Raw genomic sequence first — 224,076 nt, 5'->3', positions numbered from 1 at the left:
TGTCGGCGAAGGTGGAGCGCAGGTCTGCGATCTGGGAGGAGAGGTCGAGTTCGATCATGTCGGCATCCAGCCTACCGGCCCCGCCCGATCGGCGGTCGGCGTGCGTTCTCCGAGAAGTTGTACGGTGTTAACGATATGACTTCCGACGAGCGCCCCTTCAGCTTCCGCTCCGTCGCACTCGCGGCCTTCCTACCGACCCTGCTCTTCTCCATCGGCGAAGGCGCGATCATCCCCATCATCCCCGTCGCCGCCGGGAACCTCGGCGCGAGCCTCGCGATGGCCGGCTTCATCGCGTCGATGGTGATGCTCGGCGAACTCGCCGGCGACATCCCGAGCGGGTGGGTCGTCTCCCGCGTCGGAGAGCGCACGTCGATGATCGGCGCGGCGGTCGTCGCGATCGGCGGGGTCGTGATCTGCCTGCTCGCGCCGAATTACTGGGTGCTGATGGGCGGCATCTTCCTGGTCGGGATCGCGACCGCCGTGTTCGCGCTGGCGCGGCACGCCTTCATGACCTCGTATGTTCCGGCGAAGTACCGGGCTCGGGCGCTGTCCACCCTCGGCGGGATCTTCCGCGGCGGCTGGTTCATCGGGCCGCTGATCGCGTCAGCCGTGATCGCCGCGACGGGATCGACGCAGTCGGTGTTCTGGATCTTCATCATCAGCTGCCTCGGGTCCGTGATCGTGCTGCTGGCTCTTCCCGACCCCGAGAAGATGTTCGGGCCGTCGGAGCGGGTCACCGACGACTCGGGGGTGCGGGTGACGACGGGCGAGGAGGACGCCGAGGAGCGCACGCACGGGCTGTTCCGTACGATCTGGTCGTTTCGCGAGGTGCTCGTGCGTATGGGCGCCGGGGTCTCGCTGGTGGCCGCCATCCGCTCCGCCCGTACCGTGCTGATGCCGCTGTGGGCGATCTCGATCGGGTTGAGCGAGTCGAACACCGCTCTCATCATCGGCATCGCGGGCGCGGTCGACTTCGCGTTGTTCTGCGCGAGCGGTCAGATCATGGACCGATTCGGCCGGATGTGGAGCGCCATCCCCTCGATGATCGGGCTGGGCCTGGGCTTCGTGGCCCTGTCGTTCTCGCATGATCTGCCCGCGCGGGTCGCCTGGTACATCGGCGTCTCCCTGTTCCTGTCGGTCGCCAACGGCATCGGTTCGGGAATCGTGATGACGCTCGGCGCCGACCTCGCGCCGAAGAACCGCCCGGCGCCGTTCCTGGGAGCCTGGCGGTTCTCCGCGGACGCCGGCCAGGCGGCCGCACCCCTGTTCGTGTCGCTGCTGACGGCACTCGTGTCGATCTCGTTCGCGAGCGGAGTCATGGGCGTGCTCGGGCTCGCGGGCGCGGCGATGCTCGCCCGCTACATCCCGCGCTACGTGCCCCGGAGGCCCCGCCCGGCCTGAACGCGGAATACCCTCGTGACCGACGGCGGTTGCATCCATGCAGACGCATGAATCGAGGGATGAGATGACCGGCAGGCTTCAACTGGGGATCGACACATTCGGGGACGTCACCCGGGATGCGGACGGTGCGCCGCTTCCGCAGGCGCAGGTGCTCCGCAACGTCGTCGCGGAAGGGGTGCAGGCCGACCGCGTCGGCCTCGACTTCTTCGGCGTCGGCGAGCACCACCGCGAGGACTTCGCCGTCTCCGCGCCCGAAGTGGTACTGGCCGCGATCGCCGGGCAGACCGAGCGCATCCACCTCGGGTCCGCGGTGACCGTGCTGAGCTCGGACGACCCGGTCCGGGTCTTCCAGCGGTTCGCGACGCTCGACGGCATCTCGGGCGGACGGGCGGAGGTCATCTTGGGGCGCGGGTCGTTCACCGAGTCGTTCCCGCTGTTCGGCTACGACCTCGCCAAATACGAGGAGCTGTTCGAAGAGAAGCTGAACCTGTTCGCCGAGCTTCGCAAGCAGGAGCCGGTGACGTGGACCGGGAACCTGCGGGCGTCCCTCACCGGGCAGTCCGTCTACCCGCACGTCGAGCACGGGCAGCTGAAGACGTGGATCGGCGTCGGCGGCAGTCCGGAGTCGGTGGTCCGTGCAGCGCACTACGGTTTCCCGTTGGTGCTCGCCATCATCGGCGGCGGGCCGATGCGGTTCCAGCCCCTCGCCGAGCTGTACCGGAAGGCGCTCGAGCAGTTCGGGCAGGACGAGACCCTCCCGATCGGCGTGCACTCCCCCGGATTCATCGCCGAGACCGATCAGGAGGCCAAGGACACCCTGTGGCCGCACTACGAGGTGATGACCAACCGGATCGGCCGCGAGCGCGGCTGGCCGCCCGCGTCGCGCGCCCGGTTCGAGCACGAGGCGGGCCCGGATGGCGCGCTCGTCGTGGGCTCTCCGGAGACCGTCGCGCAGAAGATCGCGTACGCGGCGAAGGGGCTCGGCGCCTCCCGGTTCGACATCAAGATGAGCAACGGGACGCTGCCGCACGAGGACCTCATGCGCTCGATCGAGCTGTACGGCACGGAGGTCGCACCGCGCGTGCATGAGCTAATGTCGTAGCCGCGCGACGCGCACCGCGGGAGTGGTGAAATTGGCAGACACGCAGGATTTAGGTTCCTGTGCTTCACAGCGTGAGGGTTCGAGTCCCTTCTCCCGCACTTCGCACTTTTCACAGGCTTCGTACTGCCGGACTACGACCGCAGGATGATCTTTGTTGGGCAGGCCCGAATTCGCACGCTTCGTGCAGCTTCGCACATCCCGCCGACGCTAAACTCGGGCTCAGCTTTCCCACCGAATCCCCATGGAGAACTGTGATCCATCACGCCGGCCTGATCCCGTGGCTCGACCCGAACACCATCATCCATTCGGCGGGCCCCTGGGCGCTGCTGGTGGTGTGCGGAATCGTGTTCGCCGAGACCGGCCTGCTGATCGGCTTCCTGCTGCCCGGCGACACGCTGCTCATCATCTCCGGGCTGCTGACCCACACATCCCTCGTTTTCGGCGTCGACATCTGGTGGGTGGCGCTGGCCATCGCGTTCGGCGCGTTCCTCGGTGGTGAGGTCGGCTATCTGATCGGCCACAAGGCCGGCCCGCGGATCTTCGAACGCAAGGAGTCCGGCCTGTTCTCGATGGAGAATGTCCGGCGCACCAATGCGTTCTTCGAGCGCTTCGGCGCGCTCGCGATCATCGTCGCGCGCTTCGTGCCGATCGTCCGCACCTTCGCGCCGGTCGCCGCGGGCGTCGGGCACATGAACTACAAGAAGTATTCGCTGTACAACGCCATGGGCGCGCTCCTCTGGGGCGCGGGCCTGACGTACTTCGGATTCCTGATCGGCTACATCCCGCCGGTAGCCAACTTCGTCTCCAGCTACATCGACGTCATCCTCATCGGGGCCGTCGTCATCACCCTGGTGCCGACGCTGTTCCACTACTTCCAGTCGGTGCGGAAGGCCAAGCGCAACAAGACCCAGCAGGATGCCACGCCGCCGTCGGCGCCGTCGGTCGACGAGCCGGCCAGCACCCGCCCCGAGGCCTGAGCCCCCAGATCCCACCCGCCAGGTGCCTATCGACGGAGATCGTTCGCCGATTCTCCTTCGATTGGCAGTAGTGAAGGAGACTCGGGCTTCGGAGGTGCGAATCTCCGTCTGTCCGCCAGGCGAGCGGGCGCGGTGCTCAGCGGTGGAATTCGTCCTCGTGGGCGGCGTGCTCCGCCGGCTCCAGCTGGAAGGTCGAGTGCTCCACGTCGAAGTGCTTGGTGAGGCAGCCGGAGAGTTCGTCGAGGAGGGCGCCGGTGCGTCCCGTCCGGAACACCGACGGCTCGCAGACCACGTGGGCGCTGAAGACCGGCGCACCGGAGGTGATCGCCCACACGTGAACGTCGTGCACCGCGACGACGCCCGGCGTCCCGAGGATGTGGTCCCGGATCTCGGCGACGTCGGTGTCCGCGGGCGCCGACTCGCTCAGCACGCGCACCACATCCCGCAGCAGCGAGAACGCCCGCGGAACGATGAGCACGGCGATGAGCAGCGACGCGATCGCGTCGGCGGGCATGAATCCGGTCGTCAGGATGACGACGGCGGCCACGATGACCGTCGCCGAGCCGACGAGATCGCCGAGCACCTCGAGGTACGCGCCACGCATGTTGATCGAGTGACCGGATGCCGGCCGAAGCAGCAGCAGGGCGCCGAAGTTCGCGATGAGTCCGATGACGGCGACGATCAGCATCGGGATGCTGTGCACCTCGGTCTCGCCGCCGACGAGACGCCCGATGGCGCCGATGGTGACGGTCACCGCGACGACCACCAGGATCAGCCCGTTGATGAGCGCCCCGAAGACCTCGGCCCGCTGGAACCCGAACGTCTGCCGGTCGGTGGCGGGCCGCGCGGCGACGATCGTCGCCATGAGCGCGATGATCAGCCCGGCGAGGTCGCTCAGCATGTGGCCTGCGTCCGCGAGCAGCGAGAGCGAGCCGCTCAGCCACGCACCGACGACCTCCACCACGAGCACCGTCGCCACGATGGCGATGCCGGCGAGGAGGCGGTTGCGGTTGGCGCCGTGGCCGTGGTCGTGAGTCATGTCAGTTCTACGGTAGATAGAAGTGCGCTCGACCGCCAGAGCCCGGCCCTAGATGGGAATGAAAGCCGTTCTCAGCGGCCCGCCGTCAGCCCAATTCCCGCAGAGCCGGGACGATGGCGGACAGGGCCCGCGCGCGGTGACTCTCCGCATTCTTGGCCGCAGGCTCCAGCTCGGCGGCCGTGCCGTCGTGACCGTCCGGCACGAAGATCGGGTCATAGCCGTGTCCGTGCTCACCGCGCGGTTCGCGCGCGATCGAGCCGGGCCAGACACCCTGCACGACCGTCGGCTCGCCGCCCGGGACGACCAGCGCCAGCGTCGCGGTGAAGTGCGCTGCGCGCTCGGTGTCGGGGATGTCGGCCAGCTGATCCAGCAGCAGCCGCAGGTTCGCGGCGGCGTCGCCGTGCGACCCCGCCCACCGGGCGGAGAAGATGCCGGGGGCGCCGCCCATCACATCCACGCAGATCCCGGAATCGTCGGCGAGCGCAGGGAGTCCGGTGTGCTCGACGGCCGCGCGGGCCTTGATGAGCGCGTTCTCTTCGAAGCTGACGCCGTCCTCCACGGGTTCCGGACCGTCGTAGGCGACGATCTCCAGCCCCGGCACCTCGCGGCCGAGGATCTGCTGGAACTCCCGCGCCTTGTGCGCATTGTGCGTGGCGAGCACGACGCGCACCACGCTCAGGCCCCCGTCTCGACGGAAGCCGGCGCGTCCGCCGGTGCAAGGGCGGCCGACTGGATGCCCGTGAGCTCGGTCGTGCCGGCGAGCGCCAGGTCGAGCAGCTCGTTCAGCTCGCGGCGGTCGAACGGCGCACCCTCGGCAGTGCCCTGCACCTCCACGAAGAGGCCCCGCCCGGTCACGACGACGTTCATGTCGGTCTCGGCCCGCACATCCTCCACGTAGGCCAGGTCGAGCATCGGAGTCCCGTCGATGATGCCGACCGAGACGGCCGAGACGGAGTCGATGAGCGGTGTCGCCTTCTGGCCGATGAAGCGGTGCTCGCGGCCCCACTCCAGCGCCTCGGCGAGCGCCACGTACGCGCCGGTGATGGCCGCCGTGCGCGTCCCGCCGTCGGCCTGAAGCACATCGCAGTCGAGCACGATGGTGTTCTCGCCGAGCGCCTTCATGTCGACGACGGCCCGCAGGCTCCGGCCGACGAGACGGCTGATCTCGTGGGTGCGGCCGCCGACGCGTCCCTTCACCGACTCCCGGTCCATCCGCTCGTTGGTGGAGCGTGGCAGCATGGCGTACTCGGCGGTCACCCAGCCGCGGCCCTTGCCCGACATCCACCGCGGCACGCCGTTGGTGAAGGATGCGGTGCACAGCACACGGGTGTTGCCGAACGAGATCAGCGCGGAGCCCTCTGCCTGGCGGCTCCAGCCGCGTTCGATCGTGACCGGTCGCAGCTGGTCCGGTGTGCGCCCGTCGGCGCGGGTGATGTCGGTCACAAGGATCTCCTCGGTGGGTGTGGTGGGGGTGACGGTGGGGATGTTCAGAGCGGCAGGTCGATCACGCCGGTCTGCACCAGGTCGACCCGGGAGACCTCCGGGCCGATGAAGCGGTGAGCCAGGCGCAGGAACTGGTCGGCGTCGGAGCCGGTTGCCTCGTAGCGGATGGTCGGCGGCAGCGGCGAGTGCCGCTCCAGCCCCTGGCCGACGAGGGTGCGGTACACGTCCTTCGCGGTCTCGGTGTCGCTGGAGACCAGGGAGACGCCCTCCCCCATGACGTACGACAGCGCGCCCTTCAGGAAGGGGTAGTGCGTGCAGCCGAGAACGAGCGTGTCGACGTCGGCCTCGCGCAGCGGCTGCAGGTACTCGGCGGTGACGCGCAGCACCTCCTCGCCGCTGGTGATCCCGGCCTCGACGAACTCGACGAAACGCGGGCAGGCCTGCGTGAACAGCTGGAGGGTGGGGGCGGCGGCGAACGCGTCCTCGTAGGCGCGGGATGCAATGGTGCCGACAGTCCCGATCACGCCGACGCGGCCAGTGCGGGTGGCGGCGACGGCCCGCCGGACGGCGGGCTGGATGACCTCGATGACGGGCACGTCGTAGCGCTCGCGGGCATCCCGCAGCATGGCGGAGGACGCCGTGTTGCAGGCGATCACCAGCAGCTTCACGCCCTGATCCACCAGGAAGTCGAGGACTTCCAGCGAATAGCGGCGGACGTCGGCGATCGATTTCGGCCCGTACGGAGAGTGCGCGGTGTCGCCCACATACAGAAGGGACTCGTTCGGCAACTGGTCGCGGATCGCCCGGGCCACGGTGAGCCCACCCACTCCCGAGTCGAAGATCCCAATCGGCGCATCCGTCACAGCACTCCAGCCTACCCGTCCGCCGCCGCGGGGCGCCCGGTCACAACCGCCGTGCGCGGACGCGCGTGAGTAGGCTGGCGACGTGACCGAGAGACCAGCGTCCTCCGCGCTCCTGACCGACCGCTACGAGCTGACGATGCTCGATGCCGCGCTCCTCGCCGGAACGCACGACCGCGAGTGCGTCTTCGAGGCGTTCACCCGCCGCCTTCCGGCTGGGCGCCGCTACGGCGTGCTCGTCGGGACGGGCCGCCTGCTCGAGCTGATCGAGCAGTTCCGGTTCCAGGATGCCGAGCTGCAGTTCCTGCGGGAGAACCGGATCGTCCGCGACGAGACCATCGACTGGCTCGCCGACTACCGCTTCTCCGGCACGATCCGCGGCTACCAGGAGGGCGAGCTGTTCTTTCCGGGGTCGCCGTTCTTCATCGTGGATGCGCCCTTCGCCGAGGGCGTCATCCTGGAGACCCTGCTCCTGAGCGTCTTCAACTACGACTCCGCCGTCGCGTCCGCCGCCGCCCGCATGGTCGCCGCGGCCGACGGGCGGCCGCTGGCCGAGATGGGCTCACGCCGCGCGAACGAGCGCTCGGCTGTCGCCGCCGCCCGCGCCGCCTTCATCGCCGGATTCTCGGCCACCTCGAACCTCGAAGCCGGCCGAACCTGGGGCGTGCCGACGATGGGGACGGCGGCCCACGCCTTCACGCTGCTGCACGACTCCGAGGAGGCTGCCTTCCGGGCCCAGGTGGATGCGCTCGGCCCCGGCACGACGCTGCTGGTCGACACGTTCGACGTCGAGAAGGCGATCGAGACGGCTGTACGGGTCGCCGGTCCGGAGCTCGGGGCTGTTCGGCTCGACTCGGGCGATCTGCCGAAGCTCGTGAGGCAGGTGCGCGACCAGCTGGACTCGCTGGGCGCCACGAAGACCCGGATCACCGTGACCAACGACCTCGACGAGTTCACCATCGCGGCGCTGTCCGCCTCCCCCGTCGACTCGTACGGCGTGGGCACGTCGGTGGTCACCGGGTCGGGAAACCCGGCCTCCGGGATGGTCTACAAACTGGTGGCCCACCGGAGCGACAGTGCACACGGCGAATGGATCTCGGTCGCCAAGAAGTCGGACGGCAAGGCCAGCATCGGCGGGCGCAAGCACCCGGTGCGGCGATTGGATGCGTCGGGCACCGCGGTCGCCGAGGTTGTCCACATCGTCGAAAAGGGCGACATCCCGGACGACACCGGCCGCGACCTTCTCGTGCCGCTGATCACCGACGGCCAGGTGCACACCGAGCACCTCGGCGCCGAGGGGACGCGACGGGCGCGGGAGCACCGTGCGATGGCGATGGACGAACTGCCCGACGAGGCCTTCCGCCTCGGTCGCGGCGACCCCGTGCTGCCGACGATCTTCGAGTGAGCCGGCCGGGAGGCCTGCGAGTCAGCCCTGCGGGCTACTCCCCCTGCAGACCCTCGTAGATCTCGCGGCAGGTCGGGCACACGGGGAACTTCTCGGGGTCGCGGTTCGGCGTCCACATCTTCCCGCAGAGCGCCTTCACGGGCTTCCCAGTCATGGCCGACTCGAGGATCTGCTCCTTCTTCACGTAGTGCGAGAAGCGCTCGTGGTCGCCCGGCTCCTGGTTCTGCAGGAGCTCCTCGAGTTCGCGGTCGAGCGTGGTCGCACCGCCGCCGGACGGCGCTCCGCCGGGCTCGGAGATGCTCGCTTCGTTCATCCCACCAGTGTAAACGCTCGGGGCGGTGGGCTTCCCGGGTCAGTCGTTGCGGTTCGCGAAGGCCATGAGCTCCGGGCCCCGCTTGTCGAACGCGCGACCGCCCAGCCAGAGACCGAAGAACAGCGTCGCGAACCCGATCAAGACGGCCGCCACCGGGGCGATGCCCAGCCAGAACGCGTTCACGGTCAGCCCGAGCACCAGGAACACCAGCACCGGCGAAGCGAGGAACAGGATGGCGAAGAAGCTGAGCGACTGCACCAGAGCAGCCGATGCGCCCGAAGTCTGCGGCTGCGTGAACGCGCTGTCGCCGGGCTTCGTCGCAGGATACGGGAACAGCGCCGACGAGATGCTGGAGAGCCCGAGGCCGATGACGAGGATCGCCCCGCTGAGGGCGGCGACCGACGGCAGCACCGCCCAGTCGCCGAACACGATGGTCGTGGCGATCGAGCCGACCACCAGGATCGGGATGCCGACGACGATCGGCGGGAACATCCGGCCCGCGCGATCCGCCAGGCCCCGGGTCCCCGAGACGACGTGCAGCCAGATCGCCGTGCTGTCGTAGGCCAGGTCGTTGTGGATACTCCAGCCGAGGAACAGGCAGACCAGCGGCAGCGGCACCAGCGCGATGAAGTGCGAGGGCAGGCCGGCGAGCGCGAGGGCGACGACGACGAAGACCGGGATCACGGGTACGAGCACGATGGACACCCAATAGCGGGCATCCCGACCCCAGTAAGTCATGGAGCGCGCCGCGATGGCCGCAGTCGGGCCGCCCGGCAGCCGGTCGAACCAGCCGAGGCCGTGGTACGCCTTCGACCGGGCCTCCCGCTCGGGAGCCGCCACGACGTGCGCGATCAGGCCGATCCACCCGAGCCAGAGGAGACCCAGGGTGGCGAGCGCGATGAGCAGCTGCAGCACCGCGGCGCCCCAGTCGCCCTGCGCCGCGGCGCCGGGGGCGGACCACGCGGCGCCGAGCGGGGTCCACGAAAGCCACCCGGCGAAGCTTCCGAGAGTCCCGAGGCCGTCACGCCCCCAGTCGACGGTGACCAGGAGCAGCAGGACCGGGGCGATGAGGACGAGGAGCAGGATGCCGACGACGCCGCCCGCTTCACGCGAGCGCCGGGTGGACAGCATCGAGTGCGCGATGGCGGTGGTCACGCGCGAGGCGAGCACGCAGGTGAGGACGACGACCGCGGCCGAGATCAGCGCGACGAGCGCGGTGCCGGCGTTCTGCGACCACGTCACGACCGTCGCGCCGGCGCACACGATGAGCACGAACGAGGGAACGCCGATCAGCCCCGCGAGCAGCAGCCCCGTCGCGAGCACGCGATCCGGGATGCCGAACAGCGAGAACTCCTTGGGGTCGAGCGTGTCGTCGACACCGAACAGGAGCGGCAACAGCGCGAAGCCGGCGACCACCACCGAGCCGATCACGACGACGACGCTGTGGGTGGCGGCCACGTCGGAGACGACGCGGGCCGCGACCAGCGAACCCACGACCACAACCGTGATGAACCCTCCGTAGAGCAGCCCGATCACCAGGCCGAAGACCTGCCACGGGCTCCGCCGGAAGGCGTTGCCCATGATCCGCAGCTTCAGTCCGAGAAACTGTGCAACCACTCCATACCTTCCGCTGCCTTGCGACCGCCGGCCAGGTCGACGAAGCGCTCCTCGAGCGTCTGCTCGCCGCGCACCTCGTCGATGGTGCCGGAGGCGAGCACCTGCCCGCGGACGATGATCGCGACGCTGTCGCAGACGCGCTGGATCATGTCCATGCCGTGGCTGGAGACGACGACCGTCCCGCCCGCTGCGGTGTAGCGCTGCAGGATGTCGATGATGTTCGCCGCCGACACGGGATCGACCGACTCGAACGGCTCGTCGAGGACGAGTAGGCGGGGCGAGTGGATCATCGCCGCCGCGAGGGCGATCTTCTTCGTCATGCCGGCCGAATAGTCCGCGACGAGGCGGTCGAGCGCATCCTCGATCCCGAAGGCGGCGGCCAGGTCGGTCGTCCGCGCACGGACCGTCTTGGCGCTGAGCCCGCGCAGGGTTCCGGCATAGCGCAGGAACTGCGCGCCGGTCAGTCGGTCGAACAGGCGCAGCTTGTCGGGGAGGACGCCGATGATGTGCTTCGCGCGCACAGGCTCGGTCCAAACGTCGACGCCGTGGACCACGACGCGGCCCTCATCGGGACGGAGCAGCCCCGTGACTATCGAGAGGGTCGTGGTCTTGCCTGCACCGTTCGGCCCGACGATGCCGTAGAACGAGCCCTCGCGGATGTCGAGGGTCACGCCGTCGACCGCCACCGTGTCGCCGTACCGCTTGTTCAGGCCGCTGACGGCGAGCACGGTCGGCCGCGTGTCCACGGGCGCCGGCGCTTCGATGGTGATCGTCTCGGCGGCCACGGCCTCGGTCGCAACCGCCTCGGACTTGGCGCGGGCGGTCTGCCTCGGCTTCGCCGTGGTCGTCGTGGTGCGCTTCCGCGGAGCGCGCGTGCTCGAGCCTGCGGCGGCCGCCGCGGTCGTCGGCGCGCGCTTCGGCGCTGGATTCGATTCGGCGGCCTCCGCCATGGTCTCCCCCCTCTGTGAGACCCCGGACGCGCCGTCCGCGGCATCCCGGGCCCGGTCCTCCGCGGGCTCAGTGCTCTGGGGACGCGCGTGCTCGGAACTCACCCCGCTAACGTACCAATACAAGCCTTCATGCGAACCCTTCATGACCCTGCGCGGCGGCTCCGGCCGCCTCCGAAAGTCCTGTGAGGAACATAACGACCCAACAACGACCTGCGTCAACCCCTGCCCCCGACCGAGGGCCCCCGGTACGCTGGCGGAGGCATGAAGGGGTGTCGATACGCATAAGCGCGGATGAAACCTGGGTGAACCTCGGGCCACGCGTGGAACCCAAGGAGATGATTGTGACGACCCAGGTAGTGATTCTCGCGGCCGGCATGGGCAGCCGGCTCGGACGGAGCCTTCCCAAGCCGCTCACAGAGCTCAGCGACGGCCGCACCATCATGCAGCAGCAGTTCGACAACATCCACGCGGCGTTCGGCAAGGACGCACAGGTGACGATCGTCGTCGGCTACAAGCTGGAGCACATCATCGAGGCGTTCCCCGACGCCCAGTTCGTCTACAACGAGCAGTACGACCAGACGAACACCTCCAAGAGCCTCATGCGCGCCCTGCAGGCCTCGGGCCCCGGCGGTGTGCTGTGGATGAACGGCGACGTCGTGTTCGACCCTGCCGTCCTCGTCCGCGCTGCCGCGACGGTCGCCCGCGACCAGACCTTCGTCACGGTCAACACCTCGTCAGTCGCCGACGAAGAGGTCAAGTACACGACCGGCTCCGAGGGCTACATCCAGGAGCTGTCGAAGACCGTCAAGAACGGCCTCGGCGAAGCGGTCGGCATCAACTACATCTCCTCGGCCGACAAGGCCACCCTGCTGCGCCAGCTGCAGCGCGTCGGAGACCAGGACTACTTCGAGCGCGGCATCGAGCTCGCCATCGAGCAGGACCGCATCCTCGTCGAGCCGGTCGACATCTCCGACCTGTACGCGGTCGAGGTCGACTTCCAGGAGGACCTGGAGCGCGCGAACCTTTTCGTATAGTCGGTAGGTGCTGCGTGAGCCTTCATGCAGCTTCTCTGAATACGATGGGTTCTCGTGACCAGCTTCCCGACTGAGGTGCGCCCTGCGCAGCGCTCACCCTTCAGCCGCTACCGGCAGTCCCTCTGGTTGCTGACCAGGCGCGACCTCCGGGTCCGCTATTCCACGAGCGTCCTCGGCTACCTGTGGTCGATCCTCGACCCGCTGGTGATGAGCGCGATCTACTGGTTCGTGTTCACGGTCATCTTCAAGCGTGACGTCGGCGAGAACCCGTACATCGTTTTCCTGCTCGCAGCCCTGCTGCCGTGGATGTGGTTCAACGGCGCCGTCTCGGACAGCACCCGCGCGTACATCCGCGAGGCGAAGCTGATCCGTTCGACCAAGATCCCGCGGACCATCTGGGTCAACCGGATCGTCGCGTCGAAGGGCATCGAGTTCCTGCTGTCGCTGCCGGTGCTGGCGTTCTTCGCGATCATCTCCGGGGCACGGCTCAACGTCGACGTGCTGCTGTTCCCGGTGGCCATCCTCATCCAGACCGTGCTCACCGTCGGCGTCGGGCTCATCGTCGCACCGCTGGTCGTGTTCTTCCGCGACCTGGAGCGGGCGGTGAAGCTGGCTCTGCGCTTCCTGTTCTACGCGTCCCCCATCATCTACAGCGCCCGCGACCTGCCCGGCGGCTGCGGCGCGGGCGTTGCCGCCCGGCACTGCGCGGCGTACCTCACCGCGCACCCCGGAGCGCAGACCGACGTGCTGTTCTCGCTGCACTTCTGGTCGGCGTTCAATCCGCTGACCGGAATCTTCAGCCTCTACCGCTCCGCGTTCTTCCCGGAGGAGCTGGACTGGTTCCTGGTGGGCGTCAGCGCCGCCATGTCGCTGGTCCTGCTCGGGATCGGCTGGGCCGTTTTCCGGCATTTCGAGCGCGACGTGCTGAAGGAGATCTGAAGTGACCCCCGTCATCTCCGTCGACGGTCTCGGAGTCCGTTTCCGCCGCAACCGGGGCGCCCGTCGTTCGTTCAAGGACCTCTTCTCGAACCGTGAGCGGCGGGTCCGTCCTGACGACTTCTGGGCGCTGCGCAACATCAGCTTCCGGGTGCAGCCGGGCGAGGCCATCGGCGTGGTCGGCCGGAACGGCCAGGGCAAGTCGACCCTCCTGAAGCTCGTCGCGGGCGTGCTTCTGCCGGATGAGGGCACCGTGAAGGTGACGGATGGTGTCGCTCCCCTGATCGAGATCACCGGCGGTTTCGTCGACGACCTGACGGTGCGCGACAACGTGTACCTGACGGCCGGCCTGCACGGGATGTCGCGGGCCCAGATCGACGAGCGATTCGGCGAGATCATCGATTTCGCCGAGATCGGCGACTTCGTCGACACGCCCTACAAGCACCTCTCCAGCGGCATGAAGGTGCGCATAGCGTTCTCCGTCATCTCGCAGCTGGAGGAGCCTGTGCTGCTCGTGGACGAGGTGCTCGCCGTCGGCGACCGCGGCTTCCGCGAGAAGTGCTACCGGCGGATCGAGGAGCTTCTGGCGGGCGGTCGCACGCTCTTCTTCGTCTCGCACAACGAGAAGGATCTGCGCCGCTTCTGCGAGCGGGGCCTGTATCTGGACAAGGGCGCGCTGGTGCTCGACGGCCCGATCGCGGACGTGCTGGAGCTGTACAACGCCGACTACGGCACCTGAGAAGAAATCGTCCCCAGAAATAATTTCGGCGGGTTGTCCCCGGAAGTGGTGTTCGTGCCCGATTACGGGCCATCGAGCGTCGGAGGGGCTGGTTAGCGTCAACGCATGAATCGTCTCCGGTTTCTTCGCAGTCCCTCCCCGAGTCCTCGTCCTCGCCGTCACGCCTACCCCGTGCCGTGGCACGTCGATCGCACTACGGCGCCCCACTACCGGCTCGTCAATGCCGGCCGCGAGACGCTCAGCGGTGTCACCGTGAGCATCGCCGGCAGCGCGCACCTGCGCGTGAGCGCGCCGAGCGCGGTCGCCCCGGGCGAAGCCGTGCGCGCGAGCGTCTCCGGCCGCGACCCGGCCCGCGACAGCGTCCTGGTCGTCCGCTGGTTCCCGCCGGACGGTCGCGAGTACCTCTGGCAGATAAGCCTCTGAGCGCCGCGCCCTCGGGCCGCTGATCCGGCCCGAGGGCGCTCTGCCAAATGCCTACATCAACAGCATTTTCGGCATGAATGACGTGAGGTCCACCGATCGGGGTGCAGGTGCTCTGGAGTCGGTCGGTGCTCCGGCCGTTCACTGGAGAGCATGAAGAACCCAGTCGCCCCTGCTGCACAAATGCTCGGCGAACGCATCCGCCGGGCGCGCATCCACCTCGGTCTCAGTCAGGAGGCCATCGCGGGCCTCGCGTCGATGCACGTCACCAACTACGGCAAGATCGAGCGCGGCGACGCCAACCCGAGCCTGCTCACCATCGTGCGAATCGCGGCGGTGCTCGGGACGAGCGTCGCCGCTCTCACCGAGGAGATCACGAGGGAGCACCTGCCGAGCGGGATGCGCGTGCTTCCTGCCCGGGAGTACCTCATCGAGCGAGAACGTCGCCTGCGCCGGTCGCGCTGACAGGGATCCGGCCTACACTCTCTGGAGATGGCCAAGAAGCAGCAACCGATCGTCTCCGTCACCGGCGGCCCGCCACGGGGTGGCGACACACCCCGAGCGCTGAACACGACCCTGGACCGTTTTCTCGGCATCCAGCGGCCGGTGGTCGTCGCGCATCTCCGCAGTCTCCGGCGGCGGCATCCCGACGCCTCCGCCGACGAACTGGCGCGCATCCTCGAACGGCGGTATCTCGCGGCAGTGACGAGCGGCGGCGCCGCGGTCGGTGCGACGGCGGTGATCCCCGCGATCGGCACCGGTGTGACGCTCGCGCTCTCGGGCCTTGAGACCGCCGGCTTCCTCGAGGCCACGGCGCTGTACGCCCAGTCCATGAGCGAGCTGCACGGCATCGCGATCGATGACCCGGAGCGGGCGCGGGCGCTCGTGCTCACCATGATGCTCGGACGTGAAGGCTCCGACCTGGTGCGCCAGCTGGCCGGCCAGTTCGCCGGCGGCGGCGTCACGCGCACCGCCTACTGGGGCGAACTCGTCACCTCCAGCCTGCCGTCCATCGTCGTCGGGCCGCTCGTCGATCGGCTCAAGAGCGCCTTCATCCGGCAGTTCGCCCTACGGGGCGGCGCGAGCATCCTGGCGCGCGCCATCCCCTTCGGGATCGGCGCCGTCATCGGCGGCACCGGCAACAACATCCTGGGCCGCCGCGTGGTGCAGAACGCCCGCCTCGCCTTCGGGCCGCCCCCGCTCGTGATCCCCGAGGTCCTGACACCGATCGAAGGTCCTGGCGCGGTCCGCCGCCTCGGGTCGGCGACGGGAGCCGGCGTCGTCCGGATGTCGGCCGCCACAGGAGCGGGAGTAGTGCGGGCGAGTTCCGCGACCGGTGCCGGGGTGATCCGTGTCGGCACGGTCCTCCGGGGCGCGCTCCCACGACGACGAAAGAACACGTCAGGCGATACGGAGGAGCCGCTCGCTTTGGAGGGTCTCCCCCAGCCCGCCCCGGACTCGGCGGGCGGCGGCGACGAGGGCGACGACGACAGGCCTCGCGAAAGCGCGGCGGGCTGACCTAGACGATCGGGGGCCGGCCGGCGGCCGTCATGCGAGCGACGGTCCGCCAGCGCAGCGGACGCCTCTCCCCCGGGTCCGTACGCCATCCCTCGCCCCACCCGGCGAACCACGCCCGCAGCACGGCCGGCTTCCGGAACCAGCGGAGCAGCTGGATGCCGGTCCACGAACCGACGTAGAGCGGGACGAGCACAGCAGGGAGGTTGCGCCGAGCCAGCCACACCCTGTTGCGGGCGTTCAGCCGGTAGTAGTACGAGTGCCGGGTCGGCGACACCGACGGGTGCTCGGCGACGAGGTCTCCGGCGTACCAGACGCGTTTGCCCTGGTCCCAGACCTTCCAGGCGAGGTCGATGCCCTCGTGGGCGTAGAAGAACGGGTCGGCCCAGCCTCCGGCGCGCTCGAACACGTCCCGCGGAAGCACGATGACGGCTTCCAGCACCGCGAACACGTTGCTGGAGCGTTCGGGGTCGCCCTTGCGGATGCGCGGGATCCAGCGGCGGGGAGCCGGCCCGCCGTCCGGCACGCGAAGCCGCGGCTGCAGCATCCCGATGCTGGGGTCGGCCCGCAGCTTTCCCACCGCGTCCGCGAGGAAGGTCCGTGACGGGATGTCGGCGTCGTCGTCGAGGAAGAACAGCCACTCGCCGTCGACCACCGGAACGCCGGCGTTGCGTCCGGCCGGGATGCCCACGTTCTCCGGCAGCGCGAGCGTCCGCACGCCCTCGGGGAGGGCCGGGTCGGCCGTGGCCGGATCCCAGCCGTTGCCGACCACGACGATGTCGGTGGTCACACCCTCCTGGGCGAGCACCGACTCCACGCCGCGTCGCAGTTCGACCGGTCGCGCGCCCTGCGTGAGCACCACGACCGCGACCCGCGGCTGCTCAACCACGGACCCGCCGCGACGCCATGATGGTCACGAAGTGGCCCACGGCAGCCAGGATCGAGAGGGGCACGAGCGCGACCAGCAGGATGCGGTCGGCGAGCGTCGCCCCGATGAAGAGCCCGACGATCGAGAAGACGAAGATCAGGATGGTCAGCTCGACCGAGTGGTAGAGCCGGTGGAAGGGCAGGAACCGAGCGGCCCGGCGCAACGTCGCCACGAGGCCGTGGGTGGGCGCATACTCCGATTGCGTGTCGGCCAGCTTCGGCAGGCCCGCGTTGGCGCGCGCCACCCGGACCATGTCGTTGAGCGCCTTGTTGAGCACGATGACGAGGGCGAGGAGCGTGCCGAGGTTCGTCCAGAGGAAGTCCTGCGGCGCCTCGAACGGGTACCCCGCCGCGCGGATACCGAGCACGATGGCGATGAGCGTCTCGGTCGTGTAGTGCCCGACGTTGTCGAGGAAGATGCCGGCCGGCGATGACGTGCCTCGCCAGCGCGCGACCTCACCGTCGCAGCAGTCGACCAGCATCTGCAGCTGACCGAGCACGAGTGCGAAGGCGGCGCCTGCGATACCCGGGATCAATAGGGATGCGGCGGTCGCCCATCCGGTCAGGATCATCAGACCGGTCACCCCGTTGGCGGAGATCGAGGTCTTCAGCAGGAACCAAGTGAGGTACGGCGACAGGTTCCGCAGGTACAGCGACGCCGTCCAGTGCTCGGCGTTGCGGCGGCCCCGCACTTCTGGGGGCTGTGCGACGGCCCTCAGCTCGGCGATCGAGGACGGACGGGCGCCGTGCGCTGCTCCGGGTGCGGTCATGCCTACCTTCCGGTGTGGGCGGTGATGTTGCGGGTGAGGGACAGGTATCCGAGGATGAAGCCGACCCCCCAGCTGAAGTGGATGCAGGGCAAGACTACGAGAAACCAGAGGAACGGGCGAAGGCCGTCGCGCCGGCCCCACACGAGCGCCGACACGATGACGATCGCTGCGTACACGGCGGGGACGGCGAAGCCCCAGAGCAGCCACGGCACCGCTCCGAGCACCGCCTGGACGATCCCGACGAGGCCGAGCAGCGTGCCGACGGCGACACCGACCACCATGACCGGGGGTGCGAAGTACCGCAGCCCGTTCGATGCCGGGAAGCGGCGCGCGAGTTCACCGCGCCAGATGCCGGTGGAGAAGAACTGCCGGGCGAGCCGGTACAGGTTGGGCCGCGGCCGGTAGGTCACCTTCAGCCGCGGCGTGAACCACACCGTTCCGCCGGAGGTGCGGAGCCGGCGATTCAGCTCCCAGTCCTGGCCCCGCTTGATCTCCTCGTCGAAGAGCCCGACCTCGAGGAGCCGGTCGCGCCGGAAGACGCCGAGGTAGACGGTCTCGGCAGGCCCGGCTTCTCCTCCGACGTGCAGCTTCGTGCCGCCGAGGCCGACGCGGCTGCCGTACGCGCGCGCGACGGCGCGTTCGAAGTCCGTCGTGCCCTGCGCATCCATCAGTCCGCCGACGTTGTCGGCGCCGGTCTCGAGGATCGTCTCGACGGCGATCCGTGCGTAATCCGGCGGCAGGACACTGTGCGCATCCACCCGGACGACGATGGGGTACCGCGACGCGCGGATGGCCAGGTTGAGTCCGGCAGGCGTGGACCCGACCGCGTTGTCGAGCACCCGGATGCGCGGGTCGACCGCCGCGAGCTCCGCGACGAGCTCCGTGGTGCCGTCGATGCTCGGACCGAGCGCGATGGCGACCTCGAACGGGCCGGCGTAATCCTGCGCGAGCAGACTGTCGACGGCGGCGCGCACGTGGGTGACCTCGTTGAGCACGGGCATCACGTACGAGACACCGGGGAGGGTGTTCACGGAGTCGTCCGGCATCTGATCCTTCGGTCTAACGGGTCGGCGTCGAGCCTACCAGCCGGCCCCTGCGACCAGCCCGGGAGCAGGCCGCGCGCTTCCGCGCGGACAACGGCGGAGGGCCGCCCCGCGGTGCGGGACGGCCCTCGTGCGTGGGTGCCAGGTCACTCGGCGGGGAGCGTCCCCAGCGTCACCGTGGCGGTCTTCGTCTGACCGTCGCGGATGTAGGTGACATCCACCTTCGAGCCTGCGGCCTGGGCCCGCACCTGAGCGGTGAGGTCCGTCGCGTCGGTGATCGGGGTGCCGTCGAAGTTCACCACGACGTCGCCGGCCTTGAGGCCTGCACCGGCGGCGGCGCCGCCCGAGCTGACACTCTTGACCAGCGCGCCGACCGTGGTGGCCTTCGCGTCGCTGCTGGCATCGGACACCGAAGCGCCCAGGAGGCCGTGCGTCGCCGATCCGTTCTTGATGATCTCGTCGGAGACGCGCTTGGCGAGGTCGGACGGGATGGCGAAGCCGACGCCGATGCTGCCGGACTGCGAGCCGTCGGTGCTGGAGCCTCCGGCGCTGGCGATGGCGACGTTCACGCCGATCAGTTCGCCCTTGGAGTTCAGGAGGGCGCCGCCCGAGTTGCCGGGGTTGATGGAGGCGTCGGTCTGGATGACCGGCAGCGAGATGGTCCCGGTGCTGCTCTGCTGCTGTTGCTGCTGTCCGCCCTGGTCGGGGAAGTCGAAGTTGAACGGGTTCTGGCTTCCGCCGCCGCTGTTGGAGTCGTCCTTGGGAGCCGCGGACGAGGCGATGCTGATGCTGCGGTTGAGCGCGCTTACGATGCCGTCGGTGACGGTGCCGGAGAGGCCGAGCGGTGCGCCGATGGCGACGGTCGTGCTTCCGACGTTGAGCTTGCTCGAGTCGCCCCAGGTCATCGGGGTGAGGCCGGAGGCCTTGTCGAGCTTGATAACGGCGAGGTCGGTGGTCGGGTCGGTGCCGACGATCTTGGCGGTGTAGATCTTGCCGTCGTTGTCGGTGACCGTGACGTTCACGTCGGACGCCTGGCCGTCGAGGGTGACGACGTGGGTGTTCGTGAGCACGTAGCCGTCGGAGGTCAGGACGATGCCGGAGCCCGTCCCGCCGGAGCTGGACGCGCTCACCGAGATCGTGACGACGCTCGGCGAGGCCTTCGCGGCGACAGCGGTGATGATGCTGGCGTTGTTGGCGTCGTTGACGGTGATGTTCTGCGGGCCGGAGACGGTCTTGATCGTCGCATTACCGGAGTCGGTCGCCGCGTAGATGCCGACGCCGGCGCCTGCACCGGCGACGCCGCCGATCAGCGCGCCGATGGCGAGCGTTGCGATGATGAGGCCGGTGCCTGCGCGCTTCGCGGGCTTCGGGGCGGTGGCCGTGGCCGCTCCGGGCGCAGCGGCGTAGGCCTGCTGGTGCCCGTTCGGCGCGTAGGGCTGCTGGCCGTAGCCGGCCGGCTGGCCGAAGGAGCCGTTCCCGTAGTGCGCCTGCTGCGGCTGCTGGCCGTACGGCTGACCGTAGGGTTGCTGCGGCGGGACCGGCTGGGTCGGCTGGGTCGGGTGGGCAGTTGGCTGCTGCGCCGTCGGCTGCTGCGCCGTCGGCTGCTGCTCCGTCGGCTGCTGCGCCGTCGGCTGCTGCGCCGTCGGCTGCTCCGCGGTGGGCTGGGGCGCGGCCGGGGCGACGCTCGGCTGCTCGGTGCCGGCAGCATCCACGACCGCAGCGGTGTCGGCGTCGTGCTCGGGCTTCGCGGGCTCCGGGGTGTTCGGGGTGTCGGTCATGGTGTTGCTCCTTCCAAGCACAATCAGCTTGGGATGCGAACCTGGACGTTTTATTTGCCGATGCTGTGGACGGCCTTCTGCCTGTCGATGACTCTCCCCAACGTATCCGATGGGTTGGTTGCGAGTAAGGCCGTACCGTGGACTCATGACGATTCCCGGAGCGTGGCGACGAGCCGCAGACGGCGCGGGCCTCCTCGGGGCCGATGGCGCCGTGCGTCCGACGATCTTCGCCGAGATGAGCGCCCTCGCTGTGAGTACGGGCGCCATCAATCTCGGCCAGGGGTTCCCGGACGAGGACGGGCCGGCCGAGGTGCTGGATGCGGCGGTCGCCGCCATCCGCGACGGCGAGAACCAGTACCCGCCCGGGCGGGGCATCCCGGACCTCAGGCTCGCCGTCGCGGAGCACCAGCGGCGCTTCTACGGCCTCGAGCTCGATCCGGACACCGAGGTGCTGATCACCGCGGGTGCGACCGAGGCGATCGCCGCGACTCTCCTTGCGCTGCTCGAGCCGGGCGACGAGGTGGTCACCTTCGAGCCGTACTACGACGAATACGGGGCGGTCATCGCCCTCGCGGGCGGCGTGCACCGCACGGTGCCCCTGGACCCGCCGGCGTTCCTCCCGGACCTCGCCCGGCTGCGCGAGACGGTTTCGGACCGGACGCGCGTCATCCTCGTCAACACGCCGCACAACCCCACGGGGACCGCACTCGACCGCGAGACACTGAGCGCCATCGTGGAGCTGGCCGAACAGCACGACGCGATCATCGTCACCGACTCCGTGTACGAGCACCTGACGTTCGGGCCAGAGCACATCCCGATCGAGACGCTCCCGGGGGCACGCGAGAGGACGGTCGCGATCTCCTCCGGAGGGAAGACGTTCAACACGACCGGATGGAAGGTGGGCTGGCTGACCGCTCCCCCGGAACTCGTCACCGCGGTTCTCGCGGTCAAGCAGTACCTCACCTACGTGAACGGTGCTCCGTTCCAGCCGGCCATCGCTGCGGGCCTCCGCCTGCCGAACACCTACTTCGCCGCGATCGGGCGGGCGCTCGCGCACAAGCGCGACGTGCTCTCCGACGGCCTCCGCGCTGCCGGCTTCGACGTGTACGCCTCCGACGGCACGTACTTCGTCGTCGCCGACGCCGCACCGCTCGGCTTCGCGGATGCCACGGACCTGTGCCGCCGCCTGCCGGAGCTCGCAGGGGTGGTCGCCGTGCCGCTCGGCGCGTTCAGCCGCGGAGAGTATGCAGCACGCACCGCATCCCTCGTCCGCTTCGCGTTCTGCAAACGCATCGAGGTGCTCGAGGAGGCGGCGGCGCGACTCGCCGCGCTACCCCACTGAACCCTCCCCGTCGACGGCTCAGGGCAGCGGAGTGATGCCGTAGCGCCGGAGCAGCAGCGCGGGGTTGCGCTCGCGCACCTCCCGCACGCGCGCGGTCGACACCTCCGCGACGGCGACGCCGGTGGTCTCGGCGAGAGCCGCGAGCGTCACGCCCATCGGGTCGAGGACGGCGCTCAGGCCGACGCCGATTCCGGGTGGATGGTCGGCAGCGGCCACATACAGCGTGTTCTCGATCGCACGTGCGGCCAGCAGAGTCGACCAGTGGAACTCCTTGAGCGGACCGCGCACCCATTCGGCGGGCACCGCGACCAGCTGCGCGCCGGCGTCCGCCAGGCGGCGCGTCACCTCCGGGAAGCGCAGGTCGTAGCAGGTCTGCAGCCCGACCCTCACGCCGTCCACCTCGAAAGTCTGCGGGTCGTCGAGCGCACCCGGCACGACCCACTCCGATTCGCGAGCGCCGAACGCGTCGTACAGGTGCTGCTTGCGATACGTCGCGACCACGTCGCCGGACGGCGCGACAGCGACCAGCGTGTTGGAGAACTTGCGCGACTCCTCGGTGCGCTCGACCAGCCCCGCCACGATGAAGAGGTCGTTCTCGCGCGCGGCTGCCGAGAGCGCCCCGACGAAATCGCCGTCCAGCGACTCCGCATTGCGGGCGAACGACGGTCCCAGCGGATCGGTGAAGTACGACGAATACTCCGGGAGGATCACCAGACGCGCGCCACGCGACGCGGCGACCGCGATCAGCCCGGCCACCACATCCCGATTGTGGACGCGGTCGTCGCCCGGCGCGAACTGCGCCACCGCGACGGCGACCGTGCGGTCGTCGATCGTCAGTTCCGCCGGCCGGTCGGTCACGGCGCGACCTCCGCGTGCGGGATTGCCTCGGTCACCGGCCGCGGCGTCTCCACCGGCAGGACGATGCTGATGGAGGTGCCGACGCCCTCTTCGCTGGCGATGTCGAGGCGGCCGCCATGGGCGGTGACGATCGCTTTGGTGATCGTCAGCCCGAGGCCCACACCCGGCACCGCGTTGCGGGTTGCGGTGGAGGCGCGGAAGAACCGCTGCGACAGCTGGCTCAGCTCGACGGCGGGGATGCCGATACCCGTGTCGGTCACGGCGATCACCGCGTGTTCGCCGTCCCGGCGCAGCGACACCGTGACGGTCCCGCCGGAGGAGGTGAACTTGAGCGCGTTCGAGACGAGGTTGTCGACCGCTTGGCCGAGGCGCAGCGTGTCGCCCCGCACATCGAGCGGCTGATCCGGCACCTCGCGGACCAGGGTGACCCCGGCGTTCGCCGCGACGGGTCGCGCCGACTCCACCGAGGCCGACACGACGGCACCGAGCTCCACGTCCTTGATGTCGAGCGGGAAGCGGCCCGACTCCACCTGCGCCGTGAAGAGCAGGTCGCCCACCAACCGGAGCAACCGGTGCGCGTTGCGTTCGGCGACGGCCAGGTACTGCAACTGCTCCTCCGAGAGCGGCGCATCCTCGTCGTCGCGCATGAGTTCCAGGTAGCCGAGGATGGAGCTGAGCGGCGTGCGCAGCTCGTGCGAGATCAGGCCGACGAACTCGTCCTTCAGCCGCGCGAACTCCCGCGCCTGCGTCATGTCGGTCGCGACGAAGATGAAGCCGACGCGGTGGCCGTTCTCGTCCAGGCGCGGGGTCGCCGCCACCTGGACGGCGACGCGCTTGCCGTCCGGACGGAGGTAGGTCCAGTCCCGCACATCCGCGGATCCTGCGCGGACGGTGTCCACCAGAGCGGAGAACGTGTCCATGCTCGACACGGTGGTGAAGCGCGCGTCCATGTCCTGCAGCCGTTGCTCGATCTCCTCCTGCAGGTGGAAGTCGATGACGTGGTGCTTCCCGTCGACGACCTGCTTCTCGGTGAGGCCGAGCATCTTCTCCGCGCCCGGGTTCCACACGTCGATGAGGCCGTCGAGGTCGGTGCCGATCACGGACTGCTCGGTGACGGCGTTCCAGATGCTCTGGATGAGACGGTTCGCCGTCTTGAGGCGCGCCTCGTTCAGCACCAGCTCATCCTGCGTCGAGACCGCCTGGGCGAGCAGCTGCTCCTGCTGCTGGCGCGCCGCATGCGCGGCCTCCAGCTGTATCCGCATCCTGTGCGCGAGCTCGTTGATGACGACGGCGACGATGAAGTAGATGATCGGCGAGAAGAAGGCGCGCACGACGTCCCCCGCGCTGCGAGCGTTTCCGTCGACCAGCAGCGGCGCGAGCAGCACCACGAACGTGGCGAGGGAGGCGATGAGGATGTTGATGCGCCCCTCCTCGGAGGCGATCCATACGAACGGCAGCAACGTCAGCACGACATACGGCGAGGCCGACGAGCCGGTGCCCAGCCGAAGCAGTCCGACGGCGAGCAGCGACAGCGTCGGGACGATGATCGCCCACTCCGGGTGCAGGCGCCGCCACGGGACCACGACGGACAGGATCGACGCGACGGCCACGAGCGCGAGGCTGACGAGGAACTCCATCGCGTTCGTGATCGGCACACCGTTCGGCACGGCGGCGATGAGAGCAGCGATGGCGAAGCCGAGGATGGTCGGCACCTGCTTCATGAAGGCCGACGGCGAGTCGATCGGTATGCGGCTGAGCCACCGCTCTACGGTCATGCGGGTTCCCCCAGCTGCAGCATCTCGCGGATGCGCGTCGAGAGCAGTCGTGGGCTGAACGGCTTCACGATGAAGCTGTCCGAGCGGTCCGCCACGATGCCGTGATCGGTGAGCAACTGCACCGACGCCGACACCATGAGGATCAGCGTCGACTGGGTCGCGGCGTCCGAACGGATCGCCTCGGCCACTTCGATGCCGTTGAGCCCGGGCATCGAGATGTCCAGCACGGCCAGGTCGATGTCGCCCGACTGCACCGCCGTGAGGGCGGAGCGACCGTTGTCGACAGCTGCGACGATCTGCACACCCGCGCGCTTCGCCGCGATGGTCATCAGTCCGCGGATGTCGTCGTCGTCGTCCGCGATCACGATCCGCCGGACGCGCTCGGCCGTTCCGGCGTCAGACATGTAGGAACACCACACGCACGACGACGATCGCCGCGCAGACCACCAGGGCGATGCCGCCGTAGACGGGCAGCCGGTACTCCCAGCGCCGGTTGCGCTCCAGTTCGTCTTGGATGCGCTCGCGCAGCTCGGCCGGGGGTTCGACGGGGCTCATCGTGCTTCTTCCGTTTCGGTTCCGGCTCGGGCGGCCGCAGCGTCCAGCAGGGCGGGCACGCGTTCGTACCGCCCGACGTCGGCGGCGACGTGGCTGTCCGTCGAAGCAACAATACGCGCGCCCGAGTCCAGGAGCGCGGCGATCGCGTCCGGCCCCGGGCAATTCCACTTCTCGTTGACCTCCACGATGGTGCCGGTCGCCGCGGCGGCGTCCGCCCACGCGAGCAGACGTTCGGCGCCGAGCTGCGACTCGTCGAGCCCGACCTTCGGCAGGATCGAGAACCAGTGCGCGAGCTGCGCGTGCGGCGTCCGCTCCATGGCGCGGATGCTCGCCTCGATCAGCAGGTCGAGCGCGTCGTCGTCCGAGAGCCCCGCATCCAGCCGTTCCCGGGTGGCGCTGGGCGACCAGGGGCCGTCGGTGCCGGGGAACTGGTGGTCGCCGATGACGACCGCATTCACACCGCCCGGTCCGACCCCCAGGCCGCTCGGGGTGTCGACCGTTCCGCTCGCATCCAGGAGCTTCGCCTCCACCCCGGTCAGCACCGTCAGGCCGTCCGGGACGCGCTCGGCCGCCACCGCGGCGAGGAACTCGGGCACCCAGGTCGTCGAGGCCCGCACATGGTCGGTGAGGCGCAGCGTGCGGAGTCCCGCCGCCGACGCCGCCGCGATGTTCTCGGCGAGCGTGCTTCGGGCGTCGTCCGAGAAGGTGGAGTGCACATGGAAATCGCCGCCGAGGAGGGCGGGCAGCCGACCGGCCTCCGTCTCCTTCACTCCTCGAGACCCTCGGTGTGCGCGGCGTTGTCGGAGACCAGCACGTCGGCGGGGCTGAGGAAGACATCCTCCAGGAAGCGCACGTTCGCGAGCTCCTCGAAGTCGACGGCCGACGGCACCGGGCGCCCCAGTACCAGGTCGAGCAGGAGGGACGGCATGTCGACGCCCGCCGCGATCGTCAGCGGCATGGCGCCCGGGAACCGCGGGTTGACCTCCAGCAGCGCAGGAACCCCGTCGGAGCTGTAGCGCAGCTGCACATTGGCCACGCCGGTCAGCCCGATCGCCTGCGCGACCGCGGCGGCGGTCTCCGAGAGTTCCGGGCGGCGGACCGTGCGGCCCGCGATCGAGACGCCCGAGTCGACGCGCTCCCGCGACCGCGGAACGGCGGCGATGACGGAGCCGTCGAGAGCAGCGAGCACATCCACCGAGAACTCCTCGCCGGGCAGGTTCTCCTGGATGATGATGCTGTCGTCGGTGCCGAGCGCTTCGAGCGCGGCGCGGTCCGGGATCAGCCGGACACCGCGTGAGCCGGCGCCGCTCCGCGGCTTGATGATCACCGGGAAGATCCAGTCGGCGGCGACGCCGTCCGTGTTCAGGAGGCGCGTCACGGGCACCCGCGCCTGATCGCCGACCCGCTGGACGAGTGCGAACTTGTCGAGGCACGTCACCAGGGTGTCGTGCGAGGGCGCGGCCAGCTTCGTGCCGACGGCCTCCAGCTCGTCACGACGGGCCGCAAGCCCGGGGAGCTCGACATCGACCGTGGAGAAGAGGACGTCGATGCCGTCCTCCCGGCTCATCGCGATCAGCGCATCCACGAACCCGTCGGACCGGCCGGCGGGCACGATGCGGCGCCGGTCCTCCTCGACGAGGTAGAGGCCGCTCGCCCAGCCGTCCATGTCGGCAGCGAACACCTCCACGTCGTCCCGTGCGAGAAGCGAGCGGATCACGGCGACGCCGGCGGGGCCGCCCGCGCCCGTGACCAGGACGCGGATCGGAGGAGTGTCGGTCATTCAGCGGTCCTGTTCAGTCGGTAACCGGCGGCGCGAGCCTCGGTGTGGATGGCGGAGGCGGGCACCGAGATGTCCGCGGTGTCGCGCATCACCTCCAGCGGCTCGCAGTTCTTTCCCCCGCCGAAGCGCGACCAGTAGCGGGCGGTCGCGAGCACGAAGTCCGGCTCCAGGTACGCACGCACGTCCGCCTGCGACCGGAAGCAGTCGATGAGCTGGAGCTTGGTCTCGGTGAACCCATCGATGGGCACGAAACGGGTCGGGCGGAAGTCGATGGTCGCGGACGGGCTCTGGTAGCAGCACACGGTACGCACCGCCCGGGTGGCGACGTTCGTGGCCGCGTGCACCGCGCGGTGATCCTGGTGCCGGTCGTGCGAGGAGTGCGTGTAGACGATGTCCGGCTGCACCTCGGCGACGACGCGCTCGATGATGCCGACCGTCGGATCCGCGGCCGAGATGTGCGTGTCCTCCAGGTCTTCGAGGAACAGCCGCGCGCCGAGCAGCTCCGCCGACGCGAGCGACTCGTGCTGCCGGTCGTTGGCGTCGCCGCCGCGCGCTCCCCGCGACATCGTCAGGATGACGACCTCATTACCCGCGTCGCGGTGTGCGGCGAGGATGCCGCCCACGCCGATCTCCACGTCGTCGGGATGCGCTCCCACGGCGAGCACCACCTGCCGCCGCTGGGCCGCCCGCTTGACGCGGCCCTCCGCGGCGAGCCGGTTGACGATCGCGACGAGCTCGGCCGAGGCAACAGGCTTGGTGAGGAACTCGTCCGCCTGCGCGCGCAGCGCCGAGACGGCGTAGTCGACCGACACGTGCGCGGTCATGACGACCACGGGCATCCCCGGGTACTGGCTGCGCAGCTCCTTGAGGAGGTCGAGACCCGAGATGCCGGGCATCTCGATGTCGGTGATGACGAGGTCCGGCTCGAATGCGGCGATCTGCTCCAGAGCAACCGACGGGTCGGTGACCGCCAGGGCCACCGCGTCCGCTCGCTTCTCCAGAATGGTCTTCATGAAGAAGGCCACATCCGGATCGTCTTCGACCACCACGACCCGGTACTTCGTCACGACACTCGCCATCGCATCCCCTATCTCGGAACGACTCTAGTAGGACGACCGGTCCACACGACGGGACGCGCCCGTCACGTGTTCGCGATTTCACGCGCCCCGAATCCCGTGCTAGAGTTTCATCTTGTGCCGCGGGGTGGAGCAGCTCGGTAGCTCGCTGGGCTCATAACCCAGAGGTCGTAGGTTCAAATCCTGCCCCCGCAACAAAAAAGGCCCCCTGACCGGGGAATAACCGGTCAGGGGGCCTTACTTTTTTGGCATCGACGTGCTGTTAGGACGGGCTGATGGTCCCGGCGTCGATCTGGCTGGGCTCGAAGCGGCGAGCGATGATGCGCTCGACGGCGGCCTGCTGACGACGCACCGCCACGGCCCGGAGCCCGGTATCCACCGTCTCCAGATTGGATGCGGCGTTGGTGGCCTCTTCGGCCTGAGCCGGTTCGTCCTGGTTCATGTGATTGACGCTATGGCTGCCAGCTCTTATCGGCTCAGTGACGGGCCGATGCTGTCGAGGATGAGCGAGGGAACGTATCCCGGGTTCTCGTAGAGGCGCTGCAGGGCGGTTCTTTCGATGGCGGCGAGGTCCGTAGCCGCGAACGCGGTGTCGCCACCGGCTGCGGTCCAGGCGCTCTGCCAGATCATCGCCAAGGTGAGGGCGCCGTCGGCCAGGAGCCCGATCGTTTCAGTGCCGAAACGGTTCCAGAGCGCATCCGTCACTGCTACGGAGTCGTCGTCCGGTTTCTTCGCCACCTTCGCGTACTCCGTCACCAGGGTCAGTGGGTCGACCGCGTTCGCGGACCGGTCCATGAGCTGCACGACGGCCGCCGCCGCGCCTGCTCCCGATTCGACGGCTGCGGGCGGTGCGGTGGTCGTCAGAGCATCGGCGATCCCGCTGTCGATCTCGTCCTGGTGCCGGTCGATCATCGTCGTCTCGTAGGCCGAATGGACGCCCTTGCCGGTCCCATCCGCCAGACCGTCCGCCATGAAGGAGCCGTGCAGGGGCTGGCACGCGTCGCCGACGTAGTGCGCGACGAGGCCGGCCGCAGCGACGAAGCGGACCGGGTCCTTCGCCGCGATGGCGGCCACCAGCTCGTCGAAGAACTGCCAGACCCGGAACGGCAGAAGTCCCCTGTCGTCCGGCGCGGTGTGGCCGAGGCGTGTGTAGTAGTCCTGCCAAACCGGCACGGAGACGTTCGCCGGATCCGCGACGCAGCGCTGGCGCAGGGTGACGCCGTCGAGCGGTTGATCGATGTCCGCATAGTGGTTCGGATGCTCGGGGCCGGTGCGGAACGCCGTGTCGCGGCCGCCCTTCACCGCACTCGGAAGGTTCTTCCAGACCAGGTCCGGCACGTCGGCGAGCGGGACGAATCCCTTGTCCTTCGCCCTCGTGGTGGTCTGGATCTGCGGGCCGACGCTGACCCGGTCGCGGTTCGCCGTCATCAGCGCGTTCAGGTTCGCCGGCTTCACCTGTTCGCAGGCGACCGATGCGATCGTGTAGTGGCCGGTCTTTCCCCACGACGGCTGGGGCCTCGGCGGGCCACCGTGATTGGTCGGTGGAATCTCCATCGCGCTCCCCTGCTCCCGCATCCCCACGACGACGCGTCAGGGGTCACGGTAGCGCGGCCGGGTGAACGGTAGGGTCGGGAACGTGACAGAGGAGCACGGAAAGGCGACGCAGTCCGCCGTCCGCGAGCGGAACCTGACGACCGCTCTTCAGCTCGTGCTGTCCGGCAACGGCACGGCGACCCGCGCGGGCATCGCTCGGCGAACGGGTCTCACCAGCGCCACCGTCTCCTCCCTCCTCGCCGGGCTCATCGCCGACGGCCTGGTGATCGAAGGCCAGCTCGCCGAGAGCACCGGAGGCAAACGCGCCACCACGCTGCGCATCGCCGCCGAGAACCACGTGGTGCTCGCCCTGGTCGTCCAGCCCGGGCTGGTGCGCGGCGCTGTCGTCGATCTCCTCGGGGACGAGGTGGCCACCGCGACGCAGCGGCCGGCGACGCCCGGCTCGATCGAGGATGTGCGCTCGGTCGTGCGCAAGCTGGTGGCGGCCACCTCCGCCCGGATCGTCGCCGTCGGCGTCCAGGTGCCCGGCATCGCCGACGGGAACCTCATCCGCGAGTCGGTGCAGCTGGGATGGACGGATATAGACCTCGCCCGTGAGCTGAGCGGGATCGTGGATGCGCCCATCCACCTGATCAATGACGCCGACGCCGAGGCAATCGCCGACTCCACGGTCACCGACGATTTCGGTGCCAATCAGCTCTTCGTCTCGCTCAGCACCGGCGTGGGCGCGGCCGTCATCATCGACGGCGCGGTCGTCGGCGGAGCTGCGCACCGGGCCGGAGAGATCGGCCACGTGCCCGTGCTGTTCGGGCCGGAGGCTCCGCTGTGCGCGTGCGGTAACCGGGGCTGCCTCGAGGAGATCGTGTCGGTGACGAGCCTGCTCGGGCTGCCCCACGGCACGGATCTGGAGGCGCTCGACCTCGCCGCCCTCGCGGCCACGCAGGAGTCGCGACAGAGGATCGCCGAGGGCGCCCGGGTGCTCGCCCGCGCGCTGCTGCTCGTCGGGGCGGCGCTCGATGTGCCCAATATCGTCCTGGGCGGGGCGGCACCGCGGCTCGGGCCCGAGTTCATCGGGCACCTGCGCGCAGAGGCAGCACGGCATCCCGTGAAGGCGGCGATGCCGCTCGGGTTCCGGTACGCGCGTGCCGCACACGAGCATCCCTACCGGGGCGCGGCGCAGCACGCGTTGAAGTCGACGCTCGGCGTGACATGGACGCTGTGATCTCCTGAATACAGGAGGTCAGCCGCCGGTCAGCAACGCGAGGAGGGCGGCGCCGTGCTGGCGGTCGCACCCATACGTCGCGACGTCGGCATAGGAGGGCTCGGGGCGCGAACCCATGTCGACGACCAGGACCGACAGGCAGGTGGCGCGCACCGCATCCACCACCTGGCGCGCCCAGCGCGTGGCGGCGATGTCCGCGCCCACGACGACCACCGGGGTCGCGGTGGCCAGGACCAGCTCGGGGTCGTCCGTAGGCCCGACGTCGACGACCGGGTTGCGTGACCAGCGGGAGGCCGTAACGCTCCCCGGTGCCGCCCAGGCCTCCTGCAGCGTGTACCAGCGCGGGACGCCGAGAGCATCGTTGTCCACGCTGGCCAGCCGGACCACCGTGCAGCGGCCCCGGAAGCGCGCCAGTCCGTCCCGCATGCTCGGAGCGAACCGGAACCCGCTCGCCGCATCTTCCTGCAGCGGGACCGCCTCAGCCAGCAACGTCATCAGGACACCCCCAGTTGCGCGGACAGCACCATGACGACGCAGCCGCGCAGCACGATGTCGCGGCCCAGACCGGTCATCCGGACGGTGACGCCCGAGTGGAAACCCGCCATCGTGCGGTTCCGTAGCGTCTGGCGCAGAGCGTCCAGCAGCACGCCGTCGATCAGGTCCTCCGGGCCCGCCAGGACGACCTCCGACAGGTTGAGCGCACCGACAATGGGCGCAAGCGCGACACCGAGTCGCTGGCCCGCCTCGCGGAGCACCGGCTCGACCGGTTCCCCGGACGCCTCGGCAGCCTCCACGCGGGCTGCCAGCCGGGGCACCGCCAGCCAGGCCTCCAGGCACCGCTCGCGGTCGTAGGGGGCTTCGGGACCGGCGTCGGTCCCGACCATCACCTGGCCGATCTCGCCGGCGGCGAAGCGACTGCCGAACACGAGTGCGCCGGCCACCAGCAGGCCCGAGCCGACGCCGTGCCCGACCTTGACGAGCATCATGTCGCCCTGGGCGTCCGCGAAGCCGTGCTCGGCGAGGACAGCCACGTTCGCATCGTTGGCGACGAAGGCGGGGAGGCCGGTCCGGTCGGCGATGAGCCGTTGCAGCGGTTCGTCGACCCAGCCGAGGTTGGGGGCTGCGGCGACGACCCCCTCAGCCTCGACGATGCCCGGTGAGCCGATCCCGATTCCGAGCACCGGCGCCGTCGTCAGCTCGACCAGGCGATCGACCAGCGCCAACGCTTTCGCGGTCGCTTCGGACCCACGGCTTCCGGCCAGCTCGACTTCTGCGGTCTGCAGGATCCGGCCGTCCATGTCGAGGACCGCGCCGCGGAAGACTGCGTGCTCGCTCAGATCGACGCCGATGATCTGAGTCGCGGAACGATCGACATCCAGCAGCACCGCCGGCTTGCCCGGGCGGGCGTCGTCGCGCTGACCGAGCTCTACGACCAGTCCCTCGGCGATCAGCTCCCCCACCAGGTCCGAGATGGTCACCCGGGTGAGGCCGGTGGTGCGGGCCAGGTCGGCGCGGCTCACGCGGCCCGAGCGGTACAGCGACTGCAGCACCAGGGAGCGGTTGTGCCCGCGGGCATGCTCGGGAAGCACCTTGGTGCGGGGGCGGAGAGCCCGTCCGGGGACCAGCCCGTGGTCCGCGGGCGCGCCGCGCTCAGAGGCGGTGATGCGCTTGCCCACGTCGATCGACATGTTTGTTAGTAAAGCTGACAATCAAAGTCTGAGCAAGAGTTTTCCGCACATTCATCTACGGATGTAGGAATCGGCGCCGCTGAACCGCCGCACGGGGCGTGGGGCGGCGCGACTTCGTACGGTGCCCGAGCATTGCGATGGCCCGCCCGGAGAACCGGGCGGGCCATCGTTCACGGATGTGACCCGACTACTTCGCGGCCGGCTGCCCCTCCGCCGCGACAGCGTCCGAGATCGCCTGCTGAAGGCGCTCCTGAGCCTCGCCGTAGGCGTTCCAGTCTCCCGACTTCAACGCGGCCTGGCTGTCCGAGAGCGCCTGGTTGGCTCGCTGCAGCGCCTGCTGCAGCGCGGCATTGCCCGCGGAGGAACCGCCACCGGTCGACCCTCCGCCGGTCTGCTCGCCACCCGTGCCTCCGCCGGTCTGGCCTCCCGTACCGCCACCAGTGGCGGGGACGTTGTTATCGCCCGCCGCGGCGCCGGAGTCACCACCGAACAGCGCATCCAGAGCTTGGTCGAGGGTGTCCTCGAACTCGATCTTGTCGCCGAACGCCACGAGGACCTTCTGCAGCAGCGGGTAGCTGGTCTCACCCGAGGATCGGACGTAGACCGGCTGCACGTACAGCAGTCCGCCGCCGACGGGCAATGTCAGCAGGTTTCCGTTGATCACCTCGGACTTGCCCTGACGCAGCAGGTTCAGCTGCTGCGAGACGGCTGGGTCGGAGTCGAACTGGTTCTGCATCTGGCCGGGGCCGGGGATGCTATCCCCCGATGGCAATTGCAGGAGGCGCATCTTGCCGTAGCCGGACGATATCTTGCCCTTCTCGTTTCCGGCATCGGCATCCACCGAGAGGTATCCCTTGAGGACCGACCTGCTGGACTCGCTCGTGCCCTGCGGGATGAAGGTTGAGTACAGGGAGAACGCGGGGGCGTCCTGCCCGGGCACCTTCATCGTCAGGTAGTACGGCGGCTGCAGCGCCGGGTTGCTCGACGGCGAAGTCGGGTCGTTCGGCGTGGTCCACGCGTCCTCACGCGAGTAGAACGACCCAGGGTCGGTCACGTGGTACTGGCCGAGCACCGACCGCTGCACCTTGAACAGGTCGGACGGGTAGCGCACGTGGCTCATCAGCTGCGCACTCATGTCGCTGACCGGCTTCACGGTCGAGGGGAACACCTTCTGCCAGGTCTTCAGCACCGGATCCGTGGTGTCCCACGCGTAGAGCGTGACCGAGCCGTCGTAGGCATCCACGGTCGCCTTGACAGAGTTGCGGATGTAGTTGATGTCGTCGAACGCGTAGGCCGGCTTCGGTGTGTCCTTGTCGGCGGTCGCCTCACTGAGGCTGCCGACGTGCGAGTACGGGAACTGGTCGCTCGTCGTGTAGCCGTCGATGATCCACTTGACCCGGCCGTCGACGACCGCGGGGTAGGCCTGCGAGTCGAGCGTCAGGTACGGAGCAACCTTCTGCACGCGCTTGATCGGGTCGCGGTCGTAAAGGATCTGCGAGTTGTTATTGACCGCGTCCGAGAGGACGATCTGCTCGTCCTGGAACTTCAGCGCGTAGACCAGGCGCTTGAAGATGTTGTCGAGCTTCGGACCACCGTTGCCGCTGAACGTCGTGTACGTCTGCTGGGCGCCGTCGTCTCCGGCGGGGTAGTCGAGCTCGACCGCCTTATTGCCTTTGGGTGCGCCGACGATCGAGTAGGTCGGCGACTGCTCCCCGAAGTAGATGCGCGGCTGGTAGGTGCCCAGCGTGCCCTGGGTGGGGATGCCCGACTCCATAAACACCGGCTGGCCGTCGCTCGAACGCTGGTTGCCGTACGCCGCCACGAGGCCGTAGCCGTGGGTGTAGACGATGGTGTCGTTGAACCAGTTGCGGGCGGTGCCGAGGCCCGACTGCTGCAGCTCGCGTACAGCGACGACCGCATCCTGCAACGTGCCGTTGAGGTCGTAGCGGTCGACGTTCAGCTTCTCGGGGAACGCGTAGTACTGCCGGAACTGCTGCAACTGGCGGAATGAGGGGCTGACGACGGCAGGGTCGAGGATGCGGATCTGCGCCGTGGTCTGCGCGTCCTGCCGCAGAGCGCCCTGCTCGGCAGTCGTCTTCGCGTTGTACGGGATGGTCTCGATGTCGCTCAGCTGATAGGCCTCGCGTGTGTAGTCGATGCCCCTCTCCACGAAGGGCGCCTCCAGCGTCTTCTGGCTGGGGTCGACCTGGAATCGCTGGACGACCCACGGCACGATCGCACCGACGACGAGCGCCGCCACGATCAGGAGCGCCGTGCCCACCATCGGGAAACGCCAGCGACCGACGAACGCCGTCGCGACGAACAGCAGCGCGACGAACACAGCGGCGCCTGCGAGCACGGCGCGGCCGGGGATGGTCGCGTTCACGTCGGTGTACGAAGCGCCGTTGATCATGTCGTTGACGTTGGAGTCGGTGACGGTCGCGTAGCGGTCGAGCCAGATGCTGATGCCCTGGAGCAGCAGGTAGAGCGCGGCGACGATCGAGATCTGCACCCGCGCCGCGCGCGAGATGCGCACCTCGCGGCCGCTCACCCGGATGGAGCCGTACAGATAGCACGTCGCCAGCGTGGCGAGCAGCGAGATCAGCACGACAGCGGACGCGTACCCGACCGCGCTGCGGTAGAACGGCAGCGCGAACAGGTAGAAGCCGATGTCGAGGTGGAACAGCGGGTCGGTCTTGCCGTACGAGGTGCCGTTCAGCCACATGGCCGCGGTCTGCCACCGGCTCGCGGTCGAGACCCCGGCGAAGATGCCGAAGACGATCGGGATGCCGTACATCGCGAGGCGCCGCAGCGGCTCGATCACCTGCTGGTACCGGTCGAGCTGGGAGTTCAGCTTGGCGTAGACGGGCCGCAGGCGGTATGCCAGCTGGATGCACAACCAGAGCGGCAGCGCCATGCCGAGGAATCCGATGAAGAACATCGCGATGCCCGCGAACCACTGCGTGGTCAGCACGTTGAGATAGCCGATCTGGTCGTACCAGAGGATGTCGGCGTACAGTCCGGCGAAGACGAAGAACAGGATCACCACCGCGACGATCACCCCGAGGGTGATCCAGACGGCCGCGCGTCGGCGGCCTGCGGGTCGAGCTGCTGCTGTTGAACTCACGTATGGCCCTCTTGGTCTCGCGTGGCGGGGATGAGGACCATCCTAGGCAGCGGACGCTTGGAGAAAGCTGCGGTGTGGATAAGTCCCCAGCCCGCTGGGTCAGCGGGCAGGACAGGTGGGGAGCCCGGAAGTGCTCGATCCGTCACGGACCGCCTTCAGCACTTTCAAAGAGTCGGCCAGCGTTTTCACGGCGAACACATGGAGTCCTGAGGGGATGTGGCCAGTTACCTCGTCGCAGTTCGACGCGGGCGCGAGGAAGTAGCTGGCGTCGCCGGTGTCGCGGGCGGCGTACATCTTCTGCCGGATACCGCCGATGGGCCCGATCTCGCCCGCGTTGTCGATCGTTCCCGTCCCCGCGATGCGATTCCCGCCGGTGAGGGTGTCGGGGGTCAGCTTGTCCATGATCCCGAGCGCGAACATCTGGCCCGCACTCGGACCGCCCACGTTGTTCAGCTGGATCTTCACGTCGAACGGGAAGGTGTAGTCCATCCCGGCGCCGATGCCGAGCACGACCTGCCCCTGCGACTCGATCGGCGTGATGGAGACGGTCGAGGCCGCGCCGTCGCGGACGATGCCGAGCTCCGCCGGCTTTCCCGTCCCGTTCTTCTTCACCGCTTCGCGCAGCGCATCGATGCTGGTGATCGCCTCGCCGTTGACCGTGGTGATCTCGTCGCCCACCTTGAGAACGGAGGACGCCGGGGTGTCCTTGATCAGCTGCTTCACGGCGACGTTCTCAGGGAAGGTGTAGCCGAGCTGGTTGAGCGCCGCGGCGATCGCATCCTGCTGGCTGTCCACCATGAGGGCCGCGTTCTGGGCGTTCGATTGCTCGGTCGTCGTGCCGGGCGGGAAGACCGTCTCCAGGGGCAGCACGGCCTTGCTCGGCTGGAACCAGGCGCCGGCGATCTCCAGCCACGACGGGCGCTGCTCCGGGTTGCCGACCACGGAGACGGTGAGGAGGTCGAGCGAGCCGGAGGTCGGATACGTCTTCTTGCCCGAGATGCTGATCAGCTCTTTGGCGTCGCCGCTCGCCTTCGCTCCGACCTGCTCGTCGGTGCCCAGCGTGTTGAACACCGGCCCCGGCTGCTCGATGACGAACGGCGCAGGCACGAGCGCCAGGACGAGCGCGAGCACGATGGCGACCCCGATGGCCACCCAGCCGATGACGACCCGGCGGGGCGGCGCGATCCTCGCCCGCTCGTGCTCCTGCAGCGTCGGGTCGTCGTCGCTGTACAGGGTCACAGGGCCGTCCTCTCGATCTGTGTGCCGTCGGCGGCGGATGGCTCCCGGTCGTGTTCGCCACGGGCGCACGGCCCGGATGCGAGCATAGGCCAATTCTCACCCGCCACCCCGGCACCAGCGGCTAGCGTAGATCACAAGCCTGGAGCCGAGCCCGACGGCAGCTTCACCGGACGGCCGGCCCACTTCGAGAAGTAGGGACGCGACGATGGCCGACGACCAGAACGAGGAGCGGGACGACGACGAGTTCCGCGACATGCTGAACCAGTTCCTGTCGGGAAACGGCGCGTCGATCGACCCGAGCCGCCTCGCCGGCGCGGCGGGACTGCCGAACGACCCCGCCAGCATCCAGGCGCTGCTCGGTCAGCTGCAGAACGCCCTGATGAACCCTGGCGGTGGCATCAACTGGGATATCGCCGGGCAGCAGGCCCGCCAACTCGCCTCCGACGGCGCGCACGCGGTTACGCCTGCGGAGCGCGCAACGCTCGACCAGGCGTTCCACGTCGCCTCCCTCTGGCTCGACCAGGCGACCGGTGTCGCGGGTCTGAGCGCCTCTCCCGAGCTCATCGGCCGGGCCGAGTGGGCTCGCCAGACGATGCCGCTCTGGACCCAGCTGGCGGAGCCCGTCGCCCTGAGCATCTCCGACGCGCTCACCCGCGTCCTCGCGGAGCAGGCGCCCGAGGAGATGCAGGCGATGCTCCAGAACGCGGGGCAGGTCATGCGCTCCATCGGCGGCGCGTTGTTCGCGATGCAGCTCGGCCAGGTGGTCGGCCAGCTGTCCAAGGAGGTCGTCTCGGGCGGCGACATCGGCATCCCGCTGCTGCCCGACGGCGCTGCTGCGCTCATCCCGCAGAACATCGCGGAGTTCGGGGACGGCCTCGACATCCCGGCCGACCAGATCCAGCTGTACCTCGCGGTCCGCGAGCTGGCGCACGCCCGGCTGTTCCGTCAGGCCAAGTGGCTGCGGCTGCAGCTCATCACGCAGATCACGGCTTTCGCCAAGGGCATCACCATCGACACGGATGCGCTGGAGTCGCTGGCCGAGAACTTCGACCCGTCCAACCCCGACGAGCTGCGCGAAGCCATGGTGAGCGGCCGGCTGATCCCGCCGCGGACCGAGGAGCAGCAGGAGGCGCTGGCCCGGCTCGAAACCGTGCTGGCTCTCGTCGAGGGCTGGGTCGACGTGGTGACGGCGAACGCCACCCGCCTCCTCCCCCGCGCCGACGCGATCGCCGAGACGGTGCGCCGCCGGCGCGCGTCCGGCGGTCCGGCCGAGTCGGCCTTCTCGACCCTGGTCGGCCTGGAACTGCGTCCGCGGCGCCTGCGCGACGCCGCCGCCATGTGGCAGGCGGTCACGGAAGCCGTGGGGATGGATGCGCGCGACGACCTCTGGTCGCACCCGGACCTCCTCCCGCAGTCCTCGGATCTTGACGACCCGTCCGCCCTCGTCGCCCGGCTCACCGCTGCGGCCACCGGTCAGGAGCCGGAGCAGGATGCGCTCGACCAGGCGATCGAGGACCTGCTGCGCGACGATCGCGACCGGCCCACCGAGGGCTGACCAGGGGTGATCATCTGATCCACAGGCCGGCTCAACGGGGTCGGCCTGTGGACAACGCCCGAACGGGCCTGCGGGCCGTGCAGGATGCGAGAGTGCTCCTCCTTCTCGACCCCCGCATCCAGCGCGTCTGGCGCTCGCCCGACAGCCTGCAGTTCGGCGTCGAACGCCCCGTGCTGGTGCTGGACGGCGTGAGCGCTGCTGACGAGCGGATGCTGACGGCTCTGGCTGCCGGGGTGACGCGAGAGGGCCTGCGGGTGATCGGCGCTCGGTCAGGAGCGCCACCGTCAGCAGGGGCACTCCTGCTCGCGCGGGTCGAGACCGTGCTGGCGCCACCACCGCGGACGGATCCGCCTCTGTCTCCGCTCGTCGTGCTCGATGGCTCGGGTGCGACCGCGACCGGAGTCGAGCGGATGCTCGGCGAGCTGGGCGCGGAGGTCCGGAGCGGGCTGCGCTGGTCCGATCCGGTGATCGCGCGAGCCGATGCAGCGGTGATCGTCGCCTCGTACGCCGTCGAGCCGCAGCGTCATGCCCGGTGGCTGCGGCGTGACGTCCCGCACCTTCCGATCGTCTTCGGCGATGGTGGCGTGGAGGTGGGGCCACTGGTCCGCCCGGGCACCGGGCCGTGCCTGCGCTGCCTCGACCTCCATCGCACGGACGCAGACCCGGCGTGGCCGGCGCTGGCGACGCAGTTGCATGTCCTCCCGCCTCCAGGCGAGAGTGCGATCGTCGCCGCGTCGGCGGCCGCCCGAGCGGCCTGGACGGTCCACGCGATGCTTCTGGAACGGCAGGGCGACGGGACCGAAGCCGTACCGGTCGGAGTGAGCTGGCGGCTGGAATACGGGCAGGCGGACTGGGTCAGCCGCGTCTGGGAGCCGCATCCCGAGTGCGGGTGCCTCGGTTTTCCGGCTGGGCCTGCTGCGAGCCACCGTCCGCGGTCTCCCTCGTGAGCGCCGGCCGCAGCTCGGCGAGGAAGCGCGACGGCTGCCGCAGGGACGGACGCCCCGGTTGATTGCCACGACCGGCCCAGCTGAGGCGCAGGCGACTACGGGCGCGGGTGATGCCGACGTAGAGGAGGCGGCGCTCCTCATCCACCTGCTCGAACGTCGTCGCGTAGCTGATCGGCACCAGGCCCTCGCTGAGTCCGACGAGGTACACCGACGGCCACTCCAGGCCCTTCGCGGCGTGGAGCGTCGCCAGCGTGACGGCGGACATCGTCGGCTCGTGCTGGCCCGCCTGACGAGCGAGCAGCTCATCCGTGAACCCGCGCAGCGTCTGCCCGGGCGGCTGCTCGTCCACGAGCCCCATGATCGCGTTGAGCGACTCCCAGCGCTCGCGGACCGCGCCGCGGCCCTCGGGCGGCTGGACGGACCAGCCCAGCGACCGCAGCACGTCGCTGACGGACTTGAACAGCGGATCCTCGGTAGCAGCCAGGCTGGAGGCGCGCAGGGTCATGACCGCCTGGCGGACCTCGGGCAGGTCGAAGAACCGCTTGGAACCGCGGATCTGGTAGCTGATCCCCCGGTCGCCGAGCGCCTGCTCCAGCGCGGCGGACTGCACGTTGACGCGGTACAGCACCGCGATGTGCTCGGGGCGGGCACCGGCCGCGAGCTCCGCAGAGATCTGCTCAGCGACCGCACGCGCTTCGGCCCGGTCGTCCTCGAACACCGCCGGCGCCGGCACGGCCTTCTCGGCCTCCTCGCCGTGCTGTGCGACCTCCGTCGGGCGGAGCGTCAACGCGCCCGACCGCCCCCGCATCAAGCGGTTGGCGGTGTCGATCACGGCGGGCGTGGAGCGGTAGTTCTGCTCCAGCCTCAGCACGGTGGCCCCGGGATGCCGCCGCTCGAAACCGAGCAGGTAGTCGCTCCGTGCACCGGCGAACGAGTAGATCGTCTGGCTGGCGTCACCCACCACGCACAGGTCGTTGCGGGTGCCCAGCCACAGGCGGAGGAGCTGGTCCTGCAGCGGCGAGACGTCCTGGTACTCGTCCACGACGAAGAAGCGGTACTGCTCGCGCACCTGCAGGGCGACGGAGGGTTCGGACTCGATCATCCCTGCGCACGCGAGCAGCACATCCTCGAAGTCGATCTGCTTGCGCTCGTCCTTCAGGTCCTCATAGGTCTGCAGCAGGTCGGCCACCTGCTGGTCGCTCAGCGACCCCGGCCGGGGCCGCCCGGCCGCGGTGTACTGCTCAATGCTCAGCCCGGAGACCTTGCGCCACTCGATCTCCGCCGCGATGTCCCGCAGGGTGGCGGTGTCCACCTTCACCCGGAGCCGCTCGGCGGCGTGACCGAGCAGACGCCCCTTGCCGTCGAGCACCGACGGGAGCTGACCCCCGACGACCTGCGGCCAGAAGTAGTTGAGCTGCGCGAGCGCCGCCGAGTGGAAGGTCCGGGCCGAGACACCGCCGGCTCCCAGCTGTCGCAGCCGGCCGCGGAGTTCGGCGGCCGCGCGCGCGGTGAAGGTCAGCGCCATCACACGGTTGGGAGCGTAGGCGCCGGAGGCGACGCCGTACGCGATCCGATGCGTGATCGCCCGGGTCTTGCCGGTTCCGGCCCCGGCCAGGATGCACACCGGGCCGAACAGGGCCTCCGCCGCCACCCGCTGCTGCGCATCCAGTCCCGCCAGCAGCGCGTCAGGGCCGGAGAGGGCGGTGCTCATGGCGCCGGCGGCTCATCGAGCGGGCCGCCGTACCAGTCCTCGATGAGGGCGCGCGCGATCGAGGAGCGCCCGGGCAGGATGATCTGCTCGCGCGCCGCCCACAGCTCGTCGCGGCTGAACCAGCGCACGTCGAGGATCTCCTCGCCGTCCGGATCCAGCTCGCTCGCTGCCTGGTCGTGAGCGAGCCGAGCCGTCATCCCGATCATGACCGAGGCGGGGAACGGCCACGGCTGCGAACCCTTGTAGCGTGCGTCGACGACGCGGATGCCCGCCTCCTCGAACATCTCGCGCTCCACCGCGGACTCGAACGACTCCCCCGGCTCGACGAACCCGGCGAGCAGCGAGTAGCGCGAGTTCTCCCACATCGCGTTGGAGCCGAGCAGCAGCCGGTCGTCGTCGTCCAGCACGGTGACGATGACGGCGGGGTCGGTGCGCGGGAAGATCTCCGAGCCGTCCTCGAGGCAGCGGCGTACCCATCCCGCCTGCTCCACCACCGTCGGAGAGCCGCAGCGCGGGCAGTGCGTGTGCGACGCGTGCCAGTTCGCCATGGCGACCGCCTCGGTGAAGAGTCCCGCATCGCGGTCGCTGAGCGCGGTCGCGACAGTGCGGAGGTTGGGCCAGCGGGCCTCGTCCGGCTCCAGCTCTTGTGCGGCTGCGTCGGTGAGCACGTGGAGGACGACCGCGGACCCTGCGGGCTCGGTCTCCGACGCCACGGTCGTCCGGCCGAGGTAGACGCGGATGAGCGCGGAGGTCACACGCTCCACCGGGAGCAGGTCGAGCTCGGCCGGTCCGGCATCCGGAGACGACCAGCCGTCCGCCGCGGGCGTCGCAGCCCCGACGCTCTGCGCGGTGACGAGCGCACGGCCCTTCCAGAGCGCGAGGACGCGCGTGGTCGGTTCCTGCCACAACTCGTCGAACAGGGCAGGACGCGACCGCGCAGCGTGGTCGCGGTCGGTCGCGTGGCGCGACAGCGGCAGAGCGGCGAGGGGCAGCGCGGGAGTCGGGGCGGACGACATCGAGGTCCTTTCGGGGCGTGGCGGACGGCCGTCGCAGGGAGGTCCAATTAGCCTAGGTGCATGGCCAGATCCCACTTCACTCTAGCCGCGCTGGCCACCTCGGCCGTTCCCGACCTCGATGTCTCCGGCGCCCGCAGCTTCAGCCACGGCGGCGCAGGCGACTTCGACTCCGCACTGCTGACGACGAGGGACGGCTCGACCGTGATCGTGCGCGTTCCCACCACCCAGGTGGCCGAGACCGAGCAGAGCGCCGACCTGGTCGCGCTGCGCGCCCTGACCACCGGCATCCGCAGCCGGCTGCCGTTCGACGTGCCGCGCTACCTCGGTCAGGCACCCGTCGCGGGGACACGGGCCGTCGTGTACGAGTTCCTTCCCGGCGAGCACGTCGCCGTCGAGGATGTCCCGCCCGGCGACGGCCTGGCCGGCTCGATCGGTCACGCCATCGCGGCCATCCACGCCCTTCCCACAGCGTTCGTCGGTGAGGCCGGGCTTCCGGTCATGTCGGCCGCCGAATGCCTCACCGCGGCGAACTCGGTGATCGAATCCGCCGCCTCCACCGGCCTCCTGCCGACGGCGCTGCGCGACCGCTGGCGCGATGCCGCGGCCGACCACTCCATCTGGCAGTTCCAGCCGACCGTCATCAACGGCTCCCTCACCGCCGACTCGTTCCTGGTGGAGCGCGACGTCGTCAGCGCGGTGCTCGGCTGGTCGGCGCTGCGTGTCGGCGACCCGGCCCGCGACCTGCACTGGCTGCTCGCCCTGAACCCGGAGGCGACCGACGGGGCTCTCGGCGCGTACGCATCCACCCGCCAGGTGGCGACCGACCGCCAGTTCACGCAGCGGGCGATGCTGTACGCGGAGCTCGAAGTGGCGCGCTGGCTGCTCCACGGGCGCGAGGTGCGCGACCAGACCATCGTGGATGACGCGGTAGAGATGCTCGACGGGCTCGTGGATCGGGTGCACAGCAACTCGATGAACGCCCTGTCGACCGCGACCGGCCCGATCATGGCCATCGACGACGTCGAGGCGATGCTCGACCGCACCCCCGGCGACCGGCCGGACGGCTACCGCCGCTCGGGCGGGATGAAGCCGGTGGCCGACGACCAGAGAGACGTCAGCTCCTCCTCCGCGTAGAGCCGCTCCGGCCGCACCACGCGGTCGTCGGCCACGAAGTAGAAGACCGCGTCGATGCGCTCCGGGTCGATGCCCGCGTACCGGGCGAACGCCAGCCGGTACAGCGCCAGCTGAAGCTGCTTGCGCTCGAGGTCGTCGGCGTCGCGTGGTGCCTTACCGGTCTTCCAGTCGACGATCTGGTATTCGTGGATGCCGTCTTCGGCCCGGTACACCGCATCCAGCTTGCAGACGACGACCTGCCCGGCGAGGGTGATGTGGATCTCCAGCTCGACCTGCTCGGGCCGGCGTCCGGACCACTCGGAGGCGTCGAACGTCGCCTTGAGTTCTTCGAAACGCTCGGCCTCCAGTACGTCCCCGGCGAGGTCGTCGCGTTCGATCGCGTCGGCGTCCAGCACATCGGCGGCACCGGCCGGTGTGCCGAAGCGCTCCTCGACCCACTGGTGGAACAGAGTTCCGAGCCGCGTCTGGCGGTACGGACGCTCGGGCATGGGGCGCCGCAGCGACGCCGCGACGGCGCCCGGATCGGTGACGTAGTCCTTGAACCGCGATGCGGGGATGCGTGCGGGCAGCTCGACGAGACCGGCCTCCTCGCTCAGCCGGGCGCGTTCGGCGAGCAGCAGGTCGAGGTCGCGGGCGTAGACGCCGCCGTGGCCCGCGCCGCGCTCGCGGGCCCGGCGCACGGCCTCGGCGGCGGCCTCCACGCGGCTGCGGCGCGTCGCGAGCGGATCGAGTGGCCAGGTCAGCGTCGCGGTCGTCAGGGTGAGGGGGTTCTCGTCCGGCTCGTCGCAGTCCGGGAATGCGTCCTCCGGCAGCAGCCCTGCCTGCTGCAGCTCGAGCAGGTACGACCCGGGGCCGCGAGGGCGGGTCTGCGTCGACCAGTACGAACCGGACAGCAGAAGGCGGCGCCGCGCGCGGGTGACGGCGACGTAGATCAGCCGGCGCTGCTCGTCGAGGTGCCGGGCGAGGTTCTCTTCCTCGAACGCGACGATCGACTCGTTGACGTCCTTCTGCGTCTCGGCGGTGCGCCAGGCGATGACGGGCAGTTCGGCGGAATCGCCGCGGAACTCGTTCGGCAGCTGTCCGAAGGCGAGCCATCCCTTCCGGCTCTGCGGCGGTCCCGGCAGTTCGCCGTCGACTAGTCGCGGCACGGCCACCACATCCCACTCGAGGCCCTTCGCGCCGTGGATGGTGAGGATCTGGACGGTACCCGGTTCCGGCTCCTCGCTGCGCGGAGCCAGATTGTCGCGCTGCTCGGCCTCAGCGAGCCAGGAGAGGAAGGAACCGAGGGTCGCCTGGTCGTCGGCCGCGAGATACGAGGCGACCTGCTCGGCGAAGGCGTCGAGGCTCGCCTGCCCCAGTTGCGCCGTCTCGTTCGCCGCCACCTCGATGTCGAGCAGGAGCTCCTGCTGCACCAGCGTGACGAGGTCGAGCAGGTCGAGTCCCGCGCGGGAGCGCAGGTGGTCGAGCCGCCGCCCGGCGTCTCGCATCCGTTCGAGACCCGCGACGCTGAACCCCTCCAGCCGGCCGTGGCCGACCGGCGCCTCGACGACGAAATCGAGCGCGTCGACGAGGGAGGCGGACTCCTCGCCCGCGACCGAACGTCGCAGCCGGTCGCGCAGCTCGGGATCGAGCTTCTGATAGCGATGGTCCCGCTCGGCCAGCCACGACGCGACGCCGCGCAGGGCAGCGATGTCCTTGACGCCGACGCGCCACTTCGCGCCGGTCAGCAGCCGGATGAGCTCCGAGCCGGCCGTCGGGTCGTGCATCACCCTGAGCGCGCTCACCAGGTCGGCGATCACCGGCTGCTCGACCAGCCCGCCGAGGCCGAGCACGTGATACGGGATGCCGTGCCGGGCGAGTGCCGCTGTGAACACGTCGATCTTCTTCAGCGACCGGCAGAGCATCGCGGCGCTGGGCGGCACCCCGTCGCCGTCGCGCTCGCGGAGTCGCTCGCCGAGCCAGCGCGCAACCGTGTCCGCCTCGTCGGCGACCGTCTGCTCGAACACCGCCGAGAGCTCCCCGGACGCCGCGCCCGGGCGCGGCTGAAGTTGCTCGACAGGGACGGGTGAGGCGGCCGTCAACGGTGCGACCAGTACGTTGGCCGCGTCCAGCACACGGGTCGGGTTGCGCCAGCTGGTGCTGAGCGCGTATTCGTCCGCTCCGCCGTCGCTGCCGGTGCGATCGGCAGTGCGCTCGCCTGTGAAGTCGGCGGAGAAGTCGGCCGAGAACCGGCCGAGGTTCGCCGCGCTCGCGCCCCGCCAGCCGTAGATCGACTGGTGCGGATCGCCGACCGCCATCACCGGCTGACCGGCGAACAGCGTCGACAGCAGGCGCGTCTGCACCACGGAGGTGTCCTGGTATTCGTCCAGCAGCACCACCCGGAACCGGCGGCGGTAGTCGGCCACCACTTCCGGCAGCCGTTCGCACACCGAGAGGGCGAGCGCCACCTGGTCGGAGTACTCGACGAAACCTCGCCGGCGCTTCTCGTCGGCGAACGCGCGGGCGAGGTCGAGCAGTGGCGGGAGGGACCCCACCGCGTCCACGGCGGAACGGACGGAGGCGTACAGCTCCTTGATGCGCCCGTTGCCGGTCGGCAGCTCGGCGATGCGGCCGAATTGGTCGACCATCCGCTCCACCTCCGACGCGTCGGCGACGTTCTCGCTGAGGGCTCTGCTGAGCGCGACCACCGCGCTCGTGACCGCCTCGACACTGCGGTCGAGCTCGACCAGACGGTCGTCGGTGCTGGTCACGACCAGCCGACGCGCGAGCTGCCAGGCGGATGCCTCGCTCAGCACAGCCGACTCCGGTTCGCGGCCGATGAGCAGCGCGTTCTCACGGAAGATGGCGTTAGCGAACGCGTTGTAGGTGGCCACCTCTGGCGCTTCGAACGGGTCGAACTCGACGTCGGTCACGCCTGAGGCGACGAGTTGCTCGATCCGCGCCCGGATGCGGAGGGCCAGCTCACCCGCGGCCTTGCGGGTGAAGGTCAGCCCCAGGATCTCCGGCACCCGGACATGGCCGTTGGCCAGCAGCCAGACGACACGGTTGGCCATGGTCTCCGTCTTGCCGCTCCCGGCGCCGGCGACCACGATGGCCGGCCGCAGCGGTGCCTCGATGACCGCCTGCTGCTGCGGCGTCGGCGTCGGCAGCCCGAGCGCCTCCGCGATGGCCACGGCGCTCAGGGTCCGCGCCGGACGCGGGCGCTCGTCGCTGCCGGTTTCCGATTCGGCGAGCGAGAACGCCTGCTCCACGAGATCGAGGCCCGCCTGCTCCGTCGCCCACTCCAGGAGGCTCTCGTCGTCGATGTGCGTCGCTTCGTCCGTCATGCTCCTCCTCCCGCGCTGACCGCAGGGACCAGATGGATGCGGTACTCGTATCGTCCGTGCGGGTCGCGTTCGCCGAGGTCCACCACGCCCGCGAAACTCGACGCCGCCATCCCCTCGGCGGCCCGCGCCACACGCTCGCGCAGGCGGTCGAGGCCGTCCTCATCCACCCGGTCCTGCACCACCTCGCGGTAGCCCTTGCCGCGGACACCCTTCGCGACGAACAGCAGCTTCGCTCCCCCGGAGGGGAGCTCGGCCGCCTGCACGATCGCGCCGTGCTCCAGCGCGAGCTGGTAGGCGCCGAGCTGCGCATGCTCGGCCGCCTCGGCGGCCGTCGGCGTGCGGTTGCCGGTCTTGAGGTCGACGATCACTACCGTGCCGTCCGGCGTGTGCTCGACGCGGTCGATGGTGCCGCGCACCAGCGCACGACCGAGGCGGAGCTCGAATGCGCCCTCCGAGCCCAGCAGCAGGCCGCCGGCGCGCTCGAAGTCGCGGAGGTACTCCGACACGCCCGCCGTGAGCGTCCGTGTGCGGCGCCGCTCCTTCTCCTCCAGCCACGGCGACTCGAACGCCAACTCGCTCCACCGGCGTTCGATGCCCTGCCAGAGGCGCTCGACGCTGAGGTCGCGATCCTCGCTCGTGCTCGCCTCCTCCATAACGGCGTGCACGACGGTGCCGATCCCGGCGGCCAGGCCGCTCGGCGACGCCGCCATCGTGTCCACGAACCAGGCGAGCGGGGACTTCTCGAACGTCTCCAGGCGCGAGGGCGACACGCGGACGACCGCCTCCGGGTCGTCGAGGTCGACGAGCGGCTCGGTGGTGGACGGCTCCAGCAGCCCGTACCAGGACGCGGGATCCGCGCCCTCGACGTCGGCATCCGCCAGCCGCGCGAGCGCCTCGGCGGCATCCGGAGCGCCCGTGGTGACGAGCCGGCGGCGCAGCCGGCCGACCATGCCCCGGAGGGACAGCGGATGCGCGCCGTCGTCGGTGTCGTCGACGGCCAGCTCGCCGGCGAGCCGCAGGAACGGCGACGGCTGCTCGTCGTCGTTCGCCGTCGCCGTCAGGATGACCTGGCCGCGAGCCCGGGAGACGGCCAGCGCGAACATCCGCAACTCGTCGCCGAGCACCTCCGCCCGTTCATCCTCGGTCTCAGTGGTGCGGCCCTCCACAGCGTCGGCGAGCTCTTGCGGGTGCAGGAGCGAACCACGCAGGCGGAGGTTCGGCCAGACGCTCTCCTGGAGCCCGGCGACAGCGACCACCTCGAACTCCCGGCCGATCGCGGCGCTCGGCGTGCACACGAGAACGGCGTCCCCCGCCGTCCGCGCCGCCAGCGTGTCCTCCGGCACCTCGGCGCCCAGCAACTCCACGACGAAATCCGACGCAGGGCGCTCGGGATACCGCTCCACGAACCGCCGCGCGGCCGTGAAGACGGCGACCACGCCGTCCAGGTGGCGGTTGGCCTCGTCGGCGACGATGCCGCTGCGCCCGGAGTGCTCCAGCCAGCGACCGGCCAGGCCGCTCCGCTCCCAGATGTGCCAGAGCAGCTCCTCGATGGATGCCCCGGCCGCGACCTTCTCACGGCCGGAGCGCAGGGTCTCCGCCAGGCGCGCGGCGCGGCGGGCCGGCGACGCGTCGATGGTCGCCAGGTGCGCGGGATGCTGCAGCGCCTCCACGAGGAGCTCGTCGCCCGGGCGGTTGCCTTCGCCCGCGAGCTCCTCCTGCCGGAGCGCCAGCCGCAGCCGGCGGAGGCTCACGCTGTCGAGGCCGCCGAACGGCCCGAGCAGCAGCTCGGTCGCGACGATCGGCGTGAGTTCGACCGAGCCGAGCTGGACGCCCGCGATGGTGATCAGCTGGCGGGCGGCGAAATCGTCGCGGAGCGGCCTCCCGGCGATGCTGGTGGTGGTCGGCACCTCCGCCACCGCGAGCGCGCGGGCGAGGGCGGGAACGAGCGCGCCGGAGCGGACGATCACGGCCATGTCGCTCCACGGAACCCCGTCGAGCAGGTGGCGCTCGCGCAGCTTCCGGGCAAGCCGGGACGCCTCGGACGGAGCGGAGACGGCGACGAGGCGCACGATCTCCGGGCGGGCGGAGGCGGTATCGGCGGTGTCCGCGGCGTCGGCGTCAGTTTCGTCGTTCGGCTCGGGCGCCGGCCGACCGGCGGATGCCATCCGCTGGACACCGGCCGCCGCCGCGCCGATCCGTTCGGCCGCCCGCGCCGTCAGCTCCCGCAGCGCGGGGGTCTGGCGGTGCGCCGTGGTCAGCACGAACCGGGTGACCGGAACGCCGAGGCGCCCCTCCAGCTGCCCGAGCGCGGTGGCCTCGGCGCCGCGGAACGTGGTCGAGGCGACATCCGGGTCGCCGAAGGCGATCACGGCGACGCCGCGCTGGGCGAGGGCGCGCAGCAGCGCGAGCGTGGCGACCGTCGCCTCCTGAAGGTCGTCGACGAACACCGCACGCAGCGAATCGAGCGAGCTGCCCTCCTGCACCACGCCCACCGCCGAGGCGATCAGCTCCGCCGAGTCGACGAATCCGCCGCGGTAGCTGTCGACGACGAGCTGATACTCGGCGATGAATCGCGCGGCGGCCCGCCACTCGTCGTGGCCGGTGATCGCGCCGAGCTCCGACAACCGGGACGGCGTCACTCCGCGCTCGGCGCAGCGCGCCATCAGTTCGCGCAACTCCGTGCGGAAACCGCGCAGCGCGCGCACCTCATCCACCAGCGGCTCGGGCCAAAGCGGACCCGAGCCGTCCTCCAGGTGGCCGCTGAGCAGCTCGGCGATGATCTGGTCCTGCTCGCCGCCGGTGAGGAGGCGCGGCGGCTCCAGGCCGTCGCGGCGGGCACGCTCGCCGACCAGCTGGAACGCCAGGGACGTGGCGGTCCGCGCCAGCGGTCCGTTCGTCGGCACGCCCAGCCGGAGCGCGATACGGTCGCGCAGGGCGGTCGCCGCGGTGCGGGAGGCGCTCAGCGCGAGCACCTCGCCAGTCGCGTAGCCGCGCCCGAGGACACGGTCGGCGACCGCTTCGATCAGGGTGGTCGTCTTGCCCGTCCCCGGTGCGCCGAGCACCGCCGCAGAAGCACCATCCGGGAGGGCGATCACCTCCGCCTGGGCGCCGTCGAGGGCTATCCCGGAGGATGCGACGGTGCCCGCTGGGCGCATCCGGAAGCCTCGAACGATCATGCCTTTCACGCTATCGGCGTCCGCCGACAGAGAACGCGAGCGGGGGCCGCGAGCCGTGTGCCGTAGTCTGAACTCACACCCGCCGGTCAGACTCGAAAGGCACCCACGTGGAGATCCGCATCGGAATCGTCAACGCCCCCCGCGAGCTCAACTTCGAGACCTCGCAGTCGGCCGAGGAGCTCGTGGAGCAGGTGCAGAGCGCGCTGACCAGCGGCACCGGCGTGCTGCGCCTCAACGACGACAAGGGCCGCCTCTACGTGGTCCCGACCGCGGGCATCGCCTACGTCGAGATCGGCACAGAGGAATCGCGCCGGATCGGGTTCGTCGGCTAGCCTCCCTTTCGTGGAACTGCTCTTCGTCGTCCTCGGTGGCGCCATCATCGGCCTCGCCGGACGCTACCTCCTGCCGAACCGCCACACGCACGGCTCCGCGCTCATCCCCGCCGTCGGCGTGATCGCGTCATCCGTGCTGTGGGTCGCCCTCACCTGGGCGGGCCTGAAGTGGGACGGCGGCTGGATCTGGTGGATCACTCTCCTCGGCACGGCTGTGATCGTCGCCGTCACCGACCTCGTCGTCGGGCGCGTGCGCGCCGCGAACGACGAGCGGATGCTGCACACGCTGACGAAGGGCGCGGTCGTCCGCTGACGCCGTCGCCGCTCGCCGAGTGGTGACATCTCGTCACCATTCGTCGCGCGTTCCCGCAACGAGTCACCACTCGCGGCGCGAAGCGCGAGCCGCTACGCGGTCAAGCCGAGCGCATCCATCCTCCGGGTGTGCGCGGCGATCAGCTCCGTGAAGATGGGCTCGATCCGCTCCTCGTCCGTCGCCCGGTTCCCCGAGAGGTGCAGCGCCGACCGCGCGACCAGCAGCGTGTCGCCTACGAGGCGGCGTCCCCACATCGCGAGCCGGGACGCGAGCACCGGGTCGCTCGCGATCTGCCCCCGCAGCACCTCGAGGATTCCCTCCTGGCCCGATTCCGAGCCGAGCAGGTGCGCGAGCCGGGGTCCCACGTCGCCGGGGAGCCCCGCCGCGAGCCGGATGAAGAAGTCGTCCAGCAGCCCGCCCGTCACCAGCGCCGACAGGAGGGTCTCGCGCCAGTCCACCCCAACGATGAGCGCGCTGAAGCCCTCGATCTCGTCGGCGAACGGCTTCATCGCCTCCGCCGGGTCGTCGCCGCGGCGGCGGATCTCGGCCACGATCCCCTGATGCTTCGACAGCGCGTGTCCGGCCGCGGCCGACACCAGCCCCTTCGCCCGCAGGTCGTCCGTCTCGGCCGCGACGCGCGAGAGCGTCTCGAACTGCTCCAGTTGCAGGTACGCGGCCTGGCCGAGATACGGCAGCAGGTCCGGCATGACTTCGTGCAGGTCGATCCGCACGGTGGCGACCGGGCGCGCACGCGGGGTCAGTCGCGAGAGCTCGACGGAGGGCCGTCGCCGGGTGAACCAAGTTGACACGCTCAGCAGTGTATCGGGGACCGTCCAGTAGGCTTGGACCGCCGTCGGCGCAGGATCGACGGCCCTACGCCTGCGACAGAGAACTGCGACAGTGAAAAGGGCGTGGACACTCCAATCGAATCGACAGGCAACTCACCAGTGACTTTCTCCGATCTCAACATCGACCAGGACATGGTGGATGCGCTCGCCGCCAAGGGCATCATCGAGCCGTTCCCCATCCAGACACAGACCATCCCCCTCGCCCTCACCGGCCAGGACATCATCGGCCAGGCGAAGACCGGAACGGGCAAGACCCTCGGCTTCGGCCTCCCCCTCATCCAGCGCCTGGGCCTCGACCCGGCGCCCGGCGTCAAGGCCCTCGTGGTCGTGCCGACCCGCGAGCTGGCCATCCAGGTCTACGAAGACCTGGAGACCGCCGCATCCGGCCGTCCCACCTCCATCGCCAGCATCTACGGCGGCAAGGCCTACGAGGGGCAGATCGCGCAGCTCAAGGGCGGCGCCCAGATCGTCGTCGGCACGCCCGGTCGTCTCCTCGACCTCGCCGGCCAGCGCCTCCTGAACCTCGGCAACGTGGAGGAGATGGTGCTCGACGAGGCCGACAAGATGCTCGACCTCGGCTTCCTCTCCGACATCGAGAAGCTGTTCGCGCAGACGCCGGCCACCCGCCACACCATGCTGTTCTCGGCGACGATGCCGGGCCCGATCGTCGCCCTCGCGCGCCGGTTCATGACCCGCCCGGTGCACATCCGCGCCAGCGACCCCGACGAGGGACAGATCCAGGCGAACATCAAGCACCTGATCTACCGCGCCCACTCGCTGGACAAGGACGAGGTCATTTCGCGCATCCTGCAGGCCGAGGGCCGCGGCAAGACCGTCATCTTCACGCGCACGAAGCGCGCCGCCGCGAAGCTGGTCGAGGAACTCAACGACCGCGGCTTCAACGCGGCCGCCGTGCACGGCGACCTGAACCAGGAGCAGCGCGAGCGCGCCATGGCCGCGTTCAAGGCGGGCAAGAAGGATGTGCTGATCGCGACCGATGTGGCCGCGCGCGGCATCGACGTGGATGACGTCACGCACGTCATCAACCACACCATCCCCGAGGACGAGAAGACCTACCTGCACCGCGTAGGCCGCACCGGCCGCGCCGGCAAGACCGGCATCGCGGTGACGTTCGTGGACTGGGACGACCTGCACAAGTGGGCTCTCATCAACCGCGCGCTCGACTTCGGGCAGCCGGAGCCGACCGAGACCTACTCGTCGTCGCCGCACCTGTACACCGACCTCGACATCCCGCAGGGGGTCAAGGGCCGGCTGAAGCCGACGCCCGCCGTGAAGTCGCCGGACGTTCCCCGGGGCGGTCGCACCGACTCCACCGGGCCCGATGGGTCCGACCGGGGCGGCTCCGACCGCAGCGGTCGCGGCCGTCGCCGGACGCGCGGAGGCTCCGATCACGGCGCGTCGCAGGGCGCCGTGCAGGGCGCGACTCAGGGCTCTGAGGCGTCAGCGGCCGAGGGCGGCGAGGCGAAGGCTCCCGCCGCCGGCACGCACGATGGCGGCGGCTCGCAGCACCGCGACGGCAACAGCGCTCCGCGCCGCCGTCGCCGTCGCTCGCGTGGCGGTTCCGCCGCGACGCCCGCCAGCTGACGCACCCAGACCCACACACCAACAGCTCCTGAGTTTTTCGCTCGATTCGCCCCTCTGGGCACGAAAAACTCAGGAGCTGCGTGTTTGTGCAGCAGGCCGGCTCAGTACCAGTTGGGGTCGTGGCTCATCTCGAAGTTCCATGCTGCGCATGGTGAACCGTAGGCGCGGTTGATGTAGTCCAGCCCCCAGTTGACCTGGGTGTTCTGGTTCGTCATCCAGTCGGGTCCGGCTGAGGCCATCTTGCTCGCCGGCAGCGACTGCGGGATGCCGTAGGCGCCGCTGTCCGAGTTGTACGCGTTCGCGCGCCAGCCGGATTCGTGGTTCCACAGCTTGATGAGGCACGGCATCTGGTCGCTCCCCCAGCCGAACGCCGGCAGCCGGCTTGCGGCGTACGCCTGCGCCCCCGCAGGGTCGACGACCATACCGGGCGGCGGTGCGAAGCCGTCCGACCCTCCGCCAGTATTCGCCGCCGACGCTGCCGCTTCCGCAGCGGCGACTCCCGCGGCGTACTTCTGCTCGACGGATGCCTCCGTGTTCTTCAGCGACGCCAGCTGTGCGTACAGCGTGTTCGCGTGCTGCTTCTGATCGGCCAACTGGGCGTCGGCCGCAGCCTTCGCCGCGTTCGCCACCTCCAGCGCCTTCTTCGCCGCGACGGCGAGCTGGTCGCGAATCTTCTGGGCATCGGTCGCCTGGGCGCTGAGCGACGACGCGACGTTCTTCTGCGCGTTGGCCTGCGCGAAGAGAGTGCTGGACTGGTCCGCCAGCTTGGACACCGCCCCGAGCTGGTAGAGCAGGGATTCGGACGTGCCCGCACTCGGACTGAGGAAGAGCCGGAGGGAGACGGACGAGGTTCCGGCCCGCGTGAGCTGTTCGGCCAGTTTTCCGCTCTGCGCCTTCAGCGCGTCGGCCTTCGCCGACGCATCCTGAGCCCTCTGCGCGAGGCTCTGGGCCTTCTGCGTCGCGGACTGCAGATCGGCTTCGGCCTTGCCGTATTCACCCAGCCGCTTGACGGCGAGATCGCCGGCCGCGTTGGCGGCCGTCTGGAGCCCCTGCAGGAGCCCGTTGATGCGGTCCACCTCGGCCTGGGCGGCCGTCGCGTTGTTCTTCGCCGCTTGGACGTCCTCCCACGAGGGATAGCTGTCCGCGTTCGCGGGCGCCACTCCCGCCGAGACCACCAGAGCCACCGTCAAGGCGGCGGCGACCGCCGATCCTCGCCAGAACCGTCTCACCCGCGCACCTCGCCTTCTCACCCCGACTGCTTTCGTACCCCGCCCTCCAGGCTAGGGGCAGGTCGTCAGGGAGCGTAGAAAGGCGCCGCGCCTGTCGCTTCTTCGATCATCGCGTCGACGACGGCCGGATCGGTCGTGTGCTCCCCCAGCCGGTTGGGCTTGCCGGCACCGTGGTAGTCGCTGGAGCCGGTGATCCGCAGGCCGTACCGGACCGCCAGTTCGCGCAGGCGCTCGACGCCATCCGGCTTGTTCTCGCGGTGGTCGAGCTCCAGCCCGAACAGGCCACCGTCGACGAGCCGCTTCAGGCGGTCCTCGGGGATGACGCGCCCGCGACCGCCTGTGGCCGGATGCGCCAGCACCGGCAGACCGCCGGCGCCGCGGATGAGTCGGACGCCGGTCAGCGGGTCGGGAGCGTAGTGCGGCTGGAAGTATCCACTCCGCCAGTGCAGGATCCCCGCGAACGCGGCGCTCCGGTCGGTGGCGAGCCCTCGTGCGACGAGTGCGTCGGCGATGTGCGGACGGCCGACCGTTGCGCCTTCCGTGGCCTGGGCGAGCACATCCTCCCAGGTGACGTCGTAGTCCTCGGAGATGCGCCGGACCATGTCCTCCGCGCGCCGCATGCGGCCGTCCCTGATCCGCTTGGTCTCCGCGACGAGCGCCGCGTTCGCCGGATCGAAGAGGTACCCGAGCATGTGAACGCTGGCGAACTCGATGCGCGTCGACAGCTCCATCCCCGGGATGACGGTGATACCGGAGCGAGCGGACTCCGCGGCCGCGTCCGCCCAGCCGGCGGTCGAGTCGTGATCGGTGAGCGCGACCGTGCCCAAGCCCGCCTCCGCCGCAGAGCGCACGAGCTCTGCCGGGGTCTGCGTGCCGTCGGACACGCTGGAGTGCGTGTGCAGGTCGACGGGACCCCGGAACCGCCGCGCATCACCCATGCTGACCATCCTAGGAGGGCGCTGACCGGCCGGGCGCATGGCGCCGCCGGGTGGAAGAATGGACGCCATGTCCTCCCAGCCGACCAGCTCAGCCACCCCCGCCACCGGTTCCGACACCAGCGCCGTCGTGACGACGACCGAGACCAGCGAAGCCGCCGAGACCGACCAGGCGCCGCGCGCGACGCAGAACCGCTCCACGACGCCGGGATCGGATGCGTTCCGCCGGTACATCGGCAGCGGCTGGGCCGAGCACCCCGAGCTGCTGCCGGAGCCGCGCAGGCAGGCGCAATACGCGGCTGCGCGGCGCGCGCGGATCTCCGAACTCTTCCCGGGCAAACGGCTCATCATCCCGGCCGGACGCCTGGCGCAGCGCTCCAACGACACCGACTTCCCGTTCCGGGCGCACTCGGCGTTCACGCACCTGACCGGGTGGGGGTCGGACTCCGAGCCCGGTAGCGTCCTCGTGCTGGAGCCGTCCGGGAACGGCCACGAGGCCACGCTGTACTTCCGTGAGCGCGCCGGGCGCGACTCCGACGAGTTCTACGCGAACCCCGAGATCGGCGAGTTCTGGATCGGCCCACGGCCGTCGCTGGCGCAGGTCGCGAGCGACCTCGCCGTCGCCACCCGTGGCATCGCCGACGTGCGCAGCGTGCTCGACACGGTCGACGGCGACACCGTGGTGTTGCGCGAGGCCGACCGCGCCATCACCGATGAGGTGGATGCGGCCAGGATGCTGCTCGGCGCCGGCTCGGAGAGCGACGGCACCGACGTCGACCCCGAGGACCACAGCGAGGACGACCGCCTCGCCCGCGACCTCTCCGAGCTCCGCCTGGTGAAGGACGACTTCGAGGTCGCCGAACTGCGCGCTGCGGTGGCCGCGACCGCCCGCGGCTTCGACGACGTGATCGCCGACCTGCCGCGCATCACCGCGCACCCGCGGGGCGAGCGCCTGGTGGAGGGCGTCTTCTACGGTCGCGCCCGCGCCGACGGCAACGCGGTCGGCTACGACACGATCGCGGCGAGCGGGCCGCACGCGTGCATCCTGCACTGGACGCGCAACGACGGTCCGGTGGTGCCCGGAGACCTCATCCTGCTGGATGCGGGCGTCGAACTGGACAGCTACTACACGGCCGACATCACCCGCACGTTCCCCATCGACGGAACGTTCACCGAGACGCAGCGCCGGATCTACGAGGCGGTGCTGGAGGCCGCCGACGCGGCCTTCGCGATCGTCCGCCCCGGCATCCGGTTCCGGGAGATCCATGCGACCGCGATGGCGGTCATCGCCCGGCGCACGGCCGAGTGGGGGCTGCTGCCGGTGAGCGCCGAGGAGGCACTGGAGGCGGACAACCAGCAGCACCGCCGTTACATGGTGCACGGGACGAGCCACCATCTGGGACTCGACGTGCACGACTGCGCGCAGGCGCGACGCGAGCTCTACCTCGACGGCGTGCTGCAGCCCGGGATGGTGTTCACCATCGAGCCGGGGCTGTACTTCCAGCCGGACGACCTGACGGTGCCCGAGAGCTTCCGGGGGATCGGCGTGCGGATCGAGGACAACATCCTTGTCACGGAGGACGGCGCGGAGAACCTCTCCGCGGCCATCCCCCGGACCCCCGACGACGTCGAAGCGTGGGTGCAGCGCCCGTCGCAGCGCTGAGCGCTCAGGCCGGCGGCCGTCAGGCCCGCGGGTGTCAGGCCCGCGGCGCGGGCGGCCGCTCGTCGCCGGTAGGCGGTGCGACGGGAGGTGCGGCGGCCGGCGGCGCAGGCGGCGGGTCGGACGGATGCTGCGGCTGGGCCGGCGGCGTCCATCCCGGTGCGGCCGCCGCAGGCTGCTCCGCTCCCCCGCTCTGCAACAGGTTGCGGGCGCGGTTGCCGAGCTCGGAGTCGACGAGCACCGAGTAGCTGGTCGCGATCACCTGCTGGACGGAGGTGAAGTCGCGCGTCCGGCGATTGACGGCGTAGGTGACGATGCCCCACAGCATCCCGAACCCGGCGCCGATCAGCACGGCGGCGAACACGAACGCGAGGCTGACGCTCGGCGAGAAGATGATGAGCAGGAGGCCGAAGAAGATCCCGAGCCAGGCGCCGGACGCCGCACCCGCCAGGGCGACCCGGCCCCAGCTGAGCTTGCCGGTGACGCGCTCGACGCTCTTCAGGTCGCTTCCGACGATCGAGACCTTGTCGACAGGGAAGTCGGCGCGGGCGAGCACGTCGACCGCTTCCTGCGCGGCCGGGTAGGTCTCGAACGTGGCGACCACCTCGCCCCGCGGCAGCGTCGGAAAGAGGAGACGGTTGCGCCCGCCCAGGGGTCCCTGTGTGCTCATGTCCCCCATTGTTCCATCCGCCGCCGACCACGGCAGGGAGACCTGTGGAAAACAGCCCTCATTCACCTGCGAGCGCTAGGTTTATAGGGTGAGTTCCGCCAGAGTCTTCGTCGCCCGCCTTGCCGGCACGACCGTGTTCGACCCCGTTGGTGACCGGGTCGGCAAGGTTCGCGATGTCCTCGTGGTGTACCGCAAGAACGACCCGCCGCGGGTCGTCGGCCTGATCGTCGAGATCCCCGGCAAGCGGCGCGTCTTCCTTTCGATCGGGCGCGTGACCAGCATCGGCAGCGGCCAGATCATCACCAACGGCATCATCAACATGCGCCGCTTCGAGCAGCGCGGCGGCGAGGTCCGCGTGATCGCCGAGCTCCTCGGCCGCCGGGTCGTCTTCGCCGAGGGCGGAGGCGAGGCCACCATCGAAGACGTCGCCATCGAAGAGACCGAGACCGGCGACTGGGCCGTCAGCCAGCTGTTCGTGCGCAAGCCGAAGACGGGCGCATCCCCGTTCGCCAAGGGCCCCACCACGTTCGTGTCGTGGAACGAGGTGCGCGAGAAGCAGAAGCTCGGCGAGGCGCAGTCGGCGGAGCAGCTGATCGCCACCTACTCGGAGCTGAAGCCCGCCGACCTCGCCAACACCCTCCTCGACCTCCCGCAGCAGCGGATGCTGGAGGTGGCCGAAGAGCTGCCCGACGACCGCCTTGCCGACGTGCTCGAAGAGATGCCCGAGAGCGAGCAGGTGCAGATCCTCACCCAGCTCGACGACGACCGCGCGGCCGACGTGCTCGACCAGATGCAGCCGGATGACGCGGCCGACCTCATCGCCCAGCTCTCCGACGAGCGCGGCGAGCACCTGCTCGAGCTGATGGAGCCGGAGGAGGCGGACGACGTCCGCATGCTCCTCAGCTACAACCCGGACACCGCGGGCGGTCTGATGACCACCGAGCCGATCATCGTGTCGGCCGACGCGACAGTCGCCGAGGGCCTCGCGCTCATCCGCCGGCACGAGCTGGCGCCTGCACTCGGCGCAGCCGTTTGCGTTACGCTGCCTCCCTACGAGCCGCCGACGGGCCGCTTCCTCGGGATCGTGCACTTCCAGCGGATGCTGCGCTACCCGCCACACGTCCGCCTCGGCACGCTGCTCGACCCCAGCCTGGAGCCGGTGACCGCCGGCACCTCCGCGGCGGAGGTCTCGCGCATCCTCGCCTCGTACAACCTGGTGTCCGTCCCGGTCGTTGACGACAAGTACCGGCTCGTCGGGGTGGTGACCATCGACGACATCCTCGACTACCTGCTCCCCGACGACTGGCGAAGTCAAGACGAGGACGACCCCGTGAAACGCACGGCGGCGTCCGACGAGACCGGCAGCATCCGCATCGTGAACGGAAGGAGGGGCGGGAGTGGCACGAGGTAGGCAGGACTCAGGGCTCGACGCCCCGAACGGGCTGGGCACGCCGAAGGGTTTGCGCACGCCGGTGCTCCGGCGCGACCGCGTCGAGTCGAGCGACCGTTTCGGCCGGTTCACCGAGTGGATCGCGCGTGCAATGGGCACACCGTGGTTCGTCCTCGGGCTGACGGTCTTCGTCATCGCCTGGATGGCGTGGAACACGCTCGCGCCCGAGGCGTGGCGCTTCGACTCGGCCGCGATCGGCTTCATCGCCCTGACGCTTGTGCTGTCGCTGCAGGCGTCGTATGCCGCGCCGCTCATCCTGCTCGCCCAGAACCGGCAGGATGACCGCGACCGCGTGCAGATCGAGCAGGACCGGCAGCGGGCTGAGCGCAACCTCGCCGACACCGAGTACCTGGCGCGTGAGGTGGTCGCTCTGCGCCTCGCGGTGAAGGACATGGCGACGAAGGACTTCATCCGTGCCGAGCTGAGGTCGTTGCTCGAGGACCTCGAGAGGAGCGACGCGGGCGACGGCGAGCAGGCCCGTGCCTGAGCCGGGCCTCGCCGGGGCCGTCCGGAGCGCCCTCGCGGCGGTTCTCGACCCCGAGATCCGCAAGCCGATCACCGAACTCGACATGGTCGGCGACGTGTCGGTGGATGCGGAGGGCCGTGCCGAGGTCGGCATCAAGCTCACCATCGTGGGCTGCCCCGCCGCCGACGCGATCGAGCGGGATGTGCGCACGGCGGTCGCCGCGGTCCCGGGCGTCGCCCAGGTCGCGGTCGACGTGTCGGTCATGACCCCCGCCGAGCGGAAGGCACTGACCGAGAAGCTGCGAGCCGGGAGGCCGGCGCGCGGACAGCAGTTCGGGCCCGATTCGCTGACGCGCGTGTACGCGGTGACGAGCGGCAAGGGCGGCGTCGGCAAGTCGACGGTCACGGCGAACCTGGCCGTCGCACTGGCCGAGCGCGAGCTGCGCGTGGGCATCGTGGATGCGGACGTCCACGGCTTCTCCATCCCCGGCATCCTGGGGCTCACCGACGAGAACGGCGTCGCGCCGCGGCCCACCCGGGTGGATGACATGATCCTTCCCCCGGTCGCCTACGGCGTGAAAGTGGTGTCGATCGGGATGTTCGTCGACTCGGCCTCGGCCGCGGTGGCGTGGCGCGGGCCGATGCTGCACCGCACCATCCAGCAGTTCCTGTCCGACGTCTTCTTCGGCGACCTGGATGTGCTGCTGCTCGACCTGCCGCCCGGCACCGGCGATGTGGCGATCTCCGTCGGTCAGCTGCTGCCCGGCGCCGAGGTGCTCGTCGTGACGACCCCGCAGCCCGCCGCGGCGGATGTGGCGGAGCGGAGTGGCGTCGTCGCCCGGCAGACCGGTCAGCGCGTGATCGGCGTCATCGAGAACATGGCGGGGCTCGTGCAGCCGGACGGCAGCGTGCTCGACCTCTTCGGCTCGGGTGGCGGGGCCGAGGTCGCCCGCCGGCTGTCCACCGGTCAGGACGAGGAGGTGCCGCTGCTCGCCAGCGTGCCCCTCAGCATCCCGTTGCGGGCGGGTGGGGACACGGGCGCGCCGATCGTGGTGACCGACCCGACCGACCCGGCCGCCGCGGCGATCCGTCAGGTGGCGGAGCGCCTCGCGACCCGGAGCCGCGGCCTCGCCGGCCGCAAGCTCGGCCTGTCCGTGCGCTGACCCACGCGGCGCTCAGCCAGCATCCGCGAGGTGCTCGCAGGTGCGGCCACGCACGGCGTGTCGACCGCAACTACGAGCACCTCACGGCACGTCGGGCGGCTCGACCGCTCGGGCGAGGAGCTCCACGAGGAGCCGCTCGGCGATGGGACGCGGCAGCGCCTCCACAAGGGCGAGTAGCGGCGCCTGGTCATCCGGCAGCCCCGGCGTACCCCCACCGCCGAGGCCGACCGACGCCAGGATGTGCGCGGCCGTCGCCGAGTCCAGCTCGGTCACCGCAGCCAGCTCCCCAGGAAGCGCCGCCAGCACCGCCTCCTGGTCGATCGGCGGGATGCCGCGCGCCTCGTCCGCCGCTCCCCTCAGGGCCGCCTCCAGCTCGTCGATCCTGCCCTCGGTGACCGGGGTGACCGTCAGGTGCGTGGTGTGAGGCAGGTGCGTGCCGTCCGCCTGCGCCAGGCCCGGCTGCTGCTGCAGGATCCAACCGCGGCGGCGCACCCGGTCGGCCCAGTGGTGCGGGTCGACGCGGCGCGCAGGCTCCACCGTCTCGTCCGTGGTGACGGCGAGCAAGGGACCAGTCGGCTCGCCGAGCACCCGCAGGCCGTCGATGTCGCCGACGATGTCCTGCAGGCCGCGGGTGGCGCGACGGCACGACTCGGCGAGCCCCGCGAATCCTCGGGCACCGAGCGCCTGGATGATCGCCCAGGAGGCCGCGAGCGCCCCCGCGGACTTCGACCCGAGCAGCGTGGAGTTGACCACCGGGTAGCCCGGCCATCCTGTGGTGGCGAAGTACTGGTGGCGCTGCCGGTCGCGGTCACGCTGCAGCAGCACGCTCGCCCCCTTGGGCGCGTAGCCGTACTTGTGCAGGTCCGCCGACACGCTGGTGACGCCCGCGACCCGGAAGTCCCAGGGCGGCAGCGCCGTTCCGTCGGCGGCGCGCCAGAATGGGAGGATCCAGCCGCCGATGCACGCATCCACGTGGCAGGCCACGCCTGCCTCCTCGCACGCTGCGGCCACCTCCTCGATCGGGTCGAGCGTCGCGTACGGGTACGACGGCGCCGAGACGACGACGAGCGCCACGTCCGGTGCGATCCGCGAGACGAGCCGGGAAGCATCCACCCGTCCCGTCGCCGGGTCGACCGGGACGAGATCGAGGGTCAGGTCGAACAGCGCGGCGGCCTTCTGGAACGCGGCGTGCACGGTGACGGGAGCGAGCAGTCGCGGCGTTCCCGTGCTGCCCTGCGCCCGCCAGACGTCGCGGGCGGTCTTCACCGCGAGCAGGCACGACTCGGTGCCGCCCGAGGTGACCGACCCGGCCACCTCGTCCCCACCCCGCAGCAGCTCGCGCGCGAACCCGATCACCTCGCGCTCCATCACGGCTACCGACGTGAAAGTCGTCGGGTCGAGCCCGTTCACCGGCTGCACCAGGCGCATGGCCTCGGCGGCGAGTTCGTCGAGTTCGGGCATCCCTGAGTCGTACACGTAGCTGAGGACCCGGCCGCCGTGCGTCGGGGCATCCGCCTCGCGCAGCGCCGCGAGCCGGTTCAGGATCGCGCGCCCGTCAAACGACACCATCGATGTCTCCCTTCCGCAGCCGGTACCGCATCAGCGGCACCAGGCTGATCGCGATGAGCGCGGCCGGGATGACGCTGAAGCTCAGCGCGATGCCCGCGACCGCGCTCGCCGGCTGGCTCGCCCCGGCCTCCACCGCGGCGCCTGCCGCGGCACTCCGCGACACGTAGCCGCTCGCGGCCAGCACGATGCTGAGGACGGTCGCGCCGAGGGCCATGCCGGTCGTCTCCCCCGCCGTCCACATCCCCCCGAAGGTCCCCGCGCGTCCCTCTCCGTTGCGGCGGGCGTCGTGCGAGATCACGTCCGGCAGCATCGCCATCGGCAGTGACTGCATCCCTGCGTAGGCGGCGCCCGCCACGGCGACGGGCGCGTAGACCCATGCGCCCGGCGCCCACACCAGGGCGACCATCGAGAGGGCGGCGACACCGAACAGGATGCTCGCGGCGACGAAGCCGCGCTCCTTGCCGATCCGCCGCGCGACGATCCCCCACACCGGCGTGACGATCAGCGCCGGTCCGATCAGCGCGATGAACAGGAAGGTGACCGCATCCTCCGAGTGCAGCACCCAGGTGGCCACGTAGTTGGCTCCGGCCAGCATCAGGCCGGTTGCGAGCCCCTGAAGCAGGAAAGTGAGCAGCAGCGCGCGGAAGGGCTGGCTGTCGCGCAGCACGCGCATCCCGGCCGCATAGTTCGAGCGGAGGGTCGCCAGCACACTCTCCCCCGGCGGCTGGACGCCCTCCGGCAGGCCGCGGGGGGCCACGAAGGCCGACACGGTCATCCCGGCGCCGATCACCACACCCGCGACGAGCGCCATGAGCAGGTAACCGGCGAACGAGTTGCCGCCGCCGAGCGAGCGTAGGGCCGGCCCACCGGCGCCGAAGAGCAGGATGGCGAAGGTCAGCACCACGACCCGCCAGGTCAGCAGCCGCGTCCGCTCGTCGTAGCCGGACGCGAGTTCGGCGGGGAGGGCGATGTACGGCACCTGGAACAGGCTGAACGCGGTCGCCGTCATCACGAACGCCAGCAGCACCCAGACCGCGGCGGCGGCCGTGGGCGTCCCGGGAGGCACGGCGAAGGTGAGCAGGAAGAAGACCGGCAGAGCCAGCGCGCCGACGAGCATCATCGGCCGCCGGGACCCGCGAACGGCCAGCATCCGGTCGCTGCGCGCACCGATCACCGGGTCGATCACGACATCCCACACCTTGGCGACCGTCACCACGACACCGGCCGCGATCGCGGCGACGCCGAGAGAGTCGGTCAGGTAGTAGACGAGCACGAGCCCGGGGAGAGTGGCAAACCCGCCGGTGCCCAGCGAGCCGACGGCATACCGCGCGACGGTCGCCCGAGTGAGCGACTGCTCCGTTGCGATCATGTCCGCAGCGTAGTGGATGCGCGCCCCCGCGCGCCGCGCCGCCTCAGGTGGACTCTGTGTCGAACGGCGGAATCGCGCCAGCGGTCAGCGGCATCTTTCGTTGCGCGTACGCCGACTGCGTCACCGGCTTGATCGCACCGGCGGGCGCCGGCGCATCCTCCAGCAGCGCTTCCCGGATGATCCGCCGCGGATCGTACTGCCGCGGATCGAGCTTCTTCCAGTCGACGTCGTCGAACTCGGGGCCCATCTCGTCGCGCATGCGGTCTTTCGCGCCGTTCGCGAAGTCGCGGAGCGAACGGACCAGCGAACCGAGTTTCGCGGCGTAGGCGGGCAGGCGCTCAGGGCCGATGACGAACGCAGCGATCACCGCCACGATCAGCAGCTTGTCGAAGGTCAGCCCGAGCACCTTTCCAGGGTATCGCGGCGGTGCCTGCACGGATGCCGGGTGAGCCGACCGTATCCTCGGAGTTGACCACGAAACGCGGTCGATCGACGGGAGCACTGTGTCAGACAAGGACTCGAACTGGAGATTCGCCGACGACGTCGTCGTCGAGACCGAGGTCATCGCGCGGGCCAGGCAGCAGTCGCTCGAACTCGGCATCGAACCCCTCTCGCCGGCGACCGGCGCGCAGGCGGCTGTCGTGGTCGCGGCCACGCGTGCCGAGAACATCATCGAGATCGGCACCGGAGTCGGCGTCTCGGGGCTGTGGCTCCTCACCGGCGTCGCGGAGGCGCAGCTGACCTCCATCGACGTAGAGGTGGAGTACCAGCAGCACGCGCGGGCGTTCTTCACCGAGGCGGGCGTCCCCTCGAACCGCGTGCGTCTCATCCCGGGCCGCGCGCTCGAGGTGCTCCCCCGGATGAACGAGAACTCCTACGACATCGTCTTCATCGACGCCGACCCCCAGTCGGTGATCGAGTACGTCGAGCACGGCCTGCGTCTCGTGCGACCCGGCGGCACGGTGCTCGTTGCCCGCGCGCTGTGGAGAGGCCGCGTCTCCGATCCCGCAGCGCGGGACGAGCTCGCCACCGGCTTCCGGACCCTGATCACCGAGACCTCGGCGTCGGGAGCGGTCATCAGCGCGCTCTCGCCCGCCGGCGAGGGCCTGCTGCAGATCACCAAGCTCGCGCCCTGAGGGCGCCGACATGCGCGAGAAGGGCCCCGATCGCTTTCGATCGGGGCCCTTCTCAGCCCAACTGAATCGGGCGTAAGGCGAATCAGGCGGAGGTCACCACACTCGCGAGTGCGTCGTGCAACTCCTTGGCTTCCGCGTCATTGACGGAGACCACAAGTCTTCCCCCACCTTCGAGCGGCACACGCACGATGATGAGCCGTCCCTCCTTCACAGCCTCCATCGGGCCGTCCCCGGTCCTCGGCTTCATGGCCGCCATGCAGCTCCCCTTTCGTGGATGTCCTTCTATTATCCGACATCGTTGCCGACGTGCGGAAATCGTCGGTATCACGGAGGTGACCAGTCGTATCCGTCGATCGTCCAGCAGATCGCCACCCAACCGATCTGCAAGGCCACGAAGAGCACCACCATCCCCACCCGGTAGATCCGTCCGCGCGGCAGCGCGAGGGCTCCGAGCAGTGGGAACAGGGGCATGAGCAGCCGGAACGTGCTGGACTGCGGGAAGAACACAGCGAAGAGGTACAGCGAGTACGCGGCGATCCAGAACCGCAGGTCGACACCCAAACGCTTCACCGCCGGAGAGAACAGCAGGATGCCGAACAGCGCCACGATGACGACCAGCGCGACGACGCCCACCCAGCCAGGGATGCCGAGCATCGAGCTCGCCCACCAGTCGGCGCCCTGGAACCACGGCGCGAACGGCAGCAGGTGCGTGTAGCCGATGTAGGGTGCCCGCCAGGCGAGTTCGGTGTCCGTGTAGGCGCTCCACGAGCCTGTCGCGACCGCGGCGATCGCCGGCCACGCCAGTCCCGCCAGGCCGCTGAACACCGCGAGCGAAGCGCTCAGCACGCGCTCGCGCACGGGGTACGGGTCATCGCGGCGCCGCAGCCACCGGTATCCGACGTGCAGGACGAGCGCCAGCGCGAAGGCGAGCCCCGACGGCCGGGTGAACGCCATGGCGAGGACGACCGGGAAGAGCCAGCCGTACCGCCGCTCGACGAGCAGCAGCAGCGCCGTGGCCAGGAGCAGCAGGTACAGCGACTCCGCGTAGGCGACCTGGAAGAGCGGCGAGACCGGCGAGACGCAGAACAGCACCACTGCGAAGAGGCTCGTGGAGGCGCCGAGCCCTACCCGTCGCATGAGCTGATGGAAGACGAGGGCCGCTCCACCGCCCGCCAGCAACGACACCAGCACGGCGGCGACCGGCCACGGCTGCCGGGTGATGAACATGACGGCGTCCACCACGCCCGGGTACCCCGGCAGGAACGCCCAGGCGTTCTCCACGACATGGCCGTCGGTACCGACCGGGAGGGAGGCGGGATAGCCATAGCCGGCGACGATCTCGTACCAGCGGCCGTCCCACAGGTTCGCGAACGAGAAGTAGTCGGGCGCTGCGCTGGTCCAGGCGTTCTTCCCCTCGCCGGCGGCGAAGCTCAGGAGGATGACGGTCGTGACGACGCGGGAGGCGAGGTAGATCGCGATGACGCGCACCCACCACAGCGTCCACCAGGGACCGCGGCCGCCGACGGCAGTGTCGTCCGTCCGCAGACCCGCGTCGGTGTCAGCGGGAGCCGGCACCCGTGAGCCAGGCACGCAGACCCTCCTCGACCGCCACGATCTGCTCCACGTCGACGCGCTCGTCGTCGGCGTGCGCCTTCAGCGGGTCGCCGGGACCGTAGTTGACCGCCGGGATGCCGAGGGCGCTGAACCGGGCGACATCCGTCCACCCGTACTTCGGCTTGGCCACCCCGCCGACGGCGGCGACGAACTCCTGCGCGAGTGGAGCATCCAACCCCGGGCGCGCACCGTCTGCCCGGTCGACCACCGTGATCTCGTAATCGCCGAACAGTTCGTGCATGTGCTCGATGGCCTCCTGCGAGCTGCGGGACGGCGCGAACCGGTAGTTGATGTGCACCATGCACTCGTCGGGGATGATGTTGCCCGCCACTCCCCCGGAGATGCCGACCGCGTTCAGGCCCTCCTTGTACACGAGCCCGTCGACCTCCACCTCGCGGGGCTGGTAGGCGGCGAGGATGTCGAGGATCGGCGCGGCCTTGTGGATCGCGTTGTCGCCCACCCAGCCCCGCGCCGAGTGCGCACGCAGGCCGTAGGTGCGGACCTCGACGCGGAGGTTGCCGTTGCAGCCTCCCTCGACGACGCCGTTGCTCGGCTCACCGAGGATGCCGAAGTCGCCGACGAACAGGTCAGGACGCTTGCGGGCGAGGCGACCGAGGCCGTTCAGCTCGGCGTTGACCTCTTCGTGGTCGTACCACATCCACGTCACGTCGACGGCTGGGTCGGTGAGCTCGGCGGCAAGCTTCAGCTGCACGGCGACGCCGGCCTTCATATCCACTGTGCCGCGCCCCCAGAGGTAGCGGATGCCGTCGTGCTCCTCGAATCGCGTGGGCAGATTGTTGTTCAGCGGCACGGTGTCGATGTGCCCGGCGATCAGGGCGCGGCGCTCACGGCCGAGGTTCGTGCGGGCGACGATGGCGTCGCCATCCCGGATCACCTCGAGGCGCGGCAAGGAGCTGAGCGCGGCCACCATCGCGTCGGCCAGGGTGCCCTCGTTGCCGGAGACGGACTCGATGTCGCACAGCTGACGCGTCAGGTCGATGGACGAGGCGGTGAGGTCGAGGGGAACGCTGCTGATCTGCACCCTACTAACCTAGGGGCATGCCTTCCGACGTGCGTAACAGCTTCGCCGCGCCCACCTCCGAGCAGCGCTCCGCGTGGGGCTACGGCCTCGCGACCGTGGCCGCCGACGGCACCGTGCTCGACACGTGGTTCCCTGAACCGCGGCTCGGCACCCTGCCCGCCGGCCGTGACCGCTGGATCGCCCCGGCCGAGCTCGAGGAGCTGGCCGGAGACGACCCGCGACGGGCCGTCCGCGTCGACATCGTGACGGTGGAGATCGACCTGGATGCGCCTCCTGCCTCCACGCCCGACGCCTACCTCCGCCTGCACCTGCTCTCGCACCTGCTGGTGCAGCCGAACGGTCTGGAGCTCGACGGCATCTTCGCGCATCTGCCGACGGTGGCCTGGACCAACGCCGGGCCGGTGAACCCGGCGGACCTCGACCGGCTGCGTCCGCGGCTGCAGCGGGCCGGCATCCAGGTGTACGGAATTGACAAGTTCCCGCGCCTGCTCGACTACGTGACTCCCGAGCGCGTGCGCATCGCCGACGCGTCGCGCGTGCGCCTCGGCGCGCACCTCGCTCCGGGCACGACGGTCATGCACGAGGGATTCGTCAACTTCAACGCCGGCACGCTCGGCACCTCGATGGTCGAGGGCCGCATCTCGCAGGGCGTCGTCGTCGGCGACGGCTCGGACGTCGGAGGGGGCGCATCGATCATGGGGACGCTGTCGGGTGGCGGCACGCACCGCGTCTCCATCGGCGAGCGGGCGCTGCTGGGAGCCAACTCCGGCATCGGGATCTCGATCGGCGACGACTCGGTGGTCGAGGCGGGGCTCTACGTGACCGCCGGGACGAAGGTCGTCGTCGTGGGCGAGGCACCCACCGCAGACGGCCGCCCGCGCACGGTGAAGGCGGCGGAACTGTCCGGCCAGCCCGGCCTGCTCTTCCGCCGCAACTCCCTCACCGGGGCCGTAGAGGTGCTCCGCCGAGCCGGCGCCGCCGTCGAACTCAACGCCGCCCTCCACGCCTGACCCCTCCACGCCTGACCCCGCCGTCGCCCCCGCCGTCGCCCCAAGCCAACAGCTCCTGAGTTTTTCGCCCTCCACGTGCGTTTTCGTGCGAAAAACTCAGGAGCTGTTGGCTGGGGTGCCGGGAGTCAGATCATCGCGAGGGTGGAGGCGGGGTCGGTGAGGATGCGGCCGATGTCGGCGAGGAAGCGCGACGCCTGCTCGCCGTCGACGATGCGGTGGTCGAAGGTCAGCGCGAGCGTGAGCACCTCGCGCAGCGCGATGCCGCCCTCGTGCTCCCACGGCTGACGGCGGACCGCGCCGACGGCGAGGATGGCCGCCTCCCCCGGCGTCAGGATCGGCGTCCCCGCATCCACGCCGAACACGCCGACGTTCGTGATCGTGATCGTGCCGCCGGAGAGCTCGGCGGGTGACGTTCGCCCGGCGCGCGCGGTCTCGGCGAGCTGACGGATCGCGCCCGCGATCCCGCCGAGCGTGAGCCCGTCGGCGTCACGGATGACGGGGACCATGAGCCCGCGCGGCGTCGCCGCGGCGATCCCCAGGTGCACGTACTCGGTCTGAACGATCTCGTTCGCGGCCTCGTCCCAGCGCGAGTTCACCTCGGGCGTGCGTCGAACCGCGAGCAGCAGCGCCTTGGCGACGATCGCCAGCAGTCCCGGCCGGGTCTCGGCGAACTCCGGCCGGGCGCGCAGCCGCGCCGACAGCTGCATCGCGGCCGTCACATCCAGCGTCAGGAACACCGTCGCCTGGGGCGCCCCGAACGCGCTCCGCACCATCGCCTCAGCGGTCGCCTTGCGGACGCCGCGGATCGGAATGCGCTTCTCGCGCGATCCGTCGACCGGAGACGCGGAGGGTGCGGACGCGGACGCATCGTGCTGACCGGCATACGCCTGCACATCGTTGCGGGTGATGAGCCCGCGGTCGCCCGATCCCGAGACCGAGGCGAGGTCGACGCCGAGCTCGCGGGCGAACTTGCGCACCGGCGGGGTCGCACGCGGCCGCTCGGCGAGGGCCGTGCGCGCGACCGGCGCGGGGCCCCCACTCGCGGCGACCTCAGTGCGCGGCACGGGCGCCAGACCGGGTCGCGCCCTCCGTGCGGGACGCACGGCTGAATCCGGCCGCGCGCCGTACCCGACCAGCGTCGGCTCGGCCTTCTCGGCAGCAGCCGGAGCGGACGGCGTGGCCGCCGGCGCCGCGGGCGCCTCCTCGACGCTCTCCCCCGCATCCACCTCGAACGCGACCAACGGCTCCCCGACCGCCACCGTCACCCCGGGCTCCACGAAGAGCCGCGAGACGCGGCCGTCGTACGGCGCCGGCAACTCCACCAGCGCCTTGGCGGTCTCCACCTCGGCGATGATCTGGTTCAGTTGGACGGTGTCGCCCACCGACACCTTCCAGGCGACCAGCTCGGACTCGGTGAGACCCTCACCCAGATCGGGCAAAGCGAACTCGCGGACGGCCATCAGTCCTCCACCCCGCTGAGCGAGTTCGGGCGGTCCATGGCGCGGTCGATGCCGTCCAGGATGCGGTCGAGGTCCGGCAGGTGCGCCGCCTCCAGCCGCGCAGGCGGGTACGGGATGTCGTGCCCGGTCACCCGCACCGGCGCGTGCTCCAGGTGGTAGAAGCAGCGCTCGGTGATGGAGGCGGAGATCTCGGCTGCGAGTCCGCCCGACAGCGCGGCCTCGTGCGTGACGACCAGGCGGCCGGTCCGCTTCACCGAGTCCACCACGGTGTCGAGGTCGAGCGGCGACAGCGAGCGCAGGTCGATGACCTCCACGGAGACGCCCTCGTCGGACGCGGCGACGGCCGCATCCCGGGCCAGTTGCACGAGTCCCCCGTACGTGACCAGCGTCACGTCCGTTCCCTGCGTCAGCACCCGGGCGGTGCCCATCGGGCGCGCGTCGGCGAGCGGAGCATCCTCATCCACCTCGCCCTTGGCGTGGTAGCGGCGCTTCGGCTCGAAGAACAGCACGGGGTCATCGGACGCGATCGCCTGCTGAATGAGCGTGTACGCATCCTGAGGATCGGACGGGCTGACCACCCGCAAGCCGGCCGTGTGGGCGAAGTACGCCTCCGGCGAGTCGGAGTGGTGCTCGGCCGAGCCGATGCCCCCGGCGAACGGCACCCGGATGACGATCGGCATGCGCACGGCACCCTGGGTGCGGTAGTGCATCCGCGCCACCTGGTTCACGATCTGGTCGAAAGCCGGATAAATGAATCCGTCGAACTGGATCTCGACCACCGGGCGGTACCCGCGGTACGCCATTCCGACCGCGGTGCCGAGGATCCCGGACTCCGCCAGCGGCGAGTCCATCACCCGGCGCGGGCCGAACTCGGTCTGCAGGCCGTCCGTGACGCGGAAGACCCCGCCGAGCGTGCCGATGTCCTCCCCCATCAGGACGACGCGGTCGTCGCCGGCCAGCGCCTGGCGCAGACCCGCGTTGATGGCCTTGGCCATGGTGAGTGCCGTCATCCCTTGTCGCCCCCCACGAACGTGCGCAGGTAGCGCGAGTAGTGGTCGCGCTGGCGGGCAATCCCGGTGTGCGGCTCGGCGTAGACGTTGTCGAACACGCTCAGCAGGTCGGGGTCGGCAAGGGTCGTGATCCCCGCGCGCATCTCGGCGGCGACGGCGTCGGCCTTGGCGGCGATCGCCGTCCTGCGCTCCTCCGTCAGCGCGCCCTGCGCCTCGAGGTACGCCTCCACCCGCGAGAGCGGATCCTTGCCGCGCCACTGCTCGAGCTCGGCCGCGTCGCGGTAACGCGTCGGGTCGTCGGCGGTCGTGTGCGGACCCATCCGGTAAGTCACGGCCTCGATGAACGTCGGGCCGCCGCCGCTGCGCGCCCGGTCGAGGGCGGCGCGAGTGACGGCGAGCACGGCGAGGACGTCGTTGCCGTCGACCCGGACGCTCGGCACGCCGAAGCCGGGGGCGCGGTCGGCGATGGGACGCTGCGCCTGCAACGAGACGGGCTCGGAGATCGCGTACTGGTTGTTCTGGCAGAAGAAGATCACCGGCGCGGCGTAGGTCGCGGCGAAGATCAGGGCCTCGCTCACATCCCCCTCGCTGGTCGCGCCGTCACCGAAGTACGCGACCGCAACAGCATCCGTCCCGTCGGCCTGGATGCCGAGCGCGTAGCCGGTCGCGTGAAGGGTCTGCGCGCCGATGATGACCTGCGGCGTCGCCATGTTGATGTCGTACGGGTTCCAGCCGCTCTGCGTGGTGCCGCGCCAGACGCGCAGCAGATCGACGAGGCCGGCGCCGCGGCAGTACGCCACGCCGTGCTCCCGGTAGCTGGAGAAGACGAAGTCGTCGGAGCGCAGCGCCCGGCCGGACCCGATCTGCGCCGCCTCCTGCCCGAGCAGCGGAGGCCACAGCCCCAGCTCGCCCTGGCGCTGCAGAGCGGTCGCCTCCGAGTCGATGCGGCGGATGACGCGCATGTCCTCGTACAGCGCGACCAGCTGGTCGGTGCCGATGTCGGACACCCAGGCGTCGAAGCGGTCGTCCTCGTGACGGACGCCGTCGGCGTCGAGGAGGCGGACGACGTCGAGGTCGCCGAGGCCGGTGTCGTGGAGCCCCAGCTCACCGAGGGAACCGAGGTCGGTGTGGGAGCCACCCCGACGGGTGGCGGGCTGATTGTCGATCGTCACGGTTCACGCAACCTTCACTCTCGCGCCCGGTGTGCGCTGCTTGTGGCGCGCACGACCGGCTTCCGGCCTCCTTGCCGGAATTAGTGGGAAGGCTACGCTGCCGGATCAGCGCGCACAACCATCGGCGTGTCGACCGAGCAGGATGCTCTATCCAGCCGCGTAGCGGACTGCTAAGTTTCGCACTATGCGCAGCTTCGACAACACAGACCGCCGCATCCTGCTGGCCCTCGCCGACGACCCACGGTCGACCAACGTGTCGCTCGCCGACCGGCTCGGGCTCAGCCGAAACACGGTGCAGGCGCGCGTCGCGGAACTGGAGCGGAGCGGCGCCTTCCTGTCGTTCGAGCGGCGCATCTCGGCGCGGGTCGCCGGCTACCCGCTCGCCGCCTTCGTCAACGTGCACGTGCAGCAGCAGCGGCTGGCGGCAGTCGTCGAGAGTCTCGCCGGCATCCCAGAGATCGTGCAGGCGCACGGGCTCTCCGGCCAGTCGGACCTGCTGCTGCGCGTGGTGTGCGTCGACGCAGAGGACCTCTTCCGGATCACGGGCATCATCCAGTCCACCGACGGCGTCGACCGCGCCGAGACCTCCCTGGACATGGGCGAACTCATCCCCTACCGCCTGCGACCTCTGCTCACCCGCGACGCCTGACGCGCCAACCGCCCCGGGATGCACGAAGGCCGCGCCGACAGAGTCGACGCGGCCTTCGCGAGGGTGAGAGCTTACGCCTCGGCAGGAGCCTCGGCTGGGGCGGCCTCGGCCGGAGCCTCGGCAGCAGCCTCCTCGGCGATCACCGGAGCGAGCGACAGCTTTCCGCGGTCGTCGATCTTGGTGATCTCGACCAGGACCTTCTGGCCGACGCTGAGCACGTCCTCCACGTTCTCCACACGCTTGCCACCGGCGAGCTTGCGGACCTCGGAGATGTGCAGCAGGCCGTCCTTGCCCGGAAGCAGCGAGACGAACGCACCGAACGCGGCGATCTTGACGACGGTTCCGAGGAACTGCTCGCCGACCTCCGGGTTGGTGGGGTTCGCGATCGCGTTCACCTGGGCGCGAGCGGCCTCGGCCGACGGGCCGTCGACGGCGCCGATGTAGACGGTGCCGTCCTCCTCGATGGAGATGTCGGCGCCGGTCTCATCCTGGATCGCGTTGATCGTCTTGCCCTTCGGGCCGATCAGCTCGCCGATCTTGTCGACCGGGATCTGGACCGAGATCACGCGGGGCGCGGTCGGGGCCATCTCGTCCGGACGGTCGATCGCGGCGTTGAGCACGCTCAGGATGGTGGTCCGCGCGTCCTTCGCCTGCGTCAGCGCGCCGGCGAGCACCGACGACGGGATGCCGTCGAGCTTCGTGTCGAGCTGGATCGCGGTGACGAACTCGCTGGTACCGGCGACCTTGAAGTCCATGTCGCCGAGCGCGTCCTCCGCGCCCAGGATGTCGGTGAGCGCCGCGTAGCGGGTCTCACCGTCGACGACGTCGGAGATCAGGCCCATGGCGATGCCGGCGACCGGGGCGCGCAGCGGCACACCGGCGTTCAGCAGGGACAGGGTCGAGGCGCAGACGGAGCCCATCGACGTCGAGCCGTTGGAGCCGAGAGCCTCGGACACCTGACGGATCGCGTAGGGGAACTCCTCGCGGCTGGGCAGCACCGGCACGAGCGCGCGCTCGGCGAGGAAGCCGTGCCCGATCTCGCGACGCTTCGGCGACCCGACGCGGCCGGTCTCACCGGTCGAGTAGGGCGGGAAGTTGTAGTGGTGCAGGTAGCGCTTCTTGGTGACCGGCGACAGCGAGTCGATCTGCTGCTCCATCTTGAGCATGTTCAGGGTGGTGACGCCCAGGATCTGGGTCTCGCCGCGCTGGAAGATCGCCGAACCGTGGACGCGCGGGATGACCTGCACCTCGGCGTCGAGAGGACGGATGTCGGTCAGGCCACGGCCGTCGATGCGGATGCCTTCGCGCAGCACACGGCCGCGCATGACCACCTTCGAGACCGACTTGTAGGCGGCCGAGAACTGGGTAAGAACCTCGGCGGGGAGCACGCCGGCCTCCACCTTCTCGGTGAGAGCGACCTTGACGCGCTCCTTGAGGGCGTCGTCGGCGTTCTGGCGCTCGATCTTGTCGGCGATCTGGTAGACGTTCACCAGGTCGTCGTAGGCGAGGCCCGCAACGTTGTCGTAGGTCTCCTGCGAGTAGGGCAGGAACACCGGGTAGTCCGCGATGGCCTTGGCGGCCTGCTCGGCGATGACGTTCTGCGCGCCGACGAGCTGACGGATGAACGGCTTGGCGGCCTCGAGGCCCTGAGCGACGATCTCCTCATTGGGCTTGACGGCGCCGCCCTGGATGAGGTTCCAGCTGTTCTCGGTCGCCTCCGCCTCGACCATCATGATCGCGACGTCGCCCTCGGAGCCGTCCTCGTTGGTGAGGACGCGGCCGGCGACGATGAGGTCGAACACGGCCTCCTTCAGCTGCTCGGCCTTCGGGAAGGCGATCCACTGGTCCTCGTGGGCGCCGTTGCCGGGGATGAGCGCGAGGCGCACACCGGCGATCGGGCCGGAGAACGGCAGACCGGAGATCTGCGTCGACAGGCTGGCCGCGTTGATGGCGAGCGCGTCGTAGAACTCGTCCGGAGCGATGCTCAGGACGGTGATGACGATCTGGACCTCGTTGCGGAGGCCGTCGACGAACGACGGGCGCAGCGGGCGGTCGATCAGGCGGCACACGAGGATCGCCTCGGTGGAGGGGCGGCCTTCGCGGCGGAAGAACGAGCCGGGGATCTTACCGGCGGCGTACGAGCGCTCCTCGACGTCGACGGTCAGCGGGAAGAAGTCGAAGTTGTCCTTCGGGTGCTTGCTGGCGCTGGTGGCGCTCAGCAGCATGGTCTCCTCGTCGAGGTAGGCGGCGACGGCGCCCTGCGCCTGCTGGGCGAGGCGTCCGGTCTCGAACCGGACGGTGCGGGTGCCGAAGCGGCCGTTGTCGAGAACGGCTTCGGCGTACTTGATTTCAGGACCTTCCAAGAGGTCTGTCTCCTTTGTTTAACGTCGCTGTCCCGTGTGGACGCGACTCAGCAGTGCTGTTTGAAAGCACCGGAGCAGGAACAGGCAGATCGACACATTCGTGTGTACGCGGCATCCCATGCGGGTGCGTGGGCTAAGCCCGTCTGGCCATCAGTAGAAATACACGGTTGCGCCCTCGCGCATCCGGATACCACCACCGAGGACCAGCTCCTGCCAGCCTGCTCCGGGTTCCGACTCGGTATTGAGTTGGATGGACGGCACGCGGCCGACCACCGACAATCCTATCAGGCGGGGGCCGTGAACGGGCCGATCAGAGCGCGAGCGTCGCACGGGCCGCGTCGGTCAGCGCGCGTCCGTACGACGGACCATAGCCGGCGGCGTGCACCGCGAGCGGATGGAGCTGGTGCAGCGAGATGCGCTCGCGCCACCCGGCGCGCAGCGGCCGCGCGGTGTCGTAGGCCGCAGTGATCTCTTCGAGGTGCGGCGCGCCGAACAGCGCGAGCATCGCCAGGTCGGTCTCGCGGTGGCCGCCGTGCGCGGCCGGGTCGATGAGCACGGTGCCCCGCGCATCCCACAGCAGGTTGCCCGTCCAGAGGTCGCCGTGGATGCGCGCGGGTGGCTCGTCGTCGTCGAAGTCGCCGGCCGCCACCCGGTCGAGCGCTTCGCGGATGACGGGGACCTGCGCCGCGGTGACGCTGCCCGCATCCACCGCGATCTCCAGATACGGGACGACCCGGTCGCGGGCGTAGAAACGGCCCCAGCTGGTCGCGTGGGCGATCGGCAGCGGGCGCTTGCCGATGAAGAGGGGGCCGTCCCAGCCGTCCGGCGGCGCACCGAAGGCTGCTGCTCCGGCGGCGTGGGTCACGGCGAGCGCTGCGCCGAACGCGCGCGCCGCTTCCGGAGTCGGCCGGGTCTCGTGGATGCGTTCGAGCTCGATGCGTCCGGGGCGGACGCCCGCGACGCGCACCACGCGCGCTCCTCCGTCGGCCTCCGCCGCGCCGAGCCAGGCCAGCCCCGCGGCCTCCGCCTCGAAGAACCCCGCCGGCGCATCTACGCGCTCCTTCACCACCGTCTCCACGCCGCCACCCTACCCAGCGCGGCTCGGGCGACCGCGGCGGGAGAAGAGCGCGACAAGGGCGATGCCGACGAAGGTGCCGAGCGTGTTGGCGAGGAGGTCGCGCGCGTCCGTGAAGCGCGCGGGCAGGAAGAGCTGCACGAACTCGATGGTCAGGGTCGTGGCGACACCGATCGCGAGCGTCAGCCACCAGCGCCAGCGGCCGAGGAGGAGGGTGAACAGCACTCCGAGCGGGACGAACAGCAGGATGTTGGCGCTGAACTCGGCGACGGTGTAGTCCACCCAGCCGAATCCGGGGATGCCGGAGACGATGCGCAGCAGGTCGCGCAGCAGCGGATTGCCCGACGGATCGCCAGGCGCCGGGTTCAGGGTGATCCAGCCGACCGCCGCCAGGTAGACGGCGATCAGGGCGGGAAGCACGGCACGTCGGCGCATCCTCCTATGCTGGCGCACATGACCAGTGCGTTCCGCACCCGGATGACCGGGAGATCGACCGACGAGCGACACCGGGTCTCCAGCCCGCTGGAGCTGCTGTTCGACCTCACCTTCGTCGTCGCCATCGCCCAGGTGGCCGGGCAGCTCGCGCACGCCGGCGAGCAGGGGCACATCCTCGACCGGCTCCCGTTCTACCTGATGGTGTTCTTCGCGATCTGGTGGGCGTGGATGAACTTCACGTGGTTCGCCTCCGCCTACGACACCGATGACGTGCCCTACCGGCTGATGACACTCGTGCAGATGGCCGGCGTGCTCGTCCTCGCGGCGGGCGTTCCTGCGGCCTTCGACCACGAGAACTTCGCCGCGATCATCGTCGGCTATCTGATCATGCGACTGGCGCTGATCGGGCAGTGGATCCGCGCGGCCGTCGAGTATCCGCAGGGCCGCAAGACGGCGATCCGGTATGCGGTCGGCATCGCCGCCGTGCAACTGCTGTGGGTGGCGTGGGGATTCATCCCGTCAGAGGTCGCCATCGGCCTGTTCGCGCTGGGAGCCGCCCTCGAGCTCGCCGTGCCACTCTGGGCGGAGCGGCCCGGAATGACCAGCTGGCACCCGCACCACATCGCCGAGCGGTACGGCCTGTTCACGATCATCGTGCTCGGCGAGTCGGTCTCCGCCTCGGCCATCGGGGTGCAGAACGCTCTGAAGGAGTCCGGCTTCTCCGCGGCGCTGGTCTGGATCGCGGTCGCCGGGCTCGTCCTGCTCTTCGCGCTCTGGTGGCTGTACTTCCTGGAGCCCGCTGCCGAGGGGCTGCGGTCACGCCGCAACCGCTCGTTCTACTGGGGCTACGGGCATTACTTCGTGTTCGCCTCCCTCGCCGCGCTCGGTGCCGGGCTGGAGGTGGCGGTGCAGGCGGGCGCGGCGCACTCGGAGGTGTCGAGCACGGCCGTCGAGTATGCGATCGCGGTCCCGGTCGCGATCTTCTTCTTCATGCTCTATGTGCTCCACGCTCCGCTCGTCGAGGAGGTGGTGGTCCGGCCGCTCAAGACCGCCGCCGCCATCGCGCTGGTGCTGCTGCTGCCTCTCGCCTCGCCCGTGATCGGGCTGGTCGGGGTGACCATCGGGATCGCGCTCGTCGCGGCCGCGCTGGTGGCGGTCACCCTGATCGACAAGGCGGTCGCGGGCCGCGAGCACCGCTGAGCGTCACCCGCTGTGGCCGCGAGGCGCCGCGTACACCCGCACGTAATCGAACGTCGACGTGAACCCGGCGGCCGCCATCGAGACGAGTCCCAGCCGGGGCGGTGTCGCCGAGAGCGGAGTCGTCCAGGTTCCCGCCTGATCCCACGTTGCGCCGTCGTCGGCGCTGGTGAACGCGGTGTAGAGGTTCTCGGTGGCGCTGTGAGTTCTGACCAGCCGCAGCGTCGTCCATTCTCCGACCGGGCCGCCGACCGAGTTGCCGTAGGCGGGATAGCCCGGGCCCTCGGGCGTCTCGCGCTTGCCGAACTCCGTCTGCCGGGTCTCCCAGATGGAGGTCACGGCGAGCTTCACGAAGTCGGCGTCGTCCTGGTAGATCACCAGGCCGCCCTGGGCGTAGTTCTGGCAGCATCCGGAGCGCGGCACCGTCGTCGAGACCCGTGTCTCGACGGTGTAGTCACCGCTCGGGAGCGCCCGAAGCGGAAGCCCCGCTGCACCGGCGTCCGGTCCGAGGTCGGCCTGCTGCATCTGCCAGTGCAGCGCGCCGCCGGAGACCGACCGGGTGGATGCGCCCGGGTCGCGCAGCCAGGTCCAGGCCGCGTCCATCCCGTGTCCGCCGAACTCATCCGAGTACGCCGGAAGCTTCGGTCCGCGGGCAGGCAACTCCACGAAGGTGGGCCGGTAGGCGGCCGGCTGCCCGGCCACGACCGTCGGCGCGGGCTGCGGACTGTCCGACGGTCCGGCTCCCCCGCGGACGACCGGCCAGCCGTCTTTCCAGTCCAGCGGATCCATCAGCACGGGGCGCTTGGTGTACGTGCCGGCCCCGGCCACGTACGGGTCGGTGCGGTCGACGGCGTGGTACAGCATCCACTCCTGGCCGGTCGCATCGACGGCGCTGGTGACGTGGCCAGGTCCCACCCACCGGTTGCCGTTCTGGTGCAGCACCGGCGTGCCGCCGACGCGCGCGTCGAGCAGCGACGCACCGGTGCGGTCGACGAACGGCCCTCTCGGCGAGGCCGAGCGGCCGGCGAAGACTCCGTAGCCCGTCAGCGGCCCGTTGCAGCAGTTGGTCGCCGAGCCGAGCAGGTAGAAGTACCCGCCGTGCTGGATGATGTGCGTGCCCTCGTACCGGTTCGGGGTGGCGACCTGCACCTGGCTGGCCGGGTCGGAGTGCAGGCCGTCGGCGCTCACGCGGCGCACGGACAGTCCGCCGTAGTAGCTGCCGAAGTAGAGGTAGTTCTGGCCGCCGACCGTGAGCAGCTCGGGGTCGTAGACCCAGCGGCGGTCGTTCGGGTCGGTGCTGCCGGGCGCCGGCATCGGCTCGACGACCGGTCCGCCCGAATCCACCCACGGCCCCGCCGGACTGCTGCTGGTCGCGACCCCGATCGCCGACCCGCCGCCCGGCGTGATGGTGTTCGTGGCGGTGTAGTAGAGCAGGTAGCGGCCGCCAACGTACGCGACGTCGGGCGCCCACATGTCGCCGTTGCCGATCCACGCCGGCCGCGTGGGCAGCGCCTCACCCACGAAGGTCCAGTGCACCAGGTCGGTGGAGCGGTACGACGGGATACTGGAGAAGACGAGCGATCCGTCGGGGTTGCGCAGCGACGAGTCGATGACGTCGCGCGTGCAGTACAGGTACCAGGCGGGATCCGCGGCGTCGCGCGAGCGGATGACGTCAGGGTCGGCGCACTGCTCGGCGGCCTTGCCGTTGCCGAGATCCAGCTTCAGCGGGTTGCTGTACGTGGCCCGCGCCGTCTGCGAGACGGACGGGGACGCAGACTGCGACACCGTCGCGGCGGTCGAAGCGGGCGCTATGACCGCCGGTATGGCGACGCCGAGCGCCAGCGCTGTAACCGCCGAGATGACCCCCGTGAACCCATGACGCATGACCGCAGCTCCCCTTCGAGTGGTGATGTGCGTCACACGCTACAGCGCTGTAAAGCCGAAGAAAAGAGTTCAAACGCGCAAAAACGGGCCGCCACCCGAAGGTGACGGCCCGTCCGTAAGAAGTTCGCGGAGTCGATCGATGACTAGCGACGAAGGCCGAGACGCTCGATGAGCGAGCGGTAACGGCTGATGTCGATGTCTGCCAGGTAGCCCAGCAGACGACGACGCTGACCCACGAGCAGCAGCAGGCCACGACGCGAGTGGTGGTCGTGCTTGTGCTCCTTGAGGTGCTCGGTCAGATCCTTGATCCGCTTGGTCAGGATCGCGACCTGGACCTCGGGGGATCCGGTGTCACCGGGGTGGGTAGCGTATTCATCGATGATCGCCTTCTTGGTGTCTGCATCCAGCGCCATAGAGGGATCCCCTTTCTGCTCGTTGCGCGGTGCCCGGGGCCGTATGCCTGGGCTCTCTTGATCCGCGGCCGTTCGACGGCAACTGGAAGAGTCTACCAGAGCCGGGAGGGCGGATCTCCCGCGCGGTAAGCGGTCAGGAAGGCTCTGGTTCCGGCTCCAGCAACGCGAAACCGGCGCCCTGCGGGTCCACGATCTCGGCCCAGCGGCCGACGCCTGGAGCGGACAGCGGCTCGGTGCGGAGGGTGCCACCGAGTTCCGTCGCACGCACGATCGCGGCATCCAGGTCGGCGACGTTGAAGTACACCAGCCAGTGCGCCGGGTCCGCACCGTCGGAGCGATAGGCACCCGCGACGCTGGTCGGACCGACGTCGAACAGCCCGTACGGCTCGGAACCGACCCGCATCTCGCTGATGCCGACGCCCAGCACGGACTCGTAGAACGGGAACGTGGAGGCGGGATCGGAGGCGACCAGCTCCAGCCAGTCCACGGCGCCCGGCTCGTCGCGCAGCCACGGGTCGCCCGGCTCCTTCCGCTGCCACAGGCCGAAGACGGCGCCTGCTGGGTCGGCGACGATCGCGAGGCGGATGCCCGGGACCGGCTCCCCCGGCTCCAGCAGCACCGAACCGCCGGCGTCCGTTGCGGCTGTGGAAGCAGCCTCCAGGTCGTCGACCGAGAAGTAGACGGTCCAGGTCGTCGGCACGTCGTCCGATGGCAGCGGGCCGAGCGCCGCGATGGGGACGCCGCGTCCGCTGGCGAGCGAGAAGCCGCCGGAGTCCGCGGACGGCGGCGACACCTCCCAGTCGAACAGCGACCGGTAGTAGGTGGCCGCGGCGGGCGGGTCGGCACTCTGCAGGTCGATCCAGACCGGCGTGCCCTGCGGGAATGCGTCTTCGATCGGCATGGGCACAACCTACTCGCCCGCGGGTTGCCCGCTCTAGAGGGATGCTGCGGCCGCCGGCGGTCCGTCAAATCCCGCGCAGCACCACATCCATCGCCGCGATCACGACCTCGGCCGGCGGCCCGGCGTCGTTGCGCGCCCACCACAGCAGCGCGGAGAAGTTGGCGGAGCCCAGGGCGTCCGCGAGCACCTGCACGCGCAAGCCGTCCGGGTCCTCCCCCAGCCGTCGGGCGAGGAAGCCGACCAGCATGCCTCGGTTCGCGGCGACCGCCGTCAGCCCGAATCCGACCAGAGCCGGATGCGTGCCCATGAGTGTCAACCGCCGCCGGGTGGCCTCTCGTGCGTCGGGCGTGAGGGTCAGCGATTCGCTGATCGCCCGGGCGAGCACGTCGCGCACCGGCTCGTCGTCGCCCGCAGCATCCAGCACGTCGTGCAATCGGCCCACCACGGGTTCGAGGCCGCCCCAGACGAGCGCCGGCTTGCTCGGGAAGTAGCGGAACAGCGTCCGCCGGCCGATCCCGGCGAGCCTGGCGATGTCATCCATCGTCGTCTGCTCGTACCCGTGCTCGTCGAAGTGCCGCAGCGCGAGCAGAGCGACCCGCTCCGGATCGACGTCTGCCGGGCGCCCGCGGCGAGGAGGGTCGACGGGCGGGGCTGACGAGGTCATCCTCCGATCATGGCACCGGATTCTCGACGTGCGACGCGTGCTCGCGTCCGACCGCCTGGGCGAGGATGCGCAGGCCGTCCGGGAGCTGCTCGACCGGGATGCCGCCGAATCCGAGCAGGAGGCCGTCCGTTCCGGCCCCGGAACCCGCGCGGAAGCGGGAGACCGGCTGGACCGAGACGCCCGCGACGGCCGCGCGTTCGGCGACCCGCGCGCCGTCGAAGTCGCTCGCAGCCGGATCGGCGAGGAGGGCGAGGTGCAGCCCGGCCGCCGACGGCACGAGGGTGAGCCCCGGAAGCGTTTCGCCGACCGTGCGGGACAGGACCTCGTGCCGCTCCTCGTAGACCCGCGTTGCCGCCCGCACGTGGCGGGCGAACCCGCCCGAGTCGAGGAAGCGAGCCATCGCCCGCTGCGTCACCACGTCGTTGTGCCAGTCGGTCAGCCGCTTGGCCTGACGCAGGGCCGGGAGGAGGCCGGGCGGGGCGACGACGAAGCCAAGGCGCAGCGCCGGGGCCATGGTCTTGGAGAACGTGCCGACGTAGACGACGCGCCCGTCCGCATCCAGTCGTTGAAGAGGGTCGAGCGCGCGCGAGCCGAAGCGGTACTCGCTGTCGTAGTCGTCCTCGATGACGACGGCGTCGTTCCGGGACGCCCATTCCAGAAGCGCCACCCTGCGCTCCAGCGGCAGCACGCCGCCGAGGGGGAACTGGTGCGACGGCGTCACGTAGACGAGCCGCACCGGCGGGAGCAGGTCGACGCGGAGGCCGTACTCGTCCACCGGCACCGGGATGACGCGTGCGCCGGTGGTCTCGAAAAGCTGCCGCACCGGCGGGTAGCCGGGGTCTTCGACGGCGACCGCATCGCCCGGCCGGAGCAGCACGCGCGCGATGAGGTCGAAGGCCTGCTGGGCGCCGTTCGTGACGACCACGTCGTCGGCGGTCGCATCGACCGAGCGGGCGAGGCCGAGGTGCCGTGCGATGCCCTCGCGCAGCCGTTCGACCCCCGCCGGGTCGGCGTACTGGGCCGACCGGACGAATCCGCCCCGAATTTCGGCCGTGACGTAGTGCCGCCAGGTCTCCAGCGGGAAGAGGGACGGATCCGGTGCACCGACGCTGAAGTCGTAGGCGATCGGGCGCGGTTCGGTCCAGAGCGGATCTTCGAGGTCGCGCCAGGGTGCCGCGGGTCGCGCGGCGCCGGCCGATCGGGCCGACCGAGCCGAGCGCGCGATCGGACCGCGAACGCCCGTGTAGGCGACGAAGGTGCCCGCGCCGACCCGCGCCCTGAGGTACCCCTCCGCGGTCAGTCGCTCGTAGGCGGTGGACACGGTCGAGCGTGACACCTGCAACCGCTCGGCGAGCTCGCGGGTCGCCGGGAGGCGCTCCCCGCGGCGCAGACGGCCGTCGAGCACCGCATCGCGCAGCTGACGGTAGATGCGGTCGGCGCGGTCGCCGCGTCCCCCGATGGCGACATGCACATCCACGATGGACCTTTCGAATGGTCTGGTCGGAATCACTCCGATTGGAGCTTACCCACCGCCAATCCGCTTCGTACCGTGAAGACATGACAGAACGAATCCAGGTCCCGTCCCTCGTCCCCGAGGGCTACCGCAAGGTGATCAACCTCGACGGCTACATCGGAACGAAGCTCGAGGAGCCCCTCGGCGACCTCATCAAGCTGTGCGCGTCGCAGGTCAACGGCTGCACCTACTGCGTCGACATGCACTCGGTAGACCTTCAGGGCCGCGGAGTTCCGCTCCGCAAGGTGTTCGCCGTCTCCGCCTGGCGTGAGTCGCCGTGGTTCACCGACCGGGAGCGCACGGCGCTCGAACTCACGGAGGCGGTGACGCTCATCCACGAGGATGGTGTCTCCGACGAGCTCTATGCCCGCGCCCTCGCCGAGTTCGGCGACGAGGGGCTCGCGAACCTGCTGCTCGCGATCGCGACCATCAACGTGTGGAACCGCATCGCCATCCCGACCCGGATGCAGCCGCCGAGCCTCTGAACGGGGTGCCGAAGGCCTCGACGACGAAGCGCTCCCCCGGCCGTTGCCGAGGGAGCGCTTCTGAACCGGAACGAACTCTCAGCTGACGCCGAGCAGGTCGATCACGAAGATGAGGGTCTTGCCGGAGAGCGGGTGACCGCCGCCCACCGGGCCGTACGCGAGCGCCGGCGGGACGGTGAGCTTGCGGCGTCCGCCGACCTTCATGCCGGGGATGCCCTCCTGCCAGCCCTTGATGAGGTTGTTCAGCGGGAAGTTGATCGACTGTCCGCGGCTCCAGGAGGAGTCGAACTCCTCGCCGGTCTCGTACTCGACGCCGAGGTAGTGCACGTCGACCTTCGAGCCTGCGGTGGCCGCGGGACCCGTACCCTCGACGATGTCCACGATCTCGAGCGTCTCGGGAGCCGGCCCTTCGGGGGCGTCGACTTCGGGCTTCTGGTTGGTGTTCTCTGCCATGGGACCATCCAACCGGTGCGACGGTGCCGCGTCAAAGCCCGTTCGCTCAGCGCGCAGCCGCGTGCGCGCGGCGATTCGTGCCGGAGCGATTCAGGGGTTGCGCTCGCTGAAGCGCAGGAGCATTCTTAAGCCATAACTCGATCCCCCGGGAGCGCTGCAGGCAACGCCGCACCACCGGGGGTCGAGTCTGTTAACGGCCCCCGAAGACCTTGCCGGGGTTGAGGATGCCGAGCGGATCGAACACCGACTTCAGCTTCACCTGGAGCTCGTACGAGTCGGGCCCGAGCTCGTCCGCCAGCCAGCGTCGCTTGAGCACCCCGACGCCGTGCTCACCAGTCAGCGTGCCGCCCAGCTCGATCGCGGTCCTGAACAGATCGTTCGCCGCATCCCACACCGCGTCCGGCACCGTGTCTCCCGTGTAGACGAAGTTGGGGTGCAGGTTGCCGTCGCCGGCGTGCGCGACGGTCGGGATCGGGATGCCGTACTTCTGCGAGATGCGCCCGATCGCGTCGAACATCTCGGGCATCCGGGATCGCGGCACCGCCACATCCTCGATCAGGACTTCGCCGGAGGAGGCGAGGGCGGGATGGAAGGCGCGCCGCAGCGAGAGGAGCCGCTCCCCCTCCTCCGCGTCGGCGGCGACGCGGACCGTGCCGCCGCCCTCCGTCAGCAGGTCGCCCGCCGCGGCGGCGTCCGCTGCCGCCGTGGGACCGTCGAACTGGACGAGCAGGTAGGCGGCTCCGGCGCTCGCGCCGAAGGCCTCCTCGATCTGTTCGGCGCCGAGGTAGGCCGAGATGCGCTCCAGGGCCGGGGCGTCGAGCAGCTCCATCACCGCAGGGCGCAGCTGCGCGGCGGTGATCCGGGCGGACGCCGCGGCGGCCGCGCGCACGTCGGCGAACAGCGCGCCCAGGGTGACGGGCTCGCCCGGCGGGATCGGCTGCGCGCTCACGGTGGCGCCGACGATGACCCCGAGGGTGCCCTCCGACCCGACGAACAGCGCCGTCAGGTCGTACCCGGTCACTCCCTTCACCGTGCGGTGGCCGGTGCGCAGGAGGCGTCCGTCGGCCAGCACGACCTCGAGTCCCAGGACCGCCTCCCGGGTCACCCCGTACTTCGCGCACAGCAGGCCGCCTGCGTTCGTCGCGATGTTGCCCCCGACGGTGGAGATCGCCTTGCTCGCGGGGTCAGGGGCGAAGAACAGGCCGTACGGCGCAAGCGCCGCGTTCAGGTCGCTGTTGACGACGCCCGGCTCGATCACCGCGAGCTGGTCCTCTGCCGAGATTTCGACGATGCGGTTCATCGCCGACACGTCCAGCACGATCGACCCGTCCGTGCCGTTTGCGCCGCCGGCGAGGCCCGTGCCGGCACCGCGCGGGACGACGGGGATGCGGAACTCGCTGGCCGCCCGCAGGGTCGCCTGCACGTGGGCGACCGAGCGTGCGTTGACGATGGCGAGCGGCGTGCCTGCCGCGATCCAGCCGGACCGGTCCGTGCGTGCCACGTCGAGTAGGGCGGGGTCGGTCGTGAGCACCCCATCCCTGTCGCCCTCGGCGTCGAGCGCGGCTGCGAGCCAGTCCAGAACATCCATGGCTCCAGGCTAGCGAGCGGCCGGACAGTCGAGCGCCGGGTGATGTCCGATTTCCGCTATCGGATGTCACCGGCGGGTGACACGCTGGGGGTATGACCACCCTCGAGCACAGCATCCCGAACGCGGCGGAGCCGGCGCAGGCGCAGGCCCCGGGTCCGCTCGCCGACCCGGTCTTCGCCGAACGGTACCGGGCGATGAGCGCCCGCGACTCACGCTTCGACGGCCAGTTCATCACCGGGGTGCACTCGACCGGCATCTATTGCCGTCCCAGCTGCCCGGCCGTCACGCCGAAACCCGGCAACGTCAGCTTCTACCTCACCGCCGCCGCCGCGCACGAAGCGGGGCTGCGGGCGTGCAAGCGCTGCCTCCCGGATGCCGTCCCCGGCTCACCGCAGTGGAACGTGCGCGACGACCTCGCCGCCCGCGCGATGCGGCTGATCGCGGACGGGACCGTGGAGCGGGAGGGCGTTCCCGGCCTCGCCCATCGCCTGGGCTACACCACGCGCCACCTCAACCGCGTGCTGACGGCCGAGCTCGGTGCGGGACCGCTCGCCCTGGCGCGCGCCCACCGGGCCCAGACGGCGCGGCTGCTCCTGACCGGGACGGACCTCCCGATCACCGATGTGGCATTCGCGGCCGGATTCAGCAGCGTCCGGCAGTTCAACGAGACGATGGCGGAGGTCTACCGGCTGACGCCCGGCGCGATCCGGGCCGCCGCGCGGCGGTCCCCAACCGCGACGCACCGGGAACCGGGGGCCGTGACCCTGAGCCTGCGGCTGCCTGCCCGGGCGCCGTTCGACGGAGCCTCCGTCCTCGGATTCCTGGCGGCCCGCGCGATCGACGGCATGGAGACCGCAGACGCGGGAGGCTCGGTGTACGCCAGGACGCTAAGGCTGCCGCACGGACCGGCGGCCGTCCGATTGGCGCTCACCGGAACCGCCGGCGCGCCGGCGGTCCAATGCGACGCCGCCCTCGCCGACATCGCCGACCTCGCGCCGCTCGTGGCGCGCGTGCGCCGCCTCCTCGACCTCGACGCCGACGCCGAGGCGATCGACGCCGTCCTCGCGGCCGACCCCGCGCTCGCGCCGAGCGTCGTCGCCTCCCCCGGCCTCCGCGTCCCTGGCGCTGTGGATGCGGAGGAGATCGTCTACCGGGCGATGATCGGTCAGCAGATCTCCGTCGCAGCAGCCCGCACCGCCCTCACCCGCGTCACCGAAGCGCTCGGCGAGCCGATCGCCCTTCCCGTGCCCGGAGGCGGCTCTGGGCCCGGAGGGGACGGCGGCTTCACCCGGCTGTTCCCGACCTCCGCCGCGATCGCCGAACGCGGCCGCGAGGTGCTCCGCGGACCCGCCCGCCGCGTCGATGCGATCATCGGCATCGCCGAAGCGCTCGCGGAAGGCCGCCTCGTCATCGACGTGGGCGAGTCGCGCGACGACCTCGAACAGCGACTGCTCGCCCTGCCCGGCATCGGACCGTGGACCGCCGGATACATCGCCCTCCGCGTTCTCGGCAGCCCCGACATCCTGCTCACCGGCGACCTCGCGCTCCGGCAGGGTGCAGCGCGCCTGGGGCTGCCGTCGGAGGCCCGCGCGCTCGGCGAATACGGGATGCGGTGGGCGCCGTGGCGGAGCTACGCGGGGCTGCATCTGTGGAGGGTGCCGGGAGCGTAGGATCGCGAGGTGCCAACCGTGTCCGTCGTGATCCCAGCCCTCGACGACGCCGAGATGCTGGGGCGCTGCCTCGCCGACCTCGCCGCGCAGCTGCGGCCGCCGGACGAGATCGTCGTGGTCGACAACGGCAGCACCGACGACACCGCGGCCGTCGCCCGCGCTGCCGGCGCGCGCGTCGTGGAGCAGCCGCACCGCGGCATCTGGCCGGCCGCATCCACTGGCTACGACGCCGCCATCGGCGACATCATCGCCCGCCTCGACGCGGACTCGCGCCCGCCCGCCGACTGGCTGCTGCACATCGAAGCCGAGCTCCTCGACGCTCCGGAGGTGGGCGTGCTGACAGGCCCGGGCGTGTTCTATGACGGCGGCACAGTCGTCGCCGGACTCGGACAGGTCCTCTACATCGGCGGCTACTTCTGGTCGATGGGACTGTGGCTCGGCAACCCGCCCGTGTTCGGCTCCAACTTCGCCATGCGCCGCGACGTCTGGCTGCAGGCACGGGAGCGGGTGCACCGCGACCGCAGCGACATCCACGACGACCTCGACCTCTCCTTCCACCTCGGGCTCGAGACGATCGTGCGCTACGACGAGCGGCTCACCGTCGGAATCTCGGCGCGCCCGTTCTCCACGTGGAAGGGCTTCGGCCGGCGCCTGCGCTGGGCGTATACGACGCTGAGCATGCACCTTCCCGACCAGTCGCCGTGGCGGCGGCGGATCGCGCGGCGGCGCCAGGCGCACGAGCAGGAGCGCGACGCCCCGGAAGCCGTCGCCTGACCCGACGGCCACCGCGCACGCGTATGTGGCGTATCGAAGGATGAGACCGCTCCCATCTCCGACGTAAGGCAGTGGTGAAGGAGATTCGGCGCCGTTGCGGTCGAATCTCCTTCGATAGCGGGAGGAGGCCGAGGTGACGCGGCCGCCGGTTCGGCTGGGATGCGCATCCCCGATAGCCTGGGAGGGTGAGATTCTCGCACCTCAGCACCGCCGCAGATCCCGGGCCCCGCCTGGCCGCCGTCATCGGAGACGGAGCCCTCTTCCTCGACCAGGTGATGGGCCGCCCGCCACGCGATCTGCAGGAGCTGATCGAGCGGGGCGACGACGGGCTGGATGAGGTGCGCGAGGTCGTCGCGGAGGCCGAGACCGCCGGTCGCGGGCTCCCACACGTGCACGAACTGCGGCACGCCTCCGCCGTGCTGCGGCCACCGCATGTCATCGCCATCGGCGCGAACTACGCCGCGCACGCGTCCGAGCTGAAGCTGCGCAGCGAGAAGGCAGCCACCGTCTTCAACCTGTGGCCCAACTCCCTCGCCGGGCACGGCGGCACCACGACCTGGCCGGCCGACCTCTCCACCCAGGTCGACTACGAGGCCGAGCTCGGCGTGATCATCGGCAAGCCCGCCCGCAACGTCACCGTCCGCAACGCCCTCGACCACGTCTGGGGGTACACCGTCGTCAATGACATCACCGCGCGCGACCTCCAGTTCTCGGAGGCCCAATGGTCGCGCTGCAAGTCGTTCGACGGGTTCACGCCCACCGGCCCGGTCGTCGTCACGGCCGACGAGATCCCCGACCCGCAGGACCTGTGGCTCACGACGAATGTCGACGGCGCGATCCTGCAGGATGCCTCCACGGCCGACATGGTTCGCTCTGTCCCCGAGCTGATCGAGTTCCTGTCGCGGTCGGCGACCATCCCGCCGGGCACCCTCATCTCGACCGGCAGCCCGGGCGGCGCCGGCTACTCCCGCACTCCCCCGGTGTTCCTCCGCGACCGTTCCACGGTGACCGTCTCGATCGGCGGGATCGGCTACCTCACCACCTACTGCCGCGTCACCTAGCGGCGGGCGACGCTCGTGTGGGCTAGCGTATCCACGTGTCTATCGGGGAACGACGTCCGATCACGGGCGGGGATGACGAGGCCGCACGTCTCGATGCCGCGCTGCCCGACATCGACTGGTCCATCGCGCCGGTGGGGACGGTGTTCTCGCGGTTCCGTGCGCCCAGCGGGGAGCTCGCTGTGGCATCCCTGGGCGATCCGGCCGATCCACGCGTCGTGCTGATCCCGGGGGTGACGGGGTCGAAGGAGGACTTCTACCTCCTCGCCCCGATCCTTGTCGCCGCGGGGTACTACGTGCAGAGCTTCGACCTGGCCGGGCAGTACGAATCGGCGGAGGCGGGCCCGGTGGCTGGCGGCCGCTACACCTACGGCCTGCTGGTCGCCGACGTCGTCGCGTTCCTTCGCGACGGCGGCCCAGCGCACGTGCTCGGGTACTCGTTCGCGGGCATCCTCTCGGAGCTGGCCCTGGTGGAGCACCGCGAGCTATTCCGTTCCCTCACGCTGCTCACCGCGCCTCCAGAGCCCGGTCAGGCGTTCCGCGGGGTGCGCATCATCGGCTGGCTGAGCTGGCTGCTCAACGGGCGCGCAGGCGCAGGGCTCATGATCTGGGGGATCACGACGAACAAGAACCGGGTGTCCGACAGCCGGCTGGCCTTCGTCCGCTCTCGCTTCGCCTCGACCCGTCGCTCCAGCGTGGATGACATCGTCGGCCTGATGAAGCGGGTGCCGGACGTGCGCGCGGCCGTCGCGGCGAGCGGCGTGCCGGTGCTCGTGGCGACCGGCGACCACGACCTGTGGCCGACTCACCTGCACGCAGAGAACGCTCGAGCACTGGGCGCCCACCTCGCCGTCTACCGGACGGGGCACAGCCCGTGCGAGACGGCGCCGCACCAACTCGGCCGCGACATGATCGCCCTGTTCCGGGAGGCCGAGGCGCGCGGCTCCTGAGCTCCGTCTCATCCCCGATCCTCCTCTTTGGGGATACGAACAGTCCCAGAGATGATGGCGTCGGGATGACCTAATCGCGCTCGGCGCGCGCCTCCAGGATCGCGTCCGACTCGATGACTGGAATGGCCGTCGTGATGACCTCCAGACCGCTGAGTCGCGCGGGCGACAGCAGCCGCGTCACCTCCTCGCGGCTCATCAGTTTCGCCTCGACGACGAGGTCGGCGACGTTGCGTCCGGTGAGCAGCGCCGACTTGGCGAGCGCCGCAGCGGCGGCGTAGCCGATGTGCGGCGTGAGCGCGGTGATCACGCCGACCGACGAACCCACCATCGCACCGAGGCGCTCCTCGTTGGCCGTGATCCCGTCGACGCAGTTGATGCGCAGCGTGCGGAAGGCCTGCGCCATCCATGTGATGCTCTGCAGCAGCGAGTGCGCGATGACCGGCTCGAAGGCGTTGAGCTGGAGCTGGCCGCCCTCCGCCGCCATGGTGACCGTGACATCGGCGCCGACGACCGAGAACGCCACCTGGTTCACGACCTCCGGGATGACCGGGTTGACCTTGCCGGGCATGATGCTGGAGCCCGCCTGACGGGGCGGCAGGTTGATCTCGCCGAGGCCCGCCTGAGGCCCGGAGGAGAGCAGCCGCAGGTCGTTGCAGATCTTGGACAGCTTGATCGCGCTGCGCTTCAGCGCGCCCGAGAAGGACATGAAGGCGCCGGCGTCGCTGGTCGATTCGATCAGGTCGGGTGCCGTCTCCAGATTCAGGTGGGTGATGGCGTTCAGCTGCCGCACCGCCGCCGAGGCGTACCCGGGGTCGGCGGTGATTCCGGTGCCGATCGCGGTCGCGCCCAGGTTGATCTCCGCGAGCAGCCACTTGGTCTCCGTGAGCCGGGCGTGGTCCTCGGTAAGGGTGGTCGCGAAGCCGTGGAACTCCTGGCCCAGGGTCATGGGGACCGCATCCTGCAGCTGGGTCCGTCCGACCTTGAGGATGTTGCGGAACTCGTCCGCCTTGTGCGCGAACGAGTCGCGGAGCAGCGCCAGCTCGTCGAGCAGATGCGCGAGGGCGAACGTGAGGCCGATCTTGATGGCCGTCGGGTAGGTGTCGTTGGTGCTCTGGCTGCGGTTGACGTCGTCGATCGGGCTGAGGAACCGGTACTCGCCCTTCTGGTGGCCGTCGAGCTCGAGCGCGATGTTCGCGATGACCTCGTTGGCGTTCATGTTGGTCGAAGTGCCAGCACCGCCCTGCATGACGCCGACGACGAACTGGTCGTGGTAGCGGCCATCGATGATCAGCTGGCAGGCCTGGTCGATGAGCTCGGCCTTGTGCGGCTCCAGCACGCCGATCTCGAGGTTCGCGCGGGCCGCGGCCTGCTTGACGCTGGCGAGGGCGACGATGAGGTCCGGATAGACGGAGATGGGCCGCTTGGCGATCGGGAAGTTCTCCAGCGCACGCGACGTGTGGATGCCCCAGTAGGCGTCGGCCGGGATCTCGCGGCTGCCCAGCGAGTCGGTCTCCGTGCGGGTGGGCCGCCCGTCGGAACTCGGGGTCGGGACGTCGGAGACGTTCTCGGATGCGTCCGTCACCTCGGTCGCTTCCGGAGTGAGGACGGGGATGGGGGCTGTCTTCGAATCGTCCATGGTCGCTGTCGGGTTCACAATTGGCTCCGTTGCCTCTCGTTGTGCGTTGGCAAGTGTTCTGCGCCGGACGTTCGTGGCCTCCGGCACACTGCCGAGCCTACCCCTGGGTCCGGAAGGCCCGGTGGACAGCCTGTACCCCCTTCGTCGACGCCTTCGACACGGTGTCGATCAGCCGAGCTTGCGCAGCAGGCCGCGCGCGAAGCGGTCCTTCGCCTCGGTGTACGGCGGGTAGATCAGCTGCAGCGTGTCCGGGCTCAGCGACTTGCTGAGCACCGCCTTCTCATGGCTGAAGGTCCGCACCGACCGCTCGCCGTGATACGCGCCCGAACCGCTCTGCCCCACCCCGCCGAACGGCAGTCCCGCGACCGCGAGGTGCGCCGCCGGGACGCCGAAGCCGACTGCCCCCGAACTCGTCTCTGTGAGGATGCGCCGCCGCACGGTGGCGCTCGACGTGAACACGTAGAGGGCGAGCGGTTTGTCGCCCGCGCGGATGAAGCGGATGGCGTCGTCGAGCCCGTCGACGGGCAGGATCGGGAGGATCGGCCCGAAGATCTCCTCCGCCATCACTGGGGCGTCGGGAGCGACGTCGGTGAGGACGGTCGGAGCGAGGTAGCGGCCGGCGGCCTCGTGTTGACCGCCGACCGTCGCGGTGCCCGAGGTCAGCATCCCGGTCAGGCGGGCGAACTGCCGGTCGTTGACGATGCGCCCGTAGTCCGGGCTCTGCGCCGGGTCGTCGCCGTACAGCTCCCGCACCGCGCCGCCGAGGGCATCCGCCAGCTGCGGCACGATGGACCGGTCGGCGAGGATGTAGTCGGGGGCGACGCAGGTCTGCCCCGCGTTCATGAACTTGCCCCAGGCGATGCGGCGCGCGGCGGCGGCGATGTCGACCGTGCCGTCGACGTAGACCGGCGACTTGCCCCCGAGTTCCAGGGTGACGGGAGTGAGGTGCTCGACGGCCGCTGCGGCGACGATCCGGCCCACCCGGCCGTTGCCGGTGTAGAAGATGTGGTCGAAGCGCTGCGCCAGCAGGTCGGTGGTCTCCTCCACGCCGCCCTCCACGACGGCGACGGCCCGTGCATCCAGGTACTGAGGGATGAGGCGGGCCATCGCGGCCGACGTGGCCGGCGCCAGCTCGCTGGGCTTCAGCACGACGGCGTTCCCGGCGGCGAGGGCGCCGACGAGCGGGGCGAGGAGGAGCTGCACGGGGTAGTTCCAGGGCGCGATGACGAGCACCACGCCGACCGGCTCCAGGATGGTGGACGCGCGCGCAGGCATGAGGGCCCCGGGCACCGCCACCCGGCGCGGCCGGAGCCAGCGGCGCAGACGCTTCAGGATGTGGTCGATCTCGCCCACCACGAAACCGAGCTCGGCGATCTGCGACTCCGTCGGACTCTTCGCCAGGTCGGCGAGCAGGGCGTCCTCGAACTCGGCGGCGCGCTCGGTGAGCATCCGCCGCAGCGCCCGCAGCTGTGCCAACCGCCAGGCGAGCGGCTTGGTGGTGCCACGGTCGAAGGCGGAGCGGAGGGCGTCGACCGTGGATGCATGCGTCATGCGCTCATCCTACGAACCCGCGCAGGCGTCAGCGGGCGGGACGGTACGCGAGATCGAAGATCGCGTGCCCGAGGCGCTCGCCCCGGCGCTCGAACTTGGTCACCGGGCGGTCCTCGGGGCGCGGGACGAAGTGGGCGTCTCCCGCCAGGTTGACGAGCCCCGGCTGCGCGTCGAGCACCTCGATCATGTGCTCGGCGTACGGCTCCCAGTCGGTGGCCAGCCGAAGCACGCCGTCGTCGGCCAGTGCCGCGACGAGCAGCGGGGCGACGGACGGCTGGATGAGACGCCGCCGGTGGTGCCGCGCCTTCGGCCACGGGTCGGGGAAGAAGATGAGGACCTCGTCCACGGAGCGCGGCGCAAGGCCCCGCTCGAACACCTCCACGGCGTCGTGCCGGACGATCCGGATGTTGGTGAGCCCCCGGTCCCGCATCGCCCCGAGCACGCGGCCGATCCCGGCGCCGTGCACCTCGATCCCGAGGAAGTCGCGCTCAGGATGCCGCTCGGCGAGGGTGAGCAGGTTCTCGCCGTTGCCGAAGCCGATCTCGACGATGCGCGGTGCGGTGCGGCCGAACGCCGCGTCGAGGTCGAGCGGCGAGCCGTCGAAGTCGAGTCCGAAGGTCGGCCACAGTTCGTCGATCGCCCGGGTCTGGGCTTCGGTCTTGCGGCCGCGGACGACGAAGCTGCGCGGCCGGACAAGGGGGGATGGTTCCATCCCCCCATTGTCCCAGCCTCGGGGTGAGTGCCCGATCAGAGGAAGGCGAACGGCAGCGCCGCGCGGTGGAGCTATGAGCAGCGCGGAGCGGTGCTGCGACCCCAGCGCCGAGGGAGCCTGCGACCGAGGTCACGGACAATGGAGTCTCGGTTACAGGAACGCGAACGGCAGCGCCGCGAACCCGATCCCGATGCCCACAAGGGCGAGGACGGCGAAGAACGCCGCACCGGCGAGCATGACGGCGTTGAGAACGATGCCCCAGACGGCGAGGTTCTTGCCCTCCGGCTCCCGCTTCAGCGCCATGATGCCGACGACGAGGCCGGCGATCGGCGCGACGAGGGTCCACCCGAAGACGATGGAGGCGACGCCGAGCGCGAGGCTGGTGGTACTGAGGGTGCGGATGGGGGTGACGGACGGGTACGGAGTGCTGGTGGTGGTCATGGATCCAGTCAAGCGATTCGCGCCAGCGCCCGGTATCCGGATAACCCCCGAGTGAACCCTGAGGTCAGCCCCTCGCCCGGGTCAGGAGCGAGACTCAGACCTGCCCGAGCAGCCCCTCGATCGGGCCGCGCGCGAAGTAGACCAGGAAGCCGGCGGCGACGATCCACAGCAGCGGGCTGATCTCCCGCCCCTTGCCCGCGAGCGACCGGATCAGGACCCAGCTGATGAACCCGACCCCGATGCCGTTCGCGATGGAGTAGGTCAGCGGCATGACGATGATCGTCAGGAAGACGGGCAGCACGACGGAGAACTCAGTGAAGTCGATGTGCTTGATCTGCACGACCATGAGCGCACCGACGACGACGAGGGCCGCAGCCGCCACCTCGAGCGGGACCACCTGGGTGAGCGGCGTGAAGAACATCGCCAGCAGGAAGAGCGCACCGGTGACAACGCTGGCGAAGCCCGTCTTGGCGCCCTCGCCGATGCCCGACGCGGACTCCACGAACACCGTGTTCGAGGAGGCCGAGACACCACCGCCGACGATCGCGCCGACCCCTTCGACGATCAGCGAGGACTGGAGGCGCGGGAACGTGCCGTCCTCGTTCGCGAGCCCCGCGCTGCGGGCGAGGCCCGTCATCGACCCCATGGCGTCGAAGAAATTGGTGAAGACGAGGGTGAAGATGAGCATGGTGGCGGCGAGTGCGCCGATCCGGCCGAAGGCTCCGAAGAGATCGACCTGGCCGACCAGGCTGAGGTCCGGCAGCGAGACGAGCGAGGTGGGGAGCTGCGGCACGGTGAGGTTCCAGCCGGCGGCGTTCTTGCCCATCGACGGCCCGACGTGCCAGATCGCCTCGGCGATGATCGCGACGACGGTGGCGGCGACGATGCCGATGAGCAGCGCGCCCTTCACCTTGCGCGCCATGAGCACGCCCATGATGACCAGCGCGATCAGGAAGGTGATGGTCGGCAGCGTCGCGATGGACCCGGCCTCACCCAGCTGGACGGGCGGCGACGAGAGGTTGGTCGTACGGACGAACCCGCTGTCGACGAACCCGATGAACGCGATGAACAGGCCGATGCCGACCGTGATCGCGGTCTTGAGCTGCGCAGGGACGGCGTTGAAGATGAGCTTCCGGAGGCCGGTCGCCGACAGCAGCACGATGATGATGCCGTTGATGACGACGAGGCCCATGGCCTCCTGCCAGGTCAGGATCTTGACGACGTTGACGGCGAGGAAGGAGTTGATGCCGAGTCCGGCCGCGAACGCGAACGGCAGCCGTGCGACGAGGCCGAACAGCACGGTCATCACGCCGGCGCTGAGCGCCGTGACGGCGGCGACCTGCGTGGTCCCGAGCGTGTGGCCGACCACATCCTTCGTACCGCCCAGGATGAGCGGGTTCAGGATGACGATGTACGCCATCGTGACGAAGGTCAGGACGCCGCCGCGCACCTCGGTGCCCCAGGTCGTTCCGCGGGCGCTGATCTCGAAAAAGCGGTCGAAGCGCCCTTTGGATGTGGTGGGCGCGCTGGTCGGAGCGGAAATGGTGGACTCCCGTAGGATCGTTGGCTGGTGGCCCGGCGAAGACTCAGGTTCGTCGGAGAATGCGCGAATGCGCAGCACCAAGCCTATTCCGACTCGAGACCTGTTGAGGACACGCATGGCACTGCCCTGGACGCTGCACGGCGACGGCAAGAAGGTGGGTGCGCACGAGATCGTGCTGCCCGGCGAACGGCTCACCTGGCCGCGCACGATCGGGCTCGGCGCCCAGCACGTGGTGGCGATGTTCGGCGCGACGTTCCTTGTGCCGTTGCTGACCGGCTTCCCGCCTGCGACGACGCTGCTGTTCTCGGGTGTCGGGACGATCCTGTTCCTCGTCATCACCCGCAACCGCCTCCCCAGCTATCTCGGCTCCTCGTTCGCGTTCATCGTGCCGATCGTCGCGGCGACGAAGGCGAACGGGATGCCGTCCGCGCTCTTCGGGATCGTCGTCACCGGCCTGCTGCTGGCCATCGTCGGCCTCATCGTCATCGGCACCGGCACACGGTGGATCGACGCGCTGATGCCTCCTGTCGTCGCCGGTGCGATCGTCGCGCTGATCGGGTTCAACCTCGCCCCGGCCGCCGGCGCGAACTTCGCCAAGGCGCCCATCACGGCCCTCGTCACGCTCGCCGCCGTCATCCTGTGCACGGTATTCTTCCGCGGGATGCTGGGCCGGCTGTCCATCTTCCTGGGGGTCGCGGTCGGCTACGTCTTCGCCGTGATCGTCGGCCAGGTCGACTTCAGCGGGGTCGCCAAGGCGGCCTGGATCGGGCTCCCCCAGTTCACGCTGCCCGCGAACCCGTTCACCTCCCCGGCCGCCACGTGGGGCATCCTGCCCGCGTTCCTCCCGGTCGTACTCGTGCTGATCGCCGAGAACGTCGGGCACATCCGCGGTGTCGCGCAGCTCACCGACCCGTCCGTGAACCGGCTGACCGGCCGCGCGCTCTTCGCCGACGGCGTCGCGACCACCATCGCCGGCTTCTTCGGCGGATCGGGGACGACAACCTACGGCGAGAACATCGGCGTGATGGCCGCGACCCGCGTCTACTCCACCGCCGCCTATTGGGTGGCGGGCATCGTCGCCGTTCTGCTGGGCCTATCACCGAAGGTCGGTGCGGTGATCAACACCATCCCTGCGGGCGTGCTGGGCGGCGTCACGACCGCGCTGTACGGCCTCATCGGGATCATCGGCGTGAAGATCTGGCTGGACAACAAGGTCGACTTCACCAAGCCTAAGAACCAGTTCACGGCCGCGGTCGCACTGATCATCGGCATCGGCGACTTCACGCTGAACCTCGGCCAGCTGACCTTCAACGGGATCGCACTGGGCGCCATCGCGGCGATCGTCGTCTACCACGTGATGAACGCGATCTCCCGCGCCCGGGGCACCGACTGATCCGCGTCGCCGCAGCGCCGCCTACTGGTGGAAGTACGGGATGATCAGGTACAGCCCGTAGAGCACCGCGATGGCGCAGGCGGTGAAGCACGCGTAGGCGCCGGTCAGGGCGAGGCGCTTCTGGGCCGGTGTGAGCGGATTCTTGCGCTGGGCCTTCTCGGCCTTCCGCTGCAGTTTGGCCGCTTTCTCGGGTGTCAGCACGGTGATCGCGTCGGTGAACTCGACGGGCTCCACGAAGAGGGCCCGGCCGGCCGCCGCGAGGAGGCGCGTGCCGAGCGAGTAGAACGCCACGACGACGCAGGAGCCCACGAGGGATGCGGCGAAGACGAGGACGAAGGCAGCCCAGTCGATCATGCGGACTCCTTACGCGAGCGCGGCCGCTTCAGCGGCTTGACCTTCTGGATCTTGACGGCCTTGCCGGAGGCGGCGACCTCGCTCTTGCCCTGCAGCGGAACGGGCTTGACGGCGTTCTCACTGGTGACCCGGTTCCGTCGGGCCCGCCAGAAGATGTAGGTGACGACCGCAGCACCCACGATCGTGTCGATCAGGACGCCGATCGGACCGATGTCCGCCAGGAGCGCGGCGAGGCCGCCGACGATCGCTGCGGACGGGAGGGTGAGCAGCCAGCCGATCGCGATGCGTCCGGCCGTGCCCCAGCGCACGGACGACCCGCGGCGACCGAGCCCGGATCCGATGACCGAGCCCGACGCGACCTGCGTGGTCGAGAGCGCGAACCCGATGTGGCTGGACGCCAGGATCGTGGCGGCGGTACTCGTCTCTGCGGCGAAGCCTTGCGCGGGTTTCACCTCGGTGAGGCCGCGGCCGAGGGTGCGGATGATGCGCCATCCACCCGAGTACGTGCCGATGGCGATCGCGAGGGCACACGCGATGACGACCCAGGTCTCCGGTCCGGAGCCGGTCGGCTGGATGCCCGCCGAGATCAACGTCAGCGTGATGACGCCCATGGTCTTCTGCGCGTCGTTGGTGCCGTGCGCGAGAGCCACGAGCGACGAGGAGAAGATCTGGCCGTAGCGGAACCCGCCGCGGCCGTCCGGCCGCCCGTCGTACCGGCGGGTGATCCAGTACGCGAGCTTGGTCGCGCTCCACGCCACGACACCGGCCGTGAACGGCGCGATGACGGCAGGGAGGATGACCTTGTCGAGCACCACGACGAAGTCGACCGATTGGATGCCTGCCCCGACGATGGCTGCGCCGATCAGGCCGCCGAACAGTGCGTGACTGGACGACGACGGCAGGCCGAACAGCCAGGTGACCATGTTCCAGACGATGGCGCCGACGAGGCCGGCGAAGATGAGCGTCGGCGTGATCTGCACGCCGCCGTCGCCCTCCTTGATGATGCCGCCGGAGATGGTCTTCGCCACCTCGGTGGAGAGGAACGCGCCGATCAGGTTCAGGATGGCGGCGAGCGCGACCGCAACTTTCGGCCGCATGGCACCGGTCGCGATGGGGGTGGCCATCGCGTTGGCCGTGTCGTGGAAGCCGTTCGTGAAGTCGAAGAAGAGCGCCAGCGCGATGACCAGCACGACGATGAGGGTGAGGTCCACCGTTCTCTTTCTCGTGTCGGATGCCGTTCCCCGAGGGAATTACTCAGACGTAATCATTCATCCGGGGTTCGTGCAAGGGACCTAGCGCTGTTAGGACGCCGTGACGATACTCACATGGCGCCTCAGTCAGGTCAAACCGATCGGCACACCCACCGCGGGGCTAGAACCGGCCGACTCCCGTGACCCGGATCACCGCGACCCCCTCGCGTGCCGAATCCTCCAGGAGAACCTCCGCGGAGATCCCCCAGTCGTGGTCGCCCTCCGGGTCGGCGATGATCTGGCGCACCCGCCAGATGCCCTCAGCGCCCTCCGGCTTCTCGTCCACGATGATCATGGAGGCAGCCCGGGCCGACGCGTCCGTGAGGATCTCGTCGTGCTCCTCGTAGTACGCCTCCAGGGCCGCATCCCACTGGGCTGCGGTGAACGAGGGAGCGACGCCGCCGGCGAGCGCCGCGGCCTCCGCCTCCAGCATGCCCAGGTCGTCCACCCGGTCGAGCGCCGCCAGCTGGACTCGGCGGAACAGCTCGTTGCGTACGAGCACGAAGAACGCGCGGCGGTTGGTCGTGACGTTCCGCGGCGCGGGCGGGGCCAGCTCGCTCGACTCGGCGGCGTGCCGGGCGGCGTCGGGATGGACGAGCTCCTCCCACTCGTCGAGCAGGCTGGAGTCCACTTGCCGCACGAGCTCGCCCAGCCATTCGATGATGTCGCGCAGGTCCTCCGTGCGGAGTTCGAGCGGGACGGTCTGATTGAGCGCCCGGTAGGCGTCGGAGAGGTACCGCAGGACGACACCCTCCGATCGCGCGAGCTTGTAGAACGCGATGAACTCGCCGAAGGTCATGGCGCGCTCGTACAGGTCGCGCACCACCGACTTGGGGCTCAGCGCGAAGTCGGCCACCCACGGCTGACTGGAGGCGTAGGTGGCGAACGCCTCGTGGAGGAGCACGTCGTGGGGTTTGGGATGCGTGACCTCCTCGAGCGCCTCCATCCGCTCCTCGTACTCGATCCCCTCCGCCTTCATGGCGGCGACGGCCTCGCCGCGCGCCTGGAACTGCTGCTGGGAGAGCACCGGCCGCGGGTCGTCGAGGGTCGCCTCGACCACCGACACGATGTCGAGCGCATAGCCGGGAGAATCGATGTCGAACAGCTCGAAGGCGGCGAGCGCGAACGGCGACAGCGGCTGGTTGAGGGCGAAGTTGGGCTGCAGGTCGACGGTGAGCCGCACCTCCACCTCGCCGCCGGTGCGGACCGCTTCGACCACGCCAGCGGTGAGGAGCGAGCGGTACAGCTCGATAGCGCGGCGGGCGAGCGCGAGCTGCCGCTTCCACGGCTCGTGGTTGTCGAACACGAGAGCGCGGACGTGCCCGTAGACGTCTCCCCCACGTCCGATGACGTTGATGAGCATGGCGCTGGTGATCTGCATCGAGGAAGTCAGCGTCTCCGGCTCCGCCTCGATGAGGCGGCGGAACGACGGCTCGCCCCACGAGACGAACCCTTCCGGCGCCTTCTTGCGGACGATCTTGCGCCGCTTCTTCGGGTCGTCGCCCGCCTTCTCGATCGCCTTGAGGTTCTCCGACTCATGCTCGGGCGCCTGCGCGACGACCGTTCCCGCGGTGTCGTAGCCCGCGCGGCCCGCGCGCCCGGCGATCTGGTGGAACTCGCGCGCGTTGAGCTGCCGCATCCTGGTGCCGTCGAACTTCGTCAGCGCCGTCAGCAGCACCGTGCGGATCGGGACGTTGATACCGACGCCGAGCGTGTCCGTCCCGCAGATGACGCGCAGCATCCCGCGCTGGGCGAGCTGCTCCACAAGCCGCCGGTATTTGGGCAGCATTCCGGCATGGTGGACGCCGATGCCCTGACGCAGCAGCCGGGAGAGCGTCTTGCCGAAGGCGGTGGTGAAGCGGAAGTCGCCGATCAGCTCGGCGATCGCATCCCGCTGCTCTCGGCTCGCGATCTTGGCGCTGGAGAGCGACTGGGCTCGCTCCAGCGCGGCGAGCTGCGAGAAGTGGACGACGTAGATCGGCGCCTGGCCGGTGTGCAGCAGGTCTTCGATGGTCTCGTGCACCGGCGTCAGCTCGTAGTAGTAGTGCAGCGGAACCGGGCGCTCGACCCCGGTGACCGACGCGGTGGCGCGCCCGGTGCGACGCTCGAGGTCGTCGGCGAGCGCGCTCACGTCGCCGAGAGTCGCCGACATGAGCACGAACTGCGTGTGCGGCATCGTCAGGAGCGGCACCTGCCAGGCCCAGCCGCGATCCGGGTCGGCGTAGAAGTGGAACTCGTCCATGACCACCTGCCCGACCGGCGTCTCCTCGCCGTGCCGGAGCGCCAGGTTCGCGAGGATCTCCGCCGTGGCGCACACGATCGGCGCGTCGGCGTTGACCGCCGAGTCGCCGGTCGTCATGCCGACGTTCTCGGCGCCGAAGATGTCGACGAGAGCGAAGAACTTCTCGGAGACGAGCGCCTTGATCGGGGCGGTGTAGTAGCTGCGTTCACCGCGCGCCAGGGCGGCGAAGTGCGCCGCCACGGCGACGAGCGACTTGCCGGTGCCTGTGGGTGTGCTCAGGATCACGTTGGCGCCGCCGACGATCTCGATGACCGACTCGTCCTGCGCAGGGTAGAGCCGGATGCCGCCCGCCTCCACCCACGCCACGAAGGTGTCGTAGACCGCGTCCTCTGAGACGGAGCCGGGGCCGGACCACCCGGGGATGTCCTCGAGGCGGAGCCGTCGGGGGCTGGGCGGGGCGGTGTCGTCGGACATGATGTCCCCAGCCTCCCACGTCGCCGTGGCCGCTTGTGGCCGGCGCACAGCCGCCGGCCGTAGCTTTGCGGTATGTCCGACTTCTGGCGGCCCGCTGGGGCCGGCGTCGCGAGCGTCGTCGCGGGCGTGGGCGCCGCCGAACTGGTGAGCGCCTTCGTGGTGCAGAACGGCAGCCCCGTGCTGACCGTCGGAGCGCTGCTGATCGATCTGGCGCCGCCGTGGCTGAAAGAGGCCGTCATCGGGCTCTTCGGGACCGGCGACAAGGCGTTCCTCATCGTCTCCCTCGCGGTCGTAGTGCTGGTCGGCGCGGCCGTCGCGGGCTGGCTGGAGCGTCTGCGGCCGCCGCTCGGCCGCATCCTGATCGGTCTCGGCGGCGCGCTGGGCGTGCTCGCCGCGCTCACCCGGTCGGGCAACAGCATCGTGGATGCGGTGCCCTCGGCCCTGGCCGCTGTGATCGCCATCCTGCTTCTCGGCTGGCTGATCAGGATGCTGCGCGAGACCGAGCCGACCCGCGTCGCGCCTCGCGGCCAGGTCAGCCGCCGCCGCTTCGTGACCTCGACGGCGGCGACGGCGGGGGCCGGCGCGCTCGCCCTCGTCATCGGGCAGGTCGTCGCCGGGGGCTTCCGGGCGGCCTCCGCAGCGCGTGCCGCGATCCGCCTGCCGAAGCCTGCAACGACGGCTCCGCCGATCCCCGCTGGTGCGTCGTTCGACATCCCCGGCCTCTCGCCGATCGTCACCCCGAACGCCGATTTCTATCGCATCGACACCGCGCTGCAGATCCCGGGCATCGAGCCGCACGACTGGAAGCTGCGCATCACCGGGATGGTCGAGAACGAGCTCGAGCTGACCTTTGCCGAACTGCTCGCCCTGCCGTTGGAGGAATCCACCACGACGCTCACCTGCGTCTCGAATGAGGTCGGCGGCGACCTGATCGGCAATGCGACCTGGCTCGGCTACCCCATCCGGCACCTGCTCGCCCGCGCGAAGCCGTCATCGGATGCCGACATGGTGTTCTCGACCAGTCAGGACGGCTGGACGGCGAGCACACCGATCGAGGCGCTGACGGACGACCGAAACGCGATCCTCGCCGTCGGGATGAACGGGCAGCCGCTGCCCATCGAGCACGGCTACCCGGTGCGGATGGTCGTCCCCGGGCTGTACGGGTACGTCTCCGCGACCAAGTGGGTGGTGTCGCTCGAGGTCACCCGTTTCGACCAGCACACCGCGTACTGGACCGACCGCGGCTGGTCCGAGCGCGGGCCGATCAAACTGTCGTCGCGTATCGACGTGCCGGCAGACGGCCGACAGGTGAAGGCCGGAACGGTCGCCGTCGCCGGGGTCGCCTGGTCGCAGCACACGGGCGTGAGCGCCGTGCACGTGCGCGTCGACGACGGCCCCTGGCGGGAGGCGACGCTCGCCGATGCGATCTCCGTGGACACGTGGAGGCAGTGGCGGTTCGCGTGGGAGGCGACCGCTGGGAGTCACACCCTGCGCGTCCGGGCGACCGACGCGAACGGGAAGGTGCAGACCTCCACGCTGCGGGATGTGGTGCCGGACGGCGCGACCGGGCTGCACACCATTCAGGTTCCGGTCGTGTGACGAACGCGGCATGTGACGCGCCCGCCGGTGTGATTGGCTGAGGGCATGGCCTTTCCGCCGCTGGTCGAACCCGCTCCCGAGCTCTCCCCCGAGCGCACGGCGCGCTACGCGCGCACCACGCAGCTGCCGGGATTCGGGCCGCTCGCGCAACGCCGACTGCAAGCCGCCCGGGTGCTCGTGGTGGGCGCGGGCGGCCTCGGGTCGGCGGTGCTCCCCTTGCTCGCGTCGGCCGGTTTCGGCACGATCGGGATCGTGGACGACGACCGGGTCGAGCTGAGCAACCTGCCGAGGCAGGCCATCCACACGCCGTCCGACGTGGGCCGGCCCAAGGTGGAGTCGGCCGCCGACGCCGTGCGTGCCCTCGACGAGGAGGCCGACCTCCGGCTGTTCGCCGAGCGGCTGACGGCTGAGAACGCCCAGCGCATCCTCTCCGGGTTCGATCTGGTGCTGGACGGCAGCGACAACTTCCCGACCCGGTACCTGGTGGATGACGCGGCGACGCTGGGCGGCATCCCCGTCGTGTGGGGTGCCGTGCACCAGACCGGCGGCCAGCTGGGCCTCAGCTGGGCGTCGCGCGGACCCACCTACCGCGACCTCTTCCCCGTGCCGCCCGCCCCGGGGAGCGTCGCCAGTTGCGCCGAGGCGGGCGCCCTCCCGTCGGTGTGCGGCGTGATCGGCGCGCTGATGGTGAGCGAGGCCATCGCGCTCGTCACCGGGACGGGCGAGCCGCACCTCGGCCGGGTGACCATCCACGACGGCCTGCGCGGGACCTTCCGCGAGCTCGCGTACGAGCGCGACCCCGAGGCAAAGCCGGTCACGGAGCTGATCGACTACGACCTGTTCTGCGGCGTCACCGACACCATGTCGCCCGCCGAGCTGCACGCGCGCCTCGCGGCCGGCGAGCCCTACACGCTGCTCGACGTGCGCGAACCGTGGGAGGCCGACATCGTCGAGCTGCCCGGGTCGCTGCTCGTACCGCTGGGCGTCGTGCAGAGCGATCCGGCAGGAGTCGCGGAGCGCCTGCCCGCCGACCCCCTGGTCATCGTCTGCCACCACGGCATCCGCGCCGAGACGGCCCGTCAGCTTTTGGCCGACGCCGGGATGCCGGGCGTTGTTCTCGCGGGCGGCCTCGACGCCTGGGCGCGCGACGTCGACCCGGCCATGCCCCGGTACTGACCGCGCCGCATCCATCGCGGGATACTGAACCCATGACACGGGACCCGTCCGGGCAGGCGCGCAGCGTCGAAGACCACGCCGGCATCATCGCGCGGATGCTGGAACCGCTCTCCGAGCAGCCGCCGGAGGAGACCGTGCGGCTCGAAGCCGCGCTCGGCCGGGTGACGGCCGAGGAGGTGCGGTCGGAGGTGGACCTGCCGCTCTTCCGCAACTCGCAGATGGACGGCTATGCCGTCCGTGCCGCCGACATACGCTCGGCGCCCGTCGCGCTCGAAGTGTCGGGCGACATCCCGGCCGGGCACACGAGCCCTGTGACGCTCATCGCCGGAACGGCCCTGAGGATCATGACCGGCGCCCCTGTGCCGACCGGCGCCGACACGATCGTCCCGGTCGAGGACACCGAGCTGGTGCTCGGACGCGACGACGACCTGGAGGGCGCCATCGTCGAGATCCGCCGTTCCCGCGCGGCCGGCGAGTACGTACGGGAGCGTGGAAGCGACGTGCGTCGCGGCGAGGTCCTCGTGCCGGCGGGAACGCGGCTGGCCCCGCGGCACCTCGCCGCACTCGCCGCCGCGGGCGTCGAGACGGTGCGGGCGCGGGCCCGGCTGCGCGTCGGCATCCTGACGACCGGGTCGGAGCTCATCTCGTCCGGTGCCCCCGGCTTCGGGCAGGTGTACGACGCCAACAGCGTCGCCCTCGCGGCTCTGGTGCAGGAGTCCGGGGCGACGGTGTCGGTGCGCGCGAGCAGCGACGACGACCCGGCGACGTTCGAGCGCATCCTCGATGAGGCCCTCGCGCAGAGCGACCTCGTCATCACCTCGGGCGGGATCTCGAAGGGCGCGTACGAGGTGGTCCGCGAGGTCCTGCACCCCCGAGGTGCTGACGTGACCACGGTCGCGATGCAACCCGGCGGCCCGCAGGCGACGGCCGTGGTGGGCGGGGTTCCGGTGTTCGCGTTCCCGGGCAACCCGGTGAGCACGCAGGTGTCGTTCGTGGTGTTCCTGCGCGATCCCCTGCGCGCCGCGGCCGGGTTGCCGCCGATCGCTCCGGTCGAGGCCGCGCTGACCACGGACCTGCGATCGGTGCCCGGCAGGCGGCAATTCCTGCGGGGGCTCCTCGACGGTTCGGGCGGCGTGACGCCCGTCGCCGGCCACTCGTCGCACCTGGTCGCCGGCATGGCCCGTGCCGACGTGCTCATCGACGTGCCGGCCGAGGCGGAGGCCGTCGAAGCGGGAGCGACCGTGACAGTCTGGACGCTATGACGCAGCTCACCCACCTCGACGCCGACGGCCGCGCGCGCATGGTCGACGTCGGAGGAAAGCCGGAGACCGACCGCGAAGCACTCGCACGTGGGCGATTCGTGACCACACCCGAGGTCGTGCGGCTGGTCGCGGCCGACGACCTCCCGAAGGCCGACGTGCTCGCCACGGCGCGGATCGCGGGCATCGGCGGGGCGAAGCGGACGAGTGAGCTCATCCCGCTCTGCCATCCGCTGCCGCTGAACAGCGTCCGCGTCGACTTCGAGTTGGATGCGGAGGCCGGCACCATCGAGATCGAGGTCGTCGCGCGCACCCACGGGCGCACCGGCGTCGAGATGGAGGCGCTGACGGCGGTCGCCGTAGCGGGACTCACCCTGCACGACATGGTGAAGGCGGTCGATCCGGCCGCGAGCCTGACCGACGTGCGGCTCGTCGCGAAGAGTGGCGGGAAGCGCGGCGAGTGGCGGCGGGACGGCGAGGATACTGCTGCCGTGGATGACGCTGCCGCGCAGGGCCCAACGGCTTCCGCGCCTCCTGCCATCGTGCTCGTCGCCTCCACTCGTGCCGCGACCGGCGTCTACGAGGACACGACGGGTCCGGTGATCGCCGAGTGGCTGGCGGAGCGCCGGCTCCCCGCCGAGGTGTACGTCGTCGCGGACGCCGACGTGGATGCGGCCCTCCGCGAGGCCGTCGCCGCCCGCCCCCGGGTGCTCATCACCACGGGGGGCACCGGCGTTTCGCCCACCGACCGCACGCCGGAGGCGACGGCGGCCCTCCTCGACCGGCAGCTGCCCGGCGTCGCGGAAGCGCTGCGCGCCCGCGGTGCCGAGGCGACCCCGCTCGCGGCCCTCAGCCGCGGGCTGGTCGGCATCGCCGGCTCCACCCTGGTCGTCAACCTGCCCGGCTCGCGCGGCGGCGTCCTCGACGGACTCGCCGTGCTGGACGACCTTCTGCCGCACCTGCTCGACCAGCTGCGCGGAGGGGACCACTCGTGAACGACGTGCTGGCGACCATCAGCGTCGACCCGTTGGACCCCTCGACGGTGGATGAGTTCGTCTGGCGTGCCGAGGCGGGGGCGGTCGTCTCGTTCCAGGGCATCGTCCGCGACCACGACGGAGGCAAGGGCGTGGTGTCGCTCGACTACCGGGCGCATCCCGACGCCGAAGAGTTCTTGCGGGCCTGCTGCGAGGAGGTCGCCCGCTCGACCGGTCTGCGGGTGGCCGCCCAGCACCGCGTCGGATCGCTGACCATCGGCGACCTGGCCCTGATCGCGGCGGTCGCCGCGCCGCATCGGGCGGAGGCCTTCGCCGCGTGCGCGGAGCTGGTCGAGATCATCAAGGCGCGTGTCCCGATCTGGAAGCGGCAGCACTTCACCGACGGTGCGTCGGAGTGGGTGGGGCTCTAACCGCGCTTCCGGTTCCGCAGCTGCGGAACTAGCATGGCTTTTGTGCCGCACATACGGATCAAGGACGCCGCGCTCTATCTCGGCGTCAGCGACGACACGCTCCGCCGATGGATCGACGGCGGCGTGCTGTCCAGCTCGCGCGACGAAGCGGGCCGCACCGTCGTCGACGGGCTGGAGCTCGCACAGCTCGCCAAGCAGAACGCGGTGCTCCCCGGAGACCCGTCGGGCGTCGCCGCGTCGGCCCGCAACCGCTTCGTTGGACTCGTGACGGACATCGTGATGGACAAGGTGATGGCGCAGGTCGAGCTGCAGTGCGGCCCGCACCGGGTCGTCTCGCTGATCAGCAGCGAGGCGGTCCGCGAGCTGGGTCTCGAGCTCGGCTCCGTCGCGGTGGCGGTGATCAAGGCGACGAATGTCATCGTCGAAGCCCCTACGGCGTCCCCTTCGACGGTGAAGCGATGAGCCGCAGGATGGTGCGCGCCACCGCTCTCCTGGGGGCGGTGACCGTCGCCCTCGGTCTTGCCCTCACCGGGTGCGCCACCACACCCGCCTCAGGCGCGAAGACGCCCACCCCGACCGACGACGTGACCGGCACCGTCACAGTGTTCGCCGCAGCATCCCTGACGAAGACCTTCACCGAACTCGGTGAGGAGTTCGAGAAGGCGCATCCCGGTACCAAGGTCACCTTCTCGTTCGCCGGGTCGTCCGACCTCGTCTCGCAGCTCACTGCCGGCGCTCCGGCCGACGTGTTCGCGTCCGCCGATGAGGCCAACATGACCAAGGCCGTCGACGGCGGTGCGATCGAGGGCTCGCCCACCGACTTCGCCACCAACGTCCTGGCGATCGCGGTGCCGCCCGGCAACCCCGCCCACGTGAAGAGCTTCGCCGAGCTGGCATCCCCCTCGGTCAGGACCGTCGTCTGCGCCCCGCAGGTACCATGCGGAGCCGCGACGGCGAAGGTTGAGAAGTCCGCCGGCGTGACCCTCGCTCCGGTCAGCGAGGAGTCGTCGGTCACCGACGTGCTCGGCAAGGTCACCTCGGGCGAGGCGGATGCGGGAATCGTCTACGCCACCGATGCGAAGGGCGCCGGATCGAGCGTGCAGTCGGTCCCCTTCCCTGAGGCGGCGAAGACCATCAACGTCTACCCGATCGCGACCGTCGCGCACGCGCCGAACCCGGCCGGAGCGCGAGCGTTCGTCGCCTTCGTCGCAGGTCCCACCGGGCGGAAGGCGCTGGCGGCCGCCGGCTTCGGCGCACCGTGAGGCGAGGATGAGTCCGCGTTCGGCCATCCCCGGGTGGATCGTCGCGATCGCCGCGGCCGGCGCGCTCTTCGTCTTGCTGCCCCTGCTCGCGATGGCGGCACGGGTCGACTGGGCGGACTTCATCCCGCTGATCACGTCGCCTTCCTCGGTGGATGCGCTCCTCCTCAGCCTGCGCACATCGCTCTTGGCCGCGGTCGGCTGCCTGGTGCTCGGCGTCCCGATGGCGATCGTGCTGGCGCGGGTGCCGTTTCCCGGACAACGGCTGCTGCGTGCGGTGGTGCTGCTGCCCCTCGTGCTCCCGCCGGTGGTCGGCGGGCTGGCCCTGCTCGCGCTGTACGGGCGGCGTGGCCTGCTCGGTGGCGCTCTGAACGTCGCCTTCTCGACCCCGGCGGTCGTGATCGCGCAGACGTTCGTCGCGCTGCCGTTCCTGGTCTTGAGCCTCGAGGGGGCGCTCCGCTCGGCCGGAGACCGGTACGAGGCGGTCGCGGCGACACTCGGCGCGCGCCCGTCCGCCGTCCTGTTCCGGGTGACGCTGCCGCTGGTGCTGCCTGCGGTCGTGTCGGGGTCCATCCTGTCGTTCGCGCGGGCCCTGGGCGAGTTCGGGGCGACCCTCACGTTCGCGGGCAGCCTGCAGGGCGTGACCCGAACCCTGCCGCTGGAGATCTACCTGCAGCGGGAGACCGATCCCTATGCCGCGGTGGCTCTGTCGCTCGTGCTGGTCGCCGTCGCGATCGCCGTGGTCGCTGTCGCTCACGGGGCGGGCGAGGGGATGCGACCGTGGCGTCGCGGCGGCACCCGGATCAGCGCGGAGGCCGCACGGCAGCCCGGACGGAGCGCCGCGTGAGCCTGCACCTGACCGCCGCCGCGACGGCGCGCGACGTGGAGGTCGAGCTCTCGGTCGCGGACGGCGAGACCGTGGCGTTGCTCGGCCCGAACGGTGCGGGCAAGTCCACGGTGCTCGGCATGCTCGCCGGGCTCCTGCGCCCGGATCGCGGCCGGGCGACGCTCGGCGGCGAGACCCTGTTCGACCTGCCGCGATCGTGGCGAGCCCCGCACCGACGCGGTGTTGCACTCCTCGCCCAGGACTCCCTCCTGTTCCCGCACCTCAGCGTGCGCCACAACGTGGCCTTCGGCCCCCGGTCGTCCGGAGTGTCACGCGCCGAGGCGGCCGACCGGGCCAACGAGTGGATGCGGCGCACAGGCACGAGCGCGTTTGCCGACCGCCGCCCGGCGGAGTTGTCGGGCGGTCAGGCGCAACGCGTCGCCATCGCGCGGGCGCTCGCCGCCGAGCCGCGCCTCCTGCTGCTCGACGAGCCGTTGTCTGCGCTCGACGTGTCCGTCGCCGGGGAGGTCCGCGCGACGCTCGCCGAGGTGCTGCCCGGGCGGACGACGGTCCTCGTCACCCACGATGCGCTGGATGCGTACCTCCTCGCCGACCGGGTGGCCGTGATGCACGACGGACGAGTGGTGGAGGCGGGTCCGACGCGCCAGGTGCTGGAGCGGCCGCGGCACGCGTTCACGGCCGAGCTCTCGGGGCTGACGCTGCTCAGCGGAGTGCGGACGGCCGACGGGCTGCTGACGGCCGACGGCATCCACCTCGCCGGGGAGGCTGTCTCGGGGCCGGCTGTCGGTTCGGCGACGCTGGCTGCGGTCCGGCCCTCGGCGGTGCGTATCGTGGCGGGCGGTGCCGCGGGCGGTGCTGCGGTCGGCGGCGGCGGGGCGGGCGGCAGCATCCCCGCCACGGTCACCGCACTGGAACCGCAGGCCGACCTGGTGCGCGTGCGCACCGATCGCCTGGACGCGCTCGTCCCGCCCGCCTTGGTCGCCGATCTACGCCTGCGCGTTGGCGACCGCGTCGCGCTCCGCGTCCCCCCGGACGCCGTCACCGTCTACCCGTCCTGAATACAGGACCGGCGCGTCAGCCGCCGGCGAACGGCGGGAGCACATCCACGGTGCCGGTCAGCTCGCGCGACGGATCCCGTGACACCACGCCGCCGACCAGGAACGACCCCGACCGCACGACCCGCTCCATCGCCTCGCCGTAGCGCGCGACCAGCTCGGCCTGTAAGCCCCCGACGGTCGCCGACGCCAGCTCGACGCGCTCCTCGGGCCGGCCCGCGGCCTCCTCCGCCGCAGCGAAGTACCGCACGAGCACCTCAGCCACCGATCGCCCCCATGCTGCGCACGGGCGGGGCGAAGCCGGCCGCATCCATGCCGTGCCCGGACTGCTTGCCCCACATGGCTCCGCGCCACCACCGGGCGATCTCGGCGTCGTCCGCGCCCCCGCGCAACAGCCCGCGGAGGTCGGTCTCGTCGTCGCCGAACAGGCAGGAGCGAACGGTTCCCTCCGCCGTGATGCGCGTACGGTCGCAGGCCGAGCAGAACGACCGGGTGACCGACGCGATGATGCCGACGGTCGCGGGGAGCCCATCCACGCTCCAGCCCTCGACGCGCCACTCCTCCGCAGGAGCGTGCGGGTCGTCACGGCCCACCTCGACGAGGGTGAACCGCTGCCCGAGGACCGCCAGCAGTTCCTCGGCGGACACCATGTTCTCGCGCATCCAGTTGTGGTCGGCGTCGAGCGGCATCTGCTCGATGAATCGCAGGCGGCACCCGTTCTCCAGTGCCCACGCCAAGAGCGCCGGTGCGTCGTCGAGCGTGTCGCGCATCATCACCGCATTCAACTTCAGCGGGGTCATACCCGCTGCGTGCGCGGCGTGGATTCCGGCGAGCACGGCAGGCAGCCGGTCGCGGCGGGTCAACCGGGCGAAGTGCTCGCGGTCGACGGTGTCGAGCGAGACGTTGACGCGGGTGAGGCCGGCTTCCACCAGCGAGTGGATTCGGTGGTCGAGCCCGATGCCGTTGGTCGTGATCGAGAGGTCGACTCCGGGCGCGACCGCGGCCGACCGTCCGATGATCTCCGCGAGGTCGGCCCGCATCAGCGGCTCGCCTCCGGTGAACCGCACCTCGCGCACGCCCAGGTCGCGCACTCCGATCCCGACCAGGCGCGCGATCTCGGCCGCGGTCAGCAGGTCGTCGCGCGGGATCGCGGGGAGGCCCTCCGCGGGCATGCAGTAGGTGCAGCGCAGCGAGCATTTCTCGGTCACCGACACCCGCAGATCGCGGGCGACGCGCCCGAACCGGTCGATCAGTCCGGGGTGCTCCGGCCGGCCTTCCAGGCTCGGCGCCTCGGCCGGACGCGCCGGTGCCCGGAAGGGGAGCCCCAGGTTGACGGCGGTCATGCTCCTCACCCTAGACCGGCCGCGCCGCCAGACCGAGTTCCGTCGTAGACCGGAGGACGTCCGCGGCCATATGCTGCCCCCATGGGAATCATCTCCTCCGGCTTCTCCGGCCGTCGCAGGACCGAGGATCCGCGCCTCCCACCCGGTCAGTATCTGACCGAGGGGTTCCCGGTGCTCTCGGCAGGCCCGACTCCGCGGATCGCCAAAGACGACTGGGCCTTCACGATCACCACCGAGAAGGGCGACGTGCACCGCTGGAGCTGGGACGAGTTCCTCGCGCTCCCGCAGGAGGACGTCGGCACCGACATCCACTGCGTGACCAGCTGGTCGAAGCTGGGCACCTCGTGGCGCGGCGTGGCGCTCGACACCCTGTTCGCGGATGTCGACACGAGCTTCGAATACACGATGGCGCACAGCTACGGCGGCTACACCACCAACGTGCCGCTCGCTGACCTGCTGGGCGGGAAGGCGTGGGTCGCCCACACCTTCGACGGCAAAGACCTGGAGCCGGAGCACGGCGGCCCCGCCCGCCTGCTGGTTCCGCACCTGTACTTCTGGAAGAGCGCGAAGTGGGTCAACGGGCTGCAGATGCTGCCGCAGGACCAGCCGGGCTTCTGGGAGCAGAACGGCTACAACATGTACGGAGACCCCTGGAAGGAACAGCGCTACTGGTGAGCAGCGTATGGCGAGTGGCCGACGTGGTGGACACGCGAATGGAGACCCCGACGGCCCGCACCATCCGGTTGCGCATCCCGGGCCTGCACGGCCACCTGGCGGGGCAGCACGTCGACATCCGGCTCACAGCGCCCGACGGATATCAGGCGGTGCGGTCGTACTCGATCGCGTCCGGCGGCGGTCGTGGCGCCCTGGAGCCGCACGAGCTGCCCGATGACGAGCTGGAGCTGACGGTGGAGGAGCTCGTCGACGGCGAGGTCTCCCCCTACCTGGTGCACGGCCTGAACAACGGCGATCAGCTGGAAGTGCGCGGCCCGGTCGGCGGCTGGTTCGTCTGGCGCGACGGCGACAGCACTCCCGTGCAGCTGATCGCGGGCGGCTCCGGCGTCGTCCCGCTCATGTCGATGGCGCGGGCGCACGCGGCGGCGGGCAGCATGGCCCCGTTCCGGATGCTCTACTCGCTGCGCACACCCGCCTCCGGCTACTACCCGGACGAGCTGGCGACGCTCGCCGGCGACACGACGGCACCCCTGCAGGTCGACTACGTCTACACGCGGCAGGCGCCCGACGGGGCGGCATCCGCGCCCGGCCGCCTGACCGCCGAAGGCCTGATGGAGCGCGTGCTCCCGGCTTCCGACTCCCCCACCTTCTACATCTGCGGTTCGACGCCGTTCGTCGAGGCCGTCTCCGGCTGGCTGGTCGATGCCGGCCACGAGCCGGCGCGGATCCGCACCGAGCGCTACGGCGGCATCGGAGGCACCCCATGACGGACCAGGACCAGGACTACCTCGACGGCAACGCGGCCGCCGGGATGCTGTCGGAAGTCTTCGCGGCCGACGTCACGACCGCGGTCGGCTGCTGCGCGAACTGCGGCGACCGGTCGGTCGTCGCACGCGGCCGGGTGTACGTGGACCAGCACGGGCTCGTCGTCCGCTGCTCCGTCTGCGGCGACGTGCTGGCCGTCGCCGCCGAGCGCGGCGGCCGCCTCTGCCTCGACCTGCGCGGCCTCGCCTGGCTGGAGTTCGCGGTCGAGTAGGCGTCCCGATCGTCGGAGGCCGCGGGACGGACGCCAGAGACGATGCGGCAGGATGGACGCATGGATCGTGTGACGGCAGACAGCCGGGAGGCGGCCGTCAGCGCGATGCTCGGCGGCGACGTCGTCGTCCGGGGCCCGGTCCGAGAGACCCGGCTCGACTACGACGCCTTCTTCGCACACCGCGAGCTGAGCCGGCTTCACGGCGAGGCGCTCGTCGGCGGTGAACGCCGTCCCTGGTCGCTCATCGAGAAGCGCACCGAGGGGCCACACCTCGCCGCGCCGTACCTGTACGGCAACGGCGTACGCGAGCTGGACGCGTACCGGTCCGGCCTGTTCGATGACATGCCCGACCACATCCACGCCCCGAGCGTCTACGGCACACTGCTGGAGGCCGACGGCGCCATCACCCTCTGGATCGAGGACGTCCAGCACGAAGGCCCCCGCCCCTTGGATGCGCAGGCCGTCCTCGCCGCCGCGGGCGACCTCGGGAGCATGAACGGCCACTGGTTCGGTCGCCCGAGCACCGAGCCTTGGTTCTTCACCGGCTGGATCGACCGGCACGGACAGCCGGAGGCCGTCGAGCGAGGCCTCGTGACGCTGCGGCGCGCGCATCCGGCCGCTGTCGCCCGGTTCGGAGACCGGCTCCTTGACGTCGAGCGGCTCATCCTCGCCCAATCCCGGGTGCGCGGTGTCCTCGAATCCCTCCCGCACACGATCTGTCATCACGACGCCGTCGGCGCGAACGTGTTCCGCACCTCCGCCGCCACCGTCCTCATCGACTGGGAGTCGATCGGCCCTGGCACGGTCGGCGCCGACCTCGCCTCGCTGCTGTTCTCGCCGCGCCGGGGGGATGCGTCCGTGCACGTCATCACGTCCGTCTTCGACGACGCGGTGCAGGCCTACATCGACGGCTTCCGCGATCAGGTCCCCACCGTCTCGCCCGCCCAGATCCGTCAGGGTGTGGATGCTGCGCTCGCCCTCCGCTGGAAGCTCGCCGTCGACGTCGTCGCCGGCCTCGAGTCCGGTGAGCCGTCACGCCGCGGCAGCCTGCCCGACGAGTCGCCGGAGACCGCCCGGGAGGAACTGATCGAACTCGTGGACGTACTGCTCGCGTCCGCAGAGCGCACGCTCGGCTGAGCGGGGCAGACCGCCCCCCTCTGAGGCGTTCGGCATCCGGTCACCCGCGACCGCGTACAATTCTCCGGTGCCTCCCGAATCACCGGCCGACTCCGGCCTCGACCCCGACGATCTCGCGGTCACCCTCCGCGTGCTCGGACAGCTGCACCAGCTGGACCAGGAGCATCCCGACTACGTGACCGTGCGCCGCGCGACCGCTCACATGTTCAAGGCGTCCAAGCAGGCCAGGAAGCGGGAGCTGCGGCAGCAGGTCGCGGAGGCCGACCGCGCGGTGATCGCCGCGACCGCGACCGGCGCGCCCGACCGCATCGACGACGAGACCCGCGGACGCGAGCTGACCTCCAGCACCAGCGGATCGCGCACCGCCGGCACCCTGCTCACCTCGCGTCCCTGCTACATCTGCAAGCAGCACTACACCGAGGTCGACTGGTTCTACCACCAGCTCTGCCCGTCCTGCGCGGCGTTCAGCCACGCCAAGCGGACCGCAAGCACCGACCTCACCGGCAAGCGCGCCCTGCTCACCGGTGGGCGCGCCAAGATCGGCATGCACATCGCCCTGCGGCTGCTGCGGGATGGCGCCCACCTCACCATCACCACCCGATTCCCGAGGGATGCGGTCCGCCGCTTCTCGCAGCTGCCGGACGCCGGCCGCTGGATCGACCGCCTCCGGGTTGTCGGCATCGACCTCCGCGACCCCGCCCAGGTGATCGCGCTCGCCGATTCGGTCGCGTCGCGCGGGCCGCTCGACATCCTGATCAACAACGCCGCGCAGACGGTCCGCCGTTCGCCCGGCTCCTACTCGCTGCTCGCTGAGGCGGAGACCCAGCCCCTACCGGACGGACCGCTCCCGGAGCTGGAGACGTTCGGGCACACGGCGGACCCGCATCCCCTCGCCCTCGAGCGCTCGGTGGCCGCGCATCCGCTGCTCTCCGCCGCCGACGTCCGCGGAACGATCGCCGAGCTGGCCGGCCCTGGCGTGCTGACCGCCGACGACCTGGCGAGCGCCGCGATGGCGGCGGGCTCCTCGTCGCTCGCAAAGCACGCCGACGGTAGCGCGATCGACGCCGGCGGCCTGGTGCCGGATGTGGCGCACGTGAACAGCTGGACGCAGGCCATCGGCTCGATCGACGCGCTGGAGCTGCTCGAGGTGCAGCTGTGCAACCAGACGGCTCCGTTCATCCTGATCGACCGGCTGCGTCCGTCGCTCGCTGCGGCGGGCCGCTCGTACATCGTCAACGTGTCGGCGATGGAGGGCGTGTTCGGCCGCCGCTACAAGGGCGCGGGCCACCCGCACACCAACATGTCGAAGGCCGCGCTCAACATGCTCACGCGCACGAGCGCCGGCGAGCTGTTCGAGAGCGACGGCATCCTGATGACCGCCGTCGACACCGGCTGGATCACCGACGAGCGTCCGCACCACACCAAGGTGCGGCTCGCCGAAGAGGGCTTCCACGCGCCGCTCGACCTCGTCGACGGGGCCGCACGGGTGTACGACCCGATCGTCCGCGGGGAGGCCGGCGAAGACCTGCACGGCGTCTTCCTCAAGGACTACCGCGTCTCGGCGTGGTGAACGGCTCGGTGAACGGCTCGGTGAACGGCGTGGCGAGCACCGCGCTGAGCGCTACGCTGACGTTGAGCGCGTGAGGCGAAGGGACCCGAATGTCGAGCAGCCCTGTCCCGGTCCCCGGGCAAGCGCGTCCTGCGCCCCGCGCCCAGAAGGGCGGGCGGCTGCGCAGCTGGCTCCTCACCGGCCTTGTGGATGAGCGCGGCACCCAGCAGGGACCGCACGGCCGGAGCCCCGAGCGCACCCACACCTGGTGGCAGGTCATGTGCCTCACCGGCGTGGACTACTTCTCGACGCTCGGCTACCAGCCCGCCATCGCTGCGCTCGCGGCGGGCCTCGTCTCGCCCTTCGCCACGCTGGTGCTCGTCGCCCTGACGCTGCTCGGCGCTCTCCCGGTCTACCGGAGGGTCGCGCGCGAGAGCTTCAAGGGGTCTGGCTCGATCGCCATGCTGGAGCGGCTGCTGCCCTGGTGGGCGGGCAAGCTCCTGGTGCTGGTGCTGCTGGGATTCGCGGCGACGGACTTCATGATCACGATCACGCTGTCGGCGGCGGACGCCTCGGCGCACGCCATCGAGAACCCGTACGCGCCCGACTGGTTCCATGGCAACAACGTGCTCCTCACGCTCTTCCTCCTCGCGCTCCTCGGCGCCGTGTTCCTCCGCGGGTTCAAGGAGGCCATCGGCATCGCGGTCGTGCTGGTGGCGATCTATCTTGCGCTGAACGTGGTCGTCGTGAGCACGTCGATCGTGGAGGTGTTCCAGCATCCGACCGCGATCGACCACTGGTGGGATGCGCTGTTCCGGCAGAACGGGAGCCCGCTCGTCGTGGTCGGCATCGCCCTCATCGTCTTCCCGCGCCTGGCGCTCGGCCTGTCCGGCTTCGAGACCGGCGTCGCCGTGATGCCGCAGATCAAGGGACGGCCCGACGACGACCCCGCGTACCCGAAGGGCCGCATCAGGGGCGCCGGCCGGCTGCTCACCACGGCCGCGATCATCATGAGCGTCTTCCTGATCACGTCGAGCTTCACGACGACGCTGCTCATCCCGCAGAAAGACTTCCAGCCCGGCGGACCGGCCAACGGCCGCGCGCTCGCGTACCTCGCCCACGAGTACCTGGGCAACGGGTTCGGGACGGTCTACGACATCAGCACCATCCTGATCCTGTGGTTCGCCGGCGCCTCCGCCATGGCCGGCCTCCTGAACCTCGTGCCCCGCTACCTCCCCCGCTACGGGATGGCACCCCAGTGGGCGCGCGCCGTCCGGCCGCTGGTGCTCGTCTTCACCGCGATCGCCTTCCTCATCACGCTGGTGTTCGAGGCGAGTGTGGATGCGCAGGGCGGCGCCTACGCGACCGGCGTGCTGGTGCTGATCACGTCGGCATCCCTCGCGGTGACGTTGTCGGCACGGCGGAAACGCCAGCGGAAGCGCACGGTGGCGTTCGCGGTGATCACGGCGATCTTCGTCTACACGACCGTCGACAACATCATCGAGCGACCCGACGGCCTCCGCATCGCGACTCTGTTCATCCTCGCCATCCTCGTCGTGTCGATCGTGTCGCGCATCGGACGGTCGTTCCAGCTCCGCGCCACCTCCGTCACCTTCGATGTGACGGCGCTCGACTTCATCCTCGAGGATGCGGAGGAGGGCGAGATCCGCATCATCTCGCACGAGCCCGACGTCGACACCACCATCGAGTACGCGCAGAAGAACAAGGACGAGCGGAAGTTCAGCCACATCCCGCAGCGGTCACGGACGATCTTCCTCGAGGTGCTGCGGTCCGATTCCTCCGACTTCGAGGAGGACCTCGTGGTGCAGGGCGTCATCAAGCACGGCTACCGCGTGCTGCAGGTGCGCAGCGGCAACGTGCCCAACACGATCGCCGCGGTGCTGATCGAGATCCGCGACATCACGGGCGTCGTGCCGACCGTCTACTTCGAGTGGACCGAGGGCAACCCGGTCTCCAACATGTTCCGCTACCTGATCACCGGCGTCGGCGAGGTCGCCCCGGTGACCCGCGAGGTGCTGCGCGAGGCCGAGCGCGATGTGAAGCGCCGCCCCGCGGTCCACGTGTCGTGATCCGCCCGTCCTCCTCCCGCTGATCCGCCGGCCGAGTTGACGCAACACGCCGTCGCGGGCGACGCTCGCGCGGCGTGTTGCGTCAACTCGGCGGCGCGATCCGGGACGATGAGCGCATGGATGCGCACCCCTTCTTCGAAACGACCGGCACGGTGTTCGAGTTCGCCGGGGTGGCCGCGATGGCGGTCGGCCTGATCGTGGCTGTCGTGCTGGCGATCGTCGCCTGGGTGCGTCAGCGCAGCGGCGCCGCGGCGTTCCGGACGCTGCGGGAAAGCTTCGGCGGCGTCATCCTGCTGGGGCTAGAGATCCTCGTCGCCGCCGACCTGGTGAAGACCGTCACGTCGACGCCCTCCCTCACCGACGCGTTCGTGCTGGGCATCATCGTGCTCATCCGCACCATCCTCAGCTTCTCGCTGCAGGTCGAGATCGACGGCGTCGCGCCGTGGCGGCGGGCACTCCTCACGGGGCCGCAGGCGCTCGCCCGCACGGCGCGGTCGGCGGGCCGGACGCCCGACGGCGACACTCAGCCGGCCGGGATGTGACCGGCCCTAGTTCGAAGTCCGCCGCGCGGAACGCTCCGCGTCGCGCTGCTTGACCCGAGCGTTCTCCGCTCGGACGGCCGCCTGGGTCGCGCGCTCGTCCACCAGCCACTGCGGCGGGTCCTCCAGCAGTGCCTTGATCTCGGCGGTGGTCAGCGCCTCGGTGACGCCACCGCGGGCAAGCCCGGAGTTGGAGACGCCGAGCTTGCGGGCGACCACGTCGCGCGGATGCGGGCCCTCGGCGCGCAGGGTCTGCAGCCACTCCGGCGGTTCGGCGGTCAGCGCATCCAGCTCGGTGCGGCTGATCTCGCGGTCGCGGAAGTCGTCTGGCGCCGCCGGCAGGTAGATGCCGAGCTTCTTGGCCGCCGTGGCCGGTTTCATCGTCTGCGCCTTCATAATCTCCAGGCTACCGTTCGCTACCCTCGTCACGTGCCCTCCCGCTTCGCCATCGCCTTCCCGCTCGGTGTCACCGTCGGCAAATGGACGCGCGCCTTCGAGGAGCGCTTCCCCCGCGTCGAGCTGGTGGTGCGGCCGAGCGACGACCCGCTGGCCACCCTTGCGGCCGGAGAAGCGGACATGGTGTTCGCCCGCGATGCCGATCCGGACGACGATCGCCACCTGATCCCGCTGTACGCGGAGGACACCGTGGTCGTGATGCATCACGAGCACCTGCTCACGCTCGAAGAGGAGCTGCACCTCGCCGACCTCGAGGGCGAGCCACGGGTGACCGGCGAGCCGTCGGAGGCGTTGATGCGGAGCGTCGCCGCCGCGGACGGCATCGCCCTGCTGCCGGCGTCCGTCGCCAAGGCCCTGCGTCGGAAGGACGTGACAGCGATGCGAGTCGCGGACGCCCCGCAGAGCAGGATCGGCCTGACCTGGCCGCGCGACGGGCAGCACCCCCTGGTCGACGACTTCATCGGGATCGTGCGCGGACGCACGGCACACAGCTCCCGCAACCCGGAGATCGCCTCGCGGGAGGCGGCCGTCGGCCGCAAGCGCAACCGCCGACGCTGACGGCACCACCGACGTCACGCCGAGTTGACGCGACACGCCGTCGCGTGGCGTGCCCGCACGGCGTGTCGTGCCAACTCGACGCGCGGGACACAATGGGTGGATGACCTCCAGCGCCGGCAGGGATGCCCAGTCCGAGATCTACCGCGACGGCGTCGGCGGGCGGCGGCCGCGCATCCCGGTCGGGTATGCAGGGCTGGAGCGGGCGGCGGAGCGCCGGCTGAGCCGGGCGGCCTTCGCGTACATCGCCGGATCCGCCGGGCTGGAGCGGACCGCCGCCGCTAATCTCGACGCCTTCCGCCGCCGGCGCATCGTGCCCCGGGTGCTGCGGGACGTCTCCGCCCGCGACCTCTCCGTCGAATTGTTCGGCGTCCGTCGCCCCACTCCGCTGCTGCTGGCGCCGATCGGCGTGCTGGAGCTCGCCCGACGCGGGGGCGACGTCGCAGCGGCCCGCGCGGCCGCCGCGCTCGGCGTCACCGCCGTGCTCTCCAACCAGGCGTCGCAGCCGATGGAGGAGGTGGCCGTCGCGATGGATGCCGCCGCGCCCGGCGCCTCCCGCTGGTTCCAGCTGTACTGGAGCTCGTCGCGCGAACTCGTCGCCAGCCTCGTCTCCCGCGCCGAGCGCTCCGGCTGCGAAGCGATCGTCGTCACCCTCGACACGCACGTGCTCGGCTGGCGTCCGCGCGACCTGGCCCTCGGCTACCTGCCGTTCAGCCGGGGCCTGGGCATCGCGCAGTACACGAGCGACCCGGTCTTCCAGGAGTTGGTCCGTGAGCGCGCACGGGCGGGAGGGAGCGGTCCGGGAGGGAGCGGTCCGCGCTCCACGCCGACGCCGGCCGCCGTTGCGGCCTTCGCGAGCATCCTGCGCCATCACCCTGGCCCGTTGCGCGAGAAGCTGCGCTCCGGCGAGCCGCTTGCGGCCGTCGAGACGTTCCTGGATGTGTTCGCCGACCCGTCCCTGACCTGGGACGATCTCGCGTTCCTGCGCGAGCGCACCTGCCTGCCGATCGTGCTGAAGGGCGTCCTGCATCCGGACGACGCGCGCCGGGCACTCGATGCCGGGATGGACGCCGTGCAGGTCTCCAACCACGGCGGTCGCCAGCTCGACGGCGAGATCGCCGCGCTCGACGCGCTGCCAGGGGTCGTCGCCGCGGTTGGCGGCCGCGCTCCGGTGATCTTCGACAGCGGCATCCGAGGAGGGTCGGATGCCGTGGTCGCCCTGGCCCTCGGGGCGCGGGCCGTGGCGATCGGCCGTCCGTACGCCTACGCGCTCGCGGTTGGCGGCGAAGCGGGCGTGCGGGAACTGCTGCGCAACACGATCGCCGAACTCGACATCACCTTGGGACTGGCCGGCGCTAAGAGCGTCGACGAGCTGGATGCGCGCATCCTGACACCCGACGCCGGCGTGACCGCACTGACGCCCTAGGAGACCGCCGCCCCGATCAGCGACAGCAGCGCCTGCGCGTACGCGGTCGCGGCGTCGTCGTGCTCGAAGTACCGCTCCTGGCCTTCCAGGAACACCGTCACCCGGTACCCGTCGGGCGTGCGGGCAAGGTGCCGGAATGTCCCGCCGAGGAGTTCGCGCAGCTGGTCCTCCCGCGGCATCCACAGGGCGTCCTCGACGGCCAGCGAATCCAGCGCCCACTCCGTCGTGCCGTTGAACCCGAGGATCGTCCCGGTGTCGAAGTGGTGCGGCTCGATCGTCATATCGCTGACCGTGAACCGCTCGCCCTCCATCCCAGGCCGGTCGATGGCGAAGGTGTCGCCGGATGCCGGCTGCCAGCGCAGGCCTGCTGCGCGAAGCTGCCGGGCGATGTCCTCTGCGATCATGGATGCTCCTTCTCAGTCGTGACGCTCAGTCGGTGACGCTCAGTCGGTGACGATGACGATCTTGCCGCGCACGTGCCCGGTCTCGAGTCTCCCGTACGCCTCCACCGTGCGCTCGATCGGGAAGATGGAGTCGATCGGCAGCACCAGCTCGTTCTCGGCGAGCAGGTCGGCGAGCTCTGCGAGTTCGTCATTGCCCGCCGCTCGGCCGCCGACGTTCTGCGCGCCGTGCGCGTCCGGTCCGAACGCCGCGATGCTGTTGATGCGCTCGATCGGCACGCCGAGTTCGAGCGCCGCCTCGATGGTCTCCGGTCCGTGGTTGTCGAGCGCCGCGGTGACCTGGTCGTCGTCGAGCACGTCGCGGACGCGCTGCGCCAGCCCCTCGCCGTACTCGACCGGGATGACGCCCAGCGATTCGAGGAACTCGTGGTTCTCCTCGCTCGCCGTACCGATCACGGTCGCACCGGAGCGGACCACGAGCTGGGCGACGAGCACGCCGACTCCCCCGGCCGCGGCACTGACGAGCACGGTGTCCCGCTCCCGGATCCCAAGCGAACGCACTGTGGCCATCGCCGTGCGCCCGACCACGCCCAGTGAGCCGGCCGCCTCGAACGTCAGCGGGTCGGGCTTCGCGATCACCTGGCCGTCCTCCGGGACGACGACGAAGTCTGCGATGGAGGCGAACGGCGCCGTACCGAGCACGGCCTGGCCGCGCTCGAAGCGCGTGACGCCCTCCCCCACATCCTCGACGAACCCGGCAAAATCTTGGCCGATCCCGCTCGGGAGGGTCACGCCCATGCGCGCCGCGCCGCGCTCATCCTGGTACGCCTTGCAGTCCATCGGGTTGAGACCGGCGGCCATCACCCGGACCAGGAGCTGGCCCGGACCCGGCCACGGTCTCTCCCGCTCGACCACCTGCAGGTAGTCGCGGGAGCCGAACTCATCGAACTGGACGAAACGCGGCACGGACGGGCTCCTTCCCTCTGGTAGCAGGAGCCTAGCCCCGGCGGCCGGGGATGAGCAGGGACTCTCAGCCGAAGAGCAGCGCGGCTTCCTCGTAGCGCGCTGACGGCACGGTCTTCAGCCCGCCGGTGGCGTCGGCGATCGACACGTTCACGACGTCCGTGCCGCGCAACGACACCATCGAGCCCCAGCGGCCCTCGTACGCCGCGTCCACGGCGGCCATGCCGAGGCGTGTCGCGAGCACTCGGTCGTAGGCGCTCGGAACGCCTCCCCGCTGCATGTGGCCGAGCACGGTGGCACGCGACTCGATGCCGGTGCGCTCCTCGATCATCGGCGCGAGCATCTCGCCGATACCGCCGAGACGCGGACGGTTGAACGCATCCAGACCCTTGTGCGAGTGGGCCTCCTCCATCGTGTCGAGGTGGAAACCCTCCGACACGACGATGACCGGTGCCCGCCCGCGGTCGCGGACCGACTCCACCCACTCGCAGATCTGCTCGATCGACTTCGGCTGCTCCGGGATGAGGATGGCGTGCGCGCCGCCGGCCATGCCCGAGTGCAGGGCGATCCAGCCCACGTGACGGCCCATCACCTCGACGACCATGCAGCGCTGGTGCGACTCGGCGGTGGTGCGAAGCCGGTCGATCGCCTCGGTGGCGATCTCGACGGCCGTGTCGAACCCGAACGAGTAGTCGGTGGCGGCGAGGTCGTTGTCGATGGTCTTGGGGACGCCGACGATCTTGAGGCCTGCGTCGGTGAGGCGGCGGGCAGCGGTCAGCGTGCCCTCGCCGCCGATGGCGATGATCGAGTCGATGCCGTGCTCATCCATCATCCGCTGGATGTTCTCGGGGCCGCCCGCGTCGCCCTCGAAGGGGTTGGTGCGGCTGGAGCCGAGGATGGTCCCGCCCTGGCGGGAGAGGCCGCGGACGCTGTGCCGGTCGAGCGGCATGATGTCGCCGTCGACCACACCACGCCAGCCGTAGCGGAAGCCGGCGAACTCGGAGCGGTACACACGGTCGCCCTTCAGGACCGCGCCGCGGATGACCGCGTTCAGGCCCGGGCAGTCGCCGCCGCTGGTGAGGATGCCGATCTTCATGCTGCTCCGTTTCTCGATGCGTCCCCTGAATCATGCCCGGACGCGAGGGGCTGCACAAAATCGCACTGGACGGGCGGAGCCGTCCGGTGTAAGCGGATCAGAGGCCGAGCGCACGCTGCAGCTTCGACGAACTCGCCGACGGACGCGCCCCCGCCGTGAGGAGCTGCTCCTCGATCCCGTCCAGCAGCGCGGTACGGGCGTCCCGGGTGTCCGGAGCGCCGCCGAGCAGCTCCACCTCCCACTCCCGCCATTCCTGCGTGCCGCCGGCGCGGAGATTCTCGCTGCGGACGTGGTCGTCGGTGAGCTCCGCCAGCTCGAAGCCGGCCGCATCCTGCAGCAGCACGCTGTCGCGCTGGTTCGTGACGCGGGCGATCGGCACAAGCGGCTCATCGCCGATGAGCGCGCGGAGGTGCTCGCGCAGGGCCGCCGGGGGCTCGTCGTCGTCGGTCAGCGGCCAGTGGAGTTCGGTGCGGCCCTCCTCGGCGGGGAGCTTGACGTGCCAGCCCGCGTCGTGTCCGCCGCGCCGCACGCGCACGGCCGTCTTGCGCTGAGCGAGGGCGAGGTCGGCGGTGTCGAAATAGGTGGCGACGAGTTCGTGCCGCTCGGGTTCGCCCTGGAGAGCGACCGCACCGACGCCGATGAGCTGTGGATGCAGCGCCTCGACATCCACGTCGTATTTGCGCTCGATCTCGGTCTGCGAGCGGTGGGGCTGAGCGTCGTGGGACATATCCCCTGTTTAGCCCACATTTCCTCTGTCGCGAAATTTCAAGAGATGCCCGCATACCTTCCCCTACGGTGAAGGCATGACCTCAGAGACGATCACTGCGCGCTTCGACGTGACCGGCTGGGAGCCGGCCGACCTCCCCGGCATCGACGGCGACTGGGTGGGAGCCATCGTGATGCGGAAGACCTACACGGAGGGACTGACCGGCGAGTCGATCGCGCACTTCCTCTCCTCCGGCACCGAGGAGGGTGGACGCGGGTACCTCGCCGCCGAGCGGATCACCGGCACGCTGGAGGACGGCAGGAGCGGATCGCTGACCGTCCACCACGGCGCCCTGCAGCATCCCGGCGACCCCTCCGCGTTCGGCTACATCGTTCCGGGGACGGGCACCGGCGACTTCGCCGGCTTCGCCGGGAGCGCCCGCATCGAGCACGACACCCGCGGCGCCTTCTTCGTCTTCGACCTGGGCTGAGAGCGGCCTTCACGACCGCGGTGGACGGCGGTACTCTCGGGGCATGAGCGACCCGAGAGACGACGAGGACCTCGACGACTTCCGCGAGGCGCAGGAGACCGACTACGAGCCGGAGCCGGTGGTGCACGACCCGGAGGACATCCCGGTGGCCGACGACGAGGACGACGAGCTGCTCCCCGACGACGACCGCCCGGTACCCATCGACCCCGACGACGCCGAGATCGCCTAGCCCCCTACCGGATGCTCAGCCCAGCGCGCCGTCGAGGAGGGCGATGAGCGCGTCGAGCTGCACCGAGTCGGCCGAGCCCGGCTCGACGTCACTACCGTCGAGGGCGCGAGCCGCGAGGCCCTGCTTCGCGTCGATGAGCTCCGCGATCTTCGCGTCGATCGTCTGCGCCGCGATGATCCGCCAGGCCGTGACGGGCTCCTCCTGACCGATGCGGTGGACGCGGTCGATCGCCTGCGTCTGCTCTGCCGCCGTCCACGACAGCTCGGCGAGCACCACGTTGGAGGCGGCCTGCAGGTTCAGCCCGACGCCCGCCGCGGTGAGCGAGCACACGGCCACGGCCACCTCGGGGTCGTTGTTGAAGGCGTCGATCTCCTTCTGCCGCGCGAGCGCCGACTGGTCGCCGCGGATCGAGATCGTCTTGAGGTCCCGGGCCGCGAACGCCTCCTCCGCCGCATCCATCACGTCGATGTGCTTGGCGAAGAACACCACCTTGCCGACCGAACGGGCCAGCTGGGCGGTGTAGTCGGAGGCGAGCCCGGCCTTGGCCTGGCCGATCTTGCGGACCATGGTGAAGACGTTGTCGCCCGACTTCGCCGACTTCGACTCCTCGAGCTCGGACTGCGCGACCAGCCGGATGAGGTGCTTGCGGTGCGCCTCCTCGTCGCCCTCGAACGAGTCGGGGCGGCCGGCGGCTGCTGCGCGGTGGTACTTGGCGACCAGACGCGCGGCCAGCTCCTTCTCGGCCTGCCGGATAGAACGGCCGAGTTCATCGTCCAACTCGACCGGAAGGTCGACCACGCGGCGGCTCGGGAGGTCGGCGGCGACGTCGATCTTCCGGCGGCGCACGATTCCCATGTCGATGACCGCCTCGCGGGCGGCAGCGTAGAAGCCGAAGTCGGCGGGCGTCAGCTCCGTCTCCTCCAGGTGCTCCATCAGCTTCGCGGTCGGCTTGTTGCCGTCGATCCAGCCGAGGAACTGCCAGATCGCCTTGAAGTCGTCGATGTCGTTGATCAGCGGTGTGCCGGTCAGCGCGATCATCAGCGGGTCGGCGGCTTTATGGCGGATGGCGTCCGCCAGGCCCAGCACGAGGCGGGAGCGCTGCGAGTGCAGGTTCTTGATGAAGTGCGCCTCGTCGACGACCATGCCCTGGAAGCCGAGTGTGCTGAGCCAGGAGAGGTGCCGATCCAGCACTTCGTAGTTCACGATGACGACATCGGCGAAGGCGTCGAGGCCCTCACCGTCGCCGTGGATGACGGTCGCGCGGCGGTGCGGCGTCCAGCGCTCCACCTCGCGGGCCCAGTTCATCTTGACGACGTTGGGCACCACGGCGAGAAGAGGGTAGGCGCCTGCGACAGACGCGGCGAGGAGGGACTGCGCCGTCTTGCCGAGGCCCGGCTCGTCGGCGAGGAGGAAGCTGCGGTGACCCAGCCGGACGCTCTCGATGAACCGCGACTGGTGGTGCATCAGCTCCAGGTCGCTGGGCGAGTACCGGTCGATCAGTGGAGCCGGAGGGAGCTCCATGCTGGCCGCCTGCCCGCCTGCGCCGTACTCGAACGACTTGAAGAGCGGGCCGAGCAGCTCCCATGAGTCGAGGCGGCGTCGCGGCGTCGGCTGAGCCGGCGTGAGACGGGCGAGGTCCGGCGCGAGGAACGGGTTGGAGAGCTGCCGCGCCTTCACGGACGGCGGAACGACCTGCTTCTCCGCGAGCTCCGGCGGGATGACGCTGTCCTGCTTGGCGACGGGACGCTCGATCGTGATGATCAGGTCATCGGGCGAGAGCTCTGTGCCGGATTCCAGCAGCCAGTCGCGGCGCATCGTCTGCGCGGTCGCGGTCGGCGGCGACTCGGACTCCAGCAGCGAGATGAGCGAGGTGTCGCGGGCCGCGGTCTTCGCGAGGATGGTCGCGATGCCGTCGAGCCGCTTGAGCTGCTCCGCGCGCGCCGCGTCGCTCAGATCGGGGTCGGACTTCGCCCGGGCGCGCTCCTCGCGCATCAGGAAGGCGATGACCTGGAACTTGGTGCGGTTCGTCGGTCCCAGCTTCTTGCCGTCGGCGGCCTTCGCCTCGACCTCGCGCACCTTGCGGGCGAGGACGGGGATGAGTCCGTCGTTGTTGGCGTGCCGGTTCTTCCGCTGCTGCGGCCTGGTCGGGCTGGTGCGCTGACCGGAACGAGACATGGTCCTCCAGGGGAGGCGCTGCGCGCTGCCAGAGAGCGCGGCGCCGGTTGGGCGTGAGGCCGGCGGGGCGAGGAGGCCGGTACCGAGTGGACCGGTCTCGACGCGGGTGACGCCGGGATGCGCAGCACATGGATGGCCGCGCAGCATCCATTTTACGGCACGCGCGGGGTTTCAGCGACGCGTGTCTACAGGGATCTTGATCGTGACCGCTGCGGCGACGAAGACGACGGCCCCGGCGATCGACAGACCCTGGATGACGATGCCCGTAAGCGGGAGCGGCCAGATCGGATTCCAGACGACCGCCAGCGGCAGGAGACCGGCCAGCCACCACCACATCCGCGCCTGCCCGGCGAAGACGCACAGGATGAGGGCGAGGATGCTGACCGCGTAGCGGACGTACAGATACCATTCGCCGCCGACCAGCGCGAGGCCGGCGAGGAGCACGATGGCCCCGAGGAGCCCGGGGACGAGCGCCGCACGGTTGAAGGCGGGCGGCTGCGGCGTGTGCGGTCGAGACATCAAGAGCCAACTCTACGCGGGATGCCGGCCGGACATGGTGCGCCCGCCCGGTGGCGGAGACGTTCTCTCCGGCCGGGCGGACGACGATGGTGGTGCTGTGTGTGCTGTGTTGCGTGTTGCGAGTGCTGCGGATGCGGGATGCCGCGGCTTACAGCGCCCCGCGGCGGAGCAGGAATGCGCACGGCGGCGCGTCAGAGCCGACACGGACCGTGACGGCGGAGTTCCGGGCGAGTTCCAGGAACGGGTCGATTTCGAGGCGGGTCATCGGGACTCGGCGGAGTTCCGCGTCGGACGCGATCCCGTTCACCGCGAACGCGACGTCGGGTACGTCGTAGGGTTCGTCGGCGAGGTCGAGGAACACGATCGGCGAGGAGTCCTCCGTATCGAGCGGGAAAACGGAGAGGATCGCCTCTGCGGCGGCCTCCGTTGTGACGTCGTCACCGAGGTGGACGACGGGCGTGGTGATCTGATCTTCCGGGTAGCCGCTGCCGACGAGGGTAAGCGTCTGGCCATCGTGCATGGCGTCGAGCGCGCTCAAGAGCGCACCGGACAGCAGCGGGCTGAGGTTCTTCAGCAAAGTCGGGCCTTTCCTGTTAAACGAATATTTCTCAACCCCTCCCTGGAGGATAGACCCACCTGTATGTCCACACGTACCCCCCCGTTAGGGGGATAGCACCGCGCGGTCACCCCTACCGCTACCCCTGTGGGGTATACGCAACACGGGCTTATCCTGAGGGGGTGATCGCAGACATCAAGAAGCGTGCGCTGCACCGCACGCGCATCCTCGAGGGGCAGCTCCGGGGGCTCGAGAAGATGATCGAGAACGAGGACTACTGCATCGACATCATCACGCAGTCGCTCGCCATCCAGAAGTCGCTCGGGTCGCTCAACAAACTCCTCGTCGAGAACCACCTCCGCACCCATGTCTCCGAGATGTTCGAGGAGGGCGGGAGCGCCCGCGACGACGCGATCGTCGAGCTCCTCAAGGTGTACGAGCTCTCCAACAACCGCGGCTGAGCACGCAGCCATGACCGAAGAGCTCATCCGCATCGTCCGCGGCGACATCACCGACGAGACCGTGGATGCCATCGTCAACGCCGCCAACTCCTCACTGCTCGGCGGAGGAGGCGTCGACGGCGCCATCCACCGCCGCGGCGGTCCCGCCATTCTGGAAGCGACTCGCGAACTGCGGGCCACCACCCTGCCCGACGGCCTCCCGACCGGCCAGGCCGTCGCCACGATCGCCGGCGACCTCCCGGCGAAGTGGGTCATCCACACGGTCGGGCCGGTCTGGTCGGACGCCGAGGACCGCACTCCCCTGCTGCAGAACGCCTACCGCTCGTCCCTCCGGGTCGCGCGCGAACTCGGCGCGCGCACCGTGGCCTTCCCCGCGATCTCCGCCGGCGTCTACGGCTGGCCGATGGAGGACGCCGCGCGCATCGCCGTCAGCACCGTGCGCGCCGTGCTCTCCTCCGGCGTCGGCTCGGTAGAGCACGTCCGGTTCGTGCTGTTCTCGGACGAGGCCCTCCAGGCCTTCCGTACGGCGGCCGGCGAGTGACGGCCGAAGCGCCGGCGATCGCCGTCGATCCCGCGGGCGCGCTCGAACGGTTCCGTACCCTGCTGCGCATGCCGACGATGTCCCGCAACGATGTCGCCGAGACCGACTGGGCGGCGTTCGAGCGGTTCGTGGATGCGCTGCCCGAGCTCTATCCGGCGCTCCACGGAGCGCTCTCACGCGAGAGACACGGGCACTCCCTGCTCTACCGCTGGCACGGTCGCGGAGACGGTGCGCCGACGGTGCTCATGGCGCACTACGACGTGGTGCCCGCCACGGCGGAGGGGTGGACGCATCCCCCGTTCGCCGCCGAACTGACCGGCTCCGGCGACTACCAGCTGCTGTGGGGGCGCGGTGCGATCGATGACAAGGGCGCGGTCGTCGCGATCCTGGAGGCGGTGGAGGCGCTGGTGGTGGAGGGCTTCCAGCCCGCCGACGACGTGTACCTGAGCTTCGGGCACGACGAGGAGACGGTCGGGACCGGGGCGCAGACCATCGCGGGTGTGCTGCGCGAGCGGGGCATCCGCCCGGCCGTGGTGCTGGACGAGGGCGGTGCCGTGGTGGAGCGGATCTTCCCCGGCGTCATCAAGCCGATCGCCGTCGTCGGAGTGAGCGAGAAGGGCATCACGAGCGTCCGGCTCCGGGTCGAGCAGAGCGGCGGGCACGCATCCACTCCCCCGAAGATGACGGCGACCGTCCGCCTGGCGCGGGCGATCACCCGCCTCAACGACCGGCCGTTCCCGGCGCGGCTGACCGAGACGAACCTGCGGATGGTCGAGACCCTGGGCGCGCACGCGACGGGGCCCCTGCGCGCCGTCTTCACGCGCGCCCGTCGGCTGCAGCCGGTGCTGCGCGCCGTGTTCGGCCGGCTCAGCGATGAGACGCGCGCGATCGTGCGCACCACGACCGCCGTCACGCAGCTCAGCGGCAGCCTCGCCTCCAACGCGCTTCCCGAGCGGGCTGAGGCCGTCGTCAACACCCGCATCGCGGTCGGCTCGTCGGTCGCGGAGACCCTCGACCACATCCGACGGGCGATCCGCGACGATGAGGTGAGGGTGGATGCGGTCGATGCGAGCGAGCCGTCGCCGGTCTCCCCCAGCCACGGACCGCACTGGCAGCGGCTCGCGGAGGCGATCGGCAGGGTGCATCCGCACGCGGTCGTGACGCCGTACATCATGCTGGGCGCGAGCGACAGCCGGCACTTCACCGGCATCTGCGAGGCCGTCTACCGGTTCACGCCGTTCGAGCTGAGCGCCGAGGAGCGCGCCGCTCTGCACGCGCGCGACGAGCGCATCCACGTCGCCACCTGGCTCCGCGGAATCACCATCTACGCCCACCTCCTCCGCGCCTCCTGACCCGTCAGGCGGCGCCGCCGAGGTCGGGGAGGGTGATGGCGCGGCTCGAGGGCGGGAGTTCACGGAGGCGCTCGAGGGCCGGGGCCAGTTCGCCCGCCCACGCGCGGTAGCCCTCGGCGTTCAGGTGCAGGCGGTCCTCCGTGAAGGCGGGGTTGAGTTCGCCGTCCTCCAGGGCCATCGCGGGCCACAGGTCGAGCCAGCCGGCGTGGATGGTCGGAGCGAACTGCCACAGGTGCCGGTTGATGTCGCGGATCTGGTCGGCGAACTCGTGGCCGCGGGGCATCACGGACTGCACGAGGATGCGGGTCTCCGGCAGCTCCTTGCGCAGCGTCACGAGCACGGTCTCGACGTTCCGGACGACGTGCTCGACCGACCGGCGCCACGCGAGATCGTTCGTGCCGATGAGCAGGGCGATCAGCGCTGGCCTGGCGTCGACGACCTCCCCGAGCCGCGCGATCACGTCGTCGGTGGTGTCACCCGCCACGCCGAAGTTGCGGACGGACTCCCCCGGCAGCAGCTGCTCCCAGTCGCCGCCCTGCGTCAGGCTGTCGCCAACGAGGATCACCTCCTCGCGTTCCGGCCTCCATCCATCCGACATGCGGGCTCCCCTCCGTCTACCGACCATCCTCCCTCACAACCGCAAGCAGGGGAAGGAACGCAGCCGGGGGTCAGAGCAGGGACTTGGTGTGCCAGACGGTCTTCGTCTCGGTGAAGAACGCGATGCGGTCGAGCGACGGAGCAGCTGCGTCCGGCCCGTTCTCGGGCGGGAGCACGCGCTTGAGCGTGTCGGCAGCGGCGATCTGCAGGTCCACCCAGTCGAGGTCGCCCGCGCCGACGAGGTCGAGCGCGTTGACGTCGGCGTGCGACGCCAGCCACGGCGCGATCTCGGCCGGCGATCCGGTGAGGATGTTCACCACGCCGCCCGGCACGTCGCTCGTCGCGAGCACCTCGCTGAGGCTGATCGCCGACAGCGGGAAGCGCTCGCTGGCGACCACTACCACGGTGTTGCCCGCGACCAACGCCGGAGCAATCGCGCTCACGAAGCCGAGCAGGCTGGAGTCCTGCGGAGCGACGATGGCGACCACACCGGTCGGCTCCGGCACCGAGATGTTGAAGTACGGACCCGCGACGGGGTTCGCGTTGCCCGCGACCTGCGCGAACTTGTCCGCCCATCCCGCGTACCAGACCCAGCGGTCGATGGCCTCGTCGACCTGAGCGGCAGCGGCGCCGGCCGATACGCCTTCCGACTTCTGGATCTCGTCGACGAACTGCGCCCGGCGACCCTCCATCAGTTCGGCGATGCGGTAGAGCACCTGGCCGCGATTGTAGGCGGTCGCACCGGACCATCCCGAGACGGCTGCGCGGGCGGCGACGACCGCATCCCGGGCGTCCTTGCGGGATGCCTTGGCGGCGTTCGCGAGAAACACGCCCTTCGCCGTCGCCACCTCGTAGGTGCGTCCGGACTCGCTGCGGGGGAACTTCCCGCCGATGTACAGCTTGTAGGTCTTCGGCACGGCCAAGCGGGTCATTTGGAGGCTCCCTTGCGAGCGAGGCGGGCGGGGATGGAGGCGGGCGCGGCCACCGAACGACCGGGCACGAGGTAGGCGCCGAGCCCGTGCCGGCCGCCCTCGCGGCCGTAACCGGACTCCTTGTACCCGCCGAACGGGCTCGCCGGGTCGAACCGGTTGAAGGTGTTGGCCCAGACGACGCCGGCGCGGAGCTTGTCGGCGACGGCGAGGATGCGGCTGCCCTTGTCCGACCAGATTCCGGCCGACAGCCCGTACGGGGTGTTGTTGGCCTTCGCGATCGCCTCGGCCGGGGTTCGGAACGTCAGCACCGACAGCACCGGCCCGAAGATCTCCTCGCGGGCGATGCGGTGGCTCGTCGACACGTTGTCGAAGATGGTCGGCGCGAACCAGAAGCCGTTCTCCGGGATGGCGCAGTCGGCCGTCCAGCGCTCGGCGCCTTCCGCCTCGCCGATGTCGGATAGCTCGCGGATCCGCTGCAGCTGCTCGGCCGAGTTGATGGCGCCGATGTCGGTGTTCTTGTCCAGCGGGTCGCCGAGGCGCAGGGTCGACAGGCGGCGCTTCAGCCGGTCGACGACCTCGTCGTGGATCGACTCCTGCACGAGGAGTCGGCTGCCCGCGCAGCACACGTGACCCTGGTTGAAGAAGATGCCGTTGACGATGCCTTCGACCGCCTGGTCGATGGGCGCATCGTCGAAGACGATGTTCGCGGCCTTGCCGCCGAGCTCCAGCGTCAGCTTCTTGCTGGTGCCGGCGACCGAGCGGGCGATCTCGCGCCCGACGGCGGTGGAGCCGGTGAAGGCGACCTTGTTGACGTCCGGGTGGGAGACGAGGTCGCGGCCGGTCTCGCCTGCACCCGTGACGATGTTGACGACGCCGGCCGGGAGGTCGGCCTGCTGCAGGATCTCCGCGAAGAGCAGCGCCGTCAGCGGGGTCGTCTCGGCGGGCTTCAGCACGACGGTGTTGCCCGCGGCGAGGGCCGGCGCGATCTTCCACGCCAGCATCAGCAGCGGGAAGTTCCACGGGATCACCTGCGCGGCGACGCCGAGGGCGCGGGGCGCAGGCCCGAGACCGGCGTGCTCCAGCTTGTCCGCCCATCCCGCGTAGTAGAAGAACCAGGCGGCGACGAGCGGCACATCCACGTCGCGGCTCTCCTTGATCGGCTTGCCGTTGTCGAGGCTCTCGGCGACGGCGAGCTCGCGGGCGCGCTCCTGCACGAGTCGCGCGATGCGGAAGAGGTACTTGCCGCGGTCGGAGCCGCTCATCCGCGACCAGACCCGGTCGTACGCACGGCGGGCGGCGGCGACGGCCGCATCCACGTCAGAGGAGTCGGCGGTCGCGATGGTCGCGATGCGCTCCTCGGTGGCGGGCGAGATCGTCTGGAACGGCGTGCCGTGCCCGGCGACGAACTCGCCGTCGATGAACAGGCCGTAGTCGTCGCGCAGGTTCAGGATCGACCGCGACTCGGGGGCCGGGGCGTATTCGAGGAAGCTCATGTCAATTCCCAATCTTCGGCAGTGAGTACAGCCGTCAGTCGATCGTCACGTAGTCGGAGCCGGAGTAGTGCCCGGTGGCCAGCTTCTGGCGCTGCAGCAGCACGTCGTTCAGGAGGCTGGACGCGCCGAACCGGAACAGGTGCGGCTGCAGCCAGCGCTCGCCGACCGTCTCCGCGACCGTCACGAGGTATTTGATCGCGTCCTTCGACGAGCGGATGCCGCCGGCGGGCTTCACCCCGATCTCCTCACCCGAGAGCAGGTGCCAGTCGCGCACCACCTCGAGCATCAGCAGCGTCACGGGCAGGGTCGCGGCGGGCGAGACCTTGCCCGTCGAGGTCTTGATGAAGTCTCCGCCGGCCAGGATGCTGAGCCAGGATGCGCGCCGGACGTTGTCGTAGGTGTTCAGCTCGCCGGTCTCGAGGATCACCTTGAGGTGGGCGTAGGTGCCGTCCTCGCGCCGGCAGGCCTCCTTCACGGCGACGATCTCGTCGAAGACCAGACCGTAGCGTCCCGAGAGGAACGCGCCGCGGTCGATGACCATGTCGATCTCGTCGGCGCCCGCCGCGACGGCGTCCGCGGTGTCGGCGAGCTTCACCTTGAGGGAGGCGCGTCCGCTCGGGAACGCCGTAGCGACCGCAGCGACGTTCACGCCACCGCTGCCTCCGGCGCGGCGGACCGCGCCAGCGTGGGCGGCGCCCAGGGCTTCGACCGCGTACGGCACCATGTCGCCGTAGACGCACACCGCGGCGGGCCGCGGGGACGTCAGGTCGGACGGGTCGGGGGTCAGCGCCTTGGCCACCAGCGAACGGACCTTGCCGGGCGTGTCGGCGCCCTCCAGCGTGGTGAGGTCGATCAGACCGATGATGGTGTCGAGCGCCCACTTCTTGCTGCTGGTCTTGATGGAGCGGGTGCCGAGGCCGGCAGCGCGCTGCTCCAGGCCGACCGCGTCCACACCGGGGATGCCGTTGAGGTAGCGCCGCAGCGACCCCTCGGTGAGGTCGCCGCCGAGCACCTCGACGGCGCGGGACGCCGGCGCGAGCGTGCGCACGGGCGGTGTTGTCTCGATGGTCACGTGTTCCTCCAGGGTGTTGCTGAGCCGGTGGGCTGCTGCCGGTGGGCTACTGAGCTGTTGAGCCCGGGGCGTTGCGCCCGAGCAGATCGTTGGCGGTCGCCTCGTCGGTGATGAAGATGGTGCACAGGCCGCTCGCGACGACAGCGTGAGCCACGCGGTGCTTGGCCTCGCCGGCGATAACGGCGATGGATGTGCGGGCCGAGCGCAGTTCGTCCAGGCTCAGCCCCAGCGTGCGCGAGTTGAGCTCGGGATCGGCGACCTGGCCGTCGTCGGTGATGAAGCGCCCGACCACGTCGCCGACCGCACCTTTCTCGGCCAGCGAGGTCACATCCTCGACCGACAGGTACCCGGAGTCGACGTGCACCGAGCTGGTGTCGACGACGCCGGCGCTGAACAGGAAGGCGTTGGCGCTGCGGGCGAGTTCCAGCACGCTCTGCACCGAGCGGTCGGCCTCGATGGCGCGGCGGGTGGCGGCGTGCTCGAAGATCGCGGGGCTCGGGAGCAGGGTCGCCGTGCCCTGCGCCTTGCGCGCCATGACGACGGCGGTGTCGGCGGCGGCCGTGGCCTGGCGGGTGGAGGAGACGCTCCCGTTGATCTGCACCGGGTTCACCCCGACCGCCCAGCCAGGGCGCAGCCGTGCGGCGACGGCGTGGAGCGTGCGGCCCCAGCTGACGCCGAGCGTGCGCGGGACGGGACGGAGCGTGGTGAGGTAGTCCGCGGCGGCCTGCGCGACCCTCCCCTGCACCTCCGAGTCGGACTCGGCCGCGGGGACGACCACCGCGTCGGCGAGGCCGTAGAAGCCGCAGAGTTCGCGCTCCAGCGAGAACCGCCGGGCGCTCGGGTGCACGATCTCGATGCGCACGAAGCCGTGCTCGCGGGCGGCCACCAAGAGGCGACCGACCTTCCAGCGGGAGACGTTGAGGGCGACGCCGATCTCATCCTGCGTCTTGCCGGCCTCGTAGTACAGTTCCGCGGCTTTGACGGCGAGGATCTCGTCCGAATCGTTCAGGGCCACCTCTCCAGCTTAGGAAGGGGTGCTCGTCGGAGCAACAAGTGTGTGGTGACTGCTCAAATGAGCAGTCACCGTTTCGTTTATCGTTGGGGCGTGCCCACAGACGCTCCCGCCTCCTCCGTTGCCGCCCCGTACGTCCTCGCCGTCGACTTCGGCGGCACCAAGGTCGAAGCGGCCCTGGTGGATGCGGACGGGCGGCTCGTCGAAGGGTCCCGCGACCGTCGCCCCACCGGACGCACGGCGACGGTGCCCGACCTCGAGGCCTCCGTCGGCGGCGTCGTGCGCGCCGCGTACGCCTCCCTCCCGGCCGGCGGCACCGTCATCGGCATCGGCATCGGCAGCGCTGGACCCATCGACCGCCAGCGCGGGCTGGTCTCGCCGCTGAACGTGCCGCACTGGCGCGACTACCCGATGCGCGACTTCGTCGCCGGGGTCGCGGCCGAGCTCGGGCTCGACGTCCCCGTCACCCTCGAGATGGATGGCGTGGCGATCACCATGGCCGAGCACTGGGTGGGTGCCGCGCAGGGCGTCGACAACGTCATGGGGATGGTCATCTCGACCGGGATCGGCGGCGGCCTCATCGTCGACGGCCGCGTGATCACTGGGCCGACCGGCAACGCCGGGCACATCGGTCACGTTGAGGTCGGCGACATCCGGGGCGAGGACACCTTCGGCAACCCGTACGCGCTCGAGGCGATGGCGTCCGGGCCGCATACCGTCGCCTGGGCACGGCAGCACGGGTTCGTCGGCGGCACCGGCGAGGAGCTCGCCGCCGCCTACGCCGCGGGCGACGCGGTCGCCGCCGAGGCGATCGCCCGCACCGGAACGGCCGTCGGGCACGCGATCGCCTCCGCGACCGCGCTGCTCGACCTGGAGCTCGTCGCCATCGGCGGCGGCTTCTCGCACTCCACGCCCGACCTCTTCGACCACATGCGGGCCGTGATCGACAACCACTACTTCCCGTTCGTGCGCAAGGTGCGGATCGTCCCGTCCGCCCTCTCGTCCGAGGGCCCGCTCATCGGGGCCGCCGCGCTCATCCACCGCGCCCACCTGCTCCCCTAGCAAGCCAACAGCGCTAGTCCTCGAGGTAGCGGGGGCGGGCGGCGACGGCGCCGGCGACCGCCGCGGCCAGGGCAGTGCCGGTGAGGACCACGAGCGGCAGCGTCCACGAGCCGGTGAGCTGGTGGAGCACGCCGACGGCGAGCGGCCCGAGCGCACCGAGGGTGTAGCCGAGACCCTGCGTGAAACCGCTGAGCGCGACGGAGCCCGCGTGCGTCCGTGTGCGCATGTTGATCAGCACGAGGCAGAGCGGGAAGAGCAGCGGGCCGAGACCCGCGAGCGACACCCAGAGCCACGTCGCGGTCGCCGGGATGAAGATCAGCCCGAGGTAGCCGAGGATGAAGAACGCGACGCCCGCGTAGATCAGCACGGCGACGTTCCGCATCCGCGAGGCGAGCAGCGGGACGAGCAGCCCGGCCGGTATGCCCATCGCGGCATACACAGAGAGCAGTGCCCCAGCATCCAGCGGCGGGACCCCGGCGATGTCGTGCAGGATCTCCGGAAGCCAGGCGAACATCGCGTACGCATTGAGGCTCGACACCGCGAACAGGACGGCCATTGCCCACGCCAGCGGCGAATGCCACACCCGGCCCGCCATCGCCGGCTGCGCCTTCTCGACCTCGACGTCGCTGTCGGGATGCGCGGGCCGATGGGTGATCAGGATGCGCAGCCACGGCAGGATCGCCAGCACGCTGACGAGCGCCCACATCCCGACCGACACATGCCAGCCGGCCGCGTCGGCGACCGGGACCGCCACGAGCGGCGGCAGCAGCGTCGAGACTGACATCACGGTCGCGTAGAGCGAGGTGACGAGTCCGATGCGGTCAGGGAAGTACCGCTTCACCAGCGGCGGGAGCAGCACGTTGCCGACGCCCATCCCGGCGAACGTCACCGCCGAGCCGATAGCCAGCACGGCGAACGAACCGGCGGACGCACGGAGGAGGTCTCCGGCGAGGATCACCCCGAGCGAGATCACGACCAGCGTCTCGAGAGTCAGGCGCCGGGTGAACGACGGAGCGATCAGACCGAACACGGCGAAGCACACCGGCGGCAGCATCCCGAGCAGTCCGACGCCGATGCTCGACACCTCGAAATCGGTGCGGATCTCGGCGAAGATCGGCGACAGCGCGGCGACCGCGGTGCGGAGATTCGCCGCGATGAGCAGGATGCCGACCAGCGCGATGGCGCGCCCGCGCCAGAGGGGCCGCGCGCCCGCGGCCGCGTCTGCTCCCGCCATCAGGAGAGCTCGTCCGCGCCGGCGGAGCGCTCGGCGCCGAGGATTCGTCGCGCCTGCACGACGTCGTCCGCGATCTGCGCGATCAGCGGCTCGATGCCGGTGTACGCGACCATCCCGCGGATCCGCTCGAGGAAGGACACCTCCACGGTGTGGTCGTAGAGGTCGAGTTCGCGGTCGAGAACGTACGCCTCGACCTGCTTGTGCGGCACACCCTCGAAAGTCGGGTTGTTGCCGACCGAGATGGCCGCCGGGTACCGCTCCCCCGCGTCGGTGAGCCAGCCCGCGTATACGCCGTCGGCGGGGATGAGGCCCTCCGACTCCGGCGACAGGTTCGCGGTCGGGAAGCCCAGTTCGCGTCCGCGTGCCGCGCCGTGCACGACGAGGCCGCGCACGGTCGGCGCCGAGCCGAGCAGCTCGGTCGCGTGGCCGACGTCGCCGTCGGCCAGCAGCTCACGGATCCACGTCGACGACACCCGGCGGCCGTGCTCCGGCCGCACGTCGTCGATGAGCTCCACCTCGAAGCCGTACGTCTCGCCGAGCCGGCGCAGCATCGCCACGTCGCCCGCGCCGCGCGCTCCGAACCGGAAGTCGCTGCCGACGAGCACCGCCGCCGCGTGCAGTCGATCGACCAGGATGCGGTGGACGAACTCCTCCGGATCGAGGCCCGCGAGGGCCCGGTCGAAGGCCACCATGAGCGTCGCATCCACACCGGTCGCAGCCAGCAGGTCGAGCTTCTGCGCGTTGCTGACGAGCGACGGCGGGCACTTCTCTGGCGCCAGCACCTCCAGCGGATTGCGGTCGAAGGTGATGATCGTGGAGGTGAGCCCTCGCTCGGCGGCCACACTGCGCAGCCGGTCGATCACCGCGCGGTGACCGGTGTGGACGCCGTCGAACTTGCCGATGGTGACCGCGCTGGGCCCCCACCCGTCGGGGATCTCGGAGACGGAGTGGAAGACCCTCACGACGCCGCACCTGCCGGCGCCTCAGCCGCGGCCTCTTCGACCGGGGGGTGGCTGCGCAGCCACAGCATCCCGAGCACCGGAAGCACCAGCGGGACGAAGAGGTAACCCATCCCGTACACCGACCACACCGTGGCGTCGCGACCGAACGGGTCGATGGAGTGCAAGCCCAGCACCGCCGGCGCGAACAGGCTCAGGCTGCCGATGATCAGAACGCCGGCCAGCTCGAAGCTGATGGTGATCCACGCGACGCGGTACCAGACCCGGCCCGGCGCGATCAGCGCGATCGTCGCGACGATGTACACGACCGCCGCAAGCGCGGACAGCGTGAACGCCACCGGCGCCTCACCGTACCGGTCGATGATCTGGAAGACGCTGCGCCCGGTGGCCGCCAGCGCTAGCACGCCGTAGACGAAGACGAGCACCCGGCCCACCCCCGACATCCGCCGTCGTGGGGAGGACGGCTCGGGATTCGTGCGCGCGGACATGGTGTGGTGGGACATCGCCTTCGATTCTATTTGCGTCCGCGACCCTCAGGCGCCCTGGACGAACCAGATCTGCCCCATGCGGTACACCATGACCGCGATGGCGAGGCAGACTCCGCCGAGGATGACCGTGCTCCACCGATTGCGCTCGATCAGCCCCCAGAAGCCGCCGGCGAGCGGCAGGATGATCGCCGAGATCAGGTAGATGTAGAACTCCGCGAGGCTGCCGGAGGGCGGATTGCCGACCGCCGGCGCGACGATCGCGATGACCAGCTGGACGAGCAGCAGCAGCTCGACCAGCGCGACGGCGCCCATCGACACATCGCCCGGGAGCCTGCCGAGCAGCCCGAGCACGATGCAGAGGAGTCCGGCGGCACAGGCCACGACGACCTGAACGGTGGTGAACCACTCGATCATGCGGTGCCCGCCGGGCCGACCGCTTCGTCCGTGGGGAAGTTCACGAGGGTCCTGGCTTCCTTTCCGCGGAACTCGATCAGTCCCACCAGCGCTCCGGTCGGCGCGATCGCAGCGACAGGTTCGCCGCCCGGCCCTTCCCGGTCGGCGATGTGGATGCGGCGCCCGTGCGTCAGGTCGATCGCCTGCTGCTCGGTCAGCTCCAGCCGTTCGAAGAGCCGGCCGGCGGCGTCCGCGGCCGGCACCAGCGCGGCCTCCGCGTCGAGCGTAGCGAGGTCGTAGGCGTCGCGCACATGGAAGGCGCCGACCCGGGTGCGCCGCAGGGCGCTGAGGTGCCCGCCGACGCCGAGGCCGGCCCCGAGGTCGCGGGCGAGAGAGCGGATGTACGTGCCCGATGAGCAGACGACCCGCACATCCAGGTCGATGGCGCCGGTGTCGCGGCGGGTATCGGTCAGTTCGAACTCCGAGACCGTGACGGCCCGTGGCCGCAGCTCCACCTGCTCGCCGGCGCGGACCCGGGCGTACGCCCGCTTTCCGTCGACCTTGATGGCGCTGACCGAACTCGGAACCTGCTCGATCTCGCCGGTGAGAGTCGCGATGCCGGCGCGGATCGCCTCCTCGGTCACCGCATCCAGGTCGCTCTGCGCGGCCGGGGTCAGCAGCTCGCCTTCCGCGTCGTCGGTCGTTGATGCCGCCCCGAGCCGGATGGTCGCCAGGTACTCCTTGTCCGCACCGACGATGTAGGTCAGCAGGCGAGTGGACGAGTTGATGCCGAGGATGAGGAGGCCGGTCGCCATCGGGTCCAGCGTCCCCGCATGGCCGACCTTACGGGTGCCTGCCGCCCGGCGGACGCGGGAGACGACGTCGTGACTGGTCATCCCTCCCGGCTTGTCGACGAGGATCAGGCCGCTGCCGGTCACGCGACCGTCCCTGTCGCGCTGCGCTCGCTTTCGGCCCGCTCGTTCGCGGCCCGTCCGTTCTCAGCGGACACGTGCAGCACCAGGTCGAGCTTCGTGCGGAACGTGCACTCCAGCAGCTCCGTGGCGGCCTCGTCGCGCCCGTACTCCTCCGGGAGCCGCAGCCCCAGCAGTGTGTTCAGCAGCATCCCCTCGGCGAGGAAGGAGCGCACCTCCTCCGGAGCGAAGCCCGCTTCGTCGCGCAGCAGCCGGTAGATGGTCAGGAAACCGTCCCGGGCCTTCCCGCCGATCGTCGGCTCCTGCCCCATGCTGAAGGCCTGCATGAGCGACAGCAGCAGCCCGCGGTCCTCGATGAGGTTCACGTAGGCGAGGCCCAGGCGGCGGCCGATCTCGCCGTGCGCACCGGGCAGGGGCGAGCCGCCGGGCGCGGTCGCCGCGGTGGGCGCGGTCGGCGCGGTCGGCGATCCGTCGGCCTTCCACTGCTCGATCGTGCCGGTGAAGGCGATCAGCAGGCGGTCGAGGGACCGGCTCAGCACGCCGACGAACAGGTTTTCCTTGCCGCCGAACATCCGCACGACGTACGGCTGGCTGATGCCCGCCGCCTTGGCGATCTGGTCGGTGGTCGCGCCGAAGTAGCCGCGCTCACCGAAGACCCGGCTGGCGGCTTCGAGGATCTGCTCGCGGCGCTCGGCCGAGGGGATCCTCTCGCTGATCTTGTCCGTCACGCTTGACATGTTATCAGTCGATTACTAGTGTCGACTTTTGTAATCATCCGATAACCACAATCCGACCCCACTCTTGGAGGCGTGCAATGTCCGCTCCTGTCACCACTGGCGCCGGCACCCGCCGAGCGACCGCCAGGCGCATCCCGGTCTGGCTGGCGATCGTCGCCGCCTCGTTGCCGATGTTCATGGCGACGCTCGACAACCTCGTCGTCACCAGCGCCCTCCCCGTCATCGCGAAAGACCTCAGCGCCTCCATCGAAGAGCTGCAGTGGGTCGTCAACGCCTACACCCTGACCTTCGCCACGCTCATGCTGATGGCGGTCGGGCTCGGCGACCGGCTGGGGCGCCGCTCGGTGTTCCTCGCCGGCATCGCGGTCTTCACGCTCGCCAGTGCTGCGGCGGCGCTGTCGACCGAGCCGTGGGAGCTGATCGGCGCGCGGGCGATCCAGGGTGTCGGCGCGGCAGCGCTCCTCCCCCTGTCGCTGACGCTGCTCGCCGGCAGCGTGAGCGAGCGGCTGCGGCCCGCCGCCATCGGCATCTGGGGCGGAATCTCCGGCCTTGGTGTCGCCCTCGGCCCGCTGATCGGCGGCGCGGTGGTCGAGGGATGGAACTGGCAGGCGATCTTCTGGCTCAACGTCCCGCTCGGCGTCATCGCCGTTCCTCTGGTGCTCTTCGCACTGCCCAACAGCTTCGGCGCGCGTGTCCGCGCCGACATCATCGGTCTGCTGCTCGCCGCCCCGGGTGTGCTCGGCGTGGTCTGGGCCATCGTCCGCGGCAACGACGCGGGATGGGGTAGCGCCGAAGTGCTCGTCCCCCTCATCGCGGGTGCCGCGCTGCTGGTCGCCTTCGTAATCTGGGAGTCGCGGGCGGCCGCCCCGTTGCTCCCCCTGCGGCTCTTCCGCGACCGCAGCTTCACGGTCGCGAACCTCGTGGGTGTCACCTTCAGCTTCGGAATCTTCGGTGCGATCTTCATCCTCATCCAGTTCCTCCAGGTCGTGCAGGGCCACACCCCGCTCGAGGCCGGTGTGATGACGATGCCGTGGACGCTCGCGCCCATGGTCGTGGCGCCGCTGACCGGCCTGCTGTCGTCGCGAACGGGTACCCGCCTGCCGGTCGTCGTCGGGTTGGTGCTCCTCGCCGTCTCGATGGGATGGATCGCGGCGACCTTGTCCGCCACGCTCCCCTACTCGCAGATGTGGCCGCCGTTCCTGCTCGCCGGCATAGGGATGGGGCTCGTGTTCGCCCCGAGCTCGACCGCCGTGCTCGCCAACATGCGGCCCGCCGACCACGCCAAGGCGTCCGGCACCAATTCCACCCTCCGCGAGGTCGGAGTCGCGCTCGGCGTCGCCGTGCTGACCGCCGTGTTCACCGGAGCGGGCGGAACGCTCACCCCGACCGGATACGTGGATGCGGCCGTGCCCGCCGTGTGGGTCGGCGCGAGCGTGCTGGCCGCCGCCGCGGTGATCGCACTGGCGTTGCCCGGCCGGCGTGCCGCTGCGCGGCTCGCCGCCGCTGCGCCGGTGTCCCCGGCCGAGGCCGCCGCCGAAGCCCTCGCCACGGCGGAGCCGGCGCCGGTCCTGGCCGACTGACCCCACACCTCCGTCCAGTTGACGCGACACACCGTCAGCGCACCTGCGCCGACGGCGTGTCGCGTCAACTCCCGGGCGGCCGGCGGCGCCGGGCCGGGCGATTAGGGTAGAACGCGTGCGAATCGGCGTGATCGGAGCAGGAGCCATCGGGGGCACCATCGCAGCACTCCTCGACCGCGTCGGTCATCTGGTCGAGGTGACGGCGCGCGGCGAGCAGCTCGCGGCGATCCGCGACGAGGGCCTGCGGCTCGACGGAGGCTGGGGCACGCACACCGCGCGGGTCACCGCGGCGGAGACGCTCCAAACGCATCCCGAACTCGCCTTCGTGTGCACCAAGGCTCAGGATGCGCCGGCAGCCATCCGCGCCAACGCGCCGCTGCTCGACGGGATCACCGTGGTGATCGTCCAAAACGGCCTGGCCGGGCTGCGCGAGGCCGAGCAGCTGCTACCCGGGTCAGCGTGCGTGGGCGCTCTCGCACTGTACGCCGCCAGCTACCTGTCGCCCGGAAGGGTCTCGGTCACCACCACCGCGAACACCTACCTCGGCGCCGGGGACGGCCCGCCGCCCCAGGCCGCGCTCGAGGCCGCCCGCATCCTCGACGGCGCCATGCCCGCCTACGCCATCGACAACTTCACGGGCGCCCAGTGGACCAAGCTCATGGTCAATCAGATCAACGCCCTCCCCGCAATCACGGGCCTCAGCGCGCAAGCGGTGCTCGGCGACCGGCGCCTGAGGCCCATCGTCACGGCGAGCCTGCAGGAGGCCACGCGGGTCGGCTACGCCCGCGGCGTGCGCTACGGCAGCATCCAGGGCCTCGACGATCGCATCCTTCGAGTAGTCGCCCGCGCTCCCCGCTGGGCCGCTCAAGCGGTGCCGCTGATGATGAAGCGGCGCATGGGTTCGACGCCGAATCCGGGCTCGACGCTGCAGAGCATCCGCCGGGGTCAGCCGACCGAGATCGACTACCTCAACGGAGCGGTCGTGAATGAGGCACGCACCGCAGGGGTCGAAGCGCCGGTCAATGCCGCCATCACGCAGCTGGTCCACGAGGTGGAGCGCGCTGGCGCGTTCTACACGCCCGACGAGGTCGCCGAGCGGATGCGGCCGGTGCTCGCCGCGTGAGGCGCGCAGCTGCGCCGTCGGCTCAGTCGATCAGCCCGATACGCGGCGGCAGCGTCGGCGCGCGGCGGCAGCGGAAGCAACATGCGGCGAGCAGAGGCGGCGGCACCGGTTAGCCTCGATGCATGCACGACTTCGCCGCGACGGTGGTGGACTGGTACCACGCGAACCGGCGCGACCTGCCGTGGCGGCGCGACGGCTTCACCGCGTGGGGAACGCTCGTCAGCGAGTTCATGCTGCAGCAGACGCCGGTGAGCCGCGTCATTCCCCGGCTGGAGGAGTGGCTCACGCGCTGGCCCACTCCGGCGGACCTCGCCGCCGTTCCGCCCGGCGAGGCCGTGCGTGCCTGGAAGTCGCTCGGCTATCCGCGGCGGGCGCTGTGGCTGCACGCCGCCGCCGTCGCGATCACCGAACGTCACGGCGGGGTGGTGCCGGACGACGTGGATGCGCTGCTCGCGCTCCCTGGCGTCGGCGACTACACCGCGCGCGCCGTGGCGGTGTTCGCCTACGGCGACCGGCATCCCGTCGTCGACACCAACATCCGCCGCGTCATCGCGCGGGCCGTGGACGCCCAGGCGGAGCCCGGGCCGCCCAGCGCCAAGCGGGACCTCGCCGCCATGGAGGCGCTGCTGCCCGACGACCGCCCGGCCGCGGCCGCCTTCAATGCCGGGATGATGGAGCTCGGCGCGATCGTCTGCGTCGCCCGCTCTCCGCGCTGCGACGAGTGTCCGATCGCCGCGCGGTGCGCCTGGCGTCAGGCGGGCTATCCGGCGTACGCCGGTCCGCGCAAGCCGGTGCAGAAGCGCTACGAGGGCAGCGACCGCCAGGTTCGCGGTCGCATCCTCGCCGAACTGCGGGCCTCGCACATCCCGGTCAGTGCCGCCGAGCTCGAGAGCGTGTGGCCGGATGCAGCACAGCGCGACCGCGCCCTCGCGGGACTCGTGGCGGACGGCCTGGCCGTCGCGTCCCAGGGCGGCTACACGCTGCCCTGACCGTGAGGTGCTCGTAGGTGCGCGCGACACGCCGTGTGCCTGCGCACCTGCGAGCACCTCACGAAACGGAGAAGACGAGGGGGTCCCAGTCGAGGATCCGGGACCGGTACACGAGCCCCTCGGTCACGAACGGGTCGCCCTCGCGGAAGCGCTCGGCCGCCTCCCTCGACCGGAAGATCGCCATCGATCCCTGCGTCGCTGGGTCGCCGAACGTGCCGATCATGAGCACCTCGCCGCCCTTCGCGAAATCGTCGAGGTAAGCCCGGTGGCGGGGGTAGGTCTCCACCAGTCGCAGGAAGTGCTCGGGACCCGCATCCGGGTCGGCGTCATAGAACGAGACGGCGTACATGCCGTCAGCTTAGGGTCGGGATGCGCTCAGCGCTCCGACGCGGTGCTCTCGTCGTCGTCGTCCTCGGCGTCCTCGGCGTCCTCGTCGGCGTCCTCGTCGAAGTCCCGCGGCTTGACGTACGGGTCTTCCTCGCCGGCATACGCGGCGCTCGCGGCGAGTCCCGCCACCTCGGTGTCGCGCTCGCGCGCCTCCCGCAGCAGGTCTTCGATGTGGGCCGCGTTCTCGGGGATCGCGTCCAGCTGGAACGCCAGCGTCGGCGTCAGCCGGGCGGTGATGTTCTTGCCGACCTCACTGCGCAGCATCCCGGTCGCCGCGGCCAGGGCTGCAGCGCTGTCCTCGCGCTCCTGCTCGGTGCCGTACACCGTGTAGAACACGGTGGCGTGCTGCAGGTCACCGGTCACCTGGACGTCCGTGATGGTCACGAAGCCGAGGCGCGGGTCGCGCAGACCGCGATCGAGCCGCTTCGCGACGATCTCCTTGATTCTGTCCGCGAGCTTCCTCGCGCGAGCCGGATCAGCCATCATTCACTCCTCACTCGTGGTGGAAGCCGAAGGCCCGGCGGGTCACCCGCCGGGCCTTCGGTCCGTTTAGCTCAGACGCGCGGCTTCTCGCGAAGCTCGGTCGTCTCGATCTCGTCACCGATCTGGATGTCGTTGTACTTCCCGAGACCGATACCGGCCTCGAAGTCGGTACGGACCTCGGTGACGTCGTCCTTGAACCGGCGCAGCGACTCGATCGCGAGGTTGTCGCCCACCACGACGCCGTCGCGGATGACCCGCGCCTTGGCGTTGCGGGTGATCGTCCCGGAGCGAACGATGACACCGGCGATGTTGCCGAACTTCGAGGAGCGGAACACCTCGCGGATCTCGGCGACACCGGACTGGACCTCTTCGAACTCGGGCTTGAGCATGCCCTTGAGCGAATTCTCGATGTCCTCGATGGCGTTGTAGATGACCGAGTAGAAGCGGACGTCCACACCCTCGCGGGCTGCACGCTCGCGCGCCTTCACGTCCGGGCGGACGTTGAAGCCGATCACGATCGCGTTGTCGATGGTCGCCAGGTCGATGTCCGACTCGGTGATGGCGCCGACGCCGCGGTGCAGGATGCGGAGCGAAACCGAGTCGTCGACCTCGATCTTCATGAGCGACTCCTCCAGCGCCTCCACGGCACCGGACACGTCGCCCTTGATGATGAGGTTGAGCGCCTCGACCTTGCCCTCTTCCAGAGCACGGGTGAAGTCCTCGAGCGAGATGCGCTTGCGGGCCTTGGCCAGCTGTGCGTTGCGCTCGGCGGCTTCGCGCTTCTCGGCGATCTGACGGGCGGTGCGGTCCTCCTCGGTGACGATGAAGACGTCGCCGGCGCGCGGAACGCTGGAGAGACCCTGCACCTGCACCGGACGGGACGGCGCTGCCTCGAGCACGGCGTCGCCGTTCTCGTCGGCCATCGCACGGACACGTCCGTAGGCGGTGCCTGCGACGATCGAGTCGCCGACGCGCAGCGTTCCGGACTGGATGAGCACGGTCGCGACAGCGCCGCGGCCCTTGTCGAGCTTCGCCTCGATGGCGATGCCTCGCGCATCCTTGTTCGGGTTGGAGCGCAGGTCGAGACCGGCGTCGGCCGTGAGCAGCACCGCGTCCAGGAGGTCCTGGATGCCGATGTCGTTCCGGGCCGAGACGTCGACGAACATGACGTCGCCGCCGTACTCCTCCGCCACCAGACCGAACTCGGTGAGCTGCTGGCGCACCTTCGCCGGGTTGGCATCCGGCTTGTCGATCTTGTTGACCGCGACCACGATCGGCACGTTGGCCGCCTGGGCGTGGTTCAGCGCCTCGATGGTCTGCGGCATGATGCCGTCGTCCGCCGCGACCACGAGGATCGCGATGTCGGTGACCTGCGCACCACGGGCACGCATGGCGGTGAACGCCTCGTGACCCGGGGTGTCGATGAAGGTGATGGCACGCTCGATGCCCTCGTGCTCCGTCCACACCTGGTACGCACCGATGTGCTGGGTGATGCCGCCGGCTTCGCCCGCCACGACGTTCGCGTTGCGGATGGCGTCGAGGAGGCGCGTCTTACCGTGGTCGACGTGACCCATGACGGTGACGACCGGGGGCCGGATCTCGAGGTCTTCGTCGGACTCGTCCGCAAGCTCGGCGTCAAGGTCGATGTCGAAGCCCTCCAGGAGCTCCTTGTCCTCGTCCTCGGGCGACACGACCTGGATCTTGTAACCCAGCTCCTCGCCGAGCACCTCGAAGGTGGCCTCGTCGAGCGACTCGGTCGCGGTCGCCATCTCGCCCAGGTGGAAGAGGACGGTGACCAGCGACGCGGGGTTCGCGTCGATCTTGTCGGCGAAGTCGGAGATGGATGCGCCGCGGCGCAGCCGCACGACGGTGTTGCCGTCGCCGCGGGGTACGCTCACGCCACCCAGCGACGGGGCCTCCCGCATTTCGAATTCCTGGCGCTTCGCGCGCTTCGACTTGCGGGCCTTGCTCTTGCCGCCACCGCGACCGAAGGCACCTGCGGTGCCACCGCCGGGTCCACGACCGCGACCGCCGCCACCACCGGGGCGCGGACCGCCGAAGCCGCCGCCGGGCCGCTGGAAGCCGCCCGCCGTGCCTGCTCCGGCACCGCCGCCGCTACCGGGGCGCTGCTGGAAGCCGGGACGGCCTCCGCCGCCACCCGGACGCTGTCCGCCGGGACGGTTGCCGCCGCCCTGACCGGGCGCGCCGATGCGCGGGGCACCGGGGCGCGGCGGGGTGGGACGCGGGATGTTGCCGGGCGAGGGACGCTGTCCCATGCCCTGCGACGACGAGAAGGGGTTGTTGCCGGGTCGCGGAGTGCGCTGGCCCATCCCCTGGTTCGACGAGTACGGGTTGTTGCCCGGGCGCGGGGCGCTCGGACGGGGGATGCTGCTGCTGCCGCCGGGGCGCGGCGACGCCGGCTTGACGGCGTCGGGCGTGGCGGGCTTCTCGGCACCAGCAGCGCTGGCCGCGCTGGCAGCGGCCTTCTCGGCCGCCTTCTCTGCTGCAGCCTTCTCGGCCGCTGCCTGACGCTCGGCGACCGACATCGGTGCGACGGGCTTCGGCCCGGCGTCTGTCTCGGCCTCTGCCTCGACGGGCGCTGCGGCCTGAGCGGCCTGCGGGCGCGGCGCGGCGGGGCGCGGCGACTGGGCGGGGGCCTTCGGCGCTGACGCGGTCGCCTTGTCGGCGGCCGGCTTGCCGGAGCCCGAGTGCCCTTCGGCCTCCAGTGCGGCACGCAGCTTGCGTGCTACCGGGGGCTCGATGCTGGAGGACGGTCCCTTGACGAACTCGCCCATCTCCTTGAGTTTCGCGAGCGCGACTTTACTGTCGACGCCGAGCTCGCTCGCGACCTCGTGTACGCGTGGTTTTGCAGCCACAATTCTCCTGTCTGGGGGCCCACCCCCGGACAGGGGCAGGCGTTAGTTGTGGACGGATCTCATTTCGAGCCGCTCATCGGTTGTCACTCATATGAAGTCAACTTCTTCAGCCTGTTCTCATAATTTGCGACCGGATGGCCGCGGTGCCGAGTGGTCCTTCCACGCGAAGCGCCCGCCCGAAGGCCCGGCGCTTCACCGCGAGGTCGAGACACCCGTCGACCGGATGCAGCCACGCACCCCGCCCGGGAAGTGTGGCGGAAGGATCCACCACGAGTTCAGATTCCTGGGCGACGATCCTCAGAAGAGAGGACCGGGGAGCGCGAGAACGGCATCCGACGCACGTTCTGACGGGTTCCATCTTACTCCTCTTGGGACCGGTCGCCGAACGAAGCGATCAGGGGACGGTACCCGCTCAGTCCCGGTCGAGGATCGAGTCGGGTTGGATGTCGATCTTCGCGCCGGTCAGCTTCGCGGCGAGGCGGGCGTTCTGGCCCTCCTTGCCGATGGCGAGCGACAGCTGGTAGTCGGGGACGAGGGCGCGCACGGCCTTCAGCGACTCGTCGATGACGAACGCGCTGGTCACCTTCGCCGGCGACAGGGCGCTCGAGACGAAGGTCGCGAGGTCCGGCGAGTAGTCGACGATGTCGATCTTCTCGTTGTTCAGTTCCGCGGTGACCGCGCGGACGCGCTGCCCGAGCTCGCCGATGCAGGCGCCCTTGGCGTTCACGCCGGGCTCGGTCGCGCGCACCGCGATCTTGGTGCGGTGCCCGGCCTCGCGGGCCAGCGACACGATCTCCACGACGCCGCTGGCGATCTCCGGCACCTCGAGCGCGAAGAGCTTGCGGACGAGCGCCGGGTGCGTGCGCGAGACGGTGATCGACGGCCCCTTGGGGCCCTTGCTCACGCTCGTGACGTACACGCGGATGCGCGACCCGTGCGCGTACTCCTCACCGGGAACCTGCTCCTCGGGAGGCAGGATCGCCTCAACGGTGCCGAGGTCGACGTGGATCATCCGGGGGTTCGGCCCCTGCTGGATGACGCCCGCGACGATGTCGCCCTCGCGCCCGCGGAACTCGCCGAGCACGGCGTCGTCGGCGATGTCGCGCAGCCGCTGGTTGATGACCTGCTTGGCGGCGAACGCCGCGATGCGGCCGAAGTCGCTGGGGCTGTCCTCGGCCTCGCCGATGACATTGCCCTCCTCGTCGAGTTCGGGCACGTAGACGGTGACATGCCCCGTCTTGCGGTCCAAGTGCACCCGTGCGGCCGGCGGCTGGTCGGTGTGACCGTGGCGGTGATCGGCCTGGTTCGTGTGCTTCAGGTAGGCGGTCAAGATCGCCTGCTCGATGATCTGCACCAGCTCATCGAAGGGGATCTCCTTCTCGCGCTCCATGAGACGCAAGACGCTGAGGTCGATGTCCATGCCGGCCTCCTCATATTCAGATCTCGCCATCGCGCGACGGGCGCGACGGACTCAGTCCTCTACGGTACCCGAGATTACGGAACGCGTGTACGCCGGGTACCGTTCAGGCCATGACCTCCCCCAGCCGGGCCGCATCCCGTGTCGAACGCCAGCCCGCCGTCCGCGTCCTCGCGCGGGTGGGACTCGCCGCCATCGGCGTCCTGCACATCCTCATCGGGGCGATCGCCCTCGCGGTCGCGTTCGGCTCGGGCGGCAGCGCCGACCAGTCCGGCGCGCTCCAGGCGCTGGTGGCCGTGCCGGGCGGGCTGTTCGTGCTGTGGGCCGTCATCGTCGGCCTGATCTTCCTCGCCGCGTGGCAGGTGCTTCAGGCGATCACCGCTCACAAGCGCGGTGAGAAGCTCATCGAGGTCGTCAAGTGCGTCGTCTACGCGGCGCTGGCCGGTATCGCGATCTCGATCGCCGTCGGCGGCCGCAAGGACGCATCGTCGTCGGAGAAGTCGATGAGCGCCCAGCTCCTCGCGGCCCCCGGGGGCTCGTTCCTGCTGGCCGCGATCGGTCTCGGGGTCGTCGCGACGGGCGTCGTCTTCATCGTGAACGGCGCCACCCATCGCTTCGAGCGCGACCTGCGCCTCCCACCCAACCGCTGGGCGATCGTCACGACGATGCTCGGCCGGGTCGGCTACATCTCCAAAGGGGTCGCCCTGATCATCGTCGGCGGCCTCGTCGTGTTCGGCGCGGTCACCTCCGACGCCGAGAAGGCGGGCGGGCTGGACGGCAGCCTGAAGGCGTTGACGCAGGTGCCGTTCGGCGTGTTCCTGCTCATCCTCATCGCCCTGGGGTTGATCGCCTACGGTGTTTTCTGGTGCGTCCGCGCCTACGCCTCACGGCTCAAGGAGGCGTGACCTACTCGCTGGCCGCCCCCGCGAAAGAGAAGCGGTCCAACGACAAACCCTACTTGGCGCATTCTTCGAGCAGATCGTCATAGCGACCATCGCGAGCGGCCGTCCGGATGCTCGCACGATAGTCATTTCGTGGAATTACCCCGACAGCCATGTTCTCTATGGGGTTCGGTGAATCTGCAGCACAAGCGACGACGACCACCCACTGGCCGCCAGGCGCACCCGCGGAGTACGCGGCAGGCTTGTTCACAATGGACGACGAAAGGTCGTAGACCGGAGACACCGACTTCGGAAAGCTGCTTTCGACCTGGTCGAGTGTCCTACCAATCGCGCTGTGCAACTCGGCGTCGGTCGGCGGCTGCGGCGACGAGCAGCCCGTCAAGAGAATCACAGTGGCTGAGGCAAGCAATGCCAGTGGTGTTAACCGCATGTAATGGCATTCGAGCGAGGAACGAACGCGTACAGGGTCCCGCTGGTCGTCGTACCGCTCCCTGGATTCTGGACGTGTCGGATTTGGTACCTGTACCGGGTTCCCCTCGGCCAGGCATGCCACGTCTGACCGGCCTTGAGAGTGGGCGAGGAGCACGTCACGGAAGAGCTCGCCGACATCGAGACGCCGAGCTGACCGGCGACTGCTCCGGACGCCATCCCCAGTGCGACTCCGATCGACGACCCGACCGTTGTAGACACCTGTATCGAACAGGTACCGCCGGACCGCGTCACTTTGCATGTTCCAATCTGCCTGCTGGTATCGGTGTACTGCGTTGAGATCGTGGTCTCGTTGATCACGGTGAAAGTATTCACCGGTGGGGTTCGAGATGGCACAGCCGCGTTGGCACCCGCCCCACCCGAGGCGACGATGCCTAGAGCCACGGTGGAGGTCACGGCGATCTTCATCATTCTCTTCACAGTTCCGCTTTCATTCAGAGCGAGCGGCGATGACCGGTCCTCCTCTACCCGATGACACGAAGAGGATGCAGTCGTCGATTCGCAGAGGAAAACTCCCCTCCCCTTGAAAGACGTAACGGTCGGGGGATGCTGACGAGCGGATCGTGGATTTGTTTTGCTCGGCGCGCCTTGGCAGACAACGCCAGTGAATACACCCGCCTACGCCTCACGGCTCAAGGAGGCGTGACCTACTCGCTGGCCGCCCCCGCGAACTGCGCGTTGTAGAGCGAGTAGTACGCGCCGCCGCGCGCGAGAAGCTCCGCGTGCGTCCCCTGCTCGACGATGCGCCCCGCCTCCATCACCAGGATGAGGTCGGCGTCGCGGATCGTGGACAGCCGGTGCGCGATCACGAAGGATGTGCGGTCCGCCCGCAGCGCGCTCATGGCCTTCTGCACCAGCAGCTCCGTCCGGGTATCGACCGACGAGGTCGCCTCGTCCAGGATGAGCACGCTCGGCCGCGCCAGGAACGCCCGCGCGATCGTCAGCAGCTGCTTCTCCCCCGCCGAGATGTTCGATCCCTCGTCGTCGAGGATGGTGTCGTAGCCGTCCGGCAGCGAGCGCACGAACCGGTCCACGTAGGTCGCGCGGGCCGCATCCACCAGTTCCTCCTCGGTCGCATCCGGACGGCCGTAGAGGATGTTGTCGCGGATCGTCCCCTTGAACAGCCAGGTGTCCTGCAACACCATGCCCATCCGTGCGCGCAGGTCGTGCCTCGTCATCGTCGCGATGTCGACGCCGTCGAGCGTGATGCGTCCGCCGTCGAGTTCGTAGAACCGCATCATCAGGTTGACGAGGGTGGTCTTCCCCGCGCCTGTCGGGCCGACGATCGCGACCGTCTGTCCCGGCTGCGCGACCAACGAGAGGTCCTCGATCAGCGGCGTCTCCTCGACGTAGCGGAACGAGACATCCTCGAACGCCAGCAGGCCCTTGGTGCCCTCGGGGTTCTCGGGCTCGGCCGGGTCCGGGGACTGCTCGTCCGCATCCAGCAGCTCGAAGACACGCTCGGCGCTGGCGACGCCCGACTGCAGCAGGTTCGCCATGGATCCCAGCTGGGTCAGCGGCTGCGTGAACTGGCGCGAGTACTGGATGAACGCCGTCACGTCGCCCAGTTGCATGGCCCCGCTCGCGACCTGCAGGCCGCCGACCACGGCGATCGCGACGTACATCAGGTTGCCGACGAACATCATGGCCGGCATGATGATGCCCGAGATGAACTGGGCGCCGAAGCTCGCCTGGTACATCTCCTGGTTCTTCTCCCGGAAGCGCGCCTCCACCTCCCGGTGGCGCCCGAACACCTTGACCAGCGAGTGGCCGGTGAAGGCCTCCTCGATCTGGCCGTTCAGCTCGCCGGTGTGCCGCCACTGGGCGACGAACAGTTTCTGCGAGCGCTTAGCGATCACTGTGGTGATCAGAAGCGTCAATGGGATGGTGATGAGCGCGATCACGGCGAGCAGTGGCGAGATGACGAACATCAGCACCACAACGCCGACCACGGTCAGCAGGGAGGTGAGCAGCTGGCTCATGGTCTGCTGCAGCGACTGCGAGATGTTGTCGATGTCGTTGGTGACGCGGCTGAGAAGCTCGCCACGCTGCATTCCGTCGAAGTACCTCAGCGGGAGGCGGTGGAGCTTGTCCTCCACGTCCGAGCGGAGGCGGTACACCGTGCGCTGGGTGACGCCGTTGAGCACGTACGCCTGCAGATAGCTGAACACCGAGGACAGCACGTAGAGCGCCAGCACCCAGAGCAGCGTCTGCCCGACCGCCGTGAAGTCGATGCCCGCGCCCGGCGTGAACGTGGTGCCCGAGAGGAGGTCGGCGAACTGCGTCTCGCCCTTCGCGCGCACCGCGGCGATGGCCTGCTCCTGCGTGATCCCCTTCGGGAACTGCAGCGACAGGGCGCCGGCGAACACCAGGTTGATCGCGTTGCCCAGCAGCTTCGGTCCGAGCACCGCGAAGGTGACGGACACCACCGCGAGCAGGGTCACCGCGGACAGCGCGAGCCACTCCGGGCGGAGCCTGCCGAGCAGCCGCTTGGCGCTCGGTCCGAAGTTCATGGACTTCTGGACGGGCATCATCATCCCGCCGAACGGCCCACCGCCGCCGGGGCCGCGCCGCACGGGCGGGCCTGGGGGCCGGACCGGTTCTGTCGTCTTCTCGCTCATCCCGGTCTCTCCCTACGCCGCATCCTGGGCGGCGAGCTGCGACGACACGATCTCCGCGTACGTCGCACTGCTCTCCACGAGTTCGTCGTGCGTCCCCCGGCCGACCACCCGGCCGTCCTCCAGGACGATGATCTGGTCGGCATCCACGATGGTGGACACCCGCTGCGCGACGACCACCATCGTCGCGTCGGCCACGTCCCGCGCCAGGGCCGCGCGCAGCCGGGCGTCGGTCGCGGTGTCGAGCGCCGAGAACGAGTCGTCGAACACGTAGATCTCGGGCTTGCGGACCAGTGCCCGCGCGATCGCCAGGCGCTGCCGCTGACCGCCTGAGACGTTCGTCCCGCCCTGCGAGATCGGGGCCTCGAGCTTCTCGGGCATCGCCTCGACGAAGTCGCGCGCCTGCGCCACCTCCAGCGCGTGCCAGAGCTCGTCGTCGGTGGCGTCCGGGTTGCCGTAGCGCAGGTTCGACGCCACCGTTCCTGAGAACAGGTACGGCTTCTGCGGCACGATGCCGATACGCGACCACAGCACCTCTGGGTCGAGGTCGGCCACATCCACTCCGTCGACCAGGACGATTCCGCTCGTCGCATCGAACAGGCGTGGGATGAGGTTCACCAGCGTCGTCTTGCCGGCGCCGGTGCTGCCGATGATCGCCGTGGTCTTCCCGGCCTCGGCCAGGAAGGTCACGTCGGTCAGGACCGGGTTCTCGGCGCCGGGATACGAGAAGCCGACGTCGACGAACTCCACGGTGCCGTGCGCCTGCACCTCGGTGACGGGCCGTTCGGGCATCCGGACAGACGTCTCGGTTCCGAGCACCTCGCCGATGCGGTCCGCGCAGACGGACGCGCGCGGCACGATCATCGCCATCATCGTCGACATCATGACGCCCATCAGGATCTGCATCAGGTACTGCAGGAACGCCGTCAGCGTGCCGATCTGCAGCGACCCCTCCTGGACGCGGAACGAGCCGAACCAGATCACGGCGACGCTCGACACGTTCAGCACGAGCATCACGATCGGGAACATGAGAGCGAAGAGGCGGCCCGCCTTCAGCGCCGTGTCGGTGACCTCATCGTTGGCGGTGCGGAAGCGGCGGGTCTCGACGTCCTCGCGCACGAACGCCCGCACGACGCGCATCCCGGTCAGCTGCTCGCGCAGCACCCGGTTGACGCGGTCGATCCTGTCCTGCATCCGGCGGAACAGCGGCACCATGCGCGAGATGATGATGCTCACGGCGATCAGCAGGGCCGGGACGCTGACGGCGATCAGCCACGACAGGTCGATGTCCTGCTGCATCGCCAGCACGATTCCGCCGATGGCCAGGATGGGCGCGGCGACGAGCAGCGTGCAGGTCATCATGACCAGCATCTGCACCTGCTGGACGTCGTTCGTGTTGCGGGTGATCAGGGAGGGCGCGCCGAACGACGACACCTCGCGTTCGCTGAACTCGCCCACGCGGCGGAAGATCGCCTCGCGCAGATCGCGACCGACGAGCATCGCGACCTTCGCGCCGAAGTACACGGCGGTGATCGCGCACGCGACCTGGACGAGCGTCACACCGAGCATCTCGGCGCCAACCGCCATGATGTAGCTGGTGTCGCCCTTGGCGATGCCGTTGTCGGTGATGGCCGCGTTGAGGGTGGGCAGCCACAGCGAGAGCAGGGCCTGCGCCAGCTGGAAGAAGATCACCCCGATCAGGAGCGGCCAGTGCGGCCGGAGGAACCGGCCGAGCAGTTTCAGGAGCATGATGCCTCCGTTGGCGAGGACGAGGACGAGGACGGGCTTGGGGTGGGAGCGGGGACGAGGGGGGACGCGCCGGCGACACCGAGCAGCGTCATCCTGGCGAGGTCGTCGATGCTGAACTCGATGCCCTCGTTGAGCGCAGGAAAGGCGGACGAGAAGCTGATCAGCCGAAGCAGGTGCGCCACTCGCTCCGGTGGCCAGTTGAGCTCCTGTGCCTCAGGCTCCAGGATGTGCGCGATGATCCGCGCGAACTCCCCCCGTTCCTGAGGGACCGGCGGGCGCTCGGGGCCGATCACCGACATGATGCGCATCACGCTGTGAAAGCGTTCGCGTAGCAGGTAGAGGATCGCGCGGACCTTGTGCTCCAGCGGAAGCGCAGGGTCGATGCTGCGCAGGGCCTCGCGCAACGGCTCCGGGTCGAGGTACTTCTCGATCGCGGCTTGGACGAGCGTCTCCTTGTCGCCGAAGGCGCGGAAGATGGTGCCCTCGGCGATTCCCGCAGCCTCGGCGATCTGCCGGGAGGTCACGCCGCGCCCGTGCTCGAGGAGCAGCGGGATGACGGCGTCGACGATCATCGCCTGGCGGTCTTCCGCGGCCATCGGCTGGGCTCGCGTTCTCGGCGCGTCCTCTGTGAGGGAGTCCTCGGTCACGCGCCCACTATAGGCGGAGTGAGTGCTCACTCACAAGGATTCGTCCTGAAAACTGGACCCGCTCACTCCCCTGTATTCAGGACGCCTCGGTGGCGAAGATCTCGGATATCGCGTCCACTTCATCCTGAGTCGGGGTCCATGCGGTCGCCGCCTCGGCGTTGGCGACGATCTGCTCCGGCTTCGTCGCGCCCGCGATCACGCTGGTGAGTCCGGGCTGGGCCAGCAACCACGCGAAGGTCGCGGCGAGCATCGTGACGCCGCGCTCGTCGCAGAACGCCTGGTACCGCTCCACGCGGTCCCAGGGCGCGTTGTCCAGCAGATGCTTGCGGGTGTGCATGATGCGGCTGTCGGCGGGGCCGCCCTCGCGCGTGAACTTGCCCGTGAACAGCCCGTTGTACAGGGGGAAGAAGGGGAGGAAGCCGAGGCCGTACCGGTTCACCGCCGGGAGCACCTCCCGCTCGGCGTCGCGCGCCAGAAGGCTGTACTCGTTCTGGGCGGAGATGAACTTCGGATGCTCGTTCAGCCGGGCGGTGAACTCCGCCTCTGCGATCTCCCATCCACTCAGGTTGGAGTGCCCGATGTAGCGGATCTTGCCCTCGGCGATGAGGTCGTCCAGCGTCTCCAGCGTCTCCTCGATGGGGGTGATGCCGTCGGGCCGGTGCAGCTGGTAGAGGTCGATCCAGTCTGTGCGCAAGCGGCGCAGCGAGCTCTCCACCGCCAGCCGGATGTAGCGACGGGAGGCGCGCGCGCCCCACTCTGGACCGTTCACGCCGGCCATGTCCATCCCGAACTTGGTGGCGAGCACGATCCGGTCGCGCTTGCCCTCGAGCGATTTGCCCATCAGCGTCTCGGAGAGGCCGCGCTCCTTGCCGTAGATGTCGGCCGTGTCGAACAGGGTCACCCCCGCATCGATCGCGGCGCCGATGACGGCGTCCGTGCCCTCCTGCGTCTCGGTCGCGGTGTCCTTCCGGCCGAAATTGTTACAGCCGAGTCCGACGGTGGAGACGACGAGTCCGGAGGGTCCGAGGGTGCGGTATTCGATGGTGGCCATGCTCTCGAGTCTAGGCACGACCGCTGCCGCCGTCCGCGCCTCATACCCATCGGGATGCGTCAAGAATCCGTCCACAAGTGGGCTGCCGAATCAGTTATCCCCCGATGTCCGATTCCCGCGAGTGCCCGTCGGTGGTGCGTCCTAGAGTCGACCCATGAGCAGTTCTTTCGCCTATCTCCTTCGCACCACGAGCCCCATTGGCCGGCTCGAGCTGACCAGCGACGGCACGGCCGTCACGTCACTCTCCATCGAGCGGGCCGGCCACCTGCCACTCGAAGACCACCCAGAACGCAGTGCACCCGTGCTCGACGACGCGGCGGCGCAGCTGGGCGAGTACTTCGCAGGGTCGCGCCGGTCGTTCGAGGTGCCGGTCCGGCTGCAGGGCACGCCCTTCCGCCAGGCGGTGTGGGAGAGACTCGCCGCTCTCGAGTACGGCACCTTCGTGTCGTACGGCGAGCTCGGCGCATCCCTCGGGCACGCGGGCTACGGCCGCGCGATCGGCGGCGCCGTCGGGGCCAACCCCGTGCCGATCATCGTCGGCTGCCACCGCGTGCTCTCCTCCAGCGGACGGGTGACGGGCTACAGCGGCGGCGACGGTATCCCGACCAAGCTGTGGCTGCTGGAGCACGAGGGGATCCTGCTCGCCGCATGAGCGAGACGACGACACCGGCACGATCGGCGCTCGTCGTCGGCGACGACGGCCTGGCGCGGTGCTCCTGGTCGGCGAGCGACCCGGAGTACCGCCGCTACCACGACGAGGAGTGGGGCCGACCGCAGCACGACCCGCGCGCGCTCTACGAGAAGTTGTGTCTCGAAGGATTCCAAGCGGGGCTCTCCTGGATCACCATTCTCCGAAGGCGACCGGCGTTCCGGGAGGTGTTCCTCGGCTTCGAGCCGGAGCGGGTCGCGGCGATGACCGAGACGGATGTGCAGCGGCTCCTTCAGGATGCGCGCATCATCCGCCACCGCGGCAAGATCGAGGCGACCATTTCGAACGCCCGCGCGGTACTCGCGCTCGACGTTCCGCTCGAAGAGCTGATGTGGAGCTTCGCGCCCGAGCCGCGCGCCGACCGTCGGCCGCGAGAGTGGGGCGAGATCCCGGCCGTCACGGCCGAGTCGACTGCGCTCAGCAAAGAACTGCGCCGACGCGGCTTCCGCTTCGTCGGGCCGACCACGATGTACGCCCTGATGCAGGCGACCGGGATGGTCGACGACCACTTCGAAGGGTGCTTCCGCGCGTAGAGCGTCACATCGAGGTCGACAGCGCCTGTGACGCTGTCGGCTCCGATGCTTGCGGAGAGAACCGAGAGAGTCGGGCCGGCGGCGGAAAATGGCTCCGACGACGGATCTCGCTGGTGAGGGTTCTACCGCTCGTGCCCGACCGCAGGCGGAATCTTGGTGCCTCACACTCCGACGTGGGAAACGACGCATGGGGATGACGCGCCGGCCACCACACGACGGCCCGACTTGGTGAGATGTGCACTCAACTGGTGTGCGCACACCTCGGATCAATGATCCTCTCTCTTGCTATTGAGCTTATCTCACTTTATGTCGGCGCACCACTGTGAGTTCGCGGTGAGGCGCCCGTACGTGCAGCGCCGATCGCGGGCAGCCGCGGTCAGACCCGGAGGGTCGCCATCAGGCTGCCGGGAGCCCCGCGCACCTCCGGCACCACGAGTTCCAGATCACGCGAGCCGTCAGCCGCCGGCCGGAGCTCATAGCCCTCTGCTTCGGCCCAGGAGAGCAGGTCCTCCGTCGACGCGAACGCCCCGCCGGCCTCCACCAGAGCGCGCGTGAGGAGCCCCTTGGCCTGCTTGTTGAAGTGGTTCAGCGCACGCACGTGGCCGGAATCGTCGCGGGCGAGCACCCGGACGTAGTGGGCACCATCCCGATCCGGCAGCGGCGCCAGCTCCGCATACCCGGAGGACCGCAGGTCCAGCAGCAGACCATCCTGCTCTGCCAGTGCGGCTGCACCCGCCTCCGCCCATCGCTTCTTCAGCGAGGCCGCGCCGCGGCGCAGTGAGAGGCGCGAATCGAACGAGAGCCGGTACGCGGGAACCGGGTCAGCGGCTCCGACCAACCCGAGCAGCGCCGACTGCACCACGACCGACCGAGACGCGACCTCCCAGTCGGCCTCGGACAGCGACTCGGCATCGAGTGCGTCGTACAGCACACCGGTGTACCGCTCGAGTGCGCGCATGGTCGGTGCCGTGAGGATCGCGCGGTTCCGCTCGACTTCCCCGGCCTGCTTCGGGCCGAGCTTCAGTGCCTTCACCGCGGAGCCGTGATCGGAGGCCAACTCGACGACCGCCGACACCACCTCGCGACGGATGTCGTTCAGCGACGGGAAACGCAGACGATCGAGAGCGAGCGGCGACCCCGCTCCCCCGTCCCTCTTGGTCTCGGAGGGAGGGAGCAGGATGAGCACCCTAGCCCTCCACGAACTCGACAGCGGTCTCGACGTTCTCCCCCAGCGGCGCGGAGGTGTCGAGGGTGACGCGCGGCAGCGAACCGCAGGCGCCCTTCCACTCGTCGTACTCGTCGACGCTCTGCTCGACGGCGTAGGCGGCGACCATCCCGGAACGCTTCGCCAGGCGCTCCTCGTGCAGCTCAGGATCGGAGCACACGGTCTCCACCACCCGCAGCTTCACGTCGCAGCGCTGCGCCAGGTCTCGCCACTGCAGGCGGGCCGGCTCCACGGCGTTCACCGCGTCGACGACGACCGAATGGCCCGAGAGCAGCACCTGCTCGGCCATGGTCTCGGCCACCAGGTACGCGGCGAGGCCGGTCGGCTGGTCGGAGTCGATGCCGGCACGCAGCACGGCCGCTTCGATGGGATCCACCGAGATCACCGTGGCTCCGATGCGTCCAGCGACGACCTCCGCGATGGTGGACTTCCCGGAACCGGGAAGCCCCGCCATCGCCACCAGCATCGGGACGCGGACGTCTCCGAACTGGCGCTCCAGCGGGGCTCCCTGCTGCCCGGACATATCAGACCAGCTCGGCCTGACGGGCCACGACAGTGACGGTGTTGTTCTCGACGGAGAGGAAGCCGTCATCGGCGTTCGCCCGGATGGACTCGCCTCCGTTCAGCGTCACACGCACTTCGCCCTCGGCGAGGATGGCCAGCAGCGGTTCGTGGCCCGGCAGGATACCGATCTCCCCTTCGACGGTGCGCGCGACGACCATGCTCGCCTCGCCCGACCACACTTCGTGGTCGGCCGCGACGACGCTCACGGTGAGGACGGCCATCTCAGCCGTTCTCCTTCTGGATCTGCGCCCACTTCTCCTCGACGTCGGAGATCGCTCCGACGTTGAAGAAGGCCTGCTCGGCGACGTGGTCGAACTCGCCCTTGGCGATGGCGTCGAACGACTCGATGGTCTCCTTCAGCGGAACCGTGGAGCCCTCGACACCGGTGAATTTCTTCGCCATGTAGGTGTTCTGCGAGAGGAACTGCTGGATGCGGCGCGCACGCGACACCGTGATCTTGTCCTCCTCCGACAGCTCGTCGACACCGAGGATCGCGATGATCTCCTGCAGCTCCTTGTTCTTCTGGAGGATCTGCTTGACGGTGGTCGCGACGCGGTAGTGGTCCTCACCCAGGTAACGGGGGTCGAGGATGCGCGAGGTCGAGGTCAGCGGGTCGACGGCCGGGTACAGGCCCTTCGACGCGATCTCACGGGAGAGCTCGGTCGTGGCGTCGAGGTGTGCGAACGTGGTCGCCGGCGCCGGGTCGGTGTAGTCGTCGGCCGGCACGTAGATCGCCTGCAGCGAGGTGATCGAGTGACCGCGGGTCGAGGTGATGCGCTCCTGGAGCATGCCCATCTCGTCGGCCAGGTTCGGCTGGTAGCCCACCGCGGACGGCATGCGGCCGAGCAGCGTGGAGACCTCGGAGCCGGCCTGCGTGAATCGGAAGATGTTGTCGATGAAGAGCAGCACATCCTGGTTCTGCACGTCGCGGAAGTACTCCGCCATCGTCAGAGCGGACAGGGCGACGCGCAGACGCGTTCCCGGCGGCTCGTCCATCTGGCCGAAGACGAGGGCCGTCTTGTCGAAGACGCCCGCCTCCTCCATCTCGTGGATGAGGTCGTTGCCCTCACGGGTGCGCTCACCGACACCGGCGAACACCGACACACCACCGTGATCCTGCGCGACGCGCTGGATCATCTCCTGGATGAGGACGGTCTTTCCGACGCCCGCACCGCCGAACAGGCCGATCTTTCCACCCTGCACGTACGGGGTGAGCAGGTCGATGACCTTGATGCCGGTCTCGAACAGCTGGGTCTTCGACTCGAGCTGGTCGAACGCCGGGGGGTTGCGGTGGATGGGCCAGCGCTCGGTGATCTCGACCGTCTCGCCCGGCTCCAGGTTCAGGATGTCACCGGTGACGTTGAACACCTTGCCCTTGGTCACGTCGCCCACGGGCACGCTGATCGGGGCGCCGGTGTCGCGAACCTCGCCGCCGCGGACCAGGCCGTCGGTCGGCTTCAGCGCGATTGCCCGCACCAGGTCGTCGCCCAGGTGCTGCGCGACCTCGAGCGTGATCTCGGTCGACTCCTCGCCGATCGTGATCGTGGTCTTGAGGGCGTTGTAGATGCCCGGGATCGCGTCGTGCGGGAACTCGATGTCGACGACCGGACCGGTCACGCGGGCAATGCGTCCCACACCGGCCGGCTGCGCGGTCGAAGCCTGAGCTTCGGCGGTAGCGGTAGTCATGATTGTTATCTCTCTCGTTGGACGATCATTTGGCCGAACTCAGCGCGTCTGCGCCGCCGACGATCTCGGAGATCTGCTGGGTGATCTCCGCCTGACGGGCGTTGTTCGCAAGACGCGTGTAGTCGGTGATGAGCTTGTCGGCGTTGTCGCTCGCAGCCTTCATCGCCTTCTGCGTCGCGGCGTGCTTGGACGCGGCGGACTGCAGCATCGCGTTGAAGATGCGGCTCTCGATGTAGACGGGGAGCAGCGAGTCGAGCACCGTCCCCACGTCGGGCTCGAACTCGTAGAGGGGCAGGACCTGAGTGCGGTCCGGCTCCTCCACGCCTTCGACGACCTCCAGGGGCAGCAGGCGGACGACCTGCGGCTCCTGGGTCAGCATGCTGATGAAGCGGTTGTAGATGATGTGGATCTCGTCCACACCGCCGTCGGACGCATCCCGCAGGAAGGACTCGAGGATCGCGTCTGCGACCTCCTTGGCCTGCTCGAACTCGGGGGCGTCCGTGTTCCCGGTCCAGACCCGCTCGAACGAGCGGCGACGGAAGCTGAAGTAGCCCTGGGCCTTCCGGCCGACGAGGAAGTACACGACTTCCTTGCCCTGGCTGCGCAGCAGCTCCGCGAGCTTCTCGGACTCCTTGAGCACGTTCGAGTTGAAGGCGCCGGCAAGACCGCGGTCGGAGGAGAAGATGACGATCGCGGCGCGCTCGATCTTCTCCGGCTCCGTGGTCAGGACGTGGTCGACGTTCGAGTACGTCGCCACCGCCGACACCGCGCGCGTGATCGCGCGGGCGTACGGCGAGCTGGCCGCGACCCGCGCCTGCGCCTTCTGGATGCGGGAGGCGGAGATCAGCTCCATCGCACGGGTGATCTTCTTGGTCGTCTGGGCAGATCTGATCTTCTGCCGGTAGACCCGAAGCTGTGCTCCCATGTCTCTCCTCTGTACCTATTCTCTCGTCGGCTCAGCGCTCAGCGCCGGGCCTTGACGATGCGCTCCTGGTCGACCTCGTCCTCGTCGATGGCCTCGAACTCCTCGCGTCCGACCGAGGCGAGGGGCTTGCCCTCACCGGTCTGGAACTCGAGCTTGAAGGCGTCGACCTCCGAGCCGAGCTTCGCGGCGGTGTCGTCGTCCAGGACGTTCGTCTCACGGAGCGTGGTCAGGATGTCGGTGTTGCGGCGCAGGTGGTCCAGCAGCTCCGACTCGAAGCGCAGGATGTCCTCCACGGCGACCTCGTCCAGCTTGCCGTTGGTGCCGGCCCAGATCGAGACGACCTGCTCCTCCACCGGGAACGGCGAGTACTGCGGCTGCTTGAGCAGCTCGGTGAGGCGTGCACCGCGCGCCAGCTGGCGGCGGCTGGCCGCGTCGAGGTCGGACGCGAACATCGCGAACGCCTCCAGAGAGCGGTACTGCGCGAGCTCGAGCTTCAGCGTTCCGGAGACCTTCTTGATCGACTTCACCTGCGCGTCGCCGCCGACTCGGGAGACCGAGATGCCGACGTCGACCGCTGGGCGCTGGTTGGCGTTGAAGAGGTCGGACTGGAGGAAGATCTGGCCGTCGGTGATCGAGATCACGTTGGTCGGGATGTACGCCGAGACGTCGTTCGCCTTCGTCTCGATGATCGGCAGGCCGGTCATCGAGCCGGCGCCCAGCTCGTCGGAGAGCTTGGCGCAACGCTCGAGCAGACGGGAGTGCAGGTAGAAGACGTCACCCGGATAGGCCTCGCGTCCCGGCGGACGGCGGAGCAGCAGCGAAACGGCGCGGTAGGCCTCGGCCTGCTTCGACAGGTCGTCGAAGACGATGAGGACGTGCTTGCCGCCGTACATCCAGTGCTGGCCGATGGCCGAGCCGGTGTAGGGGGCGAGGTACTTGAAGCCTGCGGGGTCGGAGGCGGGAGCGGCCACGATGGTGGTGTACTCCATCGCGCCGGCGTCCTCGAGCGCGCCCTTCACCGAAGCGATGGTCGAGCCCTTCTGGCCGATGGCGACGTAGATGCAGCGGACCTGCTTGTTGACGTCGCCCGACTCCCAGTTGGCCTTCTGGTTGATGATCGTGTCGATCGCGATCGCCGTCTTGCCGGTCTGGCGGTCGCCGATGATCAGCTGACGCTGACCGCGGCCGACGGGGATCATCGCGTCGATGGCCTTGATGCCGGTCTGGAGCGGCTCGTGCACCGACTTGCGCTGCATGACGCCGGGCGCCTGGAGCTCAAGCTCGCGGCGGCCCTCGCTGGCGATCTCGCCGAGACCGTCGATCGGGTTGCCGAGCGGGTCGACCACGCGGCCGAGGTAGCCGTCGCCGACCGGGACGGAGAGGACCTCACCGGTGCGGGTCACCTCCATGCCCTCGACGATCTCGTCGAACTCGCCGAGCACGACGACGCCGATCTCGTTCTCGTCGAGGTTCTGCGCAAGGCCGAGGGTGCCGTTGGCGAAGCGGATGAGCTCGTTGGCCATCACGCTGGGGAGGCCCTCGACGTGCGCGATGCCGTCGGAGGCGTCGAGGACGTGACCGATCTCGGTGGCCTCGGCCCCGGTGGGCTCGTAGGCGCTGACGAAGTCCTTGAGCGCGTCGCGGATCTCGTCGGGGCTGATCTGAATGTCTGCCATTGTGATTCCTATCTTGAGGCGGTCAGCCCGCCAGCTGAAGCCGGAGTTCGGCCAGACGAGACGCGATGCTTCCATCGATGACGTCGTCACCGATCTGTACGCGCAATCCGCCGATGATCGAGGGGTCGACGACCTGGTTGATCTGCAGGTCGCCGTAGGTGGCGCTGAGGACCGAGCGCAGGCGCTCGATCTGCGCGTCGGGCAGCGGTGTCGCGGCGTAGACCGACGCGATCGTCTTGCCGTGCTGAGCCGCCACGGTGCGGGCGGCGGCGCGGAGGGATTCGCGGACGCTGCGGCCGCGGGGCTGGTCGACGAGCTGGCGCACGATGGCGACCGTCTCCTTCGACGCGCGTCCGCCCAGCAGGCGCTGGACCAGCGCGACCTTGGAGTCGGTGGTGGCCAGCTTGCTCCGGAGAGCGAGCTCGAGGCTCGCATCGGAGGTCACGGCGCCTCCGAAGACGAACAACTCGGCCACGATGTCGACGTTCCGCGGGGCGGAGGTGGCGATCGCGCGGATCCCCAGCTCTTCGATCGCGGCGAGCAGGTCGTCGTGCGACGACCAACGCTGCGCGGTCACCACGCTGAGCAGCTGCACGGCGGGGGCCGACAGCGAGGCGAAGACGCGCTTCACCAGCACGGCCTTCCGCTCACCGGACACCGTCGGGTCGCTGAGGACAGCCCGGAGCTGGGCCGAGTCGGCGACGACTCGTCCTGCTGCGAACAGGTCCTCAGCCGTCGCCAGATCGGCCTTGGACCCCAGGTCGGCGAGTGCCGAGACGGAGCGGGCCAATGCTTCTCTGGTGGCGCTTCCCATCAGTTGCCCGATCCTGCCTTCTGCTCGTCGGCCTCGAGGTCCGCCAGGAAGCGGTCGACGATGGCCTGGGCACGCTTGTCCTCGTCGAGCGCCTCGCGCACGACGGTCGACGCGAGGTCGATCGCGAGCGAGCCGACCTCGCCGCGCAGCTGGACGAGCGCCGTCTGGCGCTCCGCCTCGAGCTGCGCCTGGGCCTGAGCCGTCACGCGAGCAGCCTCGGTCGTGGCGGCCTCGCGGGCCTCCGCGACGATCTTCTGACCGTCGCTACGAGCGGTCTCGCGGATCTTGCCGGCCTCGGCACGCGCGTCGGCGAGCTGAGCGGTGTACTCCTCGAGCAGGGCCTCGGCCTTGCGCTGCGCCTCGTCGGCCTTCTCGATGTTGCCTTCGATCGCCTCGGCTCGCTCATCCAGCAGCTTCTTCATGCGCGGAAGCACGAGCTTCCAGAAGAAGAACAGGATGATGATGAAGCAGATCAGCGCACCGATGATGTCCGGCCACTCCGGGATGAGCGGGTTGTGAGACCCCTCCGCGGCTGCGATCACCACACTCTTAAGCATGGTTCCTCCTTACTGAGTGAGAAAAGAGGACTCAGACGAAGATGAAGTAGGTAGCGATACCGATGAAGGCGAGCGCCTCGGTGAACGCGATACCGATGTACATCAGGACCTGGAGACGGCCGGCCAGCTCAGGCTGACGGGCCACGCCCTCGATGGTCTTGCCGACGACGATGCCCACGCCGATGGCCGGGCCGATGGCGGCGAGGCCGTAACCGACGGTGGCGATGTTGCCGTTGATTGCAGCGATGTCCACTGTGTGTGTTTCCTTCCGTGATGGCGATCCGTGCGGGTGCGCGGATCGTTCTTAGTGTTCCTCGGCGACTGCCAGCTGAATGTAGACAGCGGTGAGCAGTGCGAAGACGTAGGCCTGCAGGACTGCGACCAGGATCTCGAAGAGCGTGAAGACGAAGCCGAAGGCGAAGGTGCCGATGCCGAACAGCGACCACCAGCCGCCCGCGCTGAAGAAGAAGAACGTCGTCGCGGTGAAGAACAGGACGAGCAGCAGGTGCCCGACGACCATGTTCATCAGGAGTCGCAGGGTCAGCGTGATCGGACGCAGGATGAACGTCGAGATGAACTCGATCGGCGTCACGATGATGTACAGGAACCACGGCACGCCGGGCGGGAAGAGCGCGTTCTTGAAGAAGTTCGCCGGGCTCTTCTTGATGCCCGCGTAGATGAAGGTGACGTAGGCCACGATCGCCAGCAGCAGGGGAACCGCGATCACCGAAGTGCCCGCGATGTTCAGGAACGGGATGATGCCTGTGAGGTTGAAGAACAGGATCATGAAGAAGATCGTGGTCAGCAGCGGCAGGAACCGGCGACCGTCCTTCTTGCCCAGCAGGTCTTCCGCGATGTTGACGCGCACGAAGTCGAGGCCCATCTCGACGACCGACTGGAAGCGGCCCGGGATGAGCCGCATCCGGCGCGTGCCGATCCAGAAGATCAGGAGCAGGGCGATCATCGCGATGAAACGGACGACGATGATTCGGTTGAACTCGAGGCCACCGATGGTGAACAGGGTCGGGGGGAAGAACTCGTTGATCGAGGGCCCCTGGAAGCTTCCATCATCGGAGCTTGCGGCCTGGACCAGCAGGTTCACAGCGTTAGCTAACAGCGCTATCTCCTGTTTCGGGGCGTCGAGCCGGTGGGCTCTCGCGACGACGAACGGTGGGACACCCTGCACTTCTCGCGCCCTCAGGGTTTCTCGGGCGCGAACGGGGTGTGGGATCGCTCATAACTCTACAAGAGTTTTCAGCCCATAACGAATTGGATACGGGTCAGCGCTTCTCACCCGGAAGGGTGACGTCGCTGGCGTAAGGAATGCGCGACCGGAACACCACGATCATGTCCACGACGAGCGATCCGATGACGCCCGCTATGAGGCTCAGGAACAGCACGACGGGGTTGATCCAGGGCTGGTCGCGCAGCAGGATCGCGAGCACCAGGAAGAGCACGAACTTCAGGATCCAGCCGCCCAGCACGATCCCGAAGAATAGCCCCACGAAGATGTCCGAGCCGATGAAACGGTTCGCGATGAGGATGCTGAGAGCAGTGATCGAGAGGAAGACCGCGGCCATCAGCGTGCCGATGAGCGCGCTGGTCACGCCGATCCATCCGGCGAAGAGGCCGCCGAGCAGCATCCCGACGACCGCGATCACGCCGGCGAGGATCAACCCGTACTTCAGGACGTCACGAAGGACGGGCGTGGAAGTCGGCTGCGCTGGCGGCTGGGCCGGGGTGGCACCATCGGGGTGCTGGGTCATCGGGGCTCCTCGGTCAAGGCGGGCTGGTCGTGCGGCTCGGATCGGCTGCGAGTGGCTTCGCTCGCTTCGTCGAGCTGGTCGAAGCGTGCGGTCTCGGCCGCCTCGCGGCTACCGGCGGGTGCGAGCTCGGCCACCGCCTCGTTCGCCTTGCGGCGGCTCAGCGGCGCGAGCGTGAACGCGGTGCAGACCACCAGGCCGATCGCGACGAAGACGATCGCCATCCAGTACGGGTCGAAGAAGAACAGCAGGCAGCCGATCGACAGGACCGCCGTCCACGCGTAGAAGATGAGTACCGCGTGCAGGTGGGTGTGGCCCATGTCGAGCAGGCGGTGGTGCAGGTGCTTCCGGTCGGCGCTGAACGGCGACTTGCCCGCGCGCAGGCGCCGGATGACGGCCAGCCCGAAGTCGAGCAGCGGCACGACGAGAACCGCGAACGGCAGGATGACCGGGATGAACGCGGGGACCAGCGACGACTTGCCCAGCGTCTGCAGCGCCTCGGGGTTGATGGTGCCCGTCACCGAGATCGCCGAGGTCGCCATCAGCAGGCCGATCAACAGCGCTCCGGCATCCCCCATGAACATCTTCGCCGGATGCCAATTGAGCGGAAGGAAGCCCGCGCACGCGCCGACCAGGATGGCCGCGATCACGCCGGCGAGGCTGAAGTAGTTCTGCGGGCTGATCTCGCGCTGCAGCAGGTAGGTGTAGACAAGGAACGTGCCGTTCGCGATGAGCGCCACGCCCGCAACCAGGCCGTCGAGGCCGTCGATGAAGTTGATGGCGTTCATCACGAGCACGATCGCGAACAGGGTGATGATGATCGACATCACCGGCGAACCCACGGTGAGGCCGCCGATCGGCAGGGAGTAGATCTGCACGCCCAGCCACGCGACGAGGCCGGCGGCCACGAACTGCCCGGCCAGCTTCGTCATCCAATCGAGGTCCCAGATGTCGTCGGCGACGCCGATCACGACGATCAGAAGCGAGGCGCCCAGGATCGCGAGGATCGGGCCCTGATCGGAGAAGATCAGGCCGAGCACCCCGAACTGGCTCGAAAGCAGCCACGAGACGCCGAAGGCGACCAGGATGCCGAGGAACATCGCGACACCGCCGAGCCGGGGCGTCGGCCGGGTGTGCACATCCCGTGCCCGGATCTTCGGGTACAGCCGGTAGCGCATCGCCAGTTTGTAGACGACGAACGACATCCCGAACGTGATGACGGCCGAGATCAGAGCGAGGGCGAGGAGGAGGGTCACGGGGCCGCATCCGAGGCGGCCGGCTCCTCGAGGGCATCGCCGACGACCTCGCGGAGCTGGTCGAGGGAGATGACCCCGTGCCGCAGGATACGCAGGCCCCCGGCGCCCGCGGCCAGCGCGGTCGCGTCGACGATCGTCGACGACGAGTCCTTGCCCTCGACGCGATCGTACTCTGAGCCCGCTTCTCCCCCATCCAGATAGACGGAGATCGACTCGCCCAGCATGGCCTGCGCCTCCGCGGCGGTGCGGGCGGCCGGGCGACCGGTCAGGTTTGCGGACGACACCGCGAGCGGTCCGGTCTCCGAGAGCAGCTCCAGCGCGATGTTGTCCTTCGGCATGCGCAACGCCACGGTTCCCTTGGTCTCGCCCAGGTCCCACACCAGCGACGGGGATGCGGGGAGCACGATGGTCAGCCCGCCCGGCCAGAACGCCTTCACCAGCGCATCCACCTCGTCCGGCACACGCTCCGCGAGCGCGGCCAGCGTCGGGATGCCGGGGACGAGCACCGGAGGCGGCGACTGGCGGCCGCGTCCCTTCGCCTCAAGGAGTCGCTGAACCGCGGCCGGACTGAACGCATCCGCCGCGACGCCGTAGACGGTGTCGGTGGGGATGACGACGAGTTCGCCGCGTCCGATCGCCGCCCGGGCGAGACGCATACCGGTGAGCAGCTCGGAGTCGACCGAGCAGTCGTAGATGGGAGCCATGACGGCTCAATGATAGCCGGGGCATCGACCCCCAGACTGGGAGGACGATACTGGAGCAGATGGATGTCTACTTCTTCGACTGCGACAAGACGCTCTACGACTACGACTTCCACAAGCGGCTGCCGAAGCTCGCGGAGCTCGGAGGCGTGAGCCAATACCGGCTGGCCTCCACCTGGTGGGCCGGCGGTTTCGAACGGGCGGCGGAGATCGGCGAGTACTCCACCAGCGAGGAATACCTGGCAGCGTTCGCGGAGGTCACCGGTGCTCACCTGTCGCTCGAGGAGTGGCAGGAGGCCCGCAAGGCGGCGATGACCCCGATCCCCGGATCCATCGCCGCGCTCAAGGAGGCCGCATCCCTCGGGACGGTGTCGCTGCTCTCGAACAACCCCATTCCCTTCAAGGACTCGCTGCCCGTGCTCACTCCCGAGATCGTGGACGTGCTGCAGGACAACGACCTCGTCTCCGCCGTGCTCGGCGCACGCAAGCCCGAGCGCCGCATCTACACGCGTGCGCTCGGGCGGTTCGGGGTGGACCCGGCCGACGCCATCCTGTTCGACGACTCCGCGGCGAATGTGGAAGGCGCACGCGCCTGCGGGATGCACGCCCACCAGCTCGTCAAGCACGAAGACGGCACCTTCGACATCGAGGGCCTCCTGGACGCCCTCCACGCCTTCGCCGCCCGCCCCCGCTGAGTCCCACGCCAACAGCTCCTGAGTTTTTCGGCCGACACGCCGTGCCGGACCGGAAAAACTCAGGAGCTGTTGGCTTGGGGATGGGGATGGGTACGAGTGGGACTAGCGACGTCCGGCGGAGCGGCGGAAGAGCCAGGCCGCCCAGACGTAGGCGCCCACGATGATCAGCGCGCACCAGCCGAGCGCCCACCAGAGGTCGCTGCCGGGGTCGCGACCGAACAGGAGGGCGCGGATCGTCTCGATGATCGGCGTGATCGGCTGGTTCTCGGCGATCCACTGCAGCCACGACGGCATCGTGTCGGTCGGCACGAAGGCGCTCGACAGGTAGGGAAGGAACAGCAACGCGAAACCGTACCCGCTCGCCGCCGTCGGGCTCTTCGCGGCGAGGCCCAGACCTGCGTACAACCACGTGATGGCCAGGATGAAGAGGGCGACGACGCCGAGAGCGCCCGCCCACTGCAGCACATCGGCGGTCGGCCGGAAGCCCACCAGCAGCGCCACCGCGATGACCACGCCGGTCGCCAGGAGGTTGCGCAGCAGGCTGGCGACGACGTGCCCGGTCACCACGCCACGCGAACGCAGCGGCATGGTGCGGAAGCGGTCCACGATCCCGTCGCTCATGTCGCGCGCGACATCCACCGCGGTGCTGGACGCGCCGAATCCCGCACACAGCAGGATGATGCCCGGCACGACGTACTGCACGTAGCCGCCCTCCGCATCGAGCGCGCCGCCGAAGACGAACGTGAACAGCAGCATGAGCATCACCGGCAGCACGATCGCCATGGTGAGGGCTTCGACGTCGCGCAGCGAGTGGCGGATGCTGCGGCCGACGAAGACGAGCGAGCTGGTGAGCGGGGTGACGGGCCGCTCGGGGCGGACGGGGAGGGTGAGGGCGGTCATCGGACGGCCTCCTTCGAGGTGTCGGTGGTGGGATGGGATGTGCTGTGGTTGGAGTTCTGGCCGGTCAGCGCGAGGAACGCGTCGTCCAGCGACGGCGTGCGGATGCCGATCGATCCGCCGGTGACACCGAGCGCATCCAGCTCGTCGATCGCTGTGCGCAGCGCCTCGATGCTGCCGTCGGTCGGGAGCTCGCGGACGATGTCGCCGCCCGCATCCCGGAGCTCGACGACCTCGCCGCCGACCCGCGCCTTGAGCTCGTCCGCGGTGCCCTCGGCGACGATCACGCCGTGGTCGAGCACCGCGATGCGATCGGCCAGCTGATCCGCCTCCTCCAGGTACTGCGTGGTGAGGAGGATGGTGGTCCCGCGACGGGCGAGGTCATGGATGATGTCCCACAGCGTCTGCCGGCTGCGGGTGTCGAGGCCTGTCGTCGGCTCGTCGAGGAAAATGACGGGTGGGGTCGCGACGAGGCTGAGGGCCAGGTCGAGGCGGCGCCGCATCCCGCCCGAGTAGGTGGCGACGCGTTTGCGTGCCGCCGGTCCGAGGTCGAAGCGCTCGATGAGTTCCGCCGCCCGGCCGCGGGCCTCGGTGCTGTTGAAGCCGACGAGCCGCGCCATCATGCGCAGGTTCTCCTCTCCGGTGAGCACGCCGTCCACCGCGGCGGCCTGGCCGGTGACGCTGATCGCCCGGCGGATGCCGTCCGGGTCGGTCGCGAGGTCGTGTCCCGCCACCGTCACGGTGCCCTCGTCGGGCCGGACGAGCGTGGAGAGGATGGTGATGAGCGTGGTCTTGCCTGCCCCATTGGGGCCGAGGAGCGCGAACACGCTTCCCGCCTCCACGCGGAGGTCGATTCCGTCGAGGACGGTCTGCGCGCCGTACGACTTGCGCACGCCTGTCAGCTCGATCGCTGGTCCGGTCATGGTGTTCCTTTCGACTGTGTGTCACGTAAACTGTTTATGCCGCATACGATTGTTTAAGTGATACACAGTTCTAGGATGAGTGTCAACACACACTTCGGAAAGGCGCCGCAGATGCCAGAAGACGTCGAGGAGGCGCTCCCCCGTGCCGTCGCGCTCAGCTGGGGCGTGGCCGAGCATCCACAGCGCGGGCCCAAACGCGAGTTGAGCATCGAACGGATCGTGGACACCGCGATCGAGGTGGCCGACACGGATGGGCTCGGTGCGGTGTCGATGAGCCGCATCGCGACCGAGCTGGGCTTCACGACGATGTCGCTGTACCGGTACGTGACCAGTAAGGACGATGTGCTGGCGCTGATGCAGGATGCGGTCTGCGCCATCCGCATCCCGCCGGACGACGAGTTGGCCGCGCGCGGCGGGAACAGCCCCGAGCAGTCTGCGGACTGGCGCGCCGGTCTCCGACAATGGGCCATGGCGAGCATCGAGGTGATCCAGGAGCACCCGTGGTTCCCCGACATCCCGATCAGCGGCATCCCCCTGATGCCCAACAACCTGGCCGTGCTCGACTGGGGACTGCGCGAGATGCGCGACCTGCCGCTGACCGACGCCGAGAAGATGTCGACGGCGTTGCTGCTGTCGTCGTACGCCCGGGCCATCGCGGTCGTCGAGCGCGACGTCGGCCGGTCCCAGTCCGCGGACGCCCCCGCCGCCCACGGCGAGGCGTTCACCGCCGCTCTTTCCGAGCTGGTCACGCCCGAGCGTTTCCCGGACCTCGCGCCGCTCGTCGCCTCCGGCGCCTACGCCGACTCCGACGGGGCCGACGAGCAGGACGACTTCGCCTTCGGGCTGGAGCGCATCCTCGACGGGATCGAGACCTACGTAGCCGGGCGCCGTAGCGGGGAGCCGGTCACCGCGTTCGAGGAGCGTCCCGACGCGGTGCCGCGCGACAAGGCGGTGCGGGAGGCCGCCAAGGCCCGCCGGGAGGCCGAATCGAAGCTGCGCGAGGCCCGGAAGAACGAGCGGGAGGCGATCGCCCGCGCCCGTGAGCGTGCCGCCCGGGAGGCCGAGCGCGAATCCCGCTGAGCCTCTCCGACCGCAGCGGGTCAGATGTAGATCGCGGGGTCGACCCAGTCCTCGCCGGCGATCAGCTCATGACCGGAGCGCGGGCGGGCGCGCGCGGGCACGCCGACGAGCAGCGACTCGGGGGGCGCATCCCGCGTGACGACGGCGTTGGCGCCGATCACCGAGTGCGCTCCGATCCGGATGGCCCCGAGCACCTTGGCGCCCGCGCCCACCACGACGCCGTCCTCGATCGTGGGATGCCGTTTGCCATGACCGCTCCCCCGGCCGCCCAGCGTGACGCCGTGGTACAGCATGACGTCGTCGCCGATCCACGTCGTCTCACCGATGACCACGCCCATCCCGTGATCGATGAAGAACCGCCTGCCGATGCGCGCACCGGGGTGGATCTCGATCCCGGTCAGGAAGCGCGTGAACTGCGACAGGAAGCGTGCAGGCGTGCGCAGGCCGCTTGTCCACATCCGGTGGGCGATGCGGTACGCCCAGATTGCGTGGAGCCCCGAGTAGGCGACGGCCATCTCGAAACTCCCGCGCGCGGCAGGGTCGTGCCTGCGCGCGTTGCGGATGTCCTCGCGCGCTCGGAAGATCGGCACGCCGCTAGTCCAGCAGGTCGGCCCAGAGCGGCGTGGAGATGTACCGCTCGCCCGTGTCGCACACCACCGCCACGATGGTCTTGCCCGCGTTCTCCTGCCGCTGGGCCAGCTGCAGAGCGGCCCAGACGATCGCACCGGACGAGATCCCGGCGAGGATGCCCTCCTCGCTCGCCAGCCGCTTCGCCACGTCGAGCGCATCCTCGAACGACACATCGACGACCTCGTCGTAGACAGTGGTGTCGAGGATCTCGGGGACGAAGTTGGCGCCCATCCCCTGGATCTTGTGCGGGCCCGGCTTCCCACCGTTCAGGATGGGCGAGTCCAGCGGCTCGACGGCGACGACCTTCACCTCGGGCTTGCGCTCCTTGAGCACTTGGCCGACACCCGTGATGGTACCGCCGGTTCCGACGCCCGCGACGAAGATGTCGACCCCGCCGTCGGTGTCCGCCCAGACCTCCTCGGCCGTGGTGGCGCGGTGGATGGCCGGGTTGGCCTCATTGGCGAACTGCTGTGCCCAGATCGCGTTCTCGGTGTTCGCCACGATCTCCTGCGCCGTCTCGACCGCGCCGCGCATCCCGTCGGGCCCAGGGGTCAGCACGATTTCGGCGCCGAACGCGCGCAGCAGCACGCGGCGCTCCTTGCTCATGGTCTCCGGCATCGCCAGGATCACCTTGTAGCCGCGGGCCGCTCCGACCATCGCCAGAGCGATGCCGGTGTTGCCGCTGGTCGCCTCCACGATCGTGCCGCCGGGGGTGAGCGCGCCCGCCTTCTCGGCCGCGTCGACGATCGCGACGCCGATGCGGTCCTTCACGCTGCCGGCCGGGTTGTAGAACTCCAGCTTGGCGAGGATCGTCGCGTCGACGCCCTCCGTGAGGCGGTTCAGGCGCACGAGCGGGGTCCGCCCGACAGCCTCGGTGACGTTGTCGTAGATGTGACCTGACATGGCCTCTTCCTTGGGGAATCCGGTGGATGGGAGCGCCTCACCACTCTAGACGCCGCAGTGCTTCGGCGAAGGCCCGTGACGGGCGGTAGGCTCGTCGGGCGATGACCCCCGAAGCCCCCGAAACGCCCCTGCCCGAGACCCCCGCCGTCGCCGTCCGTGACCTCCGCGACGACGCCGTGGCGCAGCTTTCGCGCGCCGGCGTCCCCGACCCAGAGGTGGATGCCGAGCTGCTGATCGGCCACGTGCTGGGGGTGGGCCGCGGTCGCGTTCAGGCGCTCATCGTGATGGATGCGGAGGCTTCGCCCGAGGATGCGTCGCGGCTGCGGGAGTTCGTCGAGCGACGCGCTGCGCGCGAGCCGCTGCAGCACATCACGGGGCGCGCGCCCTTCCGCTCGCTCGAGCTGAACGTCGGGCCCGGAGTGTTCGTTCCGCGTCCGGAGACCGAGCAGGTGGCGCAGTTCGCGATCGATGCGCTGCGCGCCGTCCCGACGCCCGAGCCGGTCGCAGTCGACCTCGGCACCGGCAGTGGCGCCATCGCGCTGGCCCTCGCGACCGAGGTGCCGCACGCCCGCGTCTACGCCGTCGAGAATTCGCCGGAAGCCTTCATCTGGGCCCGGCAGAACATCGACGAGGTCGGCGCCGAAAACCTCACGCCGGTGTTCATCGACCTCGCCGACGCCCTCCCGCAGCTCGACGGCACGGTCGACGTGGTCATCTCGAACCCGCCCTATGTGCCCGACGACGCCATCCCGCGCGACCCGGAGGTGCGCCTCCACGACCCGCATGCTGCGTTGTACGGCGGACCAGACGGCCTGGATGTCGTGCGCACGATCTCCCGCGTCGCCCAGCGCCTCCTGCACCCGGGCGGAACCCTCGTGCTGGAGCACGGCGAGCTGCAGGGTGCGGCGATCCGCGAGCTGCTCACGGCCGACGGCTGGCGCGCCGCGGCGACCCACCGCGACCTGACGACCCGCGACCGCGCGACGACCGCCCTCCGCTGAACCGGGGGGTCAGTCGTTGGCCAGGTCGGCCAGGCGCGATTCTTCGTCGGCGAGGATGTTCGACTCGATGACCGGGTCGAGGGCTCCGTTCATGACGGCGTCGAGGTTGTAGGCCTTGTAGCCGGTGCGGTGGTCGGCGATGCGGTTCTCGGGGAAGTTGTACGTGCGGATGCGCTCGGAGCGGTCCATGGTGCGGATCTGGCCCTTGCGGAACTCCGCTGCCTCCGCATCCGCCTCCTCCTGCTGCCGTGCAAGCAGTCGGGCACGAAGCACGCGCATCGCGGCCTCACGGTTCTGCAGCTGGCTCTTCTCGTTCTGCATGGACACGACTATGCCGGTGGGGACGTGCGTGATCCGCACCGCCGAGTCGGTCGTGTTGACGGACTGACCGCCGGGCCCGGACGACCGGAACACATCGATCTTGAGGTCGTTCTGGCTGATGTCGACCTCCTCCGGCTCGTCCACCTCCGGGAACACCAGCACGCCGGCGGCCGAGGTGTGGATGCGTCCCTGCGACTCCGTGGCGGGCACCCGCTGCACGCGGTGCACGCCGCCCTCGTACTTCAGGTGCGCCCACACGCCCTCTGCGGGGTCGGTCGAGTTGCCCTTGAAGGCGACCTGGACATCCTTGATGCCGCCGAGGTCGCTGGAGGTCTGCTCGATGATCTCGGCCTTCCAGCGCTTGGAGTCGGCGTAGTGAAGGTACATGCGCAGCAGGTCACCCGCGAACAGGGCCGACTCGGCGCCGCCCTCGCCCATCTTGATCTCCATGATCACGTCACGGGAGTCGTTGGGGTCGCGCGGGATCAGCAGCCGGCGAAGACGCTCCCCCGTCTGCTGCACGTTCTCCTCCAGGCCCGGGATCTCTTCCGCGAACGCCGCGTCCTCCGTGGCGAGCTCGCGTGCCGCCTCCAGGTCGTCCGTCAGCTCCTTCCACTCGTTGTAGGCCGCGACGATCCGGCTGAGCTCGGCGTAGCGCCGGTTGACCCGCTTGGAGCGCACAGGATCGCTGTGCAGGTCCGGGTCGGAGAGCTGCTGCTGCAGGTCGTCGTGCTCGGCGATGAGGGTGTTCACCGATTCGAACATGGGGTCTTCTTTCTGCGGGAGGCCAGGGAACGCCGAAGCGCCCGCCCACCGTGCGGAAGGCACGGCGGACGGGCGCTGAACGCTGCTAGCGGTGGTCGTTCTCGTGGCCGTGCGAGTGCGCGGCGCCGCGGCCGTTGGTCGGCTCGGGCATCGACTTCTGCACCTGCATGAGGAACTCGACGTTGCTCGAGGTCTCCTTGAGGCGGCCGAGGACGATCTCGAGGGCCTGCTGCTGGTCGAGCCCGGCGAGGGCGCGGCGCAGCTTCCAGGTGATCTTGACCTCGTCCTGGCCCATCAGCATCTCCTCGCGGCGCGTGCCGGAGGCGTTGACGTCGACGGCCGGGAAGATGCGCTTGTCGGCCAGCTGGCGCGACAGGCGGAGCTCCATGTTGCCGGTGCCCTTGAACTCCTCGAAGATGACCTCGTCCATCTTGGAGCCGGTCTCCACCAGCGCCGAAGCGAGGATGGTCAGCGAGCCGCCGTGCTCGATGTTGCGGGCCGCGCCGAAGAACCGCTTCGGCGGATACAGCGCGGACGCGTCCACGCCACCGGAGAGGATGCGGCCCGACGCCGGAGCGGTCAGGTTGTAGGCGCGACCTAGGCGGGTGATCGAGTCGAGAAGCACGACGACGTCGTGGCCCAGCTCCACCAGGCGCTTCGCACGCTCGATGGCGAGCTCGGCGACGGTGGTGTGGTCCTCGGCAGGACGGTCGAAGGTGGAGGCGATGACCTCGCCCTTCACCGTGCGCTGCATGTCGGTGACCTCTTCCGGACGCTCGTCCACCAGAACGACCATGAGGTGGACCTCGGGGTTGTTGGCGGTGATCGCGTTGGCGATCTGCTGCATCACGATGGTCTTGCCGGCTTTCGGCGGCGCGACGATGAGGCCGCGCTGGCCCTTGCCGATCGGGGCGACCAGGTCGATGATCCGCTGGGTGACCTTGCTGGGCTCGGTCTCCAGACGCAGGCGCTCCTGCGGGTACAGCGGAGTCAGCTTGCCGAACTCGACGCGCGCCGCGGCCTCCTCCGGGGTCTGCCCATTGATGGAGTCGACCTTGACCAGCGCGTTGTACTTCTGGCGGCTGTTGTTCTCGTTGTCGCGCGGCTGGCGGATGGCGCCGACGACGGCGTCGCCCTTGCGCAGGCTGTACTTCTTGACCTGGCCGAGCGAGACGTACACGTCGCTCGCACCCGGCAGGTAGCCGGTGGTGCGGACGAACGCGTAGTTGTCGAGCACATCCAGGATGCCGGCGACCGGGATGAGGACGTCGTCGTCGGTCAGCTCGGGCTCGAAGTCGTCGCCGACGACCCCGCCACGGCGCTTGCGGTTGCGGTCGCGGTAGCGGCCCGCGCGCTCGCCTTCGGCCTGCTGCTCCGCGTTCTGTCCGCGGTTCTGCTGGCCCTGGCCCTGCTGCTGGCCGCCCTGCTGCAGGTCCTTCGGCTGACCCTGGGCCTGGTTCTGGCCCTGGTTCTGGTTCTGGCCCTGCTCGTTCTGCTGGGCGTTGTTCTTGTTGCGATTGCGGTTGCGGCGGTTGCGGCCCTGGCCCTGCTGCTCGCCTGCGTTGTCGCCCTGTTCGCCCTGCTGACCGTCGGCCTGCTGGTCGGACTGCTGCGCCTGCTGGCCCTGGTCGGCCTGCTGGGCATCGCGGCCCTGGTCGGCGTTCTGGTCGTTCTGGCCACCCTGGCCACGTCCGCGGCGACGGCGGCCGCCGCCCTGGTTCTGGCCGTTGCCCTGGTCGTCCTGGGCGCCGTTCTGGCTGTTCTGGCCGTTCTGCTGGCCGCGCGCCTGCTCGCGGGAGGCGAGAGCCGAGTCGAGCAGCGCATCCACATCGGGGATGAGCGACTCGACGCCGGTGGCGCCGGAGTTGACGTGGGCGTCGGCTGCGACGCCGGTGGCGCCGGTGGCGCCGGCGGCGATTCCGGTGCCATCAGGGCTGGAGACGCGGCGCGAGCCGCGACGACGGCCACCGGTGGCCGGCTCGGCGGACGCATCCGCCTGCGGGAGCACCGGGTCGCCCACGGTCGGCTCGACGCGCTCGGCCGGGGCCTCCTCGGCGACGAGCGGCTCAGCGATGAGCGGCTCGGTGAGCACCTGGGACGCAGCGGCAGCCAGCTCGGGCTCGGCGGCGTTCACATTCTCGGCCGGCTCGGCGGAGTCGGTCGCGTCGGCGTCAGTGGCGCCGTCGGCCGGAGCGGATGCGGCGCGTGCTGCGCCGATCGCCTCGACCAGCTCGCCCTTGCGGAGCCGGGTCGCGCCCTGGAGTCCGAGCTCGGCGGCGAGAGCTTGCAGCTCTGCCACCTTGAGCGTGGCCAGGTCGCTGGTGTCCACGCCCCCGGCGTGGAGTTTGACATCTGTCACGGAAGAGGGTCCTTTCCCCCGGCGCGCCTTCTGCGCGCCGTCTGTGGAAGCTTCGTCACATGAACTGCCTGTACGCGCTGCGTTCGGATCCGCGCTACGTCGCCGCCCCGATACCCCGTCAGGGGGTACCCGGGAAGGCAGGCAGGAGTGACGGCATGATTGCTAGGAGATCACCCGGAAGCTGGATTCGCTCGTGACGCGGGTTCTTCGGGTGCGAGTGCAGTTTACCACCTCGGCGGCAACGCTCTCGACGCTACGCGACAGGTGTGTCCGACCGTGTCGCCGACTCGTCCAGCACGCGGCTCACGGTCGCGCCCTTGAAGTCGACGGCGAGCATCAGCGGCTGCCAGCGGGTCTGCGCCGACTCCTCGACGAGCTTCGCCGCGGCCAGCCGCTGGCTCGGGTCGCTTCCGAGCACCAGGATCGAGGGCCCCGCTCCCGAGACGACGGCCGCGAAGCCGTTCTCGCGCAGCAGGGTGATCAGGCGGTTCGTCTCCGGCATGGCCGAGGCGCGGTAGCTCTGGTGGAGCTTGTCCTCGGTGGCCGCGTGCAGCAGCTCGGGGCTCTGGATGAGAGCCGCGACCAGCAGCGCGGAGCGGGAGACGTTGAACACGGCATCCTCGTGCGGCACGGACTGCGGCTGCAGGCTGCGCGCGAGGGCCGTGGACATCACGTGCTCGGGCACGAGCACCAGCGGCGAGACGCCGCGGTGCACGATGAGCTTCTTGAAGCGGGGACCCTCGGGCGTGACCCAGGCGATCGTGAGGCCGCCGAACAGGGCGGGCGCCACGTTGTCCGGGTGCCCCTCCATATCGTTGGCCAGGGCGAGGAGCTGCTGCGCGTCGAGGTCCACGACGCCGTCCAGGAGTCCCTTCGCAGCCATGATGCCGGAGACGATCGCGGCGCCGGAGGAGCCCATCCCCCGGCCGTGCGGGATGCTGTTGCGCGCCCGCAGCGACAGGCCGGGCAGAGGCACGCCGACCGCGTCGAAGGTGTGCGCGATCGCGCGGACGACGAGGTTGCTCGCATCGGTCGGGACCTCGCCCTCGCCGACGCCGGTGACCTCGACGGTCGCGCCCGGTTCGTCGCGGACCGACACCTCCAGCTCGTCGTACAGCGCGAGCGCGAGGCCGAGCGTGTCGAATCCCGGTCCAAGGTTGGCGCTCGTCGCCGGAACCTTGACCGTGACCGTGCGGCCGCGGAGGTCCGGCGAGGTCACGCGGTGGCCTCGGCCGGCTGAAGGCCGAGCACGTCGGCGATCGCGGCGGTGTCGACCGGCACGATGGTCGGCTGCACGTCGGAGCCGTCCGCCGTGCGGAGAGCCCACTGCGGGTCCTTGAGGCCGTGGCCGGTGACCGTCAGCACGACGGTGGACCCGGCGGGGATGATGCCCGCCTCCGAGCGCTCCAGCAGCCCTGCGACGCTGATCGCGGACGCGGGCTCGACGAAGATGCCCACCTCGGCGGAGAGGATGCGGTGCGCCTCGAGGATCTTGGTGTCGTCGATCGCGCCGAACCAGCCCTCGCTGTCGTCGCGAGCGTTGAGCGCGAGCTCCCACGATGCGGGGTTGCCGATGCGGATGGCGGTCGCGATGGTGTCGGGGTCCTTGACGGCGTGGCCGAGCACGATCGGGGCGCTGCCCGCGGCCTGGAAGCCGAACATCCGGGGCAGCTTGGTCGACTCGCCGCGCTGCAGCTCCTCGGTGTAGCCGCGGTGGTACGCCGTGTAGTTGCCGGCGTTGCCGACCGGGACGAGGTGGAAGTCGGGGGCGTCGCCGAGCGCCTCGACGACCTCGAATGCGGCCGTCTTCTGGCCTTCGATGCGGTCGGGGTTCACGGAGTTCACCAGGTGCACCGGGTAGTTGGTGGCGAGGTCGCGGGCGATGTCGAGACAGTCGTCGAAGTTGCCCTGCACCTGCAGCAGCTGCGCGTTGTGCGCGATGGCCTGGCTGAGCTTGCCCATTGCGATCTTGCCCTCGGGCACCAGCACGACGGCCTGGATGCCGGCGTGGGTCGCGTAGGCGGCGGCCGAGGCCGAGGTGTTGCCGGTTGAGGCGCAGATGACGGCCTTCGCGCCGTGCTCGACGGCCTTCGAGATCGCCATGGTCATGCCGCGGTCCTTGAACGACCCGGTCGGGTTCATGCCCTCGAACTTGACGTAGACGTCGGCTCCCGTTCGCGCGGAGAGCGCAGGGGCCGGGATGAGCGGCGTGCCGCCCTCGCCCAGTGTCACGATCGGAGTGGCGTCGGAGATGTTCAGGCGGTCCGCGTACTCGCGGAGGACGCCGCGCCACTGACGACTGTAGGCCTTCGGCTGGGGCATTACGATCCTTCGACTCGGAGAACGGAAGAGATGGCGATCACGACGTCGCTGGCCGCGAGAGCCTCGACGGTGGCCGCGAGTGCGGCCTCCTCGGCTTCGTGGGTGCCGATGACCAGGGTAGCGGTGGCCCTGCCGCCGCCGTGAATCGGGCCGTCGCCCGGCGACGCGGAACCGGCCACGACGACCGGTCCGGTGTGGCTCGGAACCGACTGCTGCACGGTCTCGACGCTGACGCCGCCGTCGCTCAGGATGCGCGCGACCGCGGCCAGCACGCCGGGCTGGTCCTTCACATCCAGAGTGATCTGGTAGCGGGTGACGACGCGGCCGATGTCGAGCACCGGGAGGTCGGAATGGGTGGATTCGGCGACGCCCGGTCCGCCGACGACGTGGCGGCGGGCGGCGGAGACGACGTCGCCGAGCACGGCGGATGCCGTCTCGACGCCACCGGCGCCCGCGCCGTAGAACATCAGGTCGCCGGCTGCGGCCGACTGCACGAAGACGGCGTTGTGCGCTCCGTGGACGGCCGCGAGCGGGTGGTCCCTGCTGATCAGCGCCGGGTAGACGCGGGCTGAGACGCCCTCCTCCCCCGTCTCCGGGTCGGTCAGCCTCTCGCAGATCGCCAGGAGCTTGATCACCGCGCCGGCCTCGCGCGCCGCATCCACCTGCGCCTTGCTCACGCTCGTGATGCCCTCGCGGTAGACGCGGTCGAGCGGGACCACCGTGTGGAACGCCAGGCTGGCGAGGATGGCGGCCTTCTGCGCGGCGTCGTACCCGCCGATGTCCGCGGTCGGGTCCGCCTCGGCGTAGCCGCGCTCGGTGGCGGTCGCGAGCGCGTCAGGAAGGGTCTCGCCGTTCACATCCATCCGGTCGAGGATGAAGTTGGTGGTGCCGTTGACGATGCCGAGGATGCGGTTGATCCGGTCGCCCGCGAGGCTGTCGCGGAGCGGGCGGATGATCGGGATGGCTCCGGCGACTGCCGCCTCGTAGTACAGCTGCGCGCCCACCTGCTCGGCGGCGTCGAACAGTTCGGGGCCGTGGGTCGCCAGCAGCGCCTTGTTGGCCGTGATCACGTCGGCGCCGGAGTTCAGCGCCTCCAGCACGTAGCCGCGGGCCGGCTCGATGCCGCCCATGAGCTCGACGACGATGTCGGCGCCGAGGATGAGGGAGGAGGCGTCGGTCGTGAACAGCTCGTGCGGCAGGTCGGTGTCGCGCGGGGCATCCACGTCGCGGACGGCGATGCCCACCAGCTCCAAGCGTGCTCCGACGCGGGAGGCGAACTCGTCGCCCTGCTCCAGGAGCAATCGCGCCACCTGGGAGCCGACGGAGCCGGCCCCGAGCAGGGCGACACGGAGGTTTCGGTACTCGATCATGCGTGGCTGCGCTCCTTCGACGCGGACTCGGTGGAGGCCGCGCCCCGATAACCGGTGTCGCGCGCGAGGAGGTCCTCGATGGTCTCGCCGCGGACGATGACCCGGGCCTCCCCGTCGCGCACCGCCACGACAGGCGGGCGTCCGATGTGGTTGTAGTTGCTCGACAGGGGCCAGCAGTAGGCCCCTGTCGCGGGCACCGCGAGCAGGTCGCCCGGCTCGACGTCGCCCGGGAGGTACTCGGCGTTCACGACGATGTCGCCGCTCTCACAGTGCTTGCCCGCGACGCGCACCAGGGCCGGCGCGGTCGACGAGATGCGGCTCGCGATCCTGGCCGAGTACTCGGCCTCGTACAGCGCGGGCCGGGCGTTGTCGCTCATCCCGCCGTCCACGCTGACGTAGCGGCGGATGGCGGTCTCGCCGTCGTCCTGGAAGACGACCGGAACATCCTTCGTGGTACCGACGGTGTACAGGGTGAGGCCTGCGGTTCCGATGATCGAGCGGCCCGGCTCGAAGGCGACGACCGGCGTCGGGATGTCGAGCTCCTCGCATCCCGCAGCCACCGTCTCGGCGATGCGGCGCGCGAGTTCTTCGATCGGGGCGGGATCGTCGGCGGCCGTGTACGCGATGCCGAAACCGCCGCCGAGGTTAAGCTCAGGGACGTCTCCCCCGGCCAGCAGCTGCTTGTGCAGGGTCAGCAGGCGCGCGGCCGACTCCGCGAAGCCGTCCGCACCGAAGATCTGCGAGCCGATGTGACAGTGCAGTCCGCGGAAGGCGAGGGAGGCGTGCGAGCGGATCTCCGCCACCGCCTCGAGCGCGTGCTCCAGCGCGATGCCGAACTTCTGGTCTTCGTGCGCGGTCGCCAGGAACGCGTGCGTGTGGGCGTGCACGCCGCTGTTCACGCGCAGCCGGACACTCTGCCGGACACCGTGCCGCGCCGCAGCCTCGGCGACCCGGCCGATCTCCTGGATGCTGTCGATTACGATGGCGCCGATGCCGACCTCGACCGCGCGATCGATCTCGGCGAGCGACTTGTTGTTGCCGTGGAAGCCCAGGCGCTCGGGGTCGACGCCGGCGGCCAGGGCCACGGCCAGCTCGCCGCCGCTGCACACGTCGATGGAGAGGCCGGCCGCGTCCATCCACTTGGCGACCTCGATGCTCAGGAAGGCCTTGCCCGCGTAGTAGACCTTCGCGGCCGTGCCGATGTCGGCGAACGCATGATCGAACGCCTCGCGCACCTCGACGGCGCGCGACCGGGCGTCCTGCTCGTCGATCACATAGAGCGGTGTGCCGAAGCGCTGTGCGAGTTCACTCGCGCGGACCCCTCCGACGACGAGCTCGCCGTCTGCGCGGGCGATGGTGCGCGACCAGAGGCCGCGAACGAGCGCGTTCGCGTCGTCGGGGACATGCAGCCAGGACGGGGCGAGCGGGTTGGGTGGTGCCTCGGATCGTCCGACGACGGAGACAGGATCAGCCATAGGGAACCTCACGGGTGGCGACGAGTGGGGGTCTCCTAGGCGAGCGGACCCGGGTTGGCCCCTGAAGCCGGTGGAGATGACAGAAGAAGTCTATCCAGGCGCCGCGGCCCGCTCGGTGCGTGTTACGAACAGCTCCCCTTGCTGTTCATGAACTTCTCGTCGAGGACGAAATCACTAGCGGTCAGCTGCACCGTCGCGCGACCCGGTGTCACCGCGATGTCGGAGACCTGGACGCCCTCCGGCAGGTACTGCGCCGCGCACACGGGGAACGGTCCCTGCGAGGTGAGCGCCTGCAGCAGGCGGTCGAGGTTCACGTTGCCTGCGCCCGTCTTCAGCGACGCTTTCTCCGGCTGGAGCAGCACCTGGTCGCCCGCCGCCTTCGGCGTCGCCGTGACGGTGTAGCCGACGGGGAGCCCGAGCAGATCGAGGGTGCCGTCGTAGCCGACCGTCCCGTCGTTCAGGGTGATGCCGCCGGTGGCGCCCGGGATCTGCACCAGCTTGTTCAGCGAATCCTGGCTGATGGACAGGGTCCCGGTCGCATCCGCGATCGGCTTCGAGAAGTCGGCGGGGACGCCCGTGGCCACGACCTTCGCGCTCAGCGGCGCGCCCTTCACGACCAGCTTCGGAGCTTCGAGCTCGACGCTCTGGAACGAGCCGGAGAGGTACTGCTGGAGCACGGAGAAGCCGCCGATGTGCGTCGTCACCTGGCCCTGGATGTCGGACGGCAGCTTCTTCTCGATCTCGGCCGACACCCGCTGCTCGGCGTAGGCGCGCAGCGCGGTGTCCACCACCACGAGCAGCACGACGACCACCACGACCGGGATGCCGATCGCGAGCAGCAGCCGCAACGGCCGTCGCCGGCGCCGGGCCGGCTGGTCGGGCTGGTCGGGTGTGGGGAGCACCTGCGTGGTGTTGTCGCTCATCCGCTGGTCACATCCGTTCGGTCGTCGCGGTTCGTGCCGTTTGCGTCATGCTCGGCCGGTCACATCCGGTCGGGCGCGGACACCCCCACCAGCCCGAGGCCGTTGCGGATGACCTGGCCGGTGGCGTCGTTCAGCCACAGGCGCGTGCGGTGCAGGTCGGTCACCGGCTCCTCGCCGTGCGGGAGCACGCGCGTCGAACCGTCCCTCACTGCGTACCACGCGTGGTACAGACCCGCCAGCTCTTCGATATAGCGGGCGACGCGGTGCGGCTCACGCAGCTCGGCCGCCTGGGCGACCACGCGCGGGAACTCCTGCAGACCGCCGAGTAGCGCCGACTCCGTCTCGTGGGTCAGAAGCTCGGGCGCGAACGTGCTGCGGTCGACGCCTGCCTTCTCGGCGTTCGCCGCGACCGAGCGGGTGCGGGCGTGGGCGTACTGCACGTAGAAGACGGGGTTGTCGTTGCTGCGCTTGGTCAGCAGGTCGAGGTCGATGTCGAGCTGCGAGTCGGTGGAGGAGCGCACCAGGGCGTAGCGGGCGGCATCCACGCCCACGGCATCCACCAGGTCGTCGAGCGTCACGATGGTGCCCGCGCGCTTGGACATGCGGACCGGCTCGCCGTCCTTCACCAGGTTCACCATCTGGCCGATCAGGATCTGCAGGTTGACGTTCGGAACGTCGCCGAACGCCTCCACCATCGCCATCATGCGGCCGATGTACCCGTGGTGGTCGGCGCCGAGCATGATGATGTTCTGCTCGAAGCCGCGCTCCCGCTTGTCGAGGTAGTAGCCGAGGTCGCCCGAGATGTACGCTGGCTCGCCGTTGGAGCGGATGACGACGCGGTCGCGGTCGTCGCCGAAAGTCGTGGTGCGCAGCCAGATCGCGCCGTCCGCCTCGAAGATGTGGCCCTGCTCCTGGAGGCGCGAGATGGCACGCTCGACCGCGCCGGACTCGTGCAGCGAGTCCTCGTGGAAGTACACGTCGAAGTCGACGCCGAACGCGTGCAGGCGCTCCTTGATCTCCTGGAACATCAGCTGGGTGCCCGCCGAGCGGAACACCTCCTGCTGCTCCTCGCGCGGCAGGGCGGCGAGGTCGCCGTCGTACTGCGCGACCACGCGGTCCGCGATCTCGTGGATGTAGCCGCCGCCGTAGCCGTCCTCCGGCGTCGGCTCGCCGAGGTAGGCGGCGAGGAGGCTCCGGGCGAAGCGGTCGATCTGCGAGCCGTGGTCGTTGAAGTAGTACTCGCGGGTCACATCCGCGCCCTCGGCCTGCAGGATGCGCGCGAGGCTGTCGCCGACAGCAGCCCAGCGGGCGCCGCCCATGTGCACAGGGCCGGTCGGGTTGGCGGACACGAACTCCAGGTTCACGCTCAGCCCGTTGTAGACATCGCCGCGGCCGTACGCCTCACCGGCCTCGACGATGGTCTGGGCCAGCTGGCCGGCGGCCGCGGCCTCCAACCGGAAGTTGATGAAGCCGGGGCCCGCGACCTCGGCGGAGGCCACCCCGTCGATCCCGGCTGCGGCAGCGGCGATCTGCTCGGCGAGCTCGCGCGGGTTCGCCCCCACCCTCTTCGCGAGGCGCATCGCCACGTTCGATGCCCAGTCGCCGTGGTCGCGGTTCTTCGGGCGCTCCAGCGGCACGTCATCCACCGTGAGAGTGAGGTTCGGGATGTCGGCGCCGGCCTCTCGTCGCTGCCCGACCACCGTCGTCATGATGTCGAGAAGGGCGGCGGAGAGGTCAGCGGGAGTCATGAGGAACGATTCTACCGGGAGCCGGGAGGGCGCTCCCCGCGCGAGTCGCCTTCACCGCTTCAATTGATAGGGTCATCGCGACGCGCGCTCCCGCACGGCGCGCGCCGAACAGAGAGACGAAAGCCGCATGCCGTTCACCACCCGCCGTTTCGCCCTTCTGGCCGCGACCACCGCGGCAGGATTCCTCGCAGCAGCCGCACTCGCCGGCTGCGCGCCGACCGCATCCTCGACCACGCCGCCGACCGCTTCGTCGACGGCAGGCGGCGACCCGACGGCGGTCGCCACTCCGACTCCGACGCCGACCGATCCGCCGACGCCGGTCGGCCTCACCTGCGATCAGGTGATGACGGCGGACCAGCTGTATGCCTTCAACCCGAACTACGGCGCGGACCCGGGCTACGAGCCCAAGGCCGGTTCACTCGAGAAGAAGATCGCCGACTGGCAGGGGGTCGCCTGCGCGTGGAAGAACCAGACCAGCGGCGACGTCATCGAGGTCGCCGTAGCTAAGCCGCCGGCGAGCCAGCTGGAGAACCTCAAGAACGCCGCGATCACGGCGTCGAAGCCCGTTCCGACGTACGGCGTCCCGCCGCAGGTCGAGGGCTACTTCAAAGCAGGGACGGCCGGGCAGGTGCAGGTGTTCCGGGGCTCGTACTGGATCGTCGCCGAGTCGAGCGCCTTCTTCGAGCCGGGCGACGCCGCCCCGTTGATGGAGAGCGTGATGGCGAACGTCCCCGCCAGCTGAGCGTCACGGCTGGTGTCACCTCCTGGCGCGAGGGGATGCTAGCCTAGTTCGGCACCCTGGCCCCCATAGCTCAGGGGATAGAGCGTCTGCCTCCGGAGCAGAAGGCCGTAGGTTCAAATCCTACTGGGGGCACCATCCCGCCGGCCGTTCGCACGTGAACGGTTCCGGCACGCCAGATCCGAGAGCCGCATGGACTGTTCGTACTTCGATGCCGGCGTGTGCCGCTCGTGCACGCTGATGGGTGTCCCCTACGCGGAACAGCTCAGCGGCAAAGACCGTCTGGCCCGTGAGCTCCTCGCTCCGTTCGGCGACGCGGACTGGCTTCCGCCTGTGGCAAGCGCGGAGTCGGGGTACCGCAACAAGGCCAAGATGGTGATCGGCGGCACGGCCACGGCTCCGACGATCGGAATCCTCGATGAGGCCGGTCGGGGCGTCGACCTGCGCGAGTGCGGGATCTGCGCCCCCGGCGTGCGGGCCGCCCTGCCGGTGCTCGCGCGGTTCGTGACCCGTCAACGGCTGGAGCCCTACAGCGTTCCGGAGCGCCGCGGCGAGCTCAAGTACGTGCTGGTGACCGAGTCGCCCGACGGCGAGCTGATGGTGCGCTTCGTCGCGCGGTCGGAGGAGACGGTCTCCCGCGTGCGCGCCGGCCTGGGATGGCTGCTGGCCGAGCTGCCGGCCGCGCGGGTGGTCACCGTGAACCTGCAGGCCGAGCACAAGGCGGTGGTCGAGGGCGACCGGGAGGTGGTGCTGACCCGCGAGGCTGTGCTCCCGATGCGCCTCGGCGAGGTGTCGCTGCGACTGCGGCCGCAGAGCTTCTTCCAGACGAACACCGCAGTCGCCACCGAGCTGTACGGCCAGGTGGCGTCGTGGGTGGACGCCGTGGACCCGGCCTCCGTCTGGGACCTGTACTGCGGCGTCGGCGGCTTCGCCCTGCACGTCGCCGCACCCGGCCGCCGCGTGGTGGGCGTGGAGACGAGCCGGGAGGCAGTGCGCAGCGCGCGAGCGACCGCGGCGGCCGCCGGGCTGCCCCAGGTGGCCTTCCGTTCGGGTGACGCGACGGCGTTTGCGCTCTCTGCGGCGAGCGCACCGGAACTGGTTATCGTGAACCCGCCCCGGCGCGGGATCGGGGCGGAGCTCTCGGGCTGGCTGGAAGGCTCCGGCGTCCGAAGCGTCGTCTACTCCAGCTGCAACCCGAAGAGCCTCGCCCACGACCTGGCCCGGATGCCGTCGTACCGCATCCGGACCGGCCGTGTGCTCGACATGTTCCCGCAGACCGGTCACATGGAGGTGGCCGTCCTGCTGGAGCGGGCCGCCTGAGCGACCCACTCCTGTCGGGAACCGGCCGTGACTAGCTCGCTGCGGTCTCGCGCTTCGGCAGCTTCCAGCCCGGGCGCACGAAGTGGCAGGTGTATCCCCACGGGATGCGCTCCAGGTAGTCCTGGTGCTCCGGCTCGGCCTCCCAGAACGGGCCGGCCGCGGTCACCTCGGTGACCACCTTGCCCGGCCAGAGGCCGGAGGCGTCCACGTCGGCGATGGTGTCCTCGGCGATACGGCGCTGCTGGTCGTCCTCGTAGAAGATCGCAGACCGGTAGCTGGCCCCGACATCGTTGCCCTGACGGTTCTTGGTCGACGGGTCGTGGATCTGGAAGAAGAACTCGAGCAGGTCGCGGTAGCTGGTCCGCGCGGGGTCGTACTCGATCTCGATCGCCTCGGCGTGCGATCCGTGGTTGCGGTAGGTGGCGTTCGGGACGTCGCCGCCGGTGTATCCGACGCGCGTGCTCACCACACCCGGCATCTTGCGGATGAGGTCTTGCATGCCCCAGAAACAGCCTCCAGCGAGGATTGCCTTCTCTGTCATTGTCGTGCTCCCTTACTTCTCGAAAATCTTCGTGTACTCGCCGTACCCGGCCGCATCCAACTCGGAGAGCGGGACGAACCGCATCGCCGCGGAGTTGATGCAATAGCGCAAGCCGCCGGCCTCCGCCGGGCCGTCGTCGAACAGGTGGCCCAGGTGGCTGTCGCCGTGGGCCGAGCGGACCTCGGTACGGATCATCCCGTAGGTGCTGTCCACCTTCTCGACGATGTTGCCGGGCTCGATCGGGACGGTGAAGCTCGGCCAGCCCGAGCGGCTGTCGTACTTGTTCACGGACGCGAACAGCGGCTCACCCGACACGATGTCGACGTACAGCCCCTCCTCGTGGTTGTTCCAGAACTCGTTGCGGAACGCCGGCTCGGTTGCGGCCTCCTGCGTCACCTCGTACTGGCGCGGAGTCAACTTGGAGACGGCCTCCGGGTCCTTGCGGTAGTCCTGTGTCACGATTCCTCCTCGTGCGGCGCGCTGGCTGCGACGCCGTCAGTACATGGAACACGCGAGGGCACCAGGATGGTCCCGCGCTTCCTGTGAGTTCGCCGAGTGGGCGAGGATGGCGTCGATGCTGCGCAGGATCGACGGCCAGTCGTCGCGTACCTGCGCAGCCGAAACCCTCAACCGTGCCAGTCCTCGGGAGCCGAGGCGCGCATCCCGAAGCCGGTCGCGACCGAATGCCTCCCTGTCGCGGTGGAACGCAAAACCATCGATCTCCAGGTAGAGAACGCCGTCGACGCGCAGATCGATCCGTCCGACGCCCTCGACGTGCACCTGCTGCTCCACGACGTGGCCGCGCGCATGCAGCCGCTGGCGGACGATCGACTCGACGCCGGAGTCTGCACCCGAGCGCGCCAGCAGGGCTCGGGCGCGGACGTTCGCCGGCTGTCCGGCGAGCACTGCCCGGAGGGCGAGTGGATTGGTCAGCCCCGCAGAGATTGCAGTATCGAACACGGCGACGGCGGTCTCCTCGTCCGCGCAACGAGCCACCGACCGAAGACAGTCCGCCAGAGTGACTCGCCAGAGCTCGTCGGTGGGTTCGGTCGGAAGCCAGTGCCGGAGGGGACCGTCGCACGGCCCGGCCCGGGTGTTCGGAGCGAGTTGGAGATGCACCCGCTGGTCGTACCCACCCCAGAGCCCGTAGGTGCGGGCGGCGCTCGCACATGAGAGCCGCCCACGGGCGACGACGGCCGCGATCGCCATGGCCGGGGCCTCGGGAAGCGCGTACACGCCTTTTCGGATGCGGCGGAGTTCTCCTACTCGGACGGCCGCCGAAAGCTGCTCGGATGAGGCTCTGGCGGCGCGCAACTGATGGGCGGAAGCGATTCCGCCGAGGCGGGTCAAGGTGTGCTGGTCGATCATGTCTCCACCCTCGTGCTCGGAAGCCCAGGGCGGCTTGACCGGAACGGATCTGTGGACAATCTCCCGGGCTGGCGGATTGTGCAATGAAGGACGAAAGGCCCCGGATCTCCTTCGATTGGCAGTAGTGAAGGAGATTCGAACGGTATGAGGCCGAATCTCCTTCTTTGGGACAGGACGGGACGGGACGGGACCGGACGGGACGGGACGGGACGGGACGGGACGAGGCGGGACGAGGCGGGACGAGGCGGGACGAGGCGGGACGAGGCGGGACGAGGCGGGACTCGGGTGAACAGCGGGTTACGGCAGGCGCGCGGGCTAGACGTGCGCGCGCGGCGCGCCCTAGCCTGGCGCCGTTCCGCGAGTGTCGCATCCACCCGTTCACAGCACCGAGCGAAGGATCTCCATGCCACTTCCCACCATCGTCCTCGTCCACGGAGCCTGGGCGGACGCCTCGAGCTGGAACCCGGTCATCACCGACCTGCGGGACCGCGGCTTCACCGTCCTCGCCCCGCCGAACCTCCTCCGCGGCGTGAGCGGCGACGCGGCCTACGTCGCGTCCGTCCTCGCGCAGCGCACCGAGGGACCGGTGGTGCTCGCCGGTCACTCGTACGGCGGCGCCGTGATCAGCGGGGCCGGGCTCGGGGGTGGCGACGTCCGTGCGCTTGTCTACGTGGATGCGTTCATCCCGGACGAGGGCGAGAACGTCGTCGGTCTCCTCGCCGGTTCGGGCTCAGCGCTGGACGTCCCCGACCCGACCACCGTCCTCGACGTCGTCGGCTACCCGGGCGCGCCGCAGGGCGACGCGGAGGCGTTTCTGAAGGAGTCGACCGTGCGCGAGTTCTTCGCACAGGACCTCTCTGCGACCGACCAGGACCTCATCTTCGCCGGACAGCGTCCGATCGCGCTCGCCGCCAACGTCATCGCGGCGGGCCCGGCCGCGTGGCAGAGTCTGCCGGTCTGGGCCGTGGTCGGCACCGAGGACCGCATCATCCCGCCCGCCCTGCAGCGCCGGATGGCGGAACGCGCCGATGCCACCATCGTCGAGACCGCCGCGAGCCACGTGTCGATGTTGGCGGCCCCGGATGTGGTGACCGGCGCGATCGTCGCGGCGGCCGAATCCATCTCCTGACTTACGGCCGGGCTTCGTGACCCGGCTCGCCGTGTGTCCGACGCTGCTCCTTGAGCTCCGCCTCGAACAGGTGGCGGCGGCCGCCGGCGAGCCGGTCCCGCGCCTCCCGCTCGAGGTCGCGGAACAGCGCGTAGTAGCCGTCGTCGTAGTCCTCGACGATCTGGAACGTCCAGCGGCCGTCGATCACGTTGCGCCCGACCAGCTCCCGCTCGATGCGGTCCGCGAGGTCGCCGTGGCCCGCCGCGCGCAGCTTCTCGACCGCTTCCCCGAGCGTGAGGTCGGCCTTCCCGGTCAGCCGGTGGAAGCCGTACAGCAGCCCGCGGGCGTGCTCGACGACCTCGAGCGCTTCGCTCAGGCTGCCGAGCGCCTCCACAGTCGCGTCGTCGAGGTCCTCCGACCGGGTGTGCTGCTCGTCGGGTCCGTCGGTCATCGATCCTCCTTGGGGGCGGGGTTCGGGGTGTCTTTCAGAGGGATGTCGTCAGCGCGGACCACGGCCGGCTCGCCGTCCACCTCCCGGATCACCGGGATCGCGTCGGTGAACTGCTGGGCCCGCTGCTCGTTCTCGGGCGAGCCGCTGAACAGACGGCCCTCGTCTTCGCTGCGGGCGCGCGGCGGGCGTTCGCGCGGCTCCGGCGCCTCCGCCAGTTCGACCCGCTGACGCGGGAGGGATGCGGGCGAGTGCCGCTGCATCCAGTCGATGAGGCGTTCGCGGACCAGGCAGCGCAGGTCGAACAGCGTCGGGGCGTCCTTGGCGGTCACCAGCACCCGGACGCGCACCCACCCCCCGATCGCGTCGGTGACCTGCAGCACGCCGGTGCGATGGTCCCAGAGGTCGGTGGTGGCGAGGATGCGGTTCAGCTCGGCACGCATCCCTCCCGTCGAGACGCGCCAGTCGAGGTCGAACTCGACCGAGCCGAGCAGTTCGCTGTGCTGCCTGGTCCAGTTCTCGAAGGGCTTGGTGGTGAAGTAGGTCGAGGGCAGCACCAGCCGGCGGTCGTCCCAGACGTGCACGACCACATAGGTGAGGGTGATCTCCTCGATGGTCCCCCACTGCTGTTCCACCACGACGACGTCGTCGATGCGGATGGCGTCGGAGAACGCGAGCTGGATGCCGGCGAACAGGTTGGCGAGGCTCGACTGCGCGGCGACACCGGCGATGATCCCGATCACGCCCGCCGAGGCGAGCAGGCTCGCGCCGGCGGCCTGCAGGGCGGGGAAGGTCAGCAGGACCGCTCCGAGTCCGATGACCACCGCCGCGACGACGGTCAGGCGGCGGAGGATCAGCACCTGGGTCCGGACGCGGCGGGCGTAGCGGTTGTCGGGCACATCCAGCCGGTACCGGGCGAGCCCGAGGTCTTCGAAGAAGACCACGAAGGCGGCGGCGAACCAGGTCCCGGTGGCGATGGTCAGGATGAGGAACCCGTGCCGGAGGCCGTCCCGCCAGCCGTCGGTGACCTCCGGCGGCAGGCTGATCGTCACGGCGATCCACAGCACGATCGTCAGCAGGAACAGCCGGAACGGGACACGGACGCGACGGATCAGGAGGTCCGGCCACCGCCTGCGTCGCCCGATACCGCGCAGGATCAGGGCGAGGATCGCGGTCACGACGACCGCGACGACGACGGCGAGAAGGCAGGCGACGGTGAGGCCGGGCCAGGTGCGCAGGGCGGACACGTCTCGAAGAACTCCTCGCGGTCGGGTTTCGCGAAGGAGTGTACGCGCGCACCGCTGACGGAGCGACGGGGCATCGCAACGTCGCGGTCGGCGGACTAGCCTGGCCATTCGGGCGGACCGCGCACAGCGGCCCCCGACGATCGCGTAAAGGAGCGGCAATGGCAGCCACACGGACACTCTTCATCGGCGGGACGGGCGTCATCAGCTCCGCGTGCGTGGCGGAGGCCCTCGCCCAGGGCCACGACGTCACCGTCGTGAACCGCGGGAACAGCAGCACCCGCCCGCTCCCGGACGGCGTCGAGGTGCTGCACGCCGACATCCGCGACCCGGAGAGTGTGCACCGTGCCCTCGGCGAGCGCAGCTTCGATGTGGCCGCCGAGTTCCTCGCGTTCACCCCGGAGCACATCGCCGCCGACTTCGGACTGTTCGAAGGCCGGGTCGGGCAGTACGTGTTCATCAGCTCGGCGTCCGCCTACCAGAAGCCGCCGTCGCGGGTGCCGGTGGTCGAGTCGACCGCGCTCCGCAACCCCTACTGGCAGTACTCCCGCGACAAGATCGCCTGCGAGGACTCCCTGATGGAGGCGTACCGCGACCGCGGCTTCCCTGTCACGATCGTCCGGCCCTCGCACACCTACGACCGCACGCTCATCCCGACGACCGGCGGGTGGACGGACCTGGAGCGGATGCGCCGCGGCGCGCCGGTCGTCGTCCACGGCGACGGGACGAGCCGCTGGACCATCACGCACAACACCGACTTCGCAGTCGCTTTCACCGGTCTGCTCGGCCGGCCGGAGGCGGTCGGCGACGCGTTCCACATCACGGGCGACGAGGCCCCGACCTGGAACCAGATCTACTGCTACCTGGCGGAGGCCCTCGGCGTGGAGGCCGAGCTGGTGCACGTCGCGAGCGAGACGATCGCCGCGGCCGTTCCGGAGGTGGGGCCGGGGCTCCTCGGCGACAAGGCCCACTCCATGCACTTCGACAACAGCAAGGTGAAAGCCCTGGTGCCGGGATTCAGCGCCCGCGTGCCGTTCGCGCACGGAGCGGGCGAGATCGTGGACTGGTTCCTCCAGGACGCCGATCGCCAGCGCGTCGACCCGGATCTGGATGCCGCGTTCGACCGCCTGGTGGAGCACGCCCGCACGTTCGGGTGAACGTGCGGGCGTGGTGCCCCTTCCACCCGGTGCACGCTGCAGAGCCCCGGCGGGTTCACATCCTGAGAAACGAAAATCGGGCTTCCAGGAAATAAAAGCTTTACTATAAAGAAACTTTCCTGATACATTCACGCGAAAGCATCGTTCCAACGAAGGGATGAGGATGGCAGGCCCCGTACGCGGCACACCCGGATGGTTGCGCGAGACCAACGACCGCACCGCCCTCTCCCTGCTGCTCGAGCACGGCGTGCTCACCCGCACTCGCATCGGCGAGCTTTCCGGGCTGTCGAAGCCCACCGCCGCCCAGATGGTCTCGCGCCTCGAGACGGCGGGCCTCATCCACGTCGTCGGCGAAATCTCGGCCGGGCGCGGCCCCAACGCCGCGAGCTACGCTGTCCGCACGGACCGGATGCTGGCCGTCGCCATCGACATCGACGCCGAGGTCCTCCGCTCGACGGTGGTCGACGCCTCCGGCGACGAGAAGCCCATCGCGGTCACCCCGCTCGCCGGCCGCTCCCCCGAGGACGACGTGCGCGCCGCCATCGCGGCGGCCTGCGACACGGCGGGCGCGGACACGGAGCGCGTCGGCGCCGTCTGCATCGGCGTGCAGGGCGCGCTCGACCCGCGAACCGACGAGCTCACCTACATCGAGACGCTGCCCGGGTGGCCGAAGCGCGGCATCCGCCGGCGCCTGCAGGACGCCCTCGGCATCGAGGTCCGCATCGACAACGACGTGAACCTCGCCGCCCTCGCCGAGCGCACCGACGGCGCCGGGCAGGACACCGCCGGCTTCGCTCTGCTCTGGATGGGCGACGGCCTCGGCCTGTCGGTCGACCAGAGCGGGAACGTCCACCGCGGAGCCTCCGGCGGCGCGGGCGAGATCGGCTACCTGCCCATCCCGCGGTCAGCGGCCCAGCTCGACCCGGAAGCGGGCGACCTGCAGGACCTCATCGGAGGCCCGGCGGTCGCGCGGCTCGCCGCTGCCCACGGACTGGACCTCGACCTGAGCGGAGCGGAGGATGCGCGCGAGCGGTTCCTCGCCGAGCTCGCACGACGCGTCGTCGTCGGCGTGGTGCCCGTGCTGGCCCTCCTCGACCCCGAGCTCGTCGTGCTGGGCGGACCGACCGGCTCGGCCGGCGGCGCCCGCCTCGCCGAACTCGTCACCTCCGAACTCCGGCCCGGCTGGGGCGAACGCAGCGTCGTCGCAACCGGTGTCGCCGCCCACCCCGTCCTGCGCGGGGCCCGGGAGCACCTCATCGCCGAAGTGCGCGAAGCGCTCTTCGCCGAAGTGTCGCGGATCGCGCCGTAGCGACGCGCAGCACACCCGCACCACCCACGTGCACCATCCACCCGCAAGCGCACCACATCCACTCGCATCACATCCACTCGCACCCACCCACAGTGAGGGAGCCATCGTGAAACACCGTCATCTCATCGCCGCGGCCGCGGTCACCGCCGCCGCAGCGCTCGTCCTCTCCGGCTGCTCCGGAGGCTCGGGCAGTACCAACTTCAGCGACAGCACCCCGGAGAACCTGAGCGGAACCGTGTCGTTCTGGCACTTCTTCTCCGACCGGGAGGCCGGCGTCATCCAGTCGGTCGTCGACGACTTCGAGAAGAAGTACCCGAAGATCAAGGTCGACGTGCACTCCGGCCAGGACGACGAGAAGCTGCAGAAGGCGATCGCCACCGGCAGCAAGGTCGACGTCGGCTTGTCGTACTCGACCGACATCGTCGGCAACTTCTGCTCCAACGGCGCGTTCCGGAGCCTGAACAAGGTGATCGACCGCGACAAGGTCGACATGAGCCAGTTCTCCGACACCGTGAAGTCGTACACCGAGTACAAGGGCACCCGCTGCGCGATGCCGATGCTCGCCGACGTGTACGGCCTCTACTACAACAAGAAGCTGCTGCAGGCCGCCGGCTTCACCGCTCCGCCGAAGACGCTGAGCGAGCTGGAGTCGATGGCCGAGAAGCTGACCACCTTCAAGGACGACGGGTCCATCAAGACCCTCGGCTTCAACCCGACGATGGGATGGTACGAGAACTCGGCCGCCCACTACGGCCCCGCCGCGAACGCCGAATGGCTGAAGCCGGACGGCACGAGCGCCATCGGCGGCAGCGACGGCTGGAAAGAGCTGATGACCTGGCAGAAGGGCTTCGTCGACAAGATCGGCTGGGACAAGCTCAACGCCTTCACGTCGGGCCTCGGCCAGGAGTTCTCGGCCGACAACGCCTTCCAGACCGGCCAGGTGGCGATGAACCTCGACGGCGAGTACCGCACGGCGTTCATCGACGACCAGGCGAAGGGACTCGACTACGGCACGGCGCCGTTCCCGACCACCGACAGCAATACCGATCAGTACGGCGGCGGATACATCACCGGCAACATCATCGGCATCTCCAAGGGCTCCAAGCAGCCGGAGCTAGCCTGGGCTCTGCTGAAGTACCTGACGACGGACACCGACGCGGTCGTGAAGCTCGCCAACGGCCTGAAGAACGTGCCGACAACGAAGGATGCGCTGGCCTCCCCGAAGTTGGAGGTGTCGGAGCAGTTCAAGACCTTCCTCGACATCTCCTCCGACAAGAACGTCCAGACGACGCCCCCGAGCCCGCTCGGCGCCGGCTACCAGCAGTCCTTCGAGGACTACTGGAACAAGTACCAGAGCCAGGGCGGCGACCTGGACGCTGGGCTGAAGGCCGTCGACAAGCAGATCAACGACTCCCTCGCCCTGAGCACGGGTCCGTGAGTGACGACACCATGACCGCCACTCTCCAGAGCGCGGGGCGGGCGACCGCCCGCCCCGCGCGGCGCTCCCGAGCCCGTCGCAAGCGCTCACTCGTGACGCTCGCACTGCTCGCGCCTGCGCTCCTCGGGCTGCTGATCTTCTTCGTCTACCCGCTGATCGCCTCGGTCTACTACTCGTTCACGCGGTTCGACCTCGTCTCGCCTCCGCAATGGATCGGTCTCCGCAACTACGAGTACCTGTTCACGCAGGATCCGAACGTCTGGCTGGCGACCCTGAACACGCTGTGGTTCGTGGTGATCTGGGTGCCGGTGAAGACCGGCTTCGCCCTCATCATCGCGGGCCTCCTCGCGAGGGCGCGCCGCGCATCCGGCTTCTGGCGCACGGTGTTCTACCTGCCGGCGCTCGTGCCGCCGGTAGCGAGCGTCGTGGCCTTCGTCTTCCTGTTCAACCCGGGAACGGGCCCGGTGAACCAGGTGCTCGCGTGGTTCGGGATCCAGGGGCCGCTCTGGTTCAACGACCCCGCCTGGTCGAAGCCCTCCCTCGTGCTCCTCGGCATCTGGGTCATGGGCGACATCATGATCATCTTCCTGGCGGCGCTTCTGGATGTATCGCGCGAGCAATACGAGGCCGCCTCGCTCGACGGGGCGAACGGGCTGCAGAAGGTGCGTTACGTGACCATGCCGTCGATCGCCCCGGTGCTGCTGTTCGCCGCGGTGACGGGCGTGATCGCGGCTATCCAGTACTTCACGGAGGCGGCGGTCGCCTCCTCCGTTGCATCGGGCAAGGCCGTGGTCGGGCAGGGCATCAGCACCAACCTCGGCTACCCGGACGGCTCGCTGCTGACGTACACGCAGTGGCTCTACGTCCGCGGCTTCGGCACCTACCAGCTGGGCTATGCGTCCGCACTGGCTGTGCTGCTGTTCGTGGTCGCGGCCCTCATCCTCATCCTGCTCTTGCGCCGCTTCAGAGCGTTCACCCCGGAAGGCGCCCAATGACCTCCGCCACCCTCCTCCCCGGCGAGCTGACCGACCGGCCTCCCGCACCGCACCGGCGCATCCCGAGCCCGCGTTCGACCCGCGTCCGCAGCATGCTCGCCTGGATCGCCGAGCACGCAGTGCTGGTCGTGCTGGCCGTGCTCTTCCTCGCGCCCGTGGTCTTCGTGCTTCTCACCTCGCTGATGTCGAGCGAGCAGACGCTGACGGCGTCGCTGTGGCCGCAGCCGTTCCAGTGGGACAACTACATCAAGGTCTTCACGACCGTCCCACTGGCCCAGTGGTTCGCCAACTCGGCGATGTACGCGGTGCTCGCCACAGCGTTCATGCTGGTCTCGAGCGTCCCGGCCGCCTACGCCCTCGCGAAGATCCGGTTCCGCGGCTCCGGCGTGCTGTTCACGGCGATCATCATCGCGATGCTGCTGCCGCCGCAGGTGACCGCGATCCCCGTCTACGTGATGTGGTCGCAGCTGGGGCTGACCGGCACGCTGTGGCCGCTCATCCTGCCGAACCTGCTGGGGGATGCGTTCTCCATCTTCCTGCTGCGACAGTTCTTCCTGACCATCCCCAGCGAGTACGCGGACGCCGCCCGCATCGACGGCAATGGCGAGTTCGGCGTGCTCTGGCGGGTGGTGATCCCGATGGCGAAGCCGGGGATCGCGGCGACCGCGATCTTCCTGTTCTTCGCCTCCTGGAACGACTACTACGGACCGCTGCTGTACACCTCCGAGAACCCGGCCGCCTGGCCGGTCGCCTACGGCCTGGCGTCCTTCCGGGGTGTCCACGGCACCGACTGGGGGCTCACCATGGCCATGACGATGCTCGTGACCGTGCCCGTCGTCCTCATCTTCTTCTTCGCCCAACGCGTCTTCGTCGAGGGCATCACACTCACCGGCGTGAAGGGATAACACGTGAAACTGACGGTCGTCGGAGGCGGCTCCACCTACACCCCCGAGCTCATCGACGGGTTCGCGCGACTGCGCGACGTGCTGCCGATCGAGGAGCTCTGGCTGGTCGATCCCGACCCTGAGCGCCTGCGACTGGTCGGCGGGATGAGCCAGCGGATGTTCCGCGCGGCAGGGCACACCGGTCGCGTCGTGCCGACCTCGGACCTCGTCGCGGGGGTTGCGGACGCGGATGTCGTGCTGCTCCAGCTCCGCATCGGCGGTCAGGCGGCGCGACACGGGGATGAGACGTGGCCGCACGAGTGCGGCTGCATCGGCCAGGAGACCACCGGCCCCGGCGGCTTCGCGAAGGCGCTGCGGACGGTCCCGGTCGTGCTGCGGGTCGCCGAGGAGGTGCGGCGGCACGCCAAGTCGGACGCCTGGATCGTCGACTTCACCAACCCGGTCGGCATCGTCACGCGGGCCCTGCTCCAGGAGGGGCACCGCGCGGTCGGGCTGTGCAACGTGGCGATCGGGTTCCAGCGCCGCTTCGCCGGCCTGCTCGGTGTCGAACCACGTCAGGTGCAGCTGGGGCATGTCGGGCTGAACCACCTCACGTGGGAGCGCTCGGTGCTGGTCTCGGATGGCGCGGGCACCCGGGACGTCCTGCCCGAACTCCTCGACACCCGAATCGAGGAGCTCGCCGGCGAGAACGCGCTGCCGGCCTCACTCCTGCGCCTCTTCCGCGACGTTCCCAGCTACTACCTGCGTTACTACTACGCCCACGACGAGGTGCTCCGCGAACAGCTGGTCTCGCCCACCCGGGCGGAGGAGGTGCAGCGCGTCGAGCGCGAACTGCTGGAGCTGTACGGCGACCCGTCGGTCGACACGAAGCCGGAGCAGCTGTCGCAACGCGGCGGCGCTTTCTACTCGGAGGCCGCCGTGGACCTGATCGCCTCGCTGACCGGCGACCGGGGGGATGTGCAGGTCGTCAACCTGCGCAACGACGGCGCGCTGCCGTTCCTGCCCGACGACCACGTCATCGAGGTGCCGGCGACCGTCGACGCCCGCGGCGTGACCGCCCTGCCGATCGACCCGCTTCCCGCCGATCACGCCGGGCTGGTCGCGCACGTCGCCGGCTACGAGCGGCTGGCGCTGGAGGCGGCCGTGCACGGCGGGCGCGACCGGGTGCTCCGGGCGATGCTGGCGCATCCCCTCGTCGGTCAGTACGACAAGGCCGAACGGCTCACCGACCTGCTGATCGCCCACAACCGCCAGCACCTGGAGTGGGCACAATGAGCGACGACGGCGCGCCACTGGTCATCGCGGTCGACGGCGGCGGGTCGAAGACGGATGCGGTCGCGCTGGAGCTCGACGGAACGGTCGTCGCGGAGGCACGCGGCACCACCTCCAGCCCCCACGTGATCGGGATGCGCGCGTCAGCCGACCTCGTCTCTGCCCTCATCGCGCGGCTGCTGGAGCAGACCGGGCCGCGCCCGATCGCCGCCACGAACCTGTACCTGTCGGGTCTCGACCTGCCCAGCGAAATCGCCGAGTTCCGCGCCCGCATCGCGGGAACGCCATGGGCGGCGGCGAGCGTCGACAACGACCTGTTCGCCCTCTTGCGCGCGGGCACCGACGAGACGGACGCGGTCGCCGTCGTCTGCGGCACGGGGATCAACTGCGTAGGAGTCCGCTCGGACGGCCGCACCATCCGCTACCCGTCGCTCGGCACCATCTCCGGCGACTGGGGAGGCGGCTGGCACCTCGGCGAGCGCGCGCTCTGGTACGCGGCGCGGGCCGTCGACGGACGCGGCGCGGAGACGATGCTCGCCCGGGCGGTTCCTGCAGCCTTCGGTCTGGGCAGTGTGCAGGACGTGATCGAGGCACTGCACTTCGGCCGCATCCCGAACAGCGACCTCGCCCGGCTCTCTCCGACGGTGTTCGCCTGCGCGCGGGAGGGCGACCCGATCGCCGTGTCCCTGATCGACGAGCAGGCGGAGGAGATCGCGACGCTCGCGGTCACCACTCTGCGCCGGCTGGAGCTTCTCGATCGGCCGGTACCGGTCGTCCTCGGAGGCGGGGTGATCGGCGGCCGCGACGAGCGGCTGCTCGGCACCATCGGGCGCCTGCTCGCGGAGCGTGCCCCGGCCGCCCGGATGGAGCTGGTCACGGCCGCTCCGATCCTCGGAGCCGCCCTCCTGGCGCTGGAATCGGCGGGCACCGGGGCCGCATCCCTGGAGGCAGCACGACGCACCCTGGAGGAACGACCGGCCGCGGTGGTTCAATAGCGACACGGACCACGATCAGGACTTCCAGCGTGCGCGGATGGTCGAGGAGCAGCTCGTCCCCCGCGGGATCGAGGACCAACGCGTCCTCGATGCGATGCGACGTGTGCCCCGGCACCTGTTCGTGGAACCGTCGGCCGCGCCGTACGCGTACGAGGACCATCCGATGCCCATCGGAGACGGGCAGACGATCTCGCAGCCGTACATCGTCGCGCTGATGCTGCAGGCGGCGCGCATCGGGCCGGAGGACCGCGTGCTCGACGTCGGCACCGGCTCGGGATACGCGGCCGCCGTGGCGGCGCTGCTCGGGCACCGGGTGGTCGGGATCGAGCGGCATCCCGACCTGGCGATCGGCGCGGCGGCGACCCTCGACGCACTCGGCTACCGGGTGGAGGTGGTGACAGGCGACGGCACGCTCGGCTGGCCTGCCGGGGCGCCGTACGACGTGATCCTGGCAGCGGCGACGGGTCCCTCCGTTCCCCCGGCCTGGGTGGAGCAGCTGTCGCCGGGCGGGCGGATCGTCATGCCGGTCGGGGCGCCGGGGCGTGCGCAGCACCTCGCGCTGTTCACCCGCGAGGATGGGACGCTGCACGAGACGAACCTGGGTGCGGTCGCGTTCGTGCCCTTGATCGGAGACCAGGGCTGGCCGGCGAATGGTGAGTCGTTGCGGTGATCCGTGACGAGTTGCGACTCGTTGTCGCAACTCGGGAGGTCAGGCAGCCGCGGTGCGCGCGGTGCGCGACGTGTGCGCCTCGCGCAGTCCGGCGAGGAGCGCCGTGAGCTGCCCGGCCGGCGCCGCCACATCCTCCGGGTGCCACTGCACCGCGAGGAGCGGCGCATCCCGGTGCTCGATCGCCTCGACGTGTCCGTCGTGCGAGCGGGCGGTCACGACGAGGTCCGCGCCGAGCGCATCGACCGCCTGGTGGTGGGCGCTGCGCACGTCGACCGGTCCGGTGCCGAGCAGCCCGGCCAGGCGGCTCTCCGGCTCGGGGTGCACCGCATGCGTGGTGAGCACCTGCGGGATGGGCACCCCGCGGTTGACGTGACCGGCCTCGTCTCCGAGGTCCTGGACGAGCGTGCCGCCGAGGGCGACGTTAACGATCTGCAGCCCGCGGCAGATGCCGAGCAGCGGGATGCGCCGCTCGATCGCCGCACGGACGAGGGCGATCTGTGCGCCGTCGGCGACCGGGAGGTGACGCGACTCGTTCGCGTAGCCGGTCTCGCCTCCGTAGAAGCCGGGGTGGATGTCCTCTCCGCCGACGATGACGATCCCGTCGGCGTCGCCCGCAGCGGCAAGCAGCCCTTCGGCTCCGCGGTCGGCGGCCAGCCGGGTGACGTTCCAGCCGTGCGAACGCGCCTCGGCGATGACGTTTCCGACCAGCAGCTGCACGTAGTCGTGGTACGCCGGGTCGTGAGCGCGGAAGCGCGAGGCCTCGACGACGGCCAGGGTGGGCTGTAGGGACATGCGCTCCTCCGCTCGACCGGACTCCCCCATCCCACCAGCGCATCGCCGCGCACGCACCCCCGGCCGTAACAGGCCGAAACAGTGACACTGTCGGAGTGCACCAATAGACTCGGCTGGGTATCAGCCGGACCCGAGAGAGTGGGTGGATGCGCTTGCGACGTCTGCTGACCGGAGCCCTCCTGGCGCTCGGGCTCGTGGCGGGACCGATCGTGGTCGCCGCTCCCCCGGCTGCCGCTGCGGACCCCGTCGACCTGGGCCCGAGCCACGTGGTCGACCAGTCCCAGGTGCTGAGTGCGTCGGACGAGGCGCAGATCACCGCGGCGGCGAAGAAGCTGTACGACGACCACCGCATCGACCTCTACGTCGTGTACGTCGATAGGTTCACGAATCCAGCCGAGGCGGCCGACTGGGCCAACGAGACGGCCGCACGCAACGGTCTCGGCCAGCGCGACTACCTGCTCGCCGTCGCGACCCAGGCGCGCACCTATTACCTCTCGGGCGACGACGACGGCCCGGTGAGCGCCGACCAGCTCGACAGTATCGAGCAGAACGACATCGAGCCGAAGCTCCACGACAACGATTGGACGGGCGCGGCGGTCGCTGCCGCGAACGGCCTCGGCGACGCTGCCGGTGGGGGCGGCGGGGCCGGGTTCTTCTGGTTCTTCCTGATCGGCGTCCTGATCGTGGGCATCGTCATCTTCCTCCTGGTGCGCTCGCGCGGCTCGCGCAAGAAGCAGGCGGCGGCGGGGCCGGCCACGCCGCAGAGCGAGCTGCAGACCATCCCCCTGGCCGACCTGGAACGCCGTGCCGGCTCGGCCCTCGTGCAGACGGACGACGCGATCCGGACGAGCGAAGAGGAGCTCGGCTTCGCCACCGCGCAGTACGGCGCGGAGTCTGTCGTCCCCTTCCAGGCCGCTCTCGACGCCGCCAAGGGGCAGCTGCGAGAGGCGTTCACCCTCAAGCAGCGGCTCGACGACGCGGAGCCGGACACCGACGAGCAGCGACGCGAGTGGAACATCCACATCGTGCAGCTGTGCACAGCCGCCAACCAGACGCTCGACGCCCAGGCGGACGCGTTCGACGAACTGCGGGCGCTGGAGAAGCGCATCCCGGAGGCGAGTGCCGAGATCGCGAGCCAGGCCGCGGCCCTTCGGCAGCGGCTCACGACCACGCGGGCGACGCTGGACGGCTTCGCGCAGCGGTACACGGACGCATCGCTCGCGACGGTCCACGACAACATCGACCAGGCGACGCAGCGCCTCGACTTCACGGACACGGCCCTTGCGGGCGCCGCGCAGAAGGCGGCCGCCGGGGATGCGGGAGCCGCCGCGGTGGGCGTGCGCGCCGCCGAGGAGTCCGCCGACCAGGCCGGCCTGCTGCTCGACGCAGTCGACCGGCTCGGCGCCGACCTGGCCGCTGCGCAGCAGTCGCTCGACGGCACCCTGGCCGAGTTGCGCAGCGACCTGGCTGAGGCACACGCCCTCGCGGCGGCGAGCGATCCGGGAGGGACCATCGCCGCGACCGCGGCCGGCACCGAGCAGACGGTCGCCGACGTGCAGACCGCACTCGCAGGCGGCCTGGTGAACCCGCTGGAACTCGCACAGCGGCTGGATGCGGCCAACCGCTCCATCGACGGCGTGCTGCAGGGCGTGCGCGATGCCCGCGCTCAGGCCCAGCGCGCTCAGTCGGCGCTGCAGCAGACGCTGATGACCGCGAAGGCGCGCGTCTCGGCGTGCGAAGACTTCATCACCGCCCGGCGGGGCGCGGTCGGCGCCGAAGCCAGGACCAGGCTCGCGGAAGCCGGCCGGCTGGTCGTCCAGGCGGAGCAGACGGCGGCGACGGATGCGGTCTCCGCGCTCGCCATGGCCCAGAGGGCGGCGCAGCTCGCCGACGAGGCGACGCAGCTCGCGCAGCAGGACGTCGGCGGGTTCACGCCCGGCGGTATGGGCGGCGCCATGGGCGACGGCGGCTTCGGCGACATCTTCGGCGGAGGTACCAGCGGTCGTGGCGGCGGGAGCGGCGCGATGGGCGCCATCCTCGGCGGCATCCTGATCGACTCGGTGCTGCGTGGCGGGATGGGCGGCGGCGGCGGCTTCGGCGGCAACTGGGGCGGCGGCGGCGGCGGACGCAGCGGTGGAGGCGGCGGCTTCAGCGCAGGAAGCTTCGGCGGCGGCGGAACCCGCAGCCGGCGCGGCGGCGGACGATTCTGACCGCCGGACGACAGACCACAAGCGCCCATCGGGGGCGGGAGCGAAAGGAAGAGCACATGGCGAAACAGTCCATCTTCGGACGGATCTCGCAGCTGCTGCGAGCGAACATCAACGCCCTCCTCGACCAGGCGGAGGACCCGGAGAAGATGCTGGACCAGATGGTCCGCGACTTCACCAACAGCATCGCCGACGCCGAGAGCGCGATCGCGGAGACCATCGGCAACCTCCGGCTGCTCGAGGACGACCACCGCGAAGACGTCGAGGCCGCCTCCGAGTGGGGCGACAAGGCGCTGGCCGCCAGCCGCCAGGCCGACCAGTACCGGGGGTCCGGCGACACGGCCAACGCCGACAAGTTCGACAACCTCGCCAAGGTCGCCCTGCAGCGGCAGATCTCGTCCGAGAACGAGGCGAAGGCTGCGGAGCCGCAGATCGCCGCGCAGACGGAGGTGGTCGACAAGCTGAAGACCGGGCTGAACCAGATGAAGGAGAAGCTGGAGCAGCTGAAGAGCAAGCGGTCCGAGCTCATCGCCCGCGCCAAGAGCGCGCAGGCGCAGGCCCAAGTCATCGACGCGGTGAAGAGCGTCGACATCATGGACCCGACCAGCGAGGTCTCCCGCTTCGAGGAGAAGATCCGCCGCGAGGAGGCCAAGGTCCGCGGTGCGCAGGAGCTCGCCGCATCCAGTCTCGACTCGCAGTTCGAGCAGCTGGACGACCTCGGCGAGATGACCGAGGTCGACGCACGGCTGGCCGCCCTCAAGTCCGGAGGCGGCTCGCAGTCGTCCCTGACCTCGGGCGCCGAGTGAGCGGCGCATCCTTCCTTGTCATCCCCCAGTGGCAGGGATCGGGGTCGTCGCGGGCGATGCGCCTGATCGACGGTGCCGACGCCATCCGCGGCGACCTCCCGGCCGCGCGCACTCATCAGGTGCCGGTGCCCGCGGCCGCGGGTGAGTCGCTGGGAACGGGCGTCAACCGGTTCTCGTCGCTGGTGGCGGTGAAGGATGCGACCGAGGCCGAGCTGGCCCTGCTCGAGCCGCCCGTCGTGGCGGTCGGCGGCGACTGCGGTGCGGAGCTCGCGACGGTGCAGCACGCGCTCGCGGCGCATCCACCCGGCTCGGTCGCCGTCGTGTGGTTCGACGCGCACGGTGACCTCAACGACGACGTGTCGTCGCCCTCGGGTGCCTTCCACGGGATGGTGCTGCGCGCCCTGCTGGGCGACGGACCGGACGGCCTGGCGTCGTCCGGACCGAGCCGCCTCGACCCCGCGCAGCTCATCCTGGCGGGCACCCGAGCGCTCGATGACGGCGAGTCCGCTTTCGTGGAGCAGAAGGGCATCCGCGTGCTCGGCACCGACGAGTTGGACGACCCGGAGGCCATCGTGGAGGCGGTGGCCGCGACCGGTGCGACGGCGGTGTACCTGCACATCGACCTGGATGTGCTCGACCCCTCCGCCATCGACGGCATCGGCTATCCCGAGCCCTTCGGGGTCCAGCCGGAGCGGCTGACGGAGGCGATCCGGGCGCTGCGTCGGCGGTTCGAGCTAGCCGGCGCGGGGCTGATGGAGTTCGCGCCGGAGTCGACGGACGCCGCAACGCACGACCTCGCGGTGATCCTCCGCATCCTCGGTTCGCTCACGGGGCCGACCGCCTCGCAGGCGCCCGCGGACTCCGGGGGTGCGCGCTAGCGTGGGAGGCATGAGCGAGCCCAGAATCCTGACCGAGCGGCGCGGGCACGTGCTGCTGATCGGACTCAACCGGCCGGACAAGCGGAACGCCGCCGACTTCGAACTGCTGTCGGCACTCGCCCGGGCGTACGGGGAGCTGGAACGCGACCCCGAACTGCGTGTCGGGCTCGTCCATGCGGTCGGCGATCACTTCACCGCCGGACTCGACCTCGCCGACCTCGGTCCGCGGATCGGGGCCGACGGACTTGCTTTCGTGGACGAGGACAGCATCGACCCGTGGCAGGTGTCGGGCCGGCAGCTGACCAAGCCCGTCGTCATCGCCGTGCAGGGCACCTGCCTGACGCTCGGGATCGAGCTCATCCTCGCCTCCGACATCGCGGTGGCGGCGCGGGGCACGCGGTTCGGGCAGATCGAGGTCACACGCGGCATCCTGCCCTTCGGCGGTGCGACCCTGCGCTTCCCGCGTGCGGTCGGATGGGGCAACGCGATGCGCTACATCCTCACCGGCGACCTCTTCGACGCCGCCGAAGCGCACCGGATCGGGCTCGTCCAGGAGGTCGTGGAGGACGGCCAGCAGTTCGCGCGGGCGCTGGAACTGGCCGAGCGGATCGCCGCGCAGGCGCCGCTCGCGGTGCAGGCGGCGCTCGCGAACGCCAAGCGCGCGGTCCGCGACGGGGATGCGGCGGCGGAGGCGGAGCTCCAGCCCGCGCTGGTGCGGCTGGCTGGGAGTGAGGATGCGCGAATCGGCATGGAAGCGTTCCTCACGCGCACCGAGGCGACCTTCGTGGGCCGCTGACATCCGTTCCGCCCGGCACGACGAACACCACACGGACACCACGAAGGAGCATGCATGAGCGAGACCCGGGACTACGACGTCATCGTGATGGGCGCAGGCGCGGTCGGCGAGAACGTCGCGGACCGCGCAGCGCAGGGCGGCATGCGGACGGTCATCGTCGAATCCGAACTGGTCGGCGGCGAGTGCTCGTACTGGGCGTGCATGCCCTCGAAGACGCTGCTGCGCAGCGGAGCGCTGCTCCGGGCCGCGCAGAAGGTCGGCGGGACGCGGGAGGCGGTCACCGGTCCGCTCGACGTCGCCGCCGTTCTGAAGCGTCGCGACGACATGACGAGCAACTGGAAGGACGACGGCCAGGTCGAGTGGCTGAACGGCGCCGGGATCGACCTGGTGCGCGGATGGGGCGTCATCACCGCTCCGCGCGAGGTCACCGTCACCGCGGAGGACGGCACGGCCACGGTGCTGCGGGCGAAGCACGCCGTCGCAGTGTCGACCGGATCGGCGGCACTCATGCCCGACATCCTCGGCCTCCGCGAGAGCGAGCCGTGGTCGAGTCGTGAGGCGACCAGCGCGCAGCGCGTCCCGCTCTCGCTGGCTATCCTCGGCGGCGGTGTCGTCGCCACCGAGATGGCGACCGCGTACGCCGGCTTCGGGACGGATGTGCACCTCATCGCGCGCAGCGGACTACTCGGTGCCGAGGAGCCTTTCGCCGGCGAAATGGTGGCCGAATCCCTGAAGAAGCTCGGCGCCACCCTCCACCTCGACACCGAGCCCGAGCGGGTGGAGCGCACAGACGACGAGGGCTTCCGCATCCACCTCGATGACGGCACCGTGGTGGAGGCCGAGGAGTTCCTGGTCGCCACCGGCCGCCTCCCCCGCACCTTCGGCATCGGGCTCGACGCCTTCGGTCTGGAGGAGGGCGCCTGGCTCGACGTGGACGACAGCATGCGCGTGCTCGGCGCCGACAGCGAGCCGGTCGACGGCGGCTGGCTGTACGGCGTGGGAGACGTCAACCACCGCGCACTCCTCACCCACCAGGGCAAGTACCAGGCACGCGCCGCCGGCGACGCCATCGCCGCTCGCGCGATGGGACACGAGGTTTCGCTGGCCCCGTGGGGCACGTTCGTGGCGACCGCCGACCACCAAGCCGTTCCGCAGGTCACCTTCACCGACCCTGAGGTCGCGTCCGTCGGGCTCACCGCCCAAGCGGCCGAGAAAGCCGGATACCGCATCCGCGTCGTCGACTACCCGATCGGCAACGTCTCGGGCGCCCACATCGTCGCCGACGGCTATGAGGGGCAGGCGCGGATGGTGGTCGACGAGGAGCGCGGGGTCGTGCTCGGCGTCACCTTCGTCGGTCAGGATGTCGGCGAGCTGCTGCACTCGGCGACCGTCGCGGTCGTCGGCGAGGTGCCGCTCGACCGGCTGTGGCACGCCGTGCCCTCCTACCCGACCGTCAGCGAAGTGTGGCTGCGGCTGCTCGAGGCCTACGGGCGGCCCGAGCTGTGACCGGGCTCCGCTCGCTGATCGGCGCCTCCAGCCGCCTCGGCTACCTGTATGCGACTGCGGTCGGGCTGGTGTGGGGCTTCCTGTGGAGTACCGGGCGCATCGAGCGACGCGCGGGCCTCACGGTCTTCCGCGGGATGCCGAAGGCGACCTTCGGCCGCGGCGGATCGTGCGTCGGGGGCGTGTACCTCACCGACCACAACGTCACCGACGACGTGCTGGAGCACGAGGCGATCCACAAGCAGCAGTGGCAGAAGTACGGGATGCTGTTCCCGTTCCTCTACTTCCTGGCCGGGCGCGATCCGCTGCGCAACCGGTTCGAGATCGAGGCGGGCCTCGAGAAGGGCGGCTACCTGTGACGCGCACGGTCATCATCACCGGGGCGAGTTCGGGGATCGGCGCGGTCGCCGCGGAGCAGCTGGCCGCGGGCGGCGACCAGGTGGCGGTCGTCGGCCGCAACCCCGAGCGCACGCGTGCCGTCGCCGAGCGCATCGGCGCAACGCCGTTCCTCGCCGACTTCGAGCGGCTGGATGACGTGCGGGCGCTCGCTGCTGCGCTGCTCGACCGCTACGACACCATCGACGTGCTCGCCAACAACGCGGGTGGGCTGTACCACGAGCACCAGCTGACGGTGGATGGGCACGAGCGCACCATCCAGGCGAATCACCTGGCCCCGTTCCTCCTCACCGCGCTGCTTCGTCCGCGGCTGGTGGAGACCGCCGCCGCCGGCCGCGACGTCCGAGTCGTCTCGACCGCGAGCGTCGCCAACCGGTTCGGCAGCCTCCGCGTTGACGACCTCGATTGGGAGCGCCGGCCCTGGCAGGGCGGCTGGCGGGCGTACGGGACCGCGAAGCTCGCGACGATCCTGTTCGCCTCCGAGCTCGCCGAGCGGCTGACCGGGACGGGCGTCAGCGCGTACTCGTTCCACCCAGGGACCATCGCCACCAATTTCGGCAACCAATCCCCGCTCATCCGGTTCGGCCACCTGGTCACGCGGAGCTCGTTCGGCATCTCCGTCGCCGCAGGCGCCGCTCCTCTGCTTCTCCTGGCGGGCCCGGCTGCGGTCGGCGCGCCGAGCGGAACCTACTTCGACCGCCTCACGGCGAACGGACGCACGAACCCGCAGGCGGGGAACGCGCAGCTGGGCCGGGACCTGTGGGCCGCGAGCGAGCAGCTCGTCGGTCTCGACGTCGCGGCCTGAGTCAAGCGCGGGCGCGGGCGCGGGCGCGGGGTCAGGAGAACGCGGGAGCGGACACCGCGTCGAGCGACATCCCGACTCCGTCGAGGAGGTGATCGCGCACTTCGGACACGAGCGCGAATCCGCCGGTGAGGATGGCGCGGGTCTCGCCCGGTCCGTCGCACAGCATCTCATCGCTCCAGGCCCGGACAGCGCGTACACCGGCCTGGCCTGCGGCGCACCGCTCGCCGGTGCCCGGGCGGCCGCTGCGGTGCGAACGCACCAGCCAAGTGACCGTCATGCGCAGCGGCGTCGCGAGCGGCACGATCTGCGAATCGCGCTCCACCTCGACGAAGACGCGTCCGCGGGCGCACAGCGGCAGGAGGGCGAGTTCGGCCTCGAGCTCGGCGAGCGAGTTCTCGTCGGCGACGACCAGGAACTGGACGCGGTCGTCGAGGTGCGCGGTCGAGGCGGTATGAGTGGCGTGGTCCGGGCGGTACATATCGCCACCACTATAAGGGCAGCCTTACCTAACGGCCAGCCGCTCTGAGCGCATCCGCAGCGTGACCGCATCCCTTCCGCAAGGTCGGAGGTTCGCGGCATGATCGAAGCATGCGCCCCACCGCCTCGTCCCCGATCGCCCCGATGCTCGCGAAGGCCGTCCCCGCCGTGCCCGAGCCCGACAGCGTCACCGGCGGGCTCAGCTACGAACCCAAGTGGGACGGCTTCCGCGCCATCGTGTATGCCGAGGGCGACGGCGCCGTGGAGTCGGTGGAGATCGGCAGCCGCGGCTCCAAGATGCTCACCCGGTACTTCCCCGAACTCGTGGAGGCGTTCCGCAGCATCCTGCCCGGCCCGTGCGTGCTCGACGGCGAGATCGTCGTCCCCACCGGCGAACCGGGTCACCAGCGTCTCGACTGGGAAGCGCTGTCGCAGCGCATCCACCCCGCCGCCAGCCGCGTGACGAAGCTGTCGCAGGAGACTCCGGCGACCTTCGTCGCGTTCGACCTGCTCGCGATCGGCGACGAATCGTACGTCGACAAGCCGTTCTCCGAGCGGCGGGCGGCACTGGAGGAGTTCGCCGGCGGCCTTCCCGATCCGATCGAACTGACCCGGACGACGACCGATGTCGACCGCGCACGGCGCTGGCTGGTCGAGTTCGAGGGTGCCGGGCTGGATGGTGTCGTCGCCAAGCCGTTCGCAGGCGTCTACACGCCCAATAAGCGCACCATGCTGAAGATCAAGCACCACCGCACGGCCGATGTCGTCGCGCTCGGCTATCGCATCCACACCAGCGGCCGGGGTGTCGGATCGCTGCTCGTCGGGCTGTACGGCGACGACGGCGAGCTGCGCAACGTCGGGGGCGTGTCTGCCTTCAGCGACGCCAGGCGGCTGGAACTGATCGACGAACTGGAACCCCTGGTCGAGCGGGATCAGGAGGGCGCGGCGGTGAAGGGCGCCACGGACCGCAGTCGCTTCTCGTCCGCCAAGGATGTGTCGTTCGTCCGGTTGCGTCCCGAGCGCGTGCTCGAGGTGCGGTACGACCAGATGGAGGGCATGCGCTTCCGGCACACCGCCCAGTTCGAGCGGTGGCGGCCCGACCGCGAGGCACACTCGTGCACGTTCGAGCAGCTGGACCGGCCGATCGCGTACGACCTCGGAGACGTGCTGACCTGACGGCTGCAGCGTGACGGTTGGCGCGCGCCTGGGCGTTGCGCCGACCACCGAGCGGTGGTTGCGTGGCGTTATGGCCGACGAAGAGCGTCCGGGCGCCGAAGGGTTCCTGCCCGCCGAGCGGGATCTCGACAGCCTGCGCGCGGCCGCGACCGGCTGCCGCGGCTGCGAGCTGTACCGCGACGCCACCCAGGTCGTCTTTTCCGCCGGCCGCCCACGAGCAGCGCTCATGTTCGTCGGCGAGCAGCCCGGAGACCGTGAGGACGTCGAAGGCGAGCCGTTCGTCGGGCCGGCCGGGCGCATCCTCGACCAGGCACTGGACGACGCGGGCATCGACCGCGACGACGTGTACGTGACAAACGCGGTCAAGCATTTCCGGTTCCACCGCCAGGGCAAGCGCCGCATCCACGAGAAGCCGGCGGTCGGCAACATCGTCGCCTGTCACCCGTGGCTGGAGGCGGAACTGGCGGTCGTGCAGCCGCAGGTCGTCGTCTGCCTCGGCGCCACCGCGGGTCGCAGCGTGCTCGGGCGGACCACCCGCATCACCGAGGAGCGCGGTCGGGTGCAGCAGTCGCCGGACGGCCAGGCCGTCCTCGTCACGACACATCCGTCAGCGCTGCTGCGGCTTCGCGACGATCCGGGATGGGATGCCGCCTACGACGCGTTCGTCAGCGACCTGCAGGCGGCCGCGAAAGCCGCGGCGACCTGACGACCCCCGCGGCTACGGCTTCTTCGCGCGGCTCGGCTGGACGCGCGGCGGCTCGCCCGGCATCTTCGGGTAGTCCGGCGGGAAGGGCAGCTCGCCCAGACCGTTCTCGAGGTCCCGGTCCCACCATCCGAGCAGGGCGTCGATCGTGCCCGGCTCCGCAGCGAAGTCCTCCCACGGGTCGCCGACGGTTCGCAACCGCTCCGGCATCGTCAGCACCGTGAAGTCGCGCGGGTCGACCGTTTTTAGTTCGTCCCAGGTGATCGGCGCCGAGACCGACGCGTGCGCCAGCGCACGGGGGCTGTAGGCGCCCGCCATCGTTCGGTCGCGGTTGGCCTGGTTGAAGTCGACGAAGACGCGTTCGCCGCGCTCCTCCTTCCACCACGCCGTGGTCACCTGATCGGGCATCCGCCGCTCCAGCTCGCGCGCGGCCGCGATGACCGCGTGGCGGACGTCGAGGAACTCGCGCTGCGGAACGATCGGCGCGAACACGTGGAGTCCGCGGTTGCCGGAGGTCTTGATGAACGCGGTGAGCCCGGCCTCCTGGAGCACCTTCCGGAGCTCGATCGCCGCACGCACCGCCTCGGCGAAGCCCGTCCCCGGTTGCGGGTCGAGGTCGATGCGCAGCTGGTCGGGGTTGTCGGAGTCCTCGGCACGCGACGGCCACGGATGGAACACGACCGTGTTCATCTGCGCGGCCCAGACCGCCGCTGCCGGCTCATCGACGACGAGCTGCGGATGCGACCGGGCGCTGGGATAGGTCACGGTGACCGAGCGCACGTAGTCCGGCGTGCCGCGCGGAGGGTTCTTGGAGAAGAACTGCTCCCCGTCGATCCCCTCGGGGAAGCGCTGCAGCGACACCGGCCGGTCGCCGTTCGCGCGGACGAACGCGTCGCCGACCTCGACCAGATACTTCGCCAGATCGAGCTTCGTGATAGCCGGCTCGGGGAAGATCACACGCCCGGGACTGGAGATGCGCACCTCCCTGTCGCCACTCCGACCTGGGACGGTGAGCACAACCGCATCGCCTGCCATGGCACCACCGTACCGTCCGAACCGGCGGTGACGGCGATGTGAATTCCTTGTGGGATCACGCGGGGCCGCTTGAGCACCACCCGAAGTGAGACAGAATGGCTAAGCGGGCGCGCATCCGTGCCGACCGCGACGAGGTCCTTCGAGAAGAGGTGCATGACCCTGAGGATCGTGAGCTACAACCTCCGCAAGCACGCGGCCAGCGGTGAACTGCTGGGGATCGCTGAGACCTACGGCGTGGACGTGCTGTGCCTGCAGGAGTGCGACAGCGACGCCCTGCCCGAGCGACTGCACGACCTGGTGCTGGCCGACACCACCCGGGCCAACCGGCTGGGACTCGCCGTGTACGTGCGCGACGACCGCTACGAGGTCCTGCACAGCCAGGTGTTCGCGGTGCAGAAGTCCTTGCACGACCGGGTGCTGGCGCCCGCCAACGAGCGTCTTCTGGCCGTGCACCTGCGCGACCGCGACAACGGCGAGGACATCCTCGTGGGCTCGTTCCACGCGGCCCCGCTGACCGCGTTGAACTCGCTGCGGCGCAAGCAGATCGCCGCCGCCCACGACGCGATGCGCTCGCTCTCCCCCGACACCCCCGTCGTCATGGTCGGCGACTTCAACTACCCGTGGTTCATCAGCGGGCTGGAGCGCCACCTCACCACGTCCGGGTACACGCTGAAGCGGACGACCGAGCCGACCTACCTGCGCTACAAGTTCTTCTCGGGCTACTTCGACTTCGTCACCTCCACCGGCTTCGAGATCGAGCGAGTGGATGTGCTGCCCGCCGGCGCCTCGGATCACCGGCCGATCCGGCTCGACGCGGTGCTCGCCGCCTGAGGCCCCCGGCCGCCCTTCCTGGCAGGATGGCCTGGTGACCGACATCGTCCCCTCCGCCCTGCTCGTGATCGACCTGCAGAACGGAGTGCTGCCAGGCTGCTTCGACGCCGACGCGGTGCTCACCCGGGTCGTCGCCCTGGTCGAGCGCGCCCGCACGGCCGGAACGCCGATCGTGTGGGTGCAGCACGAGGAGGACGGCATGGAGGAGGGCACGGACGCCTGGCAGCTGGTCGACGGGCTGATGCCGGCGGACGGTGAGCCGCGCATCCACAAGCACTACCGTGATTCGTTCGCCGACACCGACCTGGACGAGGTGCTGGAACGCCTCGACGTCGGGCGTCTCGTCGTCACCGGCGCGCAGAGCGACTACTGCGTCCGCACCACCGCCCAGAGCGCGGCCGTCCGCGGCTACGACGTGGTCCTCGTCTCCGATGCGCACACGACGACGGACACCGAATGGGATGGCGTGGAGATCAGCGGGGAACAGATCGTCGCGCACACGAACCGCTACTTCGCTGGGCTGCGGTACCCGGGCCAGCTGTTCGGCGTTGAGCCCGCCGCATCCGTCGCGGTGTGACCCGGAATCCCGCTAGGCCTTCACCACCTGCGGCGGTTTCCATGACCCGTTGAGGGCGGCCGGTTCGGGAGCATACAAGCGCATCGTCACACCGAGCGGGCCGAGAGGCGCAGGCAGCCAGTTCGGCTGCCGCTCCGGCCCCGGGTTGTCGTGCTGGATGTAGATGTCCAGCGACCCGTCTTCGTTGTAGTGGAGGTCGTCCCGGTCGCCGAGGGCGAACCGGTCGAGTTCGTTGGCGGCCTGGAACCCTTCCTCGTCGTACATGGTGATGGACCAGAACGCTCCGACGGGAGGGATCGTGTCGGCGCTGAAGTGGATGCTGTAGTCGGTTTCGCCGGCCAACGGCTCGCCGTCGCTGTCCGTGAGCAGCACCGGGTAGATGGCGTCCTCGGCCGGGTTCGCGCCGAGGCCGGCCATCGTGACCAGGGCCCGCTTGAGGTAGAAGTTGCCGTAGACCCCCATCGTGTCGGTCTGATACGACCATCCGTTCGCCTGCGAACCCACGTGCGCGAGGAGCGCCGGGAGCGCCGCGAGGGCCTCCGTGAAGCCGGCCTGGATCTCTGCCATTTCGTCCGCTGTGAACCGGTCCGCATCCCAGTGCCCATCGCCGGTGATGCCCAGGTCGCGCAGCCGGAAGAGCTGGGAATGGTCTGTCGCGTGCGGCGGGTTCACGGACAGCAGGCGGGCGGCGATGTCGAGGAACTCGGGTGCGGTCAGGGCATTCACGAACGCCAGCGCTTCCGTGGCCGGTGTGACGCCGGCGATCCCCTCCGACTGCTCGGTGGTCTGCGCCGCCGCCTCGATGTGCAGGCCGTCCTGGAAACGGTTCGCTGCCTCGTAGTCGGCGGGCCCGTTCGTCTGCACCCGGCCGATGACCCACACGTACGGAGTGGGCGCCTCGATCACAGAGGCGTCGGCGGGCACCTCTCCCTCATAGCCGGACGGCACGATCAGGAAGCGCTGAGCACCGTTGCCGCTGGTTCGCGTGCCGGGATTGGCGAAGACGTCCGTCCACATGTCGAGCATCGGGAGCAGGTAGTACCGATCGCCGACATCCGGGACGCTGATCGACACTGGGCCGCCGGTCAGGTCGAGGAAGGCGAGCGAGTACAGCGTGTCGAAGTTGGGCCGCACAACAGCCCGGAAGTCAGCGTCCGGGTACCGGCGCAGGTGGAAGAACCGGTTGGACGGAGCGCCCGTCGCCCGCGCTCCGGACGGGTCCGGCATCGTCTGCTGGAGCCGCGTCACCTCCATCGTCACCAACGGGTAGAAGTACACGAATGCTTCCGCCGCCACCGTACGCAGATCCCTTGCCATCACGTTCATCGTCCACTCCGACCGCTCGATGCCTGGACGGTACCGCTCGATCGCTTCGCGGCGATAGTGAGGGTCGACCGCACCCGATCCCCCGGCGTACGGTGAACGCGTTCCGACGGCGAGGTGGTGTCGATGGAGTTCCCCGCGTGGCTGACCGGATGGCTGGCCGGCGACGACTACACGATCGCGCGCGAGATCCTGGAGCGGGGTGTCGCGGCGCTCTACCTGGTCGCCTTCGTGTCGGCAGTGAACCAGTTCCCGGCCCTGCTCGGCGAGCACGGCCTCCTGCCAGCGCCGCGGTTCCTCCGTCACCCGTATGCGCAAAAGCAGCCGACCTTGTTCCGTTGGGCGTACTCCGACATGCTGCTGCGGACGGTCGCCTGGACGGGCGCAGCACTGTCCGCCCTCATCCTGATCGGCGTCGTCCAACTGGCGCCGAGCTACGTGTTCGTGCCCGTGTTCCTGATCGTCTGGTTCCTCTACCTCTCGATCGTGAACATCGGGCAGACGTTCTACGGCTTCGGCTGGGAGAGCCTGCTGTGCGAGGCGGGCTTCGTCGTCGCGTTCCTCGGGGCGTGGGACACGGCTCCCCCGATCACGATCATCTTCTTCGTGCGCTGGCTGGTCTTCCGGCTGGAGTTCGGCGCCGGGATGATCAAGATGCGCGGCGACCGCTCCTGGCGCGACCTCACCGCGCTGTACTACCACCACGAGACGCAGCCGATGCCGAACCCCCTCAGCCGGACCGCGCACCTGCTGCCCAAGTGGTTCCACCGGGTGGAGGTGCTCGGCAACCATTTCGCCCAGTTGATCGTGCCGTGGTTCCTGTTCGCCCCGCAGCCTGTTGCGAGCGTCGCCGCCGTGATCATGATCCTGACGCAGCTGTGGCTCGTCGCCACCGGGAATTTCGCCTGGCTCAACTGGATCACCATCGTCCTCGCCTTCGCGGGCATCAGCGACTCGGTCTTCTCGTGGATGTTCGGCGGTCTTGAGGTGGGCGGCATCGGCGCCGCAGGGGTGCCGCTCTGGTTCGCCGTGGTCGCCGTCGCCGCGACGGTCTTCCTCGTCGTCCTCAGCTGGCCGCCCCTGCGGAACCTGTTCGCCCATCGTCAGCTGATGAACGCGAGCTTCAACCGCTGGCACCTGGTGAACGCCTACGGCGCTTTCGGCAGCGTGACGCAGGAACGGTACGAGGTCGTCGTCGAAGGCACGGCTGATGACCCTTCCGATCCCGGGGCACAGTGGCACGAATACGGATTCAAGGGCAAGCCGGGCGACGTGGACCGCCTGCCGCGGCAGTACGCGCCGTACCACCTGCGCCTGGACTGGCTGATGTGGTTCCTCGCGCTCGGCTCCCGCGACTCCCCCTGGTTCGAGGTGTTCCTGCTGCGGCTCCTGGAGGCTGACCGGCGGACCCTGAAGCTGCTGCGGCACGACCCGTTCGGCGGGGTCCCGCCGCGGGCGATCCGCGCGCGAATGTTCCTCTACCGCTTCGCGACGCACGCCGAGAAGCGCGCGACCGGCGACGTGTGGGTGCGGTCGGAAGTGGGCGACCTGGTGCCGCCGGTGAGCCTGCGCGGCGGTCAGTAGGAGTATTCCCCGATGAGAGGGTGATGCTGCGTGTGCTGTCCGCGTCATGACCCGTAGAAGGCAACGTCTACCTAAGTGAGCGTCGTTACGTGCGGCGCTCACGGGTAGCGGCTCGTTGTACGCGTGGTCGCGGACACATGCTCCTTCCCGTTCTGAGAAACGGAAGGGTTGCCGTGAATACAACGAGGAAGTTGAAGGCACTGTCGGTGTGCGTGGCGGTTGCCGGCATGAGCGTCATCGGAGGGACGCTGACGGGGTTCGTCCCCGCTGACGCAGACACGATCAATGCCGCTGACGCTGTCGCTGCCGTGCAGCAGGTCGCGCCGGAAGCGGTATCGGATGTCGCGAAGACGACCTCGGACACGGATACGGCGGCGCGGGCGTCCGTGTCGGGTCTGGATGTCTCAGTGCCGGTGGACCCATCGGACGGTGTGCAAGTATCGGGCGGAGCAGAGGTGGCGATCGGGCTTCCATTCGCAGACCTGGCAAGCAACGCGGCCAACTCGCCGAAGGCCGGCGTGGTCGTGTATGACAACAACAACGGCTCCTCGACGGTACCGGTTGCGCACGCGGACGGAACCGTACAGATCAGCACCGTCATCACGAGCGCAAACGCCCCGAAACGGTACGACTACCCAGTGGATATCCCGGGCGAGCAGGCCGTTCATCTCCTGGACGACGGTTCCGCTTACGTTGGCATTATCGACGGGAACACCATATCGGCTTACGTTCCGGCACCGTGGGCAAAGGATGCCAACGGCGCAGCGGTGGGCACGCACTTCGAAGTCAGCGGCGACGTACTGACGCAGATTGTTGACTTCACTGGCGATACCGCATTCCCGGTGATTGCTGATCCCACGTTTGAGTGGTACCGGGGTCTCCCCACCGTAAAGACGACGCGTGCTGAAACCCTGGCGCTCGCCACCCCGGTCTCGGCTGCAAAGATGTGCGGTCAGGTTGGAAAAGTTGCCGGAGGAGCCGGTGTAGCCCTCTGCGTACTGAATCTCGCGTCGATCAGTTACAACTCTCAGCGTGCTTATTGGGCGGGGCAGTGCGCACGCCTCATGTTTGGGCCGGGAGTCGTCTCGACCATCCCATATAAGGACAGCTATTGCCGCTGAAAATGAAATTCAGAGATCTACTCGGTCGCGAAGCCTGGGCGGCGCTCGATCGAACGCCCGCCAGGAAAGCAATCACGTGGCCGATTCCCCTCACGCTACTTGTACTCGGTTTGACGAGCCCGCTCCTTCTGCCGTGGTGGGGATGGACAATAGTCGGACTCCTGAGCTTGGGGTTGGGCTGTCTTGCGGGCTGCTACTGGGCCGCCAAGGATCGGGAGCGAGAGTGACCCGCCCGCGAAAGGGAGCATTGCAATGAGGTGGCGTATCCGAGGCTGGCTGCTAAGGCTCGTCGAGGTTGCGAACAGCTTCGCTTCGGGCTTTCTCGACCATCACCGCGGGTGACCGACGACGAACGCTAGGGAGTCCCACGACGATCTGATCAGTCCCCGAAAGCGAGGGAACCATCCCAGCGAGTCAGTAGCCCGTGCGCTGCTCCTCCAGCCGCGCCAGGTCGCGCCAGATCAGCAGCTTGAGCCGGGCCGGCTTCTCCCGCTCGTAGTCGTCCTTCAGCGCCTCCGCCCCCGAGAACGCGTCGAGGCCGGCCTCGATGGCGCGGCGCACGTCATCCCACGCGTCGACGCGGCCGCGCTCGACCAGAGTCTGCAGCTCCTCGTCCGAGTCGGCCTTCGCCCGTAGTGCAGCGGCTAGCGTGATCGCTGCATCCCTGCGCAGCCTCAGATTGTCGACATCCAGCTTCCGGTAGTCGTGCGGGTGCATCGCGTCGCCACCCAGGTTCTCTGCCGCCGCCAGCTCCTCCTCGATGCGGCCCGCGGCGACACCCTGCTCCGAGGCGAGTTCGCGGAGCATCGCCGCCGCCTCCATCGCATGCAGCGCCGGATCGTACGAGTTGCCGTACTGGATGGTGTCCACCACGATGTGGTTCTTCACCGCCATGCGGGTGGCGTATTCCGCGAGCAGCATGCCCTCCTCGACGGACTGCTCGAGCGTGGGCGCGACCGGCTCTGGAAGGGCGTGCTCGTCGAAGGGACGCGTGCGCGTCGTCTTCTCGACGCCCCTGCGGAACCACTTCGGCCAGCGCATGGAACTCCTCGAACCGGGGCGCCGGAGACGACGCCTCTCCCATTCTGTCCGATCGGCTCGTGCGGGTCAGCGACCTGTGAAGAATGCGTTCGCCCGGCGTGTGTAGAGCAGAACGATGATGAGCAGCGACCAGAGGATCTGGATGACTCCACCCGCGACCTGCGAGTTGAACAGCAAGAACAGGCCGTTGAACAGGTCGATGATCATGACGACGGTGACGACCGCGCGGGCTCCCGGGCTGCCGCGGAGCAGGCCGCGCGCCACGATGACGACCACGATGCCGAGCAGCAGCGAGATGATCGCGGCCGTCGTGATCCCGCCGAGCGTTGCGGAATTGCCCGCGGCCATCTGGTCGCGGGTCAGCAGGATGAGGACACCGCCGATGATGTTCAGGATGCCGTTGATGTAGGTGAGCACGGCCACGAACGTGACCGATCCGGGACGTGCGGCCATGTCGGCTCCTTCGATTCATGGGCGACCGGTTCACGCGGTGCCGCTTCTCCCGGTAGCTTGGCGGATATGGCCGGTTACCGCTATGAGTTCGAGACGGAACTCTTCCGCTGGGCGTCCCGACGGGAGCTGTGGGTGTTCGCCCGGCTGCCGCTGGAGGTCTCGGAGGAGATCCGTCTTCAGCCGCATCCACCCGCCGGCTTCGACTCCGTGAAGGTGTCCGTGACGCTGGGCGGATCACGCTGGTCGACGTCGATCTTCCCGGAGTCCGACGGCACTTACGTCGTCCCGATCAAGAGCGCGGTGCGGCGGGCCGAGGGCGTGGAGCTCGGCGACCGGGTCAGGATCGGCGTTGAGACCCTGCTCTGATCGCGGCCGCGACTACTTCGCCGCCGACATGATCGTGTTCAGCGCGAGCACGATGACGAGCCCGTTGAAGAAGTAGCTCAGCACCGAGTGCCACACGATCGTCCAGCGCATCCGGGTGGTCCGCACCTCGACATCGGAGGCGGCGAACGTCGTGCCGAGCGTGTAGGCGAAGTACACGAAGTCGATGAAGCGGGGATGCTCGGTGCCCGGGAAGCGCAGCATGGGCTCGTCGGTCGACCAGAACCGCTGGTAGTAGATCTGCGCGAATCCCCAGTGGAAGAATCCCCACGCCAGCAGCATCGCCCAGACCCCGACGACGTCCGTGAACGTCCCGACCTCCGGGTCGTTCTGCGGCCCGAGCACTTGGAAGGCGGCGGTGAAGCCGATGAGGCTGGCGAGGATCGTCGCCGTCATCGAAATCACGCGCGCCAGACGCCCGGTCTCCCAGCGCGCCGGGCGGTGACCCGCGACCGACGGCTGCTTCGCGATCCGGCCGAGCACGATCAGCACCACGACCTCGTACAGTGTGCCGATCACGCACCACAGCGCGAGCAGGCTTACCGTCGAGATGTCGTCCTCCGAGAAGACGACCACCCACACGCCGACGACCGTCATCACCAGCTGGGCGGTCACGCTCGCCACGAAACCGACGACCACCGACGGCCGCCGCACGGGCACGGTCTGCGACATACCTGGATGCTAGCGGCGCGCGGCCACCCCGTCAGGGAGGGCAGGATGGGAGTCGTGCAGCCACTCGTCGTCGTCGCCGCCGTCATCCGCGACGGCGGACGGGTCCTCGCCTGCCGCCGTGCGCCCGGGAAGGACGCTGCGGGCCGGTGGGAGTTCCCCGGCGGCAAGGTGGAGGCCGGGGAGACGCCCGAGGACGCCTTGGTGCGGGAGATCCGCGAGGAGCTCGGGGTGCGCATCCACGTCGGCAGGCTGCTCGATCGCACGGTGTCCGCGCGCGCAGAGGGTCGGGCGATCGACCTCGCCTGCTATGAGTGCCGGCTGGATGGCGGCGCTCCGGTCGCCAGCACCGACCACGACGAACTGCGCTGGGTGCCCGCCGGGCTGCTCAGCGAACTGGAGTGGGCCGACGCGGACCTGCCCATGGTCCGCGTTCTGCGCGCGACCGCGGCGGAGAATCCACGCACGGCGGAGAAGGAGGAAGCGTGAAAGCGCTGCACTACGAGCGTTTCGGCGGCCCGGTGACGGTGGCCGAACTCCCCGACCCCGTCGCGCCCGAGGGCGGTGCCGTGATCCGCGTCGAGGCGTCCGGCCTCTGCCGGAGCGACTGGCACGCCTGGGCGGGGCACGACGACTCCGTGCGGCTGCCGCACGTGCCGGGGCACGAGTTCGCCGGTGTCGTCGAGACGGTCGGTCCGGGCGTCACCCGCTGGCGTCCGGGCGACCGCGTGACGGCGCCGTTCGTCAACGGCTGCGGTGAGTGCGAGTGGTGCCGTTCCGGGCAGGCCCAGGTCTGCCCGCAACAGACGCAGCCCGGCTTCACGCACTGGGGCTCGCACGCCGAGCTCGTCGCCGTCCGCGCGGCGGATACCAATCTGGTCCGCATCCCCGACGGTTTGGATGCGGACGCCGCCGCGAGCCTCGGCTGCCGCTTCGCGACGGCGTTCCGCGCGGTCACGGCGCGGGCGCGCATCCAGCCCGGCGAGTGGCTCGCGGTGTACGGCGCAGGCGGCGTCGGACTGAGCGCCGTGATGATCGCCTCGGCTCTGGGCGCGCGGGTGGTGGCCGTCGACCGCTCCGCTGCCGCACTGGACCTCGCTGCGCGCCTCGGCGCCGAGCACACCGTCGTCGCGTCGGAGGACACGGCCGGCCGGGTGACCGCGCTGACCGGCGGTGGCGCGCACGCCACGATCGACGCGGTCGGCTCCCCCGAGACCGCAGCCGCCGCCGTACGCTCGCTCCGCCGGCGCGGCCGTCACGTGCAGGTCGGGCTGCTCTCGTCTGCCGTCCCCGAGCTGCCGCTCGACCGGGTGATCGGGTGGGAACTGGATGTGCTCGGCAGTCACGGCATGGCCGCCGCGGACTACCCGGCGATGCTCGACCTCGTCGCCGCGGGTCGGCTGAACCCGCAGCAGCTGGTCGGCGGCGCGGTCGGCTTCGCCGGGGCGGCGCGACTCCTGGAGACGGCCGACTCCGCGCCTCCGACGGGGATCGCGGTCCTGCATCCCGCCGGATGAGACTGCGATGATGAACCCATGCGCATCGCCGACTACTCCCGCCCCGACACGGCCGCCGCACGCGCGGCCCTCGAGATCGCGACGGAATACCACACGCCGTCGCTGCTGAACCATGTGCAGCGGTCGTGGCTGTGGGCAGAAGGTTTCGCGACTAGTCGCGGCCTCGACGCCGACCGCGAGCTGCTCTACGTCTCGGCGATCCTGCACGATCTGGGCATCGCAGCCGAGTTCGACAACCACACCCTCGCCTACGAGGATGCCGCGGGGCACGTCGCCATCGCGCTGACGGCGGGTGCGGGCTGGCCGGCCCCGCGCCGCGTGCGCGCCCACGAGGTGATCGTGCGGCACAACTGGCCCGAGGTCGATCCGGCGATGGATGCGGAGGGTCACCTGCTCGAGATCGCGACTGCGCTCGACATCGCGGGCGCGCGGGTCGACGAACTGCCGCTCGAGTTCCGGCGAGAAGTGGTCACCGCATACCCGCG

221 protein-coding genes and 3 tRNA genes (2 of these 224 cut by a window edge) are annotated in these 224,076 nt (G+C 69.9%); 96 read left to right on the top strand and 128 right to left on the bottom strand.

Annotated features, from left to right (window positions below; all coding sequences use genetic code 11):
• Nucleotides 1-58, bottom strand: the start of a protein-coding gene (gene prfB, locus AB7E03_RS01400; RefSeq protein WP_489938610.1) for a peptide chain release factor 2. It extends 1,055 nt beyond the left edge of the window; only the first 58 of its 1,113 coding nucleotides appear in the window; the start codon lies at nucleotides 56-58; its stop codon lies beyond the left edge, outside the window.
• Nucleotides 59-135: 77 nt separating this feature from the next.
• On the opposite strand from prfB, the gene AB7E03_RS01395 reads away from it, so the two are divergent.
• The 4 genes from AB7E03_RS01395 to AB7E03_RS01380 all read left to right on the top strand — a co-directional run bounded on the left by AB7E03_RS01395 (nucleotide 136) and on the right by AB7E03_RS01380 (nucleotide 3,480).
• Nucleotides 136-1,401: an MFS transporter gene (locus AB7E03_RS01395; RefSeq protein WP_489938608.1), complete on the top strand. Its 1,266-nt coding sequence runs from the start codon at nucleotides 136-138 to the stop codon at nucleotides 1,399-1,401.
• 64 nt (nucleotides 1,402-1,465) lie between these two features.
• Nucleotides 1,466-2,503: an LLM class flavin-dependent oxidoreductase gene (locus AB7E03_RS01390; protein WP_489938606.1), complete on the top strand. Its 1,038-nt coding sequence runs from the start codon at nucleotides 1,466-1,468 to the stop codon at nucleotides 2,501-2,503.
• A gap of 16 nt (nucleotides 2,504-2,519) precedes the next feature.
• Nucleotides 2,520-2,601 (top strand) — tRNA-Leu (locus AB7E03_RS01385).
• A 153-nt stretch (nucleotides 2,602-2,754) separates the two neighbouring features.
• Entirely contained in the window at nucleotides 2,755-3,480 is a 726-nt protein-coding gene (locus tag AB7E03_RS01380) for a DedA family protein (protein WP_489938604.1), read from the top strand.
• 136 nt (nucleotides 3,481-3,616) lie between these two features.
• Here the strand turns inward: AB7E03_RS01380 and AB7E03_RS01375 are convergent, their stop codons facing one another.
• From AB7E03_RS01375 to murI, 4 genes are all read right to left on the bottom strand, one after another.
• On the bottom strand, nucleotides 3,617-4,519 hold the full coding sequence (locus AB7E03_RS01375; protein WP_489938602.1) for a cation diffusion facilitator family transporter: 903 nt from the start codon (nucleotides 4,517-4,519) through the stop codon (nucleotides 3,617-3,619).
• Between the two features lie 85 nt (nucleotides 4,520-4,604).
• Nucleotides 4,605-5,192 carry an RdgB/HAM1 family non-canonical purine NTP pyrophosphatase gene (gene rdgB, locus AB7E03_RS01370; RefSeq protein WP_489938600.1) on the bottom strand — a complete coding sequence of 196 codons (588 nt, stop codon included), beginning with the start codon at nucleotides 5,190-5,192 and terminating at the stop codon, nucleotides 4,605-4,607.
• Nucleotides 5,193-5,194: 2 nt separating this feature from the next.
• Complete coding sequence (gene rph / locus AB7E03_RS01365; protein ID WP_489938598.1) at nucleotides 5,195-5,962, bottom strand: ribonuclease PH; 768 nt, start codon at nucleotides 5,960-5,962, stop codon at nucleotides 5,195-5,197.
• Nucleotides 5,963-6,006: 44 nt separating this feature from the next.
• Nucleotides 6,007-6,825, bottom strand: coding sequence for a glutamate racemase (gene murI, locus AB7E03_RS01360; protein ID WP_489938596.1), 819 nt, complete (start codon nucleotides 6,823-6,825; stop codon nucleotides 6,007-6,009).
• Between the two features lie 82 nt (nucleotides 6,826-6,907).
• On the opposite strand from murI, the gene AB7E03_RS01355 reads away from it, so the two are divergent.
• On the top strand, nucleotides 6,908-8,227 hold the full coding sequence (locus AB7E03_RS01355) for a nicotinate phosphoribosyltransferase (protein WP_489938594.1): 1,320 nt from the start codon (nucleotides 6,908-6,910) through the stop codon (nucleotides 8,225-8,227).
• A 34-nt stretch (nucleotides 8,228-8,261) separates the two neighbouring features.
• Here AB7E03_RS01355 and AB7E03_RS01350 read toward each other — a convergent pair whose 3' ends face one another.
• From AB7E03_RS01350 to AB7E03_RS01340, 3 genes are read right to left on the bottom strand one after another with little or no spacing between them, the layout of a single operon-like run.
• Entirely contained in the window at nucleotides 8,262-8,540 is a 279-nt protein-coding gene (locus AB7E03_RS01350; protein ID WP_489938592.1) for a DUF3039 domain-containing protein, read from the bottom strand.
• 39 nt (nucleotides 8,541-8,579) lie between these two features.
• A complete protein-coding gene (locus AB7E03_RS01345) occupies nucleotides 8,580-10,157 on the bottom strand; it encodes a hypothetical protein (RefSeq protein WP_489938590.1) in 1,578 nt (525 codons plus the stop codon).
• Nucleotides 10,133-11,107 carry an ABC transporter ATP-binding protein gene (locus tag AB7E03_RS01340; RefSeq protein ID WP_489942841.1) on the bottom strand — a complete coding sequence of 325 codons (975 nt, stop codon included), beginning with the start codon at nucleotides 11,105-11,107 and terminating at the stop codon, nucleotides 10,133-10,135. Before AB7E03_RS01340 ends, AB7E03_RS01345 begins: the two co-directional genes overlap by 25 nt.
• A 341-nt stretch (nucleotides 11,108-11,448) precedes the next feature.
• Here AB7E03_RS01340 and AB7E03_RS01335 point away from each other — a divergent pair, with 341 nt between their 5' ends.
• From AB7E03_RS01335 to AB7E03_RS01310, 6 genes are all read left to right on the top strand, one after another.
• Complete coding sequence (locus AB7E03_RS01335; RefSeq protein WP_489938588.1) at nucleotides 11,449-12,141, top strand: phosphocholine cytidylyltransferase family protein; 693 nt, start codon at nucleotides 11,449-11,451, stop codon at nucleotides 12,139-12,141.
• A gap of 54 nt (nucleotides 12,142-12,195) precedes the next feature.
• A complete protein-coding gene (locus AB7E03_RS01330; protein WP_441782690.1) occupies nucleotides 12,196-13,080 on the top strand; it encodes an ABC transporter permease in 885 nt (294 codons plus the stop codon).
• Between the two features lies 1 nt (nucleotide 13,081).
• Complete coding sequence (locus AB7E03_RS01325; RefSeq protein WP_489938586.1) at nucleotides 13,082-13,816, top strand: ABC transporter ATP-binding protein; 735 nt, start codon at nucleotides 13,082-13,084, stop codon at nucleotides 13,814-13,816.
• 171 nt (nucleotides 13,817-13,987) lie between these two features.
• On the top strand, nucleotides 13,988-14,239 hold the full coding sequence (locus AB7E03_RS01320; protein WP_489938584.1) for a hypothetical protein: 252 nt from the start codon (nucleotides 13,988-13,990) through the stop codon (nucleotides 14,237-14,239).
• Between the two features lie 150 nt (nucleotides 14,240-14,389).
• Nucleotides 14,390-14,701, top strand: a complete 312-nt coding sequence (locus AB7E03_RS01315) for a helix-turn-helix domain-containing protein (RefSeq protein WP_489938582.1) — start codon at nucleotides 14,390-14,392, stop codon at nucleotides 14,699-14,701.
• 27 nt (nucleotides 14,702-14,728) lie between these two features.
• Nucleotides 14,729-15,754 (top strand): hypothetical protein, encoded by a 1,026-nt coding sequence (locus AB7E03_RS01310; RefSeq protein WP_489938580.1) that lies wholly within the window; start codon nucleotides 14,729-14,731, stop codon nucleotides 15,752-15,754.
• Nucleotide 15,755: 1 nt separating this feature from the next.
• Here AB7E03_RS01310 and AB7E03_RS01305 read toward each other — a convergent pair whose 3' ends face one another.
• The 4 genes from AB7E03_RS01305 to AB7E03_RS01290 all read right to left on the bottom strand — a co-directional run bounded on the left by AB7E03_RS01305 (nucleotide 15,756) and on the right by AB7E03_RS01290 (nucleotide 20,269).
• Nucleotides 15,756-16,640, bottom strand: a complete 885-nt coding sequence (locus AB7E03_RS01305; RefSeq protein ID WP_489938578.1) for a glycosyltransferase family 2 protein — start codon at nucleotides 16,638-16,640, stop codon at nucleotides 15,756-15,758.
• Nucleotides 16,633-17,448 carry a CDP-alcohol phosphatidyltransferase family protein gene (locus AB7E03_RS01300; protein WP_441782696.1) on the bottom strand — a complete coding sequence of 272 codons (816 nt, stop codon included), beginning with the start codon at nucleotides 17,446-17,448 and terminating at the stop codon, nucleotides 16,633-16,635. The genes AB7E03_RS01305 and AB7E03_RS01300 overlap by 8 nt, the downstream gene beginning before the upstream one ends.
• A 2-nt stretch (nucleotides 17,449-17,450) precedes the next feature.
• Nucleotides 17,451-18,494: a glycosyltransferase family 2 protein gene (locus AB7E03_RS01295; RefSeq protein ID WP_489938576.1), complete on the bottom strand. Its 1,044-nt coding sequence runs from the start codon at nucleotides 18,492-18,494 to the stop codon at nucleotides 17,451-17,453.
• 143 nt (nucleotides 18,495-18,637) lie between these two features.
• Nucleotides 18,638-20,269 carry a S1C family serine protease gene (locus tag AB7E03_RS01290; RefSeq protein WP_489938574.1) on the bottom strand — a complete coding sequence of 544 codons (1,632 nt, stop codon included), beginning with the start codon at nucleotides 20,267-20,269 and terminating at the stop codon, nucleotides 18,638-18,640.
• A 145-nt stretch (nucleotides 20,270-20,414) separates the two neighbouring features.
• Between AB7E03_RS01290 and AB7E03_RS01285 the strand changes: the two genes are divergently transcribed.
• Nucleotides 20,415-21,611, top strand: a complete 1,197-nt coding sequence (locus tag AB7E03_RS01285; protein ID WP_489938572.1) for an aminotransferase class I/II-fold pyridoxal phosphate-dependent enzyme — start codon at nucleotides 20,415-20,417, stop codon at nucleotides 21,609-21,611.
• Nucleotides 21,612-21,629: 18 nt separating this feature from the next.
• On the opposite strand, the gene AB7E03_RS01280 is transcribed toward AB7E03_RS01285, so the two are convergent.
• The 7 genes from AB7E03_RS01280 to AB7E03_RS01250 are packed head-to-tail and all read right to left on the bottom strand — an operon-like array spanning nucleotide 21,630 to nucleotide 27,658.
• Nucleotides 21,630-22,469: a carbon-nitrogen hydrolase family protein gene (locus tag AB7E03_RS01280; RefSeq protein ID WP_489938570.1), complete on the bottom strand. Its 840-nt coding sequence runs from the start codon at nucleotides 22,467-22,469 to the stop codon at nucleotides 21,630-21,632.
• Complete coding sequence (locus AB7E03_RS01275; RefSeq protein ID WP_489938563.1) at nucleotides 22,466-24,244, bottom strand: sensor histidine kinase; 1,779 nt, start codon at nucleotides 24,242-24,244, stop codon at nucleotides 22,466-22,468. The genes AB7E03_RS01280 and AB7E03_RS01275 overlap by 4 nt, the downstream gene beginning before the upstream one ends.
• Nucleotides 24,241-24,648: a response regulator gene (locus AB7E03_RS01270; protein ID WP_489938561.1), complete on the bottom strand. Its 408-nt coding sequence runs from the start codon at nucleotides 24,646-24,648 to the stop codon at nucleotides 24,241-24,243. The genes AB7E03_RS01275 and AB7E03_RS01270 overlap by 4 nt, the downstream gene beginning before the upstream one ends.
• The gene (locus AB7E03_RS01265; RefSeq protein ID WP_489938559.1) at nucleotides 24,641-24,799 is read right to left on the bottom strand and encodes a hypothetical protein; all 159 of its coding nucleotides are present in this window, start codon (nucleotides 24,797-24,799) and stop codon (nucleotides 24,641-24,643) included. Before AB7E03_RS01265 ends, AB7E03_RS01270 begins: the two co-directional genes overlap by 8 nt.
• The gene (locus AB7E03_RS01260; protein ID WP_489938557.1) at nucleotides 24,796-25,569 is read right to left on the bottom strand and encodes a PHP domain-containing protein; all 774 of its coding nucleotides are present in this window, start codon (nucleotides 25,567-25,569) and stop codon (nucleotides 24,796-24,798) included. The genes AB7E03_RS01265 and AB7E03_RS01260 overlap by 4 nt, the downstream gene beginning before the upstream one ends.
• Complete coding sequence (locus AB7E03_RS01255; RefSeq protein WP_489938555.1) at nucleotides 25,566-26,579, bottom strand: ATP-grasp domain-containing protein; 1,014 nt, start codon at nucleotides 26,577-26,579, stop codon at nucleotides 25,566-25,568. Before AB7E03_RS01255 ends, AB7E03_RS01260 begins: the two co-directional genes overlap by 4 nt.
• Entirely contained in the window at nucleotides 26,576-27,658 is a 1,083-nt protein-coding gene (locus AB7E03_RS01250; RefSeq protein ID WP_489938553.1) for a PIG-L deacetylase family protein, read from the bottom strand. The genes AB7E03_RS01255 and AB7E03_RS01250 overlap by 4 nt, the downstream gene beginning before the upstream one ends.
• Before the next feature lie 118 nt (nucleotides 27,659-27,776).
• Between AB7E03_RS01250 and AB7E03_RS01245 the strand changes: the two genes are divergently transcribed.
• A tRNA-Met gene (locus tag AB7E03_RS01245) sits at nucleotides 27,777-27,850 on the top strand.
• Between the two features lie 67 nt (nucleotides 27,851-27,917).
• On the opposite strand, the gene AB7E03_RS01240 is transcribed toward AB7E03_RS01245, so the two are convergent.
• A complete protein-coding gene (locus AB7E03_RS01240; RefSeq protein WP_489938551.1) occupies nucleotides 27,918-28,097 on the bottom strand; it encodes a hypothetical protein in 180 nt (59 codons plus the stop codon).
• Between the two features lie 26 nt (nucleotides 28,098-28,123).
• Nucleotides 28,124-29,209 carry a phospholipase C/P1 nuclease family protein gene (locus AB7E03_RS01235; RefSeq protein ID WP_489938549.1) on the bottom strand — a complete coding sequence of 362 codons (1,086 nt, stop codon included), beginning with the start codon at nucleotides 29,207-29,209 and terminating at the stop codon, nucleotides 28,124-28,126.
• A gap of 82 nt (nucleotides 29,210-29,291) precedes the next feature.
• Here AB7E03_RS01235 and AB7E03_RS01230 point away from each other — a divergent pair, with 82 nt between their 5' ends.
• On the top strand, nucleotides 29,292-30,431 hold the full coding sequence (locus tag AB7E03_RS01230) for an ROK family protein (protein WP_489938547.1): 1,140 nt from the start codon (nucleotides 29,292-29,294) through the stop codon (nucleotides 30,429-30,431).
• Nucleotides 30,432-30,449: 18 nt separating this feature from the next.
• Here the strand turns inward: AB7E03_RS01230 and AB7E03_RS01225 are convergent, their stop codons facing one another.
• The 4 genes from AB7E03_RS01225 to AB7E03_RS01210 all read right to left on the bottom strand — a co-directional run bounded on the left by AB7E03_RS01225 (nucleotide 30,450) and on the right by AB7E03_RS01210 (nucleotide 36,485).
• Complete coding sequence (locus tag AB7E03_RS01225; RefSeq protein ID WP_489938545.1) at nucleotides 30,450-30,926, bottom strand: hypothetical protein; 477 nt, start codon at nucleotides 30,924-30,926, stop codon at nucleotides 30,450-30,452.
• Nucleotides 30,926-32,119 (bottom strand): ROK family transcriptional regulator, encoded by a 1,194-nt coding sequence (locus AB7E03_RS01220; protein WP_489938543.1) that lies wholly within the window; start codon nucleotides 32,117-32,119, stop codon nucleotides 30,926-30,928. Before AB7E03_RS01220 ends, AB7E03_RS01225 begins: the two co-directional genes overlap by 1 nt.
• 187 nt (nucleotides 32,120-32,306) lie before the next feature.
• Nucleotides 32,307-35,246: a UPF0182 family membrane protein gene (locus AB7E03_RS01215; protein ID WP_489938541.1), complete on the bottom strand. Its 2,940-nt coding sequence runs from the start codon at nucleotides 35,244-35,246 to the stop codon at nucleotides 32,307-32,309.
• Nucleotides 35,247-35,345: 99 nt separating this feature from the next.
• Nucleotides 35,346-36,485, bottom strand: coding sequence for a YlbL family protein (locus AB7E03_RS01210; RefSeq protein WP_489938539.1), 1,140 nt, complete (start codon nucleotides 36,483-36,485; stop codon nucleotides 35,346-35,348).
• 205 nt (nucleotides 36,486-36,690) lie between these two features.
• Between AB7E03_RS01210 and AB7E03_RS01205 the strand changes: the two genes are divergently transcribed.
• Nucleotides 36,691-38,040 (top strand): zinc-dependent metalloprotease, encoded by a 1,350-nt coding sequence (locus AB7E03_RS01205; protein WP_441782713.1) that lies wholly within the window; start codon nucleotides 36,691-36,693, stop codon nucleotides 38,038-38,040.
• A gap of 92 nt (nucleotides 38,041-38,132) precedes the next feature.
• Nucleotides 38,133-38,987, top strand: coding sequence for a hypothetical protein (locus AB7E03_RS01200; protein WP_489938537.1), 855 nt, complete (start codon nucleotides 38,133-38,135; stop codon nucleotides 38,985-38,987).
• Here the strand turns inward: AB7E03_RS01200 and AB7E03_RS01195 are convergent.
• Both AB7E03_RS01195 and nudC read right to left on the bottom strand, forming a co-directional pair.
• Nucleotides 38,896-40,698, bottom strand: a complete 1,803-nt coding sequence (locus AB7E03_RS01195) for an ATP-dependent helicase (RefSeq protein ID WP_489938535.1) — start codon at nucleotides 40,696-40,698, stop codon at nucleotides 38,896-38,898. The two genes, AB7E03_RS01200 and AB7E03_RS01195, sit on opposite strands and share 92 nt — an antisense overlap.
• On the bottom strand, nucleotides 40,695-41,714 hold the full coding sequence (gene nudC / locus AB7E03_RS01190; RefSeq protein ID WP_489938533.1) for an NAD(+) diphosphatase: 1,020 nt from the start codon (nucleotides 41,712-41,714) through the stop codon (nucleotides 40,695-40,697). The genes AB7E03_RS01195 and nudC overlap by 4 nt, the downstream gene beginning before the upstream one ends.
• Nucleotides 41,715-41,774: 60 nt before the next feature.
• Here nudC and AB7E03_RS01185 point away from each other — a divergent pair, with 60 nt between their 5' ends.
• A complete protein-coding gene (locus AB7E03_RS01185; RefSeq protein ID WP_441782717.1) occupies nucleotides 41,775-42,848 on the top strand; it encodes a phosphotransferase in 1,074 nt (357 codons plus the stop codon).
• Here AB7E03_RS01185 and AB7E03_RS01180 read toward each other — a convergent pair.
• Nucleotides 42,779-46,174 (bottom strand): ATP-dependent helicase, encoded by a 3,396-nt coding sequence (locus tag AB7E03_RS01180; protein WP_489938530.1) that lies wholly within the window; start codon nucleotides 46,172-46,174, stop codon nucleotides 42,779-42,781. The two genes, AB7E03_RS01185 and AB7E03_RS01180, sit on opposite strands and share 70 nt — an antisense overlap.
• Nucleotides 46,171-49,350, bottom strand: a complete 3,180-nt coding sequence (locus tag AB7E03_RS01175; RefSeq protein ID WP_489938528.1) for an ATP-dependent helicase — start codon at nucleotides 49,348-49,350, stop codon at nucleotides 46,171-46,173. The genes AB7E03_RS01180 and AB7E03_RS01175 overlap by 4 nt, the downstream gene beginning before the upstream one ends.
• Nucleotides 49,351-49,457: 107 nt before the next feature.
• Here AB7E03_RS01175 and AB7E03_RS01170 point away from each other — a divergent pair, with 107 nt between their 5' ends.
• Both AB7E03_RS01170 and AB7E03_RS01165 read left to right on the top strand, forming a co-directional pair.
• On the top strand, nucleotides 49,458-49,682 hold the full coding sequence (locus AB7E03_RS01170) for a DUF3107 domain-containing protein (protein ID WP_441782720.1): 225 nt from the start codon (nucleotides 49,458-49,460) through the stop codon (nucleotides 49,680-49,682).
• 10 nt (nucleotides 49,683-49,692) lie between these two features.
• A complete protein-coding gene (locus AB7E03_RS01165; RefSeq protein WP_489938525.1) occupies nucleotides 49,693-49,995 on the top strand; it encodes a hypothetical protein in 303 nt (100 codons plus the stop codon).
• 92 nt (nucleotides 49,996-50,087) lie between these two features.
• Here the strand turns inward: AB7E03_RS01165 and AB7E03_RS01160 are convergent, their stop codons facing one another.
• A complete protein-coding gene (locus tag AB7E03_RS01160; protein WP_489938523.1) occupies nucleotides 50,088-50,804 on the bottom strand; it encodes a ferritin-like fold-containing protein in 717 nt (238 codons plus the stop codon).
• Between the two features lie 138 nt (nucleotides 50,805-50,942).
• Here AB7E03_RS01160 and AB7E03_RS01155 point away from each other — a divergent pair, with 138 nt between their 5' ends.
• A complete protein-coding gene (locus tag AB7E03_RS01155) occupies nucleotides 50,943-52,448 on the top strand; it encodes a DEAD/DEAH box helicase (RefSeq protein ID WP_489938521.1) in 1,506 nt (501 codons plus the stop codon).
• Nucleotides 52,449-52,549: 101 nt separating this feature from the next.
• Here the strand turns inward: AB7E03_RS01155 and AB7E03_RS01150 are convergent, their stop codons facing one another.
• Nucleotides 52,550-53,677, bottom strand: coding sequence for a coiled-coil domain-containing protein (locus AB7E03_RS01150; protein ID WP_489938519.1), 1,128 nt, complete (start codon nucleotides 53,675-53,677; stop codon nucleotides 52,550-52,552).
• Between the two features lie 65 nt (nucleotides 53,678-53,742).
• Nucleotides 53,743-54,615, bottom strand: a complete 873-nt coding sequence (locus AB7E03_RS01145; protein WP_489938517.1) for a PHP domain-containing protein — start codon at nucleotides 54,613-54,615, stop codon at nucleotides 53,743-53,745.
• 58 nt (nucleotides 54,616-54,673) lie between these two features.
• Between AB7E03_RS01145 and AB7E03_RS01140 the strand changes: the two genes are divergently transcribed.
• The gene (locus tag AB7E03_RS01140; RefSeq protein WP_489938515.1) at nucleotides 54,674-56,275 is read left to right on the top strand and encodes an aminopeptidase P family protein; all 1,602 of its coding nucleotides are present in this window, start codon (nucleotides 54,674-54,676) and stop codon (nucleotides 56,273-56,275) included.
• A 34-nt stretch (nucleotides 56,276-56,309) separates the two neighbouring features.
• Here the strand turns inward: AB7E03_RS01140 and AB7E03_RS01135 are convergent, their stop codons facing one another.
• Complete coding sequence (locus AB7E03_RS01135; RefSeq protein WP_489938513.1) at nucleotides 56,310-56,942, bottom strand: YflT domain-containing protein; 633 nt, start codon at nucleotides 56,940-56,942, stop codon at nucleotides 56,310-56,312.
• Nucleotides 56,943-57,030: 88 nt separating this feature from the next.
• On the opposite strand from AB7E03_RS01135, the gene AB7E03_RS01130 reads away from it, so the two are divergent.
• From AB7E03_RS01130 to AB7E03_RS01120, 3 genes are read left to right on the top strand one after another with little or no spacing between them, the layout of a single operon-like run.
• Nucleotides 57,031-58,353, top strand: a complete 1,323-nt coding sequence (locus tag AB7E03_RS01130) for a magnesium transporter MgtE N-terminal domain-containing protein (protein ID WP_489938511.1) — start codon at nucleotides 57,031-57,033, stop codon at nucleotides 58,351-58,353.
• Nucleotides 58,340-58,879 carry a DUF1003 domain-containing protein gene (locus tag AB7E03_RS01125; RefSeq protein WP_441782729.1) on the top strand — a complete coding sequence of 180 codons (540 nt, stop codon included), beginning with the start codon at nucleotides 58,340-58,342 and terminating at the stop codon, nucleotides 58,877-58,879. Before AB7E03_RS01130 ends, AB7E03_RS01125 begins: the two co-directional genes overlap by 14 nt.
• Nucleotides 58,872-60,020 carry an Mrp/NBP35 family ATP-binding protein gene (locus AB7E03_RS01120; protein WP_489938509.1) on the top strand — a complete coding sequence of 383 codons (1,149 nt, stop codon included), beginning with the start codon at nucleotides 58,872-58,874 and terminating at the stop codon, nucleotides 60,018-60,020. Before AB7E03_RS01125 ends, AB7E03_RS01120 begins: the two co-directional genes overlap by 8 nt.
• 81 nt (nucleotides 60,021-60,101) lie before the next feature.
• Here the strand turns inward: AB7E03_RS01120 and AB7E03_RS01115 are convergent, their stop codons facing one another.
• Genes AB7E03_RS01115 through AB7E03_RS01105 form a run of 3 tightly spaced genes read right to left on the bottom strand, consistent with a single transcriptional unit; the run spans nucleotide 60,102 to nucleotide 63,364 of the window.
• Complete coding sequence (locus tag AB7E03_RS01115) at nucleotides 60,102-61,589, bottom strand: pyridoxal phosphate-dependent decarboxylase family protein (protein WP_489938507.1); 1,488 nt, start codon at nucleotides 61,587-61,589, stop codon at nucleotides 60,102-60,104.
• On the bottom strand, nucleotides 61,576-62,958 hold the full coding sequence (locus AB7E03_RS01110) for an MFS transporter (protein ID WP_489938505.1): 1,383 nt from the start codon (nucleotides 62,956-62,958) through the stop codon (nucleotides 61,576-61,578). The genes AB7E03_RS01115 and AB7E03_RS01110 overlap by 14 nt, the downstream gene beginning before the upstream one ends.
• A gap of 43 nt (nucleotides 62,959-63,001) precedes the next feature.
• Nucleotides 63,002-63,364 carry a twin-arginine translocase TatA/TatE family subunit gene (locus tag AB7E03_RS01105; protein ID WP_489938503.1) on the bottom strand — a complete coding sequence of 121 codons (363 nt, stop codon included), beginning with the start codon at nucleotides 63,362-63,364 and terminating at the stop codon, nucleotides 63,002-63,004.
• 97 nt (nucleotides 63,365-63,461) lie between these two features.
• On the opposite strand from AB7E03_RS01105, the gene AB7E03_RS01100 reads away from it, so the two are divergent.
• On the top strand, nucleotides 63,462-64,094 hold the full coding sequence (locus tag AB7E03_RS01100) for an O-methyltransferase (protein WP_441782734.1): 633 nt from the start codon (nucleotides 63,462-63,464) through the stop codon (nucleotides 64,092-64,094).
• A gap of 82 nt (nucleotides 64,095-64,176) precedes the next feature.
• Here the strand turns inward: AB7E03_RS01100 and AB7E03_RS01095 are convergent, their stop codons facing one another.
• The 3 genes from AB7E03_RS01095 to dapE all read right to left on the bottom strand — a co-directional run bounded on the left by AB7E03_RS01095 (nucleotide 64,177) and on the right by dapE (nucleotide 66,750).
• Nucleotides 64,177-64,350, bottom strand: a complete 174-nt coding sequence (locus tag AB7E03_RS01095) for a DUF3117 domain-containing protein (RefSeq protein WP_018190460.1) — start codon at nucleotides 64,348-64,350, stop codon at nucleotides 64,177-64,179.
• 68 nt (nucleotides 64,351-64,418) lie between these two features.
• Nucleotides 64,419-65,684, bottom strand: coding sequence for a hypothetical protein (locus tag AB7E03_RS01090; RefSeq protein ID WP_489938500.1), 1,266 nt, complete (start codon nucleotides 65,682-65,684; stop codon nucleotides 64,419-64,421).
• Nucleotides 65,653-66,750 (bottom strand): succinyl-diaminopimelate desuccinylase, encoded by a 1,098-nt coding sequence (dapE, locus tag AB7E03_RS01085; protein ID WP_489938498.1) that lies wholly within the window; start codon nucleotides 66,748-66,750, stop codon nucleotides 65,653-65,655. The genes AB7E03_RS01090 and dapE overlap by 32 nt, the downstream gene beginning before the upstream one ends.
• Nucleotides 66,751-66,767: 17 nt before the next feature.
• Here dapE and dapD point away from each other — a divergent pair, with 17 nt between their 5' ends.
• A complete protein-coding gene (gene dapD, locus AB7E03_RS01080) occupies nucleotides 66,768-67,760 on the top strand; it encodes a 2,3,4,5-tetrahydropyridine-2,6-dicarboxylate N-succinyltransferase (RefSeq protein ID WP_489938496.1) in 993 nt (330 codons plus the stop codon).
• A 125-nt stretch (nucleotides 67,761-67,885) separates the two neighbouring features.
• Here dapD and AB7E03_RS01075 read toward each other — a convergent pair whose 3' ends face one another.
• Genes AB7E03_RS01075 through pdhA form a run of 3 tightly spaced genes read right to left on the bottom strand, consistent with a single transcriptional unit; the run spans nucleotide 67,886 to nucleotide 71,402 of the window.
• Nucleotides 67,886-69,220, bottom strand: coding sequence for a dihydrolipoamide acetyltransferase family protein (locus tag AB7E03_RS01075; RefSeq protein ID WP_489938494.1), 1,335 nt, complete (start codon nucleotides 69,218-69,220; stop codon nucleotides 67,886-67,888).
• Nucleotides 69,220-70,230 (bottom strand): alpha-ketoacid dehydrogenase subunit beta, encoded by a 1,011-nt coding sequence (locus AB7E03_RS01070; RefSeq protein WP_489938492.1) that lies wholly within the window; start codon nucleotides 70,228-70,230, stop codon nucleotides 69,220-69,222. Before AB7E03_RS01070 ends, AB7E03_RS01075 begins: the two co-directional genes overlap by 1 nt.
• Nucleotides 70,227-71,402, bottom strand: coding sequence for a pyruvate dehydrogenase (acetyl-transferring) E1 component subunit alpha (gene pdhA / locus AB7E03_RS01065; protein WP_489938490.1), 1,176 nt, complete (start codon nucleotides 71,400-71,402; stop codon nucleotides 70,227-70,229). Before pdhA ends, AB7E03_RS01070 begins: the two co-directional genes overlap by 4 nt.
• Nucleotides 71,403-71,586: 184 nt before the next feature.
• On the opposite strand from pdhA, the gene AB7E03_RS01060 reads away from it, so the two are divergent.
• Entirely contained in the window at nucleotides 71,587-72,051 is a 465-nt protein-coding gene (locus AB7E03_RS01060) for an Lrp/AsnC family transcriptional regulator (protein ID WP_489938488.1), read from the top strand.
• A gap of 71 nt (nucleotides 72,052-72,122) precedes the next feature.
• Here the strand turns inward: AB7E03_RS01060 and AB7E03_RS01055 are convergent, their stop codons facing one another.
• The 3 genes from AB7E03_RS01055 to AB7E03_RS01045 form a co-directional block, all read right to left on the bottom strand.
• A complete protein-coding gene (locus tag AB7E03_RS01055) occupies nucleotides 72,123-74,414 on the bottom strand; it encodes a polyribonucleotide nucleotidyltransferase (RefSeq protein ID WP_489938486.1) in 2,292 nt (763 codons plus the stop codon).
• A 310-nt stretch (nucleotides 74,415-74,724) separates the two neighbouring features.
• On the bottom strand, nucleotides 74,725-75,483 hold the full coding sequence (locus tag AB7E03_RS01050) for a fructosamine kinase family protein (RefSeq protein ID WP_489942840.1): 759 nt from the start codon (nucleotides 75,481-75,483) through the stop codon (nucleotides 74,725-74,727).
• Nucleotides 75,484-75,501: 18 nt separating this feature from the next.
• On the bottom strand, nucleotides 75,502-75,924 hold the full coding sequence (locus AB7E03_RS01045; protein WP_489938484.1) for a VanZ family protein: 423 nt from the start codon (nucleotides 75,922-75,924) through the stop codon (nucleotides 75,502-75,504).
• Nucleotides 75,925-75,942: 18 nt separating this feature from the next.
• Between AB7E03_RS01045 and AB7E03_RS01040 the strand changes: the two genes are divergently transcribed.
• Nucleotides 75,943-77,124: a low temperature requirement protein A gene (locus tag AB7E03_RS01040; protein WP_489938482.1), complete on the top strand. Its 1,182-nt coding sequence runs from the start codon at nucleotides 75,943-75,945 to the stop codon at nucleotides 77,122-77,124.
• A 3-nt stretch (nucleotides 77,125-77,127) separates the two neighbouring features.
• Here AB7E03_RS01040 and AB7E03_RS01035 read toward each other — a convergent pair whose 3' ends face one another.
• The 5 genes from AB7E03_RS01035 to pdxR form a co-directional block, all read right to left on the bottom strand.
• Nucleotides 77,128-79,005 carry a family 43 glycosylhydrolase gene (locus AB7E03_RS01035; protein ID WP_489938480.1) on the bottom strand — a complete coding sequence of 626 codons (1,878 nt, stop codon included), beginning with the start codon at nucleotides 79,003-79,005 and terminating at the stop codon, nucleotides 77,128-77,130.
• Between the two features lie 143 nt (nucleotides 79,006-79,148).
• Entirely contained in the window at nucleotides 79,149-79,418 is a 270-nt protein-coding gene (gene rpsO / locus AB7E03_RS01030; RefSeq protein WP_441782747.1) for a 30S ribosomal protein S15, read from the bottom strand.
• A 133-nt stretch (nucleotides 79,419-79,551) separates the two neighbouring features.
• Nucleotides 79,552-80,319 (bottom strand): VOC family protein, encoded by a 768-nt coding sequence (locus AB7E03_RS01025; RefSeq protein ID WP_489938478.1) that lies wholly within the window; start codon nucleotides 80,317-80,319, stop codon nucleotides 79,552-79,554.
• A 64-nt stretch (nucleotides 80,320-80,383) separates the two neighbouring features.
• Nucleotides 80,384-80,983, bottom strand: coding sequence for an acyl-CoA-like ligand-binding transcription factor (locus AB7E03_RS01020; protein ID WP_489938476.1), 600 nt, complete (start codon nucleotides 80,981-80,983; stop codon nucleotides 80,384-80,386).
• Between the two features lie 7 nt (nucleotides 80,984-80,990).
• On the bottom strand, nucleotides 80,991-82,460 hold the full coding sequence (gene pdxR / locus AB7E03_RS01015; RefSeq protein WP_489938474.1) for a MocR-like pyridoxine biosynthesis transcription factor PdxR: 1,470 nt from the start codon (nucleotides 82,458-82,460) through the stop codon (nucleotides 80,991-80,993).
• An 80-nt stretch (nucleotides 82,461-82,540) separates the two neighbouring features.
• Here pdxR and AB7E03_RS01010 point away from each other — a divergent pair, with 80 nt between their 5' ends.
• Nucleotides 82,541-82,981 (top strand): carboxymuconolactone decarboxylase family protein, encoded by a 441-nt coding sequence (locus AB7E03_RS01010; RefSeq protein WP_489938472.1) that lies wholly within the window; start codon nucleotides 82,541-82,543, stop codon nucleotides 82,979-82,981.
• A 78-nt stretch (nucleotides 82,982-83,059) separates the two neighbouring features.
• Here the strand turns inward: AB7E03_RS01010 and AB7E03_RS01005 are convergent, their stop codons facing one another.
• Nucleotides 83,060-83,434: an FKBP-type peptidyl-prolyl cis-trans isomerase gene (locus tag AB7E03_RS01005; protein WP_441782752.1), complete on the bottom strand. Its 375-nt coding sequence runs from the start codon at nucleotides 83,432-83,434 to the stop codon at nucleotides 83,060-83,062.
• A gap of 190 nt (nucleotides 83,435-83,624) precedes the next feature.
• Nucleotides 83,625-85,022 (bottom strand): FAD-binding oxidoreductase, encoded by a 1,398-nt coding sequence (locus AB7E03_RS01000; protein WP_489938469.1) that lies wholly within the window; start codon nucleotides 85,020-85,022, stop codon nucleotides 83,625-83,627.
• Nucleotides 85,023-85,216: 194 nt separating this feature from the next.
• On the opposite strand from AB7E03_RS01000, the gene AB7E03_RS00995 reads away from it, so the two are divergent.
• The 4 genes from AB7E03_RS00995 (at nucleotide 85,217) to AB7E03_RS00980 (ending at nucleotide 89,474) form a co-directional block, all read left to right on the top strand.
• Nucleotides 85,217-86,692, top strand: coding sequence for a DNA-3-methyladenine glycosylase 2 family protein (locus AB7E03_RS00995; protein ID WP_489942839.1), 1,476 nt, complete (start codon nucleotides 85,217-85,219; stop codon nucleotides 86,690-86,692).
• A gap of 9 nt (nucleotides 86,693-86,701) precedes the next feature.
• Entirely contained in the window at nucleotides 86,702-87,466 is a 765-nt protein-coding gene (locus tag AB7E03_RS00990) for a glycosyltransferase family 2 protein (protein ID WP_489938467.1), read from the top strand.
• 185 nt (nucleotides 87,467-87,651) lie between these two features.
• On the top strand, nucleotides 87,652-88,527 hold the full coding sequence (locus AB7E03_RS00985) for a fumarylacetoacetate hydrolase family protein (protein WP_489938465.1): 876 nt from the start codon (nucleotides 87,652-87,654) through the stop codon (nucleotides 88,525-88,527).
• 35 nt (nucleotides 88,528-88,562) lie between these two features.
• The gene (locus AB7E03_RS00980) at nucleotides 88,563-89,474 is read left to right on the top strand and encodes an alpha/beta fold hydrolase (RefSeq protein ID WP_489938463.1); all 912 of its coding nucleotides are present in this window, start codon (nucleotides 88,563-88,565) and stop codon (nucleotides 89,472-89,474) included.
• Nucleotides 89,475-89,544: 70 nt separating this feature from the next.
• Here the strand turns inward: AB7E03_RS00980 and AB7E03_RS00975 are convergent, their stop codons facing one another.
• From AB7E03_RS00975 to AB7E03_RS00955, 5 genes are all read right to left on the bottom strand, one after another.
• Complete coding sequence (locus tag AB7E03_RS00975) at nucleotides 89,545-91,110, bottom strand: aspartate ammonia-lyase (RefSeq protein ID WP_489938461.1); 1,566 nt, start codon at nucleotides 91,108-91,110, stop codon at nucleotides 89,545-89,547.
• A gap of 168 nt (nucleotides 91,111-91,278) precedes the next feature.
• Nucleotides 91,279-92,661 (bottom strand): aldehyde dehydrogenase family protein, encoded by a 1,383-nt coding sequence (locus AB7E03_RS00970; protein WP_489938459.1) that lies wholly within the window; start codon nucleotides 92,659-92,661, stop codon nucleotides 91,279-91,281.
• Between the two features lie 28 nt (nucleotides 92,662-92,689).
• Nucleotides 92,690-93,373 carry a tRNA (guanosine(46)-N7)-methyltransferase TrmB gene (trmB, locus tag AB7E03_RS00965; protein ID WP_489938457.1) on the bottom strand — a complete coding sequence of 228 codons (684 nt, stop codon included), beginning with the start codon at nucleotides 93,371-93,373 and terminating at the stop codon, nucleotides 92,690-92,692.
• Between the two features lie 150 nt (nucleotides 93,374-93,523).
• Entirely contained in the window at nucleotides 93,524-93,814 is a 291-nt protein-coding gene (locus AB7E03_RS00960; protein WP_489938455.1) for a DUF4190 domain-containing protein, read from the bottom strand.
• A 94-nt stretch (nucleotides 93,815-93,908) separates the two neighbouring features.
• Nucleotides 93,909-95,264 carry an NCS2 family permease gene (locus AB7E03_RS00955; RefSeq protein WP_489938453.1) on the bottom strand — a complete coding sequence of 452 codons (1,356 nt, stop codon included), beginning with the start codon at nucleotides 95,262-95,264 and terminating at the stop codon, nucleotides 93,909-93,911.
• 208 nt (nucleotides 95,265-95,472) lie between these two features.
• Here AB7E03_RS00955 and AB7E03_RS00950 point away from each other — a divergent pair, with 208 nt between their 5' ends.
• Nucleotides 95,473-96,750, top strand: coding sequence for a uracil-xanthine permease family protein (locus AB7E03_RS00950; protein WP_489938451.1), 1,278 nt, complete (start codon nucleotides 95,473-95,475; stop codon nucleotides 96,748-96,750).
• Between the two features lie 21 nt (nucleotides 96,751-96,771).
• Here the strand turns inward: AB7E03_RS00950 and AB7E03_RS00945 are convergent, their stop codons facing one another.
• The 3 genes from AB7E03_RS00945 to AB7E03_RS00935 form a co-directional block, all read right to left on the bottom strand.
• A complete protein-coding gene (locus AB7E03_RS00945; RefSeq protein ID WP_489938449.1) occupies nucleotides 96,772-97,104 on the bottom strand; it encodes a peptidase in 333 nt (110 codons plus the stop codon).
• Nucleotides 97,101-98,315: an inorganic phosphate transporter gene (locus AB7E03_RS00940; protein ID WP_441782766.1), complete on the bottom strand. Its 1,215-nt coding sequence runs from the start codon at nucleotides 98,313-98,315 to the stop codon at nucleotides 97,101-97,103. Before AB7E03_RS00940 ends, AB7E03_RS00945 begins: the two co-directional genes overlap by 4 nt.
• Before the next feature lie 160 nt (nucleotides 98,316-98,475).
• On the bottom strand, nucleotides 98,476-101,070 hold the full coding sequence (locus AB7E03_RS00935; protein ID WP_489938447.1) for a DEAD/DEAH box helicase: 2,595 nt from the start codon (nucleotides 101,068-101,070) through the stop codon (nucleotides 98,476-98,478).
• Between the two features lie 72 nt (nucleotides 101,071-101,142).
• Between AB7E03_RS00935 and AB7E03_RS00930 the strand changes: the two genes are divergently transcribed.
• From AB7E03_RS00930 to AB7E03_RS00890, 9 genes are read left to right on the top strand one after another with little or no spacing between them, the layout of a single operon-like run.
• Nucleotides 101,143-102,669, top strand: coding sequence for a molybdopterin-dependent oxidoreductase (locus AB7E03_RS00930; RefSeq protein WP_489938445.1), 1,527 nt, complete (start codon nucleotides 101,143-101,145; stop codon nucleotides 102,667-102,669).
• 45 nt (nucleotides 102,670-102,714) lie between these two features.
• Nucleotides 102,715-103,845 carry a ThiF family adenylyltransferase gene (locus AB7E03_RS00925; protein ID WP_489938443.1) on the top strand — a complete coding sequence of 377 codons (1,131 nt, stop codon included), beginning with the start codon at nucleotides 102,715-102,717 and terminating at the stop codon, nucleotides 103,843-103,845.
• Nucleotides 103,846-103,877: 32 nt separating this feature from the next.
• Nucleotides 103,878-105,107 carry a molybdopterin molybdotransferase MoeA gene (locus AB7E03_RS00920; RefSeq protein WP_489938441.1) on the top strand — a complete coding sequence of 410 codons (1,230 nt, stop codon included), beginning with the start codon at nucleotides 103,878-103,880 and terminating at the stop codon, nucleotides 105,105-105,107.
• Complete coding sequence (gene moaCB / locus AB7E03_RS00915) at nucleotides 105,104-106,099, top strand: bifunctional molybdenum cofactor biosynthesis protein MoaC/MoaB (RefSeq protein ID WP_489938439.1); 996 nt, start codon at nucleotides 105,104-105,106, stop codon at nucleotides 106,097-106,099. Before AB7E03_RS00920 ends, moaCB begins: the two co-directional genes overlap by 4 nt.
• Nucleotides 106,096-106,509, top strand: a complete 414-nt coding sequence (locus AB7E03_RS00910; RefSeq protein ID WP_489938437.1) for a molybdenum cofactor biosynthesis protein MoaE — start codon at nucleotides 106,096-106,098, stop codon at nucleotides 106,507-106,509. Before moaCB ends, AB7E03_RS00910 begins: the two co-directional genes overlap by 4 nt.
• A gap of 42 nt (nucleotides 106,510-106,551) precedes the next feature.
• Nucleotides 106,552-106,971 carry a TOBE domain-containing protein gene (locus AB7E03_RS00905; RefSeq protein ID WP_441782773.1) on the top strand — a complete coding sequence of 140 codons (420 nt, stop codon included), beginning with the start codon at nucleotides 106,552-106,554 and terminating at the stop codon, nucleotides 106,969-106,971.
• A complete protein-coding gene (gene modA / locus AB7E03_RS00900) occupies nucleotides 106,968-107,771 on the top strand; it encodes a molybdate ABC transporter substrate-binding protein (protein ID WP_489938434.1) in 804 nt (267 codons plus the stop codon). Before AB7E03_RS00905 ends, modA begins: the two co-directional genes overlap by 4 nt.
• A 7-nt stretch (nucleotides 107,772-107,778) precedes the next feature.
• Nucleotides 107,779-108,615, top strand: a complete 837-nt coding sequence (locus AB7E03_RS00895) for an ABC transporter permease (RefSeq protein ID WP_489938432.1) — start codon at nucleotides 107,779-107,781, stop codon at nucleotides 108,613-108,615.
• Nucleotides 108,612-109,673: a sulfate/molybdate ABC transporter ATP-binding protein gene (locus tag AB7E03_RS00890; RefSeq protein WP_489938430.1), complete on the top strand. Its 1,062-nt coding sequence runs from the start codon at nucleotides 108,612-108,614 to the stop codon at nucleotides 109,671-109,673. Before AB7E03_RS00895 ends, AB7E03_RS00890 begins: the two co-directional genes overlap by 4 nt.
• Nucleotides 109,674-109,689: 16 nt before the next feature.
• Here AB7E03_RS00890 and AB7E03_RS00885 read toward each other — a convergent pair whose 3' ends face one another.
• Both AB7E03_RS00885 and moaA read right to left on the bottom strand, forming a co-directional pair.
• Nucleotides 109,690-109,935, bottom strand: coding sequence for a MoaD/ThiS family protein (locus AB7E03_RS00885; protein WP_441782777.1), 246 nt, complete (start codon nucleotides 109,933-109,935; stop codon nucleotides 109,690-109,692).
• On the bottom strand, nucleotides 109,928-111,013 hold the full coding sequence (gene moaA, locus AB7E03_RS00880; protein ID WP_489938428.1) for a GTP 3',8-cyclase MoaA: 1,086 nt from the start codon (nucleotides 111,011-111,013) through the stop codon (nucleotides 109,928-109,930). Before moaA ends, AB7E03_RS00885 begins: the two co-directional genes overlap by 8 nt.
• Nucleotides 111,014-111,094: 81 nt before the next feature.
• Between moaA and AB7E03_RS00875 the strand changes: the two genes are divergently transcribed.
• The 7 genes from AB7E03_RS00875 to AB7E03_RS00845 all read left to right on the top strand — a co-directional run bounded on the left by AB7E03_RS00875 (nucleotide 111,095) and on the right by AB7E03_RS00845 (nucleotide 118,042).
• Nucleotides 111,095-111,688, top strand: a complete 594-nt coding sequence (locus tag AB7E03_RS00875) for a sulfite oxidase-like oxidoreductase (protein WP_489938426.1) — start codon at nucleotides 111,095-111,097, stop codon at nucleotides 111,686-111,688.
• 14 nt (nucleotides 111,689-111,702) lie between these two features.
• The gene (locus AB7E03_RS00870; protein ID WP_489942838.1) at nucleotides 111,703-112,455 is read left to right on the top strand and encodes a ferredoxin reductase; all 753 of its coding nucleotides are present in this window, start codon (nucleotides 111,703-111,705) and stop codon (nucleotides 112,453-112,455) included.
• A complete protein-coding gene (locus tag AB7E03_RS00865) occupies nucleotides 112,452-112,724 on the top strand; it encodes a DUF6510 family protein (protein WP_489938424.1) in 273 nt (90 codons plus the stop codon). Before AB7E03_RS00870 ends, AB7E03_RS00865 begins: the two co-directional genes overlap by 4 nt.
• 60 nt (nucleotides 112,725-112,784) lie before the next feature.
• Nucleotides 112,785-113,861 (top strand): phosphotransferase, encoded by a 1,077-nt coding sequence (locus AB7E03_RS00860; protein WP_489938422.1) that lies wholly within the window; start codon nucleotides 112,785-112,787, stop codon nucleotides 113,859-113,861.
• 67 nt (nucleotides 113,862-113,928) lie between these two features.
• Nucleotides 113,929-115,431, top strand: a complete 1,503-nt coding sequence (locus AB7E03_RS00855; RefSeq protein WP_489938420.1) for an SDR family NAD(P)-dependent oxidoreductase — start codon at nucleotides 113,929-113,931, stop codon at nucleotides 115,429-115,431.
• Between the two features lie 89 nt (nucleotides 115,432-115,520).
• The gene (locus AB7E03_RS00850) at nucleotides 115,521-117,500 is read left to right on the top strand and encodes an APC family permease (protein ID WP_489938418.1); all 1,980 of its coding nucleotides are present in this window, start codon (nucleotides 115,521-115,523) and stop codon (nucleotides 117,498-117,500) included.
• A gap of 116 nt (nucleotides 117,501-117,616) precedes the next feature.
• A complete protein-coding gene (locus AB7E03_RS00845) occupies nucleotides 117,617-118,042 on the top strand; it encodes a DUF1622 domain-containing protein (RefSeq protein WP_489938416.1) in 426 nt (141 codons plus the stop codon).
• Nucleotides 118,043-118,048: 6 nt separating this feature from the next.
• Here AB7E03_RS00845 and AB7E03_RS00840 read toward each other — a convergent pair whose 3' ends face one another.
• The gene (locus AB7E03_RS00840; protein WP_489938414.1) at nucleotides 118,049-118,435 is read right to left on the bottom strand and encodes a DUF5997 family protein; all 387 of its coding nucleotides are present in this window, start codon (nucleotides 118,433-118,435) and stop codon (nucleotides 118,049-118,051) included.
• A gap of 33 nt (nucleotides 118,436-118,468) precedes the next feature.
• Here AB7E03_RS00840 and AB7E03_RS00835 point away from each other — a divergent pair, with 33 nt between their 5' ends.
• Nucleotides 118,469-119,053: a LysR substrate-binding domain-containing protein gene (locus AB7E03_RS00835; RefSeq protein WP_489938412.1), complete on the top strand. Its 585-nt coding sequence runs from the start codon at nucleotides 118,469-118,471 to the stop codon at nucleotides 119,051-119,053.
• 100 nt (nucleotides 119,054-119,153) lie between these two features.
• Nucleotides 119,154-120,476: an alpha-hydroxy-acid oxidizing protein gene (locus tag AB7E03_RS00830; protein WP_489938410.1), complete on the top strand. Its 1,323-nt coding sequence runs from the start codon at nucleotides 119,154-119,156 to the stop codon at nucleotides 120,474-120,476.
• Here the strand turns inward: AB7E03_RS00830 and AB7E03_RS00825 are convergent.
• The 4 genes from AB7E03_RS00825 to AB7E03_RS00810 all read right to left on the bottom strand — a co-directional run bounded on the left by AB7E03_RS00825 (nucleotide 120,473) and on the right by AB7E03_RS00810 (nucleotide 123,663).
• On the bottom strand, nucleotides 120,473-120,880 hold the full coding sequence (locus AB7E03_RS00825) for a hypothetical protein (protein ID WP_441782791.1): 408 nt from the start codon (nucleotides 120,878-120,880) through the stop codon (nucleotides 120,473-120,475). The genes AB7E03_RS00830 and AB7E03_RS00825 overlap by 4 nt on opposite strands.
• Nucleotides 120,881-120,919: 39 nt before the next feature.
• Complete coding sequence (locus AB7E03_RS00820; protein ID WP_489938408.1) at nucleotides 120,920-121,843, bottom strand: NADP-dependent oxidoreductase; 924 nt, start codon at nucleotides 121,841-121,843, stop codon at nucleotides 120,920-120,922.
• A gap of 64 nt (nucleotides 121,844-121,907) precedes the next feature.
• Nucleotides 121,908-122,936, bottom strand: coding sequence for a 6-phosphofructokinase (locus tag AB7E03_RS00815; protein ID WP_489938406.1), 1,029 nt, complete (start codon nucleotides 122,934-122,936; stop codon nucleotides 121,908-121,910).
• A 97-nt stretch (nucleotides 122,937-123,033) separates the two neighbouring features.
• Entirely contained in the window at nucleotides 123,034-123,663 is a 630-nt protein-coding gene (locus AB7E03_RS00810) for a CYTH domain-containing protein (RefSeq protein WP_489938404.1), read from the bottom strand.
• A gap of 76 nt (nucleotides 123,664-123,739) precedes the next feature.
• Here AB7E03_RS00810 and AB7E03_RS00805 point away from each other — a divergent pair, with 76 nt between their 5' ends.
• Both AB7E03_RS00805 and AB7E03_RS00800 read left to right on the top strand, forming a co-directional pair.
• A complete protein-coding gene (locus AB7E03_RS00805) occupies nucleotides 123,740-124,132 on the top strand; it encodes a DUF3224 domain-containing protein (protein WP_489938402.1) in 393 nt (130 codons plus the stop codon).
• A 43-nt stretch (nucleotides 124,133-124,175) separates the two neighbouring features.
• Complete coding sequence (locus AB7E03_RS00800) at nucleotides 124,176-124,361, top strand: hypothetical protein (RefSeq protein WP_441782796.1); 186 nt, start codon at nucleotides 124,176-124,178, stop codon at nucleotides 124,359-124,361.
• Nucleotides 124,362-124,376: 15 nt separating this feature from the next.
• Here AB7E03_RS00800 and AB7E03_RS00795 read toward each other — a convergent pair whose 3' ends face one another.
• The 3 genes from AB7E03_RS00795 to AB7E03_RS00785 all read right to left on the bottom strand — a co-directional run bounded on the left by AB7E03_RS00795 (nucleotide 124,377) and on the right by AB7E03_RS00785 (nucleotide 127,632).
• A complete protein-coding gene (locus tag AB7E03_RS00795) occupies nucleotides 124,377-126,536 on the bottom strand; it encodes a DEAD/DEAH box helicase (RefSeq protein ID WP_489938400.1) in 2,160 nt (719 codons plus the stop codon).
• A 171-nt stretch (nucleotides 126,537-126,707) separates the two neighbouring features.
• On the bottom strand, nucleotides 126,708-127,055 hold the full coding sequence (locus AB7E03_RS00790; RefSeq protein WP_489938398.1) for a DUF6804 family protein: 348 nt from the start codon (nucleotides 127,053-127,055) through the stop codon (nucleotides 126,708-126,710).
• 148 nt (nucleotides 127,056-127,203) lie between these two features.
• Nucleotides 127,204-127,632, bottom strand: coding sequence for an RbsD/FucU domain-containing protein (locus AB7E03_RS00785; protein WP_489938396.1), 429 nt, complete (start codon nucleotides 127,630-127,632; stop codon nucleotides 127,204-127,206).
• 161 nt (nucleotides 127,633-127,793) lie between these two features.
• On the opposite strand from AB7E03_RS00785, the gene AB7E03_RS00780 reads away from it, so the two are divergent.
• The 3 genes from AB7E03_RS00780 (at nucleotide 127,794) to AB7E03_RS00770 (ending at nucleotide 129,965) form a co-directional block, all read left to right on the top strand.
• Entirely contained in the window at nucleotides 127,794-128,072 is a 279-nt protein-coding gene (locus tag AB7E03_RS00780) for a metal-sensitive transcriptional regulator (protein WP_018190392.1), read from the top strand.
• A gap of 10 nt (nucleotides 128,073-128,082) precedes the next feature.
• A complete protein-coding gene (locus AB7E03_RS00775; RefSeq protein WP_489938393.1) occupies nucleotides 128,083-128,613 on the top strand; it encodes an O-acetyl-ADP-ribose deacetylase in 531 nt (176 codons plus the stop codon).
• A 68-nt stretch (nucleotides 128,614-128,681) separates the two neighbouring features.
• Nucleotides 128,682-129,965 (top strand): M20/M25/M40 family metallo-hydrolase, encoded by a 1,284-nt coding sequence (locus tag AB7E03_RS00770; protein WP_489938391.1) that lies wholly within the window; start codon nucleotides 128,682-128,684, stop codon nucleotides 129,963-129,965.
• 4 nt (nucleotides 129,966-129,969) lie between these two features.
• Here the strand turns inward: AB7E03_RS00770 and AB7E03_RS00765 are convergent, their stop codons facing one another.
• The 5 genes from AB7E03_RS00765 to AB7E03_RS00745 all read right to left on the bottom strand — a co-directional run bounded on the left by AB7E03_RS00765 (nucleotide 129,970) and on the right by AB7E03_RS00745 (nucleotide 135,074).
• Entirely contained in the window at nucleotides 129,970-130,563 is a 594-nt protein-coding gene (locus AB7E03_RS00765) for an SGNH/GDSL hydrolase family protein (RefSeq protein ID WP_489938389.1), read from the bottom strand.
• Between the two features lie 70 nt (nucleotides 130,564-130,633).
• Nucleotides 130,634-131,494, bottom strand: a complete 861-nt coding sequence (locus AB7E03_RS00760) for an aldehyde dehydrogenase family protein (RefSeq protein ID WP_489938387.1) — start codon at nucleotides 131,492-131,494, stop codon at nucleotides 130,634-130,636.
• A complete protein-coding gene (locus tag AB7E03_RS00755; protein ID WP_489938385.1) occupies nucleotides 131,491-132,987 on the bottom strand; it encodes an aldehyde dehydrogenase family protein in 1,497 nt (498 codons plus the stop codon). The genes AB7E03_RS00760 and AB7E03_RS00755 overlap by 4 nt, the downstream gene beginning before the upstream one ends.
• Before the next feature lie 34 nt (nucleotides 132,988-133,021).
• Complete coding sequence (gene deoC / locus AB7E03_RS00750; RefSeq protein ID WP_489938383.1) at nucleotides 133,022-134,059, bottom strand: deoxyribose-phosphate aldolase; 1,038 nt, start codon at nucleotides 134,057-134,059, stop codon at nucleotides 133,022-133,024.
• Nucleotides 134,060-134,105: 46 nt separating this feature from the next.
• Nucleotides 134,106-135,074 carry a sugar-binding transcriptional regulator gene (locus AB7E03_RS00745; protein WP_489938381.1) on the bottom strand — a complete coding sequence of 323 codons (969 nt, stop codon included), beginning with the start codon at nucleotides 135,072-135,074 and terminating at the stop codon, nucleotides 134,106-134,108.
• A gap of 90 nt (nucleotides 135,075-135,164) precedes the next feature.
• Here AB7E03_RS00745 and AB7E03_RS00740 point away from each other — a divergent pair, with 90 nt between their 5' ends.
• Entirely contained in the window at nucleotides 135,165-136,133 is a 969-nt protein-coding gene (locus AB7E03_RS00740; RefSeq protein ID WP_489938379.1) for an ROK family protein, read from the top strand.
• 13 nt (nucleotides 136,134-136,146) lie between these two features.
• Here the strand turns inward: AB7E03_RS00740 and AB7E03_RS00735 are convergent, their stop codons facing one another.
• The 6 genes from AB7E03_RS00735 to AB7E03_RS00710 are packed head-to-tail and all read right to left on the bottom strand — an operon-like array spanning nucleotide 136,147 to nucleotide 140,876.
• Nucleotides 136,147-137,367 carry an MFS transporter gene (locus tag AB7E03_RS00735; RefSeq protein ID WP_489938377.1) on the bottom strand — a complete coding sequence of 407 codons (1,221 nt, stop codon included), beginning with the start codon at nucleotides 137,365-137,367 and terminating at the stop codon, nucleotides 136,147-136,149.
• Complete coding sequence (locus AB7E03_RS00730) at nucleotides 137,367-138,329, bottom strand: bifunctional riboflavin kinase/FAD synthetase (protein ID WP_489938375.1); 963 nt, start codon at nucleotides 138,327-138,329, stop codon at nucleotides 137,367-137,369. The genes AB7E03_RS00735 and AB7E03_RS00730 overlap by 1 nt, the downstream gene beginning before the upstream one ends.
• Complete coding sequence (locus AB7E03_RS00725; RefSeq protein ID WP_489938373.1) at nucleotides 138,326-138,829, bottom strand: hypothetical protein; 504 nt, start codon at nucleotides 138,827-138,829, stop codon at nucleotides 138,326-138,328. The genes AB7E03_RS00730 and AB7E03_RS00725 overlap by 4 nt, the downstream gene beginning before the upstream one ends.
• A gap of 30 nt (nucleotides 138,830-138,859) precedes the next feature.
• The gene (locus tag AB7E03_RS00720; protein ID WP_489938371.1) at nucleotides 138,860-139,228 is read right to left on the bottom strand and encodes a hypothetical protein; all 369 of its coding nucleotides are present in this window, start codon (nucleotides 139,226-139,228) and stop codon (nucleotides 138,860-138,862) included.
• A complete protein-coding gene (gene truB / locus AB7E03_RS00715; RefSeq protein ID WP_489938369.1) occupies nucleotides 139,225-140,145 on the bottom strand; it encodes a tRNA pseudouridine(55) synthase TruB in 921 nt (306 codons plus the stop codon). The genes AB7E03_RS00720 and truB overlap by 4 nt, the downstream gene beginning before the upstream one ends.
• Entirely contained in the window at nucleotides 140,142-140,876 is a 735-nt protein-coding gene (locus AB7E03_RS00710; protein ID WP_489938367.1) for a TetR/AcrR family transcriptional regulator, read from the bottom strand. The genes truB and AB7E03_RS00710 overlap by 4 nt, the downstream gene beginning before the upstream one ends.
• Before the next feature lie 77 nt (nucleotides 140,877-140,953).
• Between AB7E03_RS00710 and AB7E03_RS00705 the strand changes: the two genes are divergently transcribed.
• The 3 genes from AB7E03_RS00705 (at nucleotide 140,954) to AB7E03_RS00695 (ending at nucleotide 144,568) form a co-directional block, all read left to right on the top strand.
• Nucleotides 140,954-142,456, top strand: coding sequence for a DHA2 family efflux MFS transporter permease subunit (locus AB7E03_RS00705; RefSeq protein WP_489938365.1), 1,503 nt, complete (start codon nucleotides 140,954-140,956; stop codon nucleotides 142,454-142,456).
• Between the two features lie 115 nt (nucleotides 142,457-142,571).
• Nucleotides 142,572-143,579, top strand: coding sequence for a ketopantoate reductase family protein (locus AB7E03_RS00700; RefSeq protein WP_489938363.1), 1,008 nt, complete (start codon nucleotides 142,572-142,574; stop codon nucleotides 143,577-143,579).
• Nucleotides 143,580-143,701: 122 nt separating this feature from the next.
• Nucleotides 143,702-144,568, top strand: a complete 867-nt coding sequence (locus AB7E03_RS00695) for an HhH-GPD family protein (RefSeq protein WP_489938361.1) — start codon at nucleotides 143,702-143,704, stop codon at nucleotides 144,566-144,568.
• A 58-nt stretch (nucleotides 144,569-144,626) separates the two neighbouring features.
• On the opposite strand, the gene AB7E03_RS00690 is transcribed toward AB7E03_RS00695, so the two are convergent.
• The 5 genes from AB7E03_RS00690 to nusA form a co-directional block, all read right to left on the bottom strand.
• Nucleotides 144,627-144,917, bottom strand: a complete 291-nt coding sequence (locus AB7E03_RS00690; RefSeq protein ID WP_489938359.1) for a YciI family protein — start codon at nucleotides 144,915-144,917, stop codon at nucleotides 144,627-144,629.
• 26 nt (nucleotides 144,918-144,943) lie between these two features.
• Nucleotides 144,944-145,438: a 30S ribosome-binding factor RbfA gene (gene rbfA, locus AB7E03_RS00685; protein ID WP_489938357.1), complete on the bottom strand. Its 495-nt coding sequence runs from the start codon at nucleotides 145,436-145,438 to the stop codon at nucleotides 144,944-144,946.
• Nucleotides 145,439-145,509: 71 nt separating this feature from the next.
• Entirely contained in the window at nucleotides 145,510-148,314 is a 2,805-nt protein-coding gene (gene infB / locus AB7E03_RS00680) for a translation initiation factor IF-2 (protein ID WP_489938355.1), read from the bottom strand.
• 106 nt (nucleotides 148,315-148,420) lie between these two features.
• Nucleotides 148,421-148,672, bottom strand: a complete 252-nt coding sequence (locus AB7E03_RS00675) for a YlxR family protein (RefSeq protein ID WP_489938353.1) — start codon at nucleotides 148,670-148,672, stop codon at nucleotides 148,421-148,423.
• 54 nt (nucleotides 148,673-148,726) lie between these two features.
• Nucleotides 148,727-149,734: a transcription termination factor NusA gene (gene nusA / locus AB7E03_RS00670; RefSeq protein ID WP_489938351.1), complete on the bottom strand. Its 1,008-nt coding sequence runs from the start codon at nucleotides 149,732-149,734 to the stop codon at nucleotides 148,727-148,729.
• A gap of 110 nt (nucleotides 149,735-149,844) precedes the next feature.
• On the opposite strand from nusA, the gene AB7E03_RS00665 reads away from it, so the two are divergent.
• Entirely contained in the window at nucleotides 149,845-150,636 is a 792-nt protein-coding gene (locus AB7E03_RS00665) for a DUF1206 domain-containing protein (RefSeq protein WP_489938349.1), read from the top strand.
• 49 nt (nucleotides 150,637-150,685) lie between these two features.
• On the opposite strand, the gene AB7E03_RS00660 is transcribed toward AB7E03_RS00665, so the two are convergent.
• From AB7E03_RS00660 to AB7E03_RS00640, 5 genes are all read right to left on the bottom strand, one after another.
• Nucleotides 150,686-151,024 (bottom strand): hypothetical protein, encoded by a 339-nt coding sequence (locus tag AB7E03_RS00660; protein ID WP_489938347.1) that lies wholly within the window; start codon nucleotides 151,022-151,024, stop codon nucleotides 150,686-150,688.
• A 745-nt stretch (nucleotides 151,025-151,769) separates the two neighbouring features.
• On the bottom strand, nucleotides 151,770-153,743 hold the full coding sequence (locus tag AB7E03_RS00655; RefSeq protein WP_489938345.1) for an ABC transporter ATP-binding protein: 1,974 nt from the start codon (nucleotides 153,741-153,743) through the stop codon (nucleotides 151,770-151,772).
• A gap of 12 nt (nucleotides 153,744-153,755) precedes the next feature.
• Nucleotides 153,756-155,489: an ABC transporter ATP-binding protein gene (locus AB7E03_RS00650; RefSeq protein WP_489938343.1), complete on the bottom strand. Its 1,734-nt coding sequence runs from the start codon at nucleotides 155,487-155,489 to the stop codon at nucleotides 153,756-153,758.
• A complete protein-coding gene (locus tag AB7E03_RS00645; protein ID WP_489938341.1) occupies nucleotides 155,480-156,136 on the bottom strand; it encodes a TetR/AcrR family transcriptional regulator in 657 nt (218 codons plus the stop codon). The genes AB7E03_RS00650 and AB7E03_RS00645 overlap by 10 nt, the downstream gene beginning before the upstream one ends.
• Nucleotides 156,137-156,212: 76 nt before the next feature.
• Nucleotides 156,213-157,187 carry an aldo/keto reductase gene (locus tag AB7E03_RS00640; RefSeq protein WP_489938339.1) on the bottom strand — a complete coding sequence of 325 codons (975 nt, stop codon included), beginning with the start codon at nucleotides 157,185-157,187 and terminating at the stop codon, nucleotides 156,213-156,215.
• Nucleotides 157,188-157,341: 154 nt separating this feature from the next.
• Between AB7E03_RS00640 and AB7E03_RS00635 the strand changes: the two genes are divergently transcribed.
• Entirely contained in the window at nucleotides 157,342-157,839 is a 498-nt protein-coding gene (locus AB7E03_RS00635) for a methylated-DNA--[protein]-cysteine S-methyltransferase (protein ID WP_489938337.1), read from the top strand.
• Complete coding sequence (locus AB7E03_RS00630; protein WP_489938335.1) at nucleotides 157,836-158,429, top strand: DNA-3-methyladenine glycosylase I; 594 nt, start codon at nucleotides 157,836-157,838, stop codon at nucleotides 158,427-158,429. Before AB7E03_RS00635 ends, AB7E03_RS00630 begins: the two co-directional genes overlap by 4 nt.
• A gap of 376 nt (nucleotides 158,430-158,805) precedes the next feature.
• Here AB7E03_RS00630 and AB7E03_RS00625 read toward each other — a convergent pair whose 3' ends face one another.
• From AB7E03_RS00625 to AB7E03_RS00565, 13 genes are all read right to left on the bottom strand, one after another.
• A complete protein-coding gene (locus tag AB7E03_RS00625; RefSeq protein WP_489938333.1) occupies nucleotides 158,806-159,615 on the bottom strand; it encodes a YaaA family protein in 810 nt (269 codons plus the stop codon).
• Nucleotide 159,616: 1 nt separating this feature from the next.
• On the bottom strand, nucleotides 159,617-160,177 hold the full coding sequence (locus AB7E03_RS00620; RefSeq protein WP_489938331.1) for a P-loop nucleotide/nucleoside kinase family protein: 561 nt from the start codon (nucleotides 160,175-160,177) through the stop codon (nucleotides 159,617-159,619).
• Nucleotide 160,178: 1 nt separating this feature from the next.
• Nucleotides 160,179-160,439, bottom strand: a complete 261-nt coding sequence (locus AB7E03_RS00615) for a F0F1 ATP synthase subunit epsilon (protein ID WP_441782830.1) — start codon at nucleotides 160,437-160,439, stop codon at nucleotides 160,179-160,181.
• Nucleotide 160,440: 1 nt separating this feature from the next.
• Nucleotides 160,441-161,904 (bottom strand): F0F1 ATP synthase subunit beta, encoded by a 1,464-nt coding sequence (atpD, locus tag AB7E03_RS00610; protein WP_441782831.1) that lies wholly within the window; start codon nucleotides 161,902-161,904, stop codon nucleotides 160,441-160,443.
• Between the two features lie 25 nt (nucleotides 161,905-161,929).
• Nucleotides 161,930-162,829 (bottom strand): F0F1 ATP synthase subunit gamma, encoded by a 900-nt coding sequence (locus AB7E03_RS00605; protein WP_441782832.1) that lies wholly within the window; start codon nucleotides 162,827-162,829, stop codon nucleotides 161,930-161,932.
• A gap of 38 nt (nucleotides 162,830-162,867) precedes the next feature.
• Entirely contained in the window at nucleotides 162,868-164,505 is a 1,638-nt protein-coding gene (gene atpA, locus AB7E03_RS00600) for a F0F1 ATP synthase subunit alpha (RefSeq protein ID WP_489938328.1), read from the bottom strand.
• A 22-nt stretch (nucleotides 164,506-164,527) separates the two neighbouring features.
• Entirely contained in the window at nucleotides 164,528-165,319 is a 792-nt protein-coding gene (locus tag AB7E03_RS00595) for a F0F1 ATP synthase subunit delta (RefSeq protein WP_489938326.1), read from the bottom strand.
• Entirely contained in the window at nucleotides 165,319-165,876 is a 558-nt protein-coding gene (locus tag AB7E03_RS00590) for a F0F1 ATP synthase subunit B (protein ID WP_489938324.1), read from the bottom strand. The genes AB7E03_RS00595 and AB7E03_RS00590 overlap by 1 nt, the downstream gene beginning before the upstream one ends.
• A 31-nt stretch (nucleotides 165,877-165,907) precedes the next feature.
• Nucleotides 165,908-166,129, bottom strand: a complete 222-nt coding sequence (gene atpE, locus AB7E03_RS00585; RefSeq protein ID WP_064111451.1) for an ATP synthase F0 subunit C — start codon at nucleotides 166,127-166,129, stop codon at nucleotides 165,908-165,910.
• A gap of 51 nt (nucleotides 166,130-166,180) precedes the next feature.
• Nucleotides 166,181-166,978 (bottom strand): F0F1 ATP synthase subunit A, encoded by a 798-nt coding sequence (atpB, locus tag AB7E03_RS00580; RefSeq protein WP_489938321.1) that lies wholly within the window; start codon nucleotides 166,976-166,978, stop codon nucleotides 166,181-166,183.
• 178 nt (nucleotides 166,979-167,156) lie between these two features.
• Nucleotides 167,157-167,642 (bottom strand): Cg1360 family ATP-synthase-associated protein, encoded by a 486-nt coding sequence (locus tag AB7E03_RS00575; protein ID WP_489938319.1) that lies wholly within the window; start codon nucleotides 167,640-167,642, stop codon nucleotides 167,157-167,159.
• Nucleotides 167,639-168,895, bottom strand: coding sequence for an MraY family glycosyltransferase (locus AB7E03_RS00570; RefSeq protein ID WP_441782838.1), 1,257 nt, complete (start codon nucleotides 168,893-168,895; stop codon nucleotides 167,639-167,641). The genes AB7E03_RS00575 and AB7E03_RS00570 overlap by 4 nt, the downstream gene beginning before the upstream one ends.
• The gene (locus tag AB7E03_RS00565) at nucleotides 168,892-169,599 is read right to left on the bottom strand and encodes an L-threonylcarbamoyladenylate synthase (protein ID WP_489938317.1); all 708 of its coding nucleotides are present in this window, start codon (nucleotides 169,597-169,599) and stop codon (nucleotides 168,892-168,894) included. Before AB7E03_RS00565 ends, AB7E03_RS00570 begins: the two co-directional genes overlap by 4 nt.
• A gap of 59 nt (nucleotides 169,600-169,658) precedes the next feature.
• On the opposite strand from AB7E03_RS00565, the gene AB7E03_RS00560 reads away from it, so the two are divergent.
• On the top strand, nucleotides 169,659-170,291 hold the full coding sequence (locus AB7E03_RS00560; RefSeq protein WP_489938314.1) for an HAD family hydrolase: 633 nt from the start codon (nucleotides 169,659-169,661) through the stop codon (nucleotides 170,289-170,291).
• 102 nt (nucleotides 170,292-170,393) lie between these two features.
• Here the strand turns inward: AB7E03_RS00560 and AB7E03_RS00555 are convergent, their stop codons facing one another.
• Nucleotides 170,394-171,191 (bottom strand): ABC transporter permease, encoded by a 798-nt coding sequence (locus AB7E03_RS00555; protein ID WP_489938312.1) that lies wholly within the window; start codon nucleotides 171,189-171,191, stop codon nucleotides 170,394-170,396.
• Nucleotides 171,188-172,111, bottom strand: coding sequence for an ATP-binding cassette domain-containing protein (locus tag AB7E03_RS00550; RefSeq protein ID WP_489938310.1), 924 nt, complete (start codon nucleotides 172,109-172,111; stop codon nucleotides 171,188-171,190). Before AB7E03_RS00550 ends, AB7E03_RS00555 begins: the two co-directional genes overlap by 4 nt.
• A gap of 111 nt (nucleotides 172,112-172,222) precedes the next feature.
• Here AB7E03_RS00550 and AB7E03_RS00545 point away from each other — a divergent pair, with 111 nt between their 5' ends.
• Nucleotides 172,223-173,191, top strand: a complete 969-nt coding sequence (locus AB7E03_RS00545; RefSeq protein WP_489938308.1) for a TetR/AcrR family transcriptional regulator — start codon at nucleotides 172,223-172,225, stop codon at nucleotides 173,189-173,191.
• A 20-nt stretch (nucleotides 173,192-173,211) separates the two neighbouring features.
• Here the strand turns inward: AB7E03_RS00545 and epsC are convergent, their stop codons facing one another.
• Together epsC and cysK are read right to left on the bottom strand one after the other, a co-directional pair.
• A complete protein-coding gene (gene epsC / locus AB7E03_RS00540; protein ID WP_489938306.1) occupies nucleotides 173,212-173,781 on the bottom strand; it encodes a serine O-acetyltransferase EpsC in 570 nt (189 codons plus the stop codon).
• 4 nt (nucleotides 173,782-173,785) lie between these two features.
• Nucleotides 173,786-174,724: a cysteine synthase A gene (gene cysK / locus AB7E03_RS00535; RefSeq protein WP_489938304.1), complete on the bottom strand. Its 939-nt coding sequence runs from the start codon at nucleotides 174,722-174,724 to the stop codon at nucleotides 173,786-173,788.
• Between the two features lie 101 nt (nucleotides 174,725-174,825).
• Here cysK and prmC point away from each other — a divergent pair, with 101 nt between their 5' ends.
• A complete protein-coding gene (gene prmC, locus AB7E03_RS00530; protein WP_489938302.1) occupies nucleotides 174,826-175,725 on the top strand; it encodes a peptide chain release factor N(5)-glutamine methyltransferase in 900 nt (299 codons plus the stop codon).
• 9 nt (nucleotides 175,726-175,734) lie between these two features.
• Here the strand turns inward: prmC and prfA are convergent, their stop codons facing one another.
• From prfA to argS, 8 genes are all read right to left on the bottom strand, one after another.
• Nucleotides 175,735-176,811 (bottom strand): peptide chain release factor 1, encoded by a 1,077-nt coding sequence (gene prfA / locus AB7E03_RS00525; RefSeq protein ID WP_489938300.1) that lies wholly within the window; start codon nucleotides 176,809-176,811, stop codon nucleotides 175,735-175,737.
• An 85-nt stretch (nucleotides 176,812-176,896) separates the two neighbouring features.
• Entirely contained in the window at nucleotides 176,897-179,170 is a 2,274-nt protein-coding gene (rho, locus tag AB7E03_RS00520) for a transcription termination factor Rho (RefSeq protein ID WP_489938298.1), read from the bottom strand.
• 253 nt (nucleotides 179,171-179,423) lie between these two features.
• Complete coding sequence (gene thrB, locus AB7E03_RS00515) at nucleotides 179,424-180,389, bottom strand: homoserine kinase (RefSeq protein WP_489938296.1); 966 nt, start codon at nucleotides 180,387-180,389, stop codon at nucleotides 179,424-179,426.
• Entirely contained in the window at nucleotides 180,386-181,492 is a 1,107-nt protein-coding gene (gene thrC / locus AB7E03_RS00510) for a threonine synthase (RefSeq protein WP_489938294.1), read from the bottom strand. The genes thrB and thrC overlap by 4 nt, the downstream gene beginning before the upstream one ends.
• Nucleotides 181,492-182,862, bottom strand: coding sequence for a homoserine dehydrogenase (locus AB7E03_RS00505; RefSeq protein WP_489938292.1), 1,371 nt, complete (start codon nucleotides 182,860-182,862; stop codon nucleotides 181,492-181,494). Before AB7E03_RS00505 ends, thrC begins: the two co-directional genes overlap by 1 nt.
• Entirely contained in the window at nucleotides 182,859-184,337 is a 1,479-nt protein-coding gene (lysA, locus tag AB7E03_RS00500) for a diaminopimelate decarboxylase (RefSeq protein WP_489938290.1), read from the bottom strand. The genes AB7E03_RS00505 and lysA overlap by 4 nt, the downstream gene beginning before the upstream one ends.
• A gap of 122 nt (nucleotides 184,338-184,459) precedes the next feature.
• Nucleotides 184,460-185,260: an LmeA family phospholipid-binding protein gene (locus AB7E03_RS00495; protein WP_489938288.1), complete on the bottom strand. Its 801-nt coding sequence runs from the start codon at nucleotides 185,258-185,260 to the stop codon at nucleotides 184,460-184,462.
• A gap of 59 nt (nucleotides 185,261-185,319) precedes the next feature.
• Nucleotides 185,320-187,008 (bottom strand): arginine--tRNA ligase, encoded by a 1,689-nt coding sequence (gene argS / locus AB7E03_RS00490; protein ID WP_489938286.1) that lies wholly within the window; start codon nucleotides 187,006-187,008, stop codon nucleotides 185,320-185,322.
• Nucleotides 187,009-187,135: 127 nt separating this feature from the next.
• Here argS and AB7E03_RS00485 point away from each other — a divergent pair, with 127 nt between their 5' ends.
• The 3 genes from AB7E03_RS00485 (at nucleotide 187,136) to rlmC (ending at nucleotide 189,067) form a co-directional block, all read left to right on the top strand.
• Nucleotides 187,136-187,750, top strand: coding sequence for an iron ABC transporter ATP-binding protein (locus AB7E03_RS00485; RefSeq protein WP_489938284.1), 615 nt, complete (start codon nucleotides 187,136-187,138; stop codon nucleotides 187,748-187,750).
• Between the two features lie 59 nt (nucleotides 187,751-187,809).
• Nucleotides 187,810-187,885 (top strand) — tRNA-Arg (locus AB7E03_RS00480).
• A 54-nt stretch (nucleotides 187,886-187,939) separates the two neighbouring features.
• On the top strand, nucleotides 187,940-189,067 hold the full coding sequence (rlmC, locus tag AB7E03_RS00475) for a 23S rRNA (uracil(747)-C(5))-methyltransferase RlmC (protein WP_489938282.1): 1,128 nt from the start codon (nucleotides 187,940-187,942) through the stop codon (nucleotides 189,065-189,067).
• A 31-nt stretch (nucleotides 189,068-189,098) separates the two neighbouring features.
• Here the strand turns inward: rlmC and msrA are convergent, their stop codons facing one another.
• The 3 genes from msrA to AB7E03_RS00460 are packed head-to-tail and all read right to left on the bottom strand — an operon-like array spanning nucleotide 189,099 to nucleotide 190,976.
• Nucleotides 189,099-189,608: a peptide-methionine (S)-S-oxide reductase MsrA gene (gene msrA / locus AB7E03_RS00470; protein ID WP_489938280.1), complete on the bottom strand. Its 510-nt coding sequence runs from the start codon at nucleotides 189,606-189,608 to the stop codon at nucleotides 189,099-189,101.
• 12 nt (nucleotides 189,609-189,620) lie between these two features.
• Nucleotides 189,621-190,067: a peptide-methionine (R)-S-oxide reductase MsrB gene (gene msrB, locus AB7E03_RS00465; protein WP_489938278.1), complete on the bottom strand. Its 447-nt coding sequence runs from the start codon at nucleotides 190,065-190,067 to the stop codon at nucleotides 189,621-189,623.
• A gap of 36 nt (nucleotides 190,068-190,103) precedes the next feature.
• Nucleotides 190,104-190,976: a type IV toxin-antitoxin system AbiEi family antitoxin domain-containing protein gene (locus AB7E03_RS00460; protein WP_489938276.1), complete on the bottom strand. Its 873-nt coding sequence runs from the start codon at nucleotides 190,974-190,976 to the stop codon at nucleotides 190,104-190,106.
• Between the two features lie 403 nt (nucleotides 190,977-191,379).
• On the opposite strand from AB7E03_RS00460, the gene AB7E03_RS00455 reads away from it, so the two are divergent.
• Nucleotides 191,380-192,105: an alpha/beta fold hydrolase gene (locus AB7E03_RS00455; RefSeq protein WP_489938274.1), complete on the top strand. Its 726-nt coding sequence runs from the start codon at nucleotides 191,380-191,382 to the stop codon at nucleotides 192,103-192,105.
• A gap of 1 nt (nucleotide 192,106) precedes the next feature.
• Here the strand turns inward: AB7E03_RS00455 and AB7E03_RS00450 are convergent, their stop codons facing one another.
• Together AB7E03_RS00450 and AB7E03_RS00445 are read right to left on the bottom strand one after the other, a co-directional pair.
• A complete protein-coding gene (locus AB7E03_RS00450) occupies nucleotides 192,107-192,535 on the bottom strand; it encodes a hypothetical protein (RefSeq protein WP_489938272.1) in 429 nt (142 codons plus the stop codon).
• A complete protein-coding gene (locus AB7E03_RS00445; RefSeq protein ID WP_489938270.1) occupies nucleotides 192,532-193,779 on the bottom strand; it encodes a mechanosensitive ion channel family protein in 1,248 nt (415 codons plus the stop codon). Before AB7E03_RS00445 ends, AB7E03_RS00450 begins: the two co-directional genes overlap by 4 nt.
• 158 nt (nucleotides 193,780-193,937) lie before the next feature.
• On the opposite strand from AB7E03_RS00445, the gene AB7E03_RS00440 reads away from it, so the two are divergent.
• From AB7E03_RS00440 to AB7E03_RS00405, 8 genes are all read left to right on the top strand, one after another.
• On the top strand, nucleotides 193,938-194,933 hold the full coding sequence (locus AB7E03_RS00440; protein WP_489938268.1) for an SDR family oxidoreductase: 996 nt from the start codon (nucleotides 193,938-193,940) through the stop codon (nucleotides 194,931-194,933).
• Nucleotides 194,934-195,096: 163 nt separating this feature from the next.
• On the top strand, nucleotides 195,097-196,242 hold the full coding sequence (locus AB7E03_RS00435) for an ROK family transcriptional regulator (protein WP_489938266.1): 1,146 nt from the start codon (nucleotides 195,097-195,099) through the stop codon (nucleotides 196,240-196,242).
• Nucleotides 196,243-196,348: 106 nt separating this feature from the next.
• Complete coding sequence (locus AB7E03_RS00430) at nucleotides 196,349-197,680, top strand: ABC transporter substrate-binding protein (protein ID WP_489938264.1); 1,332 nt, start codon at nucleotides 196,349-196,351, stop codon at nucleotides 197,678-197,680.
• On the top strand, nucleotides 197,677-198,675 hold the full coding sequence (locus tag AB7E03_RS00425; protein ID WP_489938262.1) for a carbohydrate ABC transporter permease: 999 nt from the start codon (nucleotides 197,677-197,679) through the stop codon (nucleotides 198,673-198,675). Before AB7E03_RS00430 ends, AB7E03_RS00425 begins: the two co-directional genes overlap by 4 nt.
• Complete coding sequence (locus AB7E03_RS00420; protein ID WP_489938260.1) at nucleotides 198,672-199,580, top strand: carbohydrate ABC transporter permease; 909 nt, start codon at nucleotides 198,672-198,674, stop codon at nucleotides 199,578-199,580. The genes AB7E03_RS00425 and AB7E03_RS00420 overlap by 4 nt, the downstream gene beginning before the upstream one ends.
• 3 nt (nucleotides 199,581-199,583) lie before the next feature.
• Nucleotides 199,584-200,855, top strand: a complete 1,272-nt coding sequence (locus tag AB7E03_RS00415; protein ID WP_489938258.1) for a 6-phospho-beta-glucosidase — start codon at nucleotides 199,584-199,586, stop codon at nucleotides 200,853-200,855.
• Entirely contained in the window at nucleotides 200,852-201,847 is a 996-nt protein-coding gene (locus AB7E03_RS00410; RefSeq protein WP_489938256.1) for an N-acetylglucosamine kinase, read from the top strand. Before AB7E03_RS00415 ends, AB7E03_RS00410 begins: the two co-directional genes overlap by 4 nt.
• Nucleotides 201,848-201,884: 37 nt before the next feature.
• Nucleotides 201,885-202,517: a protein-L-isoaspartate(D-aspartate) O-methyltransferase gene (locus AB7E03_RS00405; RefSeq protein ID WP_489938254.1), complete on the top strand. Its 633-nt coding sequence runs from the start codon at nucleotides 201,885-201,887 to the stop codon at nucleotides 202,515-202,517.
• A 39-nt stretch (nucleotides 202,518-202,556) separates the two neighbouring features.
• Here the strand turns inward: AB7E03_RS00405 and AB7E03_RS00400 are convergent, their stop codons facing one another.
• Nucleotides 202,557-203,309, bottom strand: a complete 753-nt coding sequence (locus AB7E03_RS00400) for a gamma-glutamyl-gamma-aminobutyrate hydrolase family protein (protein ID WP_489938252.1) — start codon at nucleotides 203,307-203,309, stop codon at nucleotides 202,557-202,559.
• A 146-nt stretch (nucleotides 203,310-203,455) separates the two neighbouring features.
• On the opposite strand from AB7E03_RS00400, the gene AB7E03_RS00395 reads away from it, so the two are divergent.
• The 7 genes from AB7E03_RS00395 to AB7E03_RS00365 are packed head-to-tail and all read left to right on the top strand — an operon-like array spanning nucleotide 203,456 to nucleotide 210,700.
• Nucleotides 203,456-205,519 carry a TPM domain-containing protein gene (locus AB7E03_RS00395; protein WP_489938250.1) on the top strand — a complete coding sequence of 688 codons (2,064 nt, stop codon included), beginning with the start codon at nucleotides 203,456-203,458 and terminating at the stop codon, nucleotides 205,517-205,519.
• Between the two features lie 56 nt (nucleotides 205,520-205,575).
• Nucleotides 205,576-206,322 (top strand): PspA/IM30 family protein, encoded by a 747-nt coding sequence (locus AB7E03_RS00390; protein WP_489938248.1) that lies wholly within the window; start codon nucleotides 205,576-205,578, stop codon nucleotides 206,320-206,322.
• Nucleotides 206,319-207,200: an arginase family protein gene (locus AB7E03_RS00385; RefSeq protein WP_489938246.1), complete on the top strand. Its 882-nt coding sequence runs from the start codon at nucleotides 206,319-206,321 to the stop codon at nucleotides 207,198-207,200. Before AB7E03_RS00390 ends, AB7E03_RS00385 begins: the two co-directional genes overlap by 4 nt.
• A gap of 10 nt (nucleotides 207,201-207,210) precedes the next feature.
• A complete protein-coding gene (locus AB7E03_RS00380) occupies nucleotides 207,211-207,996 on the top strand; it encodes a crotonase/enoyl-CoA hydratase family protein (protein WP_489938244.1) in 786 nt (261 codons plus the stop codon).
• A 54-nt stretch (nucleotides 207,997-208,050) separates the two neighbouring features.
• Nucleotides 208,051-209,502, top strand: coding sequence for a dihydrolipoyl dehydrogenase family protein (locus AB7E03_RS00375; protein WP_489938242.1), 1,452 nt, complete (start codon nucleotides 208,051-208,053; stop codon nucleotides 209,500-209,502).
• Complete coding sequence (locus AB7E03_RS00370; RefSeq protein WP_489938240.1) at nucleotides 209,499-209,858, top strand: Fe-S oxidoreductase; 360 nt, start codon at nucleotides 209,499-209,501, stop codon at nucleotides 209,856-209,858. The genes AB7E03_RS00375 and AB7E03_RS00370 overlap by 4 nt, the downstream gene beginning before the upstream one ends.
• Entirely contained in the window at nucleotides 209,855-210,700 is an 846-nt protein-coding gene (locus AB7E03_RS00365) for an SDR family NAD(P)-dependent oxidoreductase (protein ID WP_489938238.1), read from the top strand. Before AB7E03_RS00370 ends, AB7E03_RS00365 begins: the two co-directional genes overlap by 4 nt.
• Nucleotides 210,701-210,731: 31 nt before the next feature.
• On the opposite strand, the gene AB7E03_RS00360 is transcribed toward AB7E03_RS00365, so the two are convergent.
• Entirely contained in the window at nucleotides 210,732-211,178 is a 447-nt protein-coding gene (locus tag AB7E03_RS00360) for an SIP domain-containing protein (RefSeq protein ID WP_489938236.1), read from the bottom strand.
• 110 nt (nucleotides 211,179-211,288) lie between these two features.
• On the opposite strand from AB7E03_RS00360, the gene AB7E03_RS00355 reads away from it, so the two are divergent.
• Together AB7E03_RS00355 and AB7E03_RS00350 are read left to right on the top strand one after the other, a co-directional pair.
• On the top strand, nucleotides 211,289-212,353 hold the full coding sequence (locus AB7E03_RS00355; protein ID WP_489938234.1) for an ATP-dependent DNA ligase: 1,065 nt from the start codon (nucleotides 211,289-211,291) through the stop codon (nucleotides 212,351-212,353).
• Nucleotides 212,354-212,423: 70 nt separating this feature from the next.
• Nucleotides 212,424-213,059 (top strand): UdgX family uracil-DNA binding protein, encoded by a 636-nt coding sequence (locus AB7E03_RS00350; RefSeq protein WP_489938232.1) that lies wholly within the window; start codon nucleotides 212,424-212,426, stop codon nucleotides 213,057-213,059.
• A gap of 12 nt (nucleotides 213,060-213,071) precedes the next feature.
• On the opposite strand, the gene ligD is transcribed toward AB7E03_RS00350, so the two are convergent.
• Nucleotides 213,072-214,091: a non-homologous end-joining DNA ligase gene (gene ligD / locus AB7E03_RS00345; RefSeq protein WP_489938230.1), complete on the bottom strand. Its 1,020-nt coding sequence runs from the start codon at nucleotides 214,089-214,091 to the stop codon at nucleotides 213,072-213,074.
• A 153-nt stretch (nucleotides 214,092-214,244) separates the two neighbouring features.
• Here ligD and AB7E03_RS00340 point away from each other — a divergent pair, with 153 nt between their 5' ends.
• Nucleotides 214,245-214,922, top strand: a complete 678-nt coding sequence (locus AB7E03_RS00340) for an endonuclease/exonuclease/phosphatase family protein (RefSeq protein WP_441782884.1) — start codon at nucleotides 214,245-214,247, stop codon at nucleotides 214,920-214,922.
• A 34-nt stretch (nucleotides 214,923-214,956) separates the two neighbouring features.
• Entirely contained in the window at nucleotides 214,957-215,499 is a 543-nt protein-coding gene (locus AB7E03_RS00335) for a cysteine hydrolase family protein (protein ID WP_489938228.1), read from the top strand.
• A gap of 12 nt (nucleotides 215,500-215,511) precedes the next feature.
• On the opposite strand, the gene AB7E03_RS00330 is transcribed toward AB7E03_RS00335, so the two are convergent.
• Nucleotides 215,512-216,816 (bottom strand): DUF1254 domain-containing protein, encoded by a 1,305-nt coding sequence (locus AB7E03_RS00330; protein ID WP_489938226.1) that lies wholly within the window; start codon nucleotides 216,814-216,816, stop codon nucleotides 215,512-215,514.
• A 132-nt stretch (nucleotides 216,817-216,948) separates the two neighbouring features.
• Here AB7E03_RS00330 and AB7E03_RS00325 point away from each other — a divergent pair, with 132 nt between their 5' ends.
• Both AB7E03_RS00325 and AB7E03_RS00320 read left to right on the top strand, forming a co-directional pair.
• A complete protein-coding gene (locus tag AB7E03_RS00325; protein WP_489938224.1) occupies nucleotides 216,949-218,406 on the top strand; it encodes a lipase maturation factor family protein in 1,458 nt (485 codons plus the stop codon).
• A 191-nt stretch (nucleotides 218,407-218,597) separates the two neighbouring features.
• Nucleotides 218,598-219,527: a hypothetical protein gene (locus AB7E03_RS00320; RefSeq protein WP_489938222.1), complete on the top strand. Its 930-nt coding sequence runs from the start codon at nucleotides 218,598-218,600 to the stop codon at nucleotides 219,525-219,527.
• A gap of 414 nt (nucleotides 219,528-219,941) precedes the next feature.
• On the opposite strand, the gene AB7E03_RS00315 is transcribed toward AB7E03_RS00320, so the two are convergent.
• Nucleotides 219,942-220,568, bottom strand: coding sequence for a hypothetical protein (locus AB7E03_RS00315; protein WP_489938220.1), 627 nt, complete (start codon nucleotides 220,566-220,568; stop codon nucleotides 219,942-219,944).
• A 66-nt stretch (nucleotides 220,569-220,634) separates the two neighbouring features.
• Nucleotides 220,635-221,021: a DUF7144 family membrane protein gene (locus AB7E03_RS00310; protein ID WP_489938218.1), complete on the bottom strand. Its 387-nt coding sequence runs from the start codon at nucleotides 221,019-221,021 to the stop codon at nucleotides 220,635-220,637.
• A 66-nt stretch (nucleotides 221,022-221,087) separates the two neighbouring features.
• Between AB7E03_RS00310 and AB7E03_RS00305 the strand changes: the two genes are divergently transcribed.
• On the top strand, nucleotides 221,088-221,387 hold the full coding sequence (locus tag AB7E03_RS00305; protein ID WP_489938216.1) for a DUF1905 domain-containing protein: 300 nt from the start codon (nucleotides 221,088-221,090) through the stop codon (nucleotides 221,385-221,387).
• Nucleotides 221,388-221,399: 12 nt separating this feature from the next.
• On the opposite strand, the gene AB7E03_RS00300 is transcribed toward AB7E03_RS00305, so the two are convergent.
• Entirely contained in the window at nucleotides 221,400-222,077 is a 678-nt protein-coding gene (locus tag AB7E03_RS00300) for a DUF1345 domain-containing protein (RefSeq protein WP_489938214.1), read from the bottom strand.
• Nucleotides 222,078-222,122: 45 nt separating this feature from the next.
• On the opposite strand from AB7E03_RS00300, the gene AB7E03_RS00295 reads away from it, so the two are divergent.
• The 3 genes in view from AB7E03_RS00295 to AB7E03_RS00285 are tightly spaced (at most 18 nt apart) and all read left to right on the top strand, a layout consistent with a single transcriptional unit that may run on beyond the window.
• Nucleotides 222,123-222,563 carry a (deoxy)nucleoside triphosphate pyrophosphohydrolase gene (locus AB7E03_RS00295; RefSeq protein ID WP_489938212.1) on the top strand — a complete coding sequence of 147 codons (441 nt, stop codon included), beginning with the start codon at nucleotides 222,123-222,125 and terminating at the stop codon, nucleotides 222,561-222,563.
• Nucleotides 222,560-223,591: a zinc-binding dehydrogenase gene (locus AB7E03_RS00290; RefSeq protein ID WP_489938210.1), complete on the top strand. Its 1,032-nt coding sequence runs from the start codon at nucleotides 222,560-222,562 to the stop codon at nucleotides 223,589-223,591. Before AB7E03_RS00295 ends, AB7E03_RS00290 begins: the two co-directional genes overlap by 4 nt.
• Nucleotides 223,592-223,609: 18 nt before the next feature.
• Nucleotides 223,610-224,076 carry the 5' portion of an HD domain-containing protein gene (locus tag AB7E03_RS00285; protein WP_489938208.1) on the top strand. It continues 142 nt past the right edge of the window, so 467 of the gene's 609 nt are visible here — the first part of the coding sequence; the start codon lies at nucleotides 223,610-223,612; its stop codon lies beyond the right edge, outside the window.

The organism is Leifsonia sp. RCC_180 (assembly GCF_058138205.1).
Note: the sequence above shows the minus strand (reverse complement) of the source record. Positions and strands in the feature narration are given on the sequence as shown.

Bases quoted from the DNA above. Each gene is read 5' to 3' on its own strand.
- AB7E03_RS01275 (WP_489938563.1), bottom strand. From the start codon at position 24,244: ATGACCGTAGAGCGGTGGCTCAGCCGCATACCGATCGACTCGCCGTCG.
- AB7E03_RS00400 (WP_489938252.1), bottom strand. From the start codon at position 203,309: ATGTCCCTACAGCCCACCCTGGCCGTCGTCGAGGCCTCGCGCTTCCGC.
- AB7E03_RS00760 (WP_489938387.1), bottom strand. From the start codon at position 131,494: ATGACCCGCTTGGCCGTGCCGAAGACCTACAAGCTGTACATCGGCGGG.
- AB7E03_RS00775 (WP_489938393.1), top strand. From the start codon at position 128,083: ATGACCGAAGAGCTCATCCGCATCGTCCGCGGCGACATCACCGACGAG.
- AB7E03_RS00555 (WP_489938312.1), bottom strand. From the start codon at position 171,191: ATGACCGCCCTCACCCTCCCCGTCCGCCCCGAGCGGCCCGTCACCCCG.
- AB7E03_RS01135 (WP_489938513.1), bottom strand. From the start codon at position 56,942: ATGAGCACACAGGGACCCCTGGGCGGGCGCAACCGTCTCCTCTTTCCG.
- AB7E03_RS00455 (WP_489938274.1), top strand. From the start codon at position 191,380: ATGCCACTTCCCACCATCGTCCTCGTCCACGGAGCCTGGGCGGACGCC.
- prfA (WP_489938300.1), bottom strand. From the start codon at position 176,811: ATGTTCGAATCGGTGAACACCCTCATCGCCGAGCACGACGACCTGCAG.
- rpsO (WP_441782747.1), bottom strand. From the start codon at position 79,418: ATGGCGCTGGATGCAGACACCAAGAAGGCGATCATCGATGAATACGCT.
- AB7E03_RS00895 (WP_489938432.1), top strand. From the start codon at position 107,779: ATGAGTCCGCGTTCGGCCATCCCCGGGTGGATCGTCGCGATCGCCGCG.
- AB7E03_RS01045 (WP_489938484.1), bottom strand. From the start codon at position 75,924: ATGCGCCGACGTGCCGTGCTTCCCGCCCTGATCGCCGTCTACCTGGCG.
- AB7E03_RS00875 (WP_489938426.1), top strand. From the start codon at position 111,095: ATGGGAATCATCTCCTCCGGCTTCTCCGGCCGTCGCAGGACCGAGGAT.
- AB7E03_RS00795 (WP_489938400.1), bottom strand. From the start codon at position 126,536: ATGTCTCGTTCCGGTCAGCGCACCAGCCCGACCAGGCCGCAGCAGCGG.
- AB7E03_RS00830 (WP_489938410.1), top strand. From the start codon at position 119,154: ATGACCTCCAGCGCCGGCAGGGATGCCCAGTCCGAGATCTACCGCGAC.
- AB7E03_RS01350 (WP_489938592.1), bottom strand. From the start codon at position 8,540: ATGAACGAAGCGAGCATCTCCGAGCCCGGCGGAGCGCCGTCCGGCGGC.
- AB7E03_RS00735 (WP_489938377.1), bottom strand. From the start codon at position 137,367: ATGGCGGGAGCAGACGCGGCCGCGGGCGCGCGGCCCCTCTGGCGCGGG.
- AB7E03_RS01235 (WP_489938549.1), bottom strand. From the start codon at position 29,209: ATGGAGATTCCACCGACCAATCACGGTGGCCCGCCGAGGCCCCAGCCG.
- AB7E03_RS00565 (WP_489938317.1), bottom strand. From the start codon at position 169,599: ATGGCTCCCATCTACGACTGCTCGGTCGACTCCGAGCTGCTCACCGGT.
- AB7E03_RS01375 (WP_489938602.1), bottom strand. From the start codon at position 4,519: ATGACTCACGACCACGGCCACGGCGCCAACCGCAACCGCCTCCTCGCC.
- AB7E03_RS00440 (WP_489938268.1), top strand. From the start codon at position 193,938: ATGGCAGCCACACGGACACTCTTCATCGGCGGGACGGGCGTCATCAGC.
- AB7E03_RS00690 (WP_489938359.1), bottom strand. From the start codon at position 144,917: ATGTACGCCGTCTCGTTCTATGACGCCGACCCGGATGCGGGTCCCGAG.
- AB7E03_RS00860 (WP_489938422.1), top strand. From the start codon at position 112,785: ATGGATCGTGTGACGGCAGACAGCCGGGAGGCGGCCGTCAGCGCGATG.
- AB7E03_RS01225 (WP_489938545.1), bottom strand. From the start codon at position 30,926: ATGACGTTGCTGGCTGAGGCGGTCCCGCTGCAGGAAGATGCGGCGAGC.
- AB7E03_RS00725 (WP_489938373.1), bottom strand. From the start codon at position 138,829: ATGTCCCACCACACCATGTCCGCGCGCACGAATCCCGAGCCGTCCTCC.
- AB7E03_RS01070 (WP_489938492.1), bottom strand. From the start codon at position 70,230: ATGACGGCACTCACCATGGCCAAGGCCATCAACGCGGGTCTGCGCCAG.
- AB7E03_RS00355 (WP_489938234.1), top strand. From the start codon at position 211,289: ATGCGCCCCACCGCCTCGTCCCCGATCGCCCCGATGCTCGCGAAGGCC.
- AB7E03_RS00770 (WP_489938391.1), top strand. From the start codon at position 128,682: ATGCCGACGATGTCCCGCAACGATGTCGCCGAGACCGACTGGGCGGCG.
- AB7E03_RS00630 (WP_489938335.1), top strand. From the start codon at position 157,836: ATGAGCGAGACGACGACACCGGCACGATCGGCGCTCGTCGTCGGCGAC.
- AB7E03_RS00945 (WP_489938449.1), bottom strand. From the start codon at position 97,104: ATGATCGACTGGGCTGCCTTCGTCCTCGTCTTCGCCGCATCCCTCGTG.
- AB7E03_RS01255 (WP_489938555.1), bottom strand. From the start codon at position 26,579: ATGACCGACACTCCTCCGATCCGCGTCCTGGTCACGGGCGCGGGCGGC.
- AB7E03_RS00605 (WP_441782832.1), bottom strand. From the start codon at position 162,829: ATGGGAGCACAGCTTCGGGTCTACCGGCAGAAGATCAGATCTGCCCAG.
- AB7E03_RS01180 (WP_489938530.1), bottom strand. From the start codon at position 46,174: ATGACGGACGAAGCGACGCACATCGACGACGAGAGCCTCCTGGAGTGG.
- AB7E03_RS01300 (WP_441782696.1), bottom strand. From the start codon at position 17,448: ATGACCGCACCCGGAGCAGCGCACGGCGCCCGTCCGTCCTCGATCGCC.
- AB7E03_RS01145 (WP_489938517.1), bottom strand. From the start codon at position 54,615: ATGGGTGATGCGCGGCGGTTCCGGGGTCCCGTCGACCTGCACACGCAC.
- AB7E03_RS00675 (WP_489938353.1), bottom strand. From the start codon at position 148,672: ATGGAACCCGTCAGAACGTGCGTCGGATGCCGTTCTCGCGCTCCCCGG.
- AB7E03_RS01185 (WP_441782717.1), top strand. From the start codon at position 41,775: ATGGCCAGATCCCACTTCACTCTAGCCGCGCTGGCCACCTCGGCCGTT.
- AB7E03_RS00495 (WP_489938288.1), bottom strand. From the start codon at position 185,260: ATGAGCGACAACACCACGCAGGTGCTCCCCACACCCGACCAGCCCGAC.
- AB7E03_RS00810 (WP_489938404.1), bottom strand. From the start codon at position 123,663: ATGTCCCACGACGCTCAGCCCCACCGCTCGCAGACCGAGATCGAGCGC.
- AB7E03_RS01220 (WP_489938543.1), bottom strand. From the start codon at position 32,119: ATGTCGATCGACGTGGGCAAGCGCATCACCGCCTCTGAGCGCGGCGCG.
- cysK (WP_489938304.1), bottom strand. From the start codon at position 174,724: ATGTCAGGTCACATCTACGACAACGTCACCGAGGCTGTCGGGCGGACC.
- rlmC (WP_489938282.1), top strand. From the start codon at position 187,940: ATGGACTGTTCGTACTTCGATGCCGGCGTGTGCCGCTCGTGCACGCTG.
- AB7E03_RS00315 (WP_489938220.1), bottom strand. From the start codon at position 220,568: ATGCGCTGGCCGAAGTGGTTCCGCAGGGGCGTCGAGAAGACGACGCGC.
- AB7E03_RS01250 (WP_489938553.1), bottom strand. From the start codon at position 27,658: ATGGCGAGTGTCGTGACGAAGTACCGGGTCGTGGTGGTCGAAGACGAT.
- AB7E03_RS00845 (WP_489938416.1), top strand. From the start codon at position 117,617: ATGGATGCGCACCCCTTCTTCGAAACGACCGGCACGGTGTTCGAGTTC.
- AB7E03_RS00790 (WP_489938398.1), bottom strand. From the start codon at position 127,055: ATGTCTCGACCGCACACGCCGCAGCCGCCCGCCTTCAACCGTGCGGCG.
- AB7E03_RS00710 (WP_489938367.1), bottom strand. From the start codon at position 140,876: ATGTCAAGCGTGACGGACAAGATCAGCGAGAGGATCCCCTCGGCCGAG.
- AB7E03_RS00545 (WP_489938308.1), top strand. From the start codon at position 172,223: ATGCCAGAAGACGTCGAGGAGGCGCTCCCCCGTGCCGTCGCGCTCAGC.
- AB7E03_RS00325 (WP_489938224.1), top strand. From the start codon at position 216,949: ATGGAGTTCCCCGCGTGGCTGACCGGATGGCTGGCCGGCGACGACTAC.
- AB7E03_RS00705 (WP_489938365.1), top strand. From the start codon at position 140,954: ATGTCCGCTCCTGTCACCACTGGCGCCGGCACCCGCCGAGCGACCGCC.
- AB7E03_RS01175 (WP_489938528.1), bottom strand. From the start codon at position 49,350: ATGATCGTTCGAGGCTTCCGGATGCGCCCAGCGGGCACCGTCGCATCC.
- AB7E03_RS01295 (WP_489938576.1), bottom strand. From the start codon at position 18,494: ATGCCGGACGACTCCGTGAACACCCTCCCCGGTGTCTCGTACGTGATG.
- AB7E03_RS01310 (WP_489938580.1), top strand. From the start codon at position 14,729: ATGGCCAAGAAGCAGCAACCGATCGTCTCCGTCACCGGCGGCCCGCCA.
- AB7E03_RS01020 (WP_489938476.1), bottom strand. From the start codon at position 80,983: ATGACCTCGTCAGCCCCGCCCGTCGACCCTCCTCGCCGCGGGCGCCCG.
- AB7E03_RS01060 (WP_489938488.1), top strand. From the start codon at position 71,587: ATGCGCAGCTTCGACAACACAGACCGCCGCATCCTGCTGGCCCTCGCC.
- AB7E03_RS01195 (WP_489938535.1), bottom strand. From the start codon at position 40,698: ATGAGCACCGCCCTCTCCGGCCCTGACGCGCTGCTGGCGGGACTGGAT.
- AB7E03_RS01035 (WP_489938480.1), bottom strand. From the start codon at position 79,005: ATGCGTCATGGGTTCACGGGGGTCATCTCGGCGGTTACAGCGCTGGCG.
- AB7E03_RS01010 (WP_489938472.1), top strand. From the start codon at position 82,541: ATGACAGAACGAATCCAGGTCCCGTCCCTCGTCCCCGAGGGCTACCGC.
- AB7E03_RS01270 (WP_489938561.1), bottom strand. From the start codon at position 24,648: ATGTCTGACGCCGGAACGGCCGAGCGCGTCCGGCGGATCGTGATCGCG.
- AB7E03_RS00970 (WP_489938459.1), bottom strand. From the start codon at position 92,661: ATGACGCATGCATCCACGGTCGACGCCCTCCGCTCCGCCTTCGACCGT.
- AB7E03_RS01075 (WP_489938494.1), bottom strand. From the start codon at position 69,220: ATGGCCGTCCGCGAGTTCGCTTTGCCCGATCTGGGTGAGGGTCTCACC.
- AB7E03_RS00560 (WP_489938314.1), top strand. From the start codon at position 169,659: ATGGATGTCTACTTCTTCGACTGCGACAAGACGCTCTACGACTACGAC.
- AB7E03_RS00995 (WP_489942839.1), top strand. From the start codon at position 85,217: ATGAGCGCCCGCGACTCACGCTTCGACGGCCAGTTCATCACCGGGGTG.
- AB7E03_RS00300 (WP_489938214.1), bottom strand. From the start codon at position 222,077: ATGTCGCAGACCGTGCCCGTGCGGCGGCCGTCGGTGGTCGTCGGTTTC.
- AB7E03_RS00575 (WP_489938319.1), bottom strand. From the start codon at position 167,642: ATGACCCAGCACCCCGATGGTGCCACCCCGGCCCAGCCGCCAGCGCAG.
- AB7E03_RS00975 (WP_489938461.1), bottom strand. From the start codon at position 91,110: ATGGACGATTCGAAGACAGCCCCCATCCCCGTCCTCACTCCGGAAGCG.
- AB7E03_RS01110 (WP_489938505.1), bottom strand. From the start codon at position 62,958: ATGATCGCAACGGAGCAGTCGCTCACTCGGGCGACCGTCGCGCGGTAT.
- AB7E03_RS01025 (WP_489938478.1), bottom strand. From the start codon at position 80,319: ATGCCGATCGAAGACGCATTCCCGCAGGGCACGCCGGTCTGGATCGAC.
- AB7E03_RS00375 (WP_489938242.1), top strand. From the start codon at position 208,051: ATGAGCGAGACCCGGGACTACGACGTCATCGTGATGGGCGCAGGCGCG.
- AB7E03_RS00310 (WP_489938218.1), bottom strand. From the start codon at position 221,021: ATGGCCGCACGTCCCGGATCGGTCACGTTCGTGGCCGTGCTCACCTAC.
- AB7E03_RS00615 (WP_441782830.1), bottom strand. From the start codon at position 160,439: ATGGCCGTCCTCACCGTGAGCGTCGTCGCGGCCGACCACGAAGTGTGG.
- AB7E03_RS00590 (WP_489938324.1), bottom strand. From the start codon at position 165,876: ATGCTTAAGAGTGTGGTGATCGCAGCCGCGGAGGGGTCTCACAACCCG.
- AB7E03_RS00755 (WP_489938385.1), bottom strand. From the start codon at position 132,987: ATGAGCTTCCTCGAATACGCCCCGGCCCCCGAGTCGCGGTCGATCCTG.
- AB7E03_RS00350 (WP_489938232.1), top strand. From the start codon at position 212,424: ATGGCCGACGAAGAGCGTCCGGGCGCCGAAGGGTTCCTGCCCGCCGAG.
- AB7E03_RS01040 (WP_489938482.1), top strand. From the start codon at position 75,943: ATGACCAGTGCGTTCCGCACCCGGATGACCGGGAGATCGACCGACGAG.
- AB7E03_RS00960 (WP_489938455.1), bottom strand. From the start codon at position 93,814: ATGACCACCACCAGCACTCCGTACCCGTCCGTCACCCCCATCCGCACC.
- AB7E03_RS00720 (WP_489938371.1), bottom strand. From the start codon at position 139,228: ATGATCGAGTGGTTCACCACCGTTCAGGTCGTCGTGGCCTGTGCCGCC.
- moaCB (WP_489938439.1), top strand. From the start codon at position 105,104: ATGACGCAGCTCACCCACCTCGACGCCGACGGCCGCGCGCGCATGGTC.
- AB7E03_RS01205 (WP_441782713.1), top strand. From the start codon at position 36,691: ATGGCCGACGACCAGAACGAGGAGCGGGACGACGACGAGTTCCGCGAC.
- AB7E03_RS00840 (WP_489938414.1), bottom strand. From the start codon at position 118,435: ATGAAGGCGCAGACGATGAAACCGGCCACGGCGGCCAAGAAGCTCGGC.
- AB7E03_RS00435 (WP_489938266.1), top strand. From the start codon at position 195,097: ATGGCAGGCCCCGTACGCGGCACACCCGGATGGTTGCGCGAGACCAAC.
- AB7E03_RS01115 (WP_489938507.1), bottom strand. From the start codon at position 61,589: ATGGTGTCGTTTGACGGGCGCGCGATCCTGAACCGGCTCGCGGCGCTG.
- AB7E03_RS00930 (WP_489938445.1), top strand. From the start codon at position 101,143: ATGTCCGACTTCTGGCGGCCCGCTGGGGCCGGCGTCGCGAGCGTCGTC.
- AB7E03_RS00420 (WP_489938260.1), top strand. From the start codon at position 198,672: ATGACCTCCGCCACCCTCCTCCCCGGCGAGCTGACCGACCGGCCTCCC.
- AB7E03_RS01315 (WP_489938582.1), top strand. From the start codon at position 14,390: ATGAAGAACCCAGTCGCCCCTGCTGCACAAATGCTCGGCGAACGCATC.
- AB7E03_RS00925 (WP_489938443.1), top strand. From the start codon at position 102,715: ATGGCCTTTCCGCCGCTGGTCGAACCCGCTCCCGAGCTCTCCCCCGAG.
- AB7E03_RS01140 (WP_489938515.1), top strand. From the start codon at position 54,674: ATGGACGCCATGTCCTCCCAGCCGACCAGCTCAGCCACCCCCGCCACC.
- AB7E03_RS01340 (WP_489942841.1), bottom strand. From the start codon at position 11,107: ATGGCGGAGGCCGCCGAATCGAATCCAGCGCCGAAGCGCGCGCCGACG.
- nudC (WP_489938533.1), bottom strand. From the start codon at position 41,714: ATGTCGTCCGCCCCGACTCCCGCGCTGCCCCTCGCCGCTCTGCCGCTG.
- thrC (WP_489938294.1), bottom strand. From the start codon at position 181,492: ATGCCCCAGCCGAAGGCCTACAGTCGTCAGTGGCGCGGCGTCCTCCGC.
- AB7E03_RS01390 (WP_489938606.1), top strand. From the start codon at position 1,466: ATGACCGGCAGGCTTCAACTGGGGATCGACACATTCGGGGACGTCACC.
- AB7E03_RS00485 (WP_489938284.1), top strand. From the start codon at position 187,136: ATGCCGTTCACCACCCGCCGTTTCGCCCTTCTGGCCGCGACCACCGCG.
- AB7E03_RS00920 (WP_489938441.1), top strand. From the start codon at position 103,878: ATGACACGGGACCCGTCCGGGCAGGCGCGCAGCGTCGAAGACCACGCC.
- nusA (WP_489938351.1), bottom strand. From the start codon at position 149,734: ATGGACATCGACCTCAGCGTCTTGCGTCTCATGGAGCGCGAGAAGGAG.
- atpD (WP_441782831.1), bottom strand. From the start codon at position 161,904: ATGACTACCGCTACCGCCGAAGCTCAGGCTTCGACCGCGCAGCCGGCC.
- AB7E03_RS00595 (WP_489938326.1), bottom strand. From the start codon at position 165,319: ATGGGAAGCGCCACCAGAGAAGCATTGGCCCGCTCCGTCTCGGCACTC.
- AB7E03_RS01000 (WP_489938469.1), bottom strand. From the start codon at position 85,022: ATGGATGTTCTGGACTGGCTCGCAGCCGCGCTCGACGCCGAGGGCGAC.
- AB7E03_RS00330 (WP_489938226.1), bottom strand. From the start codon at position 216,816: ATGGCAAGGGATCTGCGTACGGTGGCGGCGGAAGCATTCGTGTACTTC.
- AB7E03_RS00305 (WP_489938216.1), top strand. From the start codon at position 221,088: ATGGCCGGTTACCGCTATGAGTTCGAGACGGAACTCTTCCGCTGGGCG.
- AB7E03_RS00390 (WP_489938248.1), top strand. From the start codon at position 205,576: ATGGCGAAACAGTCCATCTTCGGACGGATCTCGCAGCTGCTGCGAGCG.
- AB7E03_RS00850 (WP_489938418.1), top strand. From the start codon at position 115,521: ATGTCGAGCAGCCCTGTCCCGGTCCCCGGGCAAGCGCGTCCTGCGCCC.
- AB7E03_RS00935 (WP_489938447.1), bottom strand. From the start codon at position 101,070: ATGTCCGACGACACCGCCCCGCCCAGCCCCCGACGGCTCCGCCTCGAG.
- AB7E03_RS00550 (WP_489938310.1), bottom strand. From the start codon at position 172,111: ATGACCGGACCAGCGATCGAGCTGACAGGCGTGCGCAAGTCGTACGGC.
- AB7E03_RS01005 (WP_441782752.1), bottom strand. From the start codon at position 83,434: ATGGCAGAGAACACCAACCAGAAGCCCGAAGTCGACGCCCCCGAAGGG.
- AB7E03_RS00815 (WP_489938406.1), bottom strand. From the start codon at position 122,936: ATGAAGATCGGCATCCTCACCAGCGGCGGCGACTGCCCGGGCCTGAAC.
- AB7E03_RS01095 (WP_018190460.1), bottom strand. From the start codon at position 64,350: ATGGCGGCCATGAAGCCGAGGACCGGGGACGGCCCGATGGAGGCTGTG.
- AB7E03_RS00395 (WP_489938250.1), top strand. From the start codon at position 203,456: ATGCGCTTGCGACGTCTGCTGACCGGAGCCCTCCTGGCGCTCGGGCTC.
- ligD (WP_489938230.1), bottom strand. From the start codon at position 214,091: ATGGCAGGCGATGCGGTTGTGCTCACCGTCCCAGGTCGGAGTGGCGAC.
- AB7E03_RS01265 (WP_489938559.1), bottom strand. From the start codon at position 24,799: ATGAGCCCCGTCGAACCCCCGGCCGAGCTGCGCGAGCGCATCCAAGAC.
- AB7E03_RS00800 (WP_441782796.1), top strand. From the start codon at position 124,176: ATGAGCGACCCGAGAGACGACGAGGACCTCGACGACTTCCGCGAGGCG.
- moaA (WP_489938428.1), bottom strand. From the start codon at position 111,013: ATGACCGCCGTCAACCTGGGGCTCCCCTTCCGGGCACCGGCGCGTCCG.
- AB7E03_RS00950 (WP_489938451.1), top strand. From the start codon at position 95,473: ATGGCACTGCCCTGGACGCTGCACGGCGACGGCAAGAAGGTGGGTGCG.
- AB7E03_RS00380 (WP_489938244.1), top strand. From the start codon at position 207,211: ATGAGCGAGCCCAGAATCCTGACCGAGCGGCGCGGGCACGTGCTGCTG.
- AB7E03_RS00655 (WP_489938345.1), bottom strand. From the start codon at position 153,743: ATGAGCGAGAAGACGACAGAACCGGTCCGGCCCCCAGGCCCGCCCGTG.
- dapD (WP_489938496.1), top strand. From the start codon at position 66,768: ATGCCTTCCGACGTGCGTAACAGCTTCGCCGCGCCCACCTCCGAGCAG.
- AB7E03_RS00640 (WP_489938339.1), bottom strand. From the start codon at position 157,187: ATGGCCACCATCGAATACCGCACCCTCGGACCCTCCGGACTCGTCGTC.
- atpA (WP_489938328.1), bottom strand. From the start codon at position 164,505: ATGGCAGACATTCAGATCAGCCCCGACGAGATCCGCGACGCGCTCAAG.
- AB7E03_RS00635 (WP_489938337.1), top strand. From the start codon at position 157,342: ATGAGCAGTTCTTTCGCCTATCTCCTTCGCACCACGAGCCCCATTGGC.
- AB7E03_RS00695 (WP_489938361.1), top strand. From the start codon at position 143,702: ATGCACGACTTCGCCGCGACGGTGGTGGACTGGTACCACGCGAACCGG.
- prmC (WP_489938302.1), top strand. From the start codon at position 174,826: ATGACCCCCGAAGCCCCCGAAACGCCCCTGCCCGAGACCCCCGCCGTC.
- AB7E03_RS01290 (WP_489938574.1), bottom strand. From the start codon at position 20,269: ATGACCGACACCCCGAACACCCCGGAGCCCGCGAAGCCCGAGCACGAC.
- AB7E03_RS00825 (WP_441782791.1), bottom strand. From the start codon at position 120,880: ATGATCGCAGAGGACATCGCCCGGCAGCTTCGCGCAGCAGGCCTGCGC.
- AB7E03_RS00340 (WP_441782884.1), top strand. From the start codon at position 214,245: ATGACCCTGAGGATCGTGAGCTACAACCTCCGCAAGCACGCGGCCAGC.
- msrA (WP_489938280.1), bottom strand. From the start codon at position 189,608: ATGACAGAGAAGGCAATCCTCGCTGGAGGCTGTTTCTGGGGCATGCAA.
- rbfA (WP_489938357.1), bottom strand. From the start codon at position 145,438: ATGGCTGATCCGGCTCGCGCGAGGAAGCTCGCGGACAGAATCAAGGAG.
- AB7E03_RS01240 (WP_489938551.1), bottom strand. From the start codon at position 28,097: ATGAACCAGGACGAACCGGCTCAGGCCGAAGAGGCCACCAACGCCGCA.
- AB7E03_RS00405 (WP_489938254.1), top strand. From the start codon at position 201,885: ATGGTCGAGGAGCAGCTCGTCCCCCGCGGGATCGAGGACCAACGCGTC.
- argS (WP_489938286.1), bottom strand. From the start codon at position 187,008: ATGACTCCCGCTGACCTCTCCGCCGCCCTTCTCGACATCATGACGACG.
- AB7E03_RS00865 (WP_489938424.1), top strand. From the start codon at position 112,452: ATGACGGACCAGGACCAGGACTACCTCGACGGCAACGCGGCCGCCGGG.
- AB7E03_RS01395 (WP_489938608.1), top strand. From the start codon at position 136: ATGACTTCCGACGAGCGCCCCTTCAGCTTCCGCTCCGTCGCACTCGCG.
- AB7E03_RS00295 (WP_489938212.1), top strand. From the start codon at position 222,123: ATGGGAGTCGTGCAGCCACTCGTCGTCGTCGCCGCCGTCATCCGCGAC.
- AB7E03_RS00650 (WP_489938343.1), bottom strand. From the start codon at position 155,489: ATGCTCCTGAAACTGCTCGGCCGGTTCCTCCGGCCGCACTGGCCGCTC.
- AB7E03_RS00360 (WP_489938236.1), bottom strand. From the start codon at position 211,178: ATGTACCGCCCGGACCACGCCACTCATACCGCCTCGACCGCGCACCTC.
- lysA (WP_489938290.1), bottom strand. From the start codon at position 184,337: ATGGCTGATCCTGTCTCCGTCGTCGGACGATCCGAGGCACCACCCAAC.
- AB7E03_RS00460 (WP_489938276.1), bottom strand. From the start codon at position 190,976: ATGATCGACCAGCACACCTTGACCCGCCTCGGCGGAATCGCTTCCGCC.
- AB7E03_RS00450 (WP_489938272.1), bottom strand. From the start codon at position 192,535: ATGACCGACGGACCCGACGAGCAGCACACCCGGTCGGAGGACCTCGAC.
- AB7E03_RS01285 (WP_489938572.1), top strand. From the start codon at position 20,415: ATGACGATTCCCGGAGCGTGGCGACGAGCCGCAGACGGCGCGGGCCTC.
- AB7E03_RS00765 (WP_489938389.1), bottom strand. From the start codon at position 130,563: ATGTCGGATGGATGGAGGCCGGAACGCGAGGAGGTGATCCTCGTTGGC.
- AB7E03_RS00665 (WP_489938349.1), top strand. From the start codon at position 149,845: ATGACCTCCCCCAGCCGGGCCGCATCCCGTGTCGAACGCCAGCCCGCC.
- AB7E03_RS00505 (WP_489938292.1), bottom strand. From the start codon at position 182,862: ATGATCGAGTACCGAAACCTCCGTGTCGCCCTGCTCGGGGCCGGCTCC.
- AB7E03_RS00805 (WP_489938402.1), top strand. From the start codon at position 123,740: ATGACCTCAGAGACGATCACTGCGCGCTTCGACGTGACCGGCTGGGAG.
- trmB (WP_489938457.1), bottom strand. From the start codon at position 93,373: ATGGAACCATCCCCCCTTGTCCGGCCGCGCAGCTTCGTCGTCCGCGGC.
- modA (WP_489938434.1), top strand. From the start codon at position 106,968: ATGAGCCGCAGGATGGTGCGCGCCACCGCTCTCCTGGGGGCGGTGACC.
- AB7E03_RS00410 (WP_489938256.1), top strand. From the start codon at position 200,852: ATGAGCGACGACGGCGCGCCACTGGTCATCGCGGTCGACGGCGGCGGG.
- AB7E03_RS00620 (WP_489938331.1), bottom strand. From the start codon at position 160,177: ATGTCCGGGCAGCAGGGAGCCCCGCTGGAGCGCCAGTTCGGAGACGTC.